The sequence below is a fragment of the Thioclava sp. DLFJ5-1 genome (assembly GCF_002020115.1).
Taxonomy (GTDB): Bacteria; Pseudomonadota; Alphaproteobacteria; order Rhodobacterales; family Rhodobacteraceae; genus Thioclava; species Thioclava sediminum.
On record NZ_MPZU01000005.1, the window covers coordinates 1 to 218,489 of the forward strand.

General features: G+C 64.6%; 230 protein-coding genes, 2 tRNA genes, 1 other RNA gene and 2 pseudogenes (1 of these 235 running past the window's edge). 89 read left to right on the top strand and 146 right to left on the bottom strand.

The window, feature by feature from the left end; all coding sequences use genetic code 11:
* Positions 1-353 (top strand): annotated as a pseudogene (locus BMI86_RS21395) (hypothetical protein); the annotation flags it as partial.
* Positions 354-431: 78 nt separating this feature from the next.
* On the opposite strand, the gene BMI86_RS14875 reads toward BMI86_RS21395, so the two are convergent.
* From BMI86_RS14875 to BMI86_RS14895, 5 genes are all read right to left on the bottom strand, one after another.
* The gene (locus BMI86_RS14875; protein ID WP_075774088.1) at positions 432-941 is read right to left on the bottom strand and encodes a CarD family transcriptional regulator; all 510 of its coding nucleotides are present in this window, start codon (positions 939-941) and stop codon (positions 432-434) included.
* A 321-nt stretch (positions 942-1,262) separates the two neighbouring features.
* Entirely contained in the window at positions 1,263-1,601 is a 339-nt protein-coding gene (gene fdxA / locus BMI86_RS14880) for a ferredoxin FdxA (protein WP_078520521.1), read from the bottom strand.
* Positions 1,602-1,702: 101 nt separating this feature from the next.
* Positions 1,703-1,993, bottom strand: coding sequence for an RNA-binding S4 domain-containing protein (locus BMI86_RS14885; protein ID WP_078542109.1), 291 nt, complete (start codon positions 1,991-1,993; stop codon positions 1,703-1,705).
* A 9-nt stretch (positions 1,994-2,002) separates the two neighbouring features.
* Positions 2,003-4,834: a helicase-related protein gene (locus tag BMI86_RS14890; protein ID WP_078542110.1), complete on the bottom strand. Its 2,832-nt coding sequence runs from the start codon at positions 4,832-4,834 to the stop codon at positions 2,003-2,005.
* Positions 4,835-4,853: 19 nt separating this feature from the next.
* Positions 4,854-5,357: a tetratricopeptide repeat protein gene (locus tag BMI86_RS14895; protein WP_246831727.1), complete on the bottom strand. Its 504-nt coding sequence runs from the start codon at positions 5,355-5,357 to the stop codon at positions 4,854-4,856.
* A 134-nt stretch (positions 5,358-5,491) separates the two neighbouring features.
* Between BMI86_RS14895 and BMI86_RS14900 the strand changes: the two genes are divergently transcribed.
* Both BMI86_RS14900 and BMI86_RS14905 read left to right on the top strand, forming a co-directional pair.
* Positions 5,492-5,779, top strand: coding sequence for an SCP2 sterol-binding domain-containing protein (locus tag BMI86_RS14900; RefSeq protein WP_078542112.1), 288 nt, complete (start codon positions 5,492-5,494; stop codon positions 5,777-5,779).
* Positions 5,779-6,762, top strand: a complete 984-nt coding sequence (locus BMI86_RS14905; RefSeq protein WP_078542113.1) for an alpha/beta hydrolase — start codon at positions 5,779-5,781, stop codon at positions 6,760-6,762. Before BMI86_RS14900 ends, BMI86_RS14905 begins: the two co-directional genes overlap by 1 nt.
* On the opposite strand, the gene BMI86_RS14910 is transcribed toward BMI86_RS14905, so the two are convergent.
* Genes BMI86_RS14910 through BMI86_RS14925 form a run of 4 tightly spaced genes read right to left on the bottom strand, consistent with a single transcriptional unit; the run spans position 6,743 to position 10,689 of the window.
* The gene (locus tag BMI86_RS14910) at positions 6,743-7,468 is read right to left on the bottom strand and encodes a peptidase (protein ID WP_078520527.1); all 726 of its coding nucleotides are present in this window, start codon (positions 7,466-7,468) and stop codon (positions 6,743-6,745) included. The genes BMI86_RS14905 and BMI86_RS14910 overlap by 20 nt on opposite strands.
* A 32-nt stretch (positions 7,469-7,500) precedes the next feature.
* Positions 7,501-8,313 carry a transglutaminase family protein gene (locus BMI86_RS14915; protein ID WP_078542114.1) on the bottom strand — a complete coding sequence of 271 codons (813 nt, stop codon included), beginning with the start codon at positions 8,311-8,313 and terminating at the stop codon, positions 7,501-7,503.
* Complete coding sequence (locus BMI86_RS14920; RefSeq protein WP_078520529.1) at positions 8,310-9,272, bottom strand: alpha-E domain-containing protein; 963 nt, start codon at positions 9,270-9,272, stop codon at positions 8,310-8,312. Before BMI86_RS14920 ends, BMI86_RS14915 begins: the two co-directional genes overlap by 4 nt.
* A 4-nt stretch (positions 9,273-9,276) precedes the next feature.
* The gene (locus BMI86_RS14925; protein ID WP_078542115.1) at positions 9,277-10,689 is read right to left on the bottom strand and encodes a circularly permuted type 2 ATP-grasp protein; all 1,413 of its coding nucleotides are present in this window, start codon (positions 10,687-10,689) and stop codon (positions 9,277-9,279) included.
* A gap of 218 nt (positions 10,690-10,907) precedes the next feature.
* Here BMI86_RS14925 and BMI86_RS14930 point away from each other — a divergent pair, with 218 nt between their 5' ends.
* On the top strand, positions 10,908-12,725 hold the full coding sequence (locus BMI86_RS14930) for a M3 family oligoendopeptidase (RefSeq protein ID WP_078542116.1): 1,818 nt from the start codon (positions 10,908-10,910) through the stop codon (positions 12,723-12,725).
* A gap of 125 nt (positions 12,726-12,850) precedes the next feature.
* Here the strand turns inward: BMI86_RS14930 and BMI86_RS14935 are convergent, their stop codons facing one another.
* The 5 genes from BMI86_RS14935 to lgt all read right to left on the bottom strand — a co-directional run bounded on the left by BMI86_RS14935 (position 12,851) and on the right by lgt (position 17,064).
* Positions 12,851-13,525 (bottom strand): Hint domain-containing protein, encoded by a 675-nt coding sequence (locus tag BMI86_RS14935; protein WP_168173869.1) that lies wholly within the window; start codon positions 13,523-13,525, stop codon positions 12,851-12,853.
* A gap of 439 nt (positions 13,526-13,964) precedes the next feature.
* Positions 13,965-14,120, bottom strand: a complete 156-nt coding sequence (locus BMI86_RS21290; protein ID WP_168173870.1) for a hypothetical protein — start codon at positions 14,118-14,120, stop codon at positions 13,965-13,967.
* Positions 14,121-14,301: 181 nt separating this feature from the next.
* The gene (gene pgeF, locus BMI86_RS14940; RefSeq protein WP_078520602.1) at positions 14,302-15,054 is read right to left on the bottom strand and encodes a peptidoglycan editing factor PgeF; all 753 of its coding nucleotides are present in this window, start codon (positions 15,052-15,054) and stop codon (positions 14,302-14,304) included.
* A gap of 25 nt (positions 15,055-15,079) precedes the next feature.
* A complete protein-coding gene (locus tag BMI86_RS14945; RefSeq protein WP_078542118.1) occupies positions 15,080-16,162 on the bottom strand; it encodes an SAM-dependent methyltransferase in 1,083 nt (360 codons plus the stop codon).
* Positions 16,159-17,064 carry a prolipoprotein diacylglyceryl transferase gene (gene lgt / locus BMI86_RS14950; protein WP_078542119.1) on the bottom strand — a complete coding sequence of 302 codons (906 nt, stop codon included), beginning with the start codon at positions 17,062-17,064 and terminating at the stop codon, positions 16,159-16,161. The genes BMI86_RS14945 and lgt overlap by 4 nt, the downstream gene beginning before the upstream one ends.
* A gap of 123 nt (positions 17,065-17,187) precedes the next feature.
* Here lgt and BMI86_RS14955 point away from each other — a divergent pair, with 123 nt between their 5' ends.
* Complete coding sequence (locus BMI86_RS14955) at positions 17,188-17,436, top strand: accessory factor UbiK family protein (protein WP_078520603.1); 249 nt, start codon at positions 17,188-17,190, stop codon at positions 17,434-17,436.
* A 168-nt stretch (positions 17,437-17,604) separates the two neighbouring features.
* Here BMI86_RS14955 and BMI86_RS14960 read toward each other — a convergent pair whose 3' ends face one another.
* Entirely contained in the window at positions 17,605-18,537 is a 933-nt protein-coding gene (locus BMI86_RS14960; protein WP_246831752.1) for a PhoH family protein, read from the bottom strand.
* Between BMI86_RS14960 and BMI86_RS21485 the strand changes: the two genes are divergently transcribed.
* A complete protein-coding gene (locus BMI86_RS21485; RefSeq protein ID WP_246831754.1) occupies positions 18,418-18,819 on the top strand; it encodes a hypothetical protein in 402 nt (133 codons plus the stop codon). The genes BMI86_RS14960 and BMI86_RS21485 overlap by 120 nt on opposite strands.
* 307 nt (positions 18,820-19,126) lie before the next feature.
* A complete protein-coding gene (locus BMI86_RS14965) occupies positions 19,127-19,495 on the top strand; it encodes a hypothetical protein (RefSeq protein ID WP_078542121.1) in 369 nt (122 codons plus the stop codon).
* Between the two features lie 77 nt (positions 19,496-19,572).
* Here BMI86_RS14965 and miaB read toward each other — a convergent pair whose 3' ends face one another.
* Positions 19,573-20,895, bottom strand: a complete 1,323-nt coding sequence (miaB, locus tag BMI86_RS14970; protein ID WP_078542122.1) for a tRNA (N6-isopentenyl adenosine(37)-C2)-methylthiotransferase MiaB — start codon at positions 20,893-20,895, stop codon at positions 19,573-19,575.
* Positions 20,896-21,046: 151 nt separating this feature from the next.
* Here miaB and BMI86_RS14975 point away from each other — a divergent pair, with 151 nt between their 5' ends.
* From BMI86_RS14975 to BMI86_RS14980, 3 genes are all read left to right on the top strand, one after another.
* Positions 21,047-21,931, top strand: coding sequence for a glycosyltransferase family 2 protein (locus BMI86_RS14975; protein ID WP_078542123.1), 885 nt, complete (start codon positions 21,047-21,049; stop codon positions 21,929-21,931).
* Between the two features lie 176 nt (positions 21,932-22,107).
* Positions 22,108-22,275 carry a hypothetical protein gene (locus BMI86_RS21295; RefSeq protein ID WP_158522126.1) on the top strand — a complete coding sequence of 56 codons (168 nt, stop codon included), beginning with the start codon at positions 22,108-22,110 and terminating at the stop codon, positions 22,273-22,275.
* Positions 22,272-22,421, top strand: a complete 150-nt coding sequence (locus tag BMI86_RS14980) for a hemin uptake protein HemP (protein ID WP_075774069.1) — start codon at positions 22,272-22,274, stop codon at positions 22,419-22,421. Before BMI86_RS21295 ends, BMI86_RS14980 begins: the two co-directional genes overlap by 4 nt.
* 106 nt (positions 22,422-22,527) lie before the next feature.
* On the opposite strand, the gene BMI86_RS14985 is transcribed toward BMI86_RS14980, so the two are convergent.
* Together BMI86_RS14985 and BMI86_RS14990 are read right to left on the bottom strand one after the other, a co-directional pair.
* Positions 22,528-22,601 (bottom strand) — tRNA-Gly (locus BMI86_RS14985).
* A 36-nt stretch (positions 22,602-22,637) separates the two neighbouring features.
* Positions 22,638-23,306 (bottom strand): SOS response-associated peptidase, encoded by a 669-nt coding sequence (locus BMI86_RS14990; protein ID WP_078542124.1) that lies wholly within the window; start codon positions 23,304-23,306, stop codon positions 22,638-22,640.
* 79 nt (positions 23,307-23,385) lie between these two features.
* Between BMI86_RS14990 and BMI86_RS14995 the strand changes: the two genes are divergently transcribed.
* The 3 genes from BMI86_RS14995 to arsC are packed head-to-tail and all read left to right on the top strand — an operon-like array spanning position 23,386 to position 25,102.
* Complete coding sequence (locus tag BMI86_RS14995) at positions 23,386-23,724, top strand: DUF952 domain-containing protein (protein WP_078542125.1); 339 nt, start codon at positions 23,386-23,388, stop codon at positions 23,722-23,724.
* Positions 23,725-23,729: 5 nt separating this feature from the next.
* Positions 23,730-24,782 carry a quinone-dependent dihydroorotate dehydrogenase gene (locus BMI86_RS15000; RefSeq protein WP_078542384.1) on the top strand — a complete coding sequence of 351 codons (1,053 nt, stop codon included), beginning with the start codon at positions 23,730-23,732 and terminating at the stop codon, positions 24,780-24,782.
* Positions 24,773-25,102, top strand: coding sequence for an arsenate reductase (glutaredoxin) (arsC, locus tag BMI86_RS15005; protein WP_078542126.1), 330 nt, complete (start codon positions 24,773-24,775; stop codon positions 25,100-25,102). The genes BMI86_RS15000 and arsC overlap by 10 nt, the downstream gene beginning before the upstream one ends.
* Before the next feature lie 186 nt (positions 25,103-25,288).
* Here arsC and BMI86_RS15010 read toward each other — a convergent pair whose 3' ends face one another.
* The 8 genes from BMI86_RS15010 to acs all read right to left on the bottom strand — a co-directional run bounded on the left by BMI86_RS15010 (position 25,289) and on the right by acs (position 34,989).
* Positions 25,289-27,385, bottom strand: a complete 2,097-nt coding sequence (locus BMI86_RS15010; protein ID WP_078542127.1) for an exonuclease domain-containing protein — start codon at positions 27,383-27,385, stop codon at positions 25,289-25,291.
* Positions 27,385-27,774, bottom strand: coding sequence for a response regulator (locus BMI86_RS15015; RefSeq protein WP_078522624.1), 390 nt, complete (start codon positions 27,772-27,774; stop codon positions 27,385-27,387). Before BMI86_RS15015 ends, BMI86_RS15010 begins: the two co-directional genes overlap by 1 nt.
* Positions 27,775-27,778: 4 nt before the next feature.
* Complete coding sequence (locus tag BMI86_RS15020; RefSeq protein WP_078522623.1) at positions 27,779-28,315, bottom strand: hypothetical protein; 537 nt, start codon at positions 28,313-28,315, stop codon at positions 27,779-27,781.
* Between the two features lie 9 nt (positions 28,316-28,324).
* Complete coding sequence (locus tag BMI86_RS15025; protein ID WP_078542128.1) at positions 28,325-30,154, bottom strand: DUF294 nucleotidyltransferase-like domain-containing protein; 1,830 nt, start codon at positions 30,152-30,154, stop codon at positions 28,325-28,327.
* A gap of 93 nt (positions 30,155-30,247) precedes the next feature.
* On the bottom strand, positions 30,248-31,987 hold the full coding sequence (locus BMI86_RS15030) for a sodium:solute symporter family protein (protein ID WP_078542129.1): 1,740 nt from the start codon (positions 31,985-31,987) through the stop codon (positions 30,248-30,250).
* 21 nt (positions 31,988-32,008) lie between these two features.
* Complete coding sequence (locus BMI86_RS15035) at positions 32,009-32,266, bottom strand: DUF4212 domain-containing protein (RefSeq protein WP_075774060.1); 258 nt, start codon at positions 32,264-32,266, stop codon at positions 32,009-32,011.
* A gap of 63 nt (positions 32,267-32,329) precedes the next feature.
* Entirely contained in the window at positions 32,330-33,025 is a 696-nt protein-coding gene (locus tag BMI86_RS15040; RefSeq protein ID WP_078542130.1) for an adenylate kinase, read from the bottom strand.
* Complete coding sequence (gene acs, locus BMI86_RS15045; protein WP_078542131.1) at positions 33,022-34,989, bottom strand: acetate--CoA ligase; 1,968 nt, start codon at positions 34,987-34,989, stop codon at positions 33,022-33,024. The genes BMI86_RS15040 and acs overlap by 4 nt, the downstream gene beginning before the upstream one ends.
* A 423-nt stretch (positions 34,990-35,412) precedes the next feature.
* Between acs and BMI86_RS15050 the strand changes: the two genes are divergently transcribed.
* Entirely contained in the window at positions 35,413-35,910 is a 498-nt protein-coding gene (locus BMI86_RS15050; protein WP_078542132.1) for a pyridoxamine 5'-phosphate oxidase family protein, read from the top strand.
* Between the two features lie 84 nt (positions 35,911-35,994).
* On the opposite strand, the gene BMI86_RS15055 is transcribed toward BMI86_RS15050, so the two are convergent.
* Positions 35,995-38,286, bottom strand: a complete 2,292-nt coding sequence (locus BMI86_RS15055) for a glycosyl hydrolase family 28-related protein (RefSeq protein WP_078542133.1) — start codon at positions 38,284-38,286, stop codon at positions 35,995-35,997.
* A 253-nt stretch (positions 38,287-38,539) separates the two neighbouring features.
* Between BMI86_RS15055 and BMI86_RS15060 the strand changes: the two genes are divergently transcribed.
* Positions 38,540-39,394: a CHAD domain-containing protein gene (locus BMI86_RS15060; RefSeq protein WP_078542134.1), complete on the top strand. Its 855-nt coding sequence runs from the start codon at positions 38,540-38,542 to the stop codon at positions 39,392-39,394.
* On the opposite strand, the gene BMI86_RS15065 is transcribed toward BMI86_RS15060, so the two are convergent.
* On the bottom strand, positions 39,391-41,037 hold the full coding sequence (locus BMI86_RS15065) for a lysine--tRNA ligase (protein WP_078542135.1): 1,647 nt from the start codon (positions 41,035-41,037) through the stop codon (positions 39,391-39,393). The two genes, BMI86_RS15060 and BMI86_RS15065, sit on opposite strands and share 4 nt — an antisense overlap.
* 105 nt (positions 41,038-41,142) lie before the next feature.
* On the opposite strand from BMI86_RS15065, the gene BMI86_RS15070 reads away from it, so the two are divergent.
* Positions 41,143-41,565 (top strand): tellurite resistance TerB family protein, encoded by a 423-nt coding sequence (locus BMI86_RS15070; protein ID WP_078542136.1) that lies wholly within the window; start codon positions 41,143-41,145, stop codon positions 41,563-41,565.
* A gap of 64 nt (positions 41,566-41,629) precedes the next feature.
* On the opposite strand, the gene dacB is transcribed toward BMI86_RS15070, so the two are convergent.
* The 8 genes from dacB to BMI86_RS15105 are packed head-to-tail and all read right to left on the bottom strand — an operon-like array spanning position 41,630 to position 48,465.
* Positions 41,630-43,057: a D-alanyl-D-alanine carboxypeptidase/D-alanyl-D-alanine-endopeptidase gene (gene dacB / locus BMI86_RS15075; protein ID WP_078542137.1), complete on the bottom strand. Its 1,428-nt coding sequence runs from the start codon at positions 43,055-43,057 to the stop codon at positions 41,630-41,632.
* Between the two features lie 51 nt (positions 43,058-43,108).
* The gene (locus BMI86_RS15080) at positions 43,109-43,726 is read right to left on the bottom strand and encodes a nicotinate-nucleotide adenylyltransferase (RefSeq protein WP_078522612.1); all 618 of its coding nucleotides are present in this window, start codon (positions 43,724-43,726) and stop codon (positions 43,109-43,111) included.
* Between the two features lie 50 nt (positions 43,727-43,776).
* Complete coding sequence (locus tag BMI86_RS15085) at positions 43,777-44,520, bottom strand: GGDEF domain-containing protein (RefSeq protein WP_078542138.1); 744 nt, start codon at positions 44,518-44,520, stop codon at positions 43,777-43,779.
* Positions 44,450-44,980 carry a hypothetical protein gene (locus tag BMI86_RS21300; protein WP_168173871.1) on the bottom strand — a complete coding sequence of 177 codons (531 nt, stop codon included), beginning with the start codon at positions 44,978-44,980 and terminating at the stop codon, positions 44,450-44,452. The genes BMI86_RS15085 and BMI86_RS21300 overlap by 71 nt, the downstream gene beginning before the upstream one ends.
* A complete protein-coding gene (locus tag BMI86_RS15090; protein ID WP_078522610.1) occupies positions 44,980-45,591 on the bottom strand; it encodes a heme NO-binding domain-containing protein in 612 nt (203 codons plus the stop codon). The genes BMI86_RS21300 and BMI86_RS15090 overlap by 1 nt, the downstream gene beginning before the upstream one ends.
* A 60-nt stretch (positions 45,592-45,651) precedes the next feature.
* Positions 45,652-47,385, bottom strand: coding sequence for a DUF4153 domain-containing protein (locus tag BMI86_RS15095; RefSeq protein WP_078522609.1), 1,734 nt, complete (start codon positions 47,383-47,385; stop codon positions 45,652-45,654).
* 51 nt (positions 47,386-47,436) lie between these two features.
* Positions 47,437-48,141: an HAD family hydrolase gene (locus BMI86_RS15100; protein WP_078522608.1), complete on the bottom strand. Its 705-nt coding sequence runs from the start codon at positions 48,139-48,141 to the stop codon at positions 47,437-47,439.
* 45 nt (positions 48,142-48,186) lie between these two features.
* On the bottom strand, positions 48,187-48,465 hold the full coding sequence (locus BMI86_RS15105) for a DUF3572 domain-containing protein (RefSeq protein ID WP_078542139.1): 279 nt from the start codon (positions 48,463-48,465) through the stop codon (positions 48,187-48,189).
* A gap of 141 nt (positions 48,466-48,606) precedes the next feature.
* Between BMI86_RS15105 and BMI86_RS15110 the strand changes: the two genes are divergently transcribed.
* A complete protein-coding gene (locus BMI86_RS15110) occupies positions 48,607-50,001 on the top strand; it encodes a diguanylate cyclase (RefSeq protein WP_078542140.1) in 1,395 nt (464 codons plus the stop codon).
* A gap of 110 nt (positions 50,002-50,111) precedes the next feature.
* On the opposite strand, the gene BMI86_RS15115 is transcribed toward BMI86_RS15110, so the two are convergent.
* The 4 genes from BMI86_RS15115 to BMI86_RS15130 form a co-directional block, all read right to left on the bottom strand.
* Positions 50,112-50,618, bottom strand: a complete 507-nt coding sequence (locus BMI86_RS15115) for a periplasmic heavy metal sensor (protein WP_078542141.1) — start codon at positions 50,616-50,618, stop codon at positions 50,112-50,114.
* Positions 50,618-51,040 carry a dihydroorotate dehydrogenase gene (locus BMI86_RS15120; RefSeq protein ID WP_143594824.1) on the bottom strand — a complete coding sequence of 141 codons (423 nt, stop codon included), beginning with the start codon at positions 51,038-51,040 and terminating at the stop codon, positions 50,618-50,620. The genes BMI86_RS15115 and BMI86_RS15120 overlap by 1 nt, the downstream gene beginning before the upstream one ends.
* On the bottom strand, positions 51,033-51,617 hold the full coding sequence (locus BMI86_RS15125; protein WP_075774043.1) for an RNA polymerase sigma factor: 585 nt from the start codon (positions 51,615-51,617) through the stop codon (positions 51,033-51,035). Before BMI86_RS15125 ends, BMI86_RS15120 begins: the two co-directional genes overlap by 8 nt.
* 94 nt (positions 51,618-51,711) lie before the next feature.
* Positions 51,712-52,557, bottom strand: a complete 846-nt coding sequence (locus BMI86_RS15130; RefSeq protein ID WP_078542143.1) for an EF-hand domain-containing protein — start codon at positions 52,555-52,557, stop codon at positions 51,712-51,714.
* A gap of 188 nt (positions 52,558-52,745) precedes the next feature.
* Here BMI86_RS15130 and BMI86_RS15135 point away from each other — a divergent pair, with 188 nt between their 5' ends.
* The gene (locus tag BMI86_RS15135; protein ID WP_078542144.1) at positions 52,746-53,147 is read left to right on the top strand and encodes a DUF983 domain-containing protein; all 402 of its coding nucleotides are present in this window, start codon (positions 52,746-52,748) and stop codon (positions 53,145-53,147) included.
* A complete protein-coding gene (locus tag BMI86_RS15140; RefSeq protein ID WP_078542145.1) occupies positions 53,140-53,847 on the top strand; it encodes an NUDIX hydrolase in 708 nt (235 codons plus the stop codon). The genes BMI86_RS15135 and BMI86_RS15140 overlap by 8 nt, the downstream gene beginning before the upstream one ends.
* Here BMI86_RS15140 and BMI86_RS15145 read toward each other — a convergent pair.
* From BMI86_RS15145 to msrB, 5 genes are all read right to left on the bottom strand, one after another.
* On the bottom strand, positions 53,844-54,746 hold the full coding sequence (locus tag BMI86_RS15145; RefSeq protein ID WP_246831728.1) for a DMT family transporter: 903 nt from the start codon (positions 54,744-54,746) through the stop codon (positions 53,844-53,846). The two genes, BMI86_RS15140 and BMI86_RS15145, sit on opposite strands and share 4 nt — an antisense overlap.
* Complete coding sequence (locus tag BMI86_RS15150) at positions 54,743-55,258, bottom strand: lipocalin family protein (protein WP_143594825.1); 516 nt, start codon at positions 55,256-55,258, stop codon at positions 54,743-54,745. The genes BMI86_RS15145 and BMI86_RS15150 overlap by 4 nt, the downstream gene beginning before the upstream one ends.
* Entirely contained in the window at positions 55,246-55,596 is a 351-nt protein-coding gene (locus BMI86_RS15155; RefSeq protein WP_078542147.1) for a hypothetical protein, read from the bottom strand. The genes BMI86_RS15150 and BMI86_RS15155 overlap by 13 nt, the downstream gene beginning before the upstream one ends.
* Entirely contained in the window at positions 55,596-56,642 is a 1,047-nt protein-coding gene (locus BMI86_RS15160; protein WP_078542148.1) for an aldo/keto reductase, read from the bottom strand. The genes BMI86_RS15155 and BMI86_RS15160 overlap by 1 nt, the downstream gene beginning before the upstream one ends.
* Positions 56,643-56,739: 97 nt before the next feature.
* Positions 56,740-57,180 carry a peptide-methionine (R)-S-oxide reductase MsrB gene (gene msrB, locus BMI86_RS15165; RefSeq protein ID WP_078542149.1) on the bottom strand — a complete coding sequence of 147 codons (441 nt, stop codon included), beginning with the start codon at positions 57,178-57,180 and terminating at the stop codon, positions 56,740-56,742.
* A 120-nt stretch (positions 57,181-57,300) separates the two neighbouring features.
* Between msrB and BMI86_RS15170 the strand changes: the two genes are divergently transcribed.
* Both BMI86_RS15170 and BMI86_RS15175 read left to right on the top strand, forming a co-directional pair.
* On the top strand, positions 57,301-58,923 hold the full coding sequence (locus BMI86_RS15170; protein ID WP_078542150.1) for an acyl-CoA dehydrogenase family protein: 1,623 nt from the start codon (positions 57,301-57,303) through the stop codon (positions 58,921-58,923).
* A 53-nt stretch (positions 58,924-58,976) separates the two neighbouring features.
* Complete coding sequence (locus BMI86_RS15175) at positions 58,977-59,465, top strand: cupin domain-containing protein (protein ID WP_078542151.1); 489 nt, start codon at positions 58,977-58,979, stop codon at positions 59,463-59,465.
* A 16-nt stretch (positions 59,466-59,481) separates the two neighbouring features.
* Here the strand turns inward: BMI86_RS15175 and ychF are convergent, their stop codons facing one another.
* Positions 59,482-60,579, bottom strand: a complete 1,098-nt coding sequence (gene ychF, locus BMI86_RS15180; RefSeq protein WP_075774034.1) for a redox-regulated ATPase YchF — start codon at positions 60,577-60,579, stop codon at positions 59,482-59,484.
* Positions 60,580-60,694: 115 nt separating this feature from the next.
* Between ychF and BMI86_RS15185 the strand changes: the two genes are divergently transcribed.
* Both BMI86_RS15185 and trpA read left to right on the top strand, forming a co-directional pair.
* Positions 60,695-61,111 (top strand): VOC family protein, encoded by a 417-nt coding sequence (locus BMI86_RS15185; RefSeq protein ID WP_078542152.1) that lies wholly within the window; start codon positions 60,695-60,697, stop codon positions 61,109-61,111.
* 94 nt (positions 61,112-61,205) lie between these two features.
* A complete protein-coding gene (gene trpA / locus BMI86_RS15190) occupies positions 61,206-61,997 on the top strand; it encodes a tryptophan synthase subunit alpha (protein WP_078522591.1) in 792 nt (263 codons plus the stop codon).
* Between the two features lie 40 nt (positions 61,998-62,037).
* Here the strand turns inward: trpA and BMI86_RS15195 are convergent, their stop codons facing one another.
* Positions 62,038-62,823: an ABC transporter permease gene (locus BMI86_RS15195; RefSeq protein ID WP_078542386.1), complete on the bottom strand. Its 786-nt coding sequence runs from the start codon at positions 62,821-62,823 to the stop codon at positions 62,038-62,040.
* 229 nt (positions 62,824-63,052) lie between these two features.
* Here BMI86_RS15195 and BMI86_RS15200 point away from each other — a divergent pair, with 229 nt between their 5' ends.
* Positions 63,053-63,655 carry a GcrA family cell cycle regulator gene (locus BMI86_RS15200; RefSeq protein ID WP_078542153.1) on the top strand — a complete coding sequence of 201 codons (603 nt, stop codon included), beginning with the start codon at positions 63,053-63,055 and terminating at the stop codon, positions 63,653-63,655.
* A 71-nt stretch (positions 63,656-63,726) separates the two neighbouring features.
* On the opposite strand, the gene BMI86_RS15205 is transcribed toward BMI86_RS15200, so the two are convergent.
* The gene (locus tag BMI86_RS15205; RefSeq protein WP_246831730.1) at positions 63,727-64,938 is read right to left on the bottom strand and encodes an outer membrane protein transport protein; all 1,212 of its coding nucleotides are present in this window, start codon (positions 64,936-64,938) and stop codon (positions 63,727-63,729) included.
* 289 nt (positions 64,939-65,227) lie between these two features.
* Between BMI86_RS15205 and rimO the strand changes: the two genes are divergently transcribed.
* The gene (rimO, locus tag BMI86_RS15210; protein WP_078542155.1) at positions 65,228-66,613 is read left to right on the top strand and encodes a 30S ribosomal protein S12 methylthiotransferase RimO; all 1,386 of its coding nucleotides are present in this window, start codon (positions 65,228-65,230) and stop codon (positions 66,611-66,613) included.
* Positions 66,610-67,080 (top strand): CAP domain-containing protein, encoded by a 471-nt coding sequence (locus BMI86_RS15215; protein ID WP_078542156.1) that lies wholly within the window; start codon positions 66,610-66,612, stop codon positions 67,078-67,080. The genes rimO and BMI86_RS15215 overlap by 4 nt, the downstream gene beginning before the upstream one ends.
* Positions 67,081-67,083: 3 nt before the next feature.
* Here BMI86_RS15215 and BMI86_RS15220 read toward each other — a convergent pair whose 3' ends face one another.
* From BMI86_RS15220 to BMI86_RS15230, 3 genes are all read right to left on the bottom strand, one after another.
* Positions 67,084-67,857, bottom strand: coding sequence for an ion channel (locus tag BMI86_RS15220; protein ID WP_246831731.1), 774 nt, complete (start codon positions 67,855-67,857; stop codon positions 67,084-67,086).
* A 100-nt stretch (positions 67,858-67,957) separates the two neighbouring features.
* Positions 67,958-68,509, bottom strand: a complete 552-nt coding sequence (locus tag BMI86_RS15225; RefSeq protein WP_078542157.1) for a hypothetical protein — start codon at positions 68,507-68,509, stop codon at positions 67,958-67,960.
* Positions 68,510-68,786: 277 nt separating this feature from the next.
* Positions 68,787-69,119: a hypothetical protein gene (locus BMI86_RS15230; protein ID WP_078522583.1), complete on the bottom strand. Its 333-nt coding sequence runs from the start codon at positions 69,117-69,119 to the stop codon at positions 68,787-68,789.
* 282 nt (positions 69,120-69,401) lie between these two features.
* Between BMI86_RS15230 and ettA the strand changes: the two genes are divergently transcribed.
* The 3 genes from ettA (at position 69,402) to BMI86_RS15245 (ending at position 72,846) form a co-directional block, all read left to right on the top strand.
* On the top strand, positions 69,402-71,057 hold the full coding sequence (gene ettA / locus BMI86_RS15235) for an energy-dependent translational throttle protein EttA (RefSeq protein WP_078542158.1): 1,656 nt from the start codon (positions 69,402-69,404) through the stop codon (positions 71,055-71,057).
* 99 nt (positions 71,058-71,156) lie between these two features.
* Positions 71,157-71,909 (top strand): DUF4145 domain-containing protein, encoded by a 753-nt coding sequence (locus BMI86_RS15240; protein WP_078542159.1) that lies wholly within the window; start codon positions 71,157-71,159, stop codon positions 71,907-71,909.
* Positions 71,910-72,036: 127 nt separating this feature from the next.
* Positions 72,037-72,846: a division plane positioning ATPase MipZ gene (locus tag BMI86_RS15245; protein ID WP_078522580.1), complete on the top strand. Its 810-nt coding sequence runs from the start codon at positions 72,037-72,039 to the stop codon at positions 72,844-72,846.
* Positions 72,847-73,215: 369 nt separating this feature from the next.
* Here the strand turns inward: BMI86_RS15245 and BMI86_RS15250 are convergent, their stop codons facing one another.
* The 15 genes from BMI86_RS15250 to BMI86_RS15320 all read right to left on the bottom strand — a co-directional run bounded on the left by BMI86_RS15250 (position 73,216) and on the right by BMI86_RS15320 (position 88,128).
* Complete coding sequence (locus tag BMI86_RS15250; RefSeq protein WP_078542160.1) at positions 73,216-73,962, bottom strand: VPLPA-CTERM sorting domain-containing protein; 747 nt, start codon at positions 73,960-73,962, stop codon at positions 73,216-73,218.
* A gap of 193 nt (positions 73,963-74,155) precedes the next feature.
* On the bottom strand, positions 74,156-76,045 hold the full coding sequence (locus BMI86_RS15255) for an acyl-CoA synthetase (RefSeq protein ID WP_078542161.1): 1,890 nt from the start codon (positions 76,043-76,045) through the stop codon (positions 74,156-74,158).
* Between the two features lie 170 nt (positions 76,046-76,215).
* Positions 76,216-77,997: an ABC transporter transmembrane domain-containing protein gene (locus BMI86_RS15260; protein ID WP_078542162.1), complete on the bottom strand. Its 1,782-nt coding sequence runs from the start codon at positions 77,995-77,997 to the stop codon at positions 76,216-76,218.
* 128 nt (positions 77,998-78,125) lie between these two features.
* Positions 78,126-78,207, bottom strand: a tRNA-Leu gene (locus tag BMI86_RS15265).
* Between the two features lie 51 nt (positions 78,208-78,258).
* Complete coding sequence (locus BMI86_RS15270; protein ID WP_078542163.1) at positions 78,259-79,035, bottom strand: enoyl-CoA hydratase-related protein; 777 nt, start codon at positions 79,033-79,035, stop codon at positions 78,259-78,261.
* Between the two features lie 102 nt (positions 79,036-79,137).
* Positions 79,138-80,313, bottom strand: a complete 1,176-nt coding sequence (locus BMI86_RS15275; RefSeq protein WP_078542164.1) for an acetyl-CoA C-acyltransferase — start codon at positions 80,311-80,313, stop codon at positions 79,138-79,140.
* Positions 80,314-80,321: 8 nt separating this feature from the next.
* On the bottom strand, positions 80,322-81,614 hold the full coding sequence (locus BMI86_RS15280; RefSeq protein ID WP_078542165.1) for an ArgE/DapE family deacylase: 1,293 nt from the start codon (positions 81,612-81,614) through the stop codon (positions 80,322-80,324).
* Between the two features lie 8 nt (positions 81,615-81,622).
* The gene (locus tag BMI86_RS15285; RefSeq protein WP_198453205.1) at positions 81,623-82,282 is read right to left on the bottom strand and encodes a 3-oxoacid CoA-transferase subunit B; all 660 of its coding nucleotides are present in this window, start codon (positions 82,280-82,282) and stop codon (positions 81,623-81,625) included.
* A complete protein-coding gene (locus tag BMI86_RS15290) occupies positions 82,263-82,955 on the bottom strand; it encodes a CoA transferase subunit A (RefSeq protein WP_078542167.1) in 693 nt (230 codons plus the stop codon). Before BMI86_RS15290 ends, BMI86_RS15285 begins: the two co-directional genes overlap by 20 nt.
* Complete coding sequence (locus BMI86_RS15295; protein ID WP_078542168.1) at positions 82,952-84,310, bottom strand: aspartate aminotransferase family protein; 1,359 nt, start codon at positions 84,308-84,310, stop codon at positions 82,952-82,954. The genes BMI86_RS15290 and BMI86_RS15295 overlap by 4 nt, the downstream gene beginning before the upstream one ends.
* Positions 84,307-85,077, bottom strand: a complete 771-nt coding sequence (locus tag BMI86_RS15300; protein WP_078542169.1) for an amino acid ABC transporter ATP-binding protein — start codon at positions 85,075-85,077, stop codon at positions 84,307-84,309. The genes BMI86_RS15295 and BMI86_RS15300 overlap by 4 nt, the downstream gene beginning before the upstream one ends.
* Before the next feature lie 16 nt (positions 85,078-85,093).
* On the bottom strand, positions 85,094-85,750 hold the full coding sequence (locus BMI86_RS15305) for an amino acid ABC transporter permease (protein WP_078542170.1): 657 nt from the start codon (positions 85,748-85,750) through the stop codon (positions 85,094-85,096).
* Between the two features lie 47 nt (positions 85,751-85,797).
* Entirely contained in the window at positions 85,798-86,445 is a 648-nt protein-coding gene (locus BMI86_RS15310) for an amino acid ABC transporter permease (RefSeq protein WP_078522568.1), read from the bottom strand.
* Positions 86,446-86,455: 10 nt separating this feature from the next.
* The gene (locus BMI86_RS15315; RefSeq protein ID WP_168173872.1) at positions 86,456-87,274 is read right to left on the bottom strand and encodes a creatininase family protein; all 819 of its coding nucleotides are present in this window, start codon (positions 87,272-87,274) and stop codon (positions 86,456-86,458) included.
* A gap of 68 nt (positions 87,275-87,342) precedes the next feature.
* A complete protein-coding gene (locus tag BMI86_RS15320; protein ID WP_078542172.1) occupies positions 87,343-88,128 on the bottom strand; it encodes an ABC transporter substrate-binding protein in 786 nt (261 codons plus the stop codon).
* A gap of 155 nt (positions 88,129-88,283) precedes the next feature.
* On the opposite strand from BMI86_RS15320, the gene BMI86_RS15325 reads away from it, so the two are divergent.
* On the top strand, positions 88,284-89,240 hold the full coding sequence (locus BMI86_RS15325; protein WP_078542173.1) for a LysR family transcriptional regulator: 957 nt from the start codon (positions 88,284-88,286) through the stop codon (positions 89,238-89,240).
* A 9-nt stretch (positions 89,241-89,249) separates the two neighbouring features.
* On the opposite strand, the gene BMI86_RS15330 is transcribed toward BMI86_RS15325, so the two are convergent.
* Positions 89,250-89,834: a cupin domain-containing protein gene (locus tag BMI86_RS15330; RefSeq protein ID WP_078522564.1), complete on the bottom strand. Its 585-nt coding sequence runs from the start codon at positions 89,832-89,834 to the stop codon at positions 89,250-89,252.
* 158 nt (positions 89,835-89,992) lie between these two features.
* On the opposite strand from BMI86_RS15330, the gene BMI86_RS15335 reads away from it, so the two are divergent.
* Complete coding sequence (locus BMI86_RS15335) at positions 89,993-91,267, top strand: 4-aminobutyrate--2-oxoglutarate transaminase (RefSeq protein ID WP_078542174.1); 1,275 nt, start codon at positions 89,993-89,995, stop codon at positions 91,265-91,267.
* Position 91,268: 1 nt separating this feature from the next.
* Positions 91,269-92,723, top strand: coding sequence for an NAD-dependent succinate-semialdehyde dehydrogenase (locus BMI86_RS15340; protein ID WP_078542175.1), 1,455 nt, complete (start codon positions 91,269-91,271; stop codon positions 92,721-92,723).
* 298 nt (positions 92,724-93,021) lie between these two features.
* Here the strand turns inward: BMI86_RS15340 and BMI86_RS15345 are convergent, their stop codons facing one another.
* Both BMI86_RS15345 and BMI86_RS15350 read right to left on the bottom strand, forming a co-directional pair.
* Positions 93,022-93,498, bottom strand: coding sequence for a cytochrome c-type biogenesis protein (locus tag BMI86_RS15345; RefSeq protein WP_078542176.1), 477 nt, complete (start codon positions 93,496-93,498; stop codon positions 93,022-93,024).
* A gap of 3 nt (positions 93,499-93,501) precedes the next feature.
* Positions 93,502-95,469 (bottom strand): heme lyase CcmF/NrfE family subunit, encoded by a 1,968-nt coding sequence (locus tag BMI86_RS15350; protein ID WP_078542177.1) that lies wholly within the window; start codon positions 95,467-95,469, stop codon positions 93,502-93,504.
* 167 nt (positions 95,470-95,636) lie between these two features.
* Here BMI86_RS15350 and BMI86_RS15355 point away from each other — a divergent pair, with 167 nt between their 5' ends.
* The 3 genes from BMI86_RS15355 to BMI86_RS15365 are packed head-to-tail and all read left to right on the top strand — an operon-like array spanning position 95,637 to position 97,199.
* Positions 95,637-96,044 (top strand): META domain-containing protein, encoded by a 408-nt coding sequence (locus tag BMI86_RS15355; protein WP_168173873.1) that lies wholly within the window; start codon positions 95,637-95,639, stop codon positions 96,042-96,044.
* A gap of 40 nt (positions 96,045-96,084) precedes the next feature.
* On the top strand, positions 96,085-96,813 hold the full coding sequence (locus BMI86_RS15360) for a rhomboid family intramembrane serine protease (protein ID WP_078542179.1): 729 nt from the start codon (positions 96,085-96,087) through the stop codon (positions 96,811-96,813).
* Positions 96,813-97,199, top strand: a complete 387-nt coding sequence (locus tag BMI86_RS15365; RefSeq protein ID WP_078522557.1) for a GFA family protein — start codon at positions 96,813-96,815, stop codon at positions 97,197-97,199. The genes BMI86_RS15360 and BMI86_RS15365 overlap by 1 nt, the downstream gene beginning before the upstream one ends.
* Here the strand turns inward: BMI86_RS15365 and BMI86_RS15370 are convergent.
* The 10 genes from BMI86_RS15370 to pyk all read right to left on the bottom strand — a co-directional run bounded on the left by BMI86_RS15370 (position 97,175) and on the right by pyk (position 106,898).
* On the bottom strand, positions 97,175-98,797 hold the full coding sequence (locus BMI86_RS15370; RefSeq protein ID WP_078542180.1) for a GMC family oxidoreductase N-terminal domain-containing protein: 1,623 nt from the start codon (positions 98,795-98,797) through the stop codon (positions 97,175-97,177). The genes BMI86_RS15365 and BMI86_RS15370 overlap by 25 nt on opposite strands.
* A gap of 347 nt (positions 98,798-99,144) precedes the next feature.
* Positions 99,145-101,553: a phenylalanine--tRNA ligase subunit beta gene (gene pheT / locus BMI86_RS15375; RefSeq protein ID WP_078542181.1), complete on the bottom strand. Its 2,409-nt coding sequence runs from the start codon at positions 101,551-101,553 to the stop codon at positions 99,145-99,147.
* 10 nt (positions 101,554-101,563) lie between these two features.
* Positions 101,564-101,857, bottom strand: coding sequence for a YrhK family protein (locus BMI86_RS15380; protein WP_078522554.1), 294 nt, complete (start codon positions 101,855-101,857; stop codon positions 101,564-101,566).
* Complete coding sequence (locus tag BMI86_RS15385; RefSeq protein ID WP_078542182.1) at positions 101,817-102,248, bottom strand: ASCH domain-containing protein; 432 nt, start codon at positions 102,246-102,248, stop codon at positions 101,817-101,819. Before BMI86_RS15385 ends, BMI86_RS15380 begins: the two co-directional genes overlap by 41 nt.
* Positions 102,249-102,254: 6 nt before the next feature.
* Positions 102,255-102,968, bottom strand: coding sequence for a hypothetical protein (locus BMI86_RS21035; RefSeq protein ID WP_143594826.1), 714 nt, complete (start codon positions 102,966-102,968; stop codon positions 102,255-102,257).
* Entirely contained in the window at positions 102,965-104,038 is a 1,074-nt protein-coding gene (gene pheS, locus BMI86_RS15390; RefSeq protein WP_078542183.1) for a phenylalanine--tRNA ligase subunit alpha, read from the bottom strand. The genes BMI86_RS21035 and pheS overlap by 4 nt, the downstream gene beginning before the upstream one ends.
* A gap of 407 nt (positions 104,039-104,445) precedes the next feature.
* Positions 104,446-104,811 (bottom strand): 50S ribosomal protein L20, encoded by a 366-nt coding sequence (gene rplT, locus BMI86_RS15395; RefSeq protein ID WP_078522551.1) that lies wholly within the window; start codon positions 104,809-104,811, stop codon positions 104,446-104,448.
* Positions 104,812-104,829: 18 nt separating this feature from the next.
* Positions 104,830-105,030 carry a 50S ribosomal protein L35 gene (gene rpmI / locus BMI86_RS15400; RefSeq protein ID WP_078542184.1) on the bottom strand — a complete coding sequence of 67 codons (201 nt, stop codon included), beginning with the start codon at positions 105,028-105,030 and terminating at the stop codon, positions 104,830-104,832.
* A 143-nt stretch (positions 105,031-105,173) separates the two neighbouring features.
* The gene (locus tag BMI86_RS15405) at positions 105,174-105,416 is read right to left on the bottom strand and encodes a hypothetical protein (protein ID WP_078542185.1); all 243 of its coding nucleotides are present in this window, start codon (positions 105,414-105,416) and stop codon (positions 105,174-105,176) included.
* Positions 105,417-105,452: 36 nt separating this feature from the next.
* On the bottom strand, positions 105,453-106,898 hold the full coding sequence (gene pyk, locus BMI86_RS15410) for a pyruvate kinase (protein WP_078542186.1): 1,446 nt from the start codon (positions 106,896-106,898) through the stop codon (positions 105,453-105,455).
* Between the two features lie 136 nt (positions 106,899-107,034).
* Here pyk and BMI86_RS15415 point away from each other — a divergent pair, with 136 nt between their 5' ends.
* The 3 genes from BMI86_RS15415 (at position 107,035) to BMI86_RS15425 (ending at position 109,580) form a co-directional block, all read left to right on the top strand.
* Positions 107,035-107,781 (top strand): N-formylglutamate amidohydrolase, encoded by a 747-nt coding sequence (locus BMI86_RS15415; RefSeq protein ID WP_078542187.1) that lies wholly within the window; start codon positions 107,035-107,037, stop codon positions 107,779-107,781.
* A gap of 132 nt (positions 107,782-107,913) precedes the next feature.
* Positions 107,914-108,852 (top strand): calcium-binding protein, encoded by a 939-nt coding sequence (locus BMI86_RS15420; RefSeq protein ID WP_078542188.1) that lies wholly within the window; start codon positions 107,914-107,916, stop codon positions 108,850-108,852.
* A 215-nt stretch (positions 108,853-109,067) separates the two neighbouring features.
* A complete protein-coding gene (locus BMI86_RS15425) occupies positions 109,068-109,580 on the top strand; it encodes a hypothetical protein (protein ID WP_078542189.1) in 513 nt (170 codons plus the stop codon).
* Positions 109,581-109,671: 91 nt separating this feature from the next.
* On the opposite strand, the gene BMI86_RS15430 is transcribed toward BMI86_RS15425, so the two are convergent.
* The 3 genes from BMI86_RS15430 to dgcN form a co-directional block, all read right to left on the bottom strand.
* On the bottom strand, positions 109,672-110,532 hold the full coding sequence (locus BMI86_RS15430) for a D-amino-acid transaminase (protein ID WP_078522545.1): 861 nt from the start codon (positions 110,530-110,532) through the stop codon (positions 109,672-109,674).
* A gap of 19 nt (positions 110,533-110,551) precedes the next feature.
* Entirely contained in the window at positions 110,552-111,514 is a 963-nt protein-coding gene (gene dgcA / locus BMI86_RS15435; RefSeq protein ID WP_078522544.1) for an N-acetyl-D-Glu racemase DgcA, read from the bottom strand.
* 70 nt (positions 111,515-111,584) lie between these two features.
* Positions 111,585-112,586, bottom strand: coding sequence for an N-acetyltransferase DgcN (dgcN, locus tag BMI86_RS15440; protein WP_078542388.1), 1,002 nt, complete (start codon positions 112,584-112,586; stop codon positions 111,585-111,587).
* Between the two features lie 289 nt (positions 112,587-112,875).
* Between dgcN and BMI86_RS15445 the strand changes: the two genes are divergently transcribed.
* Positions 112,876-113,832, top strand: coding sequence for an L-malyl-CoA/beta-methylmalyl-CoA lyase (locus BMI86_RS15445; protein ID WP_078542190.1), 957 nt, complete (start codon positions 112,876-112,878; stop codon positions 113,830-113,832).
* Positions 113,833-114,030: 198 nt separating this feature from the next.
* On the opposite strand, the gene BMI86_RS15450 is transcribed toward BMI86_RS15445, so the two are convergent.
* Positions 114,031-114,498: a GyrI-like domain-containing protein gene (locus tag BMI86_RS15450; protein WP_165756995.1), complete on the bottom strand. Its 468-nt coding sequence runs from the start codon at positions 114,496-114,498 to the stop codon at positions 114,031-114,033.
* A gap of 183 nt (positions 114,499-114,681) precedes the next feature.
* Here BMI86_RS15450 and BMI86_RS15455 point away from each other — a divergent pair, with 183 nt between their 5' ends.
* Complete coding sequence (locus tag BMI86_RS15455) at positions 114,682-115,641, top strand: acetyl-CoA carboxylase carboxyltransferase subunit alpha (protein WP_078542192.1); 960 nt, start codon at positions 114,682-114,684, stop codon at positions 115,639-115,641.
* A 30-nt stretch (positions 115,642-115,671) separates the two neighbouring features.
* Here BMI86_RS15455 and BMI86_RS15460 read toward each other — a convergent pair whose 3' ends face one another.
* Positions 115,672-116,892: an MFS transporter gene (locus BMI86_RS15460; protein ID WP_078542193.1), complete on the bottom strand. Its 1,221-nt coding sequence runs from the start codon at positions 116,890-116,892 to the stop codon at positions 115,672-115,674.
* 140 nt (positions 116,893-117,032) lie between these two features.
* Between BMI86_RS15460 and BMI86_RS15465 the strand changes: the two genes are divergently transcribed.
* Complete coding sequence (locus tag BMI86_RS15465) at positions 117,033-117,308, top strand: helix-turn-helix domain-containing protein (RefSeq protein WP_246831732.1); 276 nt, start codon at positions 117,033-117,035, stop codon at positions 117,306-117,308.
* A 99-nt stretch (positions 117,309-117,407) separates the two neighbouring features.
* Here BMI86_RS15465 and BMI86_RS15470 read toward each other — a convergent pair whose 3' ends face one another.
* The 3 genes from BMI86_RS15470 to BMI86_RS15480 are packed head-to-tail and all read right to left on the bottom strand — an operon-like array spanning position 117,408 to position 119,748.
* On the bottom strand, positions 117,408-118,184 hold the full coding sequence (locus BMI86_RS15470) for a 1-acyl-sn-glycerol-3-phosphate acyltransferase (RefSeq protein WP_078542195.1): 777 nt from the start codon (positions 118,182-118,184) through the stop codon (positions 117,408-117,410).
* On the bottom strand, positions 118,184-119,080 hold the full coding sequence (locus tag BMI86_RS15475; RefSeq protein ID WP_078542196.1) for an FtsX-like permease family protein: 897 nt from the start codon (positions 119,078-119,080) through the stop codon (positions 118,184-118,186). Before BMI86_RS15475 ends, BMI86_RS15470 begins: the two co-directional genes overlap by 1 nt.
* Positions 119,077-119,748: an ATP-binding cassette domain-containing protein gene (locus BMI86_RS15480; protein WP_078542197.1), complete on the bottom strand. Its 672-nt coding sequence runs from the start codon at positions 119,746-119,748 to the stop codon at positions 119,077-119,079. Before BMI86_RS15480 ends, BMI86_RS15475 begins: the two co-directional genes overlap by 4 nt.
* A gap of 138 nt (positions 119,749-119,886) precedes the next feature.
* On the opposite strand from BMI86_RS15480, the gene BMI86_RS15485 reads away from it, so the two are divergent.
* Positions 119,887-121,038, top strand: a complete 1,152-nt coding sequence (locus tag BMI86_RS15485; RefSeq protein ID WP_078542198.1) for a zinc-ribbon domain-containing protein — start codon at positions 119,887-119,889, stop codon at positions 121,036-121,038.
* Between the two features lie 53 nt (positions 121,039-121,091).
* On the opposite strand, the gene BMI86_RS15490 is transcribed toward BMI86_RS15485, so the two are convergent.
* The 4 genes from BMI86_RS15490 to argH form a co-directional block, all read right to left on the bottom strand.
* Positions 121,092-123,869, bottom strand: a complete 2,778-nt coding sequence (locus BMI86_RS15490; RefSeq protein WP_078542199.1) for a DUF4175 domain-containing protein — start codon at positions 123,867-123,869, stop codon at positions 121,092-121,094.
* Between the two features lie 39 nt (positions 123,870-123,908).
* Complete coding sequence (gene lysA, locus BMI86_RS15495; RefSeq protein ID WP_078542200.1) at positions 123,909-125,174, bottom strand: diaminopimelate decarboxylase; 1,266 nt, start codon at positions 125,172-125,174, stop codon at positions 123,909-123,911.
* Positions 125,175-125,293: 119 nt separating this feature from the next.
* Positions 125,294-125,452, bottom strand: a complete 159-nt coding sequence (locus BMI86_RS21305; protein WP_168173874.1) for a hypothetical protein — start codon at positions 125,450-125,452, stop codon at positions 125,294-125,296.
* The gene (gene argH, locus BMI86_RS15500) at positions 125,449-126,855 is read right to left on the bottom strand and encodes an argininosuccinate lyase (protein WP_078542201.1); all 1,407 of its coding nucleotides are present in this window, start codon (positions 126,853-126,855) and stop codon (positions 125,449-125,451) included. Before argH ends, BMI86_RS21305 begins: the two co-directional genes overlap by 4 nt.
* Before the next feature lie 27 nt (positions 126,856-126,882).
* Between argH and BMI86_RS15505 the strand changes: the two genes are divergently transcribed.
* Positions 126,883-127,431 carry a TlpA disulfide reductase family protein gene (locus BMI86_RS15505; protein WP_078542202.1) on the top strand — a complete coding sequence of 183 codons (549 nt, stop codon included), beginning with the start codon at positions 126,883-126,885 and terminating at the stop codon, positions 127,429-127,431.
* A 225-nt stretch (positions 127,432-127,656) separates the two neighbouring features.
* On the opposite strand, the gene BMI86_RS15510 is transcribed toward BMI86_RS15505, so the two are convergent.
* Positions 127,657-128,904: a PAS domain-containing protein gene (locus BMI86_RS15510; RefSeq protein WP_246831733.1), complete on the bottom strand. Its 1,248-nt coding sequence runs from the start codon at positions 128,902-128,904 to the stop codon at positions 127,657-127,659.
* 158 nt (positions 128,905-129,062) lie between these two features.
* Between BMI86_RS15510 and BMI86_RS15515 the strand changes: the two genes are divergently transcribed.
* From BMI86_RS15515 to BMI86_RS15530, 4 genes are all read left to right on the top strand, one after another.
* Entirely contained in the window at positions 129,063-129,905 is an 843-nt protein-coding gene (locus BMI86_RS15515) for an EAL domain-containing protein (protein ID WP_078542204.1), read from the top strand.
* A 141-nt stretch (positions 129,906-130,046) separates the two neighbouring features.
* Positions 130,047-131,222: an acetyl-CoA C-acetyltransferase gene (locus BMI86_RS15520; RefSeq protein ID WP_078542205.1), complete on the top strand. Its 1,176-nt coding sequence runs from the start codon at positions 130,047-130,049 to the stop codon at positions 131,220-131,222.
* A gap of 105 nt (positions 131,223-131,327) precedes the next feature.
* The gene (locus BMI86_RS15525) at positions 131,328-132,050 is read left to right on the top strand and encodes a beta-ketoacyl-ACP reductase (protein ID WP_078542206.1); all 723 of its coding nucleotides are present in this window, start codon (positions 131,328-131,330) and stop codon (positions 132,048-132,050) included.
* 67 nt (positions 132,051-132,117) lie between these two features.
* Positions 132,118-133,038 (top strand): DMT family transporter, encoded by a 921-nt coding sequence (locus BMI86_RS15530; RefSeq protein ID WP_078542207.1) that lies wholly within the window; start codon positions 132,118-132,120, stop codon positions 133,036-133,038.
* Between the two features lie 79 nt (positions 133,039-133,117).
* Here BMI86_RS15530 and BMI86_RS15535 read toward each other — a convergent pair whose 3' ends face one another.
* From BMI86_RS15535 to BMI86_RS15545, 3 genes are all read right to left on the bottom strand, one after another.
* Positions 133,118-133,285 carry a YdcH family protein gene (locus tag BMI86_RS15535; RefSeq protein WP_078522525.1) on the bottom strand — a complete coding sequence of 56 codons (168 nt, stop codon included), beginning with the start codon at positions 133,283-133,285 and terminating at the stop codon, positions 133,118-133,120.
* A gap of 118 nt (positions 133,286-133,403) precedes the next feature.
* Positions 133,404-134,171 (bottom strand): methyltransferase, encoded by a 768-nt coding sequence (locus BMI86_RS15540; RefSeq protein ID WP_078542208.1) that lies wholly within the window; start codon positions 134,169-134,171, stop codon positions 133,404-133,406.
* A 5-nt stretch (positions 134,172-134,176) separates the two neighbouring features.
* Positions 134,177-134,389: a DUF2007 domain-containing protein gene (locus BMI86_RS15545; protein ID WP_078542209.1), complete on the bottom strand. Its 213-nt coding sequence runs from the start codon at positions 134,387-134,389 to the stop codon at positions 134,177-134,179.
* A 36-nt stretch (positions 134,390-134,425) separates the two neighbouring features.
* Between BMI86_RS15545 and BMI86_RS15550 the strand changes: the two genes are divergently transcribed.
* On the top strand, positions 134,426-135,460 hold the full coding sequence (locus tag BMI86_RS15550) for a polyprenyl synthetase family protein (RefSeq protein WP_246831734.1): 1,035 nt from the start codon (positions 134,426-134,428) through the stop codon (positions 135,458-135,460).
* Positions 135,461-135,506: 46 nt separating this feature from the next.
* Here BMI86_RS15550 and BMI86_RS15555 read toward each other — a convergent pair whose 3' ends face one another.
* Together BMI86_RS15555 and BMI86_RS15560 are read right to left on the bottom strand one after the other, a co-directional pair.
* Positions 135,507-136,388, bottom strand: a complete 882-nt coding sequence (locus tag BMI86_RS15555; RefSeq protein WP_078542210.1) for a 4-(cytidine 5'-diphospho)-2-C-methyl-D-erythritol kinase — start codon at positions 136,386-136,388, stop codon at positions 135,507-135,509.
* The gene (locus BMI86_RS15560) at positions 136,375-138,249 is read right to left on the bottom strand and encodes a tetratricopeptide repeat protein (protein ID WP_078542211.1); all 1,875 of its coding nucleotides are present in this window, start codon (positions 138,247-138,249) and stop codon (positions 136,375-136,377) included. Before BMI86_RS15560 ends, BMI86_RS15555 begins: the two co-directional genes overlap by 14 nt.
* Before the next feature lie 266 nt (positions 138,250-138,515).
* On the opposite strand from BMI86_RS15560, the gene BMI86_RS15565 reads away from it, so the two are divergent.
* Complete coding sequence (locus BMI86_RS15565) at positions 138,516-139,565, top strand: DegT/DnrJ/EryC1/StrS family aminotransferase (protein ID WP_078542212.1); 1,050 nt, start codon at positions 138,516-138,518, stop codon at positions 139,563-139,565.
* 2 nt (positions 139,566-139,567) lie between these two features.
* Here BMI86_RS15565 and BMI86_RS15570 read toward each other — a convergent pair whose 3' ends face one another.
* The 3 genes from BMI86_RS15570 to BMI86_RS15580 are packed head-to-tail and all read right to left on the bottom strand — an operon-like array spanning position 139,568 to position 142,872.
* Positions 139,568-140,218, bottom strand: a complete 651-nt coding sequence (locus BMI86_RS15570; RefSeq protein ID WP_078542390.1) for an acetyltransferase — start codon at positions 140,216-140,218, stop codon at positions 139,568-139,570.
* Between the two features lie 32 nt (positions 140,219-140,250).
* Complete coding sequence (locus BMI86_RS15575) at positions 140,251-141,171, bottom strand: hypothetical protein (RefSeq protein WP_078542213.1); 921 nt, start codon at positions 141,169-141,171, stop codon at positions 140,251-140,253.
* 54 nt (positions 141,172-141,225) lie between these two features.
* Complete coding sequence (locus BMI86_RS15580) at positions 141,226-142,872, bottom strand: electron transfer flavoprotein-ubiquinone oxidoreductase (protein ID WP_078542214.1); 1,647 nt, start codon at positions 142,870-142,872, stop codon at positions 141,226-141,228.
* A 238-nt stretch (positions 142,873-143,110) separates the two neighbouring features.
* Between BMI86_RS15580 and greA the strand changes: the two genes are divergently transcribed.
* Together greA and BMI86_RS15590 are read left to right on the top strand one after the other, a co-directional pair.
* The gene (gene greA, locus BMI86_RS15585; RefSeq protein WP_078522518.1) at positions 143,111-143,581 is read left to right on the top strand and encodes a transcription elongation factor GreA; all 471 of its coding nucleotides are present in this window, start codon (positions 143,111-143,113) and stop codon (positions 143,579-143,581) included.
* A gap of 57 nt (positions 143,582-143,638) precedes the next feature.
* Positions 143,639-144,685, top strand: coding sequence for a hypothetical protein (locus BMI86_RS15590; protein WP_078542215.1), 1,047 nt, complete (start codon positions 143,639-143,641; stop codon positions 144,683-144,685).
* Positions 144,686-144,765: 80 nt separating this feature from the next.
* Here BMI86_RS15590 and BMI86_RS15595 read toward each other — a convergent pair whose 3' ends face one another.
* Positions 144,766-145,353: a GNAT family N-acetyltransferase gene (locus BMI86_RS15595; RefSeq protein ID WP_246831735.1), complete on the bottom strand. Its 588-nt coding sequence runs from the start codon at positions 145,351-145,353 to the stop codon at positions 144,766-144,768.
* A complete protein-coding gene (gene mobA, locus BMI86_RS15600; RefSeq protein ID WP_281480120.1) occupies positions 145,350-145,952 on the bottom strand; it encodes a molybdenum cofactor guanylyltransferase MobA in 603 nt (200 codons plus the stop codon). Before mobA ends, BMI86_RS15595 begins: the two co-directional genes overlap by 4 nt.
* A gap of 97 nt (positions 145,953-146,049) precedes the next feature.
* On the opposite strand from mobA, the gene BMI86_RS15605 reads away from it, so the two are divergent.
* Together BMI86_RS15605 and BMI86_RS15610 are read left to right on the top strand one after the other, a co-directional pair.
* A complete protein-coding gene (locus BMI86_RS15605) occupies positions 146,050-146,787 on the top strand; it encodes an AzlC family ABC transporter permease (RefSeq protein ID WP_078542392.1) in 738 nt (245 codons plus the stop codon).
* Positions 146,784-147,113 carry an AzlD domain-containing protein gene (locus BMI86_RS15610; protein ID WP_078542217.1) on the top strand — a complete coding sequence of 110 codons (330 nt, stop codon included), beginning with the start codon at positions 146,784-146,786 and terminating at the stop codon, positions 147,111-147,113. The genes BMI86_RS15605 and BMI86_RS15610 overlap by 4 nt, the downstream gene beginning before the upstream one ends.
* Before the next feature lie 353 nt (positions 147,114-147,466).
* Here BMI86_RS15610 and rpmG read toward each other — a convergent pair whose 3' ends face one another.
* From rpmG to rnpB, 4 genes are all read right to left on the bottom strand, one after another.
* A complete protein-coding gene (rpmG, locus tag BMI86_RS15615; protein ID WP_011750518.1) occupies positions 147,467-147,634 on the bottom strand; it encodes a 50S ribosomal protein L33 in 168 nt (55 codons plus the stop codon).
* Between the two features lie 159 nt (positions 147,635-147,793).
* Positions 147,794-148,504 (bottom strand): tellurite resistance TerB family protein, encoded by a 711-nt coding sequence (locus BMI86_RS15620; RefSeq protein ID WP_078542218.1) that lies wholly within the window; start codon positions 148,502-148,504, stop codon positions 147,794-147,796.
* An 80-nt stretch (positions 148,505-148,584) separates the two neighbouring features.
* Complete coding sequence (locus BMI86_RS15625) at positions 148,585-148,968, bottom strand: DUF302 domain-containing protein (RefSeq protein WP_078522514.1); 384 nt, start codon at positions 148,966-148,968, stop codon at positions 148,585-148,587.
* A gap of 191 nt (positions 148,969-149,159) precedes the next feature.
* An RNA gene (gene rnpB / locus BMI86_RS15630) (RNase P RNA component class A) lies at positions 149,160-149,573 on the bottom strand.
* A gap of 248 nt (positions 149,574-149,821) precedes the next feature.
* On the opposite strand from rnpB, the gene BMI86_RS15635 reads away from it, so the two are divergent.
* Together BMI86_RS15635 and BMI86_RS15640 are read left to right on the top strand one after the other, a co-directional pair.
* Entirely contained in the window at positions 149,822-150,193 is a 372-nt protein-coding gene (locus BMI86_RS15635) for a DsrE family protein (protein ID WP_198453308.1), read from the top strand.
* Between the two features lie 224 nt (positions 150,194-150,417).
* Positions 150,418-151,437, top strand: a complete 1,020-nt coding sequence (locus BMI86_RS15640) for a hypothetical protein (RefSeq protein ID WP_078542220.1) — start codon at positions 150,418-150,420, stop codon at positions 151,435-151,437.
* Between the two features lie 49 nt (positions 151,438-151,486).
* Here BMI86_RS15640 and BMI86_RS15645 read toward each other — a convergent pair whose 3' ends face one another.
* From BMI86_RS15645 to BMI86_RS15665, 5 genes are all read right to left on the bottom strand, one after another.
* The gene (locus tag BMI86_RS15645) at positions 151,487-152,380 is read right to left on the bottom strand and encodes an SPOR domain-containing protein (protein ID WP_078542221.1); all 894 of its coding nucleotides are present in this window, start codon (positions 152,378-152,380) and stop codon (positions 151,487-151,489) included.
* 65 nt (positions 152,381-152,445) lie between these two features.
* Positions 152,446-153,078, bottom strand: coding sequence for a uracil phosphoribosyltransferase (gene upp / locus BMI86_RS15650; RefSeq protein WP_078542222.1), 633 nt, complete (start codon positions 153,076-153,078; stop codon positions 152,446-152,448).
* Between the two features lie 11 nt (positions 153,079-153,089).
* Positions 153,090-154,307, bottom strand: coding sequence for a phosphopentomutase (locus BMI86_RS15655; protein ID WP_078542223.1), 1,218 nt, complete (start codon positions 154,305-154,307; stop codon positions 153,090-153,092).
* Positions 154,304-155,626 carry a thymidine phosphorylase gene (locus BMI86_RS15660; RefSeq protein WP_078542224.1) on the bottom strand — a complete coding sequence of 441 codons (1,323 nt, stop codon included), beginning with the start codon at positions 155,624-155,626 and terminating at the stop codon, positions 154,304-154,306. Before BMI86_RS15660 ends, BMI86_RS15655 begins: the two co-directional genes overlap by 4 nt.
* Positions 155,626-156,018 (bottom strand): cytidine deaminase, encoded by a 393-nt coding sequence (locus tag BMI86_RS15665; RefSeq protein ID WP_075773944.1) that lies wholly within the window; start codon positions 156,016-156,018, stop codon positions 155,626-155,628. Before BMI86_RS15665 ends, BMI86_RS15660 begins: the two co-directional genes overlap by 1 nt.
* Before the next feature lie 242 nt (positions 156,019-156,260).
* On the opposite strand from BMI86_RS15665, the gene BMI86_RS15670 reads away from it, so the two are divergent.
* The 4 genes from BMI86_RS15670 to BMI86_RS15685 all read left to right on the top strand — a co-directional run bounded on the left by BMI86_RS15670 (position 156,261) and on the right by BMI86_RS15685 (position 163,803).
* Complete coding sequence (locus BMI86_RS15670) at positions 156,261-158,537, top strand: NADP-dependent malic enzyme (RefSeq protein WP_078542225.1); 2,277 nt, start codon at positions 156,261-156,263, stop codon at positions 158,535-158,537.
* Between the two features lie 206 nt (positions 158,538-158,743).
* Entirely contained in the window at positions 158,744-160,636 is a 1,893-nt protein-coding gene (locus tag BMI86_RS15675) for a propionyl-CoA synthetase (RefSeq protein ID WP_078542226.1), read from the top strand.
* Between the two features lie 226 nt (positions 160,637-160,862).
* The gene (locus BMI86_RS15680; RefSeq protein ID WP_078542227.1) at positions 160,863-162,353 is read left to right on the top strand and encodes an ATP-binding protein; all 1,491 of its coding nucleotides are present in this window, start codon (positions 160,863-160,865) and stop codon (positions 162,351-162,353) included.
* A complete protein-coding gene (locus BMI86_RS15685) occupies positions 162,343-163,803 on the top strand; it encodes a sigma-54 dependent transcriptional regulator (RefSeq protein ID WP_078542228.1) in 1,461 nt (486 codons plus the stop codon). Before BMI86_RS15680 ends, BMI86_RS15685 begins: the two co-directional genes overlap by 11 nt.
* A 3-nt stretch (positions 163,804-163,806) precedes the next feature.
* On the opposite strand, the gene BMI86_RS15690 is transcribed toward BMI86_RS15685, so the two are convergent.
* On the bottom strand, positions 163,807-164,571 hold the full coding sequence (locus BMI86_RS15690; protein WP_244176601.1) for an NAD kinase: 765 nt from the start codon (positions 164,569-164,571) through the stop codon (positions 163,807-163,809).
* Between the two features lie 157 nt (positions 164,572-164,728).
* Between BMI86_RS15690 and glyA the strand changes: the two genes are divergently transcribed.
* Complete coding sequence (glyA, locus tag BMI86_RS15695; protein ID WP_078542230.1) at positions 164,729-166,021, top strand: serine hydroxymethyltransferase; 1,293 nt, start codon at positions 164,729-164,731, stop codon at positions 166,019-166,021.
* 71 nt (positions 166,022-166,092) lie between these two features.
* Here glyA and BMI86_RS15700 read toward each other — a convergent pair whose 3' ends face one another.
* The gene (locus BMI86_RS15700) at positions 166,093-166,464 is read right to left on the bottom strand and encodes a hypothetical protein (protein WP_078542231.1); all 372 of its coding nucleotides are present in this window, start codon (positions 166,462-166,464) and stop codon (positions 166,093-166,095) included.
* Between the two features lie 142 nt (positions 166,465-166,606).
* On the opposite strand from BMI86_RS15700, the gene BMI86_RS15705 reads away from it, so the two are divergent.
* Entirely contained in the window at positions 166,607-167,395 is a 789-nt protein-coding gene (locus tag BMI86_RS15705; protein ID WP_078542232.1) for an alpha/beta fold hydrolase, read from the top strand.
* Positions 167,396-167,414: 19 nt separating this feature from the next.
* Here BMI86_RS15705 and BMI86_RS15710 read toward each other — a convergent pair whose 3' ends face one another.
* The 4 genes from BMI86_RS15710 to BMI86_RS15725 all read right to left on the bottom strand — a co-directional run bounded on the left by BMI86_RS15710 (position 167,415) and on the right by BMI86_RS15725 (position 168,980).
* The gene (locus tag BMI86_RS15710; RefSeq protein WP_078542233.1) at positions 167,415-167,906 is read right to left on the bottom strand and encodes a cytochrome b/b6 domain-containing protein; all 492 of its coding nucleotides are present in this window, start codon (positions 167,904-167,906) and stop codon (positions 167,415-167,417) included.
* A 119-nt stretch (positions 167,907-168,025) separates the two neighbouring features.
* Positions 168,026-168,208, bottom strand: coding sequence for a hypothetical protein (locus BMI86_RS15715; RefSeq protein ID WP_078522498.1), 183 nt, complete (start codon positions 168,206-168,208; stop codon positions 168,026-168,028).
* A 112-nt stretch (positions 168,209-168,320) separates the two neighbouring features.
* On the bottom strand, positions 168,321-168,638 hold the full coding sequence (locus BMI86_RS15720) for a hypothetical protein (RefSeq protein ID WP_078542234.1): 318 nt from the start codon (positions 168,636-168,638) through the stop codon (positions 168,321-168,323).
* 129 nt (positions 168,639-168,767) lie between these two features.
* On the bottom strand, positions 168,768-168,980 hold the full coding sequence (locus BMI86_RS15725; RefSeq protein ID WP_078542235.1) for a hypothetical protein: 213 nt from the start codon (positions 168,978-168,980) through the stop codon (positions 168,768-168,770).
* A gap of 115 nt (positions 168,981-169,095) precedes the next feature.
* Here BMI86_RS15725 and BMI86_RS21040 point away from each other — a divergent pair, with 115 nt between their 5' ends.
* On the top strand, positions 169,096-169,233 hold the full coding sequence (locus BMI86_RS21040) for an entericidin A/B family lipoprotein (RefSeq protein ID WP_108722389.1): 138 nt from the start codon (positions 169,096-169,098) through the stop codon (positions 169,231-169,233).
* A gap of 91 nt (positions 169,234-169,324) precedes the next feature.
* On the opposite strand, the gene BMI86_RS15730 is transcribed toward BMI86_RS21040, so the two are convergent.
* Entirely contained in the window at positions 169,325-169,804 is a 480-nt protein-coding gene (locus tag BMI86_RS15730) for a pyridoxamine 5'-phosphate oxidase family protein (RefSeq protein ID WP_078542236.1), read from the bottom strand.
* A gap of 152 nt (positions 169,805-169,956) precedes the next feature.
* Positions 169,957-171,756, bottom strand: coding sequence for a translation elongation factor 4 (lepA, locus tag BMI86_RS15735; RefSeq protein ID WP_078522493.1), 1,800 nt, complete (start codon positions 171,754-171,756; stop codon positions 169,957-169,959).
* 119 nt (positions 171,757-171,875) lie between these two features.
* Between lepA and BMI86_RS15740 the strand changes: the two genes are divergently transcribed.
* Complete coding sequence (locus BMI86_RS15740; protein WP_075773932.1) at positions 171,876-172,067, top strand: heavy metal-associated domain-containing protein; 192 nt, start codon at positions 171,876-171,878, stop codon at positions 172,065-172,067.
* A 203-nt stretch (positions 172,068-172,270) separates the two neighbouring features.
* Positions 172,271-172,579, top strand: coding sequence for a hypothetical protein (locus BMI86_RS15745; protein ID WP_078522492.1), 309 nt, complete (start codon positions 172,271-172,273; stop codon positions 172,577-172,579).
* A 23-nt stretch (positions 172,580-172,602) separates the two neighbouring features.
* Here the strand turns inward: BMI86_RS15745 and BMI86_RS15750 are convergent, their stop codons facing one another.
* Positions 172,603-173,073, bottom strand: coding sequence for a low molecular weight protein-tyrosine-phosphatase (locus tag BMI86_RS15750; RefSeq protein WP_078542237.1), 471 nt, complete (start codon positions 173,071-173,073; stop codon positions 172,603-172,605).
* Positions 173,074-173,101: 28 nt separating this feature from the next.
* On the opposite strand from BMI86_RS15750, the gene BMI86_RS15755 reads away from it, so the two are divergent.
* Entirely contained in the window at positions 173,102-173,797 is a 696-nt protein-coding gene (locus BMI86_RS15755) for an NAD-dependent deacylase (RefSeq protein WP_078542238.1), read from the top strand.
* Positions 173,798-173,834: 37 nt separating this feature from the next.
* On the opposite strand, the gene BMI86_RS15760 is transcribed toward BMI86_RS15755, so the two are convergent.
* From BMI86_RS15760 to BMI86_RS15770, 3 genes are read right to left on the bottom strand one after another with little or no spacing between them, the layout of a single operon-like run.
* Complete coding sequence (locus tag BMI86_RS15760) at positions 173,835-175,205, bottom strand: glutamate--cysteine ligase (protein ID WP_078522489.1); 1,371 nt, start codon at positions 175,203-175,205, stop codon at positions 173,835-173,837.
* A gap of 51 nt (positions 175,206-175,256) precedes the next feature.
* Positions 175,257-175,811 carry a hypothetical protein gene (locus tag BMI86_RS15765; protein WP_078542239.1) on the bottom strand — a complete coding sequence of 185 codons (555 nt, stop codon included), beginning with the start codon at positions 175,809-175,811 and terminating at the stop codon, positions 175,257-175,259.
* Positions 175,808-176,533, bottom strand: a complete 726-nt coding sequence (locus tag BMI86_RS15770; RefSeq protein WP_078542240.1) for a 16S rRNA (uracil(1498)-N(3))-methyltransferase — start codon at positions 176,531-176,533, stop codon at positions 175,808-175,810. Before BMI86_RS15770 ends, BMI86_RS15765 begins: the two co-directional genes overlap by 4 nt.
* Positions 176,534-176,545: 12 nt before the next feature.
* On the opposite strand from BMI86_RS15770, the gene ubiA reads away from it, so the two are divergent.
* The 4 genes from ubiA (at position 176,546) to BMI86_RS15790 (ending at position 181,703) form a co-directional block, all read left to right on the top strand.
* Positions 176,546-177,550, top strand: a complete 1,005-nt coding sequence (ubiA, locus tag BMI86_RS15775; protein ID WP_078542241.1) for a 4-hydroxybenzoate octaprenyltransferase — start codon at positions 176,546-176,548, stop codon at positions 177,548-177,550.
* 78 nt (positions 177,551-177,628) lie between these two features.
* Entirely contained in the window at positions 177,629-179,698 is a 2,070-nt protein-coding gene (locus BMI86_RS15780; protein WP_078542242.1) for an OmpA family protein, read from the top strand.
* Positions 179,699-179,709: 11 nt separating this feature from the next.
* On the top strand, positions 179,710-180,036 hold the full coding sequence (locus BMI86_RS15785; protein WP_078522484.1) for a hypothetical protein: 327 nt from the start codon (positions 179,710-179,712) through the stop codon (positions 180,034-180,036).
* 191 nt (positions 180,037-180,227) lie between these two features.
* Entirely contained in the window at positions 180,228-181,703 is a 1,476-nt protein-coding gene (locus tag BMI86_RS15790) for a glycosyltransferase family 39 protein (protein ID WP_078542243.1), read from the top strand.
* Here the strand turns inward: BMI86_RS15790 and BMI86_RS15795 are convergent.
* From BMI86_RS15795 to BMI86_RS15815, 5 genes are read right to left on the bottom strand one after another with little or no spacing between them, the layout of a single operon-like run.
* On the bottom strand, positions 181,691-181,903 hold the full coding sequence (locus tag BMI86_RS15795; RefSeq protein WP_078542244.1) for a formate dehydrogenase subunit delta: 213 nt from the start codon (positions 181,901-181,903) through the stop codon (positions 181,691-181,693). The two genes, BMI86_RS15790 and BMI86_RS15795, sit on opposite strands and share 13 nt — an antisense overlap.
* A complete protein-coding gene (gene fdhD / locus BMI86_RS15800) occupies positions 181,900-182,670 on the bottom strand; it encodes a formate dehydrogenase accessory sulfurtransferase FdhD (RefSeq protein ID WP_078542245.1) in 771 nt (256 codons plus the stop codon). The genes BMI86_RS15795 and fdhD overlap by 4 nt, the downstream gene beginning before the upstream one ends.
* On the bottom strand, positions 182,667-185,552 hold the full coding sequence (gene fdhF, locus BMI86_RS15805) for a formate dehydrogenase subunit alpha (RefSeq protein WP_078542246.1): 2,886 nt from the start codon (positions 185,550-185,552) through the stop codon (positions 182,667-182,669). Before fdhF ends, fdhD begins: the two co-directional genes overlap by 4 nt.
* Positions 185,549-187,072 carry a formate dehydrogenase beta subunit gene (locus tag BMI86_RS15810; RefSeq protein ID WP_078542247.1) on the bottom strand — a complete coding sequence of 508 codons (1,524 nt, stop codon included), beginning with the start codon at positions 187,070-187,072 and terminating at the stop codon, positions 185,549-185,551. Before BMI86_RS15810 ends, fdhF begins: the two co-directional genes overlap by 4 nt.
* On the bottom strand, positions 187,069-187,521 hold the full coding sequence (locus tag BMI86_RS15815; RefSeq protein WP_143594831.1) for a formate dehydrogenase subunit gamma: 453 nt from the start codon (positions 187,519-187,521) through the stop codon (positions 187,069-187,071). Before BMI86_RS15815 ends, BMI86_RS15810 begins: the two co-directional genes overlap by 4 nt.
* Before the next feature lie 138 nt (positions 187,522-187,659).
* Between BMI86_RS15815 and BMI86_RS15820 the strand changes: the two genes are divergently transcribed.
* The 9 genes from BMI86_RS15820 to BMI86_RS15860 all read left to right on the top strand — a co-directional run bounded on the left by BMI86_RS15820 (position 187,660) and on the right by BMI86_RS15860 (position 195,093).
* Positions 187,660-188,499: a S49 family peptidase gene (locus tag BMI86_RS15820; protein WP_078542249.1), complete on the top strand. Its 840-nt coding sequence runs from the start codon at positions 187,660-187,662 to the stop codon at positions 188,497-188,499.
* Between the two features lie 4 nt (positions 188,500-188,503).
* On the top strand, positions 188,504-188,719 hold the full coding sequence (locus BMI86_RS21490; RefSeq protein WP_078542250.1) for a hypothetical protein: 216 nt from the start codon (positions 188,504-188,506) through the stop codon (positions 188,717-188,719).
* Positions 188,716-189,696 carry a calcium/sodium antiporter gene (locus BMI86_RS15830; RefSeq protein WP_078542251.1) on the top strand — a complete coding sequence of 327 codons (981 nt, stop codon included), beginning with the start codon at positions 188,716-188,718 and terminating at the stop codon, positions 189,694-189,696. Before BMI86_RS21490 ends, BMI86_RS15830 begins: the two co-directional genes overlap by 4 nt.
* Entirely contained in the window at positions 189,693-190,469 is a 777-nt protein-coding gene (locus BMI86_RS15835; protein ID WP_078542252.1) for an SDR family oxidoreductase, read from the top strand. Before BMI86_RS15830 ends, BMI86_RS15835 begins: the two co-directional genes overlap by 4 nt.
* A 364-nt stretch (positions 190,470-190,833) precedes the next feature.
* Positions 190,834-192,675 carry an excinuclease ABC subunit UvrC gene (uvrC, locus tag BMI86_RS15840; protein ID WP_143594843.1) on the top strand — a complete coding sequence of 614 codons (1,842 nt, stop codon included), beginning with the start codon at positions 190,834-190,836 and terminating at the stop codon, positions 192,673-192,675.
* Between the two features lies 1 nt (position 192,676).
* Positions 192,677-193,735: a lysine-2,3-aminomutase-like protein gene (locus BMI86_RS15845; protein ID WP_078542254.1), complete on the top strand. Its 1,059-nt coding sequence runs from the start codon at positions 192,677-192,679 to the stop codon at positions 193,733-193,735.
* A gap of 45 nt (positions 193,736-193,780) precedes the next feature.
* On the top strand, positions 193,781-194,410 hold the full coding sequence (gene pgsA, locus BMI86_RS15850; protein WP_078542255.1) for a CDP-diacylglycerol--glycerol-3-phosphate 3-phosphatidyltransferase: 630 nt from the start codon (positions 193,781-193,783) through the stop codon (positions 194,408-194,410).
* Positions 194,403-194,651: a molybdopterin converting factor subunit 1 gene (moaD, locus tag BMI86_RS15855; protein WP_078542256.1), complete on the top strand. Its 249-nt coding sequence runs from the start codon at positions 194,403-194,405 to the stop codon at positions 194,649-194,651. The genes pgsA and moaD overlap by 8 nt, the downstream gene beginning before the upstream one ends.
* Position 194,652: 1 nt before the next feature.
* Positions 194,653-195,093: a molybdenum cofactor biosynthesis protein MoaE gene (locus tag BMI86_RS15860; protein ID WP_078542257.1), complete on the top strand. Its 441-nt coding sequence runs from the start codon at positions 194,653-194,655 to the stop codon at positions 195,091-195,093.
* On the opposite strand, the gene BMI86_RS15865 is transcribed toward BMI86_RS15860, so the two are convergent.
* Positions 195,094-195,912, bottom strand: coding sequence for a sulfotransferase family protein (locus tag BMI86_RS15865; RefSeq protein WP_078542258.1), 819 nt, complete (start codon positions 195,910-195,912; stop codon positions 195,094-195,096).
* A 150-nt stretch (positions 195,913-196,062) separates the two neighbouring features.
* Between BMI86_RS15865 and BMI86_RS15870 the strand changes: the two genes are divergently transcribed.
* Together BMI86_RS15870 and BMI86_RS15875 are read left to right on the top strand one after the other, a co-directional pair.
* Positions 196,063-197,637, top strand: coding sequence for a DUF5928 domain-containing protein (locus tag BMI86_RS15870; protein ID WP_078542259.1), 1,575 nt, complete (start codon positions 196,063-196,065; stop codon positions 197,635-197,637).
* An 11-nt stretch (positions 197,638-197,648) separates the two neighbouring features.
* Positions 197,649-198,029, top strand: coding sequence for an HIT domain-containing protein (locus BMI86_RS15875; protein WP_075773907.1), 381 nt, complete (start codon positions 197,649-197,651; stop codon positions 198,027-198,029).
* Between the two features lie 40 nt (positions 198,030-198,069).
* Here the strand turns inward: BMI86_RS15875 and BMI86_RS15880 are convergent, their stop codons facing one another.
* Both BMI86_RS15880 and nth read right to left on the bottom strand, forming a co-directional pair.
* Positions 198,070-199,056: an adenosine kinase gene (locus BMI86_RS15880; RefSeq protein WP_078542260.1), complete on the bottom strand. Its 987-nt coding sequence runs from the start codon at positions 199,054-199,056 to the stop codon at positions 198,070-198,072.
* Positions 199,053-199,697, bottom strand: coding sequence for an endonuclease III (gene nth, locus BMI86_RS15885; RefSeq protein WP_078542261.1), 645 nt, complete (start codon positions 199,695-199,697; stop codon positions 199,053-199,055). Before nth ends, BMI86_RS15880 begins: the two co-directional genes overlap by 4 nt.
* 115 nt (positions 199,698-199,812) lie before the next feature.
* On the opposite strand from nth, the gene BMI86_RS15890 reads away from it, so the two are divergent.
* The 3 genes from BMI86_RS15890 to BMI86_RS15900 all read left to right on the top strand — a co-directional run bounded on the left by BMI86_RS15890 (position 199,813) and on the right by BMI86_RS15900 (position 202,349).
* Positions 199,813-200,667 (top strand): methylated-DNA--[protein]-cysteine S-methyltransferase, encoded by an 855-nt coding sequence (locus tag BMI86_RS15890; RefSeq protein WP_078542262.1) that lies wholly within the window; start codon positions 199,813-199,815, stop codon positions 200,665-200,667.
* 141 nt (positions 200,668-200,808) lie between these two features.
* Entirely contained in the window at positions 200,809-201,489 is a 681-nt protein-coding gene (locus BMI86_RS15895) for an OmpA family protein (RefSeq protein ID WP_078522465.1), read from the top strand.
* 98 nt (positions 201,490-201,587) lie between these two features.
* Positions 201,588-202,349, top strand: coding sequence for an FCD domain-containing protein (locus BMI86_RS15900; protein ID WP_078542263.1), 762 nt, complete (start codon positions 201,588-201,590; stop codon positions 202,347-202,349).
* 81 nt (positions 202,350-202,430) lie between these two features.
* Here BMI86_RS15900 and BMI86_RS15905 read toward each other — a convergent pair whose 3' ends face one another.
* From BMI86_RS15905 to BMI86_RS15925, 5 genes are all read right to left on the bottom strand, one after another.
* Positions 202,431-202,988: a F0F1 ATP synthase subunit B gene (locus tag BMI86_RS15905; protein WP_078522463.1), complete on the bottom strand. Its 558-nt coding sequence runs from the start codon at positions 202,986-202,988 to the stop codon at positions 202,431-202,433.
* A 4-nt stretch (positions 202,989-202,992) separates the two neighbouring features.
* Positions 202,993-203,556, bottom strand: coding sequence for a F0F1 ATP synthase subunit B' (locus BMI86_RS15910; RefSeq protein WP_078522462.1), 564 nt, complete (start codon positions 203,554-203,556; stop codon positions 202,993-202,995).
* A 91-nt stretch (positions 203,557-203,647) separates the two neighbouring features.
* Positions 203,648-203,884 (bottom strand): F0F1 ATP synthase subunit C, encoded by a 237-nt coding sequence (locus BMI86_RS15915; protein ID WP_038144344.1) that lies wholly within the window; start codon positions 203,882-203,884, stop codon positions 203,648-203,650.
* Positions 203,885-203,948: 64 nt separating this feature from the next.
* Positions 203,949-204,704: a F0F1 ATP synthase subunit A gene (locus BMI86_RS15920; RefSeq protein ID WP_143594844.1), complete on the bottom strand. Its 756-nt coding sequence runs from the start codon at positions 204,702-204,704 to the stop codon at positions 203,949-203,951.
* Positions 204,705-204,711: 7 nt separating this feature from the next.
* Positions 204,712-205,068, bottom strand: a complete 357-nt coding sequence (locus BMI86_RS15925) for an AtpZ/AtpI family protein (RefSeq protein ID WP_078522460.1) — start codon at positions 205,066-205,068, stop codon at positions 204,712-204,714.
* 215 nt (positions 205,069-205,283) lie between these two features.
* Between BMI86_RS15925 and BMI86_RS15930 the strand changes: the two are divergent.
* Positions 205,284-205,610, top strand: a pseudogene (locus BMI86_RS15930) (metalloregulator ArsR/SmtB family transcription factor); the annotation flags it as partial.
* A gap of 101 nt (positions 205,611-205,711) precedes the next feature.
* On the opposite strand, the gene BMI86_RS15935 reads toward BMI86_RS15930, so the two are convergent.
* Positions 205,712-206,461 carry an SDR family oxidoreductase gene (locus BMI86_RS15935; RefSeq protein ID WP_078542266.1) on the bottom strand — a complete coding sequence of 250 codons (750 nt, stop codon included), beginning with the start codon at positions 206,459-206,461 and terminating at the stop codon, positions 205,712-205,714.
* A gap of 218 nt (positions 206,462-206,679) precedes the next feature.
* On the opposite strand from BMI86_RS15935, the gene BMI86_RS15940 reads away from it, so the two are divergent.
* Positions 206,680-207,741 carry a hypothetical protein gene (locus BMI86_RS15940; protein ID WP_078542267.1) on the top strand — a complete coding sequence of 354 codons (1,062 nt, stop codon included), beginning with the start codon at positions 206,680-206,682 and terminating at the stop codon, positions 207,739-207,741.
* A gap of 180 nt (positions 207,742-207,921) precedes the next feature.
* Here the strand turns inward: BMI86_RS15940 and BMI86_RS15945 are convergent, their stop codons facing one another.
* Positions 207,922-208,698, bottom strand: a complete 777-nt coding sequence (locus BMI86_RS15945) for a cell cycle transcriptional regulator TrcR (RefSeq protein WP_078542268.1) — start codon at positions 208,696-208,698, stop codon at positions 207,922-207,924.
* A gap of 132 nt (positions 208,699-208,830) precedes the next feature.
* Between BMI86_RS15945 and BMI86_RS15950 the strand changes: the two genes are divergently transcribed.
* Complete coding sequence (locus BMI86_RS15950) at positions 208,831-209,481, top strand: ribonuclease T2 (protein WP_078542269.1); 651 nt, start codon at positions 208,831-208,833, stop codon at positions 209,479-209,481.
* A 4-nt stretch (positions 209,482-209,485) separates the two neighbouring features.
* Here BMI86_RS15950 and BMI86_RS15955 read toward each other — a convergent pair whose 3' ends face one another.
* From BMI86_RS15955 to BMI86_RS15965, 3 genes are all read right to left on the bottom strand, one after another.
* Positions 209,486-209,950: an STAS/SEC14 domain-containing protein gene (locus BMI86_RS15955; protein WP_078542270.1), complete on the bottom strand. Its 465-nt coding sequence runs from the start codon at positions 209,948-209,950 to the stop codon at positions 209,486-209,488.
* A gap of 65 nt (positions 209,951-210,015) precedes the next feature.
* The gene (locus BMI86_RS15960; RefSeq protein WP_078542393.1) at positions 210,016-211,002 is read right to left on the bottom strand and encodes an NAD(P)H-quinone oxidoreductase; all 987 of its coding nucleotides are present in this window, start codon (positions 211,000-211,002) and stop codon (positions 210,016-210,018) included.
* 14 nt (positions 211,003-211,016) lie between these two features.
* A complete protein-coding gene (locus BMI86_RS15965; RefSeq protein ID WP_078542271.1) occupies positions 211,017-211,685 on the bottom strand; it encodes a COQ9 family protein in 669 nt (222 codons plus the stop codon).
* 107 nt (positions 211,686-211,792) lie between these two features.
* Here BMI86_RS15965 and rpsU point away from each other — a divergent pair, with 107 nt between their 5' ends.
* A complete protein-coding gene (gene rpsU, locus BMI86_RS15970) occupies positions 211,793-211,999 on the top strand; it encodes a 30S ribosomal protein S21 (RefSeq protein WP_011748553.1) in 207 nt (68 codons plus the stop codon).
* A 206-nt stretch (positions 212,000-212,205) separates the two neighbouring features.
* Positions 212,206-213,654: a TrkH family potassium uptake protein gene (locus BMI86_RS15975; protein ID WP_078542272.1), complete on the top strand. Its 1,449-nt coding sequence runs from the start codon at positions 212,206-212,208 to the stop codon at positions 213,652-213,654.
* A gap of 3 nt (positions 213,655-213,657) precedes the next feature.
* Here the strand turns inward: BMI86_RS15975 and BMI86_RS15980 are convergent, their stop codons facing one another.
* Positions 213,658-214,122, bottom strand: a complete 465-nt coding sequence (locus BMI86_RS15980) for an Lrp/AsnC family transcriptional regulator (RefSeq protein WP_078542273.1) — start codon at positions 214,120-214,122, stop codon at positions 213,658-213,660.
* A gap of 144 nt (positions 214,123-214,266) precedes the next feature.
* On the opposite strand from BMI86_RS15980, the gene ald reads away from it, so the two are divergent.
* Positions 214,267-215,391, top strand: coding sequence for an alanine dehydrogenase (ald, locus tag BMI86_RS15985; RefSeq protein ID WP_078542274.1), 1,125 nt, complete (start codon positions 214,267-214,269; stop codon positions 215,389-215,391).
* A 94-nt stretch (positions 215,392-215,485) separates the two neighbouring features.
* Here ald and mscL read toward each other — a convergent pair whose 3' ends face one another.
* The 4 genes from mscL to BMI86_RS16005 form a co-directional block, all read right to left on the bottom strand.
* The gene (gene mscL, locus BMI86_RS15990) at positions 215,486-215,914 is read right to left on the bottom strand and encodes a large conductance mechanosensitive channel protein MscL (protein WP_078542275.1); all 429 of its coding nucleotides are present in this window, start codon (positions 215,912-215,914) and stop codon (positions 215,486-215,488) included.
* Between the two features lie 113 nt (positions 215,915-216,027).
* Entirely contained in the window at positions 216,028-216,690 is a 663-nt protein-coding gene (locus BMI86_RS15995) for a hypothetical protein (protein WP_078542276.1), read from the bottom strand.
* A 104-nt stretch (positions 216,691-216,794) separates the two neighbouring features.
* Entirely contained in the window at positions 216,795-217,586 is a 792-nt protein-coding gene (locus BMI86_RS16000) for an inositol monophosphatase family protein (RefSeq protein ID WP_078522447.1), read from the bottom strand.
* Positions 217,587-217,797: 211 nt separating this feature from the next.
* Positions 217,798-218,489, bottom strand: the 3' portion of a protein-coding gene (locus tag BMI86_RS16005; protein ID WP_075773886.1) for a LysR family transcriptional regulator. It continues 214 nt past the right edge of the window; only the last 692 of its 906 coding nucleotides appear in the window; the start codon falls outside the window, past its right edge — the gene reads right to left on this strand; it ends in the stop codon at positions 217,798-217,800.

Below are 218,489 nucleotides of genomic sequence, written 5' to 3' on the forward strand. Positions count from 1 at the left end.
CGCCGCCTGATCGGACGCACCTTCACATGCCCGGAGCACGCCGCCACGGAATTTCCACAGCATTCGCGACACGACCCGGGCGCTATGTGCTGGAGAATGCGGGGCTCTCGGCCTTCGAGGCCTCCGAGCTGGAGAAGCTGTTCTTCAAGCTCGACCGGGCCGCGGTGCGCGATCTCGCGCAGGTCTGGAAGCCGGGCGTCCCGGTGGAGCAGAATCCCGATTACATCGCGCGCACGAAGGAGCTCAACGCCGAGCTGGAAGCCGCGATGATGGAGCAGTTCCGCCGCCGCGGCGAGCGCGACGAGAGCGACCGCGAGACGCCGGGAAACGAGAAGACCGGACCCGAAGCCTGACCCTCCCCCTGCCCTGCGCGCACGAAAAAACGCGAGGCCCGCAAGCCTCGCGTTGGAAAAGTTCCGCGTGTATCGGGATCAGGCGGCGCGGCCGACCAGAACCTCGTCGACGGTCTTCGCGGCACGCTCTTCGTCGGTGCCCGAAACGGCGGCGACTTCGCGGGTCAGGCGCTCGAGCGCGGCTTCATAGAGCTGACGCTCCGAGTAGGACTGCTCGCGCTGATCGTCGCTGCGGTGCAGGTCGCGCACCACTTCAGCGATCGCGAGCAGGTCGCCCGAGTTGATCTTCTGTTCGTATTCCTGCGCGCGGCGCGACCACATCGCCCGCTTGACCTTCGCTTTGCCCTTGAGGGTCTCAAGCGCCTTGGTCACCATGTCGGGCGAGGAGAGGCTGCGCATCCCGACTTCGGTCGCCTTGTGCGTCGGCACACGCAGGGTCATCTTGTCCTTCTCGAAGGAGATCACGAAAAGCTCGAGCTTGAGCCCGGCGATTTCCTGTTCTTCGATGGACATGATTTTCCCCACGCCATGCGCCGGGTAGACGACGAAATCATTGGGGCGGAATTCGGTCTTCTTGGTCTTGGTCATGCGGTTCGTTTCCTTGCAGCCGGTCACGAACCCCGGTATCCAGCGAGCATAGGACGCCCACGGGGCTTCTTGAGCTCCGCGTGCGTCAGTCAGTCACGAGATCTCTTTTGCGGGCGAGCAGGCACCGCAGAAGGTGGGGTCGAACTCATTTTGTAACAGTAATATAGCAAGAATCGCATGCATTTCAAAGCGCGTTACTGTCGCGCATCCGTAATATCATACGATTTCAGTAGGTTAAGCGGCGCATTCTGGCAATTTGCCGCAGCGTAAACTGCCCCAATTCCTCGAGAATCGGGCAAATTGGTCAGAATCACCGACCCGTCAGTCGCCTTCGCCGGGCGCCTCGGAGAAATACTTCTCCAGCTTGCCACTCTCGCCGTCATGTTTCTCGGCGTCCGGCATCGGATCTTTCTTCTGGGTGATCACCGGCCAGAGTTCGGAATATTTCCGGTTGAGTTCGACCCAGGATTCCATCCCCGGCTCGGTATCCGGACGGATCGCATCGGCGGGGCATTCCGGCTCGCAGACGCCGCAGTCGATGCATTCGTCAGGATGGATCACCAACGTGTTCTCCCCCTCGTAGAAGCAATCCACCGGGCAGACCTCGACGCAGTCGGTATATTTGCAGTTGATGCAGTTATCGATGACGACGTAGGTCATTGGTGAAACCCCGATTGAACAGCTTCCTGACCCGTCCTAGCGGGGGATGCCCCCTCTTTCAAGAGAGAGCCCGAGCTTTTCGCTGCGGCATTCCGCACAGCTCAGCCTTCCGGTTCGAGCAATGCGTAAAGCGCCTGCGCCTCGACCGCCGGACCGCGCCGCGTGCCGCAGTCCAGCACCCGCAAAACGCAGATCCGTGCGTCCTGCCCTTTACCAAGCCGGAGCGTCAGCACATCGCCCGGCCCGATCGCCCGGCCGGGCTTGTCGATGCGCTGACCGTTGACGCGCGCCTTGCCACCCTGCACCAGCTCCTGCGCGAGGCCGCGGGTCTTACAGAACCGCGCCTGCCAGAGCCATTTGTCGATGCGGATGCGCTCGGGCGCGTCAGCCATAGCGAGTCGTTACTTCTTGTCCTTGAGGGCAGCCAGAACCGCGAAGGGGTTGTCCGGATCGACCGGCTTGTCCTTCTTCGGCGGGCGGGCCTCGAAGTTGCGCGCGCCTTGCGGCTTGCCACCCTTCTTGCCCTTGTGACCGTCGCGCTTGCCATGCGGCTTGCCGCCGCCCTTGCGCTCGCCACGTTCGCCACCGGGCTTGCCGCCCTGCCCCTGTTCGCGGCGCGGCGGACGGTTGCCGCGCGGACGCGGCGCCCAGGTGAAGGTGTAGAACACCTCGACCTCGTCGCTGGTCACCGCATCGGCTGCCACCATGTCGCCGCCGGCCTCGGCCGCAGCCTCCGCCTCGGGATGGGTCTCGGCAGGCTGCTCGCCGCCGCCAGCCTCGGCTTTCGCCTCGTCGGCCTGCTCGGTCTTGAGCGCCTCGGCACCGGCTTGCTCTTCGGCCTTCTCGAGATCAGCGGCCTTCACCTTGGCGCGCTCGCCCTTCTCGGCCTTGTAGCCCAGACCGCCCATCAGATCGGCGAACTGGTCCAGCGTCATGCCGGTGATCGAGAGCATGTCGGGATTGGCTTCGAACCCGCCGCGGCTGTCCTGCGTGCGCAGCAGATCGGCGAGACGTTCGAGCATGTCGATGCGGATCGCCCGCGCGCCCGAGGGGCGATAGCCCGACAGGCGGTAGGTCTCGGCATCGAACGCGTCGATATTCGGGATCGTCACGAGGCCCGGAGGCGGGCTTTCGGGGAACTCGTCCGCGCCCGACCACAGCGAGGCCAGCACCAGCCGCAGCCGCGTCGGCGCGGGCTTGAGAAGCGCGGGCATGAAGATCGTGTATTGACCGAAGCGCACGCCGTGCTTGCGCAGGCTGCCACGCGCGTCCTGATCGAGATCCTTCACCTCGGCGGCGACCTGCTCGCGCGGGATGATGCCCAGCGATTCCACCATGCGGAACGCGAAGCCACGGGCGAGCCCCGTCAGCTCTTCGTCGCGGCTCATCGCCAGAAGCGGCTCGAACAGGGCGGCGACCTTGCGGTCGATGAAATGCTGCAGGCGGCGCGTGACCTTCTCGGCCACATCCGCGCCCGCCTCGTCATCGACGAACGCCTGCACGGTCGGCTTCAGGACATCGGGCCCCTTCACCAGCTTGCCGACAGCGGTATCGCCCCACATCAGGCCGCCCTGCTCGGTGAAATCCATCTCCGTATCGGGGGCGTTGTAGAAGCGGTCGGCGCGCAGGCTGAACTCGGGCGCAAGCGCCTCGTAGGCCGCGCGGGCAAGCATCTTCGCCTCGTCGGGCGAGCCGGTCTCGTCCTGCTTGAACCGGAATCCTTCCAAACGGCCGGCGAATTCGCCTTCAACCGTCACTTCGCCCTTGTCGTTCACCTCGGCCACGAGGGTCTCCTTCTGCTTGAGCCGGCGCATCAACACAGAGGTGCGCCGGTCCACAAATCTTTGCGTCAGCGCGCCATGCAGCGCGTCCGACAGGCGGTCTTCTACAGCGCGGGTCGCCTCGCGCCAATGGCTTTCATCATCGACCCACCCTTTGCGTTGCGCAACATAGGTCCATGTGCGGATGAAGGCGAGACGACGCGAGAGCGTGTCGATATCGCCGCCCGTCCTGTCGATACGCTCGATCTGACGTGCAAGCCAGTCCGAGGGCACGCCCTTGCCCGATTGCAGGAACTCGAAGATGCGCGCCAGAAGCGTTGCATGTTCGGCCTCGGAAATCGAACGAAAATCGGGGATTCGGCAGACATCCCAGAGGAGTTGCACATCCTTTGGGCTGGTGATGCGGTCGCGGATCGCCGGATCGTCAGCCAGCACCTTGAGCGCGCGCGCATCGTCCGCCTCGCGCCCCTTGGTGAGCCATTCGCCCTCGGGCCGCGCGTCGAGCGACTGGATCAGCCGGTCCACGGTGCCGAATTCGAGCCGCGCATTGCGCCATTGCAGACGCTGCAGCGGCGCGAAGCGGTGGTTCTCGATCGCGTCGATCACCTCGGGCTGCAGCGGCCGCGCCTCGCCGGTCACGCCGAACGTGCCGTCGGTGGTGTGCCGCCCTGCCCGGCCTGCGATCTGCGCCAGCTCATGCGGGAAAAGCGGACGCATCCGCCGCCCGTCGAATTTCGAGGTGGCCGAGAACGCGACATGGTCGATATCGAGGTTGAGCCCCATGCCGATCGCATCGGTGGCGACAAGATAATCCACGTCGCCATTTTGATACATCTCGACCTGCGCGTTGCGGGTGCGGGGCGACAGCGCCCCCATCACCACCGCGCAGCCACCCTTCTGACGGCGGATCAGCTCCGCGATCGCATAGGTATTCTCGACCGAGAACCCCACGATGGCCGAGCGCGGCTTCATCCGGGAGATCTTCTTCGAGCCGGAATAGGTCAGTTCCGAGAACCGCTCGCGCTTCGTGAACTGCACCTTCGGCACCAGCGCCGCGATCGCCCCGCGCATCGTCTCGGAGCCGAGGAACAGCGTCTCGTGCAGCCCGCGCGCATGCAGCAGCCGGTCGGTGAAGACATGGCCCCGCTCGGGATCGCCACACAGCTGAATCTCGTCGATGGCAAGGAAGTCCGCGCCGATCCCCGTCGGCATCGCCTCGACCGTGCAGACCCAATATTGCGTGCGCTCGGGCACGATGCGCTCTTCGCCGGTGACCAGCGCTACGACCGAAGGCCCACGCTGCGCCACGATCCGGTCATAGACTTCGCGCGCAAGCAGCCGCAGCGGCAGCCCGATGACGCCGGTCCGATGCGCCAGCATCCTCTCGATTGCGTAATGGGTTTTGCCGGTATTGGTCGGCCCCAGAACGGCCGTGATCCGCCCGCCTTGCATCGCAGCTCCGTTCCGGCCCTTAGAGAGCCGTGCCCTGATGCGCCTTATCGAGGCGCGCAATGGCGTCTTTCACATCCTGTTGATGCGGATTCAAGGCAAAAGACTTCTGATAGGCCTCAAGCGCGCGCTTGTCGTCGCCCATCTCTTCGAGGATCGCCCCCAACCCGGCAAGCGCGCCCCAATGACGCGGCTCCAGCTTCAGGGTGTGCGCGATATCCGCCGCCGAAGGACCGTAAAGCCCGGCCATGAAATAGGCCGTCGCCCGCCCGTTCCACCCAGCGGCAAAATCGGGGGCATGGTCGGTCAGCGCCGTGAAATGCTCGATCGCGGCCTCGGTGTCGCCCGCGTCCAGTGCGTCCTCGCCGCGCTTGAACAGCAAATCCATCGCCGCAGACCCCGAGCGCGACCACGCCCTGCGGATGTCCGCCTCGGCCCGCGACCAGCCCGGATCGTTCGGATCGGCCAACTCTTTGAAATAGGGCTCGAGCCCCTCGGTTTCGGCGCTGGCGGGGAATGCCGCCATTGTTCCCAGCATCGCCGAAAAGCAAAATGCCGTGACGACACATTTGTATCTGTCAAATCGCTGCCACATAAATCATGACTGTAATGCAATTGCCGGAGAATGCGAGAGCCCGGCCATCAAATTTGGAGGACGCGATGAGCGAGGTTATCGACAAGGCCGTTGAGGCACTGCGGGCAAAACTGCCCGATGGGTTTTCTTCGACTGCAAAATTCGTGATCGAGGACGAAGGCTCGATCATTGCCGACGAGAACGGCGTGCGTGAAGGCGACGACGACGCGGAAGTCGTTCTGACCGCCGACCGCGAGACTTTCGAAGGCATGCTCAACGGCGATGTGAATCCGACTGCGGCCTTCATGTCCGGCAAGCTTTCGGTCGACGGCTCGATGGGCCTCGCCATGCAGCTGGGTGCGGCGCTCGCCTGATGGAACGTGCCCCGCTTTTCGAAGAGATCGCGCGCGGCCCCGAGGGGGGCGCGGCCTACTGGCTGACGGCGGAAGATGGTGTGCGGATACGTTTCGCGCATTGGCCTGCCCCGCCCCAACCACGCGGCACGGTCTTTCTGGGATGCGGACGCACCGAGTATGTCGAGAAATACGGCCCTGCGGCCGCGGAATTCGCGGCCCGGGGCTATGCCATGCTCGCCATCGACTGGCGCGGGCAAGGCCTGGCCGACCGGCTTTTGCCTGACGCGCCCGAAAAGGGCCATGTCGGCGGCTTGCAGGATTACCAGTGGGATCTGCACGCGGTGATCGCCGCCGCGGACGAGCTGGGCCTGCCGCAACCCTATTACATCGTGGGTCACTCGATGGGCGGCGCGATCGCGCTGCGCGCGGTGATGCATGAGCACCACCGCTTCAACGCGGTCGCGTTCTCCGCGCCGATGTGGGGGATCGCCACCTCGGCCCTGCTGCACCCGTTCCGGATCGTGCTGGCGAACCTTCTGGGCGACGGCTTCCTTGCGAACAACTATCCGCCCGGCATGAACGGCACCACCTATGTCTACCGCGACAGTTTCGAGGCGAACCGCCTGACCCGCGATCCCGAGATGTGGGCCTGGCTGGTCGAGCAGGCCGCGAAACATCCCGAACTGACGCTGGCTGGCCCGACGATCCACTGGGTCGCCGAAAGTCTGCTGGAATGCGAGGCGCTGGCCGCGCGGCCTTCCCCCGACCTGCCCTGCTATTGCGGCTTGGGCGGGGTGGAGAAGATCGTGCACACGCCCGCGGTCCATGAGCGGATGGGGCGCTGGCCGAAGGGCACGCTGGACGTCATCCCGGACGCCGAGCACGAATTGATGATGGAAATCCCCGCGACGCGGAAACGCTTCTACGACGGCTGCACTACGCTGTTCGACGCGGCGGGCGGGCTGGACGCCCGCGAGCCGGTCAAAGCTGAATCTGCGTGAAGCTGTCGCGCAGCGCGTTCGACCAGGCTTCCGACATTTCCGCGAAATCGCTGTCGCCCGCCTCGATGCGGCGCTGGCTGGAAATCCGGCAGTCGTCCTTCTTGATCACCGCCAGATCGAGCGGCATGCCCACCGAGAGATTCGAGCGCAGCGTCGAATCCATCGACAGAAGCACCGCCTTCTGAGCGTCGATCAGGTTGGTGTCGGGACGCACGACACGATCGAGGATCGGCTTGCCGTATTTATGCTCGCCGATCTGCAGGAAGGGCGTGTCCTCGGTCGCCTCGATGAAATTGCCTTCCGGGTAGATCAGGAACATCCGCATCTCGCCGCCCGCGCGCTGGCCCGCGACGATCATCGAGGCCGAGGTCGAGACCCGCTCGGCATCCATCCGGCTCGTGATGTCCTTGCGCACGCCAGCCATCGTGTTGCCGATAATCTCGGCCACTTTCAGCATGGTAGGCGCTTCCATGATCGAGCTGTCGCCCGTCGCGTCGCTCGCCTCCGCCGCTTCGCGCAGCCGCGCCAGCGTCGTTTGCGTGACCGAGAGCGAGCCCGCGGTCATGATCGCGATCACCCGTTCGCCGGGCTCCTCGAAGGTGAACATCTTGCGATAGGTCGCGATGTTGTCGAGCCCGCCATTCGTCCGCGTGTCCGACAGCAGCACCATCCCCTCGTTCAGCAAGAGGCCTACGCAATAGGTCATGTTCGTTCCCTGATCCCTGACAAGCGCGCAATCTATTGCTGGACTTGGTCCAAGGCAACTGTGACGTGCAGTCGCTCCTCACCCGAGCCTTGGGTGATGCCACGGATCGGCGCAGCTTCGCGCGCATCCAACCCGGAGCCGAGACGGATATAGCGCTCGTCGGGGCAGCATTTGTTCGCCGGGTCGAAGCCGATCCAGCCGATCCCTGCGACCCAGATCTCGCCCCAGGCATGCGCGGCCTCGTGCGGCGTGCCGTCATCGGTCGCGAACAGGTAGCCCGAGACATAGCGCGCGGGCAGATCGACGCAGCGGGCGACCGCAACCAGCGCGTGGGCATGGTCCTGACAGACCCCCTCCCCCTGCGCCAGCGCCTCCGCGGCGGTGGTGTGCGAATGGGTGGCACCCGGCTTGTAGGCGATTGCCTCGGAGATCGCGGCGCTCAGGCGATGCGCCCGGTTGAGATCTTCCGTGGCCCCTGCAACGGCCTCTTCCGCCAGCGCCGCCAGACTGTCGTCGATCCAGGTCGCGACGGTCTCGCGCAGGTACGCCATCGGATGCACCAGCTCGCGATGGCCGCGCAGCACGCCCGAGGTGTCGAAGGTCTCGACCTGCCCTTTCACGGTGATCGCGACCTCGTCGACCGGCGGACGGATCGACCAGCCCTCGACCCGGTCGCCCGCGCCGTCGCGGAAAGACCCGCCACGGAGACCGCCTTCGACCGAGACGTCCCATTCGATCACGCGCTGGCCCTCGAAGCGCGAGGGGAACATGCGCAGAGATTGCACCGCAGCGCCCATCGGTGCGTCGTAATCATAGGTGGTGACATGGTTGACGGTGAGGATCATCGCGCATCTCCCGACAGGTAGGTTTGCTGAACGAGCGCGGTAAGCTGCCCGACCTCGCCGATGAAGCGGGTGAGGAACTCGTGCAGGCCTTCGTCGATAATTTCGGCGACCTGCGTCTGGTTCAGCTCGGTCATGATCGCCTTGGCGCGCATCTGCGGCAGGCCGGTGCCCGGCTCGACCTCGTAGAAGCTTTCGAGATTGTCGAGATGGTGCATCGCCTTGCGCGTGGCCGAGATCAACGAGCGCGGGCTGGCCGGATTGAGGATCAGGAAATGCATGATCTTCGATGCCGTCAACTCGCCGCCATAGGCCCAGTGGAAGGCCCGGTAGGATTGCAGCGCGCGCAACAGCACCTGCCATTGGTAATTGTCGAGCCCCGAGCCCACCATCTCCACCGAGGGCAGCAGCACGAAGTACTTAACGTCGATCAGACGCGCAGTGTTGTCCGCCCGCTCCAGCGCATAGCCGAGGTTCATGAAGAAGAACCCGTCATTGCGCAGCATCGTGCCGTCCATCGCGCCCCGCAGCAGCGCCGATTGCCGGGCCACCCATTCGCAGAGCTCGGTAATTTCCCATTCAGAGCGCGGCTGACGCTCGATCTGGCGAATCTCCTGAAACGCGGTGTTGAGCGTGTCCCAGACCTGACCTGTGATCGCCGTGCGCACGATGCGGGCGTTTTCCCGCGCCCGCTCGATGCAGGACACCACCGAGGACGGGTTGTCGCGGTCGAAGAACAGATAGCTCTCTATATTGCGCTGCACCGGGTCGCCGTATTTCTCGGAGAAGCCGTCGGCGGTGCCCGAGGCTTGCAGCAGGCTCTCCCATTCCGAGCGGTAGCCATGCCCGGTCGAAGGCGTCAGCGCGATCCGCGCGCCGACCTCCAGAAGCCGTGCCATCGTCTCCGCGCGCTCCATGTAGCGCGCGACCCAGAACAGGTTTTCAGCGGTTCTACTCAGCATCCGATCACTCCGCCAAAACCCAGGTGTCTTTCACGCCCCCGCCCTGCGAGGAGTTCACGACGAGCGACCCTTCGGTCAGCGCGACGCGGGTCAGCCCGCCGGGGACCAGCTCGACCTTCTCGCCGACAAGGCAATAGGGCCGCAGATCGACGTGACGCGGGGCCACGCCCTCTTCCACGAAGGTCGGCGTGGTCGACAGCGCCAGCGTCGGCTGGGCGATGTAGTTCTCGGGGTTGTCCTCGATCTTGTGGCGGAAATTCTCGATCTGCTCCTTGGTCGATTTCGGCCCGACGAGCATCCCGTAACCGCCCGAGCCGTGAACTTCCTTCACCACCAGCTCGGAGAGGTTTTCGAGAACGTATTTGCAATCGTCCTTCTTGGCGCATTGCCAGGTCGGCACGTTTTCCAGAAGCGGCTCTTCGCCCAGATAGAAGCGCACCATTTCCGGCACGAACGTGTAGATCGCCTTGTCGTCGGCCACGCCCGCTCCGGGCGCCGAGCAGATCGAAACGCCGCCCGAGCGGTAGACATCCATCAGCCCCGGAATGCCCAGCATCGAATCCGGGCGGAAGCAGAGCGGGTCGAGGAAAGCGTCGTCGATCCGGCGATAGATCACGTCGAGCTTCTTCGGGCCTTCCGTCGTGCGCATCCAGCAGAAGCCGCCCTCGCAGAACAGGTCCGGGCCTTCCACCAATTCGACACCCATCAGATCGGCAAGGAAGGAATGCTCGTAATAGGCCGAGTTGAAATGGCCTGGCGTGAGGATCGCGACCGTCGGCTCGCCCTCGCATTTCGTCGGCGCGACCGAGGCCAAGGTGCGGCGCAGCGCATCCGAATAGCCATCCACCGGCTCGATCCGGTTCTCGCGGAACAGCTGCGGGAACATGCGCATCATGATCTCGCGATTCTCCAGCATGTAGGAGACGCCCGACGGGGTGCGGCAGTTATCTTCGAGCACGTAGAACTGATCGGGTCCGGTGCGCACGAGATCGACCCCAACGATATGGCTGTAGATGCCACGCGGCGGAATGAAGCCCGAAACCGCGCGTTCGTAAGCGTCGTTTTGATAGACCAGCCGCGCCGGGATTCGTCCCGCCCGCACGATCTCGCCGCGCCCGTAGACGTCGAGCAGAAAGGCATTCAGCGCCCGGGCGCGCTGCTTGATGCCGCGCTCCAGCTTGCGCCATTCCGGTTGGGTGAAAACGCGCGGAAACATGTCGAAGGGAATCAGACGGTCCGGATCCCCACCCTCGCCATAGACGGCGAAAGTGATGCCGATCCTGCGAAACAGCGCCTCGGCTTCGGCTTGCTTCATCGCGCGCAACTCGGACGGCATTTCGCGCATCCAGCCGTCGAGCCCGCTATAGGGCTGACGCACTTGGCCGCCGTCGAACATCTCGTTGAAATACTCTGTCATCGCGCCGGTTAAGTCCCCCTAGTCTTTTATTTATGTCTAGGCCCTGTACCCCGCGAGTAAAAGGCGATGGCCAATGTTATGCAACGCGCCACGTCCGGGGAAAGTTCATTTCATAGCATCTGCTGAAAAATTGTGCAGCACCGAGCAGCCCCGCGCCCTTGTCAGGGCGGCGCCCCTGCCCCTATCTGGAAAGCAACCGATCAGACACGAGGAACTCCATGACGCTCACACCCCGCCGCCCCGTTTTCGATGCGAATTCAAATGCAGGGGCGTTCGGCGATCTGCCCGAATGGGATCTGAGCGATCTCTACCCCGCACCCGACGCGCCGGAACTGACCAAGGACATGGCATGGCTGGAAAAAGCCTGCGCCGAGTTCGCCGCCGATTACGAAGGCAAACTGGCCGATCTCGATGCCGCGGGCATGGCAGAGTGCATCAAGCGCTACGAGGAGATCGACGAGAAAGCGGGCCGCGTGATGTCCTATACGGGCCTGCGCTATTACCAGAACACGACCGACCCGGCGCGGGTGAAGCTGCTGTCCGACGCGCAGGACAAGATCACCACCTACACGACGCCGCTCGTCTTCTTCAGCCTCGAATTCAACCGCATCCCGGACGAGACCTACGAGGCCGTCTTCGCCGATTCGAAAGTCGCCCGCTACAAGCCGGTGTTTGACCGGATGCGCGCGATGAAGCCCTATCAGCTCTCCGACGAGCTGGAGAAATTCCTGCACGATCAATCGGTCGTGGGCGCAGCCGCGTGGAACCGTCTGTTCGACGAGACCACCGCCGCGCTGGAATTCGAGGTGCAGGGCGAAAAGCTGAGCCTTGAGGCCACCACCACGCTTCTCTCCGACCACAATCGCGAAAAGCGCGAAGCGGCGGCGAAGGAGCTGGCGAATGTGTTCGGCGAGAACATCCGCACCTTCTCGCGCATCCACAACACGCTCGCGAAGGAAAAGGAAATCGAGGATCGCTGGCGCAAGATGCCGACGCCGCAGACCGGGCGCCACTTGTCGAACGACGTGGAGCCCGAAGTGGTACAAGCGCTGCGCGACGCCGTGGTCGCGGCCTATCCGCGCCTGTCGCATCGCTACTACAAGCTGAAGGCGAAATGGCTCGGCCTCGACAAGCTGCAGATCTGGGACCGCAACGCGCCGCTGCCCACCGAAGCCCCGCGCGACATCATGTGGGACGAGGCGAAGGACACCGTGCTGGACGCCTATTCCGGCTTCGATCCGCGCATGGCCGATATCGCGCAGCCCTTCTTTGACAAAGGCTGGATCGATGCGGGCGTGAAACCGGGCAAGGCGCCGGGCGCCTTCGCGCATCCGACCGTGACGACCGTGCACCCCTATGTGATGCTCAACTACCTCGGCAAACCGCGCGACGTGATGACGCTGGCGCATGAGCTGGGCCACGGCGTCCATCAGGTGCTGGCTGCAAAGCAGGGCGAGATGCTGGCCAACACGCCGCTGACGCTGGCAGAGACGGCCTCGGTCTTCGGCGAGATGCTGACCTTCCGCAAGCTGCTGGCTGCCGCAAAGACCAAGGAGGAGCGCAAGACGCTTCTGGCCGGCAAGGTCGAGGACATGATCAACACGGTCGTGCGCCAGATCGCCTTCTACGATTTCGAGTGCAAGCTGCATGCAGCCCGCGCCGAAGGGGAACTGACGCCCGAGGATATCAACGCGCTGTGGATGTCGGTGCAGGGCGAGAGCCTCGGCCCGGCATTCGAGTTCATGGAAGGTTACGAGACCTTCTGGTCCTACATCCCGCACTTCGTCCACTCGCCCTTCTACGTCTATGCCTACGCTTTCGGCGACGGTCTGGTGAACGCGCTATACGCCGCCTATGAGGCCGCGCCCGAGGGCTTCCAGGACAAGTATTTCGCGATGCTGGAAGCGGGCGGCTCGATGCACCACAAGGAACTGCTCGCGCCCTTCGGCCTCGATGCGTCCGACCCGGCCTTCTGGGACAAGGGCCTGTCGATGATCGAAGGCTTCATCGACGAGCTGGAGGCGATGGAGGAGTAATCCTCCCGCCCCGTTCTGAAAACGAAAAAACGCCGCGCGAGGTTCTCAACGCGCGGCGTTTCCGTGACCGGCTCCCCACAAGCACTGTCAACTCCAACCGGAACCTTTACCCCTGAAGGCCCCGGTCAGATCAGCATTTCTTCGACCTCGAAACGGGTCAGCCGCGGCGCGGCGATCGGGCCGAACTCGCGCAGCTTGTCCATTTGCGGAAACAGCGCGAGGAACAGCTCGGCCATCCGCGGGTCGATCATCCGCTCGAACCCTTCGCCGGGATGGAAGCTCTCGACCTCCATGCCTCCGACCTTGAGCGAGCCATGTTGCTCGAGCACCAGATGATAGGCGGAGACTGGCGAGATCGGCGTGACCTCGATGACACTCACCCCATCGACGAAGGCCGCGATCGGCGCATAGGCGGCCTCGATCCCCAGACGTCCGCGCAGCCGGGCATCGCGCAGGCAAATCCGCGCATGCGGGCCCAGCACCAGATCCTGCGACGGGCGGCCATGTCCGAAGGCTTCGGCGGTCACGCGGATCATCCGCGCGGCCACGTCCTTCGCCGCCGGGAACATCGTCATCGAGCCTTTCCAGGTAATCGTCTCAACGCGCTCATCGGCGGTCAGAACCCGCATCCCGGGCACCAGATCCTCAACCGAGATCGGCCCCTCTTCGGTAGCGATCACGGCACCGCGCGCCAAGGCGGAGAACGCTTCCTCGAACAGCGGAATCGCCGGGGCGACGCGGGATGTTTCTTCGATGAAGCCGTTCGCCTCCAGCCACCACGCGGCATAGCGGCGGGTCATCGCAGAGGCGCGCAGGGCGCGTTTCGGCGCATTCGGACTCGCACGCAAGGGGCGCGGCAGAGGCGGTTCGGTTTCGGTGGGACGTAGCGCGGTAGCTGCCGTCCGGTGGGGTAGATTCATGCGATAGGCCTTTCGGTCTTCTCACGGCTGCATCGGCCCCCACCGGTTGCAGAGAGACGCTCACAACATGGCTAAAACGTGCGAGGCCGTCAAATTATTGACGCGATTGTCTCGCGATCGCCGAGCAGTCAGCACCTGCCCTTACGGCACGTTTCTCCACCGCGCACAAACGGCCACAGTCTCACCACATTCGAAACGAATCACCCGCCCCCAGAGACACTGGAGACGGGTGATGAAAATGGCCGGGCGTGGCAGCGCCCGGCCAGGTCTCGCATTGCGATCAGCATGACCAATTACGATCGCCGCGCGAGAAGGGAGGTCACTGTGCGGCGCTGCCCCGGCGCGGCGCGGACGCCACAGGGCGGCTGGTCTGCGACGGGCGCGCCTTGCGGGCCCAGGGCATCCGCGTGTCGCAGTCGCGGGCGGAGGCCACGGCGGCTTTCATCCAGCGGCGGGTCGGTTGAGTCTTGTTCATGTCTTTGTCCCCTCGTCACGAGATCGTCTCCGATCCGGTTCGAGACTGTTCTGACCGCGCAATGGGGCCAGCATGGGGCGGGAGTTGGATTTTTTCGCGCAAGGAAACGAAAGAATGCGGCAAGGCGAATTGTCTCAGCCGCCCCGCCAATATCGTAAAGCGCGCCGCCCGCGTGCCCGGATCAGAGCCGGATCGCCGAGAGCAGACGCCCGTAATCGGCCTCGCCCGCATGGGTCGTGCGGCGATAGGAATAGAAGCGCTCGGGCTCCTGATAGGTGCAGCGGCGCATCCATTCCGCCTCGCCGACGCCCGCCTCGCGCAGCCGGTGCAGCGAAAAGCTCGGCAGGTCGAAATGCGGCTTGCCCGAGGGGCCGGGCGAGAAGAAGCGGCTGTAGTCCATGTCCTCCATCAGGAACTGCTCCATGAAGTCTTCGCCGACCTCGTAGGAATGGACCGAGATGCACGGCCCGATCACCGCCGTGATATTCTCGCGATGCGCGCCCAAACGCTCCATCGCGTCGAGCGTGTTCTCTAGCACACCCTCCATCGCGCCGCGCCATCCCGCATGGGCCGCGCCGATGACGCCGGCTTTCGGGTCGGAGAACAGCACCGGCTGGCAATCGGCGGTCAGGATCGAGATCGCGATGCCCGGCACCTTGGTCACGGCCGCATCGGCGCGCGGCGGCGGATCGGTGATCTCCTCGATCACCGCGACATCGGGCGAATGCACCTGATTGACGCCTTGCAGCGCGTTCAGCTCCACGCCCATCGCATCGGCTGCACGGGCGCGATTTGTGCGCACCGCCTCGCTTTGATCCGACGAGCCGGGACCGCAGTTGAGCCCCGCAAAAATACCCGAGGACGCGCCGCCTTTGCGTGTGAAGAACCCGTGCTTCACGGTTCCCAAGGCGGGTGAGGTCAGAATTTCGAGCATCGTCGACATCGCGTTCCTCAATAGCTCAGATGGTCTTCGGATCGAACCCCGGCGGCAGCGGCGCAGCGGGTGCGACAATCGCCAGAGCTTGGAACAGGTGACCCATTTCCTCGGGATGGGTCAAGCGGCGATGCGCGGCGATATGGGTCTCGCGCGCGGCCCCCGATAACGCTTCCGCGAGGCGCTGCGCCCGTGCCGTGATGCCGAGCCGCTCCAGCAGAACGCCCTGCGCGGTCATGCCCGAGACGGCGGCCCCCGCGTCTTGCGCCGCCTGCGCCAGAGGCTCGAAATCGACATGGGCGGTCAGGTCCGCCTCGCCGGGCTCCGCAAACGGATCGACGGGCTCATGGCCCTTGAGCGCCTGAAACGTGTCGCCCTTGGAATGCCAGTTGCCATAGTCGATCAGCAGCGCCGCACCACCTTGGTTTGCAATCCGCGCGGCCAGCGTCTCGGTGAAGTTCACCGCAGCCGCACAGGTTTCGACCACGTCGCCCGGCACTGTGTCAGACATGCGCGGCTCCAGCGCCTCGAGACGCGACGGCGGCGCGAGGCCGGGCGTCAGATTGCCGTCGTCGGACAGCCCCACCTGCCGCTCGGCCCAGCCGTCGCCGTCCCGCTGGAACTGCCGGATCGGCAGCGCGTCGAGAAACTCGTTCGCGACGAGGAAAACCGGCCTTTCGGGCAAACCGTCGATAGTCTCGTGCCACGTGACCTGATGCGGCGCGAGCGTCTCGCGCTGGATTTCGCGCAAGGTGGGCGAGGCTTCGATCAGATGGACCTGTGCGGCCTCCACCATCCCCGGCACCGCCTTCATCGCGCGCAGCATATCGGCCATCAGCGTGCCACGCCCCGGCCCGGCCTCGGCCAGCACGAAGGGCGCGGGCCGACCCTGATCGAGCCACGCCTGCGCCAGACACAGGCCCAGCATCTCGCCGAACATCTGGGAAATCTCCGGCGCGGTGATGAAATCGCCAGCCCGCCCGAACGGATCGCGGGTCGCGTAATAGCCATGCTCGGGATGCAGCAGGCAGGCGCTCATATAGCGGTCGAGCCGCATCGGCCCCTCCGCCGCGATCTGCGCGGCAAGGATGTCGCCCAGCGGGGTCACGAGGCTTTCGGCGCCCGAAGCGCGCGGATCACGAAATACAGCCCCACCGCGATCATCGGCAGCGACAGCACCTGCCCCATCGTCAGACCCCAGCCATCGGTGAAGCGGATCACGTGGCCGTAGGGATTGCCGAGGGTCACGAATTGCGGATCGCCCTGCCGGAACAGCTCGACAAAGGCGCGCGCGGCGCCGTAGCCCATCAGGAACACGCCGAGGCTCAGGCCGGGGCGTTTCAGCGAGCGGCCGAACCACACCATGCTCCACAGGATCAGGCCTAGCAGCAGCCCCTCCAGCCCCGCCTCGTAGAGCTGCGAGGGATGGCGCGCGCAGGTGCCATCCACCTGCCCCGCGATCCCGAGGCAGGTCTGCGCCAGCTCACCGGGGAAGATCACGCCCCACGGCACGTCCGTGGGCCGCCCCCAAAGCTCCGGCTTGATGAAATTCGCGATCCGCCCGAGGAACAGACCGATCGGCGCGACCAGCGCCATTGCATCGGCCAGTTGCAGCTTGGGCACGTCATGCCGTCGCGCGAACCACCACCCTGCGAGCAGCGTGCCCAGAAAGCCCCCGTGGAAGGACATGCCGCCCTGCCAGACCTTCACGATATCGAGCGGATGGGCTAGATACCACGCGGGCTCATAGAACAGGATGAAGCCAAGTCGCCCGCCCAGAACCACGCCGATGATCACCGCCGTCAGCAGGTCCTCGACCTTGCCGTGCTCCATCGGCGAACGGTTCTGAGGCCAGAGTGTATCGCGCTTCATCAGCGCCACGATGATCTGCCAGCCCGCGATCAGCCCCGCGATATAGGCCAGCGCATACCAGCGGATCGGCAGGCCGAGACCGGGGATCGTGATGGCGACCGGATCGAAATCGGGGAAGGGAATGGCGAGAGGCAGCAAGGCGGTCTCCTGTCAGAAATCGTCGCGAGAAAGCCCTGCGCAGGCCGGGAAGTCAACCTTGCCAGCGGGACCGCCGGGGCCCATATAGACAGGGAAGCAGAAATTGACCGCAAGGGGATGCCGATGCAGCCGCCCAACAAGATGTTCGACGAAATGTCCAAGCTGATGACCAACGCGATGGGCGTGGCCCAAGGCGCGAAGGACGAGGCCGAGACGGCGATGAAAAGCTGGATGGACCGCTGGCTGGCCGACCGCGACCTCGTGACCCGCGAGGAATTCGACGCGGTTCGTGCGATGGCGCAGAAAGCGCGCGAGGAGAACGAGGCACTGAAGGCCCGCATCGAGGCGCTCGAAGGCAAGTCCGAGAGCTGAACGCTTCGCGATGGAATTTGAAAACGCCCGGTCATTATGGCCGGGCGTTTTTCGTTGGGGACCCGCGCGGGGCGACAAGCCCCCGAACCTTTCGTACCCTTCCTCACAAACTAAAATGCCCGCGCCGAGGCGCGGGCAGATTGAAACTCCGTCGAAAGCCTCACGGCCTTACGTACCGTCCGCCTGGTCGTAGGCGTCGATGATCTTCGCGACCATCGGGTGGCGCACCACGTCTTTCGCAGTGAAGTAGTTGAAGCTGATCCCCTCGACATGGCCGAGGATACGCTCCGCGTCCTGAAGGCCCGAGGGCATCCCGCGCGGCAGGTCCACCTGAGACCGGTCGCCGGTGATCACCATCCGCGAGCCTTGGCCCAGACGGGTCAGGAACATCTTCATTTGCATGGTCGAGGCGTTCTGCGCCTCGTCCAGCACCACGAAGGCGTTCGACAGCGTGCGACCGCGCATGAAGGCGAGCGGTGCGATCTCGATCCGCTTCTCCTCCAGCAGCTTCGCAAGTTGCTTGGCCGGCAGGAAGTCGTTCAGCGCGTCATAGAGCGGCTGCATGTAAGGATCGACCTTGTCCTTCATGTCGCCGGGCAGGAAGCCCAGACGCTCGCCCGCCTCGACGGCCGGACGCGACAGGATGATCTTGTCGACATGACCACCGATCAGCATGGTCACACCCACAGCCACCGCGAGATAGGTCTTGCCGGTGCCCGCAGGCCCGATCCCGAAGGCCAACTCGTGTTCGAAGAGATGCTTCACATAAGCCTTCTGTGCCTCGGTGCGCGGCTCGACCTGCTTCTTGCGGGTGCGGATCTCGAACTTGCCTGCCTCGAACATCTCGAGTTGCTCGTCGACCGTGGTCCCGGTGCCGCCCAGATCGGCCATGCGCAGCGCCGCATCGACCTCTTCGGCGTCGATCGGCTTGTTCTGTTCGAGGCGTTGATACAACTGATGCAGCACGGCGGCGGCTTGCGATTGCGCTTCGGGCTCGCCCACCACGGCCAGTTGGTTGCCACGCCGAAGGATGTGAACCTGAAGCTTGTGCTCTATCTGGGCCAGATTGCGGTCGAATTCACCGCAAAGATCGATCAGCAGCCGGTTGTTGGGGAACTCAAGAAGCGTCTCGTGAGCATCCTGAGAGCGAGGCGGGGGTGTGATCGCGCTGAAGCCCAAATACAGAGTCTCCTTAGCTGGTTTGGTAAAGATATGGTGCCTGCCTCGGGGGTTTCACGCAAGCACTGGTTTCCCGCCCTCCTAGGCGCGGCAGCAAATTTCATCAAACTGAAACCAAAAAACGCAGGCGCGGTTCCGCTTGGCGGCATTGCCTATTTATTAGGCGAATCCGGTTTCGCAAGGGAATGCGCGGCGATACGCTGACCGAGGATGCCACCTCTTCGCCGTGCCGCATCATGCCTTCCGAATCGCTGGCTGTGAAAAAGGACCTTCGGGGCTCAGAAACAAGCTGCAAAAGCCAAAGGCCCCACAACCCTAGCGCGAGCACTGTCGCAACAATCGGAACACCCGCTGTCTTTTTCGGCTATTGTTCTCACAAACCCGGCAAATATCGACAATCTCTCGCCAATTTAGGTTTATTCAGGGCAAACTGCACCCTGACGGCGCTCGGGTCGGAGGGATCTTGAGCGCCGCATGTTATTCCGCTGCCCGATCAGGAGAGTCTCGAGAGATGAAGACCATTGCAATCACCGCCGCCGCGTTGCTCACCGGTATGGCGTTCGCTGGCGCCGCACAGGCCGGTACGAGCTGCTACACCGGCCCGGTCGGGCGCGATCACGTCAACAACCAGACCGTCTGCGGACCGACCCGCAAGCAACAGATTCATATCGACTGCTTCCGCGGCCCGTGGCGCGAGACGATCTGGGATCACCCGCAGGGCAGCTTCGTCGATGATCTGGTGGCTTTCGGCTACGATTACGGCGATGCGAACGGCCTCGCGACCCAGATCTGCAAGAACGAGAGCCTCGTGGGCAACCCGGAAGGTCTGCGTAGAGAGCTTCTGAAAGCGATCGCAAACGACCCGCCTGGCCCGAACTGATCGTTCAGGGTATCTAATCAAAAAAGGGCCGCGGATCACGCGGCCCTTTTCATTTGAGACGTCGACGCGAAGAGAGCTCAGATCAACTCGCCCGCCAGCGAATTCGGCGCCGTGCCGGTGATCCGCACCTTCGCCAGAACGCCGGGGCCAAGCCCCTCGCCCGAGACATGGACCGCCTGCAGGTAGTCGGATTTGCCGACCCATTGGCCGTCCAGCCGCCCGGGCTTCTCGAAGAGGACGTTCACTTCGCGCCCGATCATGCTTTCCTGACAGGCCCGCTGCTGCGAGGTCAGAAGCGCCTGAAGCTCTTGCAGCCGCGCATCGGCGACCTCGGCCGGCACCGCGCCCTTCGCGCCTGCCGCGGGCGTGCCCGGGCGCGGCGAGTATTTGAACGAATAGGCCATCCCGTAATTGACCTCGCGGATCAGCGCCATCGTATCTTCGAAATCCTGATCGGTCTCGCCGGGGAAGCCCACGATGAAATCGCCCGAGATCACGATGTCGGGGCGCGCGGCGCGGATACGCTCGATCAGGCGGATATAGCTCTCCGCCGTATGCTTGCGGTTCATCGCCTTGAGGATCTTGTCCGAGCCCGATTGCACCGGCAGATGCAGATAGGGCATCAGCTTCGGCTCGTCGCCATGGGCCGCGATCAGATCGTCTTCCATGTCATTCGGGTGCGAGGTGGTGTAGCGGATACGCTCCAGCCCATCGATCTTGGCGAGCGACCGGGCCAGCCGCGCAAGCGACCAGTCACCGCCCTCACCTTCCCCGTGATAGGCGTTGACGTTCTGACCCAGCAGAGTGATCTCGCGTACGCCTTTCTCGACCAGCGCCTGCGCCTCGCGCAGAATCTTGTCGGCCGGGCGCGAGATCTCGGCCCCGCGCGTGTAAGGCACCACGCAGAAGGCGCAGAACTTGTCGCAGCCCTCCTGCACCGTCAGGAACGCGGTCGGGCGCGCCTGCACGGGCCGCGCGGGCAGGTGGTCGAACTTGTCTTCCAGCGGGAACTCGGTCTCGACGGGGCGCGCGCCATTATCGGTCCGCGCGACCAGTTCGGGCAGCTTGTGATAGCTTTGCGAGCCGACGACCAGATCCACCAGATCCGAGCGCCGCAGGATCTCGTCGCCCTCGGCCTGCGCGACACAGCCCGCGACGCCGATCTTCAGATCGGGCTTGGCCTCCTTGAACGGACGCAGGCGGCCCAGATCGGAATAGACCTTCTCGGCCGCCTTCTCGCGGATATGGCAGGTGTTAAGCAGCACCATATCCGCCGCGCCCACATCGTCGGTCAGCTCATAGCCCTTGGCGCCCATGGCCTCGGCCATGCGCTCACTGTCATAGACATTCATCTGACAGCCATAGGTTTTGATATGCAGCTTTTTCGGAGCGTCGCTCATGCCAATCCTCGCGCGTCTTTCCAGCGGGCCTGATACAGCCAAATCACCCTTTCCCGCAAGGTCGCGCTTGGGGCGGGCCGTAAAGGCTTGATTTCATGCGGGCCTTCCCCGATCCTGCGCCCGAAGACCCCGCGAAAGGGCTGCATCGGGCATGAAATATTCCTCGCTGATCGATTTTCTCACCCGCCAGAGCGCGGCGCTGGCCAAAGGCCCGCTCGGCGTGATCCTCGCCGAGGACGGGATCGAACTGGAGAGCACGATCCGCCACCATATCGACCTCGGGTTTCCGATGCTGCTGGTTCTGGGCCATGCCGCGATGGACCTGCCGGACGATCTGGCCGCCGACAGCCCGACGAAAATCTACCGCATCGATTTCGAGCTGAACCGCCGCGACGCAGCCCCCCTTGCGATCAACCCGATCATCGCCGCTGCGCCCGCCGGAACCTGGCTCTATTACTGTTTCAACGCGGAATACCTGTTCTTCCCCTTCTGCGAGAGCCGCTCGATCGGCGAGGTTCTGAGCTTTCACACCGAAGAGCGCCGCGCCTCGATGCTGAGCTATGTGATCGACCTCTATACCGGCGATCTGGAGGCGCATCCGAACGGCGTCGATACCGAGAACGCGATGTTCGACAAGGCAGGCTATTACGCGCTGGCCCGGCTCGACCCCGAGAACCACGACCATCCGAAAGAGCGGCAGCTGGATTTCTTCGGCGGGCTGCGCTGGCGCTTCGAGGAGCATGTCCCGACACAGCGCCGCAAGATCGACCGGATCGCCCTGTTCCGCGCCAAGTCCGGCCTGAAGCTGCGCCCCGATCACACGTTCAACGACGAGGAATACAACACCTATTCCTGCCCGTGGCACCATAACCTGACCTGTGCCACCGCCTCGTTCCGGGTCGCGAAAGCGCTGAAGTTCAATCCCGGATCGACCTATGACGTGCACAGCTTCACCTGGGTCAATTCGGAACGCTTCAACTGGTCGAGCCAGCAGCTCATGGATCTGGGCCTCATCGAACCCGGCCAGTGGTTCTGATCCGCCCCGCCAACTGATCCCCCTTCGGTTCCCGAACTATGTCTGCACAGGTGCAGGGTCATCTGTGCAATTCCTTAGTAAAAGAATCGCCTTTACAATCCCGATCATTTCACTCAGGTTATTTCCATCAGCCAGTCGATCCCCGACGAGCCGTTTTCGCGAGATGGAGACCGGAGATGAAACGCCCCTCTTCCCCCGGCCCCCGATACCGGGCCGACACGCATGTTGATATCGATCCGCCGCTGAGCCTGCGCGACATCGTCGAGGCGCTGTGCAGTGGCTTCCCCCCGGGCCAGAGCGCGCTCGAAGCGACGCTCGACCGGATCGAGGGAGGCCGCAGATGAGCATCAATGAAAGCTTCGCCAACGCCCTGCCCGTCCATGACGCAGAGGTGCTGACCGGCAAGGGCAACCTCGCCCATATCGTGCTGGACGGTCAGGTCTATACCCTGCGCATCACCAAGGCGGGCAAGCTGATCCTGACAAAATGAGCGCAGTCTTGCGCCATCCACAGATCCCGAACGTCTGAAGCCGCCCGATCGTCCCTCGGGCGGTTTTTTCGTCTCGACGACGCGTATCGCTGCGATCATGGGGGAATGGAGCGGGTGATGGGAATCGAACCCACGTCTTCAGCTTGGAAGGCTGCGGCTCTACCATTGAGCTACACCCGCGCTCTGGCCTCTCCTTAGCGGTCCACGCCGCACCATTCAAGCGGGATCGGCAAGAGGTTCGCGCAAACCCGGCCCCGAGGCGCGGTTCGAATTGACCTCCTGCCCCACGCGCCACGCCTGCAGGATGCCCTCGGGCCTTGGCTGCATCAGGGTCGCCGCGCCATGGCCCTCCTCGCCCAGCCATTTCGCCCAATCGGCTTGCTCGAGAACCAACGGCTCGCGGTGATGGATCGGGGCGAGGGTCGGCCCCGCCGGCAAGGTCACGATGGCGCAGGTGGTCAGCAACTCGCCGCCCTTCTCCCAATCCTGCCAGAGCCCGCCGAACACCATCGGCGCGCCGTCCTTGCGCAAGACGTAGTAAGGCAGCTTCGCCTCGCCCTCGCGATGCCATTCGTAAAACCCGTCCGCCGGGATCAGGCAGCGCCGCGACCGGATCGCTTCTCGGAAGGCAGGTTTTTCCGCCACTGTCTCGGACCGCGCATTGATCAGCAAAGGCCCATCCGTCGGTGTCTTGTACCAATGCGGGATGAAGCCCCAGCGCATCGCCCGCAACTGCCGCTGCCCCTCACCGGAGACACAGACCGGCAGGCTCTGGGTCGGGCAGATGTTGAACCGCTCGCCATCGGGCACGTCATTGCCCGGCACCGCCTTGAACAGACGCGCCATCGCATCGACGGGAAGGGTGTTGGCCATACGTCCGCACATGGCACAAAGCTATGCCGCCACGCGCGCGGCACAAGCCCCACGCTTGACCGGACGGCGCGTTTTCGGGCAAGGGAAAGCCATGTTGATTTACAAAATCCTCCGCCGCCCCGAATGGGATGCATTTCGCGAAGCCGGGCACACGCTCGGCGCGCCGGTCGACCTCGCGGACGGCTATATCCATTTCTCCACCGCCGATCAGGTCGTCGAAACGGCTGCGAAACATTTCACGGGCGAATCCGATCTGGTGCTGGTCGCCTTCGATTCCACCGCGATGGGCGCAGACCTGAAATGGGAGCCCTCGCGCCGCGATCAGCTCTTCCCGCATCTCTACCGCCCGCTGAATCTCAGCGAAGTCGTCTGGGACCACGCCCTACCCCTGGGGGCTGCGGGCCATATCTTCCCGAAGGAAATGTCGTGACCACCCTGATCGAGCGCGTGGGCCTTGCGGCCTTCCAGAAGATCGACCCGGAAAAGGCCCATGGCCTGTCACTGCGTGCTCTGCGGATGGGGCTCGCGCCCCTGCCCGGCCCGATCACCTCGCCGCGGCTAAAGACCGATCTGGCGGGGATGTCGCTTCTCAACCCGGTGGGCCTCGCGGCGGGCTTCGACAAGAATGCCGAAGCCGTGCCGCAGCTGATGCGCGCAGGCTTCGGCTTCATCGAAGTCGGTGCCGCAACGCCCCGCGCACAGGAAGGCAACCTGCCGCCCCGCCTCTGGCGTCTGCCCGCCGATCGCGCCGCAATCAATCGCTTCGGCTTCAACAATCAGGGCATGGAGCCGATCACCGAGCGGCTGGCAAAGCGCCCGCAAGGCATTCCGGTGGGACTCAATCTGGGCGCCAACAAAGACGCCGCCGACCGCGCGAAAGATTTCGCAACGGTGCTGGCCCATGCCGGCCCGCATCTGGATTTCGCGACGGTCAATGTCTCCTCGCCCAACACCGAGAAGCTGCGCGACCTGCAGGGCAAAGCCGCGCTGTCGGCGCTGCTGGCAGGCGTGATCGAGACCCGCGACGGTCTTGCGCGCCGCATTCCGGTCTTTCTGAAAATCGCCCCCGATCTGAGCGCCGAGGAACTGGCCGAGATCGCCGAGGTCGCGCTGGAAAGCGGCATCGACGGGATCATCGCGACCAATACGACGCTCTCGCGCGAGGGGCTGACCTCGCCGAACCCCTCCGATCAGGGCGGCCTTTCGGGCGCGCCTTTGTTCGAGAAATCGACCCGCGTTCTGGCGCAGCTCTCGCAGCATACTGCGGGCGCGCTGCCGCTGATCGGCGTGGGCGGCGTGGGCTCCGCCGAACAGGCCTACGAGAAAATCCGCGCAGGCGCCTCGGCGGTGCAGCTCTATACCGCGATGGTCTTCGCGGGCCTCTCGCTCGCCGCCGATATCGCGCGCGGCCTCGACGCTCTTCTGGAACGCGACGGCTTCGCCAGCGTTTCCGAGGCAATCGGCACCGGGAGGGACAAATGGCTGTAACGATCTGGCACAATCCGCGCTGCTCGAAATCGCGCGAGACCTTGAGGCTGCTCGAAACCCGCGGGATCGCCCCTGAGGTGCGCGACTACCAGAAAGAGCCGCCGACCATGGCCGAGCTGCAGGACGCGCTGATGAAACTCGGCCAGCCCGCCGCCGCGATGATCCGCTGGAAGGACACCGACCTTACGAAAGACGCCGATGAGAATGAAATCCTCTCGGCGCTGAGCGCCAATCCGAAGCTGATCGAACGCCCGCTCGTGCTGACGGACACGGCGGCCCGCATCGGTCGCCCACCCGAGACGGTTCTCGAAATCCTTTAAGGTTGAGGGGCGCTGCCCCTCTTCGGCTCCGCCGAATTCACCCCGGGATATTTCAATCAAGGAGAAGCAAAACAGCCTCTTCGCCTTGGCCCGAATATCCCGGGGGAATCTCCGGAGGAGATGGGGGCAGAGCCCCCTCTCCCTTAAGTCTTGTCGCCCTACGGCGACGGGGGGGGGCAGCGCCCCCTACCCGTTCAGATCCTTGATCAGTCGCCCGTGCTTACGAAGCTCGGCCACCAATTCGCCGAAGGTCCGCAAGCCCCGCGCCTGCAGCGCCGGGAGCATCTTCAGGAAGGCATCCGCCGTCGCGACCGTGTCGCCGATCGCGGTGTGACGCGCCTCCTCGGGGATGGTGATGCCGAGGCGATGGGTTAGCGCGTCGAGCGTGTGGCTCTCGGATTGCCCGAACACCACCGCCGACAGCAGCACCGTGTCGAGGATCGGATGGTCGAACCGTTCGCCGATCGCCACCTCCTTGCGATGCAGGAATTCCATGTCGAAGGGCGCGTTATGCGCGATCAGCACCGCGCCCTCGGCGAAGCGGTGGAAATCGCGCCCGACCTTCGCAATGTCCGGCGCGCCTTCGACCATCGCGTTCGAGATGCCATGCACCTCGGTCGAGCCGGGCGGGATCGGGCGTTTCGGATCGACGAGCGTATCAAAGACCTCGGTATCGATCCGTCGACCGTTGACGATGCGCACGGCGGCGATCTGCACGATCTCGTCGCCCTCGGTGGGCAGCAGGCCCGTGGTCTCGGTGTCAAAGACGACATAGGTCAGATCGGTCAGCGGCGTATCGGCGATCTCGGCGACGCGCTCGCGCGAGAGCAGGTCGAAATCATAGACCACCGCACGCGGCACCGGCTTCGGGCGCTTGGTGACATGGCGCGCCTCGCGCAGCGGGATACATAGCCGCGCCCGCGTGTCGCCCAGCTTCTCGGGCCAGATTTCGGCGGCATGGGTGGTCAGCACGCGATGCCCGGTGACATCCTCCAGCCCGACATCGAGCGGCTGATCGAGCCAGCGCTCCAGCTCGGAGATCGGGACCGGCGCGCCTTCCCATTCCAGCGCGATCAGCGCGCCGGGGCCGTCCTCGGTGATCTCCAGCCGGAAATCGCGCCGGTCGGTCAGGCGGCGCACCAGCCCCGCCAGCAGGGCCACCATCTCGAAGCCCTCGCAGCGTAGCATCAGCCCCGCCGTGACCGGCAGGATCGCCCCGCCCTCGGCGGTCACCCGCGCGGCCACCGCCTGCCCCAGATCGGAGGCGCGGATCATCGCCAGCGGCCACCAATCGGCGCGGTTCGCCTCGTGGCGCTCGAAGAATTCGTGGATCGCGGCGGAGAGGTGATGCGCCTCGGAATTGGCGGCCTCGCGAACCCGGTCGCGCGCGGGGCCCGGCGCAGGGCCGTCATCGGCGGTCAGCACCCCGATCAGCGATTGCAGGGCTGCGGCAGGGCGGCGGATGCGGTCGAAAAGCTCGTCCATCAACTGCTCGCGCTGCGCATGAGAGGCCATGTCGCCCGAGACATCGCGCAGCGTCAGCACATAGCCCGGGCGCGCGCTCAGATAGTGATCCTCTCCCTCCGACAACAGCCGCATCCGGGCGGCGAGCACCCGGCCCTCCGCCTTGGTCGAACAGAGCAGATCCGAGGCCGCATCCGGGTCTTCGGTGGCCAGAAGACGCTCATAGGCATGGGCAATCGGCGGCTGATTGAGATAGTCGAAGACGCGCCGATCCAGCCCCGGCGCATGGGCAGAGCCCAACAACTCCACCGCCTGCCCATTATAGAAGGCCAGCTGATGATCGGCGGTGCAGAGCAGCACGCCCACCGGCACATCCGACAAGAGCGCCTCGAGCCGCTCCTTCTCCTGCGCGAGCCGCGTCGTCTCGCGCTGCACGGCTTCGGTCAGGGCGTTACGGGTTTCCGACAAGTGACGCGTGACCGAGGCCGCGGCGGGGGCCAGATCGCCCAGATAACGCGCGATATCGGCATCCATCTCGCCCTCGATTTCGGCCGTGGTGCGGGCGCGCAGCATCCCCGAGAGCCGCTCGATCGGCTTGGCCACGTTCTCGTCGAACAGAAACCAGATCCAGGCGATCAGCCCGAGGATCACGAAGCCCGCAACCGCGCCGCCGATCACCATCGCATTCAGAAGCTCAGGGTCGCCAAGCCGGGTGAAGCCGAACCACAATCCCGCCACCAGCGCCACCAGATTGCCGAGCGCCAAGGCGGCGAAGAACAGAAACACCCGGGTGCGCAGGGAAAGCCGGGTGAGATCCATCAGGCCGTCTCCCCGTCGAGGATACGGTGGACCTCCTCGCGCAACTCGCGCAGCTCGAAGGGTTTGGCGATGAAACCGTCTGCACCGAGCGCGAGGCCCTTGCGGCGCTCCATCGCGGAACCGCGCGCGGTCATCATCAGGATCTTCACATCGCCGAGGCCCTTGTCGGCGCGCACGCCCTCGCAGATCTCGTAGCCCGAGACCTCGGGCAGCATCACGTCGAGGAGCACCAGATCGGGGCGGGTCTCGCGGATTTTCTCCAGCGCGCCGCGCCCGGTATCGATCCGGTCATGCTCGAACCCCTCGCGGCTCATCAGATAGTCGAGCGCGATGGCGATATTGTCCTCATCCTCCACGATCAGGACGCGATGTTTCCTCCCCCCCGGCATGGTCTCATCCTCCTGCGCATACCGCTTTCAGCCCCGGGTCGTCGGGCGTGAGTTTCAGCCAGCCGCCGCCCGAAAGCTCTCCGTCTTTCGTCAGCGTGGCCCCGTTCACCAGATCGGCGCGGCTGTCGGTCTTGCAGTCATAGACCGTCGGCACCGTCTGCAAATTCTGCCAGCGTCCGATCAGCAGCAGATCCGTCTCGGCCAGCTCCGGCTTGCCCGCGACGGGATGCTCCACCTTGCCCGCATCGACCGCCATGAAACGCGTGACCATCGGCACAAGATAGGTCCAAGGCCGCCACGGCACGCTTTCGTCGATCGGCTGCAGCACGACGACCGTATCGGGCATCTCGGAGCGCATATTGGGAAACCACGAATACTCGCTCCAGACCGTATAGCCGATCAGCGCCGCCCCGATGGCTGCGGGCATCGCCCATTTCGGCAGCTTCTCGCCGCGGAACCTCTTGCTCAGATGCGAGAGCAGGAAGACCACGAGGGCGGCCAGCAGGCCCGCAGCAAGGGTCGAGATGAAGTCGTTCGTCATAAGCTCTCCTCAGCTCATCGCGCCTTTGCCGTGACCGGCGGCCGATTGCATGGTGCGCACCACCACGAAGGCGTCGCGCAGATGCGAGCGTTCGAAATCGGACAGGTCCGAGGGTGCAAGATAATTGTCGGGCTTGCGCCCCGAGCGCGCGAGATGCGCCTGGTTCTCCAGCCGCATCGACGCGATCAGATCATAGGCCTCGACCAGATCACGCGCGCCGGAATGGCTCAGCACGCCGGCATGTTCGGCCTCGATCAGACGGGCGCGGGTGTTCACCTCCGGAAGGCGGCCCTGCAGCGCGTAGATGCGCGCCAGATCGGTCACCGGGACCACGCCGTTATGCTTCATGTCGATATGGTTGCGATGCTCGCCCGAGCGGATCGTGGCGAAGCCCCGGATCAGGCCGAGCGGCGGGTGATGCTTGAGGCTGTTGGCGATCATATGGGCCACGAAGATCGAGTTCTTCGACGCCTTCGCCAGGGTCTCTTCCTGCAACTGCTGGAACAGCCCCGCCCCGTTGCCGCCGATCGCGCGCAGATCGAACATCACCGAGGCGAGCATCTGCGCCTCGGGGTTGGGCTTGGCGATCCAGCCGCGGAAATAGTCGCGCCAGACGCGGACCGGCTGACACCAACGCGGGTTCGTCGCCATCATGTCGCCGGGGCAATAGACGTAGCCGCAGGCATCCAGCCCGTCCGAGACGATTTTCGCGAGCTGGCGGAAATATTCCATATCCGCTTCGGTCACGGCGTCGTCGAGGATCAGGCAATTGTCCTGATCGGACACCCCGGTCTGCTCCTGACGCCCCTGCGAGCCGCAGGCCAGCCACAGATAGGGCACCGGCGGCGGCCCCAGCGCCTCCTCGGCCATCTTCAGCAGGCGGCGCGTGACCGCATCGGCGATATCGGTGATCAGCCGGGTAATGACCTCATGCGCGTGATGCCCGCCCACGAGCTGCACCAGAAGCTGCGGGATACGCGCGGTGACGGTAGCCATTTCCGGCACGGTCTCGGCGCCCGCCACATCGCGGATCAGCACGGCCGAGCTGACGGCCTGAAAGCGGGTCAGATCGGTTTGGGTGATCATGCCCACGAAGCGCCCGCGATCGGTGATCGGCAGGTGGCCGACGCGCTTTTCCAGCATGACATGCAAAAGGTCGGTGCCCAGCCCCTCGGGGGTCAGCGTCACCGGATCGGGGGTCATCACCTCGCCCACGGGCGTATCGGGCGCACGGCCTTCGGCCAAAACCTTGTTCGACAGATCGCGGACCGTGACGATGCCCACCAGCCCCCCCTCGGGATCGGTCACGCCGAGCGAGGAGATATGCGCATCGCGCATCTGCCGCGCGGCTTCGGTGACGGTGGTCTCGGGCGCGCAGCCCATCGGCTCCTGTGCCAGAAGATCGGCGATCTTCATCGTGGCGATGGAATTGGTGCGGGTCTCGCCGCCGCGCACGCGGTTGAAGAAGCGCGCGAAGGCGGGGGCGTTTTGCGACAGCTCGCGGAACTCTTCGACCGGCAGTTCCAGCAAAACGGTCTCGGCGGTGGTGCGCGCGGTGGTCGCGGCCAGACCGTCGCGCATCAGCCCGCGCTCGCCAAAGGTGTTGCGTGCGCCGAGGATCGAGACCAGCGCCCCGTTCTGATCGGTGACTTCGACCGCTCCGCGCTTGATCAGGTAGATGCCCTTGAGCGGCTCGCGGTAGGAATAGACGGTCTCGCCCGCGGGCAATTCTCTGCGGCGGAAGGAACTGGCGACATGCTCCAGCTCGTTGCGCGACAGATTGTCGTAAGGGTGGACGCCTTCGAGAAATGCGAGGATCGGGGTCAGATCGGCGGCCATGATCTTGTCCTTTGGGTGGTGGCGGCGCCCCGAGGGGCGCCTGCCGAAGCTTCAGAGGTCGGGACGAGGTTACCCCCGTCCCTCTTCCCTGTCTTAGTGGTCGACTGCCGCACCGGCGCCTTTCGGCACGCGGATCGACTCGACGAGCTCCTGGATATCTTCCGGGGTCTCCTTGGTCGCGTTCGACACGACATAGGCCACGATGAAGTTCAGGACCGCGCCGATAACCCCGAAGGAGGTCGACTTGATCGAGAGGATCATCGGGTTCGCATCCGTGAACGTGTTGGTGTCCGGGATGAAGAACCAGCCCTTGTGCAGGAAGATGTAGATCAGCGTGGTCGCGAGACCCGTGAGCATACCTGCAACAGCACCGGTGTTGTTGATGCGCTTCGTGAAGATGCCCATCATCAGTGCCGGGAAGATCGACGACGCTGCCAGACCGAAGGCCAGAGCCACCGTCTGTGCCGCGAAGCCGGGCGGGTTCAGACCCAGATAGGTCGCCACGACGATCGCCACGGCCATCGAGATACGGGCGGCCAGAAGCTCGCCTTTTTCCGAGATGCCCGGATTGATCTGCGACTTGATCAGGTCGTGCGAGACCGCCGACGAGATCGCCATCAGAAGACCAGCCGCCGTCGACAGAGCCGCAGCCAGACCACCGGCCGCCACCAGCGCGATCACCCAACCCGGCAGGTTGGCGATCTCGGGGTTGGCGAGCGTGATGATGTCGCGGTTCACGGTCAGTTCGTTTGCGTCGCTCGCATTGTACTCGATGCGGCCGTCGCCGTTCTTGTCGTCGAAGGACAGAAGACCGGTCTGGGCCCAGTTACGCACCCAAGCGAGGTTCTGGTCGTTCTCGATCGCGGTCATTTCCACGGCCGGCTCGGTCACGCCATTCGGGTAGAAGGTCGAAACGAGGTTCAGACGCGCCATTGCACCCACAGCCGGAGCGGTCAGGTAGAGAAGCGCGATGAACACCAGCGCCCAACCCGCCGAGGAACGCGCGTCGGCGACCTTCGGAACGGTGAAGAAGCGCACGATGACGTGGGGCAGACCGGCGGTACCGATCATCAGCGTCATGGTGAACAGGAACATGTTCAGCGTGGTGTCATGCTGGCCGGTGTAGGACGCGAAGCCCAGAGCCTCGACGGTGTCGTTAAGCGTCGACAGGATCGGCGCGCCGGTGTTGACGTCGTTCGAGAACAGGCCAAGACCCGGGATCGGGTTGCCGGTCAGCTGCAGCGAGATGAAGATCGCCGGGATGGTGTAGGCGATGATCAGCACGACGTACTGAGCCACCTGCGTGTAGGTGATGCCCTTCATGCCGCCGAGAACCGCGTAGAGGAACACGATCGCCGCGCCGATGAACAGGCCGGTGGTGTTGTCCACTTCGAGGAAGCGCGAGAACGCGACGCCCACGCCGGTCATCTGACCGATAACGTAGGTGATCGACGCAACGATGAGGCAGATAACGGCCACGGTGCGCGCGGTTTGCGAATAGAAACGGTCGCCGATGAATTCCGGCACGGTGAACTTGCCGAACTTGCGCAGATAGGGCGCAAGCAGCATGGCCAGAAGCACGTAGCCACCGGTCCAACCCATCAGATAGGTCGAGGTGTCGTAGCCACCAAAGGCGATGAGGCCAGCCATCGAGATGAACGACGCGGCCGACATCCAGTCAGCGCCCGTAGCCATACCGTTGACGACCGGGTGAACGCCGCGACCCGCGGCGTAGAATTCCGACGTGGAACCCGCACGGGCCCAGATCGCGATGCCGATGTAGAGCACGAAAGTCGCGCCGACCACCAGCAGGTTGAGGGTAAACTGATCCATGTCCCTCTCTCCTCCCTGAGATTATTCTTCGACGCCGTGCTCGCGGTCCAGTTTGTTCATCCGCCACGCATAGGTGAAGATGAGCACCAGGAACACGAGGATCGAACCTTGCTGGGCGAACCAGAAGCCAAGATCAGTGCCACCAATTTTGATGCCTGCCAGCATCGGGCGCAGCAGGATGCCGAAGCCGAAGGACACGATGAACCAGATCACCAGAGAAATCTGGATGGTCCGGATATTCGCCTTCCAATAGGCGTTGGACGAGGATTTGTCCGCCATGAGACTAACTCCCTTTAGTTTCTCTCCAGACGGGCCCCTCATGGGCCCGCCCCTCCCCAAAAATCAGGCCGAGACGCGCTTTACGATCGACCCAAGGCCCGAGGCGATCTCGTCGATGGAGCCCATCGCCTCGATCTCCTCGAGAACACCGAGCGCCTTGTAATGGGCGATCAGCGGTGCCGTTTGCGCGTGGTAGGCCTCCAGCCTCGCGCGCGCCGTCTCGGCATTGTCGTCGGCCCGGCGTTTGAATTCCGTGCCGCCGCATTTGTCGCAAACACCCGCAACTTCGGGCTGCTTGAACTCGTCATGATAGCCTTCGCCGCATTTGGCGCAGGTGTAGCGGCCGGCGACGCGGGCGATCATCGCCTCGTCGTCGACCTCCAGGCTGATCGCTGCGGTCACCGACTGGCCACTCTCCTCCAGAAGCCTGTCGAGCGCCGCTGCCTGACCGGCGGTGCGCGGGAACCCGTCGAGGATCACCCCTTTCGCAACATCCGGTTCAGCCATGCGATCCTGCAGGATCGCCAGAACGATCTCGTCCGAGACGAGACCGCCCTCCTCCATCACCGCTTTCGCGGCGAGACCGGCCTCGGTGCCCTGAGACACCGCGGCCCGCAGAAGATCGCCCGTCGAGAGCTGCACGAGGCCGAACGTCTCTTCGAGCATCCGCGCCTGCGTGCCCTTGCCCGCGCCCGGAGGGCCGAGAAGGATCAGAACGGCAGGCTTCGTCTGCGTCATGGTCGTGCTGTCCGACATCATTTGTTCCCGCGATTTTCGATCAGTTCATCGACGACCGAAGGATCGGCCAGCGTCGAGGTGTCCCCGAGCGACCCGAAATCGTTCTCGGCGATCTTGCGCAGGATGCGGCGCATGATCTTGCCCGAACGGGTCTTCGGCAGGCCGGGCGCCCATTGGATGACATCGGGTTTCGCGATCGGACCGATCTCGGTGCGGACCCACTTCTCGAGCTCCTTGCGCAGCTCGTCGGACGGTTCGACATCGTTCATCAGCGTGACATAGGCGTAGATGCCCTGACCCTTCAGCTCGTGCGGGTAGCCGACCACGGCGGCCTCGGCCACGGCCTGATGCGCGACCAGCGCGGACTCGACTTCCGCCGTGCCCATGCGGTGGCCCGAGACGTTGATCACGTCATCGACACGGCCGGTGATCCAGTAGTAGCCATCGCTGTCGCGGCGGCAGCCGTCACCGGTGAAGTAATAGCCCTTGTACTGGCTGAAATAGGTCTCCTGGAAACGCTCGTGATCGCCCCAGATGGTGCGCATCTGGCCCGGCCAGCTGTCCGAGATGCAGAGCACGCCTTCGGTCTCGGTCTCGTCCTGCTTCACCGCGGTCTGCGGATCGAGGACGACCGGCTTCACGCCGAAGAACGGACGGGTTGCCGAGCCGGGCTTCGTGGGTGTCGCCCCCGGAAGCGGGGTCAGCATGTGGCCGCCGGTCTCGGTCTGCCAGAACGTGTCGACGATCGGGCATTTGCCCTTTCCGACGTATTTGTCGTACCAGGCCCAGGCTTCGGGGTTGATCGGCTCACCGACCGAACCCAGCACCTTGAGATCGGACAGATCGTATTTCTCAACCCATTCCGGCCCTTGGCCCATCAGCGAGCGGATCGCGGTGGGCGCGGTGTAGAACTGGTTGACCTTGTGCTTTTCGCACACGGCCCAGAAGCGGCCCGCATCCGGATAGGTCGGCACGCCTTCGAACATGATCGTGGTCGCGCCATTCGCGAGCGGCCCGTAGACGATGTAGCTGTGGCCGGTGACCCAGCCCACATCGGCGGTGCACCAGAACACGTCGCCATCATGGTAGTCGAACGTGTATTGCATCGTCATCGCGGCGTAGACGAGATAGCCGCCGGTGGTATGCACGACGCCCTTCGGCTTGCCGGTCGAGCCCGAGGTGTAAAGGATGAACAGCGGATCTTCCGCATTCATCGGACGCGGCGGACATTCGGGCGAGACGTTCTCCATCATCGCCTTCACGTCGACATCGCGACCGTCGATCCACGAGGTCTGGTCGCCGGTATGCTTCACGACGAGGCAGCGCACCTTGTCCGAGCAGTGCAGCAGCGCCGCGTCGGCATTCGCCTTGAGCGGCGTGCGACGGCCACCGCGCGGGGCGGTGTCGGCGGTGATGACGACCTTGGCGCCCGAGTCGTTGACACGGTTGGCCAGCGCGTCGGGCGAGAAGCCCGCGAAGACGATCGAGTGGATCGCGCCGATGCGCCCACAGGCGAGCATCGCGTAAGCCGCCTCCGGGATCATCGGCAGATAGATCACGACGCGGTCGCCGCGCATCACGCCCTGGCTCGAAAGCACGTTGGCGAAGCGGTTCACCTTCTCGGACAGCTCCTTATAGGTGATGTGCTGCGCCGGGGTTTCCGGATCGTCGGGCTCGAAGATGATCGCGGTCTGGTCGCCGCGCGTGGCGAGGTGACGGTCGATACAGTTCACGCTGGCGTTCAGCACGCCGTCCTCGAACCATTTGATATCGACATGGCCGAAAGTGAAATCGGTGTTCTTCACCTTGGTATACGGCGTGATCCAGTCGAGGCGCTTGCCCTCGCGGCCCCAGAACTTCTCCGGATCGGTGATCGATTCCTGATACATCTCGCGATATTTCGCGGCGTCGGCATGGGCGTTCTCGAAGCCCGGCGGGACCTCTTTGACCTCTGGAACCTGAGTCACCTTGTCTTGCGCAGTCATGAGCTTCCTCCCAGCAATTTCGCATTGCGGCACGGCGTGTCCGCATGTCGCCCGCGTGATAGTGCAGGCCCTCTACCCCGCGCCACTGTAACTCAAAGGTTAAGATTCATGTAACCCCCTTTATACGCTACATATTTCTGTAAATTTTTTGACACCGGTTGCGCTAACGCTGTAAATGCACGGAAATGAGGCAGAAAATAGGCAAGCCAATTCAAGTGCTTGCCTGTAGCGTTTCCGCTCGGACCCGACTGAATTTGAAAATCGACCGCACGGTTAAAATCATGCCGCGGCTGCGACGAGACGAATCGGACGCTCAGAATGATTCGGCGCGCGACCTTCCGTTACGGCATACTGTGGATAACTTCGACGATTGTCGCCCGCAGGCCCGCGCCCTACCATCGCGCCGCCTTGAAGGAGCCTCCCATGCCACAGCCGACCCCGCCGACCAACCCGATCCGTCCCACGGATGCCGAGGCCCGCGCCTTGGCGCAAACCCTGATCCGCGAAGCCCGGTTCGGCGCGCTTGGCACGCTCGACCCGGATACGGGCGCGCCGGCCGTAACCCGCGTCGCCCTCGGCCCCGGCCCTAAGGGAGAGCTGTTAACCTTCGTTTCCAGCCTCGCGGCGCATACGACAGCCCTGCTCCGGGACCGCCGGGCCGGGTTGCTGCTTGGCGAGCCCGGCGCGAAAGGCGACCCGCTCACCCATCCCCGCCTCTCGCTGCAGGTCGAGGCGCATGCCATCCACCGCGACGATCCCGCCTTCCCGGCGATGCGCGACCGCTGGCTCTCCGATCATCCGAAATCGAAGCTCTATATCGACCTGCCCGATTTCTTCTTCTTCGATCTCCGCCCGATCTCGGCCAGCCTCAATGGCGGCTTCGGGCGCGCCTTTCGACTGACGCCCGCGGACCTGACATAAAAACAGCGCGCAGGACTTTCGCCCCACGCGCCGCCTTGCCGATCCGCCCGCCCCGGCCCGGATCGGCCCCGCCTTTGCATCCCGTCAGATCGGGTTATCCATCCGGAGCGTGACCTGCAGCCGGCCCTTCGCCGCCTCCGGCCAATTCACCGTGATCTGGTTCTTGGCCGCGCCCTGCTCCACCGCGACATAGGGCATCGCCTCGATCCGCGCCCCCGCGCCGTCGCGCACCATGCCCTCGGCGATCAGACTCTGCACATTACGCGCCCAGCCCCCGAAGGGCAGATACTCGCTCGCATCCACCGTCCAGACCGATTGCGCCGTGGACTGGTTCACCTCGACCATCACCGGGTTCTGCGAGATGTCGTTGATCGCGTTGAACATATTCGCCTCGAAGACCACGTTGCGCACCCGCGAGCGGTCAATATCCGCGAAGCTCGTGTCGATCTTCTCGATCCGGTCGACACTGCCGTTGAGCGACTTGAACACGTTGTTCGTCACGCTCAGCCCTTGGATGAAATGCCCCGGCCCATAGGGCTTGATCGAGAGCCACGTGAACCACGGCGCGACGTTGATGCACACGCAGGTATTGCCCGTCACCGTCAGCCCGCCAAAGCTGTATTCACTCGCGAAATCCGGCTCGGCGTCATGCTCGTTGGTCCACTCGATCACCGAGTTGTCGATGTAATTGCCGGTCACCGCCGACTGGACATTGGTCTGGGTGAAGACCAGCCCCGCCACGCGCACGCCATTGCTTTCCTCGTCGCCCTGAAACCAGTGATTGCCGACGATCAGGTGCCCCGAGCCATTCAACACGAAACTCGTCCCGAAGCGCACGAAGCGCGAGTCGCGGATCTTGCTGTCATTGGCATTGACGTTGAGCACCATCGACTTGCGGTCCTGCGCGGGCACCAGCATCTCGTCGGACAGGAACTGACAGCCATCGATCAGCAGATCCTGACACCCCCGCCCGATCGAGGTGATCGCGCGATCCTTGGGCCGCACCACATAGCTGTCGCGGATCTGGAACATCTGCCCATCCGGCGCCAGCATGATGCAGCTCGCCGCGCCGTTGCAGAGGAATTCCACATTGGCGATATTGAACCGGTCGAGCTTCTCCATCCCGGAAAAATCCAGCACATACTGGTGGCGCGTAAACGTGTAGGTGCGCGTACCCGATCCACCGTAAAGCGGCTGCGAAAGATACAGTGTCTGCGCGCCGACATTCTTCGACTTCACATAGACCTCGCGCCCGACCCCGGTGCCGGTGATCCGCGCGCCAACGGGGATGTTGGCGATATTGGCGACCGAGGTCAGCTGCATCGACTGGCTCACCGAATAGGTCGCCTGCGACGTCACCACCTCATCGTCCCAGGCAGAGCCAGCGATCACGTTGATCTGCCCGTTCTGCAGAACCCGGCGGTTGGAAAAGCTCGTAAGGTCCGGCGCGATCTCCTCGATACGGATCGGTTCGGTCACCTCGACGCGGCGGCCTTTCAGGTCCAGCACGTTGTGATCGGTATAGCCGAACAGCGCCTGCAGCGCCTTCTTGAAGCCCGCCAGCTCATCGCCGAACGCCGCCGCATAGGTCGGAAAGTCGAAGGACGACATCAGCGCCAGTTTCGCCGCAGTTGGCATCACCAGCGTGCCCACGAACTCGACCGGCGACGAGATCGAAATCGTGCGGCCCAGGTAATACACCCCCTCCGAGACGAGAACCTTGCGCCCGTTCGCCGCCTGATCGGCCGCGTTGAACGCCGCGACATTGTCAGTCGTCCCGTCGCCCACCGCGCCGTAGTCGCGCACATCGACCCAGCCCATCAGGTCGCGCAGGAAAGCCTCGGTCACATCCTCGACCTCGATATCGTCGATGCGCACCACGCCGCCATTCGCGCCGGTCAGGTCCAGCCCGAAATGCCCGTAGACCGCATCCAGCCCCCACGGCATATCGACACCGTCGCGCGAGCCGGTCCCGACGATCGCAGACACCTCGACCACCGCGCCATAGCTTTGCAGCGCGACCGTCGGGCCGACCTCGACCACGCCGCTCACATGGGCACCCGATCCCGTCGCCGCATAGCCCGCGACGCGGACCTCCGGCAGGTTGCCGCTGACCGCCTTCACCCGCGCCCGGATGCGCAGATAGGTGCCCGGCAGGATCGGCGTGTCGCCCATGTAGCGCAGCTTCTGCACCGTCTGCGTCTTCAGCATCTCCAGACAGCCGCCGAAATCCGCATCCGCCGGTACCAGCACGGCATTGCCCGTGCTCTCATAGGTCGTGGAGCCCGGCGTGCCATCCTCGCTCGACCATTGATCCAGCCCTTCGGCGAATGCGGGCGGGGTCAGCACCAGCCCTTCGGTAATCGCGACGTTCATCTGCAATCCTCTTGTCCATGTTCCCACCCGCGCGCCCCTTGCCATGCCAATTGCGCGCCGGGACCGACCGAAAGCGCCCGCGCTTCGGCCCGAACAGAGCTAGAAGGAAAGGTTAAAGAAGACCTGAGAGGGCCGTTCGCAGCCTCCGGTCATAGTCTGCGCTCGCGGCGCGCCTCCCGCTTCGCAGGTGACAGCGTCATGCGCCTGACATATCCTCGCGCCACATCGGGTGTGCAGCCAAGAGGAGCCGCAGATGGTTTACGCCATATCCCCCGACGACAAGACCCCGACGAAAGCCCTGCGCCGCATCGCGCGCAGCGAGCTTGGGACAGCCGCTAAACTGGCCGACAAACCCGACCCTTCGGTTCACGCCCTTCGCAAAGCGATCAAGAAGACCCGCGGCCTGATCCGACTCTTCGCGCCGCATTTCTCCGATTTTCACAAGGAGAACGATGCTTTGGCCGAAGCCGCCCGGGGCATTTCCAGCCTGCGCGACGACGAGGTGATGCGCGCCTCGTTGATCCGACTCGGGCGCGAAGGGCCCGATCTCGACGGTGCGTCGGCCGCCCGCGCGATGCTCGACGCGCTGCCCGTGACCCCGCCCCCGAAGGAAGGCGACATCTCGACATTCGCGAAACGCGTCACGGAAATCCGCAAACGCGCGAAGGATTGGGACGTCACCGAAAAGGGCTGGCCCGCCTATGAGGCCGGATTGTACGAGACGCTGAAAGATTGCCGCAAGCGTCTGAAAACCGCGCAGAAATCAAGGGCTGGCTTGGACCTGCACCATTGGCGGACGCGGGTGAAGCAGCACTGGTATCACACCCGGCTGCTCGCCCCGATCTGGCCAGAAATGCTGCATCCGCGCGAAGACGCACTCGACACTTTGGGGGAGTTGATCGGCGACCATCACGATCTGCATGAGCTCGAGACGAAGGTGCCTGAGTATCTCGCCCCCGAAAAGGCCGAGGCGTTGCTTGCACTGATCCGCACTGAATCCGCCCGACTGGAGGCCGAAGCCTTCACCCTCGGCGCCAGGATATTCGCCGAGCCCCCCGAGCCGCTCTGCGACCGCTGGGGGGCTTGGTTCGATTTCTGGAAGTCTTAGTCGACTAGTCCGCCCGCAAGCGCCCGCTCGATCAGCGCGACCGTTTCATCGACACCGTAAAGCGCGATGAACCCGCCGAAACGCGGCCCCTGGCTCTGGCCCAGAAGCACCTCGTAGAGCGCCTTGAACCAGTCGCGCAGGTTGGCGAATTCGTGGTTCTTGCCGACCGCGAAAACGACCGATTGCAGGAACTCGTCGCTATGGAAATCGGCCTCCGGCAGCGGCTCTTCGTTGCCTGCCGCCGCATTCTTGCGCGCGATCTGATCGAGCGCCGCCTCTTCCGATTTCAGCGCCTTGGCCAGATCTACCAGCGCGGCACGTTCGGACGCGTCGGGCGCGCGGAAGACCAGCGTGGGCTTCACGAAATCCTCGAAATACTTCAGCGCGAAGCCTGCCGCCTGATCCAGATCGGGATTGCCTTCCGGGCTCGCCTCGGGCGCGTAGCGCTTGATGAAGCCCCACAGCCCTTCCTTCTCGGTCGCGCCCGCGACGCTCGCAAGATTGAGCAGCATCGCGAAAGGCACCACCATCCGGCTCTCGGGCGGATTACCGCCGTGGATGTGCCAGACCGGGTTGTTCACCTGCTGCTCGATCGGCTGATCGGGATAGGCGCGCAGCTGCTGGTGATATTCGTCCACCGCCTTCGGGATCACGTCGAAATGCATCCGCTTCGCGGTCTTCGGCTTGAGATACATGAAGTAGCTCAAGGATTCCGTCGCCGCATAGGTCAGCCATTCGTCGATCGACAGGCCGTTGCCCTTCGACTTCGAGATTTTCTCGCCATTCGCGTCGAGGAACAGCTCGTAGGTGAAGTGCTCCGGCGCACGCCCACCCAGCACGCGGCAGATGCCGTCATAGATCGGCGTGTTGGTCGAGTGGTCCTTGCCATACATCTCGAAATCGACGCCGAGCGCGGCCCAACGCATCCCGAAATCGGGTTTCCACTGCAGCTTCACATTGCCGCCGGTGACCGGCAGCGTCCATTCGCGCCCATCCTCGTCGTCGAAGGTCACGGTGCCGTCGCGCGCATTGACCTCCTTCATCGGAACGTAGAGCACGCGGCCCGTCTCGGGATGGATCGGCAGGAAGCACGAATAGGTCTGCTGACGCTCTTCGCGCAGCGACTTCAGCATGATTTCCATGATCTGATCGTATTCGTAAGCCGATTTGATCAGCATCTCGTCGAACCGACCCGACTTGTAGTAATCGGTCGCGCTCGCGAATTCATACTCGAACCCGAACGTGTCGAGGAAACGGCGCAGCATCGCGTTGTTGTGGTTACCGAAGCTGTCGAAATCGCCGAACGGATCGGGCACCGAGGTCAGCGGCTTCTGCTCATGCTGGCGCAGCATGTCCTGATTGGGCACGTTGCTCGGCACCTTCCGCATCCCGTCCATATCGTCCGAGAAGCACAGAAGCTTCGTCGGGATATCCGAGATCACCTCGAAAGCGCGGCGGATCATCGTGGTGCGCGCAACTTCGCCAAACGTGCCGATATGCGGCAGACCCGACGGCCCATAGCCCGTCTCGAACAGGACGTAACCCTTTTCCGGGTCCCGTTTCTCGTAACGCTTGAGCACCCGGCGGGCTTCCTCGAAGGGCCAGGCCTTGGATTTCATCGCAGCGTCACGCAAGCTCGTCATTGCATACCTCATGAAGGCGCCCCGTGCGCCCAGTCGCGCCTGACCTATTGAAGCGGAGGGGGACAGTCAATAATTAGCACTCGAACACTATCAAGGAGCTCCCACGTGCCCGACGTTCTCGCCTCGCTTTCGCCCCAAGACGCGCTCGTCGCCGTGATGGTCGCGATTTCCGCCGCCGATGAGGACGTGCCGACCTCCGAACTCGTCGCAATCGAGCGGATAGTGAACCACATGCCGATCTTCGCGGGCTACGATTTCGACCGCGTCTCGCGGGTCTCCCGCTCGGTCTTCACGCTGTTCGAAGAGGAAGACGGGCTCGAGGCGCTGTTCGGCCTGATCCGCGACTCGCTGCCCGAACATCTTTTCGAAACCGCCTATGCGCTGGCCTGCGACGTGGCCTCCGCCGACGGCACGATCCGCCAGACCGAACTGCGCCTCCTGGAAGAGATTCGCGGCGAGTTGGCGATCGACCGGCTACACGCCGTCGCCATCGAATGGGGTGCGAAGGTGCGCCACGCCACGCTCTGATCGGACGATAGAGTCCCGGCGAGGAAACCTGACGACCGCCCCGCCGTCCAGGCGGAGCGACCCCTCAGCCGTAAATCCCGGCCCAACGCTCCAACAGCTGGCTCTGCAGGATTTTCGACGCCCGCACCCATTGGACCTGCCCCGGCGGGCGCGGCGCCGAGCCCGCACGACGACGCCGGTTTAGATCGGCGGTGAAGATCGCGAAGACCAGTTCGGTGCCATCAGGCGCGGTCATATAGCCCGCCAAAGTCGAGACGAAATTCAGCGTCCCGGTCTTCGCATCCACTCGGAATGGCTGGGCTGGCATGTTCTTGCCCGTCGCATCGCGCAGCTTGAATGGCTTCATCAAACTGCGCAGCCCCATCGGCGCACCGAGATTGCGCAGCGCCGCCACCATGTCCTGCGGCGAAAGCTCGGCATCGGCCCGCAGCCCGGAATGGTCGGTAAACCGGGCCGAGCGCGCGCCCGTGCGCTGCTGCAGCCACTGAGTCATCGTCTGCCCCGATTGCTTCAGCGAACTCCCCGCACCCAACCGCTTGCTTACCGTCATGCCCACCGCTTCCGCGGTGATATTGGTCGAATATTTCATCATCTCGCGCAGAACCGGCACAAGCGGATCGCTGCCATGGCTCACCAGAACCGTACCGCCGGGCAGGTTGCGGACCTCTTCCGGCGCGGGCAGCGGTGTGCCCTGCGCGCGGGCCAATGTCTGAAACACGTCGCCCGCATAGGCCGCTGGATGGCGCACCGGCAACCACCGGCTCCCACCACGCCCCAAGGCCGCCGAGGCGACCGTCCAATGCTCGACCCCGCCGCGATCGGAATAGGTGAAAGTGGGCGAGGAGCGTTTCGCGATCGACGCCTTCGCGGTATAGGCCTGCGGCTGCACGTCGCGCCCGCGCGCATCCATGCTCAGCGCCCAGCCCCCACCAGAACGGCGCCATTGGAAATGCACGCGATTGAAATTCAGCATCAGCCCCGAGATCGACGGGTTATAGCCCGCGAAGATCGGCTGATCATTTGCAATCTCGTTCTTGTAGGGCAGCGCCCCGGCCCAGGTCAGGAAACGCCCCGTGATGCCCTGCACTCCCTTCGCCGCCAGCTGCTTCGCCATCGCGTTCAGATCGTCGGTCGTTAGCGTCGGATCGCCCCCACCCGCGAGGATCAGATCGCCCTGAATGCGCCCGCCCGAGATCGGGCCGGTCGCGATCAACTGCGTGCCAAAACGGAAATCGCCGCCCAGTTGCTCCATCGCATAGAGCGAGGTGATCGACTTGAGCGCGGAGGCGGGCGGCATCGCTTGGCCTGCATTGCGCTGTTCGAGGATCTGGCCGCTCTTCAGGTCCGCGACGACATAGCCCACATCGCCGCTGAGCCCGGCCATCCGGACCAATTCGGCTGCCGCGACCGTCTGGCCGAAGCCCGTTTTCGGAGTGGCGAAAAGCGCGGCGCCACCCAGCAGTGCGAAGCGGCGCGATATCGATAGCGGCATGGCGATTCCTCCCTCGGCGTCAATCCGAGCGTAGCGCGCCCCGCACTGTCTTCAAGCGGGTGTCGATGCCCGCCAGCCGCCTTTCTCGCGAATTTCCGTGGAGGAAAGAGACGACATCGGAATGTTGACGAAGCACCAGCGCGGCGCCGGTCCGTCGAGGAGGCGCTGCGAGGCGACCGCGGGCAATTCGGCGCCCGCATAAATCCGCGCCGCGCGTGCCCAGCGCCCCGGCATCCGCCAGCCCGGCCGCGCCAGCACACCGACCGGCACGCTCTCCATGATCGTGCGCCAATGATCCCAGCGGTCGAATTGCACGAGGTTATCGGCCCCCATCAGCCACGCGAAATCCACGCCGGGATAGAGCGCACGCAGCCGCGTTATCGTGTCGGCCGTGTAGCGGGTGCCGAGCCGCGCTTCGAGGTCGGTCACCACGACGCGCGGATCGCCCCCAAGGCTCGCCCGCGCACTCGCGATCCGCTGATCGAGCGGCGCGGGCCCATGCGCCTTGAGCGGGTTGCCGGGGCTCACGATCCACCAAACCCGATCAAGATTGAAGCGGCGCAGCGCCTCACGCGTGATCAGGACGTGACCTTCATGCGCCGGATCGAACGACCCGCCCAGAAGACCGATGCGCTGTCCGGCGCGGGCATAGGGAAATCCTTGTCTCATGCGCTGCCCTTACCCGAAGGCGACCGGTCAGGAAAAGAGCGTTTGTGCGCCTAAGGCGCAGCGCCGGGTGACGTCGCCGGCCCATCCTCGACGTTTTCGACAGGCCCGGACCCGAAACGAAGGCATCCGCGCCCTGCGGCCTTCGCGGCATAGGTGGCCCGGTCGACATCATTCTGCAGCGCCTCGATCTCGAGGCTCTCGTAGTCGCGCGACGACACAGCGCCGAGCGATCCGGACACCAGACATTCCTGCCCCCGATACCATTTCGGCGCTTCGAGCTGTTCTATGATGCGTGCCGCGAGCGCACCAATCTCCGCGCGGCTCGGATTACCGCGCAAGAGAACGAGGAACTCATCGCCACCCATCCGCGCGACCAGATCACCTCCGCGCACGCTTTCGCACAGGTTGCGGGCCACCAGTTGCAACACGAAATCCCCCGCCGCATGGCCTTGCGTGTCATTGATCGTCTTGAAGTGATCGAGGTCGACCTGCAGCAAAGCGAAATTCGCCAGGCCGTTCGTCGCATGATCGACGGCCCTTGCGAGCGCCTGTGCCATTGCCCGGCGGTTGGCGAGTTTCGTCAGCGGATCGCTCAGCGCCTGTTCTTCCGCCGCTTTGCGCGCCTGATCAAGCCGCCCGGTCAGAGCCCGCAACTCCTCCAGCACGAGCGATTTCGCTTCCTGCAGATACAGCATTTCCATCGCGAGATCGGCGGCGGAAAAGTCATGTTCGGTCAGGTCGAATTCCGCCACAAGTTCGCGCAGGTGAATACCGAAGCTGAAATTGAGGAGCATATCGCCCCCCGCCAGCGTCAGCGCCCCCCCCCTGAACTGGCGGACCCGCGTGGCTCACCAGCGCGCCGCGCAGGCTTACCTGTGGGCGCATGCGAAGGGTGACATGCAGCATCTCCTCCGCCGTCATGGCCCCGAGGGAGCGCCCGCAGCGCCCGATCTGGCGATCGCAATCAACAGCACCGCAACTTGAGCGCAGTTCTTTCGGGCACATCCGTACCGCCCCGCCGCGCCGCGCGACCGAGAAAAACCGCGAGAACGGCGCGCCGACGATCTGGGCTTCCGGCACCCCCAGAACCTTGCGCAACGTGCGCCCGACCCCGAGGATGCAGGCCTGCTCGTCGAGCCAGAGAAACATCGGCAAAAGCCCGGTCAACAGCGCCAGCCAATAGGCTTGCGCGCCCCGATCAGGTGGAGGCTGGGCGGCCAGTCTCGTGACAGTGTTCTCGCCCGGCACGCTCATCACACCTCACCAATCATGCGCGCGAGGGCAAATTGGCGCGCCTCGGCATGGGTGGCGTCGAGCAGTTGGATCGTCACGGTTTCCCCCATCGGGTCGGGGTCGCGCAGATCGCCCCCGGCGAAACGCGGCGGCACCTCGATCAGCGCGAGGCTGCCATAGTCATCCGCCATCGCGCGCAGAATCCCCGCCAGCACCGCCCCCCAGCCCGGCAGATCCGCGGCGACACGCAGACGGAACTGACCCGGCTGGGTTGCGACCAGATGCAAGTTCGGCAGCTTGAGATCGGGCAGCGCCATGCGCGCGCGATCGTTCAACTCGTTGAGCGAGTTCAGAAAACCGCGATAATCGCAGCCACCGTAACGCAACAGGCGGCGCACCGCTTCACGGCTGCACAGATGCGCCCCAAGGTCTTCCAAAAACTCGGATCGCGCCCGCCCCAACTCGTCACAAGCGGCATCGATCAGCCGCAAGGTCTGCGCATCGTCATATTGCAGCAGAGGCTCATAGCTCTCGCCCGGCAAATCCGCGCGCCGCCGCACACGCGCGCAGAGCGCCGCCCCGTGGGTGTCGGTCAGAAACGTCTCGATAGAGCGGTTGATCAAGCCGAGCATGTGCCCTCCTGACCGCCACGCTAGCGGTCAGAAGTTAACAAAGCTCCAAATTCGCCCGGCTCAGCGCGACAGCGGCAAGAGACGCAGCCCACCGGCCTCAAGCGCCATGATCCCGCTCGGGGCCAGCTGCACCTCACCACGTTTGATCGCGGCGATGACAGGGGCCAGATCGACGCGGAAACGTGGCTCGCCCTGCGCATCGACGACGCTGCCCCAACCGATCGAATCCCACGCGCCGTTCGACTGCCGCAGCACGTAGATCGCATCGCGGTCGGGCAGATGCAGGAGCACCATCGCCTCGTCACCGGGCACATCCGAAAGGAAATCAGCCTCGATCAAGGCGCAATTCGCCGCTGCCCCCTCGGCCGAGGCGCAAAGCCCCGCCGCAACCTCCGGCGCGCGCGCGCGGATCGCATCGAGCAGCGCATCCTCGGGCGCTTTCGCACCGGGCGGCAGCACGAGATCCCGGCGCAGTTGGGCGCGCGCGGCGCTGGCCCCCTCCGCCCCATCCGCAGACGGGCTCAGACGGGCCAAGGCCGTTGCGAGCGCGCGGTCATCACCGGCTTGCGCCTCCAACTCCGCAAAGGCCGCCTGCCCGGCAAGCCCCCAGTGGTTCTTCAAAGCGTAGAGCGGCAAAGCGCCTGCCGTGATGCGCCCCTCGCGATACAGCGCCAGTTGCGAGCGCGCAGCCACCCCGTTCGCATCCAGCACCGGCGTCAGCCACGCCAGCGCGGCAAGAAGCAGGACTCCCGCCATGGCGATATTGATCCGCCGCAGCCGCGCCATCCAGCCGCGCCCCAGTAGCACCGACCCGGCATATCCCAGCGCATACCCCGCCAGAAGCACGATCAGCACCGCCTGCGCCACGCGTCCCGGGGTCCAGCCCTGCGCGGTGACGCTTTGCCATCCAGTCCAGGCCGCCGCCCCGACCAGCACGGGCAGCACCAGCGCCAAGCCTTGAGCCGACAGCCGCAAGACCCGCGCCCGGACGGCACTTTCATCGTCGCGCTCAATGCCGATCGAGATCAGCGTCACCGCCGCCGCGGCCATCGCAAGCAGCGTCTCGATCTGCGAGAACCCGATCAGCGAGACCTCCCCGCGGCGCGCAATGAACCCGGCCACGAAGATCACCGCGACCAGAAGCACAGGCGGCAGCAACAGCCTCAAAAGCCGCAGGATCAGGGTCGGAGAGATCATCTCCTCCAGCTCGGTCACCACTGCCAGCCCGAGCCCGAGAATGCCGCCCGAGACTGTAAAGGCGAACAGCTTCTCCCGCAGAAGCTGGCGCAGGAAATCGAGGTCCACACTCTCGAGCAGGCGCGCCGAAAGGTACAGCACGAGCCAGACCATCCCGAGGAAAATAAACGCAGCCGCATAGCGCACCACGATATTCCAGGCATGCAGGAACAGCGCCGGATAGTCGTTCCAGGCGCGCGTCCCGCCCTGCGCCACGGCCATCGCGAAGGGCATCGGCAGCATCGCCAGAACCGAGAGCGCGAGCAGCTCGTAAGGCATGTATCCCGCCAGCGACTCGCTCGCAGCATAGCCAAGCGACGCCCACCATCCGAGCAGCGCAACCGGAACCGCAATCAGCGCCGCCGCGCCGAATGCCCTGCGCCAGCCGATCTCACCCAGCATCGCAAGCGCGGTCGCGAAGAACGCCGTGCCCAGAACCGACACGCCGAATTGTCCGTGCGCGTCAATCGGAAGCCGTTGCTGCAACTGGTTATCGAGCGCCCAGAAGAACATGCCCGCCAACAGCCCAAGCAGAATATGTTGCAAACGTAGTTGCATGCGTCCCTCTCCTGTCTTGCGCGAGGCTCCCGCGCGTCTGACGCGCCTTTGCTAGCCCGCGCGCTGAGCGAGCCAGTCGGGAAGCCCCCCGATATGATCGAGCACCGCATCAGCGAGCGGGGCCAGATCGGCCCGCTCTGCCGGCCCGCTCAACACGCCGATCGCAATCATGCCCGCCGCGCGCGCCGCGTGCAGGTCATGCTGGCTGTCGCCGACCATCACGACCTCGGCCGGGTCCAGCCCCAGCGAATCCGCGAAGGCCAGCAGCGGGCGCGCCGTGGGTTTCGCCCCATGCCCGCTGTCATAGCCGATAATCCGGTCGAAAAGATCGGTGATGCCCGCCTGCGCAGCATGCGCCCGCGCAGAGGACTCGGCATCGTTCGTGCAAATGCCCAGCTGCAATCCGCGTCCCCGCAGATCGGACAGAAGCGCTGCAAGCGGCACCGGTTCCACCAGAGGCACGTCATGCGCCGCCTGCTCCAGTTCGAGCACCAGATCATCGAGCGACCGTCCCGGAAGATGCGGCAACAGCAATTCCGCCGCCTCCCGAACCGTGCCCGCGATCACCGGCGAATGCGGCTCGAATTCTACCCGCTCGAGGTCGAATCCGATCGCCGCGGCAAGCCTACCAGCCTGCTGGGGATCATTTGCCAACGCCTCGATTTGCAGCTTCGCCCACGCGCCCCATGTCGCGTCGAAGTCGAAAAGCGTACCGTCCTTGTCGAACAGCACCGCCCGTATCTTGCCGCCTGCCATCTGCGATCTGCCTCCCTTTGCGGGCAGATTGCCTAAAGCTGCGCGTCAGGTCCAGTGGCGCAGATCGCCGCGCCCGAGAACCGCGCGCGCCTGCATCAGCGCCTCGGGCTGCACACCAAGGTCCTGCGCGCAATCCAGCACCACCTGATCGTCCTGCAGGACATGGTCGAGAACACCTGCGAGGAAGTCCGGATCGCTCGCCTGCGCCCGCAAATCGTCCACGCTCGCCCCGGAATTGGCGAGGAAAGCGCCGATCAGATCTTCGCGACCGGCAAGCCAGCCGAGGGTCTGCAACGCGAGCGTATGAGCGTTTTCTTGCCGCATGACGGGTCCTTCTCTGACGGGGGGAAACGCTTTGTTAACCTATAGACCGCTAAGGTCAAGAAAAGGCGCGATGAGACGCTGGCGCAGTCGGGAACCGCCCGATGCAAGCCGCACCGCCGGAGGTTGAAGGAGTAGCGTTATATGCCGGGATCGATCCTCATCGTGGATGATGTGGCGACCAATCGCATTGTGCTCAAGGCGAAGCTGACCGGCGCGCGCTACAACACGCTGCAAGCCGCAAGCGCGGCGGAGGCGCTCGCCCTCGCCGCGGCGCAACGGCCCGGCCTGATCCTGCTCGACGTCACCTTGCCCGACATGACCGGGGAAGGCCTCATCGCCCGGCTGCGGGCGAACCCGCGGACCCGGCGCATCCCGATCATCGCGATGACGGGGCGTGACTCGCCGGAGCTGCGCGTGACGCTGCTGCAGGCCGGGGCGAACGAGGTGCTGGCCAAACCCTTCGACGAACTGGTGCTGCTCGCCCGTCTGCGCAGCCTGATCCGCGCCCATGTCGGCGACAAGGATTCGGCGCTGCGCGAGCAGACCTGCCGGGAACTCGGCTTCGCAGAGGCGGCGAGCGACTTCGTCCCTCTCGCGCGGATCGCTCTGATCGCGCCCAACCCGTCCGAGGGGCTGCGCTGGAAATCCGCGCTCGCGCCCCTGCTGACGACAAATCGGATTTTGCTGACCAGTTACGATCAGCCCTGCGGCGACGATCCCACCCGTCGCACCCCCGATCTATTCGTGATCGGCGCAGACCTCGCGCAGCGCGGCGATGGGCTACGGCTGATGTCGGAATTGCGCTCGCATCCCGAAACGCGCCATGCGGCGATCCTGATCGCCAGCCCACCCGACGCGCGCGAGACGCAAGCCAGCGCGCTCGATCTGGGCGCGGATGATCTGCTGCCCGCCGAGATGTTCACACCGCTCGCGGCAAAGGAAGCCGCACTTCGGATCGGCGCGCAGCTGCGCCGCAAGCGCCTCTCGGATCAACTGCGTCTCTCGGTCGATGAAGGTCTGCGTCTTGCGCTGGTCGATCCGCTGACCGGGCTGCACAATCGTCGCTACGTGAACGCGCATCTGTCGCGCATGTCCGAGCGCGCACGCCGCACGGGCCACGGCTATGCGGTGATGCTGCTCGACCTCGACCGGTTCAAATCAGTGAACGACACCTATGGCCACGGCGCGGGTGACGAGGTGCTAGCGAGTATCGCCCGCCATCTGCGCCAAAGCCTGCGCGACGTCGATCTGATCGGCCGCATCGGCGGCGAGGAGTTTCTCGTGGCGCTGCCCGACAGCTCTCTGGTCGAGGGTTGCCGGATCTCAGAACGGCTCCGGCACGAAATCGCGCAGAGCAAGATCACACTGCCCGACGGACAAATGACGCAGGTCACCATTTCGATTGGCCTCGCCTTCGGCGGCACGCGCCATGACGATCCGCAGCACCTTATCGACGAGGCCGATGCAGCGCTTCTTTGCGCCAAGGGAAGTGGTCGAAACCAGGTTTCCCTCGCCCAGCACACAAACGCGGCCTGACCCGAAATAGAAGGGGCACGCCGCGCGTGGGCAGGTGATGAGACTGAGGGTTGGCGAATTTCCAAACGGCAAACGGTCGCGCCCCCTTGGGGGCGCCCGCCCGCCTGACCTCACGGCTTGGGCTGTGGGGTGTCTTCGCGGTCCTTCTTGCGCTTGTCGAACCGCGCCGCGCCCTCGCGCAGACGCTCGGCAAAGCTGTGCCGCGCCTCGGCGCTCATCGCGTCGAGCCGGTCGAGGATCAGTTGCTCGCCGATATCGACCCGCTGCACCGTCCGCGCCTTGTGTCGCTCAAGCAGCTCGGCCACCTGCGCACGATCCCAGGGCTCCGCGTCGATCGCAGCGATCAGCGCCGTCATGTCGCTGCGCGCCTGCCGCCGCATATCGCGGAACTCCGAGCCGCGCGCCTGCGCCGCCTTGCGCAGCGCATCACGATCTTCCGGGCTCAGCGCCCCGGTAAAAGCGCCGAGGCTGACATCGCCCACCACCGGACGAGGCGGATGCCGCTCATGCCCAAGCCAGCCACCGATGAAGAACCCCAGCAAAAGCAGGTTCAGCACCGCCGACCCTATCAGCGCCCAGCGCAATCCCCGGCCATTTCGCGTCTCGGCAGCCGCCATCAGAACCCTCCTTCATCGGCGAAGGCGAAGGTGTCGCCCTCTGGTAGCAGGTTGACCGTGCCGAGGCTTTCGGTCGTGCTGCTGGCGTAAAACGGGCTGAGCGCGCCGATCTCGTCGGCCCCCACGAAGCCGATCCAGACCCCGGCCAGAGCGGCCGTGACCAGACCGCCCATCGGAGCCCAGCCGCCGAACGCGCCGCGAAGCGCGTCCCAGATACCGGCCAAGACGTCAGGCTTGTCGGGCGCTGCAGCGGGGCCAGAACGCGCGAAACCCACTTGCTCCGCCTCCGCATCGGCCAGAACCCGGGCGAGGAACCCCGCCCCGGGCTCGGGCCCGCCCGCCGCGCGCGCCTCGCCGAAAAGCGCCTCCAGCGCCGCGTCGTCCAACGCGTCCGTCTCGCGATCCATGCGTTTGTCAGTCATCGCCAAACCCCAATTTCTCTCGCTGCCCCCGAAGCAGCTTGCTCAAAGCGCGTTTTCCACGCGCTGTCAGACTTTCTACGGCCTCGACGCCGGTTTCCATCGCGGCAGCGATCTCGGGATTGGACAAACCGTCGATATGTCGCAGGGTCACTGCGATCCGCTGCCGTTCCGGCAATTGCTCCAGCGCCGCTTCCAGCGCGGCCACACGGTCGCGCGCGATCAACTCATCCAGCGCGCTCGCGCGGTCATCGGCCACCTCGGGCGCTTCATCCAGCCCCACGCCACGGCGCTTGCGCAGCCGGTCCGTCGCGAGGTTGGCCACCACCCGGTAAAGCCAAGTCGAGACCTTCGCCTCGCCGGCGCGCCACTCCGGCGCGATCTTCCAGAGCCGCAAGAGCCCCTCCTGCGCGACGTCCTCGGCCTCGGCCGCATCGCGCAGATAGCGATAGGCGAGCCGGTAGGCCAAGGGCCCGAAGCGCAGCGTCAATGCCCGCGCGGCCGCCGGGTCGCCCTGCGCGTAAAGCTCCAACAGAGCCTCGTCCGAAGCCTCGTTCATCGCATCCAGTGCCATCGTCATTCCGTCAAAGGCCTAGCCTGCTTTCCCTGCGCATGCAATTTGACATGCAGCCGGGGCGCTTTGCCGCGCCCCGGCTTTTTTCACTGCTCGAAACTCAGTTCGTGGATCGGCCCGAGCCATCCGCCGGACCGTTGCCCGGACCTTGACCTTGGCCAGCCCCGGTGCCCGGCTGCATCGGCGGCGTGCCCTGCGGGCCCTGCCCCATCGGACCCTGACCCATCGGCCCGTCGCCTTGCATCATCCGCCCGTAGCCGTCGCGGTCGCCTTTCCACCCCATGCGATCATGGCCATGGCGATCCCCTTTACCCATGCGGTCATGGCCATGGTAATCGCCTTTGCCCATCCGGCCATGCTCGCGGCGGTCGCTCATCCGCTGCATGAACCGTTTGGCCATCTGCATCTCGTCGGCACTGATCGCCCCGTCATTGTTGCGGTCCATCCGGTCGAACATGCGCGTCGGCATCGGATGCGCCATCAGTTCGGCGGCCGACAGCTCCCCATCGCCATTGCTGTCCTGCGCGGCGAAGCGCGCTTTCACGCGGGCCTCGATACGGGCTTTCACCTTGGCCATCTCGGAATTCACGAGCTCCTCCTGAGAAATCATCCCATCGCCATTGGCGTCGAGCGCCTCGGCGTCGGCGGCCCGCTTGGCCTGGATTTCCTCCATCGTCACCTGACCGTCGCCATTGGTGTCGAAGCGACTGATGTCGAAGCCGAAGCCGCGCCCGCCTTGATCGCGCATCGCGCCGGGCTGCATGTTCTGCCCCATGCCATTGGCGGGGCCATTACCAGCTCCGTTGCCCGGCCCATTCCCGGGCATGACCTGCTGTCCCTGCATCTGGCTGCCGTTCTGGTTCTGCGCCACCACCGGCATTGCGAGGGTGATCGCGCTGCCTGCGAGGATTGCCGCGACGAGGGTCTGCCTGTTCATGACTTTCATTCGAAACTCCTGTTCTCGCTGCCACGGCACGTCTCGCGCCGTCGATATTTGTCCAAACGGCGCATGCGCAGCATTCCGTCGCCAAACTCACGCATCCGTGATAGACCCGCCGGACTTTCCATCCGCCCCGGCTGCCGCCATACTGCCCTGCGAACGGGCGGAGAGAGACCGCCACAAGGGAGAGCGCAATGCAGTCGCATGACGAGTATCACGATGACCGCCCGCTGGGCCGCTCGATCGGGCGGGGCCTGCGCTGCCGCTGCCCGGCTTGCGGCAAGGGACGGATTTTCCACAGTTATCTCAAGGTGCGCGATACCTGCCCGTCCTGCGGCGAGGACCTCTCGCATCAGCGCGCCGATGACGGCCCCGCCTATCTGACGATCCTGATCGTCGGCCATCTCGCGATTCCGATGATGGCGGCCTATTTCATCGCCTTCCGCCCCGGACCGTGGGAGATGATCTGGATTTTCGGCATCGGCTCGATGGTGCTCTCGGCAGTGCTTTTGCCGCTGATGAAGGGAATGCTGGTGGGCATCCAGTGGTCGCGCCGGATGCACGGTTTTGGCGAAGGCGAAATCGTCCATGACTGACACGAGCCCTCCGGTCGACAAAACCGCGCTACGCGACGCGGCCAGCGTGATCGTCCTGCGCCGTGACGCCGATGCGGTGCCGAGCGTGCTGATGGGCCAGCGTGGCGCGGGCGCGGCCTTCATGCCGTCGAAATACGTCTTCCCAGGCGGCGCGCTCGACGCCACGGATTGGGAGGTGCCCTTCGCCTCTCCCCTGCCCGCGCCCGATCATGCGCGGCTCGAGGCCGATGCGCCCGCAGGGATCGGTGGGGCGCTGGCCGCCGCCGCTCTGCGTGAGCTGTGGGAAGAGACCGGGCTGGTGCTGGGCGAGAAATCCGTCTGGCCCGGCGCGGTGCCCACCGATTGGCAGGGCTTCGCCGATCTGGGCTACCTTCCCTCGGCGGCCAATCTGCATTTCGTGTTCCGCGCGATCACGCCCCCAGGCCGTCCGCGCCGCTTCGATGCGCGGTTCTTCCTGATCGACGCGGGCGCGATCCAGGGCGATCTCGACGATTTCTCGCGCGCCTGCGACGAGCTTTCGCATCTGCATTGGGTGCCCCTGCCCGAGGCGCGAGCGCTCAACCTGCCCTTCATCACCGAAGTGGTTCTGGCCGAAATCGCCGCCCTCATCACCACCAAACACGCGCTTGGCACGCCGCATTCGGTGCCGTTCTTCGACAATCGCGGGCCGCGTTCGGAGTTCCGGCGGATCGGGCTTTAACGTCCCGCCAGCACAATCACGATCAGCGACACCACGACGAGCGCGATGCCCGCCCCTTCGCGCTTGTGCAGCCGCTCGTGGAAGAACAGCGCCGAGGCGAGCAGCGTGAAGACGATCTCCACTTGGCCCAGCGCGCGCACGAAGGCCGCGTTTTGCAGCGAGAACGCGGTGAACCAGCCCGCCGAGCCCAGAACGCCGGTGATCCCCACCAGCACCGTGCGCCGCCACGCGCCGAACACGTGGGTCAACTCGCCCGGCTCGCGCAGTCGCAGATAAAGCCCCATTCCGATCGATTGCGCGAAGGTCGCGCAGGCCAACGCGACAATGGCGCGGGCGAAGAAGTCGAGCGGTTCCAACTCCAGCGTCGCGCCGCGATAGAAGATCGACGAGAGGCCGAACAGCGCTCCCGCCCCGACGCCGTAAAGCGCCGCACGCGGGTTGAAGCCGCCTTCGGGCGGTTTGGTCAGGAAAAGCACCCCCGCCAGTCCGATCGCGATCCCGATCCAGCCGATGGGGCCCACGAATTCGCCAAGGATGATCGCGGAGAACAGCGCGACCTGCACCGTCTCGGTCTTGGTGAAGGCCACGCCCACCGCGAAATTGCGCAAGCCGAACAGCGCCACCGTCAGGAAGGTCGCAGCCACCTGCGCCGCCCCGCCCGCAATGACGAAACCCCAGAAGGGGCCGCTCAGATGCGGCCATGGCGTGTCCGTCGCGGCCAGAAAGCCCAGCGCCGTTACAGCCGCCAGCGGGAAGCCAAACAGGAACCGTGAAAACGTCGCACCGCCCACCGAGAGCTGCGCCCCCGCCAGCAGCTTTTGCAACATGAAGCGGATGGTCTGAACGGCCGCCGCGAACAGCGTCACCCAGACCCAGAGATGCACCGGCGCGTCGCTCACTTACCGACCCGCGTCATGTCATAGCCGTTGAAATCCATGACATCGCGCGCCGCCTTGATCAGATCGGGCCGTGGCGAGGCCTGCCGCGACAGGATCATCCCCCAGCGGCCCGAAGGTGTGCCAAGCACCGCAACCCGATAATCGAAATCGACCCAGAGCACCCAGATCGGCTCACCGCCGAACGCGTCCTTCGCCAGCAGCCGCCCGCCCGGTCCGGTCAGCGTCACGGTCTCGTCGACGGCGTCGGGCGTGATCGCGCAATTCGTGCCGCGCAGCCGGTAAGCGCTCTTGCCGTCCCACGCCCAGTTCTGCGTGCCCGAACAGCCCGGAATGCCGCTTTCGACGACATACCATTCGCCACCGAAGCGCTGCGGATCGAACAGCGACGCCGAAGAAATCAGCGCGCCCGGTTTGCGCAGCGACGCGGTCTCCGGCTGGGGCGCACAGCCCGCGAGGGTCAGCGCGAGCATCCCGCCCAACGCAGCGATCTTCGCCCGGCTCATTGCACGCATAGTTGCATCGGGTAGCCCGCCTCGCTCATCACCTCATTGCACCCCAGAAGCGGGGTCACCGGCGCGCAGGTCTTCGAGCGCGCGAGGCATTCACCCTCGCACTCGCTGCCCGCCTGACAGCTCTTGCCGCTGTCTGAAGTTATCTTCACACAGATGAACGCCCCGTCGCGCGCGAGCCATTTGCCGCCGCGCGCGACGCATTCGAATTTCCCGGCATCGATCTTCTCCTGCCCGACCAGCGGCAGTTGCTCCGCCGTATCGCCCTCGTCCGTTGGGCCGAAGGGATTGCAGCCCGCCAAGACGAGCGCCGCACACAGAAGGATCGACGCCCCGCGCATCAGTAGGGCATCGGGTAATGCTTGTGGAGCTCGGCGATCTTGTCGAGCAGCTCCTTCGGCAGTTCTACCCCTTCGGCGTCGAGGTTCGGCTTGAGCTGATCGACCGAGGTCGCGCCCACGATCGGGATCACCGGGAAGGGACGGCTCATCACCCACGCAATCGCCATCGTCACCGGGTGAAGATCGAACTCCTTCGCAAGCGCGACATACCGGTCAGCGATCTCGAAAGCGCGCGGATTGGCGCGCCCGCCGAGATTGTTGACCAGCGACCGGCGGGTGTTGTCGGGGATCACGTCGCCCGAATATTTGCCCGTCAGGATACCCGCGGCGAGCGGCGAATAGGCCAGCAGCGTCACCTTCTCCTGCTGACCCAACTCCCCCAGATCGAGGTCGTAGTAGCGGCACATCAGCGAATATTCATTCTGGATCGACTCTACGCGCGGCCCTTTGCCCGCCTCGGCCAGTGCCAGCCATTGCGCCGTGCCCCAGGCGCTCTCGTTCGACAGGCCGAATTCGCGGATTTTGCCTTCCTGGCGCAGCGCCTCGAGCGTCTCGAGACAGGCGCTCATATCGTCGAGCACCTCCTGCTTCGAAGGCTGCTTCGACGGATCGAAGCGCCACGTCTTGCGGAAGTGATAGGAGCCGCGATTGGGCCAGTGGAACTGGTAAACATCGATGTAATCCGTCTGCAGCCGGGTCAGCGAATCCGTCACCGCCTGGCGGATCCGGGTCGGGCTGATCTCGGGGCCGCCCTCGATCGCGTTCGAGCCCTCGCCGGTGATCTTGGTGGCCACCACCAGATCGTCGCGCTTGCCGCGTTTGGCCAGATAAGTGCCCACGATCTGCTCGGTCCGGCCCATCGTCTCGGCCTTCACCGGGTTCACCGGGTACATCTCGGCCGTGTCGAGGAAATTGACCCCGCGGTCGAGCGCGAAATCGATCTGGTCATGGCCCTCGGCCTCGGTGTTCTGGCTGCCCCAGGTCATCGTCCCGAGACAAATCTCGGACACCATGATCCCGCTTTGACCAAGTTCCAGCTTGCGCATGCCCGCGCCCCCTTTGTCATATGATGTTGCGCGGACCCTGCCACCGGGCCGCGGGAAGGTAAAGGCCTCTGACCCGGTGCTTCGCTTGACGTCGTGCCTACTCGACCCGGTCCATGTAGTCGCCGTAGCCCTCGGCCTCCATCTCCTCGTAAGGCACGAAGCGCAGCGAGGCGGAGTTGATGCAATAGCGCAGACCGCCCTGATCGCGCGGGCCGTCGGGGAAGACATGGCCCAGATGGCTGTCGCCGTTTTTCGAGCGCACTTCGACGCGGGTCATGCCGTGGCTCGTATCGGTAAGTTCCACGACATGATCGTCGATCAGCGGCTTGGTGAAGGACGGCCAGCCGCAGCCCGCGTTGTATTTGGTCGAGGACGCGAACAGCGGCTCGCCCGAGACCACGTCGACATAGATGCCCTTGGCGGCGTGGTTGTCATATTCGCCGGTGAAGGGCCGCTCGGTGCCGTTCTGCTGGGTGACGCGATATTGCTCGGGGGTGAGCTTCGCGATCGCCTCGTCGGATTTCTGCCAGTTGCTCATGATGGGTCTCCCTTTCGCGCCTGATCTAGGCGTCGGAGGCTGCGAGAAAAGCCCTGCCGCCGCGTTTCGCTCGCATGTTCTACGGCGCGAGCCTACCATCCGGATCAGGAGGAGCCGACCATGACCACACCCGATCCCCGCGCCGATCTGCCCACCCATCACGTCGAGAACCAGCCGCCCGCGCGCGGCGACGTCGATCTGTTCGGGACGGATGCGCCCCTGCGCGAGGCCGTGGCGCGGGCGGGCGGTCAGGCGGAGGGGCTGTCAGATTACAGTCAGACCCTCGGCACCACGGAGATGCGCGAGGCCGGGCGCGACGCGAACCGCTACCTGCCGGAGCTGCGCCTCTTCGATATGGGCGGGCGGCGGCTCGACGAGGTGCGCTTTCATCCCGCCTATCATCGCTTCATGGAGGCCGGGGTCGGCGCGGGCTATGCCGCGCTGCCGTGGGAAGGTGCGAAGGGCGGTCATGCCACCCATGCCGCGATGGTCTATCTCGCGAGCCAGATCGAGCCTGGCAGTTGCTGCCCGATGACGATGACCTATGCCGCAGTGCCGGCACTCGACGCCACGCCCGAGATCGCCGCGCTCTGGCGCCCGAAACTGACCGCGCGCAGCTACGATCCACGGGTGCTGCCGGTGGGCGAGAAGACCGGCGCGACGCTGGGGATGGCGATGACCGAGAAGCAGGGCGGCTCGGATGTGCGCGCGAACACCACGCGGGCCGAGCGCGCAGACGGGCATTGGCGGCTGACCGGGCACAAGTGGTTCTGCTCTGCGCCGATGTCGGACGGGTTCCTGACGCTGGCGCAGACCGACAAGGGGCTAAGCTGCTTCCTCGTTCCGCGCTGGCTGGAAGGGGAGCGTAACGCGATCCGCATCCAGCGGCTGAAGGACAAACTGGGAAACCGCTCCAACGCGTCCTCCGAGATCGAATATGAGGGCGCGGTGGCCCATCTTCTGGGCGAGGAAGGCCGGGGCGTCGCGACGATCATCGAGATGGTGCACCACACCCGGCTCGACACGGCGCTGGCGCCTGCGGGGCTGATGCGCGCCGCGATCTCCGAGGCGCATCATTGGGCCACGCATCGCGCTGCCTTCCAGCGGCGCCTGATCGATCAGCCGCTGATGCGTGCGGTGCTGGCCGATCTGACGCTGGATTGGGAGGGTGCGCTGACGCTGGGGATGCGGGTGGCGGAGGCCTTCGACAGCGCCCGCCCCGAGGACCGCGCCTTCGCCCGGATCGGTGTGGCGCTGGCAAAATATTACGGCAACAAGCGCTGCCCCGTCGTGACCTATGAGGCGATGGAGGTGCTGGGCGGCATCGGCTACGTCGAGGACACGCCGATGCCGATGCTCTATCGCGAGGCCCCGCTGAACGGCATCTGGGAAGGCTCGGGCAATGTGATTTGCCTCGACATCCTGCGGACCTTGGCCAAGGAACCGCTGGCGGCGGATATGCTGCGCGCCGAACTGTACGCGGCGCGCGACACCGATCCGCGCTATGACGCGGCGCTGGCCGATCACCTCGCCCGCTGGCCTGCGCTCCCACCCGAGGCCGAGGCGCGCTGGTTCGCGGAACGGCTGGCACTGCTCCTGACCGCGTCGCTGCTGATCCGAAATGCACCTGCGGCGGTGAGCGACGCCTTCGTCGCGACGCGGCTTGCGGGCGAGGCGGGCCGGACCACCGGCGCGATGGCGGGCAGCGATGTCTCTGCTATCCTGAACCGGATCGCTGGCTGAGACTGCGGAAGCCTCCGGCGGGGATATTTGGATCAAGGAGAAGGAGGGGCGCGATGAGCGAAGACCGGTATCTGATCCGGGCCGATGAGATCGCGGCAATGGAAGGGCTGGCGAAGACGCATTTCCTCAACCCGAATGCGCGGCGGATCAACAAGAGCCTTGGCGATGCGACGGGGCTGACCGAGATCGGGGTGCATATCATCGAGGTCGAGCCCGGCTGCGAGAGTACCGAGTTTCACCGCCACCACCACGAGGACGAGGCGATCTTCGTGCTCAGCGGCGAGGCGACCGCGCGGATCGGCGAAGAGCGTCACGCGATCGGGCCGGGCGATTTCATCGGCTACCGCGCAGGCGGCGCGGCCCATACGATCGAGAATACCGGATCGGAGTTGTTGCGGCTGCTCGTGATGGGCCAGCGCCTTTCCCATGACGTCGGCGACTATCCCGACTTGGGCAAACGGCTCTACCGCAATGCGGGGATGGCGTGGCAGATGGTGGATGCCGACGCGATCACGGAGGTCACGGCGGGGGCGAAGAAGTAACGCCCCCAGCCGGGATTTACGCGTTGAACAGGAAGTGCAGGACGTCGCCGTCTTTCACTTCGTAGGTCTTACCCTCGACGCGGAACTTGCCCGCCTCTTTTGCGCCCGCTTCGCCCTTATTGGCGACGTAGTCGTCGTAGGAGACCGTCTCGGCGCGGATGAAGCCGCGTTCGAAATCGCCGTGGATGACGCCCGCTGCCGCCGGGGCCAGCGTGCCCTTGCGGATCGTCCAGGCGCGGGCCTCTTTCGGGCCGACGGTGAAATAGGTCTGCAGGCCGAGCAGGTCGTAACCCGCGCGGATCAGGCGGTCGAGACCGGCCTCTTCCAGCCCCATCTCTTCAAGGAACATCTCGGCTTCCTCGGCGTCGAGCTGCGAGATTTCCTCTTCGATCTTGGCCGAGATTACCACGGTGCCCGCGCCCTGCTCGGCGGCCATCTTCGCCACGGCCTCGGATTTCGAGTTGCCGGTCGCGGCGGACCCTTCCTCGACATTGCAGACATAGAGAACCGGCTTGGCGGTCAGCAGCTGCAGCATGTTCCACGCTTTGCGGTCGTCCTCGGAGACTTCGACGGTGCGCGCGGGACGGCCAGCTTCCAGCGCCTCTTTCGCCTGTTCCAGAAGGCGCATTGCCTCTTTCGCTTCCTTGTCGCCGGATTTCACCTTGCGCGCGAGGTTCGCGATACGCTTCTCGAGGCTTTCGAGATCGGCGATCATCAGCTCGGTCTCGATGGTCTCGGCGTCGGCCACCGGATCGACGCGGCCCTCCACATGGGTCACGTCGCCGTCTTCAAAGCAACGCAGCACATGGGCGATCGCATCGACTTCGCGGATATTGGCGAGGAACTGGTTGCCGAGGCCCTCCCCTTTCGAGGCGCCTTTCACGAGGCCCGCGATATCGACGAAGGTCATGCGGGTCGGGATGATCTCTTTCGAGCCTGCGATCTGGGCCAGCGTGTCGATCCGCTCATCGGGAACGGCAACTTCGCCGACATTCGGCTCGATCGTGCAGAAGGGGAAATTCGCCGCCTGCGCGGCCGCCGTTTTGGTCAGCGCGTTGAAGAGGGTGGATTTGCCCACGTTCGGCAGACCCACGATACCCATCTTGAAACCCATTTCGCCCTCCTGTTTGTGGCTGCGCGCTTCTTATTCATTGGCCGCCCCCGGTGCAAGCGCGCGCGAGGGCCGGAATCGTGATAGGCTGGCCTTCTTGTTCAGGGAGGCGACCGCGATGAGTTTCGAACCCTACATCCACTTTCAGGGAAACTGCGAAGAGGCGATGCGTTTCTATGCCGAGCTCTTCGGCACCGAGCCGCCCTTCATCATGCGCTATGGTGATATGCCCGAGGCCAGCGAAGGCATGAGCGAGGCGGGCAAGGCGCGGATCATGCATGCGCTGATCAAGCTCGGGGATGGCGCGCTGATGGCCTCGGATTGGCCCGAGGGGCGCGACCGCCCGCAAAGTTCGATTTCGATCTCGCATGTCTCGGACAGCCGGGAGGCCGCGAAGGCAATCTTCGAGCGGCTGATGGATGGGGCCGAGGAGGTCATGATGCCCTTCGACGACACGTTCTGGGCCGACGGGTTCGGAATGCTGCGCGACCGCTTCGGCACGGCTTGGATGATCAACGGTCCGGCAAAGATGTAGGCGCGGGCCCTCGCGGCGGGCGGGAGCGCGCGCGAGGCATTGATTTTCCCGCCCTCTTCGCGCAAACCGCTTCGGGACCAGCCGGAGGGACGCCATGACTCGCATCGACGCCAAATTCGCCAGCCTCAAGGAAGAGGGCAAGAAAGCCTTCGTCTCCTACATCATGGCGGGCGACCCGGATCTGGAAACCTCGCTCGAGGTGATGAAGGGCCTGCCGGCGGCAGGCGTCGACATCATCGAGCTGGGCGTGCCCTTCACCGATCCGATGGCCGACGGTCCGACGATCCAGCTGGCGGGCCAGCGCGCGCTCGACGGTGGGCAGACGCTGCAGAAGACGCTCGATATGGCGGCGGAGTTTCGCAAGACCGACGACACCACGCCGATTGTGCTGATGGGCTATTACAACCCGATCTATTCGCGTGGCGTCGATCGCTTCCTCGAAGATGCGAAGGCTGCCGGGATCGACGGGCTGATCGTCGTCGACCTGCCGCCCGAGGAAGATGTCGAGCTTTGCATCCCCGCACAGGCCGCCGGGATCAACTTCATCCGGCTCGCGACGCCGACGACCGACGACAAGCGTCTGCCGAAGGTTCTGCAGAACACCTCGGGCTTCGTCTATTACGTCTCGGTGACGGGGATTACCGGTTCTCAGGCCGCGCAGGCGACCGAGGTCGGCCCGGAAGTCGCCCGGATCAAGGCTAAGACCGATCTGCCGGTGATCGTGGGCTTCGGCATCACGACGCCCGAAGCCGCGAAGACCATCGCGGGTGTGGCGGATGGCTGCGTCGTGGGTTCGGCCATCGTGAAAGAGATCGCCGAGGGCAAGCCGGTGGCGGAAGTGCTGGACTTCGTGAAGGGCCTCGCGGGCGGCGCGCATTCGGCCTGAACGGCCCCACGCCGCTTAAGCGCCGCCGCTTAAGCGCGGCTCAGGGCTTCATGCGATAGCCGATGCGCAGCCAGTACCAGCCAAGCCCCAGGACCACGACCAGCGCGGCGCAGATCACCGCCAACCCGTGCCACGGCGAAGCGTCGGAGACACCCAGGAACCCGAAACGGGCCATGTCGATCAGGTAGAAGACCGGGTTGTAATGGGTCAGGATCTGGAAGGCCGGCGGCAGCGCCTTGGCCGAATAGAAGGTGCCCGACAGAAACGACAGCGGCGTGATGATGAAGTTGGTGATCGCCGCCATCTGGTCGAACTTGTCCGCAAACACCGCCGCCAGAATGCCCAGACCGCCAAGGAAGGCCGCGCCGAGCACGACCGCCGCAATCGCCCAGAGCGGATGCGCGATCCCCTGCCCCAGCACGGCGAACAGCCCGAGCCAGATCACGACCGCCACGATCAGCGCCCGCGCCACCGCGCCAGTCAGATAGCCCACGAGGATTTCCCACGGCGCAAGTGGCGGCATCAGCGTGTCGACGATATTGCCCTGCACTTTCGCGATCACGATCGAGCTAGATGTGTTGGCGAAAGCGTTCTGGATCACCGTCATCATCAGGATGCCCGGCGCGATGAAATGCAGGAAATCGACGCCCAGAACATCGGCGCGGTTGCGTCCGAAAGCCAGCGCGAAGACGGTCAGGAACAGACCGGCGGTGATCAGCGGCGCCAGCACCGTTTGCTGCCAGACCGCGAGAAAGCGGCGAATCTCGCGCCACCCCAGCATCCGCAGGCCCATCCAGTTCACCGCGCCGAAACGGCGCACACCCATCTCGTACATCCTGATACTCCCGTTGTTGCCCGCTCCCTACACGCTCGCGGCCCGCAGCTCAACGTAGCCCGCGCACAGCTGGTTTCCCGCTTGCGCACTGCTCCGGACGTCCTCGCGGGCCTTGAAAAGCGGGCCTCGCGATTGTATCTCTGCGCTCTCCCGCTAAAATAGGGATTGAAACTGGAATGGCCTGCGAGACGGACTTGCAGGAAACCAAGGAAGGATGCCCATGTCCTGGACCGATGAACGCGTCGAATTGCTCAAGAAGATGTGGACCGAAGGCCAGTCGGCCAGCCAGATCGCGAAAGAGCTGGGCGGTGTGACGCGCAACGCGGTGATCGGCAAGGTGCATCGCCTCGGCCTGTCGAACCGCACCGGCGGCGCAGCAGAGCCCGCGAAACCCGAGCCGAAAGCCAAGCCCGAGAAGGTCGAGGCGAAGGCAGAGAAGCCCGCCGCGCAGCCCGCAGCCGAGGCGCCCGAGCCCAAGCCCGCCGCGAAACCGGCAAGCCCCGCGCCCGCTCAGGCCGCAGCCCCGTCGGCCGCGCCCGCGCGCAAGGCGATCATCCCCGCCGGTCAGCCGCTGCCGCCGCAGCCCTCCGCCAACGAGATCGACCCGGCCGCGCTGGCCAAGGTCGGTGAGGTCGAAAAACACGCCAAGAAGCTTGGCCTGATGGAGCTGACCGAGCGCACCTGCAAATGGCCGATCGGCGACCCTGCGACCGAGGAATTCTGGTTCTGCGGCCTGCCGAGCCAATCCGGCAAGCCCTATTGCGAGGCCCATGTCGGCGTCGCCTTCCAGCCGATGAGCTCGCGTCGCGACCGTCGCCGCTGAGGCAATCGCGATACGAATTTCAAAGGGCGCCCCGCGAGGCGCCCTTTTTCTTTGGTCCTTTGGTCGGAGGGTCAGAACCGCCGCGTCCAGCCCACCGAAGCCGAGAACTGGTGCATGTCCAATTCGATATCGCCGCCAAACATGCCCGGCCCTTTGACCTTATGCGGCGCGACATAGTTGATCGCGAAATCGAACGTGTCGCGCTCGTTGAGCTTCTTCGCCCCACCGAAGCTGAAATGATGCTCGACCACGCCGGGGGCGAGCACGCCCAGCATCACGTCTTCCTTGTCGATCGGGTTCGTCGCGTAGGCATAGCCCGCGCGCCAGGTCATATCCGGCGTCTGCTGCCATTCCGCGCCGATCCGGATGACGTCCACATCATCCCAACCAAAACCCGCGCCGCCTTTGGCCCCGAAAAGCCCATTGGTATTGGAATTCCCGACCGCGGCGATATTGCTGTAGAAGATCCGCTGATAATCGAGCATCAGCGCCACATCGCTGCGCGGCTTGAAGGTGACGCCCGCGCTGATCGAGGCGGGAATGTCGAAACTGCCCGCATCTTCGAAGAGCCCGGCATATTTGTCGAATTTCGACATCTTGAACCGGGTCTGCCCCGCAAGGCCAACCGTGACCTGCGGCGAGATCTCGTATTTCAGACCGGCGCGCAGGCCGAACCCGGTGGAGATGTCGTAGCCTCTGCCACTAAAATTGCTGGCATCCGTCGTCATCGGCCCGAACAACGCGGGATTCAGCCCGCGCGCCGCGAACCGTTGGGCCGCGAATGTCGGCGAAATGCCCCAGCTGAAATTCCCGTGCTTGCGCCCGTAGCCGACCGAGACGAACATCTGCATCAGATCGACGCCCGCTTTGCCATCGCAGAAAATACCGGAATCGCCCGGCGCGGCCGCGCAGTTCGGGTTCGCCACATCGGGATAGCTCGTGTTCATCCCGCCATTGCCATAGACCATGACATTCAGCGCGCCGCCGCCTTCCAGCGGGCGGTTATAGCCGAAATTCGGGATCGCGAACCATTCATGTCCCGACTCCGCCCCGCCATCGGGCAAGGGGAAGGCCCCGGTCGCGTCGAACCCCCGCCGCGGCGAGAAGGCCTCTACACCGAAGGTCATCGCATGTCCGATATCGGCGATATTGGCGGGGTTGATCGCCGCCGACATCGGATCGACCGAATAGGCCACCCCGGCCCCGCCGACACCGCGCTGCGCGGGCCCATAAGCAAGGGCGAAGTAGCCCTCTGTCGCGCTGGCGACACTTGGAACGCCCAACGCCAGGCACAACGAAACCGCCCCCGCAAAACGGGGTATTCCAAACTTCTGCATTAGTTTCCTCCCTCTGAGCCGGTGTATCGCGCAGGCAGGCTCTCCCTTCCCCCCTACGCCTCGGCTGTGCCGTTCGAAAAACAGCTTCAAATATTCAACTTTAAATATACCTGATCTGGCAAGTGTTTTCTCGTTTGGCGCGAGTGGGGCCGAAATCCACCCCTTACGCGATGGGAATACCGCCCGTCACGCGGGGGGCTTTTCGGAACGCTCCGCAAGGGCTATATCGCGCGCCATGAGCACAAACCCTCCGAACCTGCGTCCCGATCTCGCGCCCCGCGCGCGCATCTCGGATGCCCCCCGCCCCGGTCAGCCGCTGATCGGGATGGTCTCGCTTGGCTGCCCCAAGGCGCTGGTCGACAGCGAACGCATCCTGACGCGGCTGCGCGCCGAGGGCTACGCGATCTCGCCCGATTACGCGGGTGCGGATGCGGTCATCGTGAATACCTGCGGGTTTCTCGACAGCGCCAAGGCGGAAAGCCTCGAGGCGATCGGCGAGGCGCTGAATGAAAACGGCCGGGTCATCGTGACGGGCTGTCTGGGTGCGGAGCCCGAATATATCACCGGCACGCACCCTTCCGTGCTGGCCGTGACCGGCCCGCATCAATACGAGCAGGTTCTGGACGCGGTCCATGCCGCCGTGCCGCCCGATCCCGATCCCTTCGTCGATCTGCTGCCCGCGGCGGGCGTGAAGCTGACGCCGCGCCATTACAGTTACCTGAAGATTTCCGAGGGCTGTAACCACAAGTGCAAGTTCTGCATCATCCCCGACATGCGCGGCCGCCTCGTCAGCCGCCCGGCCCATGCGATCGTGCGCGAGGCCGAGAAGCTGGTCGGCGCGGGCGTGCGTGAATTGCTGGTGATCTCGCAGGATACGTCCGCTTACGGCGTCGATATCAAACATGCCGAAGAGCGGGGCCACCGCGCGCATATCACCGATCTCGCGCGGAATCTCGGCTCGCTCGGCGCGTGGGTGCGGCTGCATTACGTCTACCCCTACCCGCATGTGCGCAACCTGATCCCGCTGATGGCGGAGGCTCAGGAAAATGGCGGCGGCGTGCTGCCCTATCTCGACATTCCGTTCCAGCACGCCCACCCGGATGTGCTCAAGCGGATGGCGCGGCCCGCGGCCTCGGCCAAGACGCTCGACGAGATAGCGGCATGGCGCGCGGCCTGCCCGGATATCACGCTGCGCTCGACCTTCATCGTGGGCTATCCCGGCGAGACAGAGGACGAGTTCCAATATCTGCTCGACTGGATGGACGAAGCGCAGCTCGATCGTGTCGGCTGCTTCCAGTATGAAAACGTCGAGGGCGCGCGCTCCAATACCCTGCCCGATCACGTGCCTGACGAGGTGAAGCAGGACCGCTGGAACCGCTTCATGGAAAAGGCGCAGGCGATTTCCGAGGCGAAGCTGCAAGCCAAGGTCGGCAGCGTCCAGCAGGTGATCGTCGATGCGGTCGATGCCGAAGGCGCCACCTGTCGCACCAAGGCGGATGCGCCCGAGATCGACGGCAACCTGTTCATCGATGAGGATTTCGAGAATCTCAGCCCCGGTGATATCGTGACGGTCGAGGTCGACGAGGCCTCGGAATACGATCTCTGGGGAAGGCTCGTTTGATCCGCACTCTCGCTCTGCTCGCATTGCTTGCCGGCCTGCTGCCCGTCGCGGCGCAGGCTGGCGCATGCGCCGTCAATGCCGCTCAAGGGCGCGAGATTGCGCAGGCGACTTCGCAACAGCGGCAAGCCCAGGGGCTGAACGCGCTCGCGATGGATCCGCAATTGACGCAGGCCGCAGCAACGCAAGGCTGCGACATGGCCCGGCGCGGCTTCTTCGCCCACAAAGGCTCGGACGGATCGACCCCGCTCAAGCGGGCGGCGAAGGCTGGCTTCCGCGCCTGCCTGATCGCCGAGAATGTCGCGATGGGCCAGCGCGATCCGGGCGAGGTGTTCGACGCCTGGATGCATTCGCCCGGCCATCGCCGCAACATCCTGCTGCGCGGGATCACCCATATCGGCGTGGCGGTCGTGCCCCGGCGCGACGGCAAGGGCCCGTGGTATGTGATGGTGCTCGCGAAGCCCTGCTGAAGCTCAGGTCAGCCCTTCGGTGTCGATGTGGATCACCTCGCCGCAATGTTTGCAGTGGATCGCATCGGCGTCGTGCAGGCTCAGCCCGCAGGTCGGGCATTCATGGCGCACCTTCGTGGGCCGGAACAGCACCTGCGCGAGCCGCAAGAACAGCGTGACGCCGAAGATCATGATGGCGACCGAGATCATCCGCCCCCATTCGCCTTTGGGCGTAATATCCCCGAACCCCGTCGTCGTCAGCGTAGTCACGGTGAAATAGAGCGCGTCGGCATAGTTCGAAATCTGCGGATTGATCCGCACCTGCGTGGCATAGATCAGCCCCGTCATCACGAAGAGGAAAACGCCCAGATTGATCGCGGCGATGATGATTTCCTGATGGTGACGGAAGAATTTGAAGTCGTGCCGCAGCCGCGCCATGAGTTGATAGGTATGCAGCAATCGCAACGTCCGCAGGATCCGCAGGAAGCCCAGCCCCTCACCCGCGATCGGCGCGAGGAACGACCCGATCGCAATGATGTCGGCCCATGTCGCCGCACGGGTCCAAAAGCGGACCTTCTCGCCTGAGATCGCGTAGCGGGCGAGAAAATCCGCCACGATCACGACGCCGATCACCGCATCGATGACTTCGATCGTGACCGTGTGCGGGAAGAAGGAGGTGACGATGACGAAGAGGATCGTGGCAAGGTCGAAGGCCAGAAGCGCGTAGCGAAACGCATGGGCGCGGCGGGAATCCTCCTCGTAGTAATGGTGCAGCGTCTTGAGCATCGTCTCTCCCATCGTCTTCGCTCAGGGATACAGGCTTTGAACGCCCTGTCAAAGCGCATGAAAAAGGCGGCCCCGGAGGACCGCCCTTTTCGTGGAGACAGCTCATATCAGCTCATTGGGCGCTGGGCGCGAACAGCATCATCGCGGGCTGCGACGAGGCGCCTTGGGTCACGATGTAATTGGCGTCGCCGTAACGTCCGCGCTGCACGTCATGTTGGATGCGCTGAAGCTGGGCCACGGTGTAATCATCGGGGTTGAGCCCAAGCTGCTCGGCCATCTGGGTCTTGCCCGGTGTGGTCTCACCAAGGCCGGGACCGCCCAACTGCCGGTCCGCGTGGCTGCGGTAATAGGCGAGCTTGGCGACATCGCCGTTACGGGCCGCGTGCAACATCTTCTGTAATTCACCCACCGAATATTGCGTGGGATCGACATTGTTCAGACCGGCGAAGGTTTGCAGCTGCGCCGCAAGCTGGGTCTTGCCCTGATTGGTGGCGTTGACGACCATCGACGACGCTTGGGGTTGCGGCGTCATCGAAGGGGCGATGACACCCAGATCCGTACCATTGTCGGCCCCGACTTGGGTCGTGGCGGCCGAGACGATCCCGGCGGAGCCAGCGGTCAGCGCGAGGGCTGCGATAGCGGTGGTCAGAAGATTGCGGGTCATGATGAAATCCTTTCATCAGCAGGTTGATTTCCAGCGGCACCCTGTGGCGCCGATGACCCCGACATATGAGCCCAATCATCGCACAAAAGGCCGTTTTGGCCCCGCCCCGTGTTCACTCAAACACATATACACAGGGAACTCTCGGCTGGTCCGGATTCCGTGAAGTAACTGGAATACAAAAGGAAACCGTATTTCTCGAAAGAATCCGGCACGATGGGCCGGATATAGAAACGGCCCCTGCGAGGGGGCCGTTTTCGGTCAGAAGACTGTGTCGATCTTACGCGTCACGGCCCATCACGGGCTGCGGCGCCACGTCAACCGGCTGACGGTTGGTGTGGTTGATGACGTATTTCGCCTCTTCGCGGTTACCGTTGCGCAGCGCGTTCTGGATGCGGAACAGTTCAGCGGTGGTGTATTCAGCCGGGTTCAGGCCGAGCTGGGCTGCGATCTGAGCTTTGCCGGGGGTCACTTCACCAACAGCCGAGCCTTTGCTGGCCGAGGAGCTTTGCGACATCGACGGTGCGATGGAGCCGTAGCCGTCACCGCCGGCAGCGGCCAGCGAGGTGCTCAGGGCGAGGGCGAGGACCGAAGTCGTGATCAGCGTTTTCATTGTTACTCTCCTATACGAATACGCGTGTTGTGCTTCTCACCGAGAGCGAAGCGACAGAGGGAAGCGTCTGTGCCCTCGGCGATGAGGGGGATTTAGGACCGTTCGCATTCGCAGAAAACCATCCTTTTCACACACAGTTCTGCGCATTTGTGCACGTTGAAAAATGACAGTTAAACGACAGAAGCGGCAGGCTCGCCCGTAGGCCCCCGCCACGCCCCCTTTCCCTATGCCGGCTTTCCGCATAGAAGGCGCCCAAACCCCTTATTCCAAACGAGGTCGACCATGGCGTCCTATCAATATGTCTATCACATGGATGGTGTCTCGAAGACCTATCCGGGTGGCAAGAAATGCTTCGAAAACATCCGCCTGAATTTCCTTCCCGGCGTGAAGATCGGCGTCGTCGGCGTCAACGGCGCGGGTAAATCCACGCTGCTGCGCATCATGGCGGGAATCGACAAGGACTTCTCGGGCGAGGCCTGGGCCGCGAAAGGCGCGAAAGTCGGCTACCTCCCGCAGGAGCCCGATCTGGACCCGGCGCTGACCGTCCGCGGCAATGTCATGGAAGGCGTGGCCGCCAAGAAGGCCAAGCTGGAGCGTTTCAACGAGCTGGCGATGAACTACTCGGACGAGACCGCCGAGGAAATGGCCCAGCTGCAGGACGAGATCGACTCGGAAAACCTGTGGGATCTGGACAGCCAGGTCGACGTCGCGATGGAAGCCCTGCGCTGCCCGCCCGACGAGGCCGATGTCGAAACCCTTTCGGGCGGTGAGCGCCGCCGGGTCGCGCTGTGCAAGCTGCTGCTCGAAGCGCCCGACATGCTGCTGCTCGACGAACCGACCAACCACCTCGACGCGGAAACCATCGCCTGGCTGCAAAAGCACCTGATCGAGTACAAGGGCACGATCCTCTGCGTCACGCACGACCGTTACTTCCTCGACGACATCACCTCGTGGATCCTCGAACTCGAGCGCGGCCGCGGCATCCCCTACGAGGGCAACTACTCCGCATGGCTGGAACAGAAAGCCAAGCGCCTCGAGCAGGAAGCCCGCGAAGACAAGGCCAAGCAGAAGGTCCTCGAGAAGGAACTTCAGTGGATCCGCGCCGGCGCGAAAGCCCGTCAGGCGAAGTCCAAAGCGCGTATCTCGGCCTATGAGAAGATGGCGGACCAGTCCGAGCGCGAGCGCGTCGGCAAGGCCCAGATCATCATTCCGAACGGCCCGCGTCTGGGCGGCAAGGTGATCGAGGTCGAGGGCATCTCGAAACATTACGGCGACAAGCAACTGATCGAGAACCTGTCCTTCTCGATCCCGCCGGGCGCCATTGTCGGCGTGATCGGCCCGAACGGCGCCGGTAAATCCACGCTGTTCCGCATGATCACCGGTCAGGACACGCCCGACACCGGCGAGATCACCGTCGGCGACACGGTCAAGCTGGCCTATGTCGACCAGTCGCGCGACGCGCTGGATGCGAACAAGACCGTCTGGGAGGAAATCTCGGGCGGGGCCGAGCTGATCGAACTGGGCGACGCGCAGGTCAACAGCCGTGCCTATTGCGGCGCGTTCAACTTCAAGGGCGGCGACCAGCAGAAGAAGGTGGGTCTTCTCTCGGGCGGTGAGCGCAACCGCGTCCACATGGCCAAGCTGCTGAAAGAAGGCGGCAACGTGCTGCTGCTCGACGAACCGACCAACGATCTGGACGTCGAAACCCTGCAGGCACTGGAAGCCGCGATCGAAGACTTCGCCGGCAACGCGATCATCATCTCGCACGACCGCTTCTTCCTCGACCGCCTCTGCACCCACATCCTCGCCTTCGAAGGCGACGCCCATGTGGAATTCTTCGAGGGCAACTTCGAGGATTACGAGGAAGACAAGATCCGTCGCCTCGGTCCGGATGCTGTCGAGCCGAAGCGGGTGAAGTACAAGAAGTTCAGCCGGTAAGTTCCGACACTTCGGACTTTTGCTGAAGGGCCTCGCACTCTAACGTGTGAGGCCCTTATTATTTTCTGATTGCTGCTTTGCTACGCGGAAGGAGGCGAGATGCATTGGATCTGCCCGTATTGCGACCGAGAACAAACCGTAACTTCACCAAATTTCAGCAGTATTGGTTTGGCTTTTCAAATTGAAGCGCCTTACGGAGGCGAAATTGGCCTTCAAGGCAGTGCCATTCGGTGCGCGAATCCAGACTGCAATCGCATGGAAGTTAGAGCGCGGATACGCGAGGCAGGTGCCTCAGTAGGCGGAGGCTTCGTGCTCCGACCAGACGGCAAAACTTTCCTGGACGTCAGGCTCTTACCATCAAGCCACGCGCGTGTGTATCCCGACTATATTCCTGCACCGCTCAGGGAAGATTATGTCGAAGCTTGTCAGATTTGCGACTTGAGCCCTAAGGCTTCCGCCACATTAGCTCGACGGTGTCTGCAAGGAATGATCAGGGATTTTGCAAACATTTCCAAAGGTCGGCTTATCGACGAAATCTCTACTTTGAAAAAACTTCTTGAATCCGACAACGCTCCGAAAGGGGTATCCCCAGAAAGTATCGAGGCTATCGATGCCGTTCGAAGCATCGGCAATATCGGCGCACATATGGAGAAAGACATCTCCGTAATCGTCGATGTTGACCCAGAAGAAGCAAGGACATTGATCGAGCTGATCGAGATGCTTTTTGAAGAATGGTACATCGCGCGCGAGAAGCGTCAAACTCGCCTCCAGCGCGTCGTCGCGATTGCGGAGAAAAAAGCTGAAGCGAAGCAAGCCCCAAAAGCGCGATCAGTCAAGGCCAGAGACGACTAACCCCAACCAAAACCACACACCCCAGCCCCATATCACCTCGCCCCTTGCGCGACACCTTCCCCAGTTCCCCATTGCCATCTATAGTGTCTGGTAAGGGACAAGACACAAGACAAAGCGGGGATGGGACTTGGCGCATATCATCGTGATGGGCAACGAAAAGGGTGGGTCGGGGAAGTCCACCACCTCGATGCATGTGGCGACCGCCTTGGCGCGGATGGGATGGAAAGTGGGGGCGCTCGATCTCGATCTGCGGCAGCGCAGTTTCGGGCGCTATGTCGAGAACCGGCTGGCCTATATGGATCGCGAGGGGCTCGACCTGCCCTGCCCCGATTATCGCGAACTACCCGAGGTCGATGCCTCGACGCTGGGTCCGGGCGAGAACCCCTATGACCACCGCCTGTCCACCGCCGTGGCCGAGATGGAGCCGTCTTGCGACTTCATCCTGATCGACTGCCCCGGCTCGCATACGCGGCTGTCTCAGGTCGCGCATTCGCTGGCCGATACGCTGGTCACGCCGCTCAATGACAGTTTCATCGATTTCGACCTGCTGGCGCGGATCGACCCGGTGACGTCGAAGGTGATCGGCCCCTCGATCTATTCCGAGATGGTCTGGTCGGCGCGGCAGCTGCGCGCGAAGGCGGGGCTGAAGCCGATCGACTGGATCGTGCTGCGCAACCGCGTGGGCGCTCAGCAGATGCATAACAAGCGCAAGGTCGGCGCGGCGCTGGAGCAGCTCTCGAAGCGCATCGGTTTCCGCGTTTCGCCCGGCTTCTCCGAGCGGGTGATCTTCCGCGAGCTGTTCCCGCGCGGGCTGACGCTTCTGGACCTCAAGGATCTCGGCGTCGAAAGCCTCAACATCTCCAACGTGGCGGCCCGTCAGGAAGTGCGCGACCTGATGAAGGAGCTGGACCTGCCCGGCGTCGCGGTCGACTTCTGAGCCGCGCTCACGGCGCGACAGGCCCCTTGAGACAAACAAACGCCCGCTGGGAGTGACCCTCGGGCGTTTCGTACTGGTACGGGTGGTTGACTAAGGCGCGCGCTTTTACTGAGATTTCGACATCTCAGCGAAAGGCGATACGCGTCTGCGGCACGGTGCGGGCATCGAGCCGAGTTCTTTCATCCGCAGGTCAATCCGATCCTCGCGGCGCTTGAAGAGGCGAAAAAGGGCAGCCAGACAGCGCATTTCGTGTCTCCTTTGTATCGACGCCGTTTTGGCGTCACCCTTCGAGATTTCCGGCCAATTGAGGCGCTTGCATGGCGGGCTGGGGATATGTCAGTGGCGTTGTCGGGACGCTTTCACGGCCTCTTACGCCGCGACAGGACCGTCGCAGTTTGCGATATCCACGCCATTGCGGGCTTTGCGGGACCTGCCAAGCGCTACGAAAAGCCCTAGCCCAGCCAGCATCATCCAGACCGAGGCGGGAAGCGGCACCGTGGCGGGCGTCTCAACCATCATCGCAATGTCGTCGAGCGAGGCGTTCATATAGTAATAGCTCGTCTCGACATCGAACTGGATGCCCAGCGTCGACCCCACACCCGCCTGCAGATAACTGGTCAGATCGTAGCTCAGCGGCGTCGCGCCCTGGACCGCCGCGTCGCCCGGCTGGGTCGAGAAAATCTGCGAGATCACCGCGCCCGCATCGTCGATCAGGCTCACGCGGAACTGCTGATTGGGATCGTCGAAACCCGACGCGTAGTGGTTCACGAGCTGATAGGTGAAGTTGAAACTTGCGCTGATCACCCGATCGGGGACCGTGAAGAACTGCGTCAGGGTCGAAATCCCGTAGCCGGTTTGCTCGTTCATCACGTCGTAACTGCCCGAGATCGGATCCACACGGCGCGTCGGCCCGCGCGGATTGAACCGCCCGTTATTGATCTGGAAGTCCTCTGCATAGGAAGAGCTGGTCGAATTCCAGCCCGACAGATCGCCGGTCTCGAAATCACCGTTGGTGATCAGATCGACCGTCACCGCCTGCGCGGCAGAGGCATAAAGGACGCTCGCCACCACAAGGGCGAGGCAGCGTTTCGCAAAACTGGCAATCGGTAACAACATGACACGCTCGATCTCGATGGCGTCGCCCCGTTCTTGATGCGGGGACGACTTCGTTACCTTTCATTAACCATCGGAATCGGGACGCACTGGGGCTCCACCGGGGCAATTTCACGATGGGCCGCCATGATGTTTCCACAATCGAAACGCCGCCCCGGAGGGCGGCGCGATTGTTGCTAGCGATGCGAGAGGCAGGTTACCGGGCCCAATCCCACGGCACGGTGAACTCGCCCAGCTTATGGGCCAGCGCGTCCTGATCGCAGTCTCCCGTGGTCGCCAGATGCGCCACCAGACCGCGCTTCTTGTCCTCGGTGACCGAGATGACATGCGCCTTGATGCCCGCCGTCTCCAGCTCGGCATTGAGCACCCGGGTGATCGCCTTCTTGCGCAGGTCGGGCTTGAAGATCTTGCCCACCGCCGTCTTCGGTAACTCGTCCATCACCTCGAGATATTTCGGGACCGCGGCGCGCTCGTGGATATTGGCGCGCGCATGCTCCATCAGCTCTTCGTTGGTCACCTCGGCGTCGGCAACCAGCTCGACATAGGCGCAGGGCAGCTCGCCCGCGAAGCTGTCGGGCTGACCGATCGCTCCTGCGAAGGCCACCGCCGGGTGGCTCAGCAGCGCGTCCTCGATCTCCGCCGGGTCGAGATTGTGCCCGCCACGGATGATCAGGTCCTTCGCGCGGCCCGTGATCCAGAGATAGCCATCCTCGTCGATACGGCCCAGATCGCCGGTGCGCAGGAAGCGCTCCTCGGCGAACAGATCGTGGTTCTTGTCCGGCTCGGTATAGGTCGAGCCCTCGAAGACGCCCGGATTGGCGACGCAGATTTCGCCGACCTCGTCGCGCGCGCATTCGTCGAACGTGCCGTTGCGCTTCTTGAGAATGCGCACATGGGTATAGGGCATCGGGATCCCGACGGAGCCCACCTTCTTCATCCCGTCCACCGGGTTGACCGACACCAGACAGGTCGCCTCGGTCAGACCGTAGCCTTCCGCGATCTCGACCCCGGTCGCCGCCTTGAAGCGGTTATAAAGCTCGATCGGCAGCGGCGCCGAGCCCGAGAGCGCGATCCGCAGCGAGGAGATATCGGCATCGACCTTGCGCTGCACCATCGCGGACACAGCCGTCGGCACGGTGATCAGGAATGTCACCTGCCAGCGCTCGATCAGCTTCCAGAAATTGTCGAACACTCCTTCCCCGCGATAGCCCGCAGGGGTCGGGAAGATGACATGCGCGCCGCTCGCGATGGCCGACATCAGGATCGGATAGGCCGCGAAGACGTGGAACAGCGGCAGCGGGCACATCATCACGTCGTCTTGCTTGAACAAGAGCCGCCCGCCGAGCCAGCCATTGTAGATCATGCCGGAATATTTGTGCTGCGCGACCTTGGGCATGCCCGTCGTCCCGCCGGTATGGAAATAGGCCGCGACGCGATCCTCGTTGGGATCGTCGAACATCAGCCGGTCGCCGGGCATCTTGCTGGCTTCGCCGTTGAAGCTCATCACCTTCGCGTTGTGCTTCACCTCGGTCTTGGGGCGAATGAAGGGCACGATCCAGCTTTTCGGCGGCGAGAGGTAGCGATTGAGATCGACCTCCAGCACGGCCTCGACATTGGGCGCAAGGCGCACGGCTTCAGCCGCCTTCTGCGCCACGTCGGTCTTCGGGAACGCCTTCAGCGTCACCAGAACCTTCGCCTTGGTCTCGCGCAGGATCGCGCCGATCTGCTCGGCATCCAGAAGCGGGTTGATCGGGTTCACGATCCCGGCCGTCGCGCCTGCCAGAAGCACCGTCGCGGTCTCGAGCGAGTTCGGCAGCAGGTAGGCCACCGTGTCGGTCGGCCCCACGCCCAGATGGCGCAGCAGGTTCGCGGCCTGCGTGACCTTGCCGTGCAGCTGCGACCAGCTCAGCGTCTCCGCCTTGTCGGTCGGGCCGGACATGATCTGGAATGACAGGGCCGGACGATCGCCATGGGCCTTGGCGGTCTCGCTCAGAAAGCCGTAAAGCGTTTCGGGGCGGTTGCGCGCCTCCCAGGGTTTCTCGGCCTCGACCGCATCACGGTCGGCAACTGTCGCGAATTTCTGCATTAGTCTCCTCCAGCGGCCGCCGCGTTCCTCCACTGACGGGCCATGCGCAGGATGCGGCAAAAGCGCCCGCCACGGCAAGAGTTACGCCGCCGCCAAAACGTCACGTCACGCAAATTCTGACGTGGGGAAACAAGCGTCCGGGTTCAAGGTGAAAAGGCGCGAACGCCCCGTCACGCCCCTTCGGTGAACTGCAGCCTCGCGAGTTCGGCATAAAGACCGCCCTCGGAGACGAGGCTGTCATGCGTGCCTTGCGCGACGATCTTGCCGTCCTCGAAGACGACGATCCGGTCGGCCTTCTTCACGGTGGCCAGACGGTGCGCCACGATCACCGTGGTGCGGGTCTTGGCCAGCTGATCGACAGCCGCCTGCACTTCGCGTTCGGAGGCCGCGTCGAGCGCCGAGGTCGCCTCGTCCAGCAGCAGGATCGGCGCGTCGCGCAGGATCGCCCGCGCAATCGCGATACGCTGCTTCTGACCGCCCGAGAGCATCACGCCGCGCTCGCCGACATAGGTGTCGAACCCTTCGGGCAGCGCATCGAGGAAGTCGTAGGCATGGGCCGCGCGCGCGGCTTCTTCGACTTCGCGGTCGCTCGCATCGGGCCGACCGAAGCGGATGTTTTCGCGCGCCGAAGCCGCGAAGACGACCGGATCCTGCGGCACCAGCGCGATCGCCTGACGGAAATCATGCCGCGCCATGTCGCGCAGGTCGTAGCCGTCGATCGTGACCTTGCCGGTTTCGGGATCCCAGAACCGCTGGATCAGCTGCACGACGGTCGTCTTGCCCGCACCCGAAGGCCCGACCAGCGCCACAGTTTCGCCCGGCGCGATGTCGAGATCGACATGATCGAGCGCCGAGGCCTGCGGCCGCGACGGGTAATGGAAGCTCACATCCTCGAACCGGATCGCGCCGGTTGCGGGCAGCGGCAGCGGCACCGGATGCTCGGGGTCTTTCACCGAATCCTCGCTTTGCAGCAGTTCCACCAGACGCTCGGTCGCGCCTGCCGCCCGCTGCAATTCGGACCAGATTTCCGACAGCGCGCCGACAGAGCCCGCCACCATCACCGCGTAGATCACGAATTGCACCAACTCGCCCACGCTCATCTCGCCGCCGCGCACGTCGCGCGCGCCGATCCACAGGACGCCCACGACGCCTGCGAAGACGAGGAAGATCACGATCACGGTCATCACCGCGCGCGTGCCGATCCGCTTCTTGGCGGAGAGATAGGCTTTCTCGGTGACGTCGGAGAATTTCTCGCGGGTGATCGCCTCATGGGTGAAGGCCTGCACGGTCTGCGCCGCCAGAAGCGACTCCGAGGCCGAGCCCGACGAGTTCGCGATCCAGTCCTGGTTCTCGCGGCCCAGCACCCGCAGGCGGCGGCCCAGAACCACGATCGGGACCACGACCACCGGCACGACCAGCAGCACCAGCCCGGTCAGCTTGGCCGAGGTGAACATCAACATGATCAACCCGCCGATCAGGATCAGCACATTACGCAGCGCCACCGAGACGGAGGAGCCGATCACCGAGAGGATCAGCGTCGTGTCAGTGGTGATGCGCGAGATGATCTCGCCGGTCAGGATCCGCTCGAAGAAGGCAGGGCTCATCGAGATCACCCGGTCGAACACCGCCTTGCGGATATCGGCCACGACCCGTTCGCCAAAGCGCGTCACGAGATAGTATCGCAGGCCCGTCCCGATCGCGAGCAGCCCCGCGATGACGAGTGCAGCGAAGAAATACTGATCGAGAAGCGCCGCGCCCTTCTGGAACCCGTCCACCACGCGGCGCACCGCGAGCGGCAGGATCAGCGAGATCGAAGCGGTGGCGATCAGCGCCAGCAACGCCCCGAAGGCAAGTCCCTTGTAAGGTGCGATGAAGGGGCCGAGCCCCTTGAGCGCGCCGATCTTCTTCGTCTTCGGCCGGTCATCGGCCGGTCCCGTCGGTCTGCGAGCCATGAATTCTCCCTTGCTTGGTTCAAGGGTTTAGGGGGCGGGAGGTCAGCGGGCAAGCCTCGATTGGCCAAGCCCGCGGCACGCCCATGCCCGGACGGCCTCACGATAGCTCACATTTTCGCCGAAAAGGCTACGGGCGGCCGGACTCGAACCGGCACGGGCAATGCCCAAGGGATTTTAAGTCCCGTGCGTCTACCATTTCGCCACGCCCGCAGCGCGCTCTGGCTAGCGCGGGCGCGGCGACTTGGCAAGGCCGCGAGGCGCTCAGCGCCCCTCGAATTTCGGCGCGCGCTTCTCGAGGAACGCGGTCACGCCTTCGCGGAAATCATGGCTCTGGCCGAGGCTGCCCTGCAGCTCCGCCTCCAGCTCCAGCTGGGTCGACAGATCATTGCTGTAACCCTCGCGCAGCGACCGCTTCACCGCGCGATAGCCCGCCGTCGGACCATTCGCCAGATGCGCCGCGCGGGCACGCCAGTGATGATCGAAATCGACCTCGGCGATCGCCTCCCAGATCATGCCCCAATCGGCCGCCTGCCGGGCCGAGATCTTGTCGGCAAACAGCGCCATGCCCATCGCGCGGGCAAAACCCACCTGACGCGGCAGCCAATAGGTGCCGCCCGCATCCGGCATCAGCCCAATCCGCGTGAAGGCCTGAATGAAGCTCGCCGCTTCCGAGGCGATAACCACGTCGGCGGCCAGCGCGATATTCGCCCCCGCCCCTGCCGCAGGCCCGTTCACCGCAGAGACCACCGGCAGCGGGCTCTCGTAGATCGCCTTGAGCATCGGCTCGTATTCGTCGCGCAGCACCCGCTCCAGATCGAGCCCCGCCGCCGAGACGCCATCGCCCAGATCCTGCCCCGAACAGAAAGCGCGCCCCGCGCCGGTCAGCACGATCACCCGGGCCTCATCCTCGGCGCGTTTCACCGCCTCGAGGATTTCCGCGCGCATCTGCGCGTTGAGCGCGTTCATCACATCGGGCCGGTTGAGCGTGATCACCGCGACCTGCTCTTCGACCTCGTACCGGATAACCTTGAACACCATCTGGAAAACGCGCCTCCCTCTTTGTCGCGCGCCCACGATAACGCGGGTCACGCGAAGGGAAAGCGGAACGGGGCGTCACGAAGCGCCCCCGCGCCGTTTTCTTCAGAAGATTTCGAACAGGCCCGCAGCGCCCTGCCCGCCGCCGATGCACATCGACACGACGCCGTAGCGCGCTCCACGGCGCTTGCCTTCCAGCAGGATATGGCCCGCCATGCGCGCGCCCGACATGCCATAGGGGTGGCCGATCGAGATTGCGCCGCCATTGACGTTGAGCTTGTCGTCGGGAATGCCCAGCCGGTCGCGGCAATAGAGGAGCTGCGAGGCGAAGGCCTCGTTGATCTCCCACAGGTCGATATCCTCGATGGAGAGCCCCGCACGCTCCAGCAGGCGCGGGATCGCGAAGACCGGACCGATGCCCATCTCGTCGGGCGCACAGCCCGCAACCGCCATGCCCCGGAACGCGCCCAGCGGTTCCAGCCCACGCCGCGCGGCTTCCTCTGCGGACATCACCACGCAGGCGGACGCGCCGTCGGACAGCTGGCTCGCATTGCCTGCGGTCACGCATTTATCGGGGCCCAGCACCGGCTTGAGCCCTTGAAGCCCCTCCAGCGTGGTCTGCGGACGGTTGCACTCGTCGCGCTCAAGCCGCACCGACTCTTCCGAGACCTCGCCCGTGGCCTTGTCTTTCACCAGCTTCACCGCCTCGACCGGCACGATCTCGGCATCGAACCGGCCCGCCTCCTGCGCGGCGACGGTACGGGCCTGACTTTGCAGCGCGTAGATGTCCTGCGCCTCGCGGGTCACGCCATAGCGCTCGGCCACGACCTCCGCCGTCTCGATCATCGACATGTAATAGGCGTCGGGCACACCGGGGCTGCGATAGCGAAAGCCGTTCCAATGCTCGTTCTGCACCAGCGAGATCGAGTCGAGCCCGCCCGCAAGCGCCACGTCCATCTCGCCCGTCATCACGCCATGGGCAGCCGCCGCGATGGCGTTGAGCCCCGAGGCGCATTGCCGGTCCAGCGTGACGCCCGCCACGCTATCGGGCAGGCCCGAAGCCTGCGCGATATGGCGCGCGACGTTGACGCCGGTGGAGCCCTGCGTGAGGGCAGAGCCGAAGATCGCATCGGCGATCTCGCCGCCCTCGAGCCCTGCTCGGGAAACGGCCGCGAGCACGGCATGGGCGGCCAGCGCCGGGCCTTCGAGATTGTTGAACGCCCCGCGATAGGCCTTGCCGATAGGCGTGCGGGCGGTGGAGACGATGACAGCGTCGCGCATTGGTATCCTCAGATGGTTTCGAGCCCGCACCAGTCCGCGATGAACAGGGCGGTGCTCTGGGTGATGCGACGGATGCTTTCCAGCTCGACGCGCTCGTTGAAGCCGTGGATCGCCTCGGCGCGCGGCCCGTAGACCAGCGCGGGGGTGTCGGCATAGAGCCCGAAGAAGCGGGCATCGGTGGTCGCGGTGATCGCCACGCGGTCGAGATCGCTCTCGTTGACGCTGCGATGCGCCCCTTCGAGGGCGCCGATCGCGGCCTTCGCCGTGGCGGAGTGGTCATCGGAAAGCGCGTAGCCCTCGGCCATGAAGCCGTGCCAGACGATCTCCGGCAAGGAGTTCTTCAGGAAGGCGTTGGAGCGCGCGGCATCCATGATGGTCTCGGTGATCTCGGCGCGCGCGGCGGCGATATCCTGACCCGGATAAATCGCGATGCGCATGTCGAAGATGCACCAGGCCGGAACGGAGGACGCCCAGTCGCCGCCTTGGATCTTGCCGATATTGAGATTGATCGGGTGATGGGAATGGGCGAAATCGCCGTGTCGGCAGCCCGGCGCGTTCCAGCGTTCTTCCAGCCCGTGCAGCGCCTCGATCAGCGGGATAGCGGCCTCGATCGCATTGGCGCCGGTGCCGGCATAGGCCACATGCGTGGGCAGGCCTTTCAGGTGCACCTGCGCCCAGACCACGCCGAGCTGTGCGCCCACCAGCTTTTCCTCGAACGGTTCGGGGATCAGCGCGGCGTCGGCGCGGTAGCCGCGTTCAAGGCAGGCCAGCGCGCCGTTGCCGGTGCATTCCTCTTCCACGACGGATTGGAAGAACACATCCGCACCGGGGACGAAGCCCGCCTTGCGCAGCGCATCGAGCGCGAAGAGGTTCGACACCAGCCCCGCTTTCATGTCGCCCGCCCCGCGCCCGTAAAGCCAGCCATCGGCGACATGCGGCTCGAAGGGCGGCGCGTCCCACATGTCCAGAGGGCCCGCAGGCACCACGTCGATATGACCGTTGAGGATCAGCGAGCGGCCCTTTTGCGATTGGCTGCGATGGGTGCCCACCACATTCACCGCGTCCTCGTAATCGCCCATCACCGGCGAGAAGCCAGGCATGTCGCGGATCTTGTCGACGTCGATCTGCCAGCGGTCCACCTCGTAGCCCCGCTCGTCGAGGGCGGCGGCCATGAAGTCCTGCGCGCTCTGCTCCTGCCCACGGGTGGACGGGTGCGAGGTCAGCTCGGCGAGAAACGAGGTCTCGTCGTCGAATGCGGCGTCGACCGCCGAGAGGATGCGGGTTTTCAGCTCGGTATCCATGTGGTGCCTCAGAATCTGGGAATGTCGCCTTGCGGCAGTGCAAGGGGCGCGCCGGTCGCCTCGCGGATCTCCGTCTCGGAGATGCCCTCGGCCAGTTCGACCAGCGCGAAGCCCTGCGCGGTCACGTCCACGACCGCCATGTCGGTATAGATCCGCGCCACCCGCCCCTTTGCGGTCAGCGGCAGCGAGCAGGTCTCGAGCAGCTTCGGGTTGCCCTTGCGGTCGCAATGGGTGGTCATCACGACGACGCGGCGCGCCTTCTGCGCCAGTTCGATCGCGCCGCCCGCGCCGGGCGAGAACTTGCCCGGGATCTTCCAGTTCGCCAGATCGCCGTTCTGCGCGACCTCGAAGGCGCCCAGCAGCGTCAGGTCGAGCCGCCCCGAGCGCACCAGCGCGAAGCTCACCGCGCTGTCGAAAAAGGCGGAACCCGGGATCGTCGAGACATAGGCCCCGCCCGCGTCGATCAGGTTGCGGTCGGCGCGCTCGGGCGGCAGCGTCGGCCCGATCCCGGTCAGCCCGTTTTCCGAATGCAGGCAGACGGGGAAGTCGGCGGGCAGATGGTTGACCACCTTGGTGGGCAGGCCGATGCCCAGGTTCACGACCATGCCGGGCGCGATTTCGCGCGCGGCACGGGCCACCATGCGGGATCTAGCGTCTGACAATGCCATACTCCTCGGAAATCTCGTCGAGCTTCACGACGTGGTCGATGAAGGCGCCGGGGCTCTCGGCCGCGTCCGGGTCGATCCCGCCCAACGGCAGCAGCTCTTCGGTCTCGGCGATCACGCGGGTCGCGGCCATCGCCATGAGCGGGTTGAAATTGCGCGCGGTGGCAGCATAGGCGAGGTTGCCGAAGCAATCGGCGCGCGCGGCATGGACCAGCGCCACATCGCCACGCAGAGCCGGTTCGACCAGCATCGGGCGGCCATTCATCTCGACAACCTGCTTGCCCTGCGCCAATTCGGTGTCGATGCCGATATCGGTCAGGATCGCGCCCAGCCCCGCGCCCCCGGCGCGGATACGCTCGGCGAGGATGCCCTGCGCGCAGAACTCGACCTCCATCCGGCCCTCGTTCATCGCCGCGATGGCGTTGGCGTTGAGCCCGAGATGGGTGACGATCAGCTTGCGCACCTGACCGCCCGCGATCAGGTGGTCGATGCCCATGCCCGCTTCGTTGGCGTCGTTCTTGACCAGAACGAGGTCGCGCTGCCCCTGACGGGCCAACTCGCGCAGCAGCGCGAAGGGGGTGCCGGGCACGCCGAAGCCGCCGACCAGCACCGTGGCGCCGTCGGGGATTTGCGCGACCACCTCTTCCATCGCGATGGATTTGTCGGGCAGCTTCATGCGCTGACCTCCTCGACCACCGGCAGGTCGTGATTGGCCGCGAAGGCATCGAGCGCGTCGGTGAGGATCGCCATGATCTCGTCGATCTGCGCCTCGGTCACGATCAGCGGCGGGCAGACGAGGAAATGGTCGCCCTCGTAGCCGCCCCGCGTGCGACGCGAATAGATGATGAGACCGCGCTCATAGGCCAGTTCGACCAGCTCGGTATGCGCGTTCCACTCTTTCGGCAGAACCTCCATCGTGTCGCGATCCGAGACCAGCTCGAACGCCAGCAGCAGGCCCTTGCCGCGCACGTCACCGATGAAGGGATAACGGTCCATCAGCCCGGTCAGCCGGGCCTTGAGAACATCGCCCATCCGCGCGGCATTGCCGATCAGGTCCTGCTCTTCCAACTCGTCGAGCACCGCGAGACCGGCCGCGCAGGCCAGCGGGTTGCCCGCATAGGTGAAGCCGTGCAGGAAGCCGCCCGCGTCGAGCAGCGCCTCGACCATGTCGTGACGCGCGACCACGGCGCCCAGCGGCGCGTAGCCGGCCCCGAACCCTTTCGAGAGCGCGACGATGTCGGGGGTGATCCCCCAATGCTCGGCGGCGAGGAACTTGCCGGTGCGCCCGGCCCCGGTCATCACCTCGTCATAGATCAGCAGGATGCCGTATTCGCGGCAGATCTCGGCCACGCGGGTGTAATAGCTGTCAGGCGCCACGAGCGCACCGGTCGACGCCCCGCCCACCGGCTCCATCAGGAAGGCGAGCACCGTCTCGGGGCCCTCGGCCTCGATCTTCTCGCGCAGCATCTCGGCATATTTGATGCCGCGTTCTTCCTCGGTGAGATTGTCGCGGTCGAGGTAGCAGGTCGGCGCCGGAACTTTCGGCATCTCCGTGAACATCGGCGCGAATTTCCCGGTAAATATCGGGCTGCCGGTCACGTTCAGCGAACCCATCGTCGCGCCGTGGTAGGACGGCAGCCGCGAGATCACCTTGTAGCGGCTCTCCTCGCCCTGCGTGACCGCATATTGCCGCGCGAGCTTGATCGCGGTCTCAACCGCCTCGGAGCCGCCGGAGACGAAGAACACCTTGTCGAGCCCTTCGGGCATCCGCGCGGCGACCCGTGCGGCGAGATCCTCGGAGGGGTGCGTGCGGAAATGCAGCCGGTAGCCGAAGGTCGAACGGTCCATCTGCGCCTTCATCTTCTCCAGCACGCGCGGATTGGAATGGCCGATATTGGAGACCATCGCCCCCGAGGAACCGTCGATGTAGCGTTTCCCGTTCTCGTCGTAGTGGTAGATTCCCTCGGAGCGTTCGAGGAAAGGCCGCGGCTGGCGCGACTGGTAGAACAGGTGAGACTTTTCAGTCGTCATTTTGCACCTTCGAGATGTTTGCGCAGGAAATTCCGGGTCCGTTCCTGGGTCGGGTTCTTGAAGACCTGCTCGGGCGGGCCCTCTTCGACCACGACGCCCTTGTCCATGAACAGCACGCGGTCGCAGACCGAGGCGGCGAAATCCATCTCGTGGGTGACGATGATCATGGTCATGTGCTCTTGCGCGAGCTTCTTCATGACCAGGTTCACCTCTTCCACCAGCTCGGGATCGAGCGCCGAGGTGGCTTCGTCGAACAGCATCAGCTTCGGCTTCATCGCGAGCGCGCGGGCAATCGCCACACGCTGCTTCTGACCGCCCGAAAGCTGCGCCGGGTAATAGTCGATCCGCTCCAGCATGCCGACGTGATCGAGTTGCTCCTCGGCGAGCTTGTTGGCCTCCTTGTCGGAGATCTTCTTCAGCAGCTTCGGCGCCATCGTCACGTTGTCCCGGACGCTGAGATGCGGGAACAGGTTGAAGTGCTGGAACACCATGCCGATGTCCTGACGCATCTGGTTGATGTGCTTCTCATACTGATTGTGCGGCAGGGACTTATTCACCTGCACCCCGTCGAGCCAAACCTCGCCGCCGGTCAGCGGATCGAGATCGTTGATGGCGCGCAGCAGCGTGGATTTCCCCGAGCCCGAGGGGCCGATGATCGCGACGATCTGGCCACGCTCCACATTGAGCGAGATGTCCTTGAGCACTTCCAGCGTGCCGTAGGATTTCTGGGCGTGACGGATCTCGACGAAGGATTTTGTCTCTGTCATGTCGATATCTCCCGGATCAGCGATAGAGGCGGTTGCGGTTCTCGAACCAGCGGATCACCGCCTCCATGCCGAGATTGATGATGTAGTAGAGGACGGCAGCGGCCGCGTAGAACTCGAAGGCGCGGTAGGTCTGGCCGATGGCGCGCTGCGCCGAGAGCGTCAGTTCCGACACCCCGATCACCGAGACCAGCGCCGAGTCCTTGAGAAGCGCGATCATGTTGTTGCCGATGGGCGGCAGCACGTCGCGCACCGCCTGCGGCACCACGACCTTGACGAGCGCCTGCCTCCGCGACAGGCCCAACGTCCGTGCGGCCTCCATCTGACCCTTGTCCACCGCGAGCATCGCGGTCTGGATCAGTTCGGAATTATAGACCGCGAAGTGGAAGCCGAGGCCGATCACACCTGCCACGAAGGCCGGAAGGTCGATGCCGATCTGAACCAACCCGAAATAGATCAGGAAGAGTTGCAGCAGCAGCGGCGTGCCCATGAAGAGCCAGGCGATGAAGCGCACCGGCAGGCGGATGATGGCAGGCGCGTAAAGCGCGACCACCGCGAGCAGGATACCCCCGAAGAAGCTCAGGAGCGCCGAGGCGGCGGTAATGGCGATGGTCCACAGGACACCCAGCAAGAGCGTGCCGTAGAAAGGCGGGATGACGGAGAAATCGAGACCCATGGCTCACTCCTTCTCTTGCGGACGGGAAAGGCGGGCGGATGCGCGGCTCATTGGATGCGCACCTTGCGGTCGAGGAACGACACGCCCTTACCCACCGCGGTGATGATGATGAGGTAGAGAACCCCCGCGAGGAAAAACATCTCGAACGGCTTGTAGGTCGAACCGATGTAGCGCTGCGCGGTGTAGGTCAGCTCCACCACCGAGATCGCCGAGACGAGCGCCGTGCCCTTGATCTGCGCGTTGATATTCACGCCGAGCGGTCGGATCATCAGGCGCAGCGCCTGCGGCAGCGTCACCTTGCGGAAGGCCTGCGCCTTCGACAGACCCAGCGTGCGCGCGGCCTCGGTCTGCCCCCGGTCGACCGCGACGATCGCGCCGCGCATCGTCTCGGTCATGTAGGCCCCGATATTGACGCCCAGCCCGATCACACCTGCCTGGAAGGCATCGAGCTGGATGCCGATCTGCGGGCCGCCGAAATAAAGCAGAAACAGCTGGATCAGCGCGGGCGTGCCACGAAAGAAGCTGACATAGGCCGCCCCGATGAAGCGCAGGATGGCAAAGCGCGAAAGCCGGGACGCTGCGCCAAGTGCGCCGCAGATGAGCCCCAGCACGATGGTCAGAACCGAGAGTTCGACCGTGATCACGGCAGCTTTCAGGAAGTACGGATAGACCTTGAGGATTAGTTCGATATCCACGGCATTCCCCTTAATGATGATCGCGGCGGGACAGGATGGGCAGCGCGCGTATCTCGCGCACGAGCGCTGTCGTCTCTTCGATCGCCGCTTCCAGGAACGCCTTGCCGGTCTCGGCATCGGCGACGGTTGGATCCCCCATCGTGCCGTCGGGTGACACAGAGGACCACCAGCGCATCAGCATCGCCTTGCCACCACCGGCCGCCAAATCGAGATTGAAGAATTTGGTGTCTGGATCGTGCAGGTTCTGACACTCGGCCTTGTCGAGATCGACAAGCTCGGGGTGCAGATGCTTGTACATCGCAGCTTCGAATTCTCCGGCATGGGCAATGCCGCCCACCTCGGATTTGCGCAGGCCCTGAATTCGATCGCTGCACAAGTTCCAATAGGACGCCGAGACGCAGATGATGCCGGTGCGGATGACCGTCTTGCGCGCCGCGAGATCGAGGATCGGGTGGTTCGACCCGTGCGAGTTCAACAGCAGGATCCGGCGGAAGCCGTGATGCGCGAGGGACTCGGTCACGTCGCAGACGAAATTGATCAGCGTCTCCGGCTGAATCCAGATGACCCCCGGAAAGTCCTTGTGATGCTCGTTGAAGCCATAGGGGATCGCGGGCATGACGAAAACTTCGTCGGGCGCGGCTTCGGCAACGCCATTGGCCACCGCCATTCCGAGAACCGTATCGGTATCGAGCGGCATATGCGGCCCGTGATCTTCCGTTGCAGAAACATTCAGGATCACCACACGATCCTTATCCGCGTCACGGACCTGCTCCCAAGTCAGCTTTCCATAGTCGGCGGTCATCCGTTCGGTGTCCTTTCGGGAATCCATCGAAGTTTGGGGTGTGGCTGGGCAGCCGTCAGACGACGGACTGCCCACCATTCCTTGGATCGCGCCGATCAGCGGATGTCAGCGCCGATCCACTTCATCGCGATTTTCTCGTAGGTGCCGTCTTCCATCATGGAATCGAGCGCCTTCTGCATCGCGGCCTTCAGTTCGGGATTGCCCTTACGGATGGCGATGCCCGCACCGATCGCGTCGGTCTTCAGATCGTCGAGAATGCGGTATTTGTAATCGTTCTTCTTCATCGCCAGGATCGCCGCGATCGAGTCGTTGATGATCGCGTCGACACGACCGTTCTGAAGCTCGAGGATCAGCTCGGGCAGACCTTTGTAGGTCTTCACGTCATAGCCTTGCTCACGCGCCCACTCTTCGTGCGTCTCGCCCAGCGTCACGCCGACAGTCACGTCCTTCAGGTCGGCAACGGATTTGATCGGGCTGTCGGGCAGCACGAAGATCGCGCGCTTCGTCGTGTAATACGGACCGACGAAATCGACGACCTTCTCGCGCTCGGGCGTGATCGACATCGAGCCGACGATGGCGTCGTATTTGTTGGCCAGCAGACCGCCGATGATCCCGTCCCACGCGGTCGTCACGATCTCAGTCTTCAGCCCCATGCGCTTGGCGATCTCCTCGCCGATGGCCGGGTCGAAGCCCACGACCTCGTTCGAATCGTTGATGAAGTTGAAGGGCGGGTAGGCGCCCGACATGGCGATCCGGATCACGCCCTTGTCCTTGAGGCTCTCCAGCTCGTCAGCCGCGGCGAGGCTGGGCAGCGAAATGCCGGTCGCGGCGAGCGAGCCAGCCCCGAGGATGGTTTTGAGAACGGTTCTGCGGTTGGTCATGGATTTCTCCTGTTGGTCATGACTGCGGGCGGCCTTGTTTCCGGCGCGTCCCGCCACGGCGAGCGCCCCTTCCAGAGCCTCGTTGACGGAAACGCTTGCATGGCGACCGCCATTGCGCAAATAAATAATAGAAATTTTCAATATAGATCTAGGCTATGGTCAAGCCCTACGAACAACGTTTCCCCTGGCATCTCGACTGGAACCTTCTGCGCACCTTCATGGTGGTGGTGGAGCAGCGGGGCATCTCCCGGGCGGCCTATCTTCTGGGGCTCAAACAGCCCACGATTTCGGCCGCGCTCAAGCGGCTGGAGGAACGCACCGGCCACGAGCTGATCATCCGAAAGCCCAATGAATTCAAGGTCACTAGGGCGGGAAACCTGCTCTATCAGGAATGCGCCCAGATCTTCGGCGCGGTGTCGCAAATCCCTTCCCTGCTGGAGACCGGCGCGGAGGAGCTGCGCGGCCATATCGCGATCACGACGACCTCGCATGTGATCTCGGATCACTACGACGCGGTGCTGCATGATTTCGCCACCGAACATTCGAAGGTGACCTTCTCGATGACGGTGGCCGAGAGCGAGGAAGTGGTGAACCGGGTGCAGCAGAATCGGGCGAGCCTGGGGATTTGCCTGCTTCACAAGACGCCCGAGAACCTCCGCGCGCAGGTGCTCTACCGCGAGTATTTCGGATTGTTTTGCGGCAAGCGCCATCCCCTTTTCGACCGCGAGGAAATCACCCTCGCCGAAATCGAAGGCGAGACCTCGGTGTCGTTCCAGACCGAGACCGAGGACGGCCCGCTTCACCCGGTTTCGCTGCTGCGTGCGCGGGCTAAGCTCGCCCCGAGCTGGCGCGGGGTGTCGTCGAACCTGCACGAACTGCGCCGGATGATCGTGGCCGGCATCGGGATCGGGGCGCTGCCGCTGCACGTCGCGCATCGCGATGTCGAGTCGGGCCGGCTACGCCAGTTGCCGCCCTATGACGGGCTGCCGATGGTGAATATCTACCTGCTCACCAACCCACAGCGGAAGCAGTCGAGCGCGGAAGCCGCCTTCCTCGCAGCCTGCGAAAAAATGATGGCCGAGAGCGACCTGAAAGAGCGGACCTATTACTGAGAGCACCGCTCAGAAAGTCGGCGGGGTCGCGGCCGAGACCACCACGCAACGCGCCTTGGCCACGTTCCGGAACCGGTGCGGCAGGCGGCTGTCGAACAGGTAGGCATCGCCCGCGCGCAGAAGCTCGGTGGTCTCGCCCACCGTCAGCAGCAACTCGCCCTCGATGACGAAACCGCCCTCCTCGCCCTCATGGGCATAGGCCTCCGCCCCGGTATCGGCGCCGGGCTCATAGGTCTCGTAGAGCAGCAGAATGTTGGTCTGCCCCGACTTGCCTGCCCGCTTGAGCGAAAGCGCATCGAGCGCCGCACCGCCCGAGCGGTAGATCCGGCCCGGGTTGATCTCGGTAAGCTCGGAATGCCGGAAGACGAACTTGCCGGGCTCGGAGGGCGTATCGCTGTCGAAGAACTCCGCCAGCGTCGTCTCGAGAATTTCGAGGATCTTGCGCAGCGAGGTGATCGAGGGCGAGGTTTTGTTTCGCTCGATTAGCGAGACCAGCCCATTGGTCACGCCCGACCGCTGCGCCAGCTCGCGCTGCGACAATCCCTTGTCCTCGCGGATCGCCCGAAGCCGTCCGCCCACGTCGAATTCGCTCACCGCAAGCCTCCTGTCCTGTGCCTGTTCTAGAGTGCGGCCGGGCGGAATTCCAGCGCGCGCACCTTCACCATGCGTTTAACAAACTAAACATTGCACAGTTATCCGTTAAACACTAGCGTCACATCATTCCGTGATTCTCCAGCCCCTGAGGAGTACCCATGTCCAGCAATGCCGACCTCGAGACCCGCCGCGCCGCCGCCCTTGCCCGGGGCGTGGGTGTGCAGACCCAGAACTTCGCTGTCTCCGCCGAGAACGCCACCGTCACCGATGCCGATGGCCGCGAACTGATCGATTTCGCCGCCGGGATCGCGGTGGTGAACACCGGCCACCGCCACCCGAAAGTCATCGAGGCGGTGAAAGCCCAGCTCGACGCCTTCACCCATACCTGCCATCAGGTCATGCCCTACGAGCCCTATGTGCGCCTCGCCGAGCGGCTCAACGAAAAGGTGCCGGGCGATTTCGACAAGAAGTCGATCTTCGTCACCACCGGCGCCGAGTCGGTCGAGAACGCGATCAAGATCGCCCGCGCCTACACGGGCCGCAACGCGGTCATCGCGTTCAGCGGCGGCTTCCACGGCCGGACCTTCATGACGATGACGCTCACCGGCAAGGTCGCGCCTTACAAGGCGGGCTTCGGTGCGATGATGCCCGACGTGTTCCACGTCCCCTTCCCGAACGCGCTGCATGGCGTGTCGACCGAGGACAGCTTTGCCGCGATGGAGAGCCTGTTCAAAACCGACCTCGACCCCACACGCCTCGCCGCGGTGATCTTCGAGCCGGTGCAGGGCGAAGGCGGCTTCAACCCGGCGCCGCATGATTTCGTGAAACGCCTGCGCGCCTTCTGCGACGAGCATGGCATCGTGATGATCGCCGACGAGGTGCAGACCGGCTTCGCGCGCACCGGCACGCTGTTCGCCATGGACGCCTACGACGTGGCGGCCGACGTCACCACGATGGCTAAGGGTCTGGGCGGCGGTCTTCCGATCGCGGCGGTGACCGGTCGCGCCGAAATCATGGACGCGGCGAACCCGGGCGGTCTGGGCGGCACCTATGGCGGCAACCCGCTGGGTATCGCGGCCGGGAACGCGGTGCTCGACGTGATCGAGGAGGAAGACCTCTGCGCCCGCGCCAACGAGCTCGGCTCGCGTCTCAAGCAGCGTCTGGAGGCGATCCGCGCCAACATGCCCGAGATCGCCGAAATCCGCGGCCCCGGCTTCATGGTTGCGGTCGAGTTGATGTCGGACAGCAAGCCCGATGCAGCGCTGACCCAGCGCATCCGTGTCGAAGCGCTCAACCGCGGTCTGCTGCTGCTGACCTGCGGCGTCTATGGCAACGTGATCCGCTTCCTCGCGCCGATCACCATCCCCGACGACCAGATGGCCAAAGCGCTCGACATCCTCGAAGAGGCGATGACCGCCGCGAAGGAGGGCTGATATGCTCAAGCTGAACGATCCGAGCCTGCTGGAGACCCGCGCCTATGTGAATGGCGAGTGGATCGAGGGCGCAAAGCGCTTCGCCGTGCAGGATCCTGCGACCGGCGAGACCGTCGCCGAGGTGGCCGATCTCGACGTGGACGCCACGCGCGCCGCGATCGAGGCCGCCCATGCCGCGAAACCGGACTGGGCTGCGCTCACCGGCAAGGAGCGCGCGGGCTACCTGCGCCGCTTCCACGACCTGATGATGGAAAATCAGGACGACCTCGCTGCGATCCTGACCGCCGAGATGGGCAAGCCGCTGGCCGAGGCCAAGGGCGAGATCGCCTATGGCGCAAGCTTCCTCGAATGGTTCGCCGAAGAGGCCAAGCGCGTCTATGGCGACGTAATCCCCGGCCACCAGCGCGACAAGCGCATCCTCGTGATCCGCCAGCCTGTGGGCGTGGTGGGCTCGATCACGCCGTGGAACTTCCCCAACGCGATGATCGCGCGCAAGCTGGCCCCGGCGCTGGCCGCGGGCTGCACCTTCGTCGGACGCCCCTCCGAGCTGACGCCCCTCTCGGCCCTCGCGATGGCCGTTCTGGCCGAGCGCGCGGGCATCCCGGCGGGTGTCTTCAACATCATCCCCGGTGTCGATGCGGCGGGCATGGGCGAAGAGCTCTGCGCCAATCCCAAGGTCGCCAAGATCACCTTCACGGGCTCGACCCGCGTGGGCAAGATCCTGATGCGCCAAGGGGCGGAGACGGTGAAGAAGATCAGCCTGGAACTCGGCGGCAACGCGCCCTTCCTCGTCTTCGACGATGCCGATCTCGACGCGGCGGTCGACGGCGCAATGATCGCGAAGTTCCGCAATAACGGGCAGACCTGCGTCTGCGCGAACCGGATCTACGTGCAGGCCGGTGTCTATGACGCCTTCGCCGAGAAGCTGACCGCGCGGCTTGCGACCCTGCGCCCCGGCAACGGGTTCGAGCCGGGCGTGACCACCGGGCCGCTCATCAACGCGGACGCGCTGGCCAAGGTCGAGGCGCATATCTCCGACGCGACCGAAAAGGGCGCGCAGGTCGCTGCGGGCGGGCATCGCTCGAACCTCGGGCGCACCTTCTTCGAGCCGACGCTGCTGACCGGCGTGACGCAGCAGATGCGGGTCGCGCGCGAGGAGACCTTCGGGCCGCTCGCTCCGCTGATCCGCTTCGAGACCGAGGCCGAGGCGATCGAGATGGCCAACGCGACCGAATTCGGGCTGGCGGGCTATTTCTACGCCAATGACCTCGCCCGCGTCTGGCGTGTGGCCGAAGCGATGGAGACCGGCATCGTCGGCGTGAACACCGGCCTGATCTCGACCGAGGTCGCGCCCTTCGGCGGCATCAAGCAATCCGGCGTCGGCCGCGAAGGCTCGAAATACGGGATCGAGGATTTCACCGAGCTGAAATACATGTGCCTCGGCGGGATCGAGTAAGCGCTGCCCCCGAGAGATCAGGGCGAGAATAGAGAAGCGGCGGGTCTTCCCGCCGCTTCTTTCATTTTTAGAGGACTGAAGAGCGCCTGCGCCCGGAGCGCGCCGAAGGCGCAGGGCGCGCGCCGGCCCGTCCCGACGGGCTGGCGCATTGGTGACCGCGCGCAACGCTCATTCGATGGAGGGGCGTGGCTGGCATAAAGCGCCTGTCGCCCAAGGTCGCGATGCGCCACCCCACGGGCCGCCGCGCGCCCTGCTTTTCCGTCTGGATGGAAGGCTCGAGCGAGGGCAGGAAAGCCCCCTACTCCCCCATCAACTCATTGAGCCGCTTGCGCTCGTCCTCGGAGAGATCGGGCTGAGCCGGACCCTCGGACGCGGAGCGGCGCGAGCGGACATAGAAGAACCCGCCGATCAGCGCGACGATCAAAGCCCCCGGGCCGAGATACCACAGCAGCAGGTTCGCCCCGCGCTTCTCCGGCTCGAACAGGACGTACTCGCCATAGCGGGCAGTGATGTAGTCGATCACCTGGCTATTGGTGTCACCCGCCTGCAAGCGCTCGCGCACCAGCAGCCGCAGATCTCTCGACACCTCGGCATTGGAGTCGTCGATATTCTCGCCCTGACAGACCGGGCAGCGCAGCACCTTGGAGATTTCGCGCGCCCGCGCCTCGAGCGCCGGGTCCTTCAGGATCTCGTCGGGCTGCACCGCAAGCGCAGGCCCGATCGAGAGGAGCGCCGAAAGCATCAACGCCAAGGCAAAGAAGGTTTTCCTGAGCATCGTTTACTCCGCCGGAGACGCTTGCGACGGGGCGGCACGCGATTTGCGCGCCCCCGCTGCCACACGGTAGCGGCGATCCGACAGGCTCAGAAGCCCACCCAACGCCATGATGATCGCGCCCGCCCAGATCCAGTCCGCGAAGGGCTTGATATAGGTGCGCACCGCGTAGCCGCCCTGATCCTGCGGATCACCGAGCACGAGGTAGATATCGCCCAGCGGCGTGGTGTGAATCGCGGCTTCGGTCGTAGGCATCCGCTGCACCGGATAGACGCGCTTCTCGGGATGCATGGTGCCGATCAGCTTGCCGTCCTTCTCGACCGTCATCGTGCCGGTGGAGGAGGTGTAGTTCGGACCTTTGACCTGTTCGACCTTCTGAAGCGTGATCTGGTAGCCGTCCACGGTGAAGGGCTCGCCGAGCTTGGCGACGCGGATATCCTCGATCTGGCCCGCGGTCAGAAGACCGATCCCGATGAAGGTGATGCCGAGGCCCGCATGGGCCGTCGCCTTGCCCCAATCGGCGCGCGGCAGGCGCTTGAGGCGCCCGAAATTGCGCGCCGAACGCTGCCACAGCTCGGTCATCGCCCCGAAGACCAGCCAGCTGCCCAGGAACACCGCGACGAGCGCGAGCAGCGAATTGCCGCTCTCGACCGCCCAGGCGAGGCCGCCCACGGCCAGCGCCAGCACGAAGGCCGGGATCAGCGGCTTCACCACGCGACCGAGACGCGCGCGTTTCCACGGCATCATCGCGCCGATCGGCAAGATCAGGGCGAGGATCACCATGAACGGCGTGAAGGCCTGATCGAAGAACGGCGCGCCGACCGACAGCTTGCGGCCGAAGAACATCTCCGCGACCAGTGGCCAGACCGTGCCCACGAAGACCACCAGCGCCGCGACGGCCAGCAGGATGTTGTTGATCACCAGCGCGGTTTCCCGCGACAGCATCGAGAACACGCCCTTGGCCTGCATCGAGGTGGCGCGGAACGCATAGAGCGTCAGCGCCCCGCCCACGAAGAGCGCGAGGATGCCGAGGATGAAGATGCCGCGTTGCGGGTCGGAGGCGAAGCTATGCACCGAGGTGATCACGCCCGAACGCACGATAAAGGTGCCGATCAGCGAGAAACCGAAGGCCATGATCGACAGAAGGATGGTCCACGATTTCAGCGCCTCGCGCTTCTCGACCACGATGGCCGAGTGCAGCAGCGCGGCGGCCAGAAGCCACGGCATGAAGGAGGCGTTCTCCACCGGGTCCCAGAACCAGAAACCGCCCCAGCCAAGCTCGTAATAGGCCCACCACGAGCCCAGCGCGATGCCGATGGTCAGGAAAATCCAGGCCGCCAGCGTCCACGGGCGCACCCAGCGCGCCCAGGTCGCGTCGACCCGGCCCTCGATCAGCGCCGCCACCGCGAAGGAGAACGACATCGAGAGGCCGACATAGCCGAGATAGAGGAAGGGCGGGTGGAAGGCGAGCCCCGGGTCCTGCAGCAGCGGGTTCATCCCCTCGCCGTTGAACGGCGGCTCCGCGAGACGCAGGAACGGGTTGGAGGTGAAGATGATGAAGCCTAGGAAGGCCACGCCGATCCAGGCCTGAACGCTCAGCACGCGGGCCCGCAGCCGCGGCGGCAGAGCGCCACCGAACACGGCCGCCGCCGCCCCGAACAGCGACAGGATCAACACCCACAGAAGCATCGAGCCTTCGTGATTCCCCCAGACGCCGGTGATCTTGTAGAGCATCGGCTTGTCGGTATGGGAATTCGCCCAGACCAGCTTCAGCGAGAAGTCCGAAACGACGAAGGCGTGGGTCAGCGCCGCGAAGCTCACCGCGATGAGCAAAAACTGCGCTGTCGCTGCGGGTTCGCCCACTGCCATCCAGCCGCGCCAGCCTTTTTGCGCGCCGACGATGGGCACGATGGCCTGCACGATGGCCACCGCAAAGGCGAGAATCAGGGCAAAATGCCCGAGTTCGTTGATCATGGGACTCCTCCTGTCGCGGGGCGAGAGCATAGAGATATACGGCCTTCGGGCCAAGGAGGATGCGCGCCGATGTCGCAACTTTCCGACAGCCACTCACGGGGGCGTGAATGGCGCGCCCCATTCTCAAGGTCTAAGCAAGGCGCGTGAGACCAAGAGGGATGCTGAAAATGCGTGCGATCGTGATCGGGCCGCTGCTGGCCTTGGGGCTTGTGGCAGGATGCCAGTCGGAGCCGGGTGACCCTCTCGAGGCGATTGCACCGAACGCGATCTGGGAAGTCGTGTCGATCGACGGCAAGCCCATCCCCGACGGCGTCGAAGTCACGCTGACTCATCCCGAAAAGGGCCTGATCGCGGGCAAGGCAGGCTGCAATCACTATAACGGCCGGATCTCGGAGAAGGACGGTCGGGTGCGCGTCGGCGAACTGGCCGGGACGCGCATGATGTGCCCCGAGCCCGCAATGGGTGTCGAGAAGGCCTTCCACTCGGCCATGGCCCGTGTCGATACGGTGAAACTGTCGCAGGACCGGCTGGAGCTGATCTCGCAGGGCGACACGGTGATCGAAGCCACGCAATAAGCGCCTTGACCGGCGGTGCAGGGCGTGGCCCTCTCGGGCGATGTTCCCGATCCGCGATCACAACCCCTCTTACAGCACCCCGTGGGTCACATGGACCCTGATCGCGATCAATATCGTGGTCTATGTCTTCACCGCGCCCTGGGGCGGCGATATGCGGGAGCTCTGGCTCAACAACGCGCTCTGGCCTGCCGCGGTGACCCATGGCGTCGCGTGGCACGGGCTTTTCACCCATATGTTCCTACATGCGGGCATCCTGCATCTGGCGGGCAACATGCTGTTTCTCTGGGTCTTCGGCGACAATCTCGAAGACCGGATGGGGCGTGTCCTGTTCCTGATCTTCTATCTCGCCTGCGGGCTGGCCGCCGCCTTCGCACAGATCGCGGCGAACCCCGATGCGACTGTGCCGATGGTCGGCGCCTCGGGGGCGATTGCAGGCGTGATGGGGGGCTACCTGCTGCTCTATCCGAAAGCCCGGATCGACGTGCTTTTCTACTTCCTCGTCTTCTTCAAGATCTGGGCCACGCCTGCGTGGCTGGTTCTGGGTCTCTGGTTCGTAATTCAGCTCTTCAATGAAGTCACTAGCGGCACGGCAGGCGGGGTGGCACATATGGCCCATATCGGCGGCTTCGTGGCGGGCGCGCTTCTGACGCTGCCGCTCTGGTACCGCCTTGGCGGGCCGCTCTTCTGGCGGCTCACCCATGGCCACCCACCCTTCCCCGAGGCGCGCGAGCGCCAGACCAATATCCCCACAGTCACACGGAGACGCTGATGCTGCCCGAGATTCAATCGCCCCACCGCCTGACCTGCCATTGCGGCGCGGTGGAGATGGAGGTGACCCTCTCCGACGGGCTGAACACCAAACGGCGTTGCGATTGCTCTTTCTGCCGTCGGCGCGGGGCGGTGGCGGTCTCGGCCCCGCTCTCGGGCATCCGCATCGTGAAGGGCGAGGACAACCTGACGCTCTACCAATTCGGCACGATGACCGCGAAGCATTACTTCTGCAAAACCTGCGGCATCTACACCCATCACCAGCGCCGCTCGAATCCCAACCAATACGGCGTGAACGCGGCCTGTCTGGAAGGGGTGAACCCGCGCGATCTGGACCCGGTGCCGTGGAATGACGGCGTCAATCACCCGACCGATCGCGTCGACTGATCCTCTCGAATGAACGCGGCGGCGCGCTCGGCGATCATGATCGTCGGCGCGTTGGTATTGCCCGAAATCAGCCGCGGCATGACCGAGGCATCGACAACGCGCAGCCCCTCGATCCCACGCACCCGCAGCTGAGGATCGACCACCGACATGTCGCCCTGCCCCATCGCGCAGGTGCCGACCGGATGGTAGATCGTATCCGCCCGCGCCCGGATATCGGCCATCCGCCCCTCATCCGTCCCGTCATGCGGATAGAACCTGCGCCCCCGCCACGGGCGAAGCGGCTCCGCCTCCGCGATCCGGTCCAACAGCCGCGCGCCCTTCAGCAGCAGCTCTGCGTCGCGCGGATCGGAGAGATATTCGGGGTCGATCAAGGGTGCCGCGCGCGGATCGCTCGAGGCCAGTCGCAGCGTGCCGCGTGACTGAGGCCGCAGCGGACAGATATGAGCCGACCAGCCATCGGCCAAATGCGGTTTGCGCATATGCTGATCGACGATGCCGACGACGAAATGGATTTGCAGATCGGGTCGGGTGAGGCTCGGATCGCTTCGCAGGAAGGCCCCGCCCTCGGCCATGGGCGAAGCGAACAGCCCCTCGCCATGCTTGCGCCACGCGCCCGCCGCCCGCGCCAGCCGCATCAGCCCGCGCGGGTTCAGCCCCACCACATCGCGCCGGGGCGACGTGTAGCTGATGACGTAATCCAGATGGTCCTGCAGGTTCGCGCCCACGCCCGGCAGATCGAGACGCGGTTCGATTCCGACCTCGCGCAGATGATCCGCAGGCCCGATCCCTGACAGCATCAGCAGCTGCGGCGAGCCGAACGCCCCCGCCGAGACGATCACTTCACGCGCCGCCTCGATCTTCATCCGCTTGCGGCCTTGCCGGACGATTGCTCCCGTCGCGCGCCCGTCCACGATCTCAATCTTCTCCGCCCGCGCGCGGCTCAGCACGGTCAGATTGGGTCGCGCCATCACCGGATGCAGATAGGCCGCCGCTGCCGAACAGCGTTCGCCCTTGCGCGGACCGTCCCAGAACTGCGTGACCTGATAAAGCCCCGCCCCTTCCTGCCGCGCCCCGTTGAAATCCTCGTTCGGAGGGCATTGCACGGCTTCGCAGGCCTCGATGAAAGCGCGGCTGATCGCCCGCGGTCGCCGCTGGTCGCCGACCTGCAACGGCCCTTCGGCGCCATGCCAGTCCGACGCCCCGCGGGCATTGCGCTCGGAGGCGAGGAACCACGGCTTCACGGTCTCCCAGTCCCAGCCCTCGGCGCCCGCCTCGGCCCAGCCGTCGTAATCCTCGGGCTGGCCGCGCGCATAGAGCATCGCATTGATCGCCGACGACCCGCCAAGCCCCCGGCCCCGAGGCTGGAACCCACGCCGCCCGTTCAACCGCGGCTGCGGCACGGTGCGCAGCGCCCAGTTGTGGATCGGCGGCCGCCCGGCGACCATCGTGGCGACCAGCGCAGGCGCACGCACGAAAATGTCGCGCGCCTCGCGGCCCGCCTCGACAAGGCAGACGGTTACGGTCGGGTCCTCCGACAGTCGCGCCGCCAGCACCGACCCCGCCGAGCCGCCGCCCAGAATGAGATAATCGAAACGCAAGGGCTCCTCCTTCCCTCGTTCGCGAAAAGCCTAGCGGGTTTCGGAAGATAGGGAAGGATTACGCTGGGTCGGACGGGTCAGGGACGCGCCCGAGCCTCGGGTGAGAACGGCTGGAGTTGAATGCCCGGATCAGCCGCGAAGCGGCCCGGGCAGCGCCCGACCGCCCCCTCGGGCGGGCGCTTTTGCGACGGCAGCGCGCGGGTCGAGGTCGCCCGGACGTGGCGGGGATAAAGCGCCAACCTCAGAGGGCGACGCCCACCCGGCGGTCTGGCCCCGCCCTCCCCTACACACAAAAGAAAACGCCCGGTCTCTCCGACCGGGCGCTCCAAACTCTCTCGAGGACAGCCTTAGCTGCGCAGCGTGCCGCCGGTGGCCTTGCTCACCTTCTCGACGATCTTCTTGCTCACCGCCTCGATCTCGGCATCGGTGAGCGTCTTGTCGGCGGGCTGCATCCGCACCGTCAGCGCGATCGATTTCTTGCCCGCGCCCATCTGCTCCTCGGCCTTGGCGCCGGTGAACTGGTCGAAGACATTGACGCTCTCGATCAGCTTCTTGTCGGCGCCCATCGCCGCGTTCACCGCCGTCAGCGCCTCGACATTCGCATCCACGACGAAGGCGAAATCGCGCTCGACCGCCTGCAGGTCGGAGATCTGCAGCGCGGGCCGCGTTGCGCCCTTCTTCTTCGGGAAGGGGATGTTTGCCAGACGGATCGTGAAGGCGACCGCCGGGCCCTTCACGCCCAGTTCGCGCAGCACCTTGGGATGCACTTCGCCAAAGGTCGCCAGCAGGTTCGGACCAAGCGCCACATTGCCCGCCCGGCCCGGATGCCACCACGCATCGAGCTTGCGGTTGATCTGCGCACGCGCCGGCGCGCCGACAGCGGCCAGCACGGCCTCGGCATCGGCTTTCGCATCATAGAGGTCCACCGGACGGCGCGACCCAAAAGGATCGCGCGGCGCGGAGTGACCGACCAGAAGCCCGGTCGCCTGCAGAACCTGCTCGCCCGGCTCGCCGCCGTTGAACGCTGGGCCCACTTCGAACAGCGCAAGATCGTTCAGGCCGCGCGCCTGATTGCGGGCAGCCGCCTGCAGCAGACCCGGCAGAAGATCGGGACGCATATGCGTCATCTCCGAGCTGATCGGGTTCTCCAGCTTGGTCGCATCCGCGCCACCGCCGAAAAGCTTGGCGGACGCCTCGTCGATGAAGCTGTAAGTCACGCATTCATTGTAGCCCAAAGCGGCCGTGGTGCGCCGTGCCATCCGCTCGCGCTGCTGCATCGGCGTGAGGATCGCGTCCGGCACGCCGGTCGTCTCGCGCCCCATCGGCTTGCCCTCAAGTTTCGTCAGCGAGGCGATGCGCGCCACTTCCTCGACCAGATCGGCCGCGCCCAGCACGTCGGGGCGCCAGGTCGGGGGCGTCGCCATGTCGCCGTCGAGCGTGAAGCCCAGAGCCTCCAGCGTCTCGCGCTGCGTGGCCTCGGGAATATCCATGCCGACGAGCGAGATCACCCGCGCCGGGTCCAGCTTGTAAGCGCGGCGGACATCCGGCACCGCGCCGTCCATCACCAGCTCCGACACTTCGCCACCGCACAGATCGACGACCATCTTCGCCGCCAGATCGAGTCCCGGCAGCGTGAAAGCCGGATCGACACCGCGCTCGAACCGATACCGCGCGTCCGAGTTGATCTTCAGCGCACGACCTGTCGCCGCAATGGTGATCGGGTCCCAATAGGCGCTCTCGAGGAACACATCGACCGTGTCCTCATCCGCGCCGGACTCCTCGCCGCCCATGATCCCGGCAAGGCTCTCGACGCCCTTGTCGTCGCAGATCACCATGTCGCCTGCGCGCACGGTATAGGTCTTCTCGTCGAGCGCGAGGAATTCCTCACCGCCCTCGGCGGGCTTGATCACCAGATTGCCCGCCACCTTCTTCATGTCGAAGACATGGAGCGGCCGGTTCAGGTCATAGGTGAAGTAGTTCGTAATATCGACGAGCCTCGAAATCGGGCGCAGACCGATCGCCTTGAGCCGCTTTTGCAGCCATTCCGGGCTCGGCCCGTTCTTCACACCGCGGATCACGCGACCAGCAAACAGCGGGCAGCCCTTGTCCTTCAGCGCCGGGTCGATCGTCACCGATATCGGAGCCTCGAACGCAGCCTCGACCTTCGGCACCTCAAGCGGCTTCAGCTTGCCCAGCCCCCGAGCCGCCAAATCGCGCGCAATCCCGCGCACGCCAAGCGCGTCCGGCCTATTCGGCGTAATTGCGATCTCGATCACCGGATCGACCGCCTCGGGACGGTTCTCGGCCAGCCAGTCGGTGAACTTCTGCCCAACCTCGCCCGACGGCAATTCGATGATCCCGTTATGCTCGTCCGACAGCTCCAGCTCGCGCTCGGAGGCCATCATCCCGTGGCTTTCCACCCCGCGGATATTGCCCACCGACAGCGTCACGTCGATGCCGGGCACGTAATCGCCGGGCTTGGCCAGCACGACCGTGATCCCGGCCCGCGCATTGGGCGCACCGCAGACGATCTGCGTCACACCCTCATCCGTCTCGACCATGCAGACCCGCAGACGATCGGCGTCGGGGTGCTGCTCGGCGGATTGCACACGCGCGAGCGTAAACGTCTCCAGCTTCGCCGCCGGATCGACGACCTCCTCGACTTCCAGACCCAGATCGGTGAGCGCCTCGGCGATCTGATCGACGGTGGCCTCGGTCTCGAGATGATCCTTGAGCCAGGACAGGGTGAATTTCATCGGACTTCCCTCAGGATTGCTTGCGCTGCGCGAGGTCCTTGTAATCCCCCATCTCAAGGAGTTTCAACTCCCGCCAAAGCCGGATCGAGGGTTTTGCGGCGAAAAGGAGCGACCCGATCAGGAACAACCACGTGCCGGGGATCATCAGACTCTCGTAGAAGAAGAAGATCGAGCCGATCACGAAACAGAAGGCCGCGCCGAAGTCGACAACCGTATAGGCGATCTCGGTGAGAGCGACGAAGCGGCGCTGCTCGGGGCTTTGTTCATGCTTCGGGGTGTCGAAGAGACGTTTCTTCTGGGCCATCGGGTTCTCCTTGATAATCCTTTACCAAGCGAAACCGTTCGCAAACGAGTTCCATCTCGGGGGTAAAACCTCCGTTACGCTCGAAATAGGCCTGATGACCCTGCCGCCAGCCTTCCAGCGTCTCGTCCTCCCCCTCGGCCAGCGCGAAATCCTCATCGACATCGCAAAACCGCCGGATCGTGACCTCGACGGTCTCGATCATCACCGCCGGCTTGCCATCCCAGTCGAGCGCAATATCGCGCCGCCCCACCACCGGCATATCCTCGCCCCCTTCGGTAAAATAGGTTAGCGCGCCACAGGTGGCGGTCTTCTTGCCTTCGCGGATCAGGGCGAGGAGTTCGTCGCAGAGCTCGCGGCTATCGCCGAAGGTGAAGGTTATGGGGGTGGGCATTGGAATCTAATCTTCTTCCGTATCCGTTGTCTTTGTATCAGTAGGAATCCCAAGCCGCTCCAGTCTTCTTTTCAAAGTCGAGACTTCCACTTCCTCGATAGGAATTTGGAATAGAAAGGAAAACAAAATAGACCCAATTATAACAAGCAGGATGAACCCGAGAAAGTAAATCGTACCGTAACGAATAAAAAAACCGCTTTCGACTCGATTTATACTGCCCAAAACACGCTTCCGGACGACACCATCATCATCGACAACACGATTAACGAGAGAATACCCCCCTCCAGAAATAAAAATAAAAATACTCTCCCCGGCACCAAGCGACGGAATATTTATTGAGTAAAGCCCGCCCTCCAACGTCTTAGCAGAATAGATGATTGCGGGTGAGATCGAGACCGCCAACGGAGAAGCATCAAGGATAACTGACAAATTTTTTGCAGACGCAGAACCATCATTCCTTAAAGCTATAATACTTTGCTCCCGCGCAGTGTACTGCCCCGCCGGAAAATCCGCTTTACCTATCCGCTTTTCAAAGGGGAGCTCGTCAATTTCGACACCCCAAGAATACTTCGAATCGAGAGAAAAGTTTGCAACAGAAAACCAACTCACATCTGGCTTATCGGAAAGCTTACCCTGAAGATACCAGAGAAAAAGGCCGCTCAGCAGCGTAACGATGACACCAATAACGATGCCACGAATACTCTCGCTTAATCCATTCACCGGCTAAGCCCACCAGCCACCGTCGGCAGATCCAGCGCGCTGAACCCATAGTGCTTCAGCCAGCGCAGGTCGCTCTCGAAGAACGCGCGCAGGTCGGGGATGCCGTATTTCAGCATCGCGAGGCGGTCGATCCCGATGCCGAAGGCGAAGCCCTGCCATTCGTTCGGGTCGATCCCGGCGGATTGCAGCACTTTCGGATGCACCATCCCCGAACCGAGGATCTCCATCCAGTCATCGCCCTCGCCGATCTTGAGCGAACCGCCCTCCCACGAGCACCGGATATCGACCTCGGCGGACGGCTCCGTGAACGGGAAATGCGAGGCGCGGAAGCGCAGCTCGACGCCGTCAACCTCGAAGAAGGCCTTGCAGAACTCCTCCAGCACCCATTTCAGGTTCGCCATCGAAATGTCTTTGCCGATCGCCAGACCTTCGACCTGATGGAACATCGGCGTGTGGGTCTGGTCCATATCCATGCGGTAGACGCGGCCCGGCGCGATCACCCGGATCGGCGCGCCCTGCTCCAGCATCGCGCGGATCTGCACCGGCGAGGTATGGGTGCGCAGCACATGCGGCGGACGATTGTCGCCCTCGTCGCGATGCATGAAGAACGTGTCATGCTCCTGCCGCGCGGGGTGTTCGGGCGCGATGTTGAGCGCGTCGAAATTGTGCCAGTCGTCTTCGATCTGCGGGCCTTCGGCCACGGCAAAGCCCATATCGGCGAAGATCGCGGTGACTTCGTCCATCACTTGGCTTACCGGGTGGATCGTGCCCTGCCGCCGCGGCCGACCCGGCAGCGTCACGTCGAGCCATTCCTCGCGCAGCCGCGCATCGAGCGCCGCATCCGCCAGCGCCGCCTTCTTCGCGCGCAGCGCCGCGTCGATCTCGTCCTTCAGCACGTTGAGCGCCTTGCCCGTGGTCTGACGCTCCTCCGGGGTCATCTTGCCCAACTCACGCATCTTCAGGCTGATCTCGCCCTTCTTGCCCAAGGCGGCCAGACGGATCTCTTCCAGCGCGGCCTCGTCGGTCACATCGGCCACGGCGCTCAGGTATTTATCGCGAAGCTCTTGCATATCATTCCCCGGGAATTTGCTTGGCCCACGGGTTAGCCGCGCCGGCGCGCCTTTGCAACCTCGCGCTTGCAGGCAAAGGGCGGATGGGGGCGCTGCCCCCTCTGGCTTCGCCATTCACCCCCGGGATATTTCCATCAAGAGGAAGGTTAGCGGTTCATTAACCGGAATCGCGTTCACTCGGAAACGCGGTACAGGCGGGGACGCCGATGACAGCTCAAGGGGAAGCGCCCGGCCAGCTGCCCGACGATGGGCCCGAGCCGGGCGTTTTTTCTTCCTCTTGGTGGAAATATCCCGGGGGGCTCGTGAAACGAGCGGGGGCAGAGCCCCCTCCCCGGCAGGCCACCCATCCGAAACGAAAAAGGCCGCCCCAGATGGAGCGGCCCTTCCCGAATTCTATCGTCAGCCGATTACGCGGCGGCGGCGGCTTTCGCCTGCTCGACGATCGCGCCGAAGGCTTCGGGCTCGTGCACGGCGAGATCGGCGAGAACCTTGCGGTCCACTTCGATGCCAGCCTGGTTGAGGCCGAAGATGAACTTCGAGTAGCTCAGATCCGCATCGACGGCGCGCACGGCGGCGTTGATACGCTGGATCCAGAGCGCGCGGAAATTACGCTTACGGGCTTTACGGTCGCGGGTCGCGTATTGGTTCGCCTTGTCGACCGCCTGGGTCGCAGTGCGGAAGTTGCGCGAGCGCGAGGAATAATACCCTTTCGCCTTCTTGAGCACTTTCTTGTGCGCGGCGTGGGTGACCTTACCGGATTTGACGCGTGCCATTGTTCAAGTCTCCCGAGTTCAGCGGTTGTAGGGCATGTATTTCTTGACGATCTTCGTATCCGCCTCGCAGAGCACCATGGTGCCCGAGGTTTCGCGGATGAATTTCGTCGAGCGTTTGATCATGCCGTGACGCTTGCCGGCCGGACCGACCTTGACCTTGCCGGTCGCGGTGAACTTGAACCGCTTCTTGGCAGCGGATTTCGTCTTCATCTTGGGCATTTACAGCTCCTTTGCAGGGTGTGGAAGCGCGACTCGGCATGCCACTTAGGCCGGCCGCGCGGGTTCAGAGTGGGCCTGTTAGACGCCGCAGGTCCGTTTGGCAAGGGAAAAATCCGGAACTGCCCCACCCCCGGATGGCGACGCTAGTAATTGACCAAGCGGGCCAATACACGCGCCACCGCGTCTGGCACCGTCTTGAGCGTGTAGCCCCCCGGCCGGGCGTAGAAAGCCAGCAGGATCAGCGCCCCCGCCACCAGGATCCCGATCGTCGCCGCCCGCGGCGGGCGGCTGTCGGAGAAAGCGGAGATCGCAGCCGGGATCGCGATGATCGCGATCGCCAGCCCGATCGTCAGCAGGAGATCGGCATCTACCGAAGAAAGATCCATCGCCTGCGCCCTTGTCACCAACCCTCTCGGGAAAGGTTACTCAGGGTCAGTGCGGTAAATCAATCGCTCATCACAGGGCGCGACGCGCAGAATGTTCGTGGTGCCCTGCACGTTGAACGGCACGCCCGCGGTGACGACGATCTGTTGCGTCTCGTCGGCAAAGCCGAAATCGCGCGCCGCGCGGGCGGCGTTGACGACGGCCTGCTTGAACCGCTCCAGCTCGCCGCACGGCACCGCATGCACGCCCCAGGTCAGCGAGACCCGGCGCAGCGTCGCCTCGATCGGCGACAGCGCGATGATCGGCACGCGCGGACGCTCCCGCGCGATGAGCGCGATCGTCTTGCCCGATTGCGTATAGGCGCAGATCGCCGCGATGTCGGTGGTCTCGGCGATCTCGCGCGCGGCGGCCACGATCCCGTCGGCGACGGTCTGACGGGCCGCATGGCGCGAGGCCTCGATCACTTCACGGTAGGTCGGGTCCTTCTCGACCGAGATCGCGACGTTGTTCATCGTCTCGACCGCTTCGACCGGGTAGTTGCCAGCCGCGGATTCCGCGCTCAGCATGACCGCATCGGCGCCCTCGTAGATTGCGGTCGCGACGTCGGAGACCTCCGCGCGGGTCGGCATCGGGCTCTCGATCATCGATTCCAGCATCTGCGTCGCCACGATCACGGGCTTCGCCCAGGTGCGGCATTTGCGGATCAGCTGCTTCTGGATCGGCGGCACGGCCTGGACGGGAAGCTCCACGCCCAGATCGCCGCGGGCGACCATGATCCCGTCCGAAGCCTGAAGAATCTCGTCAAAGCTGCGCACCGCCGAGGGCTTTTCGATCTTCGACAGGATCGCCGCGCGGCCCTTGGCCAGATCGCGCGCCTCTTCCACGTCCTCGGGACGCTGCACGAAGCTCAGCGCGAGCCAGTCGACGCCCATCTCGCAGGCGAATTCCAGATCCTTGCGGTCCTTCTCCGACAGTGCGGCCAGCGGCAGTACCACGTCGGGGACGTTCACGCCCTTGCGGTCCGAGATCGTGCCACCCACGGTGACGGTGCAATTCGCGAAATCGTCGCCGCAGTCGTCGACCACCAGACGGATCTTGCCGTCATTGACCAGCAGTTCCGACCCCGGCTCGAGCGCCTGGAAAATCTCGGGATGCGGCAGGCACACGCGATGCGTAGCGCCGGGCGTCTCGTCGAGATCGAAGCGGAACTTGTCGCCGTCTTCCAGTTCCGCCCCATGCGCGGCGAAGGTGCCGACGCGCAGTTTCGGGCCCTGAAGATCCGCGAGGATCGCGATCGGGCGACCGAATTCGGCTTCGAGTTGGCGAATGATGGCGTGCCGAGCGCGATGCTCTTCGTGGCTGCCATGGCTCATGTTCAGGCGGAACACGTCCGCACCTGCGACGAACAGAGCTTTGATGCTGTCATAGTCCGAGGAAGAAGGGCCCAGCGTAGCCACGATCTTCACGTTGCGAAGGCGTCTCATGCGTCCTCGTTTTCCGTTCAAATTGATGTCATTTCGTGGGCCAAGTAAGCGTATGGCGCAATTTGTCGCGGGCCGCAACTGGCGTGGCACAATCTTTCCCGTTATCTGAGCCATATCGAGCAAGCGTGAAGAGACTATGAACGAAAAACAGCCCCTTTCGATCACTGGAGAGGCACGGCCCGGACGCTGGCTGGTCACCTGCGATCATGCGCGCAACACCTTGCCCGACTGGGTAGGCGGTGGCGATCTCGGCATCGACGCCGAAGATATGGCGCGCCACATCGCCTATGACGTGGGCGCGCTGGGGCTGTCCGAGGCACTGGCGGAGCGGCTCGACTCGCCGATGATCGCGAGCGACTTCTCTCGACTGGTGATCGACCCGAACCGGGGCGAGGACGACCCGACGCTGGTGATGAAGCTTTACGACGGCACGATCATCCCCGCGAACCGCCATGCCGACGCGGCAGAGGTCGAGCGGCGGCTGGACCGGCTCTATCGCCCCTATCATGCGGAATATGCCCGGCTCGCGGCGCGGCGCGACGATACGGTGATCTGCGCGGTTCACTCCTTTACACCGCGCCTGCGCGGGCGACCGCCCCGGCCGTGGGATGTCGGCATCCTGCATGCCCCGGCCGATCCGCGCCTCGCCTATGAGATGATCGCGGCGCTCGAGGCCGAGGGCGATCTCTGCGTGGGCGACAACCAACCCTATCTGGGCCATCTGGAAGGCGACTCGATCGACCGCCACGCGCTGGCGGATGGCCGCCCGAATGTGCTGCTCGAGCTGCGCAACGATCTGATCGCGACGCCCGAGCAGCAAGCGGCATGGGCCGACCGCCTCGCACCCATTCTGACGCGGGTGCTGGAGCAGAGTGGCCTCTGATTGGCGACAGTAACCGCGTAGTGCGAGGGATTGTTTCCAAACGACGTTACTCCTGCCACATTTTGATCACATCCTATTGACGCTTTCGTGAGCGTTGCGGATATTTTCCCTGATTTCAGGGGGATATCACCGATGCTCGCGACTCTTCTTCTCGCCTTCCTGCCGATGGCGCTCCTTGTCGGGGCCAGCCTCGACGGTGGCGGTGACCATAAAGATGACCATGACGACGAAGAAGCGGCTCGTCCTGATGAAGAGGGCACCGGTGCAGGCGAGGAGATCGACATCTCCGAGCCCGATCAGCTGACAGAAGGCACGTCGGGCGACGACACCATTCGCGGCACCGATGGGACCGACACCGTTATGGGGCTCGCGGGCGACGACGACATCTATCTCGGCGATGGCAATGACGGCGGCGACCTCTCCCCCGAGGACGAGCTGGCGATGGATCAGGCGACGAGCCTCGGCGAATTCCTCGACCTTTATGAGGCCTCAGGCGTCTTCGGCGCGGTCGGCGGCTCGGGCGACGACTATATAGACGCGGGCGCGGGCAACGACTCGATCACCGGCAGCCAGGGCGATGACACGCTGCGCGGCAATCTCGGTGCGGATTACCTCATGGATGCCGAAGGGTCGAACGCCCTCTATGGCGGCTACGGCGATGACGAGCTCTATGCCGTCGACTTGGACGGCGCGCCCGACCTTCTCGATGGCGGCGCGAATAACGATTACCTCCACGGCGATGACGGCGACACGATGACCGGCGGCACCGGGTCGGACTGGTTCGGGGTCGATTGGAACGAGGGCGATGCGCCGGTGACAGTGACCGATTTCGGACAGCTCGGCCCAAACCCGGACCCGAACGCGTCCGGCGAATTTCTCGGCATCGAGGTGGATGACCTCTCGCACCTGTCGGACTTCACCGTCTCGCAAAGCGGCAGCGACTCCATCGTGTCGATCAATGGCCAGCAGGTCGCGACGCTCAAGGATGTCGAATATGCCGCGCTCAAGGCGGCGGGCGGCGCGATCTATGCCACCGACGGACTCAACTACGGTCAACCAGTCTACGCTTGACCCGTTCTCGAATCGTGCCGAGAGGCCGCCGATCTCGCGACCTCCTTCCGTTTCGGTAAAGCCCCAAAAACGCGACCATATCCGATCGCGATACTAATCCTCGTCATTCTCTCTGATGGTTAACGACCCCTGAACAATGGGCCGGTTTCGGCCTCACAAAGCTTTTGCGCAGCCGACAAAATGTCGCGACGATCAAGGCAAGATCAGGAGAAACCATGCTCGCCTTGTTCATCGCCACCACCATCGCGTTATGCCTTCTCGGCTGGGCCGAGGGCTTGCCGCGCCAGCGCCAGGTTCGCGCCGCCGCCGACACCGGATCGGAGGCCGCCACGATGACCGCTGCGCCCGCGCAGGTCGCGGCGCCGAACGAGGAGCACGCCGCTCCCGACGAGGATACGAACGACCTCGATGCCGCCGTGATGATGCGCATCGAAGCGCTGCTGGCGCATCCGAACCAACAGGCCGAGACCCGCGCAAAACACACCCCGGCACCTGCGCCCGCCGCAGGCCCCGAGCCGCTCCCGCGGATCAACGGGTTCGAACCGGGCGACGCCATCGCCCTCGATTTCACCGGCTCTGCGCCGCGTCGCGACGACATCACCTTCCGCACCTGCGCCGAAGGCACGCTCGTCGTGATCGAAGGTCAGGCCGAACTGGTCATCACTGGCATCGCGCCCGAGCAAATAGCGCCAGATGCCTTCCAATTCCGCGCTCATGCGGCGGCCTGAGAGACACCGCCCGCATGACAGGAAAAGACCCCGGTTGGGCTGGCCGGGGTCTTTTCTTTTTTAAATTCCGGATGTTGCGCCTCGGCGCGGATCAGATCGCGGCCTTGCGGCTCTCGTCGAGATAGATCTCGCGCAGACGCATAGCCACCGGGCCAACCGCGCCCTCGCCCACCGCCTCGCCGTCGATCTCCACCACCGGCATCACGAAAGCCGAGGCCGACGTGAAGAAAGCTTCATCCGCACCCTGAGCCTCTTCGATGGTGAAGGGACGCTCCTCGATCTCCATCTGGCTCTCGGCGGCATATTTCAGCAGCGAGGCGCGGGTGATCCCGTGCAGAATGTCGTGGCTCAGATGCCGCGTGATGATCTTGTTGCCCTTCACGATATAGACGTTGTTCGACGAGCCTTCGGTCACGAAGCCATCTTCCACGAACCACGCATCGTTCTTGCCCGCCTTCTCGGCCGCCATCTTGGCCATCGACGGATAGAGCAGCTGCACGGTCTTGATGTCGCGGCGATGCCAACGCAGGTCGGGCAGCGAGATCACCTTGATGCCCTGTTTCGCCTTCGGATCGTCGGCGAGGTTCGGCTTCGACTGGGTATACAGCACCACGGTCGGGGGCGTGCCCTCCGGCGGGTAGTGGAAATCGCGATCGCCCGCATTCCCGCGCGAGACCTGAAGGTAGATCATCCCTTCGTCGAGATCGTTACGCTTGACCAGTTCGCGGTGGATCTCGATCCATTCGTCTCGGGTCAGATCGCAGGTCATCTCCAGCTCCGCCAGCGAGCGACCGAGCCGGTTCATGTGACCTTCGAATTCGAGGATCTTGCCGCCCAGAACGGAAGTCACCTCATAGACCGCATCGCCCATCACGAAACCACGGTCGAAGACGGAGACCTTGGCCTCTTCCTCGGGAATATACTCTCCGTTGAGATAGACGATCCGGCTCATATTCTTGCTCCTTGAAAACTCAGCCCCAGAGCTCCGGCTCCGGCGGCTCCACCACGCTGCCCTTGTAACGCAGCGGCACATCGCGGTCTTCGGCCAGAAGCAGCGGGCCGTCAAGATCGACGTAATCGGCCCCCTGCGCGACCAGCATCGCCGGCGCCATCGCAAGGCTCGATCCCACCATGCAGCCGACCATCACACCGAACCCCTCGGCGCGCGCCAGATCGCGCAGCCGCAGGGCTTCGGTCAGCCCGCCGGTCTTGTCCAGCTTGATGTTGATGACGTCGTATTTGCCGCGCAGATCGGTAAGCCCGTCGCGCGTATGGCAGCTCTCATCGGCGCAGATCGGCACCAGCCGCTGGATATCCGACAGGGCCTCGTCCCCCGCCGCAGGCAAAGGCTGCTCGACCAGCGCGACACCCAGCTTCTTCAGCTCGGCCTGAATGTCGAGGAAAGTCTCGATCTCCCAGCCCTCATTCGCATCGACGATGATCTTCGACTCCGGCGCGCCCTCGCGTACCGCGCGCAGACGCGGCATGTCCTCGGGCGTGCCGAGCTTGATCTTCAGAAGCGGCCGATGCGCATGCTCGGCGGCCGCCGCGCGCATCTTCTCCGGCTCGTCGAGCGACAGCGTATAGGCCGTGGTCTGGCTCACGGGCTTGTCCAACCCGGCCAGCTCCCAGACCGGAACGCCCTTCTTCTTGGCTTCCCAATCCCACAAAGCGCAATCGACCGCGTTGCGCGCAGCCCCGGCGGGCAGCGCCTCTTGCAGCTCGGCGCGGGAAATCCCTTGCGGAAGGCTTTCGATCTGCGCGGTGACGCTGTCGAGGCTTTCGCCGTACCGCGCATAGGGCACGCATTCGCCCCGCCCCGTCACGCCGTCGCGCTCCAGCGTCACGCTCAGCACATGCGCTTCGGTGCGCGAGCCGCGCGCGATGGTAAAGACCTGCGCCAGCTTGAACGTATCATGACTCACCCGGATCATCCGCGCCCCCCTTCGACTTGGTGCAAATATCCCCGCCGGAGGCATCCGGCAGGGGTCACAAGCGAGACAATCAGATCGCGGCGAGCGCGTCCACCAGCTTGCCAGCACCGAAGCGGAACGGATCGGTCGTGGGCAGGCCCATTTCTTCCTCGACCTTCGCCAGATAGGCCTTGGCCTCGTCCTCACCCATCTTCTGAGTGTTGACCGAGATGCCGACCACCTGACAGGCGGGATTGGCGACCTTCGCCAGCGCCAGTGCCATATCGCTCAGCTCTTGCAGCGAGGGCATCTTGTAGCCTGGCAGGCCGCGCATATGGGTGCGCGTCGGCTCATGCGCGAGGATCAGCGCGTCGGGCTGGCCGCCATGGATCAGCGCCATCGTCACGCCCGAATAGGAGACGTGGAACAGGCTACCCTGCCCCTCGATCAGGTCCCAATGGTCGGGATCGTTATCGGGCGTGAGGTATTCGATCGAGCCGGCCATGAAATCGGCGATCACCGCATCGAGCGGCACGCCGTCGCCGGTGATCAGGATGCCGGTCTGGCCGGTCGCGCGGAACGTGGCCTTCATGCCGCGCTCGCGCATCTCGCGCTCCATGCAAAGCGCGGTATACATCTTGCCCGCCGAGCAATCGGTGCCCACGGCAAGGCAGCGCTTGCCGGTGCGCTTCTCGCCATTCGCGATCGGATATTTCACCGCCGGGATGCGCACGTCATGCAGCTGACGCCCGCAGGCCTTTGCGACCGCGACCAGATCGGGCTCGTCGCGCAGCAGGTTGTGCAGGCCCGACGCGAGGTCGAGACCTTCTTCCAGCGCTTCGATCAGCACTTTCTTCCAGCCCTGCGAGATCAGGCCGCCACGGTTTGCGACGCCGATCACCAGCGTCTTGCAGCCTTGTGCGATGGCTTCTTTGATATCGAGATCGGGGATGCCCATGTCGGCTTGGCATCCCTCCATCCGGTACTGGCCGACGGCATATTCGGGCCGCCAGTCCTTGATCCCCTGCGCGACTTTCGCGGACAAGGGATCGGGGGCATCGCCCAGAAACAGTAGATAAGGGGTGTCGATCAGCGACATGCGGGTCTCCCTGTGGTCTGTGTTTTGTCTTGTTTGTTGATGATATTAGGGCGCGGCGCAAAAATTTCTTGGGGATTTCCGTGCAACATTTCCGGCAAAACGGAAGATCCTTCGGCAAAAGCGCCATTTCGCCGCAATTTCGTGCACCGCTCGGATTTTCGGACGCCTGCAATGCTGCAGCGCGGCCCTGATTCTGCGCTTGCAAAATCGCCTTGCATGAGACCGCGCAACAATATACCCAATCCGCAACCCAAAACGTAACTTCCTTGCGAAAGGCCGCTTCATGAGCTTCCGCGTTCAACCCACGCCCCCTGCCCGTCCGAACCGCTGCCAGCTTTTCGGCCCCGGCTCGAACACCAAGCTCTTCCCGAAAATGGCCGCCTCCGCCGCCGATGTGATCAATCTCGACCTCGAAGATTCGGTCGCGCCCAACGACAAGGCGCAGGCGCGGCGCAACATCATTCAGGCCAGCCACGAGATCGACTGGGGCAATAAATACCTCTCGGTCCGCATCAACGGCCTCGACACGCCCTATTGGTATCGCGACGTGGTCGAACTGCTCGAAGAAGGCTCCGAGCGCATCGACCAGATCATGATCCCGAAAGTTGGCTGCGCGGCGGATGTCTATGCGGTCGACGCGCTGGTCACGGCGATCGAAACCGCGAAGGGGCGCACGAAGAAAATCTCGCTCGAAGTCATCATCGAAAGCGCTGCCGGCCTCGCGCATGTCGAGGAAATCGCTGCATCTTCTCCGCGCCTGCAGGCGATGAGCCTCGGCGCTGCCGACTTCGCCGCCTCGATGGGCATGCAGACCACCGGCATCGGCGGGACGCAGGAAAACTACTACATGCTGCGCAACGGCGAAAAGCATTGGTCCGACCCGTGGCACTGGGCGCAGGCCGCGATCGTCGCCGCCTGCCGCACTCACGGCATTTTGCCGGTCGATGGCCCGTTCGGCGATTTCTCCGACGATGACGGCTTCCGCGCGCAGGCGCTGCGCTCGGCGACGCTCGGCATGGTGGGCAAATGGGCCATCCATCCCAAGCAGATTTCTCTTGCAAATGAAGTCTTTACGCCTTCTGATGAGGCCGTGACCGAGGCCCGTGAAATCCTCGTGGCGATGGAAGAGGCCAAGGCACGCGGCGAAGGTGCGACCGTCTACAAAGGCCGTCTCGTCGACATTGCGTCAATCAAACAAGCTGAAGTGATTGTAAGACAAGCCGAAATGATTAAAGATTAAGCCGCGCGCGAACGAATCGCGATATAGTTATCGAATCCCGGAGCGGTTGGGAGGGGAGGCCCGGCCGCATGAGGGAAAAGGAGCGCCCTGGCTTACGGCCGGGGCGTTTCCGTTTTTCTAGCGCCGGGGAATCCCACGCAAACGCCATCTAGCCGCGCTGTGCGACGGCCCGATGACAGTTCCGCAAATTGCTGCGCCTCAGCCCTTCAGCGGCAAGCGGATCTCCGTAAGCAAATCTTCCGGCTTCGTGTTCATCGGATCGTTGAGATAGACCTCGTAGGCCACCAGATCGCGGTGCTCCATGCCAGACGCCGGGAACCAATCCTCGTCCAGCCAGCGATACGCCTCGGGCAGCTGCTCATAGGGCCCCTTCACCGTCACCACCGCATATTTCCCGGCCGGATAGCGAATCTCCGCAAGCGGCGGGAAGATCACGAACCCCTCGCCCACCGCGAAACAGGCATGCGAGCGCAGCTCCTCCGCCGGCACTTTGCGCGGATTGTCATGCCCGATCATCGCCGCGTGCTCGACTTCCGCCCAGGACGGCTCCGGGATCAGCGAGACAAGTTTCTGAAAGACCGGGCCGACCGACGGGTAAGGCCCTTTATGTGCCAGCCCGGCAAGCCGTACCGCTGGCATCTCTTTGATCTCGACTTCATACGCCAAATTAACCCTCATCCGGTTAAAGCGCGCGTTTCCTCGATCACTCTATCACCTCCCATCCGCCGCGCCTATGAGGCAAGGCGCCGCCGCTCCCGCAATCGGGACGCGCCCGCCATGCGCCACCCAGTTGCAATTCCCGAGCGTTGAAGACATTAAGGGCGCGAGTTTCCGGATGCGGAGTGATCCATGACCTATCTCGAATTCGAAAAGCCGCTGGCAGAGATCGAAGGCAAAGCCGAAGAGCTGCGCGCGCTGGCCCGGCAAAACGAAGAGATGGATGTCGACAAGGAAGCGTCAGCCCTCGACAAGAAGGCCGAGGCGATGCTGCGCGACCTCTACAAAGACCTGTCGCCCTGGCGCAAATGTCAGGTCGCGCGTCATCCCGACCGTCCGCATTGCAAGGACTATATCGACCAGCTCTTCACCGAGTACACGCCGCTCGCGGGCGACCGCAACTTCGCCGACGATCACGCGGTGATGGGCGGCCTCGCACGTCTCGGCGACAAGCCGGTGATGGTGATCGGCCATGAGAAGGGCAACGACACCGCAAGCCGCATCGAGCGCAACTTCGGCATGGCCCGCCCCGAGGGCTATCGCAAGGCGATCCGTCTCATGGACATGGCCGCCCGCTTCGGCCTGCCGGTCGTCGCCCTGATCGACACCCCCGGCGCCTATCCCGGCAAGGGCGCGGAAGAGCGCGGCCAGTCCGAGGCCATCGCCCGCTCGACCGAGAAATGCCTGCAGATCGGCGTGCCGCTGATCTCGGTCATCATCGGCGAAGGCGGCTCGGGTGGCGCCGTGGCCTTCGCCACCGGCGACCGCGTCGCGATGCTGGAACATTCCGTCTATTCGGTGATCTCGCCCGAAGGCTGCGCCTCGATCCTCTGGAAGGATTCCGAGAAGATGCGCGAAGCCGCCGAGGCGCTGCGCCTGACCGCGCAGGACCTCAAGAAGCTCGGCGTTATCGACCGTATCATCTCCGAACCGATGGGCGGCGCACAGCGCGACGCCACGGCGACCATCGCCTCGGTCGGCTCGGAAATCTCGCTGATGCTGGCAGAGCTGGAGGGCCAGAAGCCCGCCGATCTGATCAAGGCACGCCGCAAGAAGTTCCTCGACATGGGCACGAAGGGGCTTTCGGCCTAAACCGAAGCCCCCGCGCATTCCGAACCGGCCTCACGCCGGTTCCGCCTGCCTGCGCATCAGCCCCGCCCCCAGCGCAAGTGCGATGATGACCGCGCCGTAGATCTCGGTCGTCAGCCGCAGCCCCAGTTCGGGCACCGCCAGACCCGCCAGCACCGCGGGCACCCCGAAGGCCGAGTAAGCCAGCGTGAACAGCGCCGCGAACAGCCCGCCACGCTCGTCCGGTGCGGCCAGCGGCGCGAGCGAACGCAACACACCCGCAAAGCAGGTGCCGAAGCCGATCCCCGCGATGAAGACGCTCGCAAGATAGAGCGCGAAACTCCCCGTCGCGAGCGCCGCGAGCGACAACACCGTGCCCAGCACCAGCCCGTCCGTCCCCAGAAGCGCGATCCGGCGCGGCGCCAGATTGCGCGTCACGAAGCACGAGGCCGCTCCGGTCCCCGACAGGAGCGCAACGATCGCACCCTGCGCCAGCGCGGTGTGAACCTCGAAGACCTGCGCCACGATCGGCGCACCCAGCGACAGGAACAGCGAGCCGGTCCCCCACCCCGCCAGCACCGCGGGCGCACCGCGCCGGAAGGCCGCACGGATATGGGGCGGCACAGAAACCTGCGGGCGCAGCGAGGCCAGCGTCCCCTCATGGCGCGGCGCGGTCTCCGGCGGCAGCCAGACCAGCAGGGCCAGCACGCCATAGACGACCGCCAGACCGAGGAAGGTCGCGACCCGCGGCGCAGGCGCATAGGCCAACAACGCGCCCCCCGCGAGCGCCCCGGCCGCCAGCCCCGCCAAGGGCGCCACCGCGTTCCAGACCGCCGCGAGACCGGGCCGCGTAGACGGCTCATGATCGGTCGAACTCGCACTCAGCGTCGATATCAGCAGGCCGCTCGCCAGACCCTGCAACACCCGCGCCAGCATCAGCGCCATCGCCGTATCCGCCCAGAGGAATTCGAGCATCCCAAGCGCCAACAGCACGAAGCCCACCGACAGAACCGGTCGCCGCCCGAGATGATCGGAGAGCCGCCCGAAGACCAGCAAGGTTATCAGAAGCGCCCCGGCATAGATCGCGAAAATCCCCGTCATCATCGCCGAGGAAAAGCCGATCCGCGCCTGCAGGACCGGGTAAAAGGGCGACGGCGCACTGGCCCCGGCCAGCATCAGCACGAGCCCCATGATCGCCAGCACGAAGCCTGCGCGGCTCCGCGTCGGCAGACTTGGAGAGGCGCCGTCCGGGCCGGGATCTGTCTCGTCGATCATCGCTGTCTCCTGATGCGGTAGGTTCGAAAATTCTCGAACCTCCACATACTCGACATGGCCGATGGTTCAAGTATTATCGAACCATGAACACGCAACCCGAACTCCCGCATCCCCCCGCTGACTCGCTGTCTCTGTCGCAAGTGCTCTTCGCGCTCAGTGACCCGGCGCGGCGCGAAATCGCCCGCAATCTGCGCGACGGCCCGCTCGAAGCGGCGGCCTGCAGCGCCGTGGCAGCGGATGTCCCGAAGTCGACAAAATCTCACATTCTCAAGGTCTTGCGGGAATCTGGCGTAATCCGGAACGAGCCGAACCCGAACGGTCGGGGCCGCCTGCTCACCCTGCGCCGGGATGACCTTGAGGCGCGCTTCCCCGGCCTGATCGACCCAATCCTCGACGCCGATCTGCGCGAGAGCTGATCACGCCAACGTGTTCGGCGCACGCCACCCGCAGCGCCGCGACACCTCTTCCTCTTGGAAAAAATATCCCCGCCGGAGGCGCCCTCCGCCGCCACCCGCTCAGGGCTTCGGCAGCGCGAACCCGGCCTCCAGCATCAGCGCATCCGAGCGCGGCTCGACCACCGCCTCGACCGCCGCCAGCGTCTGCGGCGCAGAGCCCGCCGCCTCGATGACCGGCAGGAACTCGGTCACCGCCACGCCTGACCGGATCGGCCAGCCACGCTTGCTCCAGAACAGGCCCGCATTGGTCGCGGCGGGCACCACCGGCAGCTTCGTGGCTTCGGCCACCACGCCCACGCCCTGCTTATAGCGGCGCCTCTCGCCCGGCGGCACGCGCGTGCCCTCGGGATAGATGATCAGCTGCCCCAACCCATGCGTCGCGCGCGCCTCTTCGACCGCGCCCAGCATCACCTTCATCGCCTCCGACCCCTTGGAGCGGTCGATCGGAATGCAGCCCGCCTTATGCGCGAACCAGCCCATGACCGGCACGTTCAACAGGGCCTTTTTCATCACGAAGGCCCGGCGCGGCAGGTGATTGGCGAGGATCAGAATGTCGAAAAAGCTCTGATGCTTGGCCGCGACGATACAGTCGCCCTCGGGCGGCGTGCCGCGCAGCTCATAGCGCAGCCCCAGATAGACCCGCGCCATATCCAGCAGATGCTGCGTCCAGATACCGGCGGTGCGATGCACACCGGCCCGCCCCTTGGGCAGCACCTGAAACACAAGGCCCCAGGCCCCGATCAGCACCGTCGCGAGCGCGATGTGAACGTAGTACAGCCCGGTCATCACATGGGTCAGCGGCGTGACTTTTCCGGGGCGGCGCGAAGGGTCGGACATCAGCGAAGTCTCCTGAGCATACGCAGCGCGGCGAAACGGGTGGCGGCAAAGGCCACGATCGCGGCGATCGGCGGAATGATCAATGGCCAGAGCCATGCGGCCCCGGAAAAGCCCAAACCGGTGAGGAAGCCGCCCGCAGCCTCGGTCGAAGGCAGCAGCGCCACCGCCAGCATACCCAAGACCGTGCCCGCCACCGCACCGATCAGACCGCGCGTGGTGAAGCGACGCACGAAGGCCCGCGCGATGAAGGCGTCTTTCGCGCCCACCAGCCGCAGCGTCGCGATCACCTGACCGTTCGCGGCCAACGCAGCCTGCGCGGCCAGCGTGATCATCCCCGCCATCGCGCCGAAGATCAGCAGCAGCGACAGCAGGCCCAGAGTGCGGATCCGCTCCGCCGCCGCAACCAGCGGACGCCGCCAACGGGTATGGTCGTCGAAGATCGCGCCGGGCGCTTCGGCCTGCAGCCGCAGCCGCAGCCCTTCGGCATCGACGCCCGCGCCGGTCTCGGTCACCGCGATCAGCTTCGGCAGCGGCAGCGCATCCACCGGCAGATCGGGACCGAACCACGGCTTCAGCAGCCCCTTCATCTCGTCATCGCCCATCACCCGCGAAGAGGCGACACCCGGCGTCGTCTTCAACACTTCCTGCACGGCGGCGACCTGCGCATCCATCTGCTCGGGCGGGGCAGAGATGCGGATCGTGGCCGAGCGCGCGAGGCTGTCGGCCCAGCGATCCGCAAGCCGCCCCGTCGCCAGCGACAGCGCCAGCGCAAAGACCGCAAGGAAGGCCATCGCGGCCGCGGTGAACAGCGTCAGCCGCGCGGTGAACCCGGTCGGCGGCACGACCCGATCCGGCCCGGTCGTCTCGGAGGCGAATGTCAGCAAGGTCAGCTTCACAGATCGGCCCCCGCCGTATGCAGATGGCGCTTCGCGATGCGCAGAACCCGCGCCGAGACCTGCGGTTTCGCCTGCCGGATCAGGTTCAGATCGTGGGTCGCGATCACCACCGTCTTGCCCATCTTGTTCAGCTCGACCAGCAGCGACAGCAGCCGCAGCGACATCTCCCAATCGAGGTTCCCGGTCGGCTCGTCAGCCAGGATCACATCGGGCGACATGATGACAGCGCGGGCCAGAGCGACGCGTTGCCGCTCCCCGCCCGACAGTTGCGGCGGCAGCGCATTCGCCTGCCGCTTCAGCCCGACCCAGGCCAGCAATTCGCGCAGTTGGGTCATGTCGGGCGTGCGGCGATTGACCGTCATCGGCAGCGCCACGTTCTCCTCCACCGAAAGGTGATCGAGGAACTGGCAGTCTTGATGCACGACGCCGATGCGCTGGCGCAGCCCGGCGATTTCGTCGCGGTTCATCTCGCGCACATCCTTGCCGAACAAGGACAAATGCCCCGCCGTCGGCAGCAATTCCGCGTAGCATAGTTTGAGAAATGTGGTCTTCCCGGCCCCCGACGGTCCGGTCAGAAAATGGAATGACCCAGGGGCAAGCGTCAGGGACATATCGCTAAGGAGCTCCGCCCCGCTATAGCTCATCGCCACATTTTGCAGCTCGATCACTGCCAGCCCCTCTACTTGGTGCGCGCTTCGCGAATTAAGTGGCCCAAATCATTTGGACATTCCGCCCGCGCTTGCTACAACATAAGACAGTGGTTGGCCAGAACGGCAAAACGCCAACACGGGCAGGGATGGGACAATATGCGGTTGGTTTGCCCCAATTGCGGTGCGCAATACGAAGTGGATGACGCTGTCATCCCAGATGGCGGACGGGATGTGCAATGCTCCAATTGCGGGCACGGCTGGTTCCAGCCGAGCAAGGATATGCTCTCCGCCGAGCCCGACACCACAACCGCAGCGCCCCCGCCCGAAGGTTGGGATCTCGACGCCGAGACTGAGGCCGAGGCTGCGCCTGAGGAGACTGAGGCAGAGGTAACGGCGGAGACGCCCACCGAATCTGAGCCCGTTTCCGAATCCGAGCAATCCTCCGAGCCCGAACAAGTTTTCGAGCCCGAGCCGCTTCCCGAACCCGAGCAACAACCAGAGCCCGAGGCCGCAACGCCCCTGCCCGAGCCCGAGCCAGTCGTGACGACGCAAAGCACGGACGATACGGATGCCGCCATTGCGGCGATGGTCTCGACGCCGGAGCCCGAGGAACAGGACGACGACGAGGAAGAGCCGGGCCTCGGCCCTGCCCCGCGTGTCGGCGCGACCCCGCGCAAACCGCTCGATGACGGGCTGCTGTCGATCCTGCGCGAAGAGGCCGAGCGCGAAGCCGCGCAGCGCCGCGCCGAAGGCTCGAGCGAGCTGGAGACGCAAGACGAATTGAACCTCGAAGAGCGCGAGACCAGCGAAGACGCAGAACGCGCCGCCGAGGCCGCCACCGCCGATCTGGCGCGCCGCCGCAAAGGCGCGCAGGACTTCTCCGATCTCAACGAGCCCGACGCTGAACGCGAAGAGGATCGCGTGGCCGATCTGCTCGGCGAGGATGACGAAGACATGCGCGCGATGCGCGGGCGCGAACGGCTGCCCGACATTGACGAGATCAATTCGACCCTCACCGCGACCTCGGATCGCGAGGGTGACAGCGTGGCCGAATTCTCGCCGGAGATGGCGCGCCGCCGCCGCTCGGGCTTCAGCCGCGGCTTCATCTTCGTGATGGCGATCACCGCGATACTGGCGCTGATCTATGCCTTCGCGCCGGACATCGCCGCGAAAGTCCCGGCGCTGAAATCGCCGCTGACGCAATATGTCGTCGCGGTGGACGAGGGGCGCATCTGGCTCGACGACCAGTTGCAGATCCTGACGCATCGCCTCTCGCCCGAAGCGACCTCGGACGGCTTCACCGAATAAGTTTTCCTAATAATCTGCCGCCGCGCATAAGTTGAACTTATGGGCGCGCGGCGTCAGCCCGCATTCGAGAACTGATCGAGCAGCCGCTTGAGGTAGTCCAGCTCTTCCTCGGGGCGCAGACGATCGGCCGAGCGGCGGCGGATTTCATCGAGCAGATCCTGCGCCCGGCGATAGACATCCTCGCCGTTGAGCATCTGACGATCCGTGCCAAGCTGGTTGCCCTCGCCCTGCGCCCGACCCAGCGGATCACGCGGCATCTCACGGCCGCCCTGTTGTCCGGGCTGACCCGCCTGCTGATTGCCCTGCTGACCGGGCTGCTGACCGTCGCGGCGCGCCTGTTCGTTGCGCATAGCCTCGCCCAACGCGCGCATCCCTTCGCGCAGCGCCTCGATCGCGTCGGCCTGACGGTCGATCGCCGCCGAATTGTCGCCCTCGCGCAGCGCCTCCTCGGCCTGATCCATCGCGCGCCCGGCATCGTCGAAGCGCTTCTCGGCCTGCTGGCCCGCCTCGTTGCCGAAGCCCGGCAGCAGCCCGCGCTGGCGGTCGAGTTCGCGACGCAGCGCACGCTGGCGATCCGCGAGGCTCTGGCCGTCCACGCCGCCCTGCCCGCCATTCAGGCCGGGCTGATCGCCCTGCCCCTGACCGTCGCGCTGCGCCTGCCCGTCCTGGCCTTGGCCCTGACCGGGCTGGTCGCCGGGCTGTTGGCCCTGACCTTGTTGGCCTTGCTCACCCTGCTGGCCTTGTTGACCCTGCTGACCTTGCTGCTGGCCCTGTTGCCCTTGCTGACCTTGCTGGCCCTGCTGACCGTTCTCGGCCTGCTGCTGGCGCTCCTCCGGGGTCATGAACTGGTCCTGCAGGTCGCGGAACGCATCGTCCGACAGCTCCTGCTGCTTGCGCAGCGTGTCCTGCATGTCGCGCATCGCCTGACCGCCGGGCATGTCGCCCTGACCGCCCTGCCCTTGCTGGACCTTGAGGTTCTCCATCATCCGCGCGAGCTGGTCGAGCAGCTCCTGCGCCTCGGCCATCCGGCCTTCCTCCATCAGCTTCTGGATCTGGTCCATCATCTGCTGGATCTGGTCGCCGGTGATCTGCTGGCCCTGCTGCGGCTGCTGACCAAATTGCGGCCCCTGCTCCTGCTCCTGCGAGCGCTCGGCAAGCATGCGGATGTAATTGTCGGTCGCCTCTTTCAGCTCCTGCATGAGCTTGGCAATCTCGTCCTTGGAAGCCCCATTGCGGATCGCCTCGGAGAGCTTTTCCTGCGCCTTCTGCATCGCGGCCAGCGCATCGGCGAGCCCGCCATCCTCGACCAGTTCGGCCATCTTCCATAACGCCTCGGCGATCTCGTCGCGGGCCTCGGGGGACAGGTCGGGATCGTCGAGCCGCCCGATCACGAGGCGGATCATCAGATACACTTCCTCGCGCTTGATGAAGCCCTCGTGCCGGTTCGAGATCGCCCGCAGCAACTGATCCGCATAGCCGCGATTGTCGCGCGACCACAGCAGATCGCGGCGCACTTCGATCAGGGCGGAGGCGAGCGGATCGAAGAAACGCTTGCCGGGCAGGATGATCTCCTGCGTGCCGGACGTGCCGGTCTGGCCGCGCCCGTCCTCGACATCGAGCGTCAGTTTCACCGGCAGGTTCGCCCAAGGATGCTTCCCGGCATCCTCCACGAGGCTCTCGGTGAAATCGGCCCGCGAGCCGGAAATCGGCAGCGGCAGATCATAGATCAGATCGTCGCGCGGCTCGGGCGGGATCTGCAGGCCGTAGCGGCGATCGACCTTCGCCAGATCGAGCGAAATCACCGCATGACCCTTGGTCACGGCGTAATCGTCCTGCGCGGTGAAGGGCAGGCTCAGCTTGCCATCGGCGCGGCGATCCGGCGTGCCGGCCAGCGCGACAGAGGGTGCCTCGTCGGGGCGCACGACCACGTTGAAGCGGCGCGCGGCGGGGCCTTTGAACTCCAGAAGCCCGTCGCGGACCGCTTCGAATTCATGGGTCTCGATGCCGCTGGCGGTCTGCGCCGCACCCTGTTCGGGCAGCGCGGCGGGGTTCGAGACGCTCTCGGAAAAGCCGATCGCGCCGGACGCGCCATAGAGCCGGATCGAGAAGCGGGTGCCTTCGGGCACGATCAACTCGTCGCCCTCGACCTTGTTCAGATAGAGCCCCGGCTTGCCGGTATAGCGCGGCGGCGCGGCCCACCCTTCCCAGCTCGGTCCCATCGCAGCCTCGGCAGAGCCCGCAGGCGTCGGCAGCCCCTCGGTCGGATGCAAAAGCCGCTGCGGCACGCCGAAGATCACCGCGACGACCAAGGCCGTCAGCGCGGTCAGCCGTAGCGCATAGGGATCGCGGCGGGCAAGATCGGGTTTCGGGCGCGGCGCGCGGGCGGCTTGCGCGGCCTTGGCCATGCGCCGCAGATGCGCCACCCAGAGCGCGCGGGCGGCGGGATCGTCCTGCCCCAGCGCCATCTCGTCGGTCAGTGCGGAAAGCGGGCGGCCCGGCAGCGTCGCATCGAGCCGGGCAATCGCATCCCTGCGGCGCGGCCAGTGCATCCGCCACGCGCCCCATGCCAGCGCGGCGAGCGACGCGATCAGCGCAACCAGCCAGAACCAGCGCCCACCCGGCCCCAGATAGGCGGGCAGCGCGAAGGCGATGGCGGTGGCGATCAGCGCGAGAACGGAGAGAAGCGGCCAGAAGGCGCGTAGCCCCCGCTCGACGATCATCCCGGCATGGGTGAGCGCAATAGGCCGGGCGAGCGGGGCCAGAGCGGCCTGCCCGTCCTCCTTCGTCGCGGTATCGCGCGAAGCTTTGCTGAACCAGTTCCTGACCGGCATACTCTCCCTATCCGTCGGCCCCGATTCCCTTCCTACGGATCAGAGCCACTCCGGGATGGTATCGCGGGAGAGCATTTCCTCAAAGCTCGGTCTTGCCCGAATGAGAGCGAATTCGCCTCCGCGCACCAGAACCTCGGGGATCAGCGGGCGAGAATTGTATTCCGAGGACATGACCGCGCCGTAAGCCCCCGCCGAGCGGAAGGCGACCAGATCGCCCGGGCCGAGCGGCGTCAGATTGCGCGCCTTGGCGAAGGTGTCGCCGGTCTCGCATACCGGGCCCACGATGTCGAAAGGCGCGGATTCGGTGCCCGGCGCGGCTTCGATCACCGGGACGATGTCGTGATGCGCGCCATACATCGAAGGCCGCACGAGGTCGTTCATCGCCGCGTCGAGAATGAGGAAATCGCGCCCCTCGCCCTCTTTCAGCCAGATCACCGAGGAGACCAGCAGCCCGGCATTGCCCGAAATCAGGCGGCCCGGTTCGATCTCGATCTCGCAGCCCAGATCGCCCACGGTGCGCTGAATCACCTGCCCGTATTCGATGGGCAGCGGCGGCGCGGAGTTCGACCGCTCATAGGGAATGCCCAGACCGCCGCCGAGGTCGAGACGGCGGATATCGTGGCCATCTGCGCGCAGCGCCTCGGTCAGTTCGCGGACCTTGAGGAAGGCGGCCTCGAAGGGTTCCAGATCGGTCAGCTGCGAGCCGATATGCACGTCGATGCCCACGACCTCGATGCCGGGCAGCTGGGCGGCCTCGGCATAGACCGCGCGGGACTTGGCGATCGGAATGCCGAACTTGTTCTCGGATTTGCCGGTCGCGATTTTCTCATGGGTCTTCGCGTCGACATCTGGGTTCACCCGCAGCGCGATCGGCGCGGTGACGCCCATCGACGCGGCAATCTCGGATATCGCGAGCAGTTCCGGCTCGGACTCGACATTGAACTGGCGGATGCCGTTCTCAAGGACGTAGGCGATCTCCTCGCGGGTCTTGCCCACGCCCGAGAACACCACGCGATCCCCCGGCACGCCAGCCGCCCGCGCCCGGCGATATTCGCCGCCCGAGACCACATCCATGCCCGCGCCCAGATCGCCCAGAACCTTCAGCACCGCGAGGTTCGAGTTCGACTTGATCGCGAAGCAGATCAGGTGATCCGTCCAGCCAAGCGCCTCTTCGAACAGCTTGAAATGGCGCTCCAGCGTGGCGGTCGAATAGACGTAGAAAGGCGTGCCGACGGCCGCCGCGATCTCGGGGATCGGCACATCCTCTGCATGAAGGACGCCGTCGCGATAGAGGAAATGATCCATGAGAGGTCTCGATTACTGGGACTGGTTACCATCCGCCTCGGACGGCGGGACGGGCGGGCCGTCGACACCGCAGGCGGCGAGCAAGAGAAGAAGCGTCAGGGCGAGGGTCAGGGTCTTGGTCATGGGGTCACCGAAAGGGTCATGATGCCAACGCGCGCCGTCGCGGCGGGATAAACTTCGATGCCGTCACGGTTGATGCCGACATGTGTGTGCAGCTCCGGATCGGCGGCACAGGCGCCAAGCAGACCGATCAGCAGGAACGGAGCCGCGAATTTCATCCAAGCTGTTCCTTCCAGCGAGCGATCTGCGCGCGCACCTGATCGGGCGCGGTTCCGCCGTAAGATTGGCGCGAGGCGACCGAGTTGTGAACCCCGAGGACGTCGAAGACGCTCTCGGTGATCGCCGGGTTGATCGACTGCATCTGTTCGAGGCTCAGATCGGGTAGATCGCAGCCTTTTTCCTCAGCTATGGCCACCAGCGAGCCGGTGACGTGGTGGGCGTCGCGGAAGGGCAGCCCCGCCTCGCGCACCAGCCAGTCGGCCAGATCGGTCGCGGTGGAGAACCCGCCCGAGGCCGCGGCCTCCAGCTTGTCCGCGTTCACCGTCATGTCGCCGATCATCCCCGCCATCGCGGCAAGCGCGAGCATCAGGTTGTCGGCGGCGTCGAAGACCTGTTCCTTGTCTTCCTGCATATCCTTGGAATAGGCGAGCGGCAGCCCCTTCATCACCGTGAACAGCGCGACCGAGGCCCCGAGGATGCGCCCGATCTTGGCGCGGATCAGCTCGGCCGCGTCCGGGTTGCGCTTTTGCGGCATGATCGAAGAGCCCGTCGACCACTTGTCCGACATCGCGACGAAACGGAACTGCGCGGAGGACCAGATCACCAGCTCTTCGGCGAGGCGCGACATGTGGACCGCGCAGATCGATCCCGCCGAGAGGAATTCCAGCGCGAAATCGCGATCCGACACCGCGTCGAGCGAGTTCGCCATCGGCCGGTCGAAGCCCAGCGCCTCTGCCGTCGCGTGACGGTCGATGGGGAAGCCGGTGCCGGCAAGCGCCGCCGCCCCCAGCGGGCATTCGTTCATCCGTTTGCGCGCATCTTCAAAGCGGGATTTGTCGCGCGCGAACATCTCGACATAGGCCATCATGTGATGACCGAAGGTCACCGGCTGCGCGGTCTGCAGATGGGTGAAGCCGGGCATCACCCAATCGGCGCCTTCCTCGGCCCGGGTCAGCGCAGCGCGGATCAGCGTGTCGAGCCCGCTGATCGCGGCGTCGCATTGCTCGCGCACCCAGAGACGGAAATCGGTTGCGACCTGGTCGTTGCGCGACCGTGCCGTGTGCAGCCGCCCCGCCGGTTCGCCGATCACCTCTTTCAGCCGCGCCTCGACATTCATGTGGATGTCTTCAAGCGCGGTCGAGAAGGGAAATCCGCCCGCTTCGATTTCTGACAAAACCGTGAGCAAACCTTCTCCGATCGCCTCGGCGTCCTTATCACTAATGATGCCTTGCGCGGCGAGCATCGCGGCGTGGGCCCGGCTGCCGCGGATATCCTGCGCGTAGAGCCGCTGGTCATACCCGATCGAGGCGTTGATCGCCTCCATGATCGCGTCAGGCCCCGCGGCGAAACGCCCGCCCCACATCGCGTTGGAGGACTTGTTCTCGTCGGTCTGATCGGTCATGGTCTGAGGCCCTTGCTAGGAGGCTATATGTTACGGTTTCTCGTCCTTTATACGGCGCTGGCGCTGGGTGCAAATGTTGCGCAGGCCGCGGATCTAGATGCGGTGAAATCGGGGCAGATGGAATCCCTCGTCACCTATGACGAACCGCTGCCGCTGCCGCCCTTCACGGTGACCGACGAAAGCGGCGACGAGCATTCGATGAAAGACTTCGAAGGCAAGGTGGTCCTGATCAATTTCTGGGCGACGTGGTGCCCGCCCTGCCGCGAGGAAATGCCCTCGCTGAATGCGCTGCAAAAAGCCTACGGCGAGAATGGGTTTCAGGTGATGACGATTGCCACGGGCGGTTCGAACTCGCCCGAGAAAGTCGCCGCCTTCTTCGACAAGGAAGGCATCGACGCCCTACCCCGCTTCCACGACGACGCCAATTTTGCCGCCCGCGCGATGGGCGTTCTCGGGCTTCCGGTCTCGGTGCTCGTCGACAAGAACGGCCATGAGGTTGGCCGAATGATCGGCGGCGCGGAATGGGATTCGCCCGAGGCGAAGAAGGTCATCAAGGCGCTGATCGACGAGAAGTAAGCGCAGGGTGGTGTGGCGGCAGCAGGCACTTTGCCGCCGGGCCGGTCTTCCGTTGCGGCCCGATTTTCGATCGCATCCCGAGCAACCCGGTCCGCGTGTCGCAACATTCTGCAGAGTCCGGCGTCTGGGCTGCATCTGAACTGCCAGCCACGCCTCTGCCCGCGCGAACTTGTTCTTCGCAGTTCTACGCTGAATGTTTCCTTTGGCGCTTCGGTCCGCCGAGACTCACGCCGCGCTTCTCCCTGCGCGCAGATAGCGCCCTAGCCAATGTTCGATCTCTTCCGACAGGGCCAGGATGGCCTCCAGCCGCCCTTTGATATCGTCATGGAAACTGTCGAGCTGGTCGATCGTAGCCGCGAGGCCGCCATTCGCATCCCGCATGCGCCCACACTCGACGCGCCCGAGAACGCGGATCGTGTCGAGCCCGAGCAACTGGCGACGAATGTCTCGGCTTTGGTTCATCATGTCGTCGGCGAGCTCGGCCGCTTGACGCATCGCGGCATTCGCATCGGCTGTACCTTTGGCGACCAGTGATTGCAGCAAAGCGCGTTCGTCCTCTCGGGGCTGATCATTCTGCGCCTCTTCGCCCATAAAATTGGTACTCATTTCGTTGAGGACGCGCGCGCAGCCTAGTTGGAACACGGCGCGCGCGACCTGAAAGGCCATCTGACCGCAGAGATTGCCGCGACCTGCAACGAATTTGCGCAGCCGCTCCGAGATGACAGCAGACGAAGCTTTGTAATTCTCCGAGATCGCAGACACCGGCCCCCCGGACGGCTCGAGCCGCGAGGCGACGATCCGCATGTTGTTCGGCACGGATTGCAGCGCTTCGAAACTGCGTAGAAGTCCGAATTGCTCCTTCGTGAGCCGTCCCATCGCGGTGTTCAATTCGGCCAGCATCCGCGTATTCTCATCGGCATTTCGATTGAGGCGGCGATCCCGTTCGGTAAGCTCGAGCGCCAGCGCATAGGCCATGAAGGCGGTGTAGCTCGAATAGCCGCCACGTTCCGCGAAATCACGCAACAGCGTCGCGCTCTCCTCCGGGTCGAGCGACTCCGCCCGCTCGCGCGCAGAGAGATCACGGTAGAGTTGGTGGATTTCATCGGACAGCTCGCTCGTCGGTTTCAGCCGGACCGAGAGGTAGCCCCCTTCGATCGGCATGACGACCGCGAAGACCCAATACCACCCGCCGCCTTTCGCCTTGTTCTTCACATAGGCGCCCATGGGATAGCCTTTTTTCAGCGCATCCCAGAGCACCCTGAACACCGCTCGCGGCGTATCGGGGTGGCGAACGATCTTATGCGGCGCTCCGATCATCTCGGACCACTCGAACCCCGCGGTGCGCCGAAAAATCTCGTTGCCCGATTGGATCACCCCACGCGTATCGGTGCGCGAGTAGAACAATTCTTCCAGCGCGAAAGGCACCTCGTTGGTGCCGCGCAGTGCCGGCTGCCCCATTTTCGTCATCGCCATTCTGTTCCATCAAGCTCCACCCTAGGCACCTGCCGGTTACCATCGACTTAACGCCGGATGCGAATTTTCCGTTAACCACGAGTCCGGCGTATTTCCCGGTCTTTACCGCTTCTTAGGCGCTTGCGCGGATGCTTGGCTCGAAGGCGAAGGAGGGGTAGATGACGAATCGAGACGCGAGGACCATGCCGGTGCATCGTGATGAAGATAGCCCGCTGAGCTTTGCGGCTGCCGAGCAAAGCCGACAGGCCTTGGCTATGGTGCGCGCGGCGATCGACCGGCAAGACGTCATGCTGGCCTATCAGCCCGTGATCCAGACCTGTCGCCCCGACCGACCCGCGTTTTACGAGGGCCTGATCCGGGTTCTCGATGATCGCGGGCGCATCATCCCCGCGAAGGAGTTCATCAACGCGATCGAACGGACGGAGGTCGGGCGGAAACTCGATTGCCTCTCGCTCGAACTGGGTCTGAAAGCGCTTCTTGGGCAGCCGGATCTGCGCCTGGCGATCAATATGTCGGCGCGCTCGATCGGCTATGCGCCCTGGACCAAGGTTCTCAATCGCGGCCTCGCGGTCGATGAAACCGTCGGCGCGCGTCTCATATTGGAGATTACCGAAAGCTCAGCGATGGAAATTCCCGAGCTCGTCAGCGTCTTCATGGAGGATTTGCAGGCCCGCGGCGTCAGTTTCGCGCTCGACGATTTCGGGGCGGGCTACACGTCTTTCCGCTATCTGCGAGATTTCTACTTCGACATCATCAAGGTCGATGGGCAGTTCATCCGCGGCATCTCGCACGATCCGGACAATCAGGCGCTGACGAAGTCGCTGCTCGACGTGGCGCGCCATTTCGAGATGTTCACAATCGCCGAAGCGGTCGAGTCGCTGGAGGATGCCGAATATGTGGCAAGCCTCGGCGTCGATTGCATGCAGGGCTATTACTTCGGCGCGCCGACGATCCACCCCCCGTGGAGCCAGTCTCACGAACCGCAACGGAGACATGCATGACCCCAGCCAGAGCGCAATAAACTTGCGCTAACAATTTCCCGAGCGACGGGATTAAGCTTGACCTCTCGTTCCCTTCCGCCATGCTGCGCAGCAGCAGAACGGACGCGCTTTCGCGCCCGCTTAAGTGATGAGGAGGATCCCATGACCAATGTCGTCATCGTCTCGGCCGCGCGCACGCCCGTCGGCTCGTTTTTGGGCGCGTTTGCCAATACGCCCGCACATGACCTCGGCGCCGCCGTGATCGAGGCCGTCGTCGCCCGCGCCGGGATCGAGAAGTCCGATGTATCCGAGACGATCCTCGGTCAGGTGCTGACCGCGGGCCAAGGCCAGAACCCCGCCCGCCAAGCCCATATCAACGCGGGCCTGCCGATCGAAAGCGCCGCCTGGTCGATCAACCAAGTCTGCGGTTCGGGCCTTCGCACGGTCGCGCTCGGCGCCCAGCACATCATGTGCGGCGATGCCGATATCGTCGTCGCAGGCGGTCAGGAAAGCATGTCGCTCAGCCCCCATGTCGCGCATCTGCGCGCGGGTCAGAAGATGGGCGACATGAAGATGATCGACTCGATGATCAAGGACGGTCTGTGGGACGCTTTTAACGGCTATCACATGGGCCAGACCGCCGAGAATGTCGCGACCCAGTGGCAGATTTCGCGCGAGATGCAGGACGAATTCGCGCTGGCGTCGCAAAACAAGGCCGAGGCCGCGCAGAAGGCTGGCAAATTCGCCGACGAGATCGCCGCCTTCACCGTGAAGACGCGCAAGGGCGACACGGTCGTGGATCAGGACGAATATATCCGCCACGGCGCGACGATCGAGAACATGCAGAAGCTGCGCCCGGCCTTCGCCAAGGACGGCTCGGTGACCGCGGGCAACGCGAGCGGCATCAATGACGGTGCGGCCGCGGTGCTGCTGATGTCGGAGGAAGAGGCCGAGAAGCGCGGGCTCGCGCCGCTGGCCCGCATTGCCTCCTATGCGACCGCCGGGCTCGACCCGTCGATCATGGGCTGCGGCCCGATCCCGTCCTCGCGCAAGGCGCTGGAGAAGGCGGGCTGGAAAGCCTCCGATCTCGACCTGATCGAAGCCAACGAGGCCTTCGCGGCGCAAGCCTGCGCGGTGAACAAGGACATGGGTTGGGACGTCAGCAAGGTGAACGTCAATGGCGGCGCCATCGCCATCGGCCACCCGATCGGCGCGAGCGGCGCGCGAATCCTCAACACCCTTCTGTTCGAGATGAAGCGTCAGGGCGCGAAAAAAGGCCTCGCCACGCTCTGCATCGGTGGCGGTATGGGCGTCGCAATGTGCATTGAAGGCCTCTAACGGCAAAAAAATGCTGCATCTGCAAAAAGAGCGCGCAACTTTGTTGCGCGCTCTTGTCATTTTCGGTAACAGCATTTCAAGGGCATTCCATTTGGAGGAGGAATCATGGCGAGAGTTGCATTGGTCACCGGCGGATCGCGCGGCATTGGCGCGGCGATCTCGAAGGCGCTGCAGGCGGCGGGCTACACGGTCGTCGCGAACTATGCCGGCAATGAGGAGGCTGCGGCCAAGTTCACCGAGGAGACGGGGATCAAGACCTACAAATGGTCGGTCGCCGATTACGACGCCTGCGCGGCGGGGATCGAGCAGATCGAATCCGAGGTCGGCCCGATCGACGTTCTGGTGAACAACGCGGGCATTACCCGCGACGCGCCCTTCCACAAGATGACCCGCGAGCAGTGGACCCAGGTGATCGACACCAATCTCAGCGGCATCTTCAACATGACCCATCCGCTCTGGACGAAGATGCGCGAGCGCAAGTTCGGCCGGGTCGTGAACATCTCCTCGATCAACGGCCAGAAAGGCCAGTTCGCTCAGGCGAACTACTCGGCGGCGAAGGCGGGCGATCTGGGCTTCACCAAGGCACTGGCGCAGGAAGGTGCACGCGCGGGCATCACGGTGAACGCGATCTGCCCCGGCTATATCGCGACCGAGATGGTCATGGCGGTGCCGGAGAAGGTGCGCGAGTCGATCATCGGCCAGATCCCGGTCGGGCGTCTGGGCGAGCCCGAAGAAATCGCGCGCTGCGTGGTGTTCCTCGCATCCGACGATGCGGGCTTCATCACCGGCTCGACGATCACCGCGAATGGCGGTCAGTACTTCATCTGATTTCGCCTCTTGGCATTCTCGACGGAGGCCCGCATTTTGCGGGCCTCTTTGTTTTGGCGGGGACAGCATGACACGCGGCAAGGCCACTTCGATCGGGTTCACGGCGGTATTGCTGTGGGCGCTGCTGGCGCTATTCACCGTGGGATCGGCCCCGGTGCCGCCCCTGATGCTGAACGCGCTCTGTTTCGCTTTGGGCGGCGCGGTGGGCGTGATCTGGCTGGTTGCAACCGGTGCGCTGGGGCAGCTGCGGCACGTGTCGTGGAGGGTCTATCTCGCCGGGACCGCGGGGCTGTTCGGCTATCATTTCCTTTATTTCTCGGCGCTGCGCCTCGCGCCCCCGGCCGAGGCCGGGCTGATCGCCTATCTCTGGCCCCTGCTGATCGTGCTGTTTTCCGGGTTGTTGCCCGGCGAGCGGCTGACGCTTTGGCATATCGCGGGGGCGGTGCTTGCTTTCGGGGGCGCGGCGCTGATCCTCGGGGGCGGGATTTCCGCCGATCCGGCGGCGCTGCCCGGCTATGGGCTGGCGCTGATCTGCGCGCTGACATGGTCGAGCTATTCGCTGCTGTCGCGACGCTTCGGCGCGGTGCCGACGGCGGCGGTCGCGGTCTATTGCCTCGCGAGCGCGGCCCTGTCGGCCGTCGCCCATCTTGCGCTGGAGCCGACGATCTGGCCTGCGGACGCGATCGGCTGGGCCTCGGTGATCGGCTTGGGGCTGGGGCCGGTGGGGCTCGCCTTCTACACATGGGACCTCGGGGTGAAGCGCGGCGACATACAACTGCTGGGCACGGCCTCCTACGCGGCTCCGCTGGTCTCGACGCTGGTGCTGGTCGCGGTCGGAATTGCGGACGCGCGGCCTACCCTGCTGATAGCGGCGGCGATGATCGCCGGAGGGGCCGGGCTGGCGGCGCTTGGCGGTCGGCGTCGGCGCGCCGCGCCCCCGCCGCCGGATATGACCGGGCAGGAAATACCGCGGAAGGGTTCGGCCTGAGTCGCCGCGCGCTAACAGGCCCCTTCAAACGACACGGGCCGCCCCGAAGGACGGCCCGATTAAACTCGTGGGAGGGCCCTCAGGCCGTTTCGAGGCGGTGGATTTCCTCTTTCAGCCTAAGTTTTTGCCTTTTCATCTGAGCGATTTCGAGATCGTCGATGCCGGGTCTGCGCGAAGCGCGCTCGACCTCCATCGACAGAGCCTCATGTTTTTTGCGAAGTTCGGTGATATGCGAACCAAGCGACATGGCAGTCTCCTCTCCAGTTGTCAGCCCGTCGATTGCAGCACAGGTTTTGAGTCGTGTCACGGAAATGTCGTATAGCGACGGGTTATCCCCAGCATTTTCGCGAAATCTTGCGAAAGCGTTAACGCGGAATCGGCAATTTTTGACCTTCGCGCAGGATTTCGCGCGCAATTTCCGTCAAATCCTCTGCATCGCGTGAGTGCATCGGCGCCGAGTGCAGGATCAGCGGCGCAAGAAGCTGCAGCGGGGTCCGCGCACCTTTGCGCGCTGTGACGATCACCCGCCGCGCTGCGCGGCCGACCCGGGGCGCAATCGGTAGAACGGTGATCGCGCCGGTCCGCCCATGCAGCCCCGCCAACAGGTCCGCCAGACGGTCGGCCTGCTGGATCAGCGTGATCCGCCCCTCGGGCTTGAGCCGCCGCAGTCCCGCGTCGAGCCATGCGCTGATCGGCGTCGCCTCGCGCTGCGCACGCTCACGGCCGGGATCGGCGGCCGGCGTGCCATCCTCGGGCCCGAAATAGGGCGGGTTGGCGATGACGTGATCGAAGCTGCGCGCGCGCAGATCGGCGGGCATCTGCGCCAGATCGCCTTCGATAACCTCGAGCGCGATCCCGTTCTCCGCCGCGTTGCGCCGGGCCAGATCGGCATAGGCGGGCTGCAGTTCCACCCCGCTTTGTGCAAGCCCCGACACCCGCCAGCCAAGGCACAGGCTCGCCACCCCGGCCCCGCAGCCGAGTTCCAGAACCGACTGGCCCGCCTGCGCCGGACAGGCCGCCGCGAGCAGGACCGGGTCCATCGCCGCGCGGTAGCCCGCGCGCGGCTGGGCGATGCGCAACCGCCCGCCGAGAAAGCCATCGACTGTCAGATCCTCGGGCCCGAACCGATCCATGGGCATCAATCCGATTTGATCTCATTGTCGCGCAGAACCACCTGCGCCATGAACATGTCGCTGTCGCGCACCATCAGGCGGCGCGGAAGGATTCCGAGCGAGCCTTCCAGCACGCTCGTATGGACGTCGAGTTGAAACGTGCTTATACCCTCGCCCTCGAGAAGGGCGGTCGCCATGGCCAGTTTCACCGGGTCCGTGCTGCGCAGTAGCTCTTTCATATCCCTCACTTACGGCCCCTTGCGAGGGCTGTCGAGATGAGGCAGATCGAAGGGATGAACATGAGCCTCGACGACAAGCCCGACAACACGGCGAAACCGCATGACCGGCTCGCGGAAGCCTTGGCCAGCGACATGGCGGCGGTGGATGCGCTGATCGCCGAGCGCATGGCCTCGGAAAACGCGCCGCGCATCCCCGAAGTGACCGCGCATCTGGTCGGCGCGGGCGGCAAACGGCTGCGGCCGATGCTGACCGTCGCGGCGGCGCGGCTGTGCGGCTACGAGGGCAGCCTGCATCACAACCTCGCCGCAGCGGTCGAGTTCATCCATACCGCGACGCTGCTGCATGACGACGTGGTCGACGAGAGCAAGCAGCGCCGGGGCCGCCCGACCGCGAACCTGCTCTGGGACAACAAGTCGAGCGTGCTCGTTGGCGATTACCTCTTCGCGCGGTCCTTCCAGCTGATGACCGACACCGACAACCTGCGGGTTCTGTCGATCCTGTCGAACGCCTCCGCCGTCATCACCGAGGGCGAAGTGCTGCAGCTCTCGGCGGCGGAAGACCTGAACACGACCGAGGACACCTATTACAAGGTGGTGCGCGGCAAGACCGCGGCGCTGTTCTCGGCGGCGACCGAGGCGGGCGCAGTTCTGGCCGGTGCGCCGGAGGATCAGATCGCGGCGCTGCACGATTACGGCGAAAGCCTCGGGATCGCGTTCCAGGTGGTCGACGATCTGCTCGATTATCTCAGCGATGCCGAGACGATGGGCAAGAATGTGGGCGACGATTTCCGCGACCGCAAGCTGACCCTGCCGCTGATCAAGGCGCTGGCGAAAGCTGACGCGGACGCCCGCGCCTTCTGGACCCGCACCATCGACAAGGGCGACCAGCGCGACGGCGATCTGGAGCATGCGCTGGAGCTGCTGCACGCGACCGGCGCGCTCGACGAGACCCGCGCGGCGGCCCTCGAATGGGCCGATCGCGGGCGCGCGCGGCTCAAGGTGCTGCCCGAGAGCGAGCTGCGGCAGATGCTGGACGATCTGGCGGATTACGTGGTGGCGCGGCTGCGCTGAGGGGGCTCTGCCCCCGCCCTGCGGGCTCCCCCCCGGGATATTTGGGTCAAGAGGAAGAGGCGCGGCTTTGGGGCTGCGCCTTTTGCGTCTGATCGCCGAGCATGCCGGACGCGTGCCACCAGTCGGGGCGACGTCGGGCCAGCATCGCCTCGGCGGCCTGCGCCCCGTTCAGCGTCTCGAACAGCGCGAAACAGGTCGCCCCCGAGCCCGACATCCGCGCGAGGCGGCAGCCGGGCAGCGTCATGAGCCCGTCCAGAACCTCCCCGATCACCGGGGCGGAGGCGATGGCGGGGGCTTGCAGGTCATTGCGCTGGGTCGCGAGCCAGTCGATGCAATCGGGCGCGCCAGTGAAGCTCGGAAGCGTCTCCGGCATCGGGGGGTTATCCTTCGAATCGAGCCCTTTGAAGATCGCAGGCGTGGGCACCTCGACGCGCGGATTGACCAGAAGCGCAGGCAGCGGCGGCAGGGCCACGGGGTCGAGCGTCTCGCCGATACCGCGCACGCGCTGGGGCTGCGGCGTCAGGCACATCGGCACGTCTGCCCCAAGCTGCGCGGTCTCTGCCGGAAGGGGTTGGCTCCAAAGCGCAGACAGCCCGCGCAGCGCAGCCGCCGCGTCGGACGATCCACCGCCAATCCCCGAAGCGGGCGGCAGATATTTGTCGAGATGGATCTCGGCCCCCTGCCCTGCCGGGCGCGACAGGAGGGACGCCGCTTCCAGCACGAGATTCGACGGGTCGGCAGGCACGCCCGCAGCCTCGGGCCCCGCGACGCTGAGCGAGAGCGCGTCGCTTTCGCGCAGCACCAGTCGATCTCCCATCGGCCCGAAGGCTACGAGACTGTCGAGCAGGTGGTAGCCATCGGCCCGCTGGCCGATGACATGGAGCGTCAGGTTGATCTTCGCCGGCGCGAAGGCGTCAATTATTCGCATCGCTCGCGGGAGTTTCGGGGGCAGCCTGAGCAGTATCCTTGCTCGGACCCTTATCCTCGAGCGGCGGCAGACCCTGCTCCTTGCGCAGCTGGTCCAGACCCACCTCGATCTTGCGGCGGATCGCATCGGGATCGAGCTCCTCGGTGGTCTCCGCATCGTCGGTCGCGAAGGACAACGCGCGGCGCCACTGGAACTTCGCCTCGCGCTGACGGCCCACCGCCCAGAGCACATCGCCCAGGTGGTCGTTGAGCAGCGGATCGCGCGGCTCGAGCTCCACGGCGCGCTCCATCTTCTCGGCCGCCTCCTGATAATGGCCAAGCTTGAACAGTGCCCAGCCGAGGCTGTCTATGATGAAGCCCGCATCGGGACGCTCGGCGGCGGCCTTGCGGATCATGTCGAGCGCCTCGTCGAGATTCTCGCCCTTGTCCACGTAGGAATAGCCCAGATAGTTCAGCACCGAGGGCTGATCGGGCGAGAGACGCAGCGCCTCGCGGAAGCCCTTCTCGGCCTCGTCCCAATTGCCCGAGCGTTCCTGCGCGATGGCGCGCGAATACCAGACGAACCAGTCCTTCGGCTCGGGCTGGCCGAGCAGGTCGATCGCCTTGTCATAGGCTTTCGCAGCCTCGGCAAAGCGGCTCTCGCGGCGCAGCGTGTCACCCAGAGCGGTCCAGACGCCCACGAGCTTGGGACGGCTGCGCGACAGGTTCTCGAGCACTTCAATCGCGGCATCGTTGCGACCCGCGCGCACCATCGATTCCGCGCGCCCGATCTCGGCGGCGTGGTAGATCGGGCTGTCGGGCTTGATGTCGGCATAGGCTTCGATAGCAAGATCGTACTGGCCCTGCTGGTCGAGCATCGACGCGGTCAGCAGCGTCGCATCATCCATGTCGGGCCGGATCAGGTTCGCCAGTCGCGAATGCACCAGCGTGAACGTGTCGGGCGCATCGCCGATCAGCGCCTGCGCGACCGAGTAATAGACCTCCGCCACGCCGTCGGACGCGTTGCGCACGACGTCGAAGGGCAGCGTGTCGCCCGCCTCCAGCTTGGTGCGAATGTCCTTCAGCTGCGGGTCGAGATCCTTGCCGAAGCGATCCTCGATCAGCGTCAGGGCCTCTTTGTTCTTCTCGAGCTGCGAGAGCACTTCGACATGGGCCAGCACGCCGCGCCGGGTCGAGGTGATCTTCTCGCCATGCTCGCCGCTCAGGATCGCATCGGCACCTTCGTAATCACCGACCAGCGCCAGCGCGAGCGCCTTGTGGAAACCCGCGAAGGCGGCGAGGCCCTGCTGCTTGCCGACCTCGTCGAAGGCGGCGGAGGCATCGGACATCTTGCCGTCGCCCGCCAGCGCCCAGGCCTTGGTAAGACCGCCCACGAGCGGCCCGGGATCGGCGCCGCTGTCGAGAAGCGCGAGCGCCCCGGTCCAGTTCTTGTCATGCGCATCGGCCGCCAACGCGGTGAGCGCCGCGATCTGGCTGCCGGTCCCGGCCTCCACCATCTGCTGCGCAAGCGGCGTGGCGCGGTCGAAATCGGCAATCGCGATCTCGGAGACGAGCGTTGCTTCCGCGGTCGCGCCGCTGGTATCGCCGCTGGCCATTAGCTGACGGTAGTAATGCGCGGCCTCGGCGAAATCGAATTGCTGCGACGCGATGCGCGCGGCGAGATAAGCCCCCGCCTCTGCCGGGCTGGGGTCATTCGCGGTGTCGGCAGCATCGCCTTTCGCGGCGGCTTCGTCGGCAGCCTGCGCTGCATCTTCGGCGCTGCCCGCCTTGGGCGTATCCTGTGCCAGCAGCGGCATAGGCGCGGTGGAGCCCATCAAGAGGGCGAAGAGCGCAAGGCGCAGCGGGGTCTTCAAACTCGACACGAAACGGTCCTCTCATTCGGGTTGAAATCGAGCGTAACGGCGCGATGCGGGCATTACAATGAGCCGAACCACCGCACGCGGGAAGCCGCCTGCGCAGACACGGCGTTGTGATGGGGGAATTGACGGAAAACAGACGCGCGCGAATACTCAAACGCACCTTCGAGGGACATGAGGAAACCACGAAAGGTCCGGAGGCTATGCGCATCTACCATTTGCAGACCCGGCGACTTTAGGTTTAACGAATTTCATGAATAATTACCCCTACGTTGAAAAGCGATCGCCTCGTGACCGATAGCCCAGTCAAGTTCATCAATGCCAAGTCACCCGACATGACTCGTGTGTCTACTTTGCTCGACCTGTGCAGGCGTGAAAATAGCTGGGCGAACCGCGGCCCCCTGTACCGAAATCTCGCGGAGTCGTTTGGGGCGCATTTCAGCTTGGGGTCGGAAACCGCCGTCACCCCTTGCGTGAACGCCGGAGTCGCATTGGAGGCAATGGCCAAGCTTCTGGCGCTGCGCGAGGGGCGCGCACTGCGATGGGTCGGCTCCGCGTTCAGCTTTCAGAACCTGGGACGCGGCCACTTCGCCGATATGCACTTCGTCGATTGTGACGATAAGGGGCTTCTCGACCTGGATCAGTTGAACGCGCTTCCCCAGGATAGTTTCGACGGGCTCGTCGTCGTGAACCCGTTCGGTCTTCATCGGGACTTCTCCGCCTTTATCGAATACGCCAAGGCCACCGGGAAATTCCTGCTTCTGGATAACGCGGCGGGGATCAGCCGCGATTTGCCCGATTGGCCGTGGCAGGCGCTCAGCCTGCACCACACCAAGCCTTATGGCATGGGCGAAGGTGGTCTTGCGATCACGCCCGCGGAACTATCCGAAGAGTTCTACAGCCTGATCAATTACGGCGCGGTTCCGGCAGAGCCGTCTTGCTGGGTGAACAACGGCAAGATTTCCGACATTTCGTGCGCCTTTCTGATCGACCGCCTCGAGCGGGTCGACACTTGGGAGAAAGAGTATTTCGAGCAGGCCGAGCGCGTGCATGACATTGCGCGCGAGCTTGGCCTGCGCCCTTTGACGCCATTCAACATCGGCGCGCCCGCCATGAGCTGGGGTTATCTTGCAGAGATGGAAATCCCTTTGGAAACGATCTTGGACAGCAAACAGCTGACCTTCGGAAAATATTACAAACCGCTGGCTGACCTGCCGAAGACGACGGAGCTGTATCGCAATCTCGTCAACATCCCGACGCATCCCGATGTCGCCCTGCTGAGCGACCGGGATTTGCGGGAGGCGATAGAGCGTCTGCTCTGAACTCAGGCGGGATCGCTTTTGGTCCGAATGACCTTCGCCGGAACGCCCACCGCGACACTGTTTTCGGGAATCGCCCGTACGACCGCTGCCCCCGCGCCGATCACCGAAGCCCGGCCGACTGAAATACGCTGAATAATGCTCGCCCCGGTTCCGATCTCGACTTCCTCGGCCAAAGTTACATTGCCTGAAAGATTTGCACCGGGACTGATCGTCGTGAAGGATCCCACACTAGTGTCGTGTCCAACAGTCACGCAGGGGTTAATTTGGACGTGATCTGCGACTTCAATGTCTGTTGTAAGAGAAGCACCAGCCATGATGACGGCACCTTTCCCCAGAACAACTTTTCTTCCGAGCGAAGCCCCCGGATGCACCAGCGTAGGAAAAATATAGCCAAGTTCACCCAACCGGAGCGCAATCCGCTTGCGTGCAGCCGGAGCCCCAATCGCAATGACGACATCCGGCAGCGGGTCGTCTCCGAAGGTGGACAGATCGGAGGTGACCGGCAGCCCGTGGACCGTCTCCGGATGCACAATGCCGGGATCAACGGCAAAGCCGAGCACGTTCCAGGTCGGCCCCTCCGCATTGATCGCGTGGATCACCTGAAGGACTTCGCGCCCGAACCCGCCGCAGCCATAGATCACGATGTTTCGCATGGGCATAAATTCCTCCTCGAAGCCGGGTGCGATCAGCCGAAACGCTCTTTCAGAATAGCGAGAAAGCGCAAGACATTCTCGGTTTCCTGCTCTTTGGCCGCTGCCATGTCGGCAATCAACTGATCGCGCGTCTCGCGCGCCCAGTCGATTTCCTCCTCACCATAAGCGACCCCGTGCTTCAACTCGAAGCCGTCCCGCCAATCCTCCGCACTCAAGCCCGGACGTGGGACGACCACCGGCACACAGCCCGACAGCGCCGCGTAATAGGCGTACATCGTGTAGAGGTCGTGGCAGTAGAAAACTTCGGTCTTATTGAAGACCTCGGCGATTTCTTGGTGACTGAGACCGTCGAGCGGAATAGCGCGGTCGCTTTCCGGGATTTGCGAAATCGTATCCGTTCCCTTCCGGATCATCCGGCAACTGCCGGTGCGCGGGCGGTTTTCATCCCGATAGATGTCCTCGCGCAGCCACCGCACCCGCAGCAGACGATCGGGGGAAACGGAGGCCACACCTTCGGTGAAGGCTTCCTGATAGAAGAAGACTTCCTCGCTCGGATCGAGGGCCTCATTGCCGCCCAAAAGGCCGGGGCGGTTCAGCAACCAGCGGACCACGCGCTCGGCTTCCAGCGGGTTGCCCCTGACCGTCTCCGGATAGACAATGATCGCATCGTCAAGGACCGCATCGGAGGCCACCGGCACATCCATGCTCTCATGCGCAGCAAAGTCCGGCAGCTTCCGGCGATAGTTCCAGCGCTTCAACGCGCCAAGCCACGCGGGGCGCAGGGACCGGTAGGTCTTGCAGGGCTGTCTCGCATAGGCGTCGACGCCAAGGCTCCGCATGCGGTCGATCAACGCGTGGAGCACGATCTGCCCCCCGCTGTTTTCGTCGAAGGGGCGACAGACCACGACGATCGGCCGGGTCGGAAACGAGCCAGTCGGGGCTTGTGTCGGCATATTCGGCCTTCCCAGAGTCCGGTGCAAAAAGGGGCCCGCAGGCCCCTTTCGCGATCACATGTTCGGGTAGTTCGGCCCGTCGCCGCCCTGCGGGGTGGTCCAGTTGATGTTCTGGCTCGGGTCCTTGATGTCGCAGGTCTTGCAGTGGACGCAGTTCTGGAAGTTGATCTGGAACTTCGCGTCGTCGCCCTCGCCGACCACCTCGTAGACGCCCGCCGGGCAATAGCGCTGCGCGGGTTCGTCATATTTCGGCAGGTTCACCGAGATCGGGATCGACGGATCCTTCAGCTTCAGGTGGCAGGGCTGGCTCTCTTCATGGTTGGTGTTCGAGAAGCTGACATTGGTCAGGCGGTCGAAGCTCAGCTTGCCATCGGGTTTGGGGTAGTCGATCGGCTTGAAGTTCTTCGCCTCGCCGGTCGCTTTCGCATCCGATTTGCCATGCTTGAGCGTGCCGAACAGCGAGAAGCCGAAGAGGTCGTTGGTCCACATGTCGAGCCCGCCGAGGACGAGCGAGGGGACCATCCCCCATTTCGACCACATCGGCTTCACGTTGCGGACCTTCTTGAGGTCATTCGCGATCGGACCCGAGCGCAGATCGGCCTCGTATTCGGTCAGTTCATCGCCCGAACGGCCACCTTTGATCGCCTCTGCCGCAGCTTCCGCCGCCACGATGCCCGACAGCATCGCGTTATGGTTGCCCTTGATGCGCGGCACGTTCACGAGCCCCGCCGAACAACCCAGCAGCACCGCGCCCGGCACCGTCAGCTTCGGGATAGACTGCCAGCCGCCTTCCGAGATCGCCCGCGCGCCGTAAGCCACGCGCTTGCCGCCTTCGAGCAGCTCCGCGACCATCGGGTGATGCTTGAAGCGCTGGAATTCCATGTAGGGATAGAGGTGCGGGTTCTCGTAGTTCAGGTGCACCACGAAGCCGACATAGACCTGATTGTTCTCGAGGTGGTAGATGAACGATCCGCCACCCGCATTGCCGTTTAGCGGCCAGCCCATCGTGTGGGTCACGGTGCCTTCGCGGTGCTTCTCCGGGTCGATCTCCCAGATTTCCTTCATACCGAGGCCGAATTTCTGCGGGCAGTGACCGTCGGAGAGGTTGTGCTTCTCCATCATCACCTTGGCGAGCGAGCCGCGCACGCCTTCGGCGATCATCACGTATTTGCCGCGCAGTTCCATGCCCGGCTCGTAGCCCGGACCCTCGGTGCCATCGGGGTTCTTGCCGAATTCGCCCGCGACGACACCGGCGACGCGGTCACCGTCCCAGACGATTTCCGAGGCGGCCATACCGGGGAAGATCTCGACGCCCAGACCTTCGGCCTGCTCGGCCATCCAGCGGCAGACATTGCCCATCGAGACGATGTATTTGCCGTGGTTCGACATCAAGGGCGGCATCGGCCAGTTCGGGATGCGCATCGCCCCGGCCTCGCCCAGCATGTAGAAATTGTCTTTCTTGACCGGCACGGTGATCGGCGCGCCCTTGTCCTTCCAGTCGGGGATCAGCTGATCCAGACCGCTGGTGTCGAGCACCGCTCCCGACAGGATATGCGCGCCCACTTCCGAGCCCTTCTCGAGCACGACGACCTCGAGCTCCGGGTCGATCTGCTTCAGGCGGATCGCCGCCGAAAGCCCCGCAGGCCCCGCGCCCACGATCACCACATCATATTCCATCGACTCGCGCGTCACTTCGGTCATGTCTGTCGAACCCCTTGCTGGTCGTCCTAGCTGGCGTCCTGCCTAGCCTACCTCGCGTAACGAGGCAATTGTTACGCTGCGATGCCGCGCAACAATCTTGCGCCAAATTGCAGCCGCTCCCCCAGAGCGGCAAGATCGGCAAATCGCCGCGAAAATCGCGCTGTCCACTTGACTTCCGGGGGGCAGAGCAGATTTAGATGCCCTGAATTGGGGACAGTTCCGAATTCGGGAGCCTTCCATGGACAAACAACCGATGACGCGCGCGGGTTTCGACGCGCTCAATACAGAATTGAAAAAGCTCAAGTCCGAAGAGCGGCCCGCGATCATTGCTGCGATCGCGGAAGCGCGGGAATTGGGCGACCTCTCGGAGAATGCCGAATACCATTCGGCACGCGAGAAGCAGGGCTTTATCGAAGGCCGGATCAAGGAGCTCGAAGGACTTCTGGGCCGGGCCGAGGTGATCGACCCGTCGAAGATGTCGGGCGCCGTCAAATTCGGCGCGACCGTCACCATCGTCGACGAGGACACCGACGAAGAGAAGACCTACCAGATCGTCGGCGAGCCCGAGGCCGATCTGGAGAAGGGCAAGCTCAACATGAAATCGCCGTTGGCGCGTGCGCTGATCGGCAAGGACGAGGGCGACTCGGTCGAGGTTCGCACGCCGGGTGGCGACAAGGCTTACGAAATCCTCAAGATCGTTTTCGCCTGACGCGGTCGTCCCCTGCGCGGTGAGCATTAGACCGCGCGCCACTGACGGAGAGCCTGAATGGAAGGACCCGCAGAGCAGGACAAGGACCGGTTCGCCATTCCCGGCGGACCACAACCGCCTGCCGGTCGTCCACGCCTCAAAACGCGATATCCCGGCGCGCCGGAATGGATCGCGCTGGGGCTGAGCCTCCTGTGGGTCCTCATGGTCGTGGCCTTCTGGTTCTTCGCCCCGGGGATCGCGCGTGCCGCATCGTTGTTCGCTACCGTCAGCCTCGTGGTCGGGATGGCCGTGCCGATCGTGATGATCTGGGTCGCGGCCGTAACGGCCCGCGCAACCCGCGAGATGCGCGCCGAGACCGCCGCCCTCAAGCAATCCATCGAGGCGATGCGCACCGCCTGGCTCAATCAGCAGGCGCTGCGCACCGATCAGAATGTCGAGAAGAAGCTCGACGAGATCGCCGCCGTCGCCCGGCAGGCGGAGACCACCATCGCGACCTTCGCCTCGCGCCGCGACGTGCAGGCGAGCCAGCCCTCGGCCGATCGCAAGGCGGCGCTGGTCGCGCCGCCCCCGCCGCGGCCCGATGACAGCGAACCGATGCTGGCGCTCGGCACCCCTGCCGAGGAGTTGCGCGCGCCGCTCTCGGTCGCCGATTTCGTCCGCGCGCTGAACTTCCCGGATTCGCCCGACGATACCGAAGGCTTCCGTGCGCTGCGCCGTGCCCTTGAAGACCGTTCGACGGCGAAGCTGCTGCGCTCGGCGCAGGATGTGCTGAACCTGCTCGCGCAGGACGGCATCTACATGGACGACCTCAAGCCCGACCGCGCCCGGCCCGAGCTGTGGCGTCGCTTCGCCCAAGGCGAGCGCGGGCGCGAGATCACCAGCCTGGGCGGCATCCGCGACCGCTCGTCTCTGGCGCTCAGCGCGGGCCGGATGCGCGGCGACACGATCTTCCGCGACGTGGCGCACCATTTCCTGCGCCAGTTCGACCGCACCTTCGCCGAATTCGAGAAGAACGCGTCGGATCAGGACATTGCCGAGATGGCCGAGACCCGCACCGCGCGCGCCTTCATGCTGCTGGGGCGCGTCACCGGCAGTTTCGACTAAGGGGGCCAGCCCCCTCGGGCTTCGCCCTCACCCCCGGGATATTTTGGCCAATACGAAAGCGCGCGGCAGAGGCAGAGCCTTCACAGCGCGCGGCGCATCAGTTGCACCGACCGGAAATCGAAGACCAGCCGCGTCAGCCGTGACGTGCGCCGCCCCGTGACCTCGAAGCCCAGCCGCTGATACAGGGCGCGGGCGCGCAGGTTCTCGTCGATCACGTCTAGGCAGAGCGCCGCATAGCCGCGCCTGCGCGCCTCATGGGACAGCGCCTCGATCAGCGCGCGCCCGATGCCCGCCCCGCGTAGCTCGGGCCGCACCGCGATCCCGTCGACCATCATCCCGCCCGCGGGCAGGTCATGCGCCAGAAGATGCAGGCAGGCGCCGCGCCAGAACCCGCCGCTGCGCCCGTAATGGCTGCGCAGATCGGACCAGCTTCCACCGACGAAAGAGCCGCGATGGGTGCGAAACCCGACAACCCCGACCAGCGCGCCGTTGCCGTCGAGCGCAGAGAGCGCGTGGCTGGGGTCGATCACGTCGGCGATGAAGCCCAGAGCGCGCGGCTCGGGGCCCATCACCCGCCCGAGCTTGCCACCGAAAGCCTGCCAGTAGAGCCCCGCCGCCGCCATGCGATGCTCGCGTGCGAGCCCGTGCCGGATCGACACCTGAGTCACCGTGTCGCCTCCGCCAGATGCGCGGCCGCCGCTGCGAGATCCTCGGGCGTGTTGAGATTGGTGAACGGGTCGGGGCTACCCTCGAATTCCACCCGCGCCGCGTCCGGGAAGGCCGCGCGCAAGCGCCGCTCGCCCGAGGCGAACAGCTCTGCGATGCGCGCGCGGTCGTCGACCGGGCACAGCGCCACGCTCGGATGGTCGCGGCCACCCGAAGCAGCATAGGCCGCAGCGCCGGGGGCGTTGAGCCGCGCGACCAGATCGTGGGGCAGGAAGGGCGTATCGACGGGCACGCAGAGCAGCCTCTGCGCACCCTGCTCCGCCGCCCAGTCGAGCGCGCTCAGGAGCCCCGCCAGAGGCCCCTCGCCTTGCCGCTCGGGCGGATCGGGCAGCACAGGGATCGGAGCGAATCGCAGCGCCGCGCCATTGGCGGAGATCGCGAGCCTGGCCACCTGCGGGCCGATCCGGGCTGCGACATGGGCAAACAGCGGACGTCCGGCGAGCATCATCATCGCCTTGTCGACGCCGCCCATGCGTCGCCCCTCCCCGCCCGCAAGGATCACCGCGACCACACGCGGCCCGACATCTTCGCCAGCGGTCAAGATGATTGCCTCCAATACAATCGCGCGCTTTGCCTTTGCCCGCATCCTTCCCTATCTGTCCCGCAACTGAGAACGGGAGACAAGCATCATGTCGGACATGACCGCGAACGGGACGACCCCGAAAGGCACGATCCGAGCCGCCTATTGGCGCGGATTTCGGCATGGTCTGCCGTTCCTTCTGGTAATCATGCCCTTCGGGCTGTTGTTCGGGGTGGCGGCGACCAGTGCGGGGCTCGATCTGGCGCAGGTCATGGGCTTCTCGGTGATGGTCATCGCGGGCGCTGCGCAATTCACCGCGCTGCAGCTGATGGGCGATCACGCGCCGGTCCTGCTGATCCTCGCGGCCTCGCTTGCGGTCAACCTGCGCATGGCCATGTATTCGGCGGCGCTGACGCCGCATTTCGGCAAGGCGAAGACATGGCAGAAGGCGCTGGTGGCCTATTTCATGGTCGATCAGTCCTATGCGATGGCGGCCAATGAATACGAGGCCGAGCCGGAGATGAGCCGCGCCGAGAAGCTGGCCTATTACGCAGGCGTCTGCAGCCCGATCTGCCCGAACTGGTATGTGGCGACGCTGCTCGGCGCGCTGGTGGGCGCGAAGATCCCGCCGGAATTCGCGCTCGATTTCGCGGTGCCGATCACCTTCCTCGCGATGATCGGGCCGGCGCTGCGCACGCTTGCTCATGTCGCGGCGGCGGCGGTCTCGGTCGTCGGCGCGCTGGCGCTGAGCTTCCTGCCTTCGGGCGTGGGGCTGATGATCGCCGCGGTCGCCGCGATGGTGACCGGCGCGCAGGTCGAGCTTTGGGTCGCGCGTAGAAAGGCGGTGGAGGAATGAACGGGTATTCAGACGCCCTGATCTGGGGAATCATCATCGCGCTGGGGATCGGCACGTTCTTCCTTCGCTTCTCTTTCATGGGCTTCCTCGGCGACAGGCAACTGCCGGAATGGGCGCTGCGCTACCTGCGCTATACGCCGGTCGCGGTTCTGCCGGGGCTGGTGGCGCCGCTGGTGCTGTGGCCTGCGGCCACGGGCGGTGAGACCGACCCTGCACGGATGATCGCAGCCTTCGCAACGCTTGGGGTCGGGATTGCGACGCGCAACACGCTGTGGGCGATTCTCAGCGGCCTCGCCGCGCTTTACCTGTCGCTGTGGCTGGTGTGAGACGCGGTCTGCGCTGAAGGCGCAGATCGGGGGCTCCAGCGAAGCCACCGAAGCGGCGAACGCGGATTGCGCAAGCAATGCGCCGGGGAAACCCGCTAACTCCGTCTTAAGCCTCCCGAGCGCCGCGCCCGACCTCGGGTGGGCGCTTTGCAGCGCTCGGTGGCTGGGTGCTTTATCTCGCAAGCCCGTAGGACAGCGATACCCGCGACGACACCGCCAATGCGCCCTCCCCGGGGGAGGTCCGGGCGCGGCCCGGGCCGCTTCGCGGCTGATCCGGGCAGCGAGTTCCCAATTCAAAAAGAAAAAGGCCGTGCCCGGAGGCACGGCCTTCTAACCGTCAAGGTCAGGCGATCTTACTTGATCTTGCCTTCCTTGTATTCGACGTGCTTGCGCACGACCGGATCGTATTTGTTCACGGTCATCTTTTCGGTCATGGTGCGGGCGTTCTTCTTGGTCACATAGAAGTGCCCGGTGCCCGCCGTCGAGTTCAGACGGATCTTGATCGTCGTCGGCTTCGCCATTGTTTATCTCCTAGCTCCGGGCATCGAAAAAACTACGCACCCGCGGAATCCTTGAAGCCCGCCTTTTAGCGATGCGCGATGCGGAGTCAACCGGCAAACCGGGCCGCAGGCTGAAAATTCTTCGCCCACGGCTCATAAAGCGGTGACGCCCTTTTCCGCTCAGATCAGCGGCTTGCCCATCGTCTCGTGAATCTGGGCGACTTTCTCCGTCTCGAGGCCCAGCGCCGCAGCGAGATTCGCCAGATATTGCTTCTCTGCCTCGGTATCGACGGTGATCGGCAGAAGCGCAGACGAATAGACCTGCGACTTCATGTGGTCCGAGGTGGCATTGGCCAGAGCGGTGATGTCGATCGGGCCGTCGAGTTCGGATTTCACGAAGGCGATCTCTTCGTCGGAAGCGTCGGACAGGTGATCGAGGATGGTCTGGCGCTCGGTCTCGTCGATCTCGCCATCGGCCTTCGAGGCCTGGATCATCGCGCGGATCATCAGCTTGGCCTGATCTTCCATCATCGCGTTGACCGGCGTGCCGGAGGTCACGGCGCCGAGCATCTCCGAGATATTGCCCGCGCCCGTTTTCGCAGCGCCTGTCATGGCCCCGATCAGCGCGCCAAGCCCTGCCTCGGTCGCCGCCGTCGCGGAGGCCGCCTGAGAGCCGAACTGGCCGAAGAGACCGCGCACGGTCTCCTTGCCGCCGGGCATGCCCATCTTCTCGGCCCATTCGCCCATCTGGTCGCCCATACCGCCGGGCTCGCCCGCCTTGCCGAGCGCGTCCTTCATGCCGTCGAGACCGCCCATCTTGTTGAAACGCTCCACGCCCTTGGCGGCGGCGAAACCCACCGCGAGCGTAGCCAATGTCTTCACGAAGCTCATATCATTCCCCCGAAATGCGGATTCCTGTTGAGACAGCTTCGCGCGCAGGGGCGCGCTTGGCTAGGAAAAACTCACGCGATTTACAGCTTGGCAACCACGTCGGCGAGCATCTGGCGCACCTGGCTCGCGACTTCGGTGAGATCGTCATTCTCGACCGCGAGCATCGAGGCCACGGGATCGACGGCGCTGACCTCGATCCCATCCTCCACCTCGCGCAGCACCACGTTGCAGGGCAGCATCGCCCCGATCCGCGGCGCGACGCCGATCGCCTCATAGGCAAGCTTCGGATTGCAGGCGCCGAGGATCTTGTAGCGCGGCATGTCCTTGTCGAGCTTGGCCTTCATCGTGGCGGATACGTTGATCTCGGTCAGCACGCCGAAGCCCGCCTCGGCCAGCGCCTCGCGCACTTTCGCCTCGACCTCGTCGAATGCCCCGGTCATCACCTTGTCGATCGTATAGCCCATGGCAATCTCTCTCCCCTAGTTGGTCTCGGCTGTTCGCGCCTTTGCGTCGAGCGTGGCCAATTCGATGCGAAACGCAAGTCACGATCATGGAGAGGCCTGTGCTTCAATGCGCGCTCACTGTGCCGCAGTGGCGGGAACCCGTGCGGGCGGGAGCTTGTTCCTTGCCCTCGATCTTGAAGCTGAAGAAGAATTTGCGCGGATGGCCTGTAAGCCGGATTTTGTCCCGGGGGCTTGCACCCCCATGGATGACCATTCCTCTCGCCCTGCGATTGCTCACAGGGTCTAGCTGCCAACCCGGATCGCTCGGGGCGAAGCTCCCCTGCCGTCACCGCAGGCGGCGCAGCGCGCGATCCCTATTCGGCGTTGCTCCCGGTGGGGCTTGCCGTGCCGGTCCTGTTACCAGTCCCGCGGTGGGCTCTTACCCCACCGTTTCACCCTGACCCCGGCCGAAACCGAGGCGGTCTGTTTTCTGTGGCGCTTTCCGTCGGGTTTCCCCGCCCGGGCGTTACCCGGCACCGTTGCTTCATGGAGTCCGGACTTTCCTCGGGCCCCCGGCTACCCGCATACACGGGGCTACGGGAACTCGCGGCCATCCAGCCATCCGCGCAAGGCAGCAGATAGACACTCGCCCCCGCGCGGTCAATCGCCCCGCGCAGGCTTGTTCCGTCACCAAGAAGCGCCGGCCCCGCATCACGAGGCCGTGAAATTTCGGGAGCAGTCCGTGCAACCACTTGCTTTTCAGGTGCGGCACGTTGACGCTGACCTTCCATGAAGTGAAAGGGAGATCACGATGGTAAAGGGAGGACTCCGCCTCGGGCTTGCGCTCGCGGCGATGGTTTGGGCATTGCCCGCTATGGCGAATGAGAAAATCGCCATTCAGGTCAACAGCGCCGATCCGCAAGTGATGAACATGGCGCTGAACAACGCGCTCAACATGATCAAATATTACAAAGACAAAGGCGAAGAGGTCCAGATCGAAATGGTCACCTACGGGCCGGGGCTCAACATGCTGCGCGCCGACACCTCGCCGGTGAAAGCCCGCGTCGAGGAAATGGCGATGCTGGGTCAGCCGATCCATTTCCGCGCCTGCGCCAACACGCTCGCGGCGATGACCAAGAAGCTCGGGAAGGAGCCTCCTATGGTCGAAGAGGCGGAAATCGTTCCCTCCGGCGCGGCCTATCTCGTCGACCTGCAACGCGATGGCTACGCCTATCTGCGGCCCTGACGGACGACCGCGCGGGCGGCCCTTCGCTTTCCGCGCGCTCCAATCTGAACGGACGACCGCGCGGGCGGCCCTTCGCTTTCCGCGCGCTCCAATCTGAATTGCGACCCATCTCGCCCCGCTCGGCTTTCCGCGCGGGGCGGTTTACGTTACAGGCAGGGCTGTTTGATTGACCCCCCGGCAGGATCGGCTATCCTCTTGACAAACAAGAGCAGAAACGGGCCCGCATGACCGCCCTCTCCGAATATGAACGCCTCGAGGCGATCGGTATATGGCGTCCCGATGCGGACGCGCAGCGCCGCGAGGTGATCCTCTCGCTGGGCGACGCGACGCTTGTGCTGTCGGAGGCGCGCTCCGGCACGGCGCTCGCGCATTGGTCGCTGCCTGCCATGCATCGCCGCAATCCCGGCAAACGCCCCGCGATCTTCGCCCCCTCCGAGGAGCCGGGCGAAGAGCTCGAGATCGAAGACGAGACGATGATCGCCGCGATCGAGAAGGTCCATGCGATCATCGCGGCAAAGCGCCCGCATCCGGGGCGGCTGCGCGGCGTGCTCATCGGGGCGGTGCTGCTGGCGGTTGGCGCCGTGGCGCTGTTCTGGTTGCCCTCGGCGCTGGTCGACCATGCCGCGCGCGTCGCACCGCAGGCCAAACGCGTCGAGATCGGCCGCAAGCTGCTCTCCGAGATGGTGAAGATGACCGGCTCGGCCTGTCACAGCCCCGGCGGCGATCGTGCCCTCTCCGCGCTGGCGGAACGGCTGCCCGGACAATCGGTGATCGCGGTCCTGCCGCAGGCGCTCGAAGGGGCGCGGCTGCTGCCGGGCGGGATGACCGTGGTCGGACGCGACACGATCGACGGGCCGGATACGCCCGAGGTCGTCGCGGGCTACATCATCGCCGCGCAGAACAGCGCCGCCGGAGGGCGCCCGCTGCATCGGATGCTCGACCGTCTGGGTCCGGCGGCAGCGCTGCGGCTGCTGACGACGGGCGACCTTCCCGAGAGCGGGCTGGCGGAATATGCGCAGGACCTGCTGCAGCATCCCCCGGCGCGGGCCGATGGCGACACGCTGCTGCGCGCCTTCCGCGACGCCGGGGTCAGCGCGACGCCCTATGCCTACGCGCTCGACCCGACCGGAGAGTCGGTGCTGGGCCTGATCGAGGCCGACCCGTTCAAGGGCCAGCCTGCGCCGAAGCCGGTTCTGGAAGATGCGCAATGGGTGGCGCTGCAGGACATCTGCTCGGCGCAATGAAAAACGGCCCCGAAGGGCCGTTTGATCTCTCCCGAAATTTCACGCCGCGTCAGCGCACGAGCGCATCCGGGAAGCCCGCCCGACGGGCGCGGCTCAACGCCGAGTTCAGCTTCGCGGTATCGTAGAACGGCCCGGCATAGACCACCGTCAGCTTCTGCGTCTTGGAGGTCGCGACCGGAAGGCCCAGCGCCTGCAGACGCTTCGTCGCGGCGGCGACATTCGCGACATTTCCGAAGCTGCCGACCTGCACATATTGCTTGCCGTTCGAACCGACCGGGGCGACCGATTTGCTCGACACGGTGACGGTCGGCACCACCACGACCCGGGGCTTCGGCACCGGCGGATGAGAGCCCTCGACATAGACCTGATCCGGCGTCGCGGTGGGGCGAAGCTGCATCGGCGTCTCTTCGGTCCAGCGCGCGCGCATCTGTGCGTTGCCGTGGACGGTGCGCGGGCCGCGATAGGGGTTAAGCCGCCCATCGTCGAACGCAGTCGTCCAGCCGTTCTCCGGCTTGGGCGCGCGGGTCACAACCGGGGCAAGCCCACCGACGCTCACGCTGTGAGACAAGCGCGACGGATCGCGCGGCACAGGTGGAGAGGTCGGGGTCGGCGAATAGGGCGAGCGCATCGCGGCAGTGGCGCGGGCCGCAGGGTTCGCAGCCACGGTTACCGACGCAACCGGCACGGTGGGCGCCAGGCTGGCCGTATGGCCGCAGACGATGCCGCGGTCGCTATTCATCTGCGGCACCCAGCGCACGGCCCCGCCATAATCCGCGCGCACGAACACGCAGCCCTGACTGTCGACATATTGCGGATCGGTATAGCTCGCCGGGGGCATTTCGGCAGGCGCATATTGCTGCGCCCGCGACTCCGATGCGAAGCCTCCCAGCCCCAGCGTGAGAATCGCGCCCAGACCAGCCGCCGCCCCTGCTTTCAGTCGCATATCCACCCCCTGATGTTTCCAAGGGGAGGATAGACGGGTTTGCCTTTGAGTAAAGGGTGTTGGCCTTACTTCGTGCCGAACATCCGGTCGCCCGCATCGCCCAGACCCGGCACGATATAGGCGTGATCGTCGAGCCTCTCATCAAGCGCTGCGGTCACGATCGGCACGTCCGGATGCGCCTCTTTCATGCGCGCGACACCTTCCGGGGCGGCCAGCAGGCACATGAAGCGGATATTCTTCGCGCCCTTTTCCTTGATCAGGTCGATCGCCGCGACCGAGGAGTTGCCGGTGGCCAGCATCGGATCGACCACGATGGTCAGACGATCTTCGAGCTCGCTCGGCAGCTTGCAATAGTATTCGACCGGCTTCAGCGTCTCGGGGTCGCGGTAGAGGCCGACAAAGCCCACACGCGCCGCCGGGATCAGCTCGAGCACACCGTCCAGCAGACCGTTGCCCGCCCGCAGGATCGAGACCAGCGCGAGTTTCTTGCCTGCGAGGATCGGCGCGTCCATCTCCTGAAGCGGCGTCTCGATATTCTTCGAGGTCAGTTCCAGCTCCGCGGTGATCTCATAGGCCAGCAGCAGGCTGATCTCGCGCAGCAGACGACGGAAGGACGCGGTCGACGTGTCCTTCTCGCGCATCAGGGTCAGTTTGTGCTGCACCAGCGGATGTTTGACGACGGTCAGATGGTCACTCATTGTGTTGTCCCTCACAGAAAGCTTTTGCCCGGCCCTTGCGCCGGAATGTTCAGATGCGTGGCGAGCGAGGCCGCTAAGTCGACATACCCCACATTGCCCACGCTGCGCGACCCGATACCGGGGCCCGCGCCCAGAACCGGCACGCGTTCGCGGGTGTGATCGGTGCCGCGCCAGCTTGGATCGTTGCCGTGATCGGCGGTGAAGATCGCCAGATCGCCCGGTTGCAGGCGGTCGAGGAATCGCGCCGCCACCGTGTCGAACCATTCCAGCGCGCGGGCATAGCCCGAGATGTCGCGGCGATGGCCATAGAGGCTGTCGAATTCCACGAAATTGGCGAAGGTGAGCGAGCCCTCCTCGGCCTCATCCGCCAGCCGGATCAGGTGATCGGCCAGATCGGCATCGCCCTTGCCCTTGTGTAAATGCGTGATGCCGCGATGCGAGAAGATATCCCCGATCTTGCCGATCGCATGGGTCACGCGGCCCGCATCATAGGCCCAGTCCAGCAGCGTCGGCGACGGTGCCGGGATTGCATAGTCGCGGCGGTTCGGCGTGCGGGTGAACTGCCCGTTCTCGCCGATGAACGGCCGCGCGATCACGCGCCCCACCTTCATCGCATGCAGCGTCGGCGCGAGTCCCTCGCAGAGCTTCAGAAGGCGGTCGAGGCCGAAATGCTCCTCATGGGCTGCGATCTGGAACACGCTATCGGCGGAGGTGTAGCAGATCGGCCAGCCGGTGCGGACATGCTCGTCGCCCAAGTCTTCGATGATATTGGTGCCCGAGGCGTGGCAATTGCCCAGAATGCCGTCCGTGCCCGCGATTTCGCAGGCTTTGGCGACCAGATCGGGCGGGAAGCTGTTCTTCTGATCGGGGAAATAATGCCATTCCCACGGCACCGGCACACCGGCCAGCTCCCAGTGCCCCGAGGGCGTGTCCTTGCCGGGAGAGATCTCGGTGGCCGCGCCCCAGAGCCCGACAGGTTCGACCATCAGCCCCGGCGCCTCCTCGCCCGAGGCGAGCTTCACGCCCGCGCCCAAACCGAGCCCTGCCAGCGTCGGCATATTCAGCGGACCGGAACGGCCTTCCTCGGCGCGCCCTTCCGCGCAGGCCTGCGCGATATGGCCCACGGTATTCGCGCCCGTATCCGGCGCGCCGTCGTTGAAGAAGCGATCCGCATCGGGCGCGCCGCCGATCCCGACGCTGTCCATCACGATCAGAAAGGCACGGCTCATTGCACATCCTCCGGGCCGATCCGTTCGTGGATCAGGGGCGGCTCTTCGGGCGCCGCGTCGCTCAGCTCGATCGCGGCCAGAAGGGCGGCTTCGGCGGCATCCGCGTCGCGGTCATTCGCGGCATGGATCGTTACCAGCGGCTCGCCCGCCGCCATGTCCTCACCCAGCGCCACGATCTCCCACAGACCGACCGAGGGGTTGATCTTGTCGGTGCCAACCAGACGCCCGCCGCCCAGATGCACCACCGCCTCGCCCACCGCGCGGGTGTCGATGCGGCTGACGAAGCCCGCGCGCGGGGCCTCAACGGCCCGGATCACGGGGGCGGAGGGAAGACGGTCGGGGAAGCGTTCGACGAAATCACTCGGACCTCCCAGCGCCGCGACCATCTTGCCGAAGACCTCGACCGCGCGCCCGTTGCTGAGCACCTCGTCGATCCGTGCCGTGCCCTCGACCGCGTCCTTGGCCAGCCCCGCGAGCACCAGCGCCTCGCCGCCGAGCGCCGCGGTCACATCCCACAACGCCTCGTTCACGCCAGTGCCGGTCAGCGTCTCCATCACTTCGATCACTTCCAACGCATTGCCCGCCGAATGGCCCAGCGGCTGATCCATGTCGGTGATCAGCGCCGAGGTCTTGCAGCCCGCACCATTCGCGGTGGCGACAAGGCTCTGCGCCAGCGCCTTCGCATCCTCGGGCCGCGCCATGAACGCGCCCGAGCCGACCTTCACATCGAGGATCAGCCCTTCGAGCCCCGCAGCCAGCTTCTTCGACAGGATCGACGCGGTGATCAGGTCGATGCTCTCGACCGTGCCGGAGATGTCACGGATCCCGTAGAGCCGCTTGTCGGCCGGGGCGATCTCGCCCGTCGCACCGACGATGGCGCAACCGACCTCGCCCACCACCTTGCGCAAAGCGCCGATGCCGGGCGTCGCGTCATAGCCAGGGATCGCTTCCATCTTGTCGAGCGTGCCGCCGGTATGGCCCAAGCCCCGCCCCGAGATCATCGGAACGTAGCAGCCACAGGCCGCCAGCGCGGGCGCAAGCAGCAGCGAGACGGAATCCCCCACCCCGCCAGTCGAATGTTTGTCGATCACCGGGCCGGGCATGTCCCAGCGCAAAACCTCGCCGGAATCGCGCATCGCTTGCGTCAGCGCGACGCGCCCCTCGGTGCCGATGCCTTTCAGCAGAACGGCCATCGCGAAGGCCCCCGCCTGCGCGTCCGAGACCGAGCCATCGGCCAGACCGCGCGCGAACCATTGGGCTTGATCTGCGCTCAGGCTTTTGCCGTCGCGCACCGATTGGATAATGCTGCGGGCATCCATCAGGTGTTTTCCATATGGCTCATGTCGAAGCGACCCGGCAGCAGATCGCCCACCGTCGTGTCGAGCCGCTCGCCCTCTGTCGTGGCCAGCGTCACCGGCGTGTCGTGGCGCGCGAATTCCGCCAGCTTCTGACGGCAGCCGCCACAGGGCGGCACGGGCGTCGGGCTGTCGGCGATCACGGCGACCTCGGTGATCTCGGTCTCGCCTGCCGCCACCATCGCGGCAATCGCGCCGGCCTCGGCACAGGTACCTTCGGGATAGGCCACGTTCTCGACATTCACGCCGCTATAGATGGTGCCGGACGCCCCGCGCACCGCCGCACCGACCTTGAATTTCGAATAGGGTGCATAGGCGTTTTCGCGCACCTGACGGGCAGAATCGAGCAACGACATCGGCGGTCTCCGGGCCATGGCCGGAGCGTAAAATTTGTCCAGCCGGTTGAGTTCTCCCGATCCTGCGCCGCGCCTGCGTCGGATGCAAGCGCTCACCTCGCGCCACCCCGCCGCCTCGCGTGGAGTTCATGCCGCAACGTAATTTCATGGGGTTGCAATCACCCCCTTCGTGCTATCTAGAACGGCGGGAGAGTCGCGCGCGAAAAATTAGTTTAGCGCTAAACCAGTTTCGGGAGGATCTCATGGAAGAGCTGCGTCAGGACAACCTGCGTCAGTCGGCACTGGACTATCACGCCAAGCCGAAACCCGGAAAACTGGAAATTCGCGCGACGAAGCCGCTCGCCAACGGGCGCGATCTGGCCCGCGCCTATTCGCCCGGCGTGGCCGAGGCGAGCCTTGCCATCAAGGAAGACCCCGACACCGCACGCGACTACACCGCGCGGGGCAATCTGGTCGCCGTCGTCACCAACGGCTCGGCAGTGCTGGGCCTGGGCAATATCGGCCCGCTCGCCGCGAAGCCGGTGATGGAAGGCAAGGCGGTTCTGTTCAAGAAATTCGCCGATATCGACTGTTTCGATATCGAAGTCGCCGAGAACGACCCCGAGAAACTGGCCGAGATCGTCTGCTCGCTCGAGCCCTCTTTCGGCGCGATCAACCTCGAAGACATCAAGGCGCCCGACTGCTTCATCGTGGAGAAGATCTGCCGCGAAAAGATGAACATCCCGGTCTTTCACGACGACCAGCACGGCACCGCGATCGTGGTGGGGGCCGCCGCGACCAACGCGCTGCGCATCGCGAAGAAGAACTTCGAGGACATCAAGATCGTCTCGACCGGCGGCGGGGCGGCGGGCATCGCCTGCCTCAACATGCTGCTGAAACTGGGCGTGAAGCGCGAGAATGTCTGGCTCTGCGACATCGAGGGTCTGGTCTACGAGGGCCGCGAAGCTGACATGACCCCGCAAAAGGCGGACTATGCGCAGGACAGCGATCTGCGCACGCTCGACGAGGTGATCGAAGGCGCGGATATGTTCCTCGGCCTCTCCGGCCCCGGCGTGCTGAAGCCCGAGATGGTGCAGAAGATGGCCAAGCAGCCGATCATCTTCGCGCTGGCGAACCCGAACCCGGAAATCCTGCCCGACGTGGCCCGCGAGGTCGCGCCCGATGCGATCATCGCGACCGGGCGCAGCGATTTCCCGAACCAGGTCAACAACGTGCTGTGCTTCCCCTTCATCTTCCGGGGCGCATTGGACGTGGGCGCGACCACGATCAATGACGAGATGCAGATCGCCTGCGTCGAAGGGATCGCCAAGCTCGCGCGGCAAACGACCTCCGCCGAGGCTGCCGCCGCCTATCGCGGCGAGAAGCTCACTTTCGGTGCGGATTACCTGATCCCGAAACCCTTCGATCCGCGGCTGATCGGCATCGTCGCCTCTGCCGTGGCGAAGGCCGCGATGGAAACCGGCGTGGCGGCCCGCCCGCTGGAAAACCTCGACAGCTACAAGGTTCAGCTCGACGGCTCGGTGTTCAAATCCGCGCTGCTGATGCGCCCGGTCTTCGATGCCGCCGCGACCGCGAGACGTCGTATCGTCTTCGCCGAGGGCGAAGATGAGCGCGTGCTGCGCGCCGCCAACGCGATGATCGAGGAGACCACCGACACGCCGATCCTGATCGGTCGTCCCGACGTGATCGGGATGCGCTGCGAACGGGCGGGTCTGCCGCTCGATCTGGGCGCAGTCGAGATCGTGAACCCGGAAAACGACCCGCGCTATCGCGACTATTGGGGCACCTATCACGAGTTGATGGCCCGGCGCGGCGTCACCCCCGATCTGGCGCGCGCGATCATGCGCACCAACTCCACCGCCATCGCCGGGGTCATGGTCCATCGCGAGGAAGCGGATTCGATGATCTGCGGCACGTTCGGGCAATATCTCTGGCACCTGAAATACGTGCGCGAAATCCTCGCCCGCGACGGGCTGCATGCCCAAGGCGCGCTGAGCCTGATGATCCTCGAAGACGGCCCGCTTTTCGTGGCCGACACCCATGTCCATCACGCGCCCACGCCCGAGCAGATCATGGAGACGGTCTGCGGCGCCGCGCGCCACGTCTCGCGCTTCGGCCTGAAGCCGAAGATCGCGCTGTGCTCGCACAGCCAGTTCGGCAATCTCGACAGCGACTCGGGCGAGCGGATGCGCGCCGCGATGAACCTGCTAATCCGGCGCGAGGTGAATTTCGACTTCGAGGGCGAGATGCATGTCGATGCCGCCCTCGATCCCGAGACCCGCGCCCGGCTGATGCCGAATTCGCGCTTCGAGGGGGCGGCGAACGTGCTGGTCTTCGCCAATACCGACGCGGCCTCGGGCGTGCGCAACATCCTCAAGATGAAAGCAGGCGGCCTCGAAGTCGGGCCGATCCTGATGGGGATGGGCAACAAGGCGCATATCGTGACGCCCTCGATCACCTCGCGCGGGTTGCTGAACATGTCGGCCATCGCGGGCACGCCGGTCGCACACTACAGCTGAGTCGCGTGCACCTGCGAAATTTGCAAACCCCTCCCGGGCTGCAAAGAAGCTGAATACTCGCCCGCAGTTTGCAAAAGTTTGCGGGCGATTTGTCGCGCTTTCTGCAAATTTTTTCGCGTCGCACCCGATTGTGCGCGGTAACATTCTTGCGCCAACGCGTTGCGCTTCGTAACACATCTCCAAATTCCTGAGGAGGAGATGTTCGCATGGGCTACAAAGAGGTCTATTCCGCCTGGCAGGCCGATCCCGAAAAATTCTGGATGGACGCCGCCGAGAAGATCGACTGGGACGAGAAGCCCTCGAAGGCCCTGTTTGACGGAGACGCGCCGCTCTACGAGTGGTTCTCGGACGGAATGGTCAACACCTGCTGGAACGCGGTCGACCGCCATGTCGAGCAAGGGCGTGGCGATCAGATCGCGATCATGCATGAAAGCCCGATCACCCACTCGACCAAGGGCATCACCTACAAGGAATTGCAGACCCGTGTGGCCTCGCTCGCCGGTGCGCTGAAGATGCGCGGCGTCGAAAAGGGCGACCGCGTCATCATCTACATGCCGATGATCCCCGAGGCGCTGGAGGCGATGCTCGCCTGCGCCCGGATCGGCGCGGTCCATTCGGTCGTGTTCGGCGGCTTCGCGGCGCACGAGCTCGCGGTGCGGATCGACGACTGCACCCCCAAGGCGATCATCGCGGCCAGCTGCGGCCTCGAGCCCGGGCGCACCGTGCATTACAAACCGCTTCTGGACGAAGCGATCGAACAGGCCGACCACAAGCCGGAGTTCTGCGTCATCTTCCAGCGCGAACAGGAAGTGGCGAAGCTGATCGAGGGGCGCGACTTCTCGTGGCACGGCTTCCAATATGGTGTGAAGCCCGCGGACTGCGTTCCGGTCGAGGGCAACCACCCGGTCTATATCCTCTACACCTCCGGCACGACCGGCCAGCCCAAGGGCGTCGTGCGCCATACCGGCGGCCATCTCGTTGCGCTGCAATGGTCGATGAAGAACATCTACAATATCGAGGCGGGCGACCGCTTCTGGGCGGCGTCCGATGTCGGCTGGGTCGTGGGCCACAGCTACATCTGCTACGGCCCGCTGATCGCGGGCGCGACCACCGTGGTGTTCGAGGGCAAGCCGATCGGCACCCCGCATCCGGGCGTGTTCTGGCGGATCATCCAGAACAACCGCATCAAGAGCTTCTTCACCGCCCCCACGGCGCTGCGCGCGATCAAACGCGAGGATCCGAACGGCGAGTGGATCAAACGCTACGCGCTGCACGATCTGCAGGCGCTGTTCCTCGCAGGCGAGCGGGCCGATCCCGCGACCGTCGAATGGGCGCAGAAACATCTCGGCGTGCCGGTGGTCGATCACTGGTGGCAGACCGAGACCGGCTGGGCCATCGCCGCGAACCCGATCGGGATCGAAGAGCTGCCGACCAAGGTAGGCAGCCCCTCGGTGCCGATGCCGGGCTACGACATTCAGGTGCTCGACGAGGGCGGCCACCCGGTCGAGACGGGTCAGCTTGGCGCCATCGCGATCAAGCTGCCGCTGCCTCCGGGCACGCTGCCGACGCTGTGGAAAGCCGAAGCGCGCTTCAAGAAAAGCTATCTCGAGCAATTCCCCGGCTATTACGAGACGGGCGACGCGGGCTATGTCGACGAGGACGGCTATCTCTACATCATGGCGCGCACCGATGACGTCATCAACGTCGCGGGGCACCGTCTCTCGACCGGGGCGATGGAAGAGGTCCTTGCCGGCCATCCCGATGTTGCCGAATGCGCCGTGATCGGCGTGGCCGACGACCTGAAGGGGCAGACGCCGATGGGCTTCCTGTGCCTCAGCTCGGGCTGCAACCGTCCGCATGGCGAGGTGGTCAAGGAATGCGTGAGCCGCGTGCGAGAGCAGATCGGCCCGGTCGCGGCCTTCAAGCTCGCCACCGTGGTGGACCGCCTGCCGAAGACCCGTTCGGGCAAGATCCTGCGGGCTACGATGGTGAAGATCGCGGATGGGCAGGAGTGGAAAATGCCCGCGACGATCGACGACCCCGCGATCCTCGACGAAATCACCGAGGCGCTGAAGGGGCTTGGCTACCCGAAGAAATAAGCCGAGCTTATCATAAGCAGAGCTCATTGTGAGCGACGCAGATAGGCACCACATCAAAAGTTTACGCCCGAGTTAAGAAGCCGCATCCACAATGGGTGCGGCTTTATGCTATTGTTTATGTTATCGAAGGTTAATTTGAGAACCGTACCCCGGAACCATCCATCGAGGGGTTATTTTGACGAACCGAAAGTTGCCCGATCCCGCTGCGCAGGAGCCATTCGCATCGTTGCGATGCGATCTCGGTCCTTTATGGCAGCACGATCTGCGCGCCGCGCTTGCAGATGTGATGTGCGGTCTGGATGCGGCGCTCGCCGATCCGGGCGGTCAAAGCACGCATGGACAATTGGAGCGCGCGCGCGAAGCGGCGAGCGATCTGGCCCAGCTGCTCGATCTGGACGGGGCGAAGGAATTTGCGCCCGCCGCGCCGAGAGATGACGCGGCAAGCAAGTTTTCCGACGCGTCCGAGGCAAGCCCCGCCCCTCCGCATTTGGTCATTGCCGACGCGCTCGAACGGGTGCGCCGCCGCTGGACAAGCGCGGCCCATGTTCGGGGCATGTCACTCGCGATCCACATGGCCCCCGATCTGCCGCCCGTTCTGGCGATCGATCGCGTGCCGCTCAACCGCATCTTCGCCAATCTGATGCGCAACGCGCTGTGCTATGCCCAGCGCGGCACGATCCACCTGTCGCTCGACTTCGACCCGACCGAGGGGCTGCTGCTGACCGTGCGCGACGAGGGCGATGGCTTCCCAGAGGAACGTCTGCGCGCGCCAGCCTGCGCAGGGCAGCGCAGCGAGCCCGCCACGTTCCGCAACCCCGAGGGGCAAGGTCTGGGCCTCGCGATCTGTCACGCGCTGGTGGCAGAGGCCGGCGGCAAGATCGACCTCGCCAACGCGCCGCAAGGCGGAGCCGAAATCCGCGTGTCGCTCCCGGCCCGTCCCGTCGATATCAGCTCCACGATGCGCGATGCCCCCCTGCCCGATCTGAGCGGGTGGAACGTGCTCATCGCCGATGACAGCGAGATGAGCCGCGCCGTGCTCGAGCAGTTCCTGAGCGCGATGGGCGCGCAGGTGACCGGGCTACGCCGCGGCGACAGTGCGGCCGCGCAACTGCGGGCCGAACGCTTCGATCTCGCTGTGCTGGATGTCGAGATGCCCGGCTGCCGCGGCCCCGAAGTGATCGCCAGCATTCGCCGCTCCGGCCTGCCTTGGGCGGACCTGCCGATCATCCAGTGCAGCGGCTATCGCGACGTCGAGAAAGGCGCGGCCGATGCCTGCCTGATCAAGCCGGTGCTGGGCCTGCAGCCGATCCTGCGCGCCCTGGAAGAGGCTGGTTGCATGACGACCGTGCCGCGCGTAACTACGCCGCCGCGCGGCTTGCTCGCCCATCTGCGTCTTGCCGAGAAGGCATTGCCAGCGGGGCTCGGGCAGGAACTGATCGCCGATCTCGAGACGGTACGTCACGGGCTGTCGCTCGCACTGCCCCCTTTCGACCTCTGCGCCCTGCAATTGCTGAGCCATAAGCTCAGTGCGGTGGCCGGAGTGGCGGGTGATCACCCCCTCTCGCGGCATGCACGCGCGCTTGACAGTGCAACCCGACATGGGACTTATGAAGATATTCAAGATCTTGGCCGGGTCGCCCTCATTTTCATCGACCGGCTGATAGCCACCACCCGAAATAATTTGAACACGAAGACTGATTTACAGCATGAGAACTAGTGCCTCCGATACGACCACCCCGGACAGGGATACCAGCTCCAAGACGGATAGTCCGCAACACGGCCTCAGTCGAAACGGGCGGAACGGCGTCGACACCGAGACCGAACATTTTCTATTGATCGAAGATGTGGGATCGCTCCGGGCGATCTATGACGCCTATCTGCGCAACGCCGGCTTCATCACCCATCTCGCGGCAAGCGCCGAGGAAGGGATGCGCATCTTCCGCGACAACCCGATCCGCATGGTGCTGCTGGACCTGATGCTGCCCGATCGCGACGGCGACACGCTGATCGCCGAAATGCTGGCCCTGCGACCCTATGCGGCGATCATCGCGGTCACTGCCGACCGCTCGATCGATCGCGCGGTGCGGGCGATGCAGGAGGGCGCGATCGACTTCCTCGTCAAACCGATCGACGAACCTCGCCTCAGAAGCGCCATTGAGAGCGCGCGCAGCCTGTCGCTGCGTTCGGACTTCGACGACGCGAGCGCCAGCGAGGAGACGGTCGGGGACTTCGTCGGCAACGCGCCGCAGATGCGGGCACTCTACGCCCGGACCCGCGCTGCCGCCCGCTCGACCGCGCCGGTCTATATCTGGGGCGAAAGCGGTACCGGGAAGGAGCTTTGCGCCCAGGCGGTTCACGCCACGAGCCCCCGCGCCGATGGTCCCTTCATTGCGCTCGATTGCGGCGCCCTGGCCGCCGAACGCGTCGACAGCGAACTCTTCGGCCACAACCGCGGGGCCTTCCCGGGCGCTTTGGAGGACAAGGACGGCGCGCTTCTCGCCGCCGACGGTGGCACGCTTCTGCTCGACAATATCTGCGAACTTGCCCCCACCGCGCAGATCAAGCTGCTCCGGTTCCTGCAGAGCGGCCAAGTCAAACCGCTCGGCGCCAGCCAGCCGGTCGACGTCAATGTGCGTATCGTCTGCGCGGCCAAGAGCTCGCCTAGCGTCATGCTGCAAAACGCTGTGCTCCGCGAGGATCTCTATTACCGGCTGATGGTGCTCACGATCGAGATGCCGCCGCTGCGGATGCACCGCGAGGATATCGGCCCTCTGGCGCGGATGGCGCTGGAGCGGTTCGCCTCCGAGGAGGCGCGCGACTTCAGCGAGATCGAGCCTGAGGCCATCACCCGCCTGGAGGACCGCCCGTGGCCCGGCAACGTCCGCCAGCTGATGAACGTCATCCGCGCGGCGATCGTGATGCATGACGGGCCGGTGCTGCGCGCCCATATGCTGCCGGAATTCGATCCGACGACGAGCCGTGCCGCGCCCACCACCGTCCCGGCGGCCGATCCTTTCGCGGACCGCACGCTGGCCGAGATCGAGCGCGCCGCGATAGAGGCTGCGATCACCCGGCATGACGGATCGATCCCGCGCGCTGCGCTGGAACTGGGGGTCGCGCCCTCTACGATCTATCGCAAGCGCGACGCGTGGCTGTCGAAGGGCTGAGCTTCAGGCGAACTGTTCGCGCATCAACCGCTCTTCGAGCCCGTGACCGGGGTCGAAGAGGATGCAATGCTCGATCTCCGGCTCGGAGCGCACCTCGACCCATTTGACCGGCTTGACCGAGCGGCTGTCCGCATCGGCCATGACCGGGCGCTTGTCGGGTTCGAGAATGTCGAAGCGCACCAGCGCGGAGGATGGCAGGATCGCGCCCTGCCACCGCCGCGGCCGGAAGCTCGCGATCCCGGTCAGCGCCAGCACGTCCGAGCCGATCGGCAGGATCGGCCCGTGGGCGGAGAAGTTATAGGCGGTCGATCCGGCGGGCGTCGAGACGATCGCGCCGTCGCAGACCAGCTCCTCCATCCGCACTTTGTCGTTGATCGAGATCTTCAGTTTCGCCGCCTGCGGGCCTGCGCGCAGCAGCGAGACCTCGTTGATGGCGAGCGCCTCATGCAGCATCCCGTCCTGGGTCTCGGCCTTCATCGACAGCGGATTGATCACCGCCTGCTCCGCCGCCTCGAGCCGCGCCGGCAGATCGTCGGCGACATAGTCGTTCATCAGGAAGCCGACCGAGCCGCGGTTCATCCCGTAAACGGGCAGCCCCGTGCCCTCGTGCAGGCATTGCAGCATGAACCCGTCCCCGCCAAGCGCCACGATCACATCGGCCGCGTAGCGCGGCACCTGCCCGTAGCGCGCGACCAGATCGGCCTGCGCCGCCTGCGCCGTCTCGGCGTGGGAGGCCGCGAAATGGATATGGGTATACTGGTTCGCCACCGCGCGGTCCTCCTGCTTGTCCAAGGTGTTGCAAGGGCTTGGACGAAAGACAAGCGTCAATCCGGCGCGGAAATGACCGATTTGGTCGTTTGTCTGCTTTCAGCCCTGTGAAATCTGCGCTAAACGGTCGGCGACCGGATCTTTGCGAGGAATGGCCATGAAAGACCAACGCGATGCGGGCTTCTTCACCGAAAGCCTCTCCAGCCGTGACCCCGAACTCTTCAAGTCGATCACCGATGAACTCGGTCGCCAGCGCGACGAGATCGAACTGATCGCCTCGGAAAACATCGTCTCGAAGGCGGTGATGGAGGCGCAGGGTTCGGTGATGACGAACAAATACGCCGAAGGGTACCCGGGCAAGCGCTACTATGGCGGCTGCCAATATGTCGACGTCGCGGAGAACCTCGCGATCGATCGCGCCAAGGAGCTGTTCGGCTGCGAATTCGCCAACGTCCAGCCGAACTCGGGCTCGCAGGCGAACCAGGGCGTGTTCACCGCGCTCCTGAAGCCGGGCGACACCATCCTCGGCATGAGCCTCGATGCGGGCGGCCACCTGACCCACGGCGCCAAGCCGAACCAGTCGGGCAAGTGGTTCAACGCGATCCAATACGGCGTGCGCAAGCAAGACAGCCTGCTGGACTACGAGCAGGTCCGCGAACTGGCTCTCGAGCACAAGCCGAAGCTCATCATCGCGGGCGGCTCTGCCATCCCGCGCCAGATCGACTTCGCCAAGTTCCGCGAAATCGCGGATGAGGTCGGCGCTTGGCTGATGGTCGACATGGCGCACTTCGCCGGCCTCGTGGCCGGTGGTCAGCACCCCTCGCCCTTCCCCTATGCCGATGTCGCGACCACCACGACGCACAAGACCCTGCGCGGTCCGCGTGGCGGCATGATCCTCACCAACAACGAGGAGATTGCGAAGAAGGTGAACTCGGCGATCTTCCCGGGCATCCAGGGCGGTCCGCTGATGCATGTCATCGCCGGCAAGGCCGTGGCCTTCGGCGAGGCGCTGCGCCCCGGGTTCAAGGACTACGCCGCTCAGGTCGTGAAGAACGCTCAGGCGCTGGCCGACGAGCTGATGAAGGGTGGCCTCGATATCGTCACCGGCGGCACCGACACCCACGTGATGCTGGTCGACCTGCGTCCGAAAGGCGTGAAAGGCAACGCGACCGAGAAAGCTCTGGGCCGCGCGCATATCACCTGCAACAAGAACGGCATCCCGTTCGACCCGGAAAAGCCGATGGTCACCTCGGGCATCCGTCTTGGCACGCCCGCCGGCACCACCCGTGGCTTCGGCGAGGAAGAGTTCCGCGAGATCGCACGCCTGATCGTCGAAGTGGTCGACGGGCTCGCCGCGAATGGCGAAGAGGGCAATGGCGAGGTCGAAGAGGCCGTGAAAGCCAAGGTCGCGACGCTGCTCAGCGGCTTCCCGATCTACCCCGAGCTGTGATCCGGTTCCGAGATTGAGTTGAAGGCCCCCGCGATCCGGGGGCCTTTTTCATGTCTGGGATCGTGGCGCGATCAGATCGCTCCGGTCCAGACCATCGCGGCCAGCAAGGCGCCGCCCACAATCACCACAATCACGGCGATCGAACTGGCGAGGCCAAGCGCCGCGGCGCGCAGCCGCTCCGCCGCGCCCAGCGGTTCGAGATAGTCGCGACAAGTCGCGAAAGCGCCCTCCACCCTGCGGGCATCCAATTGCCGGGCGATCTTGGGGGCGTGCGCTTTGCGCTCGGCATCGACCAGCACCAGCGCCGCCTTGCGCACCTTGCGCGGCAGCGCCCGGGCCCGCGAGGCGACCCGCGCCTCGAGCGTCGGCCCCTTCGCCCCCAGCCGCTGCGCCAGAAGCCGCGAGACCTGTCCCGCCATCTGATTGATCTTCTCCGGCCCCATCCGGCCCTCTCCCTCACGCCGCGTTCAGCAATTCCGCACCGGACGCTATCCGCCGCGCGAGATCAGCGCAACTGCGCGCATGGCCGCAGATTTTTTCGCATCCGCTCTGGAAGCGCCCCGAGCGGCGATCTAGCTTAGCCCCATGTTGAACACGACCCCCTACACCTCCGACAGCAATCCCGGCGCGCGACCGCTGATCATCGCCCCCGGTCTTTTCGGATCGGCCCGGAACTGGAACGCGATCGCCAAGCGGCTGAGCGCGGACCGCCCCGTCATCGCGCTCGATATGCGCAATCATGGCGACAGCTTCTGGGACGACGATCACAGCTATCAGGCGATGGCCGACGACATCGCCGAGGTGATCGAAGCGAATGGCGGGATCGCAGATGTGCTGGGCCATTCGATGGGCGGCAAGGCGGCGATGACGCTCGCCCTGACGCGGCCGCAACTCGTCGCGCATCTCATCGTCGCGGATATCGCGCCCGAGAACTACGACCACGGCGACAACCACAGCGCGCTGATCGAGGCGATGCAGGGGATGGATATTGCCGACCTCACCTCGCGCTCCGCCGCGGATGAGCGGCTGGGAGAGCAGGTCTTCGATCCGGGCACCCGCGCCTTCCTACTGCAATCTCTGGTGCTGCGCGACGGCCCGCCCCGCTGGAAGTTCAACCTTGCCGCGCTGAAGGCGAATATGGACGACATCCTCGGCTGGCCCGAGGCGCTGGAAGGCAAGCAGTACGACGGCCCGACGCTGTTCCTGTCGGGCGCGGACTCGCATTACGTGAAGCCCGAAATGCACGACCGTATCCGCGGTTTCTTCCCGCAGGCGCGTTTCGAGGAAATCGACAATGCGGGGCACTGGCTGCACGCCGAGAAACCCCGCGAGTTCGAAGCCGACGTGGCGCGTTTCCTCAACTCCGCGAGCTGAGGAAACTGCGCCGCTGCGCTCACGCGCCCGGCTTCATCATCCGCCGGATCAGGTGATCGCGCTTGACGTATTGGTGATAGAGCGCGGCCGCCACATGCAGCCCGGCCAGCCACAGCAAAAGGGTCGTGAGGATCGAGTGCGTCTCTGCCGCCCATCCCTGCTGCCCGTAATAGGCCACGAGCCCCGCAATCGGGATCGCGAACAGCGTCACGTAGAGCAGCCCGTGGACTGCGGCCGCGCCACGGCGGAAAATGGCGGGATCGTTCTCCGGCGGCTCGGGTGCGCCATGGGTCGCGCGCAGTATCAGACGCCAGATCGCGAGCACGAGCACCGCGATACCGAGGACGATGTGACCATAGGTCAGCACCCCGGCGCTCGCCGATCCGCTCTCCATGAGATCGTGGAAGGTGTGCCCCATCGCGTCATTGAACAGATACTGGACGATGAGCAGCAGGACGACGGCCCAGTGGAGCCCAATCTGGGTTTTCGAATAGCCGGGAGCGTAGGACATATTACCTCTTTGAATTGACGAAACGCCGCCGCGCCTCGCCGGACTAGCGCGGCGAAGGCGCAGAGGTTCCGCCCTTCACGAAGTTGGGATTTTCCCGACGCCTGTGCCGCGCCGCGCCGTCAGGCGTTTTCGCGGATCATTTTGGCGATATACCATGCAACGGGAACGGCGACGAGGAACCCGATTACCGCGGAGACGATCATCGCGTTGGTCGTGAACATGTTCATCGTCAGCGCGGCAGTGATGAGGATACCCGCGAGGGTCGGTCCGACGAGGGCGTAGATGATACCGAAGAGGCGCATGTCTGATCTCCATTGAGCGGCGCATTTCGGTGGTCAGACTGACTCCGATCACGCGGATGTGACCTTGATCCGCATCAAGTCCGCGCGGTCGCCGCTGCGGCAGGGCGTCGCATCAGCAATCGAGCTGGAAGCGCGCCTCCCCCGTATCGCCGGGCAGCGAGGGCGATCGGTAGAGCCCGCCCGCCGGTCCCGCGACCTTGCAGCCCGAAACCTGCTCTGCCGCGCGGATCATCAGGGGCGGCACGCGCCCCCGCTCTGCCCGGCGTAGATAGCCCATGCGCACCACCTCCGCCCGGTCTCCCTTGAGGAAGACGACGAAGTCGATGCCGTCGAGCGTGAGGTCATGCCGCGACGCGCCGAGAAACTGCGGCGCTGGGGAGGCGCAGGCTGTGAGGAGGCCAAGAATAAGTAAAAACGGGGCTTTAGACATTGAAAGGCTCCGGGGAGGGACAACCCGGAGCCTTTCAGAGCTTAATTAACAAGAAGTTAACCAGCCCGGGCGGAGTGTGCGGCCCCCGCGAGGGACAAAGCAGGGGCCGCAAGACCGTTCTGACAGGGATCATGCCTGGCGGGGCGGCCAGAACGGGTCATTCCTGTTTATGCGCCGCTCGGTCCAAAGACCTGCGGGAATTCCTAAGACAATCCCGACGATCACGGCGAACGCGAATTCCTGCCATCCGACAAAGCCGAAAGTCAGAGCTGCGATCACCACGACCCCGGTCACGACGAGGGCCGAGAGGGCGGCGAGGAAAAGGCGCAGAGGCTTCTTCATTCGGGCTCTCCCTTATGTGTTCGAGGGCAAAACGCCGCTCCTTGCCTCCAGTTCCACGGAACCGTAAATTTTTTCGTACGTTGGCCGGTGATGGCTTAATAGGAGAGCGAAAGAGATGACGAAATCGGTTCAAATGGCGGCAATGACCGTGATCCTTCTGGGCCTCGCGGCTTGCAACACCGTGCAAGGCGCAGGTCAGGACCTGTCCGTTGCAGGCAACACGATCGCGGGCGAGGCGCGTCAGGCGCGCTAAATTCCAAGCCTGACAGCCAAACGAAAAAGTCAAAGGCCCCGGAGATTTCCGGGGCCTTTGACTTGCCTCTGACGTCAGGGACGCGCCCGGCTCAGTAATTCACATGAGCGACACGGTCCTTCATCGACTCGCCCGGGTCCGACGAGAGCAGGATCTTCGCGCCCGCGACCAACGCGTTGCCGCTGTCCCAGATCTCGGCCTGATCCGGATCGAAGCGCAGCAGCACCAGTTTGGGGTCGTCCTTGCCCTCATACCAGGCGCCGATGAAGGGGTTCCAAAGCCGCTCCACGGTCTCGGGATCGGTATGTTCGACCAGACGCCCCGTGACGGTCGCGAAGACCTTGTGGCCCTTGTCCGAGAAGGTGAACATCGCCCCTGCTCCGGGGGCCAGCCCGTCCATCAATTCCGTGTCGCGCGCAGTGAAGAACCACACCGGGCCGGGCTTCTCCTCGACGATCGCCGTCATCGGGCGCGGCGCTGCCGTCTCGACGCCCGCGCGCGCCAGCATCACGGTGCGATCCGAGTCGAGCGCGTCCCAGAAATCTTTCTCGATCTTGGCTTGGTCGGTCATATCGTTTCCTCCTGAAATAGGTCTGGGAGGAGAACGTGAGGGTGGCGCGCCATGTTCCTCAGAAAGACTGGAGCCCTGCCCTTCCGGCGCGGGCTTCAAAACGAAAAGGCCCGGCGCAATCGCCGGGCCATATTCGTCAACTTCGCGGAAGATCACTCATCCATCTTCAGCGCCGCGATAAACGCGCTTTGCGGGATTTCGACCTTCCCGAACTGGCGCATCTTCTTCTTACCGGCCTTCTGCTTCTCCAGAAGCTTCTTCTTCCGGCTCGCGTCGCCGCCGTAGCATTTCGCGGTCACGTCCTTGCGCATCGCCGACAGAGTCTCGCGCGCGATCACGCGGCCACCGATGGCGGCCTGGATCGGGATCTTGAACATGTGGCGCGGGATCAGGTCTTTCAGCTTTTCGCACATCGCGCGGCCGCGGGCTTCGGCGCGGTCGCGGTGGACCATGATCGAGAGCGCGTCGACCGGCTCGTCATTGACCAGAATCGACATCTTCACGAGGTAATCCTCGCGATATTCGGTGATCTGGTAGTCGAAGCTGGCATAGCCCTTGGTGACCGATTTCAGGCGGTCGTAGAAGTCGAACACGACCTCGGCGAGCGGCAGGTCATAGACGACCATCGCGCGGCCACCGACATAGGTCAGATCCTGCTGGATGCCGCGACGGTCCTGACAGAGCTTGAGCACATCGCCCAGATATTCGTCCGGCACGAGGATCGTCGCCTTGATGCGCGGCTCCTCGATATGGTCGACATAGGTCAGGTCGGGCATGTCGGCGGGGTTGTGAAGCTCGATCACCTCGCCGTCCTTCATGTGGATCTTGAACACGACCGAGGGCGCGGTGGTGATCAGGTCGAGATCGTATTCCCGCTCCAGACGGTCGCGCACCACTTCGAGGTGCAACAGCCCGAGGAAGCCGCAGCGGAAGCCGAAGCCGAGCGCTGCCGAGGTTTCCATCTCGGCCGAGAAGCTCGCATCGTTCAGCTGCAGTTTCTCGATCGCGTCGCGCAGCGCTTCGAAATCATTCGCATCGACCGGGAAGAGACCGCAGAACACCACCGGGATCGAAGGCTTGAAGCCCGGCAGCGCCTTGGCGCAGGGCTTTTTCTCATGGGTGATCGTGTCGCCGACCTTGGTATCGCGCACCTGCTTGATCGAAGCGGTGAAGACGCCGATCTCACCGGGGCCAAGCTCGTCGATATTGACCATCGCGGGTTTCAGAACGGCGAGACGGTCGAGCTTGTAGGTCGCCCCCGTCTTCATCATCTTGATCTGGTCGCCCTTCTTGATCACGCCATCCATGACGCGGATCAGAACGACGACCCCCAGATAGGGGTCATACCACGAATCCACGAGCATCGCTTTGAGCGGCGCGTCGCGGTCGCCCTGCGGGGCCGGCAGACGCTGCACGATGGCTTCCAGAACGTCCGGGATGCCCAGACCGGTCTTCGCGGAAATCTCGACGGCATCCGAGGCGTCGATCCCGATCACGTCCTCGATCTGCTCTTTCACGCGCTCGGGCTCTGCCGCGGGCAGGTCGATCTTGTTCAGGACCGGGACGATCTCGTGATCCGCGTCGATCGCCTGATAGACGTTCGCGAGCGTCTGCGCCTCGACACCCTGCGAGGCGTCGACAACCAGCAACGAGCCCTCGACCGCCTGCATAGAGCGAGACACCTCATAGGCGAAGTCGACGTGGCCGGGGGTGTCGATCAGATTCAGCACATAGGTTTTGCCATCCTTGGCGGGATAGTCGATCCGCACCGAGTTGGCCTTGATCGTGATGCCGCGCTCACGCTCGATATCCATCGCGTCGAGGAGCTGGTCCTTCATATCGCGTTCGGCCACGGTACCGGTCAGCTGGATCAGCCGGTCGGCAAGCGTGGATTTACCGTGGTCGATATGCGCCACGATGGAGAAATTGCGGATGCGATCAAGATCAGTCATGGGCGCGCGTATACAGGGGAAAAAGCGGGCCGGGAAGAGGGATTGAACGCCATCTGCCATTGACCTCGGCCCGGTCGCGTCCGACATATCCCTGAGACACGAAACACGGGAGACGCAAGATGATCTATTCCGTTCCGAACATGACCTGCGGGCACTGCAAAGCCTCGGTCGAAGCTGCGATCGAAGAGGTCGGCGGCAAGGCCGATGTCTATCTGGAAGACCGCGAGGTCGAGGTGGAAGGGCTGCCCGAATCCACCGTGATCAGCGCTCTGAAAGGCGCAGGCTACGAGGCTACCCCGGTCGAAGAGTGATCTGGAGAGCGGACGCCATCCAGATGTAGTGGGCCCGTGCGTGCGCAACGCGACGGCTAGAAAACGGGTTCCCTCCCCTGCCCCGAACCGGCGGAATTCTGCCTGTTTTGTTGCCCGCTTTTTGAATTTGAGTTAGAATCGCGGACAGATGAGCAGGCAGGATCGGCAAACACATGCCGGCCGCAACGACAAAGGGGCAGTAGATGATTTTCAAGACCACACTCGGACTCTGTGCATTCTCGGGCGCCATGGCGCTTGCTTCGATGGCTTCGGCCGGGCCGATCGACAACGCGTGTCAGAAAGCGGGCCGCGCCAGCAATCCCGGCACCTGCGGCTGCATCCAGCAAGTCGCGGACATGACGCTGAGCCATCGCGACCAGCGCCGCGCCGCCAGCTTCTTCCACGATCCCGACCGCGCGCAGGAAGTGCGCATGTCCGACCGCCAGTCGGATTCGGACTTCTGGGACCGCTACAAGAATTTCGCCGCGACGGCGGAAGGCTTCTGCAAGTAAGCGCCTGATCGGCGGCGCGCGGTCTACTGCCCGCGCCGCTTTTCTTCTTCGTCGGCCAGCAGGTCGGCGATCAACTGATCCGCGCCCGCCTCGATCAGATCGAGGGCTCCATCGAAATTGCGGGTGAAATAGGGATCGGGCACATCGCGCGGCCCCTCCGGCCCGTCGATGAACATCTGCACCTGTGCGCGCATCTCGCGCGGCGCCCCGTCAAGCGCATCGCGCAGGTTATTCTCATCCATCGCGAGGATCACATCGAACCCGTCGTAGTCGGCGGGCTGGATCTGCCGTGCGCGCAAGCTCCGCATGTCGTAGCCGCGCGCTTCCGCCGCCGCGATCATCGGATCGTAGGGCGGCTCTCCGAGATGCCAAGTGCCGGTGCCCGCACTGTCGAACTCGATATCGAGCCCGGCTGCAGCGGCCTTGTGACGGGTCACCGCTTCGGCGGCGGGCGAGCGGCAGATATTGCCAAGGCAGAGAAAGAGGATACGCATAGGGGAAGTGATAACGGAGGGCGCAGCGATGGCCAAGGTCGTGATTCTGACGGGCGCGGGAATTTCTGCCGAAAGCGGCATCCGCACGTTTCGGGCAAGCGACGGTCTGTGGGAAGAACACCGCATCATGGACGTGGCGACGCCGGAGGGCTTCGCGCGCGACCCCGCGCTGGTGCATCGCTTCTACAACGCGCGCCGGGCAGCAGCGCGCGCGGCCCAGCCGAACCCCGCCCATGTCGCGCTGGCCGAGCTGGAGGCCGATCCGGGCCACGAGGTTCTGGTGGTGACGCAGAATGTCGATGACCTGCACGAGCGCGCCGGCTCTCAGAACGTGATCCACATGCATGGCTCGCTCTTCGGCGCGCTGTGCCATGCCTGCGACCATCGCTGGCCCGCGCCCGAGGCAATGCAGCCGCAAGACACCTGCCCCGGCTGCGGGCGCAAGGCCACGCGGCCCGACATCGTCTGGTTCAACGAGATGCCCTATCAGATGGATCGGATCATCCGCGAGCTGGAGGCCGCAGACCTGTTCGTCTCGATCGGCACGAGCGGCAATGTGTATCCCGCGGCAGGCTTCGTGCAGGACGCCGCGATGTGCGGGGTGGAGACGCTGGAGCTGAACCTCGACCCCTCGGCGGGCAGCACGATGTTCGACACATCGCGCCAAGGCCCGGCGAGCGTGCTGGTCCCTCAATGGGTACGCGAGCGGCTGGGGTCGCGGTGAGAGGAGCTACAGGGCGGCTGACCGCCCTGCCCTCTCGTCAGTAGCTGTATTCGGCGTAGATCTTGCTCAGATCGCCATTCCACTCGCCGTGATACTTCTCGAGAAGCTCGTCGGCAGGCACGCGACCCGTCTCGACGCTCTCTTCCAGCGCGTTGAGGAAATGGGTCTCGTCGGGGATCATCCCGCCCGCGCCGGGCTTCGCCCGCGCCGCCAGACCGGATTTCGCGATCGCCACCGTCTCGCGTGCGAGATCGTGCAGCTTCACGCCGTTGAACTCGCCCTGCAGCGCATCGACCGCCGCCGCGCGGCGCAGACCTTCGCGGGTCTCGTGATCGAAGCCCTTCACCAGATCCCATGCGGCATCCAGCGCGGTCTGGTCGTAAAGCAGACCGACCCACAACGCGGGCAGCGCGCACAGACGCCGCCACGGCCCGCCATCGGCACCGCGCATCTCGATGAATTTCTTCGCGCGCGCTTCGGGGAAGACGGTCGTCAGGTGATCGGCCCAATCGCTCAGCGTCGGCTTCTCGCCGGGCAGCGCGGGCAGCTCGCCCTTGAGGAAGTCGCGGAAGGACTGGCCCAGCGCGTCGATATATTTGCCGTCGCGATAGACGAAATACATCGGCACATCGAGGACGTAGTTCACGTAAGCCTCGTAGCCCGCACCCTCTTCGAACATGAAGGGCAGCATGCCGGTGCGCGCGTCGTCGAGGTTCTGCCAGATATGGCTGCGCCACGATTTCATGCCGTTGGGCTTGCCGTCGAGGAAGGGCGAATTGGCGAACAGCGCGGTCGCGACCGGCTGCAGCGCCAGCGCCACGCGCATCTTCTGCACCATGTCGGCTTCCGAACCGAAGTCGAGATTCACCTGCACGGTGCAGGTGCGATACATCATCTGCGTGCCCAGCTCGCCCACGCGGCCCATGTAATCGGTCATCAGCCGATAGCGCCCCTTGGGCATCATGTGCATCTGGTCCTGCGTCCAGATCGGGGCCGCGCCCAGACCGATGAACTTCACACCGATATCGTCGGCGACAGACTGCACTTCACGCAGGTGCTCGTTCACCTCGTCGCAGGTCTGGTGGATCGTCTCGAGCGGCGCGCCCGAAAGCTCCAGCTGACCGCCCGGCTCGAGGCTCACATTCGCGCCGTTCAGTTCCAGCCCGATGATCTTGCCCTGCTCTTCCACCGGCTTCCAGCCGAAGCGGTCGCGCAGACCTTCCAGCATCGCCTTGATCGACCGCGGGCCGTCATAGGGCAGCGGCAATTGCTTGTCCGCGCAATAGCCGAATTTTTCATGCTCGGTGCCGATGCGCCAGTCGTCGCGCGGCTTCTCACCTTCGGCCAGATATTCGGCCAGTTGCTCGAAGCGCTCGATCGGGCCACCGCCCTGCTGCGGAATGGACATGTCTTTTCTCGCGTCGCTTTATGGAGCGCCACAGGTGGCGCGGGGGTTGGCTCAAGTCAAGCGTGAAACCTGTTTGCGGGTCCAGAGGCTCTGTGCGGCAGACTTTTGGTCAAGCGCGGCAGAGATCTTCCCCATGTCGATCCCCGGCAGGCTCGCGAAGGCATCGTAGAGCGCATCCGCCCCCGCCGCGTCGAGCGGGATCAGAAGCGCCTCGCCCGAGAGGCTGCGCAGCCGCCAGTATTGCTGGCCCTGCAACGTCAGCAGACGGATTTCCGCCAGTTCGCGCAGGGGCAATTCGCCACCCATCCCGAGGGCCGAGACATTGCTGCCCGGTCCTGCAATGGCGCGCGCCCGGCTGGCTGCGAAATAGGAGATACGGCCCTCGTCGATCTCGACCAGACCCGGCGCATTTGTTTCACGCGCGAAGCGCAGCCGCCGCCAGCCGATCAGCGCCCAGCCAAGCCCGAGCGCGACCGCGACCAGTCCCAGCGGCATCAGGATCAATCCGCCGAGCCAGATCAGCCACGCTCCGAACGCCACCACGACGCCGGCCGCGATCACCTCGCTCCAGCGTTTGAAACCTTCTGCGACCTCGGGACGGATCAACGCCAGTCTCCCAGCGCCGATTGCCACAATGTGATCGCTGCGCAGACCGCGGTATCGGCGCGCAGGATGCGCGGGCCGAGGCTGACCGGAGTGACGAATTCGAGGCTGCGGAGCATCTCGCGCTCGGCCTCCGAGAACCCGCCTTCGGGACCGATCAGGATCGCCCAAGGGCCGGGCTGTAGCCCCGCGAGCGTCTCTGCGGGCCCAACCAGAGCCTCGTCGGCCCAGAGGATGCGGCGGCTCGGATCCCAGCCATCCAGCAGCTTCTTGAGCCCCTGCAAATCCTCGACCGGGGGTACATAGGTGCCCAGACATTGCTCCGCCGCTTCCTTGGCATGGGCCTGCAAGCGGTCCTGCCGGATGCGCGCGGAATTGGTGAACTCGGTCTGCACCGGCAGCACCTTGGCGCAGCCCAGCTCGGTCGCCTTCTCGACGATGAAATCGGTGCGCTCTTTCTTGATCGGCGCGAAGATCAGCCAGAGATCGGGCGGCGCGAGCTGCGGCGCGGCCTGCTCGACACAGGCCAAAATGCCGCGCTTCTTGTGAGCCTCGACGACCTCCGCCGTCCACTCGCCATCGCGCCCGTTAAACAGCGCGACACGGGCGCCCACGGCCAGCCGCATCACCGCAAAGAGGTAATGCGCTTCGTCCTGAGTCAGAGGCACGGCTTGCCCCGCGCCCAACGGGTGCTCTACACAGAGCCTGATCTTGGCACGTTCCATGAGGCGGACTGTATGAGCGGAAAAACCGAAACGCCAGAGGCGGCAAACGCGAGCACGGGCGAGCCCCCGAACGACGCGAACGGCACGGTCGCGGATGCTTATCGCGGCAACTGGGTCGACCGGCTGGCTCCGGCATGGACGCGGCCCTATCTGCGGCTCAGCCGCGCCGACCGTCCGATCGGGACGTGGCTGCTGCTGCTGCCTTGCTACTGGTCGATCGCGCTGGCCGCGGCCTCGACGGGCGGCTTCATCTGGTGGGACCTCTGGCTCGCAGTCGGCGCGTCGATCGGGGCCTTCCTGATGCGCGGCGCGGGCTGCACATGGAACGACATCACCGACCGCGACATCGACGCAGGCGTGGCGCGCACCCGGTCGCGGCCGATCCCCTCGGGGCGGGTCTCGACGAAACAGGCGCTGGCCTGGGCGGTGATCCAGTCGCTGATCTCCTTCGCGATCCTGCTGACCTTCAACACGCCCGCAATCATCCTCGGGATCGTCTCGCTCGGTCCCGTCGCGATCTACCCCTTCGCCAAGCGCTTCACCTGGTGGCCGCAGATCTTCCTCGGCATCGCGTTCAACTGGGGCGCGCTGCTGCTATGGGTCGCGCATACCGGCAGCCTGAGCTGGCCGCCGGTCGTGCTCTATTTCGCGGGCATGGCGTGGACGCTGTTCTACGACACGATCTACGCGCATCAGGACAAGGAAGACGACGCGCTGATCGGGGTGAAATCCACCGCGCGGCTCTTTGGGGACGATAGCGCGAAATGGCTCGGCGGCTTCCTGATGACTTCTGTTGCGCTGATGACCATCGCGGTGATGGGTGCGCTGCTGCCCGGCGCGCCGCCGCTGCGCCTCGCGATCTCGCTGCTCGCGCCCTGGGCGATGGGGTGGCACATGCTCTGGCAGATGCGCCAGCTCGATATCGACGAGCCGGACACCTGCCTGAAACTGTTCCGCGCGAACCGCGACACGGGCCTCATCGCTGCGCTGTTTCTCGCCGTTGGCGCAATCGTGTAACGGCGTTTCGATTGATCCCCGCGCCCCTGCGCCTTAAGGAAACGGGATAAAGATTCCCTGGGGGAGGGCCTGAGACCGATGCGCAGCCGCGCCACCTTGTTGACGATCGCCGCCTTTGTCCTCGCACTCGTCGTCTCCGCAGTCATTGCGGGTGGCGCTGCGACCGTTGTCGAGAAATCCACGAAACAAGAAGTGCGCGTCGCGATGGAGGCGCAGGGCTACGGCTGGATGCGGGTCCATACGGATGGGCTGCAGGTGATCCTCTCCGGCACCGCCCCGACCGAGGCCGAGCGCTTCCGCGCCGTCTCCGAGGTCGACAAATACGTCGATAGCTCGCGGGTCGTCGACAATACCGACACGCAGATCACCAAGCCGATCACGCCCCCCGCCTTCTCGCTGGAGATGCTGCGCAACGAGAACGGCATCTCGCTGATCGGGCTGGTGCCCTCTTCGGTCGACCGCGATGCGATCGTCGAGAAGCTCTCGAAAGTCGCGGGCGAGGATGGCGTCACCGACATGCTGGAGAGCGCCGATTACCCGGTGCCCGGCGGCTGGGACGAGGCGATGCAATTCGCGATGACCACGATCGAGACGCTGCCGCGCTCTAAGATTTCGGTCACCGCCGGCAAGGTCTCGGTTCAGGCGATCACCGACAGCCCCTCCGAGAAAGGCCGGGTGGAAACATCGCTCGCACGCCGCCGCCCCACCGATCTCAAGCTCAGCTTCGACATCTCCGCGCCGCGCCCCGTGATCACCCCCTTCACCCTGCGCTTCCTCATCGACGACGAGGAAGGCCCGCATTTCGACGCCTGCTCCGCCGATAACGAGCGCGCGCGCGACCGCATCCTGACTGCCGCCCGCGCGACAGGCGCGAAAGGCACGCTGACCTGCACCATCGGCATGGGCACCCCGTCGCCTGATTGGTCCAAGGCCGCGCAGATGGCGATCAAGGCGGTCGGCGATCTCGGCGCGGGTTCGGTGACCTTCTCCGATGCCGATATCGCACTCGATGCCCCCTCGACCGTCGATCAGCAGAAGTTCGACGATGTCGTGGGCGAGCTGGAATCGAACCTGCCCGGAGTGTTCTCGCTCAAGGCCAAGCGCGAACCGGCCCCCGATGCGAAAGCCGCCGAGGCCAGCTTCACCGCGACCCGCGATGGCGACGGCCATGTCGAGCTCAAGGGCCGCGTAACCGATGCGCGCGAACGTCAGACCATCGAAAGCTACGCCCGCGCCAAGCTCGGCCATGACAATGTCCATGGCGCGACCCGCGTCGACAAAGAGCTTCCCGCCGGTTGGCCGGTGCGCACGCTGGCCGCGCTCGATGCGCTGTCGGTGCTCCATGACGGCAAGGTCACGGTCACCCGCGACGGTATCTCGGTCAACGGCATCTCGGGCGATCCGCAGGCCTCCGACACGATCTCGCGCATCCTGACGAGCCAGCTTGGCGAAGACGCGCAGATCGACCTGAGCGTGAAATACGACAAGCGCCTCGATGAGCAGCTGGCCCTGCCGACCGGCAAGGAATGCGTCGCGCGCCTCAATGAGACGCTGCAGAAGAAGAAGGTCGATTTCGATCCGGGTTCGGCACAGGTCGCCTCGGAAAGCCTGGACGCGCTCGACGCTTTGGCGGAATCGATGAAGAACTGCACGGACTTCAAGATGGAAGTGGCCGGCTACACCGACAATCAGGGCCGCGAAGAAATGAACCTGCAGCTGTCGCAACAACGGGCGCAGGCGGTGATCCGCGGGCTTCTGGACCGTGGCGTGTTGATCGGCAATCTCGAAGCGAAGGGCTATGGCGAAGCGCAACCGATCGCCTCGAACGACACCGAAGCAGGCCGCGAGAAGAACCGTCGGATCGAGTTCGTGCTGCTGGATGAGGCGCCGGTGGGCGACGACGCGCTGCCCGATGCCACCGCAGATGCGACGGGCGCCGCAGAAGACGGCGAGCCGCATTGGAACGGCGCCGTGACCGACGACGGTGCGCCCGCCACCGAAGACGGCGCGCAAAGCGAAAACGGCGATGGGGACACCGCCGCAGAACCGGGGGAAAACACCCCGCAAGAAGAAGAAATTCCGGTCGAGACGCCCGGCGATGAAACGCCGCGCCCGCAATCCCGGCCGGAGGACCTGTCGAAGGGCTGAAGGGACGTCATATGAACAGAACCGAATTCATCATCGCCACAGCGATCATCCTTTTCGTGGCTTTCGCTCTCGGCTGGTTCGCGAGCTGGTTGATCCACCGCCTCACTCGCGTGAGCCAAGCCGATATGGGCGAACTGGAGCAGATGGCGCAGGCGCTGCATGAAGCCGAAGAGACCCGCGATCAGGCGCTCGTCTATGTCGAGCAGCGCGAGGCAGAACTGGCCAATCAGCTCAGCCAGACCGAGGCGGAACTGCGCGCGGCGATGGATGGCCTGCGCGACGCGCGCCACGAGGCCGAAGAACTGCGCGCCTATATCGAGCGCTCGAAAGAGGCCTGAGCCATCGCCGCGCTCGCCGAGGGCGCGGCATCGTGGCCACGCCCGGCGAAACTCGGACATCTCGCGCTTTGGCCCGCCTGTCGAAAGTGGTATCGCCCTCTCTGTCCGCCCCGCGCGGCAGTCCCGCCAGCCAATAGGTGCGCCATGCTCCAGACCCTTCCCGTGATGCGCGTCCCCACAGGCACACCCGCATGAGCGCCGACCCGATGCCCCGCGCCGCGGGCCGCTCCCTACCCGATGCGATCTGGCCCCTGAGCATCGTCGCCTATTTCGCCTTCCAGACCCTCTACCGCACCGCCTTGGGCGGCGCGCTCGGGCTCGACGATGCGCAGATGATATTCGATGCGCGCAGCTTCGCGTGGGGCTACGGCCCGCAACTGCCGCTTTTCGCGTGGCTGCAGCATCTGGTCTTCATGGTGACCGGGCCGACGATGTTCGGCCTCGCGCTTTTGAAAAACACCCTGCTCTGCGGCACCGTCCTGACCTGCTACGGGCTGATGCGCACGCGGCTCGATCCGCGGCGGGCATGGGTCGCGACGCTGGGCCTCGTGCTGCTGCCGCAGATCGCATGGGAGAGCCAGCGCGCCCTGACCCATTCGGTGCTTGCGACCTTTTCGGCGGCGTTATGCTTCGCGACGATCTGGTGGATCGCGCGCCGCCCCAGCCTCGCGGGCTTCGTGACGCTCGGACTGGTGCTGGGCTTGGGGCTGCTGTCGAAATACAACTTTGTGCTGCTGCCGATCTCGACGACCCTCGCGCTGATCGGTTTTCCCGAGTTCCGCGCGTCCTTCCGTGATCGCCGCCTGTTTCTGTCGCTGCTGATCGCCGCCGCAATCGCGCTGCCGCCCTATGTCTGGATCCTGAACCATCCCGAGATCGCCTTCGCCTCGGCAAAGAAATTCGACGCCGCCGAAGACGTCTCACTGGGCGCGCGGCTTGTCGGTCCGGTTCTTGCAACCGGTCAGGGTGTTCTGAATTTCCTCGCTTTGCCGCTGCTGGTCGGCGGGCTGCTCTACTGGCGCTACCGGGAGAGAAAACCCGACGCGCCGCAACCGCTGCTGCGGCTGATGCTGCGCGTGATGGTGATCGGGCTCTTGCTGCTGCTGATCGGTGCGCTTGCGGTCGGTGCGGGGCAGATTAAGGATCGCTGGCTCCAACCGCTGCTGTTCCTCGCGGGCCCCGCGCTTGGCCTGTGGCTTTTGCCCCGGCTCAGCGCGACCGGGCTGCGGCGGCTGCAGCAGGTCTACGCGGTGCTGCTCGTACTGGTGACGATCGCGCTGCCAGTGCATTTCTTCCAGGGCAAGAGCCGCAATGCCGCCCCCTTTGAGACGCTGGTGCCGCAGCTGGTGGCCGCCGTTGGCGCGGATGCGACCCTGATCGCGCCGCAATGGGAAGGCGCGAATATCCTCTATCGCGCGCCCCGGATGACGGTTCTGAATGCCAGTTCGGACTTTACGAAACCCCTGCCCGACGGCCCGGCCTTCGTGATCTGGGACGGCACGAATGCGGCAACCGGCGCGGGCCTTCTGCGCGCGACTTATCCGGATCATCCCGACTGGACGACCGGAGAGGTGCAGCAGCTCGCGGCGCCCTACCCCTTCGCGGATGGGAAAAACTTCACCCTCTCATTCGCGCCGGTCGTGAAGCCGGGCGATCAGCCCCGCTGAGGGGCGCGGATCTCCGGCAAGGCCGCCTTCACCAGCGGATGCAGCTCCAGCTTGTCGGCCGCCGCGAGGAACGTGTCGCGCATCGCGGGCGCCCAATTGGCATTGATGTGATCGGCGACGGCATGCGCCTGATCGCCGGGCTGGCTCTCGAAGAACTGCGCGATCTGATTGGCCATCCCGGCGAGTTTCTCAGGCTTCATGCGGTGGCCTCCTGCGGCGCGGTGTAAAGCGCGAGGCCCCGGCCTGCGCGCGCGATAACGGTAAGGCCCGCGTCCCGTGCCTCACTCACCGCAAGCGCGGTCGGGGCGGAGGGGCCGACGATCACCGGGATACGTAGCGTCACGACCTTCTGGATCAGATCGACCGAGAGCCGCGAGGTCATCACCAGCGCGCCGCTCGCCGGGTCGATCCCTTGCCGGATCAGCGCCCCGATCAGCTTGTCGAGCGCGTTGTGCCGCCCGACATCCTCGCGCGTCAGCACGATCCCCTTGCCCGGCTGCCAGAAGCTCGACGCATGGGCGGCGCGGGTCTCGTCCTGCAGCGGCTGGTGGTCGCGCAGGGTCTCGAGCGCCTCCGTGGCCTGCTCCGGCGTCATGGTGAATCGCGGCGGGCGGACCGGGGACAACTTGCGCCGTGCCTCTTCCAGCTGTTCGATCCCGCACAGCCCACATCCCACCGGGCCCATCGTGGCGCGGCGGCGTTCGGCAAAGCGTGCGCCCGCAGGCGCTGCCAGCCAGTTGCGCGCTTCGATCCCGGCCTCGGTCACCTCGAGCTCTTGCCGGGTGATCTCGGACGCGTCCGCGATCAGCCCTTCGGACAGCGCGAAGCCCAGTGCGAAATCCTCCAGATCGGCGGGGCTTGCCATCATCACCGCCTGCGTCACCCCGTCGAAGGACAGCGCCACCGGCACTTCCTCGGCGAGCCGCTGCACCGCGCCGCTGGGCATGTCCCAATCCGTCGCTGTCATTCAGCCGCCTCGACGCGGCGGGTCAGCTTGGTCTGTGCTGTGTAAAGCTCCTGCCAGTCCGAGGGCCCGTTCGAGAGCCCCACCTGCACCGCCGTCACCTTGTATTCCGGGCAGTTCGTCGCCCAGTCGGAATTGTCGGTGGTCACGACATTCGCCTGCGTGTCGGGGTGGTGGAAGGTCGTGTAGACGACGCCGGGAGAGACCCGATCCGTGATCGTCGCGCGCAAGGACGTCTCGCCCGCCCGGCTCGCCAAACGCACCCAATCGCCGTCGCGGATACCGCGCGTCTCCGCGTCATGCGGGTGGATTTCCAACCGGTCCTCGGCATGCCAGACGGAGTTCTCGGTCCGCCGCGTCTGCGCGCCCACGTTATATTGCGACAGGATGCGCCCCGTCGTCAGCAGCAGCGGGAAGCGCGGTCCGGTGCGTTCCTCGGTCGCGACATAGGCCGTGCGGATGAACCGCCCCGAGCCGCGCACGAAGCCATCCTCGTGCATCACCGGCGAGCCTTGCGGATGCGCGTCGTTGCAGGGCCACTGCACCGAACCCATCTGGTCGATCAGATCGTAGGTGACGCTCGCGAAGGCCGGCGTCGTGCGCGCGATCTCGTCCATGATCTCGGAGGGGTGGGTGTAGCTCCACCCCGCGCCAAGCGCATTGGCCAGCGCCTGCGTCGCCTCCCAATCGGCCAGCCCCGCCTTGGGTGCCATGACCTTGCGCACCGGGTTGATCCGGCGCTCGGCATTGGTGAAGGTCCCGTCCTTCTCGAGGAAAGTCGAGCCCGGCAGGAAGACATGGGCGTAGCGCGCGGTCTCGTTCAGGAAGAGATCATGCACAATCACACAGTCCATCGCGGCAAGGCCCGCGGCCACGTGATGGGTGTCGGGATCGGATTGCAGGATATCCTCGCCCTGAATGTAGATTGCCTTGAAATCCCCAGCGACGGCCGCGTCGAGCATGTTCGGAATGCGCAGCCCCGGCTCGGGGTCGAGCGTGACGCCCCATTCCACCTCGAACCCGTGGCGCGCGGTATCGTCCGAGACATGGCGGTAGCCCGGCAGTTCATGCGGGAACGACCCCATGTCACAGGAGCCCTGCACGTTGTTCTGGCCGCGCAGCGGGTTCACGCCCACACCAGGCCGCCCGATATTGCCGGTCATCATCGCGAGGTTGGCGATCGCGATCACGGTGGTCGAGCCCTGGCTATGCTCGGTCACGCCCAGCCCGTAATAGATCGCCCCGTTCGGCGCGGCGGCATAGGTGCGCGCGGCCTCGCGAAGCGCCTCGGCCGGGACGCCGGTCAGCTCTTCGACGGCTTCCGGCGAATGGGCCGGATCGGCGGCGAATTCGGCATAATCCGACCACTCGTCCCAGTCGCAGCGCTCGCGGATGAACGCCTCGTCGAACAACCCTTCCGTCACGATCACATGGGCCATCGCGGTCAGCACCGCGACATTGGTACCCGGACGCAGCGGCAGGTGATGCCCCTCGCCCATATGCGGGGTCTCCAGCAGGTCGATCCGGCGCGGGTCGACCACGATCAGCTTCGCCCCCTGCCGCAGCCGCTTGCGCAGGCGCGAGCCGAAGACCGGGTGCCCGTCGGTCGGGTTCGCCCCGATCACCACCGCGCAATCCACCTGTTCGACAGAGTCGAAATCCTGTGTGCCAGCCGAGGTCCCGAAGGTCTGCTTCAGCCCGTAGCCGGTGGGCGAATGGCAGACGCGGGCACAGGTGTCGGTGTTGTTCGTCCCCATCACCGCGCGGGCGAGTTTCTGCACGAGGAAGGTTTCCTCGTTCGTGCAGCGCGAGGAGGTGATGACGCCGACGGAATCCTTGCCGTGTTTGGCCTGCGCACGCTTGATGCCGTTCGCGGCAAACTCCAGCGCTTCTTCCCAAGACACTTCGCGCCACGCATCGGTGATGCTGTCGCGGATCATCGGGTTCAGGATGCGATCGCCATGGTTCGCATAGCCCCAGGCGAAACGGCCCTTCACGCAGCTATGGCCGCGGTTCGCCTTGCCCTCTTTCCACGGCACCATGCGCACCAGCTGGTCGCCACGCATCTGCGCCTCGAAGGAGCAACCCACGCCGCAATAGGCGCAGGTGGTGACCACCGACCGCTCCGGCACGCCGATCTCGTCGACGGTCTTCTCCTGCAGGGTCGCAGTCGGGCACGCCTGCACACAGGCGCCGCAGCTGACGCAATCCGAGTTCAGGAAATCCTCCGTTCCCGTCGAGATGCGGGCATCGAAGCCGCGCCCGTCCACGGTCAGCGCGAAGGTGCCCTGCACCTCTTCGCAGGCGCGCACGCAACGCATGCAGACGATGCATTTCGACGGATCATAGAAGAAATACGGATTGGAGTCGTCACGCGGGATGTAGAGCGGATTGGCCCCCTCCGCCGCGCGCGTCTCGACATGGTTCTTGCCCGGCGCATAGCGCACGTCGCGCAGGCCCACGGCCCCCGCCATGTCCTGCAATTCGCAATCGCCATTGGCCGCGCAGGTCAGGCAATCCAGCGGGTGATCGGAGATATAAAGCTCCATCACCCCACGCCGCAGCCGCGCGAGCTGATCGGTCTGGGTCTTCACGACCATGCCCTCGCGCACGGGCGTGGTGCAGGACGCCGGCGTGCCGCGCATCCCTTCGATCTCGACCACGCAGAGGCGACACGAGCCGTAAGCGTCCAGCATATCGGTCGCGCACAGCTTCGGCACGGTGATCCCGGCCTCGGCGGCGGCGCGCATCACGGAGGTGCCCTCGGGCACGCTCACATCCATGCCGTCGATCACCAGCGTCACAGGCGGGCCCGATTTTTCAGGCGTGCCCATATCGGAGAGTTTCGGCCCATGCACTCCGTCGGGGATGATGAAATCCTTCATTCCGCAGCCTCCTGTGAGAGCGAGAATTCTTGCGGGAAAAGCCGGATCGCCGAGCGCACCGGGTAGGGTGTGAAGCCCCCCATCGCGCAGAGCGAGCCCTTCTCCATCACTTCGCATAGCTCGTGCAGCAGCTCGATCGCCGCCGGGTCGCCCGCCGCCACGCGGTCGAGCGTCTCGATGCCGCGCACCGCGCCGATCCGGCAGGGCGTGCATTTCCCGCAGCTCTCGATGGCGCAGAACTCCATCGCGTAGCGGGCGAGCGCGAGCATGTCGGCGCTGTCGTCATGCACTACGAAGCCGGCATGGCCCACCAGCCCGCCCTGATCGGCAAAGGCCTCGTAGCAGACCGGCAGATCGAAATCGTCCGGCCCGTGATAGGCGCCCAGCGGCCCGCCGACCTGTACCGCCTTGAACGGACGCCCCGAAGCGGTGCCGCCGCCGATCTCGTTGACCAGCGTGCCGAGGCTCATCCCGAAGCCGGTCTCGAACAGCCCGCCATGTTTGACATTGCCCGCGATCTGGATCGGGATCGTCCCGCGCGAGCGGCCCAGCCCGAACTCCGCATAGGCAGCACCGCCATGGACCAAGATCCACGGCACGGCGGCCAGCGAAAGCACGTTATTGACCACGGTCGGCCTGCCGAACGCCCCTTCCAGCGCGGGCAGCGGCGGCTTGGCGCGGACCATGCCGCGCTTGCCTTCGAGCGAATTCAGGAGCGACGTTTCCTCGCCGCAGATATAGGCGCCCGCGCCGACGCGAACCTCCAGATCGAAGGCCGGTCCCCGCCCCATCAGCCTGTCGCCGATGATCCCGGCTGTGCGCGCGGCCTTGATCGCCGCGTTCAGCGTACGGATCGCATGGGGATATTCCGAGCGGACATAGATGAAGCCCTTGGTCGCGCCGACTGCGAGACCGGCAATCGCCATGCCCTCGATCAGGCAGTAGGGATCGCCCTCCATCAGCATCCGGTCCGCGAAAGAGCCGCTGTCGCCCTCATCCGCGTTGCAGACGATATATTTCTGCGGCGCCTCGGCCCCGGCGACGGTCTTCCACTTGATACCCGTCGGAAAGCCCGCACCGCCGCGACCGCGCAGGCCGGAGGTCGTGACTTCTTCGATGGTCTGCGCGCCGCCCAGTTCCAGCGCGCGCTTGAGACCCCGCCAGCCCTCATCCGCCTCGTAATCGGCAAGCGAGAGCGGATCGGTGCGCCCGCAGCGCGCAAACGTCAGGCGGGTCTGCCGCGCGAAGAAGGGGATCTCCTCGACCGGGCCGAGCGCCTTCGGGTGATCGCCGTCTTCGAACAGCGCCGGCACATCCTCGGGCGCCATCGGGCCGAAGCCTTGGCGCACACCGTCGCGCTCGATCTCGACCAGAGGCTCGAGCCAGATCATCCCGCGCGTGCCGTTGCGGATGATCTCGACGCTCTCGCCGCGCAGGCCAGCCGCCGAAGCGATCGCGGCAGCGACCTCATCGGCCCCACAGGCGACAGAAGCGGCATCGCAGGGAATCCAGATCTTCATGCCGAAACCTCCGCGACCAGAGCCTCGATCCGTTCGGCACTTGCACGACCGACCAACTGATCGCCCACCATCGCGGCGGGGGCGCAGGCACACAGCCCGAGGCAATAGACCGCCTCAAGGGTCACATCGCCCTTCGTTTCCCCGACTTTCATGCCTAGCGCCCGCTCCAGCCGCGCGATCATCTCGGTCCCGCCCATCGACTGGCAGGCCTCGGCACGGCACAGCTTGATCACATGCTTGCCCGCGGGCGCATCGCGGAAGTCGTGATAGAAGGAGACGACGCCCGCCACCTCGGCCCGGCTCAGCCGCAGCGCGTCGGCAATCGGCTGGTAGCAATCGGCGGGCACGCAGCCAAACGCGGCCTGCACATCGTGAAGAATGGGCAGCAGCGCACCTTCGCGCCCCGCATGATCCGCCAGAATCGCGGCGAGCCTGTCGTATTCGGTCATATCCATCCTCCCGGCCCCGATGATGGGGCGAGCATGCCCCGGCCAGCAAGTCACGACTGGTTCAATCGCGAACAGGCGCGGACAGGAACCGTCATCGCCGTGCTTGCGCGGGCAGGGGTGAGCCTCTACATCCCTCACATGAGCCTGATCCAACGCCTCCCCTTCGTCAAGAAATCGCCCTTCGTCGCGGTTATCCGTTTGCACGGTGCCATCGGCATGTCGCGCCCCGGAGCGCCCGGCCTGTCGGACGCCGCAATGGCCCCGATCATCGAGCGTGCCTTCGCGCGCGGCAAACCGGCCGCGGTCGCACTGCTGATCAATTCGCCCGGCGGATCGCCCGTGCAATCGGCGCTGATCGCGGGGCGCATCCGCAGACTTGCGGATGAAAAAGGCATTCCCGTCCATGCTTTCGTCGAAGACGTCGCGGCGTCGGGCGGCTATTGGCTGGCCTGCGCCGCCGACCAGATCTGGGCCGATCCGACCTCGGTCGTGGGCTCGATCGGGGTGATCTCGGCAGGGTTCGGCCTCGACGAATTCATCAACCGCCACGGCATCCAGCGCCGCGTTCACACGGCAGGCGGCTCGAAAAGTTTCATGGACCCGTTCCGCCCCGAGAAGGACGAAGACGTCGCGCGGCTCAACAAGCTGCTCGACGACATGCATGTCTCGTTCAAGGAGCATGTGCAGTCCCGGCGCGGCGCGAAGCTGCCGGAGGATCGCGACCTCTTCACCGGCGACATCTGGACCGGGCGGCAGGCGCTCGCAGAGAACACCGGGCTGATCGACGGGCTCGGCCATGCGGTGCCGAAGCTGAAAGAGATCTACGGCGAGAAGACCCGCATCGTGCCTTACGCGCCCAAACGCTCGATCTTCCGGCGCTTCGGTGCGCAGATCGGCGGCGAGATGGCGGCGGCCACCGCAGGCGCTTTGATCGACACGACCGAGGAGCGCGCGCTCTGGGCGCGCTACGGGCTGTAACCCGATGCTCATCAAGGGCATGACACTCTTCCTCGTCGTCATGGCGGTGCTCGCCATGTTCGGTAAACTGCGGATGCCGAAACTCAAGGGCCCGCGCGGACCCGGCAGGCTATCGGCCCGTTGCCCCGATTGCGGACGTCCGAAAATCGGCCGGGGCCCCTGCCCCTGCAAGACGACCTCCAATAGCAAGACTGCGAAGAAGACGGAGCGCCGTAAATGATCTGGGATTTCGGCGAGATCATTGCCGGGCTGGTGCTGCTGGTCGTGGCGGGCGATCTGCTGGTGAAAGGCGCAGTGGCGATGTCGCTGCGCCTTGGCATTCCTGCGCTGATCGTCGGGCTCACCGTGGTGGCCTTCGGCACCTCCGCGCCCGAGCTGATGGTCTCCGTCGCCGCCGTGCTCGACAAGGCGCCCAGCATGGCGCTCGGCAATGTCGTGGGCTCGAATATCGCCAATATCCTTCTGGTACTGGGCCTGCCCGCGATGATCTCCGCGATCCGCACCGATCTGCACGACACGCGCGAGAGCTTCGTGCTGATGATGGGGGCGACGATCCTCTTCATCCTCGTCTGCTTCATGGGCCCGATCGGCTGGGCGCAGGCGCTGCTCCTGCTCTTCGCGCTCGGCATCATCCTGTTTCGGCAAATCCGCGAGGCGCGCGCCCATCGCGCCAATCGCGGCGCGGGCGCCGGTCCCGAGACCGAAGCCGATGAAGAGGTCGAGAGCGTCGATCCGAAAATGCCGCTCTGGCGCATCGGGCTCTATGTTCTCGCGGGGCTCATCGGGCTGCCTCTGGGGGCGAGCTGGCTGGTCAGCGGCGCGTCGGAAATCGCAAGCGCGATGGGCGTCTCGGATGCGGTGATCGGTCTGACGCTGGTCGCGCTCGGCACCTCGCTCCCGGAGCTGGCGACCTCCATCACGGCGGCGATGAAGGGCCGGTCGGATCTCGCGCTCGGCAATGTCGTCGGCTCGAATATCTTCAACCTGCTCTGCATCATCGGCGTCGCGGGCCTGTTCGGCGACATTCCGGTGCCGAGCCAGATGCTGCATGTCGACCTTTGGGTGATGGCGGCGGCCTCGATCGCGCTCGCCCCGTTCATCTTCGGCAACCGCGTGATCACGCGCGGCATCGGCATCGCTTTCAGCGCCGCGTATCTGGCCTATATGGTGGCCCTCTTCATTGGAGGCAGCGCATGAAACGAGCATTGGTGACAGGCGGCGCGAAACGGCTGGGACGCGCGATGGCGCTTTATCTGGCCGAGCGCGGCGTGGACGTCGCAATCCATTATCACGGCTCCGCAGAGGACGCGGAGGCAACAGCGGCGGAGGCCCGTGCGAAAGGCGTGCGCGCCGAGATCGTGCAGGCCGATCTGCTGGACGAGGCCGCGACGGCGGAACTGGTGCCCCGCGCGGCGCAGGCGCTCGACGGGCCGCTCGATCTGCTGATCAACAACGCCTCGATCTTCGAATACGACACGATCCGCTCGGCCACGCGCGAAAGCTGGGACCGGCATATCGGGTCGAACCTGCGCGCGCCCTTCGTGCTGATCCAGCATTTCGCGGCGCAGGCCCCGGAAGCCGACCGCTCGGGCACCGAGCCCAAGGCGCGCGCGCTGGTGATCAACATGGTCGACCAGCGGATGCGCAAGCTGACGCCGGAGTTCATGACCTACACGCTCGCGAAGATGGGTCTGTGGACACTCACGCAGACGAGTGCGCAGGCGCTGGCTCCCGCTATACGTGTGAACGCGATCGGCCCCGGCCCGACCCTGCAAGGCGCCCGCCAGTCGGAAGACCACTTCAACCGGCAGCGCGCGGCGACGATCCTCGAACGTGGCGCAGACCCCGCAGATATCGTCGCGGCGCTGGGATATTTCATGGACGCACCGGCCGTCACAGGGCAGTTGCTCTGCGTCGATGGAGGCCAACATTTGGGCTGGCGGACCCCCGATGTATTAGGTCCGGAATGAGCCTGAAAACGAATCGCAGGCCAAAGTTGTGCACTGCGCGGCGGCTTGTAACAGTACCGTCACAAAAGTAGTAATCCTTTCAATAGCTTGGCGAGTGTGCGAAAAATTTATCAATGAAATCAACGCACTCGTAACTTGCTCAAAAAATGAGCAAACACTCTATCAACCCTTATATTAAGGTCGGAACCCACGGTCCCACATGTTTGCCAACAGAGTTATCCCCAAATTTCGTGGACATGTTTTTCCTTGAAAACGTCTTCGCGAGGTTGCAGCCACAGGGGAGAATCGAAGCCTGCTCATGAATGACGATGTAAACAGCAACGACGCCCTCGATCCCCCGGCGGCCACGCGCCCGCAACACGGGATGACGGGCCATGCGCTGATCGCGGATTACCTCAAGCGTCTCGACGGCTCGCCGGGCGTCTATCGGATGCTGAACGCGAAGGGCGAGGTGCTTTACGTCGGCAAGGCGCGCAACCTGAAGGCGCGCGTTTCGAACTATGCACGCCCCTCGGGGCACTCGGCGCGGATCGCCCGGATGATCCATGAGACCGCCTCGATGATGTTCCTCACGACACGGACCGAGACCGAGGCGCTGCTGCTCGAGCAGAACCTGATCAAGCAGCTCAAACCGCGCTACAACGTGCTCGCGCGCGACGACAAAAGCTTTCCCAATATCCTCATCGCGACGGACCACCCCTATCCGATGATCAAGAAGCATCGCGGCGCGCGCAAAGAGAAAGGGCATTACTTCGGCCCCTTCGCAAGCGCGAGCGCGGTGAACCGCACGCTGAACCAGCTGGAGCGGGTCTTCCTGCTGCGCAACTGCTCGGATTCGATGTTCGAGACCCGCACGCGCCCCTGCCTGCAATATCAGATCAAGCGGTGCTCGGGGCCCTGCGTCGGCAAGATCTCCGAGGAGGATTACGCAGCGCTGGTCGACGATGCGAAGCGGTTCCTGCAAGGCAAGTCCACCACGATCCAGCGCGAGTTGGCGGAGCAGATGCAGCAAGCCTCCGACGATATGGAATTCGAGCGCGCCGCCGCGCTCCGCGACCGGATCAAGGCGCTGACCAATGTGCAGCAAAGCCAGGGGATCAACCCGCGCAGCACCGCCGAGGCCGACGTGATCGCGCTCCATCAGGAGGGCGGGCAGGCCTGTGTGCAGGTCTTCTTCATCCGCGCGAACCAGAGCTGGGGCAATCACGACTTCTATCCCAAGACCGGCTCCGGCGCCGAAGCGCCCGAAATCCTGCAGGCCTTCATCGCGCAGTTCTACACGAACCGTCCGCCGCCGAAGCTGATCCTGCTGTCGCACCCGGTCGAGGATGAGGAACTGGTAAGCGAATTCCTCTCGGAACGCGCCGAGCGCCGCGTCGAGATCACCGTCCCTCAGCGCGGCGAAAAGGCCGAGCTGGTCGAGAATGCCGCGCGCAATGCCCGTGAGAGCCTTGGTCGGAAGATGTCAGAATCTGCCGCGCAGGCGAAACTGCTGGCGGGCGTCGCCGAGGCCTTCGGGCTGAAGAAGCCGCCCGAGCGCATCGAGGTCTACGACAACTCGCATATTCAGGGCGCGCATGCCGTGGGGGGGATGATCGTCGCGGGGCCCGAGGGCTTCATCAAAAGCCAGTATCGCAAGTTCAACATCAAGAACGCGGACCTGACGCCGGGCGACGATTTCGGGATGATGAAAGAGGTGCTGACGCGCCGCTTCACCCGGTTGCTGAAGGAAGACCCGGAGCGGAAATCCGAGGCTTGGCCCGACCTGCTGCTGATCGACGGGGGCGCCGGGCAGGTCTCGGCGGTGCGCGAGATCATGGACGAGATGGGCGTGAGCGATGTCGCGATGGTCGGTGTCGCGAAAGGCGTGGACCGCGACCACGGCAAGGAAGAATTCCACCGCACCGGTCAGCGCCCCATCGCCCTGCCCCGGCAGTCGCCCGTGCTCTATTACATCCAGCGCCTGCGCGACGAGGCGCACCGCTGGGCCATCGGCACCCACCGCGCGAAACGCGCCAAAGCGCAGATGGCGAACCCGCTGGATGAAGTCCCGGGCATCGGGGCGGCCCGCAAACGTGCGCTGCTTGCGCATTTCGGCTCCGCCAAGGCGGTCAGCCGTGCGGCGCCGATCGACCTGATGGAGGTCGACGGTATCTCCGAGGCGATGGCCGAGACGATCCACAATTTCTTCAACGAGAAGGGCTGAGATGACCGATCACAGCCGCCCCCCCCGCGCGCTGACCCGCGTGGCCGATCTCGAACGCGACGGGCTGACCTCCTCGGCTACGCGCGCCGATCTCGAGCGCGTAGCCGAAGAGTTCCGCATCCGCGTGACACCCGAGATGCGCGGGGCGATTGCCGATCCGACCGACCCGGTCGCCGCGCAATTCGTGCCCTCGGCGGCGGAGCTGGTCACACGCCCCGAAGAGCTGGAAGATCCGATCGGCGACGACGCGCACTCCCCAGCTCCGGGACTGACGCATCGCTATCCTGACCGGGTGATCCTGCACATCACCAAGACCTGCGACGTCTATTGCCGCTTCTGCTTCCGCCGCGAGACGGTGGGCGAAACCGGGCCGCTGCCGGAAGACCAATTGACGCAGGCGCTCGATTATATCGCGGCAACCCCGGCCATTCGCGAAGTGATCCTGACCGGAGGCGATCCGCTGACGCTCTCGACGCGCAGGCTGGGCGCGGTGCTCGACCGCCTCTCCGCAATCGCGCATCTCGACCAGATCCGGCTGCATACCCGCGTGCCGGTCGTCGCCCCCGAGCGGATCACCGAACAGCTTTGCGCCCTCCTCCACGCCGCACCGACCGCGTGGATCGTGCTGCACACCAATCACGCGCAGGAACTGACGCCCGCCGCCCGCGAAGCCATCGCGCGGCTGGTGGATCGCGGCATCCCGATGCTGTCGCAAACGGTGCTACTGCGCGGCGTCAACGCGAGCGCCGACGCGCTGGAGGCGCTGTTCCGCGCCCTCACCAAGCTGCGGGTCAAACCCTATTACCTGCACCATTGCGATCTCGCCCGCGGCACCTCGCATTTCCGCACCACCATCGCGGAAGGGCGCGCGCTGATGGCCGAGCTGCGCCGCCGCTGCTCGGGCACGATGCTGCCGACCTACGTGCTCGACATCCCCGGCGGCCACGGCAAGGTCCCGATCACCTCGGACCACTTCACACCAGGCGACGGCCCCGGAGACTGGCGCGTTACCGACCGCAATGGGACGGTGCATGCATATCGCGATCCCGCGACCCGTTAACGCGCCCTCTTCCGCTTTGCGAACCACGCAGCTAGGTTGCCTCCCATGAAATGGACCCTTCCCAATATCCTGACCGTGCTCAGGCTCTTGGCTGCCCCCGGTGTGGCGGTCTTGTTCCTTTATTTTTCCCGCCCCTGGGCCGACTGGCTGGCGCTTGCGCTGTTCATCAGCGCGGCGGTCACCGACTGGTTCGATGGCTACCTTGCCCGGGCGTGGAAACAGGAGAGCCGCTTCGGCGCGATGCTCGATCCGATCGCCGACAAGGCGATGGTGGTGATCGCGCTGGTGGTGCTGACCGGTTATTCGGGCATGAACCCGTGGCTGATCCTGCCCGCCACCGTGATCCTGTTCCGCGAGGTCTTCGTCTCGGGGCTGCGCGAATTCCTCGGCGCGGATGCCGGGCGGCTGCGGGTCACGAAGCTCGCCAAATGGAAGACCACCGCGCAGATGGTGGCGATCGCCGTGCTGTTCCTCGGCACCGGGCTCGCCTATCTCGAACAGGGTCAGGCCCCGCGCGCCGGTGAAGGCGATATCCGCTTGGGCGCCACGCCTGCCGATTTCGCGACCCATGTCGGCCTCGCGCTGATCTGGATCGCCGCCGTTCTGACCGCGATCACCGGCTGGGATTATTTCCGCAAGGCCCTGCCCTATCTGAAGGAGCCGAGCCATGATTGACGTGCTCTATTTCGCTTGGGTCCGCGAGCGGATCGGCCTGCCGCGCGAGAAGGTCGAGACGCAGGCCGCGACCGTGGCCGATCTGGTCGAGGAGCTGAAGGCGCGCGAGCCGCGCTACGAGGCGGCTTTTGCCGATATTTCCGCGCTGCGCGTCGCGCTCGATCAGGATCTGGCGGAGTTCGATGCGCCCCTAGCTGGCGTGCGCGAGGTGGCTTTCTTCCCGCCAATGACGGGGGGCTGAGATGAAGGTCTCCGTTCAGGCCGAGCCCTTCGATCTGGGCGCAGAGCTTGCCGATTTCGGCACGGGCCGCGCGGATGTCGGGGCCGTCGTCAGCTTCACCGGCATCGTGCGCGACGACACCGGCGCGATGGAGGCGCTGGAGCTGGAGCATTACCCTGGCATGACCGAACGCGCGATCGCTGGCATCGTGGATCAGGCGGTCGAGCGTTGGTCCCTGTTAGATGTGACCGTCATCCACCGCCACGGACGGCTGGGCGTGGGCGAGCAGATCATGATGGTCGCCACCGCCGCACGCCACCGCGTCGCAGCGTTTGAAGCCGCCGAGTTTCTGATGGACTACCTGAAATCCCGCGCACCCTTCTGGAAGAAGGAACACGGCCCCGAGGGCACCTCCTGGGTCGCCGCGAAGGATGAAGACGAGGACGCGCTGAAACGCTGGTGATCAGTCGCCCAGCTTGGCGTGCACCTCGTCCAGATCGACCTCTCCGATCGGCAGCTTGTTGTCCGGATCGTCGAAATCATATTGGAACAGCTGGAAATCCTTCTTGTAGATTTCCCAGATCAGGTGGCGCGACAGGTCGTCGAAATAGTCGCTCACCTTATGCGCGCGCTTCGGCCCATGCCCTTCGGATTCGTTGAACCGCGGCACCTTGGCCAGATCGACTTTCACCGGCGTCTCGACCGCGTCGAGCACCGACTGCATCCCCTCGTTGAACTTCTCGGTGAAGAAGATGTTGTCGTAGCGCCCGCCGTTGACGATGAAGGTCGAGATATGGCCCGACATAGCCGACCAGTGAATGTCCGGCTCCATCGGGCGGCGCCAGCGGATCGTGTCGCGCGCAAACAGAAGGAAGCGGCGGAACGAGGCGATCTGGTCGAAATCGAAATTATCCTCGGGCGAGCCGACCTCGATCCCGTATTTCTGGATCAGCTGCGGCACCAGCTTGCCGCGATAGCGTTTGCCGTTGCGCTGGATGCCCGCGATCTTATCGAAGAAGGACGACAGGATGCGCTGATAGGGATTGCGCACGCATGTGAAGGCGTAGCTTTTGTGGGCCACCACGTTCTCGGTGATCGGCTGCTGGCTTTCGTCCTGCGACCACTTGTGCAGCCCGGCCTTGGAATCGTGGATGTCGCCGTCGAAGAATTTCCCGTGATCCGAATAGAACATGATCTGCCCGATGGAGGAGCAGGCGCATTTCGGCACGACGCGATACACCATGCTTTCGCTCTCGGTCATCCAGGTACCGGGAAATCCCATTCAAAGCCCTCCAGAAGGTCGCATACCCGTGACCGGGTAACGCAGACATAATAAATATCGAGTAAAGAGCAAAGAAGTCCTGTCTTTTCAACGCTCATTCCGGCTAACAAGTCGGATAATACCAGCAAGTGACATCGCATCGTTTCCCGTATGGCCCGAATCGCCTTTATTCTTCTGACCCATAAGGATCCTGACGGGATCATCGCGCAGGCGGAACGGCTGACGCAGACGGGCGATTATGTGGCGATCCATTTCGACGCGCGCGCCAAGCCCGAACATTACCGCAAGCTGCGCAGCGCGCTCGATGCCAATCCCAATGTCACCTTCGCGAAAAAGCGCGTCAAATGCGGCTGGGGCGAATGGAGCCTCGTCGCCGCGACGCTAGAAGCCGTGAAAGCCGCCGTCGCCGATTTCCCGCGCGCCACGCATTTCTACATGCTCTCGGGCGATTGCATGCAGATCAAATCGGCCGAATACGCCCATAACTTCCTCGATGCGGAAGAGGTCGATTATATCGAAAGCTTCGACTTCTTTTCGTCGGGCTGGATCAAGACGGGGATGAAGGAAGATCGGCTGGTCTATCGCCACTGGTTCAACGAGCGCAATCAGCCCAAGCGGTTCTACCTCGCCTATAACCTGCAAAAGCAGCTGAAGCTGTCGCGCGAGGTGCCGAGCGATCTGCAGATGATGATCGGCTCGCAATGGTGGTGCCTGCGCAGGCGCACGATGGAGCAGGTGCTCGATTTCATCAAGGCGCGGCCCGATGTGATGCGGTTCTTCCGCACGACCTGGATCCCCGACGAGACCTTCTTTCAGACCATCGTCCATCACCTGATCCCCGAGACAGAGATCCGCACCCGGACGCTGACCTTCCTGATGTTCACCGATTACGGGATGCCCGCGAATTTCTACAACGACCATTACGATCTGCTTCTGGCGCAGGATTACCTCTTCGCGCGCAAGATCAGCCCCGAGGCGCGTGAACTGAAGCAGCGTCTGGGCGAGTTGTGGACCCGCGAGGGCGTCGAGTTCGCCGTCTCGAACGAGGGCCGCGCGCTGCATCGCTTCCTCACCGGGCGCGGCCGCATTGGCCGTCGCTTCGCACCGCGGTTCTGGGAGGCGGAGGCGACCTTGGGCCGCGAGCGCACGCTGACCCTGATCCTGTGCAAGAAATGGCATGTCGCGAAACGGCTGGTGGCCGAGTTCCGCAAACGCTCCTCGATCCCGGCGCTCGATTACGTCTTCAACGAGATGGGCCCCCTGCCCGATCTCGGCGGCATCGAGACCAGCCCGGAAAAGCGCAACCGTCACCGCCGCGCGCTGATGCGGATGGTCTTCGACCACGAGAACGCCGACCGCATGGTGATCTGCGTCGATCCCGCCGAACTGGACGTGATCGAGGATTTCACCCGCGACAAATGCCAGACCCGCATCCTCGAGATCGAGTGTCAGTTCTCCAACGACTATCTCAAGGGGCACGCGCAGCGCGTCGGCCTTGCCGGGCAGCATACGCCGCCGCAGGTGGTGGAGCAGATGCTGCCGACGATCCGCGCCGATCTGCACCACGAGTCCGAACGGCTCCGCGATGCCGAGTTCGAGAATTACGCGCTCATGCGCGAGGGCGGCGAGATCGAGGACAACGCCCGTGCGCTGGCCCATGCGCTCGACATCCCCTCCGATATGGCGCAGGAATTGGCCGAACTCGACTACATCTTCCGCGACTGAGGAGAGAGGCCATGGCCTATACTTATGACGACCAGAACATCTTCGCCAAGATCCTGCGCGGCGAGATCCCAAACGACACCGTTCTGGAGACCGAGCATACGCTGGCCTTCCGCGACATCGCCCCGAAAGCGCCCGAGCATGTCCTCGTGATCCCGAAAGGCGCCTATGTCGCGCTCGATCATTTCTGCGCTGAAGCCAGCGATGCCGAGATCGTCGATTTCCACCGCACCGTGGCCGAGGTCTGCAAGATGACCGGCGCGAGCCCGGGCGAAGGCGGCGAGGGTTATCGCGGCATCACCAATGCGGGCGAGAACGGCGTGCAGGAAGTGCCGCATTACCACCTGCACATTCTCGCAGGTCGCCCGCTCGGGCCGATGCTGCTGATGCGTTAAGGCTGGCGGCGCGCCCTTATCCCGGGCGCGCCAGACAGGCTCAGATGAGCCCGCGCTCTGCAAACAGCGCCTTCACATCGATCTCGGGCCGTGCGCCGTAATGGCCGATCACCTCGGCCGCCGCAGCACAGCCCATCTTGCCCGCCGTCTCGAGGCTCTGCCCCGTCGCGTAGCCGTAGAGGAAGCCGGCCGCGAACTGATCGCCCGCGCCCGTCGCATCGACCGGCACGACGCGCTTGACCGGGACCGTCGCACGTTCCTCGCCACGGATCAGGATCACGTCGTCGCCCGAGCGCGTGCAAACCACCAGCTCGCATTCCTCGGCAGCCTGTTTCAGCGCCGCATCCAGATCGGTCTGGTAGAGCGATTCCCATTCGTGCTGGTTGCCGATCACGTAATCCATCTGGTCGCGCACCAGACGGCGGAAATCATCGCGGTGACGGTCGACGCAGAACGGGTCCGACAGCGCGATCCCGGCCTTGCCGCCGCCCCGGTGACAGCCCTGCGCCGCCTTCAGGAACGCAGCCTTCCCGTGATCCTTGTCGAAGAGATAGCCTTCGAGGAACAGGATCTGCGTGTTCTCCACCACGTCGAGGCTGACATCCTCGGTCGAGACCTCCGCCGAGATCCCCAGATAGGTGTTCATCGAGCGCTCGCCGTCGGGCGTCACGAAGATCATCGAACGCGAGGTCGGCAGTTCGCCATCCTTGACCGGCGGGTTTGGGAAATCCGTGCCCTCGCCATGCAGAGCCGCCTCGTAGAAGCGCCCCAGCGTGTCGTCGCGCACCCGGCCGATAAAGGCCGTCGTGAGCCCGAGATTGCCCAGCCCCGCGATCGTGTTGCCCACCGAGCCGCCCGGTGCCTGCGTGCGCTCTTTCATCGCACCGTAGAGCGTCTCGCCGCGCTCACGCTCGATCAGCTGCATGATGCCTTTCTCGATGCCCATATGCTCGAGAAAGCTGTCGTCGCATTGCGCGATCACGTCCACGACGGCATTGCCGATGCCGACGACCTGATACTGTTTCAAAGGTTTTTCTCCTCAAACTGGCACAGATCCTTGATCGGACAGGCCTGACATTTGGGTTTGCGCGCCACGCAGATATAGCGACCGTGCAGGATCAGCCAGTGATGGGCGTGGCGCTGGTATTCGACGGGCACGTTGTCTTCTATGGCGCGCTCGACCGCGTCGACATCCTTGCCCGGACAGATGCCACTGCGATTGCCGACGCGGAAGATATGCGTATCGACCGCCTGCGCGGGATGGCCGAACCACATGTTCAGCACGACATTCGCGGTCTTGCGCCCCACGCCCGGCAGCGATTGCAGTGCCGCGCGAGAGGACGGCACTTCGCCGTCATACTGATCGACGAGGATCTGGCTCAGCTTGATGACGTTCTTCGCCTTCTGCCGGAACAGACCGATCGTCTTGATATGCTCGGTTACGCCCTCAAGGCCCAGCTCCAGCATCTTCTCGGGCGTGTCGGCCACGGCGAAAAGCTTCCGCGTCGCCTTGTTCACGCCCGCATCGGTCGCCTGCGCGGATAGCGCCACGGCCACCACCAGCGTATAGGCGTTGACGTGCTCGAGCTCCCCCTTGGGATGAGGCTCGGAGGCTTCGAACCGCGCGAAGACCTCTTTCATCGTGGCATAATCGAATTGCTTGGCCATGCTTTCCTAATGCCCGCCACGCGCGCGAAGGGCAAGGCCGCGCGCAAACCGCAGCTTTCGGGTCGCGCGCCTGAAGCCCGCGCCCTAGGATCGGGAAAAGCCCAAGAGGTGCGTGATGAACGACCACAGCGACATTGCCGAGAGCTACCACTATCAGGTCATCGCCCGCGCGCTGGCCGAGATCGACGCAGCACAAGCGGCGGGCGAGTTGCTGACGCTCGAGGCGATCTCGGCGCGGCTCTCGATGAGCCCCGCGCATTTCCAGCGGCTGTTCTCGGCCTGGGTCGGAGTTTCGCCGAAACGCTACCAGCAATATCTGACGCTCGACTTCGTGCGCGAATTGCTGAGCCAGCGCCTGCCGCTCGACGAGGTGGCCGACCGTGCGGGGCTATCCGGCACGGGCCGGCTGCACGATCTGGTGCTGCGCTGGGAGGCGATGACGCCCGGCGCATTTGCCCGCGGCGGCGACGGCGTCGCAATCCGCTGGGGACGGTTCGACAGCCCCTTCGGTCCGGTGATCGCGATGGGCACCGATCAGGGGCTCTGCGGCATGGGCTTCACCGCCGAGATGGGCGAGCAAGAAGCCTTCGCCGACCTCGCCCGCCGCTGGCCGGACGCCCGCTTCATCGAAGACCCCGAGCCGCTGCGTCCTTGGGTCGAGGCCGCCTTCAGCCGCCACGGCGAGGCGAAGCTGACGCTGATCGGCGCGCCGTTCCAGATCAAGGTCTGGGAGGCGCTGCTCTCGATCCCTTCGGGGCAGGTCACCACCTATTCCGACATCGCCGAGGCGATCGGCAACCCCAAGGCCGTGCGCGCCGTGGGTACCGCCGTGGGCCGCAACCCGATCTCCTTCCTGATTCCCTGCCACCGCGCCCTGCGCAAATCGGGCGGATTGGGCGGCTATCACTGGGGTCTGGGCGTCAAACGCGCAATTCTCGGCTGGGAAGGGGCCCGCGCAGAGGCCGATTGAGCGTCCCTCCGCCGCTTCTACCGCCAGATGATGCGCGGATTTCCGCGCTTCACGAAAAGGGCATGGAACCTGCGCGAATTTTACGCGTATCTTCCGGCAAGCCTCGAGACATGGGGCGACCAGAGAAGGCAGAGACAGAACATGACCACCGTTCTCAAGACCAAAACCATTCTTCTGAGCGCCGCCGCTGCGATGGCGCTTACCGCTTGTGTGCCGGGCGGCTACACCGGGGCGAACAACCCCGACCAAAGCCCGAACGCAAACCGTAATGCCGGCGCGATCACCGGTGCGCTGATCGGCGGCGCCCTCGGCGCGAAAAGCAAAGGCGACGAAAAGCTGACCAAAGCCGCAGCCGGCGCGATCGTCGGCGGCGTGATCGGCGGCGCGATCGGTTCGCAGCTCGACCGCCAGGCGCAAGAACTGCGTCGCGACCTGACCACCAACGGCGTCAGCGTCGTGCGTCAGGGCAACCAGCTGATCGTGACGATGCCGCAAGACGTGCTCTTCGCGACCGACAGCGCGGCCGTGCGCCCCGATCTGCAGCGCGACCTGTACACGCTCGCAGGCAGCCTCAACCGCTATCCGGACACCACCGTCGAAGTCGTCGGCCATACCGACAACACCGGCGATGCGGCCTACAACATGCGCCTGTCGCGTCAGCGCGCGCAGTCTGTGGCCAATGTCCTGATCAATGGCGGCGTCCCGAGCTACCGCGTGATCCCGACGGGCCGCGGCGAGGATCAACCTATCGCGAGCAACCTGACCGCCGAGGGGCGTCAGGCGAACCGCCGGGTCGAATTCATCATTCGTCCGAACAACTAAACCGCTCGTCAGAGTGGGAAAAGGGCCGGGGAAACCCGGCCTTTTTTCATTGCCGGCGACCCGATCTGGTCATACATCTTTACCACATGGAGGGGTGCATGCCATTTCAGAAGATCGAATCCGAGAAGCTCGCGAATGCTGTCGTGCGCCAGATCGAGCAGCTCATCCTGCAGGGCATTCTGCGCCCCGGTGAGCGCCTCCCCTCCGAGCGGGAGCTGTCCGAACGCCTTGGCGTCTCGCGTCCGAGCCTGCGCGAAGCGGTCGCGGAACTGCAGGAGTCGGGCCTTCTGACCACCCGCGCCGGGGCCGGGATCTATGTCGCCGAAGTGCTCGATTCCGCCTTCTCGCCTGCCCTGATCCGGCTGTTTGCGCGCAACGATCAGGCGCTGTTCGATTACATCTCGTTCCGCCGCGACATGGAGGGGCTCGCCGCCGAGCGCGCGGCGCAATGCGGCTCGGACACCGATCTCGCGGTGATCCAGACGCTGTTCTCGCAGATGGAAGCGGCCCATTCCAAGCGCAATCCCACGCAGGAAGCGCAACTCGATGCGCAGTTCCACATGGCGATCATCGAGGCGAGCCACAACGTCATCATGATCCACATGATGCGCGCGATGTTCGACCTGCTCGCCGAGGGCGTGTTCTACAACCGCTCCATGATGTTCCGGAACCGGGGCACGCGCAGCAAGCTGCTCGACCAGCACCGGGCAATCAACGATGCGATCCAGCGTCGCGACGCCTCTGCCGCGCGCAAGGCCATCGCGGCCCATATGGAATTCGTCGAGGTCGAGATGGCGGCGATGCGCCGGGCCGAGCGCAACGAGGCCACCGCGCGCTTACGTCTCGAACATAATCGCTGAGCCCACATCCCCCGGACCCCAAGACAAAGAAAAACCCCGGCCCATCGGACCGGGGTTTTCAATGTCACCCGTTAGGGGAGATCAGTTCAGGCGCTGTTCGACTTCCGAAAGCGAGCTGTCGATCATCGCGGCACGGTCCGACGCGCTCAGCTGCTTGGCGAGCACATCGCCAGCGGCGGCCACGGCAACCGAAACGGCACGGTCCTTGACCTCTTTCAGAGCCTGCGCCTCGGCCGAGGCGATCTGCTCGTCAGCGGCTTTCAGGCGGCGCTCGATCGAGACCTTCAGGTCTTCCTTGGCCTTCTCGGCAGCGGCTTCGGCGTCGCGCTTGGCGGCGGCGACGATCTGGTCGGCCTGCCCCTGCACTTCGCGCGACTTGCGCTCGTAGCTGGCCAGAACCGCCTGCGCCTCGTCACGCAGCTTGCGCGCTTCGTCGAGATCCGAGCGGATATTCGTCGCGCGCTTGTCGAGCATCTTGCCTAGCATGCCCGGCACCTTCGCGTAGAGCACGATGCCCACGAAGATGATGAAGGCGATGGTCACGATGAAGTTCGTGTTCCAAAGCGAGAAGAACGGGCCCGTCGCTGCGAAGGCGGGCTGTGCCGCCACGAACGGAAGGAGAAGCGAGAGTTTCTTCATCGTCTTAACCTTTCAGCCGTTGTTCGACAGCCGCGTTGACAGCCGATGCGTCCGAATTGCCACCCAGAGCCGCGACGATCTCGCCGGCGGTGTCCTTGGCGACCTGATCGACCGCTGCAAGCGCGCCGTCGCGGATTTCCGCGATGCGGGCTTCCGATTCCGCGGAGCGTGCGGCGATCTCGGCATCTGCCTTGGCGATAGCCGCGTCGAGGTCCTTTTGGATCTCGGCCTTGGTTTCGCCTGCGATCTTCTGCGCCTGAGCGCGTGCTTCGGCCAGAGCCTTCTCGTAAGCGGCTTCGGCCTCTTCGGCCTTGCGCTTGAAGTCTTCGGCCGCGGCGATGTCACCCGCGATCGTGCCCTGACGATCGGCGAGAACTGCCTCGATCCGGGGCAGTGCGATGCGCGTCAGCAGCCAGTAGATCGCGACCAGAGCGACCACGAGCCAGAAGATCTGGTTCGGGTAGCTCGAGAAGTCGAGCTGCGGCATACCGGCCTTTTGCGCGGTATGTGCCGCGCCTTGGGCCGCATCAGCGGCTGCGTGCGCTGTATTTTGCGTTTCGCTTGCCATGTCGTCCCTCGACCCTGATCACAAATCCCCTTGCGGGTCACGGGATGGGCTCCGAATGAGCCCACCCGCCCTCAAGGAAAAGCGTGCTGGATCAGACGGCGAACATCAGCAGCAGCGCGACGAGGAACGAGAAGATCCCGAGCGCTTCTGCGAAGGCGATGCCGATGAAGAGGGTCGCGGTCTGGCCAGCGGCCGCCGAGGGGTTGCGCAGTGCGCCCGACAGGAAGTTGCCGGCAACGTTGCCCACACCGATAGCCGAGCCGCCCATGCCCATGCAGGCCAGACCAGCGCCGATGTAAGCACCCATTTGAACGATATTGCCTTCCATTGTCGTAACTCCTTGAGGTTGGAAGTGGCAGAAATTTGGTGAACTGGTTCGATCCATTATCCGGTCAGTGTGCCGGGTGAAGCGCGTCGCGCAGATAGACGCAGGTCAGGATCGTGAAGACATAGGCCTGGATGAAGGCCACGAGAACTTCGAGCCCGTACATCGCGGTGATCGCGAGGATCGACAGCGGGGTGACGGCGATGCCGACGCCCGAGAACAGGATCAGCGGCGCGAAGGCGGCGAACACTTTCATAACCGCGTGGCCCGCCATCATGTTGCCCGCAAGACGAATGGAGTGGCTGACGGGGCGCACGAAGTAGGAGATGATCTCGATGATCGCGAGGATCGGGCGCAGCGCCAGCGGCGCCGAGGCCACCCAGAACAGGCTCAGGAAGCCCGCGCCGTTCTTGGCGAAACCGATCACGGTCACCGCAACGAACACGGCGATCGCCAGCAGACCGGTCACAGCGATATGCGAGGTCGTGGTGAAGCCGCGCGGCAGCAGGCCGAGGAAGTTCGAGAAGACGATGAACAGGAAGACCGTGAAGATATAGGGGAAGAACTTCAGCGCGTCCTTGCCCGCCACGTCCTCGACCATCTTGTGAATGAAGCCGTAGGACAGCTCCGCGATCGACTGGGCGCGCGAGGGCACCACAGCGCGGCCGCGGGTGCCGATGACGAGCATGAAGAAGATCGCCAGAACGGCGATCGCCATCCACAGCGTCGCATTGGTCGGCGTGTACCAGTGAACCGGGCCATCGCCGAAGAGGGGCTTAACGATAAACTGATCCATCGGGTGGAAGGTCAGTTCACTGCGCATTTCCTGTTCAAGAGTTGCCACGGTCGTCTTCCTCTTCATCGGCCATGTCGGCCGCACGCTCTTCGTTCATTTCCTTGGCCGAGCGAAGCATCACCTTCACCCCGGCCGCGAGCCCGAGAAGCGTGAACAGCACCATCATCCAAGGCATCGTGCCCATAAGCACATCCAGCCCGTATCCGATGCCGAAGCCGATCCCCAGCCCCGAAACCATTTCGATCACCATACGCCAGGCCATATTCGCCTGGGACAGATGATGATCGGCACGTTGCGGAGGCGGTTCTTGCGTCTTTCTCACTGCCGCAAGCTTCTTCTCAAGCGCTGCGAGGCGCTCGGGATCGGGCTCGTCGGAGCGGTGATCAGGCATGGTTCGGCCCCCACTCAGGTCTCAGCCGTGATAGCCGTGGCCCCCGCCTGAGTCAATTCCGTATAGGCCTCCGAAAGCACCTCGCAACCCATTGATCCGTAACGATTTTGAAAATAGGCCTCAAATTCGCGCCGCACCAATCTCACGCAAATGCGAGCAATCGCATATTCAACCGATCGGTTGACGTTTGTCGCGGGCCGCCCCATCAAGGAGCGATGCTACCGCCGCCCACCCCGTCTCTCGATGCGATCTTCGCCGCGCTCGCCGATCCGACGCGGCGGACGATCCTGACGATGCTGCTCGAAGACGACATGGCGGTGACCGACGTAGCCGAGCCCTTCGAGATGTCGCTCGCGGCCGTCTCCAAGCACCTCGCGATCCTGACCAATGCCGGGCTGATCTCTCAGGAGAAACGCGGCCGGGTGAAATGGTGCAAGCTGGAGCCGCTCGCGATGTCCGCCGCCACGACATGGATCCAGGGATTCGGTCAGTTCGAGCCGCTGGATTTCGACGCGTTCGAGAAATTCCTCGAAACCGAACTCGCGCAGCTCGAGATCGAGCCGGAGGCGATCGAGCCGGAAGAAACCGGGGCGGTGGGGACTGGGCAAAGCGGCGCGCCGCCCGGCAGCGCGCCGCAACACGATTAAATCGAGCCCGCCTCGACCATGTAGTTATTCGCCGTGCACATCGCCGCATCGTCCGAGGCGAGGAACAGCACCATCCGCGCGACATATTCCGGCTGAATCAGATCGGGCAGGCATTGGTTGCGACGATGATCCTCCAGCGCCTCGGGCGTGGCCCAGAGCGTTTTCTGCCGATCCGTCATGATCCAGCCCGGCACGACCGTGTTGACCCGGATCCGATGCCCGCCCAATTCGCGTGCCATCGTGCGGGTCAACCCGTGCACCGCCGCTTTCGCCGTCGCATAGGCCGGAAAGCCGCTGCCGGCCTCCCACCACGAATTCGATCCCATATTGATGATCGCCCCCGCCCCTTTCGAGATCATGTCCGGCGCAACCGTCTGGATCGCGAAGAACATGTGGCGCAGGTTGGTGTGCTGGCGCTCGTCCCAATACTCGGCATCGATCTCGCGCCAGTCGTGACGGTCGTCGCGCGCGGCATTGTTCACCAGCACATCCGCCGGGCCGATCTTCTCGCGCAAACGGCCCAGCGCCTCCTTCATGGCGGCGATGTCGCGCAGGTCGCACAGCTCGTAATCGACGCCGAACCGTTTCGCGATCGCCGCGCTCCCCTCGGCATCGCGGTCGAGAAACCCGACCTTCGCCCCTTGCGCGGCGAAGCCTTCGACGATCAGCGCCCCGATCCCCGAGGCGCCCCCGGTCACGATCACGGATTTGCCTTTCAGGCTTGGATAGTTCGCGAATTCCGGCATCTGCTCCTCCTCTTTTCGCGGAGAGCATCGCGCCCGACGCCACGACTGTCCAGACGGCGGCGACAGGGCCTGCGTCACAAATCCTTCGCCCCGGCGTCAGCGGGCTGTCACAGCCCGAGGTATTATGACGCCCGAAGCCCCGAGCCGACGACCCGCCGTCCGACGCGGCACCTCGCCCTCAGGGCCTTCGTCACATCAAGTCACTTTTGGGGGTATAAATGCCACGCCTTTCCCGTTCGTTCACGCTGTCCGCAGCGCTCACCGCTGCCCTTCTCTCGACCGCGCTGGTGGCTCCGGCCCATGCGCAATCCGCCTCCGATGCAGGCGTTCTGAAGGTCGCGCTCTGGGGCGACGAGTTCTACAGCAAAGATCCCGAGGAGAAGGCGAACTGGATCGACCAGACCGTCGCCTCGATGAACGATCACGATCTCGACTTCACGATCTTCGCCGGCGACACCAAGAGCGGCAGCAGCGAATGCACCGATCAGGCGATCGGGGCGGACGTGCAGGCGATCTTCAACCGCCTCGACATGCCGACGCTCTACGCCCTCGGCGACAATGAATGGGTCGACTGCCACCGGACCAACAACGGCAGCTACGACCCGGTCGAGCGGCTCTCCTACCTGCGCAAGACCTTCTTCGATGCGGCAAAGTCGCAAGGCTCGAACCCGATCGACGTCGAACGTCAGGGCGCCCCGGGCGAAGCCTATAGCGAGAACAGCCGTTTCGAGCGCAACAACGTGATGTTCGTCGCCCTCAACGTGCCGGGCAGCAACAACAACCTTGTCGCGACCGACAAGCAATGCACCAAGAAGTCCGACCGCACGCAGGCCGATTGCGATGCCGCGACCACGGAATACGAAGCTCGCAACCCGAAGAACGTCGAATGGCTCAAGGAGTCCTTCGCGAAGGCGCGCGAGAATAACGACGCGGGCATCCTGATCGACATTCAGGCTGACATCTTCTTCCCGTTCGAGCTGAGCGACGGCGGCTACGAAGACGATTTCCTGCCGACCCTCGACGACAAGAACGGCTTCACCGATTTCTACAAGACCCTCGTCGAGGAGACGCATAACTTCGACGGTCAGGTACTGCTGGTTCACGGCGACTCGCATTACTTCAAGGTCGACAAGCCGATGCTCCAGCCCGATGGCCGCAGCACCGCGAACTTCACCCGCGTCGAGGTGTTCGGCAGCAGCGACAACAGCTGGGTCGAGATGACGGTCGATCCGAAATCCGATGGCGTGTTCTCGTTCCAGCCCGTGGTGCTGAAGCAGTAAGCCGCGCCTGTCGCGGGAGTTCGTCGGTTCTCCGGCAGCTCACACCAACCTTTGAGACACGGGCGGCGGTTCATCCGTCGCCCGTGTTCCTATTTCAGCCTCAACGACGCGACCCGTTGCACCGCAACGAAAAAGGCCGCCCCCGATGGAGCGGCCCTGATCTTTCGCGATGGCGACAACTTACTTGCGGTTGTCGTCCTCATCCTCGTCGTCATCATCCTCGGGCAGGTTGAAGAAGCTGTCCGCGTCCGAGTAATCGGCATTGTCCGCGGCGTCGTCCTCTTCCTCGTTCTCCTGCTTGAGATCGGAAGAGGAGAAGTTCTCCAGACCGGCGATGCCAGAGGGCAGGCGCGGCTCGTCGGGCATGCCCAGCGACTGCTCGGTCGAGACCAGCTTGCGACGCTCGTCATCGCTCATCACGCCTTCGGCGGCGGCTTTCTTCGCGGCCTTCTGCACTTCGATATCCAGTTCCGACTGGCGGCACAGACCCAGCGCGACCGGATCGATCGGGGTCATGTTCTGGATGTTCCAGTGCGTGCGCTCGCGGATCGACTGGATCGTGGGTTTGGTAGTGCCGACGAGACGCGCGATCTGCGCATCGGCCAGTTCCGGGTGGAATTTCACCAGCCACAGGATCGCGTTCGGACGGTCCTGACGCTTCGACAGCGGCGTGTAACGCGGGCCGCGACGCTTGTCCTCGCCGACGGCAGCTTTGTTGAACTTCAGCTTGAGCTTGTGCATCGGGTCTTTCTCGGCCTTGTCGATCTCTTCCTGATCGAGCTGGCTCGAGGCGACCGGATCGAAGCCCTTCACGCCGGTTGCGACGTCACCATCGGCGATGCCCTGCACTTCCAGTTCGTGCAGGCCACAGAAATCCGCGATCTGCTTGAAGCTGAGCGTCGTATTGTCCACCAGCCACACGGCGGTGGCCTTTGCCATCAGGGGCTTGTTCGTCATTGCAGCCATCCTTTACATATCTCTCCCGGGCCGAGAAATCGGCTGCGGCGCGGGAATTCCCTGCCGCGGTCCATTTCTGGAAGGGGAATTGCCGCCTCATATAGTCAATCGCGCGTCAGGAGAAAAGAGAAAATGACTCGTTTGAGCCTTCTGGCCGCAGCCCTGCTTGCGCTTTCGACCGCCGCCCTGCCCGCCCATGCCGAAGGCGAGCGCGCGGGCGATTTTGACTATTACGTCCTCTCGCTGAGCTGGTCGCCCACTTGGTGCGCCCTGACCGGCGATGCGCGCAACTCTCCGCAATGCGATCCGAAGCACGATCATTCTTTCGTGCTGCACGGGCTTTGGCCGCAATACGAGCGCGGCTGGCCGAGCTTTTGCCGCACGCCGCATCGCGATCCCTCGCGCCAGCAGACCGCCGCGATGGAGGATCTGACCGGCGCGCCGGGGCTGGCCTGGTACGAGTGGAAAAAACACGGGCGCTGCTCGGGCCTGTCGGCCACGGACTATTTCGCGCTGGAACGCGAAGCCTATGCGAGCATCGAAATCCCGGAGGTGCTGGCCAACCTCGACCGCGACGTGAAACTGCCCGCGAAGGTGGTGGAGCAGGCGTTTCTGGAGGCCAATCCCGGCCTCGATGCCGACGAGATCACCATCACCTGCAAGTCGGGGCGCATTCAGGAGGCCCGCATCTGCCTGACCAAGGATCTCGAGCCGCGCAAATGCGGCTCCGATACGATCCGCGATTGCAGCCTGTCCGACGCACTTATGGAAAAGGTTCGCTGAGGGATCAGTCCTCGAGCGGCGGCTGGCGATCTTCCAGCGTCGGCAGCTTGTGGCTCGCCGCGACGTCGTGACTATGGTCTTCCTCGGCCTTGCCCGCCGCGCAAATCCACGCCTTGGCCTGATCCAATTCACTCAAGCGGAACAGCTTGACTGTGCCGGGGATCATCGGCGCGAAGGCCTGCACGCCCCAGCGGATCCAGTCGACATCGCTGACCAGCGCCACCGCGGCGAAATCGCCCAGATGCGACAGGCCCAGCTTGGTGTCGTCCCATGCCGCTTTCGCGGTGTAGCCGTCGAATGCGTCGCCGATGATATAGAGCAGCTTCACCTTGCCCTCTGCGGCGATCTTGGCCTCCACCGCCGGGATCAGATGCTGCTCGTAAGCCTCCGCGCCGATCGTGCCCTTGGCCTCGAATGCCAGCACATCTGCCGGATACCCGTCCAGAAATTCAAAGCGCCCTTCGCTCATGACCGCCTCCCCTCGTTGGTTCGCGCGCGCCGCAATGATACACCCGGCGCACGCGTGACGAAAGTTCAGCCGCCCGCAACTTCCAACACGATCTTGCCAATATGCTGGCTCGTCTCCATCCGCTCATGGGCTTTTGCGGCCTCGGCCAGCGGGAAAGTGTTGTCATGGATCACGCGCAGCTTGCCCGAATTGATCATCGGCCAGACATTGGCGCGCAACTGCCGCGCAATCTCCGCCTTGGCCGCATCCGATTGCGGGCGCAGCGTGGCCCCGGTGATCGTGAGACGCTTCACCATGACCTGCGCGAAGTTGATCTCGGCCTTGGGCCCGCCGAGGAAGGCGATGAAGACGAGGCGCGCATCATTGGCCATCGCCTTGATATTGCGCGCGATATAGTCGCCGCCCACCATGTCGAGCACGAGGTTCGCCCCGCCCTCAGCTTTCAGTACATCGACGAAATCGCCCGTCTTGTAGTTGATCGCCGTCGCGCCAAGCTCTTCGCAGACCGCACATTTCTCGGGGCTGCCAGCAGTGGTGAAGACCCGCGCGCCCAGCGCCGTCGCGATCTGGATCGCGGTCGTGCCGATTCCGGAAGAACCGCCATGCACCAAGAACCGCTCGCCCGCCTGCAAGCCGCCGCGCATCACCATGGTCGACCAGACGGTGAAGCAGGTCTCGGGCAGACAGGCCGCCGATTTCAGATCGAGCCCAGCCGGCACGGGCAGCGCATGTTCGGCCGGACAGGTCACATACTCGGCGTAACCGCCACCGGGCAGCAGCGCGCAGACCGCGTCGCCCACGTCCCAATCGGTGACGCCCGGTCCGATCGCCGCGACCCGGCCCGAGCATTCCAGCCCCGGCAGGTCCGACGCGCCCGGCGGCGGGTTGTAGGCGCCCGCGCGTTGCAGCGCATCGGGGCGATTCACCCCGGCATAGGCCACCTCGATTAGGATCTCCCCATGACCCGCAACCGGCACGGCACGGGTGACTTCCTTCAGAACCTCCGGCGCGCCATGTTCGGAAATCTCGACGCAGCGCATCTCGGTCGGCATCTCGACAGGTTTCATCAATGCGCCTCCCGGCCCGGCATGTCGTCAGTGCCTTTCGGCGCACGGATGCCGCCGAGAAGCTTCGGCAGGAAAGGCAGCTTCATCGCAGCGCCCTTTACCTTCTCAAACTGCATCACATCCTCGATCCGGCGATCGAGGAAGGCCCAGGTGTCGCCCTTGCCCTCGCTCTCATCGCCCATCCAGTAGAGCACGGTCGAGCTGTAGACACCGGAAAGAGTCATCCGCTTCGTGTACCAGTTGTAATCCTCGCTGACGTCGCCCAGCGCGCGCCAGATCTTGTCCGAGGTTTCCCAGATCAGCTTCGAGCCGGTCGTGGCATTCTGCGGCAGCGCGAAGATCGCGGCGCCACGGCGCACCAGCTCCGGATCGGCCTCTTCCAGACGGAAGCGCACGGCGGTCGCGATCCGGTCGCGGAACTTCATCCCCGACAGATCGGCCTCTTCCAGACGCTTGAGCATCGCGGCATCGCCCTCACGGTGATAGGACACCGCCAGATCGACGGCCCCGCGCGGACACACGACCCGCGCCAGCCCCGGATCAAGCCCCAGATCGGAGACCGCGAGCTTGAAGGCAGGCTCGGACCAGCCGTCGAAAGGCACATGCGGCTTGATCGCCGCCAACAGCTCGGATCGCGTGCGGTCCATATCGAGATGGTCGTTTTTCATCGCGTTTCCTCTCTCAGCTTTGGCGGTAGACAAACCGCCTTTTGGTCACTATATGGAGCGCTCCTGCAAGCAACTGCAACTCTAACTTAGGAAGGTGGTGACACCACATGCAGGTCAGCGTTCGCGACAACAACGTCGAACAGGCGCTCCGTGCTCTGAAGAAAAAGCTTCAGCGCGAGGGTGTGTTCCGCGAAATGAAGCTCAAGCAGCATTTCGAGAAACCCTCGGTCAAAAAAGCGCGCGAGAAAGCCGAAGCCGTCCGCCGTGCCCGTAAACTGGCACGTAAGAAGGCTCAGCGCGAAGGCGCGCTCTAAGCGCACCGCTCCGCGTCTGAAAAGGCGCCTGAAAATGCTGGCGGGCTTGCCCGCACCGATGACCCCCGAGGCTTGGCCGCGGGGGTTTTTGGTTTCTGGAAGACACTGCCACAAGAAAGCGCAACCGACGCCGCTTTGATCTTGCCTAAAGCGCCGCGCCCCCTACCCTAGCGCCAGCACTTCGTTCTGGCGGGAACCGCTTTCACATGTCCGATATCCGGCCAGTCCTGCATCTCTTCGGCCTGATCCTCACAGTCCTCGGGACAACCATGCTGGTCCCGGCGGCAATGGACTTCAGCGATCTCAATCCGAACTGGCAGGAATTCTTCGAGGCGGCGGTCGAGACCGCGCTGATCGGGATGGTTCTCTCGCTCGCGACCCGAACCAAAAGCGCGAACGGGCTCAACACGCGGCAAGCTTATCTGCTCACGGCGGCGATCTGGCTCGGCTTGCCGATCTTCGCGGCCCTGCCGTTCATCGAGGGCGCGCCGCACGCGACATGGACCAACGCCTATTTCGAGGCCGCCTCGGGCATCACCACCACCGGCTACACCGTCTTCGAACATCTCGACACGCTGCCGCGCGGCGTAGTGCTGTGGCGCGGGATGCTGAACTGGTTCGGCGGGCTCGGGATCGCCTTCGTCGCGATGATCTTCCTGCCGGTGCTGCGGATCGGCGGCATGCGCTATTTCCAGGCCGAAGGATTCGACACGCTGGGCAAGGTCATGCCCCGCGCCCATAACATCGCGCGCTCGCTGCTCTGGGTCTATGTCTCGCTGACGCTGGCCTGCGCGATCAGCTATGCCGCCGCGGGCATGAGCTCGTTCGACGCGATCTGCTACGCGATGGCGACGATCGCGACGGGCGGCTTCGGCACGCATGACAGCTCCTTCGCGAGCTTTTCGCCGGGTGCGCAATATGCCGGTGTCATCTTCATGCTGGGCTCGGCCCTGCCCTTCATCCGCTATGTCCAGCTTGGCCGGGGCGACCTGCGCCCGTTCTGGGACGACCCGCAAATCCACGCCTTCCTGCGCTGGTTCGCGCTCGCGCTCGCGGCCCTCCTGATCTGGCTCTACACCCACGCGCCCGACGGGATCGAACCCACCTTCCGCTCCGCCGCCTTCAACCTGTCCTCGATCATGACCGGCACCGGCTTCGGCACCGCCAATGTCGCAAATTGGGGGAGCTTCGCGATGGTGCTGGCCTATTGGGTCGGGCTGATCGGCGGCTGCACCGGGTCCAGCTCGGGCGCGCTCTCGGTCTTTCGCTGGCAGGCGCTCGGCGCGGTGATCCGCGCCGCCGTGCGCCGTCTTCAGATGCCGCACCGCGTCCTGCAACCGCGCCTCGGCGACAAGCTGCTGGAGGAGGACGTGCTCTCCTCCCTGATCCTCTACTTCACCGGTTACATGCTGACGCTCGGCCTGATCTCGGTCGGGATCTCGATGACCGGTGCGGATTTCGTCTCTGCGCTTTTCGCGACATGGGGGGCGCTTGGCAATATCGGCTACGGGGTCGGCCCGCTGACCGATCGCACCGGCACGATGATCGATTTCAGCGACGCCGCGACCTGGCTGCTGACGCTCGCAATGCTGCTGGGCCGGATCGGGATGCTCGCGATCCTCGTCGTGTTCCTGCCGCGATTCTGGCGGGCCTGAGCCTCAGACCGGCATCGCCGTGGTCGAGACCACGCATTTGAGCGAGAAACTCGACTGGATTTGCGCCACGCCCGGGATATTGGCGAGCTTCGCCCGGTGCAGCCGCGCGAAATCCTCGGCATCGGCGGCCACCACCTTCAGCAGGTAATCCGCAGCCCCTGCCATCAGGTGACATTCGAGCACTTCCGGCACCTGCTTCACGCCCTTCTCGAACGCGTCCAGAACCTCGTCCGCCTGGCTCGACAGCTTGATCTCGACATAGACCGTCGTGGTCCGCCCCAGCTTGCGCGGGTTCAGCAGAGCAACGTAATCGCGGATGTAGCCCTCATCCTCCAGCCGCTGCACCCGGCGATGGCAGGCCGAGGCCGACAGGTTCACCCGCTCGCTCAGCTCGGCATTGGAGATTCGCCCCTGCCGCTGCAAAACCTCCAGCAGCCGACGATCTGTCGCGTCCAACTTGTCGCTCATGCAATATCCTGCCGATCTTTGCGCATTTCATCGAAGATACGAGCGACCCACCCCATCCACAACCGGCAAATTGGCAAAGCACTTGCTTGTGACGGAGCGCATACTGGGGGCAGGACGTTTCCATTTTTTGGAGGAGGACACGCGATGAAGATCGGAACGGTGCGCGAGATCAAGGCGCAGGAATTCCGCGTCGGGCTGACCCCGGCTGCGGCACAAGAGGCGGTGGCCCATGGCCACGAGGTGCTGGTCGAGACCGGCGCAGGTCAGGGCGCGGGCTTCAACGACAGCGATTACGAGGCGGCCGGCGCGAAAATCCTCGGCGATGCGGCGGATGTGTTCGCCCAGGCTGAGATGATCGTGAAGGTGAAAGAGCCGCAGGCCTCGGAGCGCGCGATGCTGCGCGAGGGCCAGCTTCTCTTCACCTATCTGCATCTGGCCGCCGACCCGGCGCAGACCCATGATCTGATGAAATCGGGCGCGACCTGCATCGCCTACGAGACGGTCACCGCGAAAGACGGCACCCTGCCGCTGCTCGCGCCGATGTCCGAAGTGGCCGGTCGCCTCGCGCCGCAGATGGGCGCCTGGACCCTGCAGAAAGCCAATGGCGGGCGCGGTGTGCTGATGGGCGGCGTGCCGGGCGTGTCGCCCGCGAAGGTCGTCGTGATCGGCGGCGGCGTCGTGGGCACCAACGCCGCGCGCGTAGCTGCCGGGATGGGCGCGGATGTGACCGTGCTCGACAAGTCGCTGCCGCGTCTGCGCTATCTCGACGACACGTTCGGCGGCACCTTCCGTACCGCCTATGCCTCGAAAGCCGAGACTGAGGCGCTGGTCGCAGCCTCCGATCTGGTGATCGGCGCGGTGCTGATCCCCGGGGCCGCCGCCCCGAAGCTGGTCACCCGCGAGATGCTGAAGACGATGAAGCCCGGCGCGGCGATCGTCGATGTCGCGATCGATCAGGGCGGCTGCGTCGAGACCTCGCATCCCACGACCCATGACGACCCGATCTACGAGGTCGAGGGCGTGATGCATTACTGCGTGGCCAACATGCCCGGCGCGGTCGCGCGCACCGCGACCCTCGCCCTGTCGAACGCGACGCAGCCCTTCCTGCTGGCGCTGGCCGACAAGGGATGGGAGCGCGCCTGCGCCGAGGATCCGCATCTGGCCGCGGGCCTCAACGTCCATGCGGGCAAGGTGACTTACAAGGCCGTGGCCGAAGCGCTCGACCTGCCGCTCGATGCGCCGGATGCGGTGAAGCACGCAGCCGAATAAGGGCCGCCCTGCCCCACGAACGAAACGGCCCGGAGCTTTGCCCCGGGCCGTTCTCATATCTGCCGGCGACGTCTGCCTGAGACGCCCCGCGCCGTCACTTCCGAAGCGCGTCGCGGATCTCGAGCAGCACGTCGAGCTGGCTCGGCCCGGTTTCCACCGCGGGCGCGACATCGTCGGGCTTCTCCGCTGCGGCCTTCACGCGGTTGACCATCTTCACCAGCATGAAGACGACGAAGGCGATGATGAGGAAGTTGATCACTGCCATCACGAAGGCGCCATAGGCGAAGATCGACGCCCCCGATTTGCGCGCCTCGTCAAGGCTTGCCCCTGCAGGAACTTCGCCGGAGAGCACGGCATAATTATTGGTGAAGTCGACCCCGCCCGTGAACAGACCGATGATCGGGTTGATGATGTCGCCGACCAGCGACGTGACGATCGCGGTGAAGGCCGCGCCGATGATGATGCCAACCGCCATGTCCATGACATTGCCCTTGGCGATGAAATCCTTGAATTCCTGAATCATTTCAGACCCTCTTTCCGATGCGCCTTTTGCGCCACAACAGGCTAGCACGATCTTGCGGTCTGCATAGTCTCCAACGCAGGGCATAGCTGGCCGTATCAAGACGGCATCGCGGCTCAGCAAAGTCTCCGGCGCGCGTCTTCGACAAGGCGGCGGGCGACCTGCGCCGCCGTGGTTCCCGCATCACCGCCGCGGCGAGGCGAGAGAGGCGATGCGACCGGCAGGGCCGCGAAGCCGTCGCTGAGACGTGCGCGGGCCTCCTGCCGGGCGATATCGGCGATGGCTTCCGCATCGAAACGCAGCGCCTGCTGGATCTGATCCGCCGCGTCTTCGCACGGCCCTGCCCCGGCGCGGCTACACGCCCAAGCACATCCGAAATGGTCGGGCATCTGGGAAATGTTGCGCAGGCGGCGCTGCGCTGCGCGGATGCGCTCGCAGGCCGCGTCGCGCTGATCGGCGCGCAGGGAAAGCTCGAGCGGCAATGTCTCTGCCAGAGTCGCGCGCTCTTCCTGCAGCCCTTCGGCCGCTGCGCGCAGGGCCGCTGCCGTGTCCGGCTCGGCCGTCTCCGCATCCTCAAAGCAACCCGAAATCATCTCGTCCAAGACCGCGACCCGGTGACGTGCGATCAGGTCGGCCGCCTCGGCGAAGGCGAGATCGGAGACCGCCTGCCGCAACTCTTCCAACGCGCGGTCGACGGCGCAATCGCCCGGCCCGTGCAGCGCAGTCAACGCACGCTGTTCAAGCGCGATCGACGTAGCTCCGTATTCCTGTCCAACCATGGCGGCATCCCTTTCTGGTAACCGCATCAGGCTGGCACAACGGAATGAACGAAAGGTGAACTTTTATTCTCCTTTCGCCGCCACATCTAAATTTCAGAGATTTCTCAGTCGTTTGACCGAAGCGCTTTCGTGAGAGCCGGGAACATTTCGGCATTCGACGCGATCACCGAGCCCGATTCGAGAACGCCGCGCCCTTCGCGCACAGCTTCCACGAAACCGCCCGCTTCCTTCACGAGGAGCATGCCCGCAGCCACGTCCCACGCGTTCAGCCCGCGCTCCCAATAGCCCTCGTAGCGACCCGCCGCGACATAGGCCAGATCGAGCGAGGCCGCGCCCCAGCGACGCACGCCCGCGCATTGCGGCATCAGCTTGGCAAGGTCCTTCAGCGTCGCCGGAAGCGTCGATTTGCCGCCGAAGGGCACGCCGGTCGCGAAGACCGATTCGATCATCTTGTGACGGCCCGAAACCCGCAGACGGGTGTCGTTCATGAAAGCGCCGAGGCCCTTCTCGGCGAAATACATCTCGTCTTTCGCCGCGTCGAAGACCACGGCTGCGATGATTTCGCCCTTGTGCTCCAGCGCGATCGAGATCGCCCAATGCGGCAGGCCGTGCAGGAAGTTCGTGGTGCCGTCGAGCGGGTCGACGATCCAGCGGCGGGTCGGGTCGTCGCCCGCCTCTTCGCCGGTTTCTTCGCCGATCCAGCCATAGGAGGGGCGCGCGCCGCGCAGCTCGTCCTTGATGATCTTCTCGGATTCGCGGTCGGCCTTCGAGACGAAATCGCCCGGGCCCTTCGAGGAGACCTGAAGGTTCTCGACCTCGCGGAAATCCTTGACCAGCGAGCGGCCTGCCTTGCGGGCGGCCTTGATCATCAGGTTGAGGTTTGCGCTGCCTTGCATCTCTGGGCTCCTTCGCGTTTCAAGCGGTCGCCTTACAGGGGTTGCGTGGAAAATCCAAGACCTTTGGCGCGTCAGGCAAACTGAGGAGGGGCTCTGCCCCGCTCGCTGCCAGCCCTTTGCTTGCGCTCCGGGCGTTCGGCGGGGCGTCCTTCCACTGGAAGGCCGCCATTTTCCGCCTCACCCCTCGGGATATTTCGGTCGAGAAGAAGGCTCAGGCGCGCTGCAGCTTCACCGGCTCGGTGCGCGCAAGCCGCAGGAAATGCGCCATGAAGGGCTGCGTCGCGTCCTCGGACCGCGTCGCGGCATAGAGCCGCTTGGTCAGCCCGTGTTCGGTCACCGGCTTGGTGATGTAATCGGGCTGGTATTTCACCTCGCGCAGCACCCAGTCGGGCAGCACCGCGACACCGCGATTCGAGGCGACCAGCATCAGGATCACCGCGGTCAGCTCCACCTGTCGCACGGCTTTCGGCTCGACCCGGGCGGGGGTGAGCAACTGCGTGAAGATGTCCGAGCGGCCGCGGTCGATCGGATAGGTGATCAGCGTCTGATCCGCGAAATCCTGCGCCTCGATATAGGGTTTTGCAGCCAACGGCGAATTCGCGGCGGCGATGAAGGTCGGCGCGTAGTCGAAGAGCGGGTTGAAGGTGACGCCGTCGATCTTCTCGGGGTCCGACGAGATCACCAGATCGACCTCTTCGCGGCTCAGCGCGGGCAAGGCGTTGAAGGCCAGACCGGGCCGAATATCCACATCGATATCGGGCCAGGCATGGCGGAAGCGTTCCAGCACCGGGAACAGCCAGTCGAAACAGGCATGGCACTCAATCGCGATATGCAGGCGCCCCGCGCGACCTGACCGCAGCGCGTCGAACTCGGCCTCTGTCGCGGCGATCTCGGGCAGGATGC

Excerpts from the sequence above, each read along its gene's own strand:
- BMI86_RS15455 (WP_078542192.1), top strand. The coding sequence starts at position 114,682 with ATGACCTATCTCGAATTCGAAAAGCCGCTGGCAGAGATCGAAGGCAAA.
- BMI86_RS14890 (WP_078542110.1), bottom strand. The coding sequence starts at position 4,834 with ATGCAAGGCGGGCGGATCACGGCCGTTCTGGGGCCGACCAATACCGGC.
- BMI86_RS14995 (WP_078542125.1), top strand. The coding sequence starts at position 23,386 with ATGTTGATTTACAAAATCCTCCGCCGCCCCGAATGGGATGCATTTCGC.
- pheS (WP_078542183.1), bottom strand. The coding sequence starts at position 104,038 with ATGCAAGAGCTTCGCGATAAATACCTGAGCGCCGTGGCCGATGTGACC.
- rplT (WP_078522551.1), bottom strand. The coding sequence starts at position 104,811 with ATGGCACGCGTCAAATCCGGTAAGGTCACCCACGCCGCGCACAAGAAA.
- BMI86_RS15445 (WP_078542190.1), top strand. The coding sequence starts at position 112,876 with ATGAGCTTCCGCGTTCAACCCACGCCCCCTGCCCGTCCGAACCGCTGC.
- BMI86_RS15280 (WP_078542165.1), bottom strand. The coding sequence starts at position 81,614 with ATGGATACCGAGCTGAAAACCCGCATCCTCTCGGCGGTCGACGCCGCA.
- BMI86_RS15665 (WP_075773944.1), bottom strand. The coding sequence starts at position 156,018 with ATGTCGTTGCTCGATTCTGCCCGTCAGGTGCGCGAAAACGCCTATGCA.
- BMI86_RS15925 (WP_078522460.1), bottom strand. The coding sequence starts at position 205,068 with ATGCCTGATCACCGCTCCGACGAGCCCGATCCCGAGCGCCTCGCAGCG.
- BMI86_RS15030 (WP_078542129.1), bottom strand. The coding sequence starts at position 31,987 with ATGGATCAGTTTACCCTCAACCTGCTGGTGGTCGGCGCGACTTTCGTG.
- BMI86_RS15345 (WP_078542176.1), bottom strand. The coding sequence starts at position 93,498 with ATGCTCAGGAAAACCTTCTTTGCCTTGGCGTTGATGCTTTCGGCGCTC.
- pheT (WP_078542181.1), bottom strand. The coding sequence starts at position 101,553 with ATGAAATTCACCCTGTCCTGGCTCAAGGATCATCTCGAGACCGAGGCC.
- BMI86_RS15535 (WP_078522525.1), bottom strand. The coding sequence starts at position 133,285 with ATGTCGCTTGGTTCGCATATCACCGAACTTCGCAAAAAACATGAGGCT.
- BMI86_RS15740 (WP_075773932.1), top strand. The coding sequence starts at position 171,876 with ATGATCTATTCCGTTCCGAACATGACCTGCGGGCACTGCAAAGCCTCG.
- ettA (WP_078542158.1), top strand. The coding sequence starts at position 69,402 with ATGGCGTCCTATCAATATGTCTATCACATGGATGGTGTCTCGAAGACC.
- BMI86_RS15020 (WP_078522623.1), bottom strand. The coding sequence starts at position 28,315 with ATGACGAACGACTTCATCTCGACCCTTGCTGCGGGCCTGCTGGCCGCC.
- BMI86_RS15485 (WP_078542198.1), top strand. The coding sequence starts at position 119,887 with ATGCGGTTGGTTTGCCCCAATTGCGGTGCGCAATACGAAGTGGATGAC.
- BMI86_RS15720 (WP_078542234.1), bottom strand. The coding sequence starts at position 168,638 with ATGTCTAAAGCCCCGTTTTTACTTATTCTTGGCCTCCTCACAGCCTGC.
- BMI86_RS15725 (WP_078542235.1), bottom strand. The coding sequence starts at position 168,980 with ATGAAGAAGCCTCTGCGCCTTTTCCTCGCCGCCCTCTCGGCCCTCGTC.
- BMI86_RS15570 (WP_078542390.1), bottom strand. The coding sequence starts at position 140,218 with ATGCGAAACATCGTGATCTATGGCTGCGGCGGGTTCGGGCGCGAAGTC.
- BMI86_RS15820 (WP_078542249.1), top strand. The coding sequence starts at position 187,660 with ATGAGCCTGATCCAACGCCTCCCCTTCGTCAAGAAATCGCCCTTCGTC.
- BMI86_RS15980 (WP_078542273.1), bottom strand. The coding sequence starts at position 214,122 with ATGAGCGACAAGTTGGACGCGACAGATCGTCGGCTGCTGGAGGTTTTG.
- BMI86_RS15080 (WP_078522612.1), bottom strand. The coding sequence starts at position 43,726 with ATGAGACAAGGATTTCCCTATGCCCGCGCCGGACAGCGCATCGGTCTT.
- BMI86_RS14905 (WP_078542113.1), top strand. The coding sequence starts at position 5,779 with ATGGAACGTGCCCCGCTTTTCGAAGAGATCGCGCGCGGCCCCGAGGGG.
- BMI86_RS15920 (WP_143594844.1), bottom strand. The coding sequence starts at position 204,704 with ATGCGCAGTGAACTGACCTTCCACCCGATGGATCAGTTTATCGTTAAG.
- BMI86_RS15520 (WP_078542205.1), top strand. The coding sequence starts at position 130,047 with ATGACCAATGTCGTCATCGTCTCGGCCGCGCGCACGCCCGTCGGCTCG.
- BMI86_RS15955 (WP_078542270.1), bottom strand. The coding sequence starts at position 209,950 with ATGAGCGAAGGGCGCTTTGAATTTCTGGACGGGTATCCGGCAGATGTG.
- BMI86_RS15860 (WP_078542257.1), top strand. The coding sequence starts at position 194,653 with ATGAAGGTCTCCGTTCAGGCCGAGCCCTTCGATCTGGGCGCAGAGCTT.
- BMI86_RS15240 (WP_078542159.1), top strand. The coding sequence starts at position 71,157 with ATGCATTGGATCTGCCCGTATTGCGACCGAGAACAAACCGTAACTTCA.
- BMI86_RS15550 (WP_246831734.1), top strand. The coding sequence starts at position 134,426 with ATGAGGCAGATCGAAGGGATGAACATGAGCCTCGACGACAAGCCCGAC.
- BMI86_RS15715 (WP_078522498.1), bottom strand. The coding sequence starts at position 168,208 with ATGCGCCTCTTCGGTATCATCTACGCCCTCGTCGGACCGACCCTCGCG.
- BMI86_RS15645 (WP_078542221.1), bottom strand. The coding sequence starts at position 152,380 with ATGCGACTGAAAGCAGGGGCGGCGGCTGGTCTGGGCGCGATTCTCACG.
- ubiA (WP_078542241.1), top strand. The coding sequence starts at position 176,546 with ATGAGCGGAAAAACCGAAACGCCAGAGGCGGCAAACGCGAGCACGGGC.
- BMI86_RS15660 (WP_078542224.1), bottom strand. The coding sequence starts at position 155,626 with ATGGATGCCCGCAGCATTATCCAATCGGTGCGCGACGGCAAAAGCCTG.
- BMI86_RS15095 (WP_078522609.1), bottom strand. The coding sequence starts at position 47,385 with ATGCAACTACGTTTGCAACATATTCTGCTTGGGCTGTTGGCGGGCATG.
- BMI86_RS15295 (WP_078542168.1), bottom strand. The coding sequence starts at position 84,310 with ATGACGACTGAAAAGTCTCACCTGTTCTACCAGTCGCGCCAGCCGCGG.
- BMI86_RS15975 (WP_078542272.1), top strand. The coding sequence starts at position 212,206 with ATGTCCGATATCCGGCCAGTCCTGCATCTCTTCGGCCTGATCCTCACA.
- BMI86_RS15100 (WP_078522608.1), bottom strand. The coding sequence starts at position 48,141 with ATGGCAGGCGGCAAGATACGGGCGGTGCTGTTCGACAAGGACGGTACG.
- BMI86_RS15545 (WP_078542209.1), bottom strand. The coding sequence starts at position 134,389 with ATGAAAGAGCTACTGCGCAGCACGGACCCGGTGAAACTGGCCATGGCG.
- BMI86_RS15355 (WP_168173873.1), top strand. The coding sequence starts at position 95,637 with ATGCGTGCGATCGTGATCGGGCCGCTGCTGGCCTTGGGGCTTGTGGCA.
- BMI86_RS15635 (WP_198453308.1), top strand. The coding sequence starts at position 149,822 with ATGGCGAATGAGAAAATCGCCATTCAGGTCAACAGCGCCGATCCGCAA.
- BMI86_RS15490 (WP_078542199.1), bottom strand. The coding sequence starts at position 123,869 with ATGCCGGTCAGGAACTGGTTCAGCAAAGCTTCGCGCGATACCGCGACG.
- BMI86_RS14895 (WP_246831727.1), bottom strand. The coding sequence starts at position 5,357 with ATGGCGGCATTCCCCGCCAGCGCCGAAACCGAGGGGCTCGAGCCCTAT.
- BMI86_RS15150 (WP_143594825.1), bottom strand. The coding sequence starts at position 55,258 with ATGCGTGCAATGAGCCGGGCGAAGATCGCTGCGTTGGGCGGGATGCTC.
- BMI86_RS14925 (WP_078542115.1), bottom strand. The coding sequence starts at position 10,689 with ATGACAGAGTATTTCAACGAGATGTTCGACGGCGGCCAAGTGCGTCAG.
- uvrC (WP_143594843.1), top strand. The coding sequence starts at position 190,834 with ATGACGGGCCATGCGCTGATCGCGGATTACCTCAAGCGTCTCGACGGC.
- BMI86_RS15115 (WP_078542141.1), bottom strand. The coding sequence starts at position 50,618 with ATGGCGGCTGCCGAGACGCGAAATGGCCGGGGATTGCGCTGGGCGCTG.
- pyk (WP_078542186.1), bottom strand. The coding sequence starts at position 106,898 with ATGAGACGCCTTCGCAACGTGAAGATCGTGGCTACGCTGGGCCCTTCT.
- pgsA (WP_078542255.1), top strand. The coding sequence starts at position 193,781 with ATGAAATGGACCCTTCCCAATATCCTGACCGTGCTCAGGCTCTTGGCT.
- rpsU (WP_011748553.1), top strand. The coding sequence starts at position 211,793 with ATGCAGGTCAGCGTTCGCGACAACAACGTCGAACAGGCGCTCCGTGCT.
- BMI86_RS15275 (WP_078542164.1), bottom strand. The coding sequence starts at position 80,313 with ATGCGCGACGCTGTCATCGTCTCCACCGCCCGCACGCCTATCGGCAAG.
- BMI86_RS21290 (WP_168173870.1), bottom strand. The coding sequence starts at position 14,120 with ATGAACAAGACTCAACCGACCCGCCGCTGGATGAAAGCCGCCGTGGCC.
- BMI86_RS15700 (WP_078542231.1), bottom strand. The coding sequence starts at position 166,464 with ATGGGGCCGGAGAAGATCAATCAGATGGCGGGACAGGTCTCGCGGCTT.
- BMI86_RS14980 (WP_075774069.1), top strand. The coding sequence starts at position 22,272 with ATGAGCATCAATGAAAGCTTCGCCAACGCCCTGCCCGTCCATGACGCA.
- BMI86_RS15155 (WP_078542147.1), bottom strand. The coding sequence starts at position 55,596 with ATGCGCGGGGCGTCGATCCTTCTGTGTGCGGCGCTCGTCTTGGCGGGC.
- BMI86_RS15225 (WP_078542157.1), bottom strand. The coding sequence starts at position 68,509 with ATGACCCGCAATCTTCTGACCACCGCTATCGCAGCCCTCGCGCTGACC.
- BMI86_RS16000 (WP_078522447.1), bottom strand. The coding sequence starts at position 217,586 with ATGCAAGGCAGCGCAAACCTCAACCTGATGATCAAGGCCGCCCGCAAG.
- BMI86_RS15685 (WP_078542228.1), top strand. The coding sequence starts at position 162,343 with ATGAGAACTAGTGCCTCCGATACGACCACCCCGGACAGGGATACCAGC.
- BMI86_RS15285 (WP_198453205.1), bottom strand. The coding sequence starts at position 82,282 with ATGGCATTGTCAGACGCTAGATCCCGCATGGTGGCCCGTGCCGCGCGC.
- BMI86_RS15130 (WP_078542143.1), bottom strand. The coding sequence starts at position 52,557 with ATGAAAGTCATGAACAGGCAGACCCTCGTCGCGGCAATCCTCGCAGGC.
- BMI86_RS15025 (WP_078542128.1), bottom strand. The coding sequence starts at position 30,154 with ATGGCCGCCGATCTGACCCCGATCCTCGCATTTCTCGAAGGCGTCCAC.
- BMI86_RS15605 (WP_078542392.1), top strand. The coding sequence starts at position 146,050 with ATGACCGCGAACGGGACGACCCCGAAAGGCACGATCCGAGCCGCCTAT.
- BMI86_RS14885 (WP_078542109.1), bottom strand. The coding sequence starts at position 1,993 with ATGGCTGACGCGCCCGAGCGCATCCGCATCGACAAATGGCTCTGGCAG.
- BMI86_RS15430 (WP_078522545.1), bottom strand. The coding sequence starts at position 110,532 with ATGAGCCGGATCGTCTATCTCAACGGAGAGTATATTCCCGAGGAAGAG.
- BMI86_RS15795 (WP_078542244.1), bottom strand. The coding sequence starts at position 181,903 with ATGAAGCCTGAGAAACTCGCCGGGATGGCCAATCAGATCGCGCAGTTC.
- BMI86_RS15015 (WP_078522624.1), bottom strand. The coding sequence starts at position 27,774 with ATGCCGGGGGGGAGGAAACATCGCGTCCTGATCGTGGAGGATGAGGAC.
- BMI86_RS15845 (WP_078542254.1), top strand. The coding sequence starts at position 192,677 with ATGACCGATCACAGCCGCCCCCCCCGCGCGCTGACCCGCGTGGCCGAT.
- miaB (WP_078542122.1), bottom strand. The coding sequence starts at position 20,895 with ATGAGCGACGCTCCGAAAAAGCTGCATATCAAAACCTATGGCTGTCAG.
- BMI86_RS15905 (WP_078522463.1), bottom strand. The coding sequence starts at position 202,988 with ATGAAGAAACTCTCGCTTCTCCTTCCGTTCGTGGCGGCACAGCCCGCC.
- BMI86_RS15830 (WP_078542251.1), top strand. The coding sequence starts at position 188,716 with ATGATCTGGGATTTCGGCGAGATCATTGCCGGGCTGGTGCTGCTGGTC.
- fdxA (WP_078520521.1), bottom strand. The coding sequence starts at position 1,601 with ATGACCTACGTCGTCATCGATAACTGCATCAACTGCAAATATACCGAC.
- BMI86_RS15415 (WP_078542187.1), top strand. The coding sequence starts at position 107,035 with ATGAACGAAAAACAGCCCCTTTCGATCACTGGAGAGGCACGGCCCGGA.
- BMI86_RS15035 (WP_075774060.1), bottom strand. The coding sequence starts at position 32,266 with ATGGCGGACAAATCCTCGTCCAACGCCTATTGGAAGGCGAATATCCGG.
- BMI86_RS15050 (WP_078542132.1), top strand. The coding sequence starts at position 35,413 with ATGCCACAGCCGACCCCGCCGACCAACCCGATCCGTCCCACGGATGCC.
- BMI86_RS15865 (WP_078542258.1), bottom strand. The coding sequence starts at position 195,912 with ATGGGATTTCCCGGTACCTGGATGACCGAGAGCGAAAGCATGGTGTAT.
- BMI86_RS21040 (WP_108722389.1), top strand. The coding sequence starts at position 169,096 with ATGACGAAATCGGTTCAAATGGCGGCAATGACCGTGATCCTTCTGGGC.
- BMI86_RS15785 (WP_078522484.1), top strand. The coding sequence starts at position 179,710 with ATGAACAGAACCGAATTCATCATCGCCACAGCGATCATCCTTTTCGTG.
- BMI86_RS15085 (WP_078542138.1), bottom strand. The coding sequence starts at position 44,520 with ATGCTCCTCAATTTCAGCTTCGGTATTCACCTGCGCGAACTTGTGGCG.
- BMI86_RS15135 (WP_078542144.1), top strand. The coding sequence starts at position 52,746 with ATGCAGTCGCATGACGAGTATCACGATGACCGCCCGCTGGGCCGCTCG.
- BMI86_RS15515 (WP_078542204.1), top strand. The coding sequence starts at position 129,063 with ATGACGAATCGAGACGCGAGGACCATGCCGGTGCATCGTGATGAAGAT.
- BMI86_RS15460 (WP_078542193.1), bottom strand. The coding sequence starts at position 116,892 with ATGATCGACGAGACAGATCCCGGCCCGGACGGCGCCTCTCCAAGTCTG.
- BMI86_RS15220 (WP_246831731.1), bottom strand. The coding sequence starts at position 67,857 with ATGGGAGAGACGATGCTCAAGACGCTGCACCATTACTACGAGGAGGAT.
- BMI86_RS15425 (WP_078542189.1), top strand. The coding sequence starts at position 109,068 with ATGCTCGCCTTGTTCATCGCCACCACCATCGCGTTATGCCTTCTCGGC.
- rimO (WP_078542155.1), top strand. The coding sequence starts at position 65,228 with ATGAGCACAAACCCTCCGAACCTGCGTCCCGATCTCGCGCCCCGCGCG.
- BMI86_RS21305 (WP_168173874.1), bottom strand. The coding sequence starts at position 125,452 with ATGAAATTCGCGGCTCCGTTCCTGCTGATCGGTCTGCTTGGCGCCTGT.
- BMI86_RS15470 (WP_078542195.1), bottom strand. The coding sequence starts at position 118,184 with ATGTCCGACCCTTCGCGCCGCCCCGGAAAAGTCACGCCGCTGACCCAT.
- BMI86_RS15175 (WP_078542151.1), top strand. The coding sequence starts at position 58,977 with ATGAGCGAAGACCGGTATCTGATCCGGGCCGATGAGATCGCGGCAATG.
- BMI86_RS15340 (WP_078542175.1), top strand. The coding sequence starts at position 91,269 with ATGCTCAAGCTGAACGATCCGAGCCTGCTGGAGACCCGCGCCTATGTG.
- acs (WP_078542131.1), bottom strand. The coding sequence starts at position 34,989 with ATGACTGCGCAAGACAAGGTGACTCAGGTTCCAGAGGTCAAAGAGGTC.
- BMI86_RS14990 (WP_078542124.1), bottom strand. The coding sequence starts at position 23,306 with ATGTGCGGACGTATGGCCAACACCCTTCCCGTCGATGCGATGGCGCGT.
- BMI86_RS14900 (WP_078542112.1), top strand. The coding sequence starts at position 5,492 with ATGAGCGAGGTTATCGACAAGGCCGTTGAGGCACTGCGGGCAAAACTG.
- BMI86_RS15745 (WP_078522492.1), top strand. The coding sequence starts at position 172,271 with ATGATTTTCAAGACCACACTCGGACTCTGTGCATTCTCGGGCGCCATG.
- BMI86_RS15730 (WP_078542236.1), bottom strand. The coding sequence starts at position 169,804 with ATGACCGACCAAGCCAAGATCGAGAAAGATTTCTGGGACGCGCTCGAC.
- BMI86_RS15010 (WP_078542127.1), bottom strand. The coding sequence starts at position 27,385 with ATGGATCTCACCCGGCTTTCCCTGCGCACCCGGGTGTTTCTGTTCTTC.
- BMI86_RS14930 (WP_078542116.1), top strand. The coding sequence starts at position 10,908 with ATGACGCTCACACCCCGCCGCCCCGTTTTCGATGCGAATTCAAATGCA.
- BMI86_RS15995 (WP_078542276.1), bottom strand. The coding sequence starts at position 216,690 with ATGGTTGGACAGGAATACGGAGCTACGTCGATCGCGCTTGAACAGCGT.
- BMI86_RS14920 (WP_078520529.1), bottom strand. The coding sequence starts at position 9,272 with ATGCTGAGTAGAACCGCTGAAAACCTGTTCTGGGTCGCGCGCTACATG.
- rpmI (WP_078542184.1), bottom strand. The coding sequence starts at position 105,030 with ATGCCCAAGATGAAGACGAAATCCGCTGCCAAGAAGCGGTTCAAGTTC.
- BMI86_RS15640 (WP_078542220.1), top strand. The coding sequence starts at position 150,418 with ATGACCGCCCTCTCCGAATATGAACGCCTCGAGGCGATCGGTATATGG.
- BMI86_RS15790 (WP_078542243.1), top strand. The coding sequence starts at position 180,228 with ATGAGCGCCGACCCGATGCCCCGCGCCGCGGGCCGCTCCCTACCCGAT.
- BMI86_RS15125 (WP_075774043.1), bottom strand. The coding sequence starts at position 51,617 with ATGACGATGGCACTGGATGCGATGAACGAGGCTTCGGACGAGGCTCTG.
- BMI86_RS15335 (WP_078542174.1), top strand. The coding sequence starts at position 89,993 with ATGTCCAGCAATGCCGACCTCGAGACCCGCCGCGCCGCCGCCCTTGCC.
- BMI86_RS14955 (WP_078520603.1), top strand. The coding sequence starts at position 17,188 with ATGCAGCCGCCCAACAAGATGTTCGACGAAATGTCCAAGCTGATGACC.
- argH (WP_078542201.1), bottom strand. The coding sequence starts at position 126,855 with ATGACCGATCAGACCGACGAGAACAAGTCCTCCAACGCGATGTGGGGC.
- BMI86_RS15815 (WP_143594831.1), bottom strand. The coding sequence starts at position 187,521 with ATGACCGAATACGACAGGCTCGCCGCGATTCTGGCGGATCATGCGGGG.
- greA (WP_078522518.1), top strand. The coding sequence starts at position 143,111 with ATGGACAAACAACCGATGACGCGCGCGGGTTTCGACGCGCTCAATACA.
- dgcA (WP_078522544.1), bottom strand. The coding sequence starts at position 111,514 with ATGATCCGGGTGAGTCATGATACGTTCAAGCTGGCGCAGGTCTTTACC.
- rpmG (WP_011750518.1), bottom strand. The coding sequence starts at position 147,634 with ATGGCGAAGCCGACGACGATCAAGATCCGTCTGAACTCGACGGCGGGC.
- BMI86_RS15950 (WP_078542269.1), top strand. The coding sequence starts at position 208,831 with ATGACTCGTTTGAGCCTTCTGGCCGCAGCCCTGCTTGCGCTTTCGACC.
- BMI86_RS15300 (WP_078542169.1), bottom strand. The coding sequence starts at position 85,077 with ATGACAGAGACAAAATCCTTCGTCGAGATCCGTCACGCCCAGAAATCC.
- moaD (WP_078542256.1), top strand. The coding sequence starts at position 194,403 with ATGATTGACGTGCTCTATTTCGCTTGGGTCCGCGAGCGGATCGGCCTG.
- BMI86_RS15875 (WP_075773907.1), top strand. The coding sequence starts at position 197,649 with ATGGCCTATACTTATGACGACCAGAACATCTTCGCCAAGATCCTGCGC.
- BMI86_RS15940 (WP_078542267.1), top strand. The coding sequence starts at position 206,680 with ATGCCACGCCTTTCCCGTTCGTTCACGCTGTCCGCAGCGCTCACCGCT.
- BMI86_RS15200 (WP_078542153.1), top strand. The coding sequence starts at position 63,053 with ATGTCCTGGACCGATGAACGCGTCGAATTGCTCAAGAAGATGTGGACC.
- BMI86_RS14875 (WP_075774088.1), bottom strand. The coding sequence starts at position 941 with ATGACCAAGACCAAGAAGACCGAATTCCGCCCCAATGATTTCGTCGTC.
- upp (WP_078542222.1), bottom strand. The coding sequence starts at position 153,078 with ATGAGTGACCATCTGACCGTCGTCAAACATCCGCTGGTGCAGCACAAA.
- BMI86_RS15710 (WP_078542233.1), bottom strand. The coding sequence starts at position 167,906 with ATGTCCTACGCTCCCGGCTATTCGAAAACCCAGATTGGGCTCCACTGG.
- ychF (WP_075774034.1), bottom strand. The coding sequence starts at position 60,579 with ATGGGTTTCAAGATGGGTATCGTGGGTCTGCCGAACGTGGGCAAATCC.
- BMI86_RS15380 (WP_078522554.1), bottom strand. The coding sequence starts at position 101,857 with ATGGCCCAGAAGAAACGTCTCTTCGACACCCCGAAGCATGAACAAAGC.
- BMI86_RS15405 (WP_078542185.1), bottom strand. The coding sequence starts at position 105,416 with ATGGATCTTTCTTCGGTAGATGCCGATCTCCTGCTGACGATCGGGCTG.
- lysA (WP_078542200.1), bottom strand. The coding sequence starts at position 125,174 with ATGGATCATTTCCTCTATCGCGACGGCGTCCTTCATGCAGAGGATGTG.
- BMI86_RS15810 (WP_078542247.1), bottom strand. The coding sequence starts at position 187,072 with ATGAAGATCTGGATTCCCTGCGATGCCGCTTCTGTCGCCTGTGGGGCC.
- nth (WP_078542261.1), bottom strand. The coding sequence starts at position 199,697 with ATGGCCAAGCAATTCGATTATGCCACGATGAAAGAGGTCTTCGCGCGG.
- BMI86_RS15675 (WP_078542226.1), top strand. The coding sequence starts at position 158,744 with ATGGGCTACAAAGAGGTCTATTCCGCCTGGCAGGCCGATCCCGAAAAA.
- trpA (WP_078522591.1), top strand. The coding sequence starts at position 61,206 with ATGACTCGCATCGACGCCAAATTCGCCAGCCTCAAGGAAGAGGGCAAG.
- BMI86_RS15590 (WP_078542215.1), top strand. The coding sequence starts at position 143,639 with ATGGAAGGACCCGCAGAGCAGGACAAGGACCGGTTCGCCATTCCCGGC.
- BMI86_RS15105 (WP_078542139.1), bottom strand. The coding sequence starts at position 48,465 with ATGCGGCAAGAAAACGCTCATACGCTCGCGTTGCAGACCCTCGGCTGG.
- BMI86_RS15670 (WP_078542225.1), top strand. The coding sequence starts at position 156,261 with ATGGAAGAGCTGCGTCAGGACAACCTGCGTCAGTCGGCACTGGACTAT.
- arsC (WP_078542126.1), top strand. The coding sequence starts at position 24,773 with ATGGCTGTAACGATCTGGCACAATCCGCGCTGCTCGAAATCGCGCGAG.
- BMI86_RS15530 (WP_078542207.1), top strand. The coding sequence starts at position 132,118 with ATGACACGCGGCAAGGCCACTTCGATCGGGTTCACGGCGGTATTGCTG.
- BMI86_RS15655 (WP_078542223.1), bottom strand. The coding sequence starts at position 154,307 with ATGAGCCGTGCCTTTCTGATCGTGATGGACAGCGTCGGGATCGGCGGC.
- BMI86_RS15230 (WP_078522583.1), bottom strand. The coding sequence starts at position 69,119 with ATGAAAACGCTGATCACGACTTCGGTCCTCGCCCTCGCCCTGAGCACC.
- BMI86_RS15195 (WP_078542386.1), bottom strand. The coding sequence starts at position 62,823 with ATGGGTGTGCGCCGTTTCGGCGCGGTGAACTGGATGGGCCTGCGGATG.
- BMI86_RS15580 (WP_078542214.1), bottom strand. The coding sequence starts at position 142,872 with ATGACCGAAGTGACGCGCGAGTCGATGGAATATGATGTGGTGATCGTG.
- BMI86_RS14965 (WP_078542121.1), top strand. The coding sequence starts at position 19,127 with ATGAAGACCATTGCAATCACCGCCGCCGCGTTGCTCACCGGTATGGCG.
- BMI86_RS15960 (WP_078542393.1), bottom strand. The coding sequence starts at position 211,002 with ATGCCGACCGAGATGCGCTGCGTCGAGATTTCCGAACATGGCGCGCCG.
- BMI86_RS15575 (WP_078542213.1), bottom strand. The coding sequence starts at position 141,171 with ATGCCGACACAAGCCCCGACTGGCTCGTTTCCGACCCGGCCGATCGTC.
- BMI86_RS15890 (WP_078542262.1), top strand. The coding sequence starts at position 199,813 with ATGAACGACCACAGCGACATTGCCGAGAGCTACCACTATCAGGTCATC.
- mscL (WP_078542275.1), bottom strand. The coding sequence starts at position 215,914 with ATGATTCAGGAATTCAAGGATTTCATCGCCAAGGGCAATGTCATGGAC.
- BMI86_RS15780 (WP_078542242.1), top strand. The coding sequence starts at position 177,629 with ATGCGCAGCCGCGCCACCTTGTTGACGATCGCCGCCTTTGTCCTCGCA.
- BMI86_RS15110 (WP_078542140.1), top strand. The coding sequence starts at position 48,607 with ATGCCGGGATCGATCCTCATCGTGGATGATGTGGCGACCAATCGCATT.
- BMI86_RS15510 (WP_246831733.1), bottom strand. The coding sequence starts at position 128,904 with ATGGCGATGACGAAAATGGGGCAGCCGGCACTGCGCGGCACCAACGAG.
- BMI86_RS15620 (WP_078542218.1), bottom strand. The coding sequence starts at position 148,504 with ATGAGCTTCGTGAAGACATTGGCTACGCTCGCGGTGGGTTTCGCCGCC.
- BMI86_RS15250 (WP_078542160.1), bottom strand. The coding sequence starts at position 73,962 with ATGTTGTTACCGATTGCCAGTTTTGCGAAACGCTGCCTCGCCCTTGTG.
- BMI86_RS15120 (WP_143594824.1), bottom strand. The coding sequence starts at position 51,040 with ATGACTGACAAACGCATGGATCGCGAGACGGACGCGTTGGACGACGCG.
- BMI86_RS15160 (WP_078542148.1), bottom strand. The coding sequence starts at position 56,642 with ATGCGCAAGCTGGAACTTGGTCAAAGCGGGATCATGGTGTCCGAGATT.
- BMI86_RS15505 (WP_078542202.1), top strand. The coding sequence starts at position 126,883 with ATGTTACGGTTTCTCGTCCTTTATACGGCGCTGGCGCTGGGTGCAAAT.
- ald (WP_078542274.1), top strand. The coding sequence starts at position 214,267 with ATGAAGATCGGAACGGTGCGCGAGATCAAGGCGCAGGAATTCCGCGTC.
- BMI86_RS14910 (WP_078520527.1), bottom strand. The coding sequence starts at position 7,468 with ATGACCTATTGCGTAGGCCTCTTGCTGAACGAGGGGATGGTGCTGCTG.
- BMI86_RS15540 (WP_078542208.1), bottom strand. The coding sequence starts at position 134,171 with ATGGATCGGTTCGGGCCCGAGGATCTGACAGTCGATGGCTTTCTCGGC.
- BMI86_RS15900 (WP_078542263.1), top strand. The coding sequence starts at position 201,588 with ATGCCATTTCAGAAGATCGAATCCGAGAAGCTCGCGAATGCTGTCGTG.
- BMI86_RS21490 (WP_078542250.1), top strand. The coding sequence starts at position 188,504 with ATGCTCATCAAGGGCATGACACTCTTCCTCGTCGTCATGGCGGTGCTC.
- BMI86_RS15305 (WP_078542170.1), bottom strand. The coding sequence starts at position 85,750 with ATGGGTCTCGATTTCTCCGTCATCCCGCCTTTCTACGGCACGCTCTTG.
- BMI86_RS15935 (WP_078542266.1), bottom strand. The coding sequence starts at position 206,461 with ATGCCGGAATTCGCGAACTATCCAAGCCTGAAAGGCAAATCCGTGATC.
- BMI86_RS15945 (WP_078542268.1), bottom strand. The coding sequence starts at position 208,698 with ATGACGAACAAGCCCCTGATGGCAAAGGCCACCGCCGTGTGGCTGGTG.
- BMI86_RS15770 (WP_078542240.1), bottom strand. The coding sequence starts at position 176,533 with ATGGAACGTGCCAAGATCAGGCTCTGTGTAGAGCACCCGTTGGGCGCG.
- BMI86_RS15260 (WP_078542162.1), bottom strand. The coding sequence starts at position 77,997 with ATGGCTCGCAGACCGACGGGACCGGCCGATGACCGGCCGAAGACGAAG.
- BMI86_RS15360 (WP_078542179.1), top strand. The coding sequence starts at position 96,085 with ATGTTCCCGATCCGCGATCACAACCCCTCTTACAGCACCCCGTGGGTC.
- BMI86_RS15090 (WP_078522610.1), bottom strand. The coding sequence starts at position 45,591 with ATGCTCGGCTTGATCAACCGCTCTATCGAGACGTTTCTGACCGACACC.
- BMI86_RS15060 (WP_078542134.1), top strand. The coding sequence starts at position 38,540 with ATGGTTTACGCCATATCCCCCGACGACAAGACCCCGACGAAAGCCCTG.
- BMI86_RS15055 (WP_078542133.1), bottom strand. The coding sequence starts at position 38,286 with ATGAACGTCGCGATTACCGAAGGGCTGGTGCTGACCCCGCCCGCATTC.
- BMI86_RS15965 (WP_078542271.1), bottom strand. The coding sequence starts at position 211,685 with ATGAAAAACGACCATCTCGATATGGACCGCACGCGATCCGAGCTGTTG.
- BMI86_RS15255 (WP_078542161.1), bottom strand. The coding sequence starts at position 76,045 with ATGCAGAAATTCGCGACAGTTGCCGACCGTGATGCGGTCGAGGCCGAG.
- BMI86_RS15320 (WP_078542172.1), bottom strand. The coding sequence starts at position 88,128 with ATGACCAACCGCAGAACCGTTCTCAAAACCATCCTCGGGGCTGGCTCG.
- BMI86_RS15365 (WP_078522557.1), top strand. The coding sequence starts at position 96,813 with ATGCTGCCCGAGATTCAATCGCCCCACCGCCTGACCTGCCATTGCGGC.
- glyA (WP_078542230.1), top strand. The coding sequence starts at position 164,729 with ATGAAAGACCAACGCGATGCGGGCTTCTTCACCGAAAGCCTCTCCAGC.
- BMI86_RS15315 (WP_168173872.1), bottom strand. The coding sequence starts at position 87,274 with ATGGATTCCCGAAAGGACACCGAACGGATGACCGCCGACTATGGAAAG.
- BMI86_RS15610 (WP_078542217.1), top strand. The coding sequence starts at position 146,784 with ATGAACGGGTATTCAGACGCCCTGATCTGGGGAATCATCATCGCGCTG.
- BMI86_RS15525 (WP_078542206.1), top strand. The coding sequence starts at position 131,328 with ATGGCGAGAGTTGCATTGGTCACCGGCGGATCGCGCGGCATTGGCGCG.
- lepA (WP_078522493.1), bottom strand. The coding sequence starts at position 171,756 with ATGACTGATCTTGATCGCATCCGCAATTTCTCCATCGTGGCGCATATC.
- BMI86_RS15625 (WP_078522514.1), bottom strand. The coding sequence starts at position 148,968 with ATGGGCTATACGATCGACAAGGTGATGACCGGGGCATTCGACGAGGTC.
- BMI86_RS15420 (WP_078542188.1), top strand. The coding sequence starts at position 107,914 with ATGCTCGCGACTCTTCTTCTCGCCTTCCTGCCGATGGCGCTCCTTGTC.
- BMI86_RS21295 (WP_158522126.1), top strand. The coding sequence starts at position 22,108 with ATGAAACGCCCCTCTTCCCCCGGCCCCCGATACCGGGCCGACACGCAT.
- BMI86_RS15140 (WP_078542145.1), top strand. The coding sequence starts at position 53,140 with ATGACTGACACGAGCCCTCCGGTCGACAAAACCGCGCTACGCGACGCG.
- BMI86_RS14915 (WP_078542114.1), bottom strand. The coding sequence starts at position 8,313 with ATGATCCTCACCGTCAACCATGTCACCACCTATGATTACGACGCACCG.
- BMI86_RS15870 (WP_078542259.1), top strand. The coding sequence starts at position 196,063 with ATGGCCCGAATCGCCTTTATTCTTCTGACCCATAAGGATCCTGACGGG.
- BMI86_RS15170 (WP_078542150.1), top strand. The coding sequence starts at position 57,301 with ATGACCACACCCGATCCCCGCGCCGATCTGCCCACCCATCACGTCGAG.
- BMI86_RS15185 (WP_078542152.1), top strand. The coding sequence starts at position 60,695 with ATGAGTTTCGAACCCTACATCCACTTTCAGGGAAACTGCGAAGAGGCG.
- BMI86_RS15760 (WP_078522489.1), bottom strand. The coding sequence starts at position 175,205 with ATGTCCATTCCGCAGCAGGGCGGTGGCCCGATCGAGCGCTTCGAGCAA.
- fdhD (WP_078542245.1), bottom strand. The coding sequence starts at position 182,670 with ATGACAGCGACGGATTGGGACATGCCCAGCGGCGCGGTGCAGCGGCTC.
- BMI86_RS15385 (WP_078542182.1), bottom strand. The coding sequence starts at position 102,248 with ATGCCCACCCCCATAACCTTCACCTTCGGCGATAGCCGCGAGCTCTGC.
- BMI86_RS15065 (WP_078542135.1), bottom strand. The coding sequence starts at position 41,037 with ATGACGAGCTTGCGTGACGCTGCGATGAAATCCAAGGCCTGGCCCTTC.
- BMI86_RS14935 (WP_168173869.1), bottom strand. The coding sequence starts at position 13,525 with ATGACCCGCCGCTATGCCGCGTGGTGGCTGGAGGCGAACGGCTTCATC.
- BMI86_RS14975 (WP_078542123.1), top strand. The coding sequence starts at position 21,047 with ATGAAATATTCCTCGCTGATCGATTTTCTCACCCGCCAGAGCGCGGCG.
- BMI86_RS15270 (WP_078542163.1), bottom strand. The coding sequence starts at position 79,035 with ATGGTGTTCAAGGTTATCCGGTACGAGGTCGAAGAGCAGGTCGCGGTG.
- BMI86_RS15705 (WP_078542232.1), top strand. The coding sequence starts at position 166,607 with ATGTTGAACACGACCCCCTACACCTCCGACAGCAATCCCGGCGCGCGA.
- BMI86_RS15895 (WP_078522465.1), top strand. The coding sequence starts at position 200,809 with ATGACCACCGTTCTCAAGACCAAAACCATTCTTCTGAGCGCCGCCGCT.
- pgeF (WP_078520602.1), bottom strand. The coding sequence starts at position 15,054 with ATGCTCGAAATTCTGACCTCACCCGCCTTGGGAACCGTGAAGCACGGG.
- BMI86_RS15755 (WP_078542238.1), top strand. The coding sequence starts at position 173,102 with ATGGCCAAGGTCGTGATTCTGACGGGCGCGGGAATTTCTGCCGAAAGC.
- BMI86_RS15555 (WP_078542210.1), bottom strand. The coding sequence starts at position 136,388 with ATGCGAATAATTGACGCCTTCGCGCCGGCGAAGATCAACCTGACGCTC.
- BMI86_RS15750 (WP_078542237.1), bottom strand. The coding sequence starts at position 173,073 with ATGCGTATCCTCTTTCTCTGCCTTGGCAATATCTGCCGCTCGCCCGCC.
- BMI86_RS15835 (WP_078542252.1), top strand. The coding sequence starts at position 189,693 with ATGAAACGAGCATTGGTGACAGGCGGCGCGAAACGGCTGGGACGCGCG.
- BMI86_RS15040 (WP_078542130.1), bottom strand. The coding sequence starts at position 33,025 with ATGATGTCGGACAGCACGACCATGACGCAGACGAAGCCTGCCGTTCTG.
- BMI86_RS15350 (WP_078542177.1), bottom strand. The coding sequence starts at position 95,469 with ATGATCAACGAACTCGGGCATTTTGCCCTGATTCTCGCCTTTGCGGTG.
- dacB (WP_078542137.1), bottom strand. The coding sequence starts at position 43,057 with ATGCCGCTATCGATATCGCGCCGCTTCGCACTGCTGGGTGGCGCCGCG.
- fdhF (WP_078542246.1), bottom strand. The coding sequence starts at position 185,552 with ATGAAGGATTTCATCATCCCCGACGGAGTGCATGGGCCGAAACTCTCC.
- BMI86_RS15910 (WP_078522462.1), bottom strand. The coding sequence starts at position 203,556 with ATGGCAAGCGAAACGCAAAATACAGCGCACGCAGCCGCTGATGCGGCC.
- msrB (WP_078542149.1), bottom strand. The coding sequence starts at position 57,180 with ATGAGCAACTGGCAGAAATCCGACGAGGCGATCGCGAAGCTCACCCCC.
- BMI86_RS15325 (WP_078542173.1), top strand. The coding sequence starts at position 88,284 with ATGGTCAAGCCCTACGAACAACGTTTCCCCTGGCATCTCGACTGGAAC.
- BMI86_RS15915 (WP_038144344.1), bottom strand. The coding sequence starts at position 203,884 with ATGGAAGGCAATATCGTTCAAATGGGTGCTTACATCGGCGCTGGTCTG.
- BMI86_RS15290 (WP_078542167.1), bottom strand. The coding sequence starts at position 82,955 with ATGAAGCTGCCCGACAAATCCATCGCGATGGAAGAGGTGGTCGCGCAA.
- BMI86_RS21300 (WP_168173871.1), bottom strand. The coding sequence starts at position 44,980 with ATGAGCGTGCCGGGCGAGAACACTGTCACGAGACTGGCCGCCCAGCCT.